This is a genomic window from Natronosalvus halobius (genome assembly GCF_024138145.1).
GTDB classification, from domain to species: domain Archaea; phylum Halobacteriota; class Halobacteria; order Halobacteriales; family Natrialbaceae; genus Natronosalvus; species Natronosalvus halobius.
In genome coordinates this window covers 111,091-336,430 of the sequence record NZ_CP099997.1, presented here as the reverse complement: position 1 = coordinate 336,430, position 225,340 = coordinate 111,091, and the positions used below count along the sequence as shown (strand labels likewise).

The following is a 225,340-nucleotide window of genomic DNA, read 5'->3' as shown; positions in this document are numbered from 1 at the left end:
ACCAGCCGTCGTGATACGTATCGTCGGTGACCTCGAGATGGACGTACCGGGCGAATCCGAGGTCAGACACGCAGTCGGCCGTCCTGGTCTCGGAACGCGTCGTCGTCATCGAGTGCTCACCGACTCCAACGTCCCCCTGGAGATCCGAGACGGAGAATTCGAGGTACTGCGTCCCGCGGTCGTCCGCGACGTACCGAAGATCCGGTTTCGACTGCATGACGGTTCCGTCGTCGGTGTGTCTCCAGGTCCCCCCAGCCTGCTTGGCCAGTCGCTGCCCGTCGGATTCGTACTCGAGCGTCCCGAGCGTGGTGTCGTCGAGCACCGTGCACGACTGTCCGAATCGATTGGCCACGGTCAGCGACGCCGATGCCGAGTCGGTCAGTTCGTAGGTCCCGTCTTCGCTGTCCGGAATCGTGACCGCCGCCGAATTCGAACTCGAGTGCAGCAACGTCGTCAGTTCGTGGTCGAACGTGGAGAACGTCTGTTCGGTTCGTTCGTCGCCGAGATCACCCTCGAGCGCGTCTAACGCGATCATCCCGGTTACCCCGACCAGTGCAGCACCGACGAACACCATCCCGAACAGCAGGACGATGCCGACCAGGGGGGCGGCCCCCCGGTCCACAGTACGACACCCCATAGATGCACCAAACATATCACTGTATTCAAGATATTTAAATTATAAAAAACTACCAGATACGATTGTTCGAAACCAATGTTCACAGCGCCGGAGCCGTGAAACCACCAGACGGTCCGGTGGCTCAGTCACCCCTTTCCGCAGGGATAGGACGGATTGAACCGAACGCCAGAACGGATAGGCGTCGTTGAAACAGTGGTGGTCCCCCGTCACGAGCGTCTACGAACGACTCACTAGCGCGTAGTCGCTCGCGGATCACTGATCACCGAGGCCTCGGGTCGAGTGAGAGATAATCTGACCGTCACCACCGTTCGATCATCAACGGGCCGTCACCACCGCTCTGTCACTACGCCCCCATCACTACCACCGCCTTCAGCATCGCTCTGGCACTAACGCCCCCGTCACTACCACCGCCTTCAGCATCGCCCCAACACTGTTGCCTCGCCACCGAAGATAAACACTTGTATACCGAAGGTGACCTAGCCCAAAACAGATGACGCGCACAGCGGAGAAAATAGGCGCCCTCGTCCGTGAGGACTCGTCGTTCGAGGAGGCCCTCGAGGCGATTCGCCGGAAGGCCGACGAGAACGGCGGCGAGGTCGAGTGGGCGGACGTCCGCAACGACCTGTCGAGTGGCCAGTGGGGTCGACTCATCGAGAAGGGGATCCTCGTCGACGGCCAGGACGGGTTCGAGATCGCCGATCGATCGGCGTTCGACGACGCCCTCGACGGCGACGGCGAGGACGGCGGCCTCTCCGAGGACCTGCCCGAGATCGACGCCGAGGCATCGAAGTGGTCGCAGTGGGACAAGATTGCGGGGGTGACCGCGTTGCTCTTCATGTTTGGCTACTGGATCACCTCCGTCAGGGACACCGTCGGTGAGGTGCTCGACATCGCCCTCGGGCCGCTGGCGACGAGTATGCCCTTTTACACCGTGATTCTCGCCATCGCGATCATGACGGGCCTGTACTCGACGCTCCTGCAGGCGAATCTGATGGATATGGAGCGAATGGGGAAGTACCAGGAGCGCATGAAGGCCATGCAGGACAAGCGCTCCGAGGTCCAGGACCGGAAGAAAGAAGCCGAGGAGCGGGACGCGAGCGAAGCCGAGATCGAGAAACTCGACAACGAACTCCAGCAGGTGCAAGAAGAGCAGATGGAGGCGATGGCCGACAACCTCGGGATGTTCAAAGAGCAGTTCCGCCCGATGGTCTGGATCATGCTCTTTACGATTCCGCTGTTCCTGTGGATGTACTACCGGATCCACGGCACCGGCCCCCAGACCATCGAGCAGACCGTGGTCATGCCGATGGTCGGCGAGGTCGAGTGGCAGGAGGGCATCATCGGTCCCATGCGCGCGTGGATCGTCTGGTACTTCCTGTGCTCAATGGGATTCGTCCAGCTGTTGCGCAAGGCGCTCAACATCGACATGTCTCCCGACACGAGTTGAGCGAGTCGGCTGTCACCTTTTCGCGTTTTCGCCTTTTCGCATCTTCGCATTTTGCTCCTCCATCGTTGCGTTTTCACATCTCGACGCCGTTCACACCCGGTTCGCGCTCGTCCACCCCTCCACTCGCCACTCGAACGATTCAAAACCCCTTTGAGGTGGCCCCGCGCACATCGAGTATGTTACTAACCGTCTCCGGACCGCCGGGCGGAGGAAAGACGACGAACGCGGCATTGCTGGCCGAGGAGTTCGGACTCGAACACGTCAGCGGCGGCGACATCTTCCGTCAACTGGCCGACGAACGCGGCTACACCCCCCTCGAGTTCAACAAACTCGCCGAGGAGAACGACCAGATCGACCGTGACCTCGACCGACGACTGCGTGAAATCGCCGTCGAGCGCGACGACGTCGTCCTCGAGTCCCGACTGGCCGGCTGGCTGGCGGCCGAGCAGGCCGACCTCAAGTTCTGGCTCGACGCTCCGCTGTCGGTCAGGGGAACGCGAATCGCCGACCGCGAGGACAAAACCCCAGAGCGGGCGACAGAGGAGACGCGCGCACGGGAAGCCAGCGAGGTCGGACGATATCGCGAGTACTACGGTATCGAGTTCGGCGACCTGAGCATCTACGACCTCTCTATGAACACGTCCCGCTGGAGCCCCGAGGCCGTCGCCGACACACTCGTGACGGCCGTCGAGGCGTACGATCCGGCCGCCGACGAGGGGAAAACGCCCGTCGACGTCGACTACGAGTTCTGATGATCCGTCGCGGTCCCCCCGAGGAACGGTCGCCGGCGGCGCTCCTTCAGTTCGGCGTCGTCAATCTCGACAAGCCGCCGGGACCGTCTTCCCACCAGGTCAGCGGTTGGCTGCGCGACACCGTCGCCGAGACCCTCGAAGCAACCGGATCGGAGCCGATCGATCGAGCTTCTCACGCGGGGACGCTCGATCCGAAGGTCACGGGCTGTCTGCCGATCATGCTCGGCCACGCGACTCGGCTGGCGCCGGTATTCCTCGAGGGCCACAAGGAGTACGTGGCCGTCCTCGAGTGTCACGCCCCGGTCCCCCACGACGCCGAGTCCGTCATCGAGGAGTTCGAGGGGCCGATCTACCAGAAGCCGCCACGAAAGAGCGCCGTCTCGCGACGGGTCCGCGTGCGCGAGATCTACCGCCTCGAGGTGCTCGAAACGAGCGATCGGCAGGTCCTCCTCCGAATCCGCTGTGAAAGCGGCACCTACGTCCGAAAACTCTGTCACGACCTCGGCCTCGCGCTGGGGACGGGCGGCCACATGGGTCACCTCCGCCGGACGGCGACGACGCCGTTCGACGACCGGACACTTCACTCGGCCCGGGACTTCCTGGACGCGCTCGCGTTCTGGCTCGAGGACGACGACCCCGACCCGCTCCTGGACGTGGTCGAACCGGCCGAACGTATTCTCGCGGACGTCCCTCGAGTCACCATCGCCCCCAGTGCGGCCGAGTCGGTCGCCACCGGGGCGCCGGTGTACGCGCCGGGAGTACTCGAGGTCGACGATGCCGCCGTGGACGCCACGAACCGAGGCGACGACGACCCGCTCGTGGCCTGTTGTACACCCGATGGTGCAGCAGTCTGTCTCGGTCGGCTCGTCGGCGATCACGAGGCCGACTCGGGGACCGTCGTGGCGCTCGAGCGCGTACTCGTGTAGTCCTCTAGCGACCCTCCTAAACCGTAACCCGGCCGTGAACGCCAGTCAGCCCTCGTGTGCGAGCGAGAGTACCGTGGCTTCGCCTGAAACGACCACGTCGTCCTCGACGCGAGCGGTCGTCTCGACGCGGTAGCGGTCGTCGCCCAGGTCCTCGAGCACCTCGGCCGTCGCGGTGACCGTCTGATCGGGGTGGACTGGCGCCTCGAACGAGAGGTCCTGGGAGAGGTAGACGACGTCTCCGGGGAGAGAAGCGAGGGCACTCGAGATGAGGCCCGCCACGAGCATGCCGTGGGCGACGGGGCCGTCGAAGAGGCCCTCTGCGGCGTACTCGGGATCGAGGTGGAGCGGGTTCTCGTCGCCGGTGAGGTCGGCGAAGCGCTCGATGTGGTCGGTCGTGATTCGCTGGCTGACCTCGCTCCGGTCGCCGGGGCTGGCAGTCGACATACGTCTTCTTTCGTCGCAACCCGCGTGTAGTCACGGGTTGATACTCGAACGTCGGAGTACTTGAGCGCGGGCGATAACTAGGCTAGCATGACTCGAGCGACCAACGGCGACGTGGAACTCGCCTACGAGGTCGGCGGACGCCCCGATGGGGAGCCCGTCGTCTTCGTCGAGGGACTCGGCTACGGCCGGTGGATGTGGCGCTGGCAGCGAGAGGCGCTGGCCGACGAGTATCGAACGATCCTGTGGGACAACCGCGGCACGGGCGACTCCGATGCACCGGAGGGACCGTACACGATCCAGGAGATGGCGGGCGACCTCGAAGCCGTGCTCGCTGACGCGGGTGTCGACCGCGCCCACCTGGTCGGGGCGAGCATGGGCGGGATGATCGTCCAGCGCTACGCCCTCGAGTACGACCGCGCGGCGACCCTCTCCTTGCTCTGTACGACTCCGGGCGGCCCGGAGGCGGTGCCGGTGCCCGAGGAGACCCAGGAAGCGATGTTCGCGGTTCCAGAGGATGCCGACGAACGCGAACGGATTCGTCATCGAATGGCCCCCGCAGTTTCGCCCACATTCTTCGAGGAGAATCCCGACCTGGCCGACGACATCGTCGACTGGCGACTCGAGAGCGACGCGAGCGACGCGGCCCGGCAGGCCCAGGCGGCGGGCGTGGCCGAGTTCGACGCGGCGGACGAGGTGTCGGCTCTCGATGTCCCAGTAGTGATCCTCCACGGGAGCGACGACCAGGTCGTCCCCGTAGAGAACGGCCATCTGCTCGAGAACCTGATCCCGCAGGCCCGATTCGAGGCCTGTGACGGCGGTCACCACCTCTTCTTCGTCGAGCGGTCCGACTGGGTGAACGACCGGGTGTTCGACTTCCTCGAGGCGAACCCCATCGAGGCAGATCTCGAGGCCGGGGGCGAATCCACGGCAGAAGCCACACTCGAGACCGGTGATCGCGAGTGAACTGGAGCGACGACGACTACGGCTGGGTCGGCGACTGGACCGCCAGGCGGGCGTCGCTCTCGCCCGATCGGACGGCCATCGTCGACGCCACCGACGACACGCGAGCCACGTACGCGGACCTCGAGGCGCGGGCGAACCGCACGGCTCGGTTGCTCCAGGACTACGACGTTTGCGAGGGGAACCGCGTCGCCCTGGTTTCGCGAAACCGCCTCGAGGTCTTCGACCTGTTCTTCGGGACCGGCAAAACCGGCGGCGTGCTCGCGCCGCTGTCGTACCGACTCGCACCGCCGGAGCTGGCCGAGCTGCTGGAACTCGTCGACCCGAACCTGCTCGTCATCGAGTCGCCGTTCGTCGAGCGCCTCGAGCACGCGATGGCCCGCTCGAGCGTGGACCCGGCGGTGCTCGAAATCGAGACCGACGAACCCGCTGGCGGGTGGGACGTCTATCGAGACCGGCTTCCGGCGGACGACGGCCCCGTCGAGACCCGCGAACGAGCCCTTTCAGATCCGCACCTGCTGCTTCACACTGGCGGGTCGACGGGGACGCCGAAGGAGACGACGATCACCCACGGCTCGCTGTACTGGAACTCCACGAACACGATTACCGCGTGGGGACTCCGTCCGGACGACGTGACGCCGATGGTGTTCCCCAACTTTCACACCGGCGGCTGGAACGTCATCACCCTGCCGCTGATCCACATGGGGGGCACGCTGGTCATCGACCGGGAGGTCGACCCCCGGCGCGTCCTGGAGCAGGTCGAAACCCACGAGGCAACGATTCTCGTGGCCGTCCCCGCGGTGTTGCGGTCCATGGCGACCCACGACGACTGGGAGCGGACCGACCTCTCGAGTCTCCGGTTCGTCAAGAGCGGCGGCGGCCCCTGCCGGGATTCGATCGTCAGGGCCTGGCGCGACCGCGGCGTCGACATGTCACAGGGATATGGCCTCACCGAGATCGGTCCGAACAACTTTGCGATGCCCGACGAGTATGACCCTGGAAAGGTCGCGAGCGTGGGCAAACCGGTTCTCCACGCCGACGCCCGGATCGTCGACGAGCGCGGCGAAGAACTCGAAGCCGGAGAGATCGGCGAGCTCGAGTTGCGCGGTCCGCACGGGTCGGCGGGCTACTGGCGCAACCCAGAAGCGACCAGCGAGACGTTCGGGGACGACGGCGAGCAGGAGCGATGGGTGTCGACCGGCGACCTTGCCCGTGTGGACGACGACGGCTTCTACCACATCGAGGGTCGCAAGAAGAACATGTTCGTCAGCGGCGGCGAGAACGTCTACCCGCCCGAGGTCGAGGACGTGATTGCCGATCACGACGCGGTGGCGGAAGCAATCGTCGTCGGCGTCCCCGACGAGCAGTGGGGAACGGTCGGAAAGGCCGTCGTCGAACTGACCGACGAAGCCCGGGCGAACGCGGCGACCTCCGAGGACGCTCTGGCGCTTTCGGACCTCGAGGTGTTCCTCTCGGGGAAACTCGCTCGATTCAAGATTCCCAAGTACCTCGCGTTCGTCGACGAGATGCCGATGAGCGGCCCGTCGAAGATCGATCGAGTCGCGCTCGAGGATCGGTTCGGGGGCGACGAGAGCGACGCAAGCGACGACGACCGAAGGGAAGCGGGCGAGAGCACCGGGGATCGAAGTGAGGATGAGGGAGGCGACGAGAATCGAAACGAGACCGACGACGGAGCGGAGGTCGAACCGTGAATCGCGCTTTGTTCACCCGCGCTCCGTCCCGAAATCGACGGGTAAGGTTATGCCGTTTAACTAACAATACGTGTCAATGATCGACCTCACCCTGGACATGGAGCAGTACGACTGCCCGTTCATCGACACGACCGACGATCACGACGTGTCGTTCACCGCCGTTCAGTGGGAGTTCGACGGCCAGCGACGCGAACTCGAGACGCGGATGATGGTCGAGGGTGAGGACCGGTCGACACTCGAATCCGGCCTGTCGACCCTGCAAGCCCACGACAACATGTACGAGTGCACGCTCTTCAAGAAACACGAGGGAACGGCGCTCCTGCGAACCGTCATCGACGAGACGAACGCGATGCGTGTCATTCGGGACAACGGCGGCTACATCACCGGCCCGTTCCACATCGAGGACGGCAGCGAGCGTTGGGAGGTCGGCTTCGACGAGAACCGGACGGCCGACGACGCCCTCGCCGACCTGGAGCGCAACAACGAGTTCGATGTCCTCGCCGAAGACGCCCTCGACCTTCCCGACCTCTTTGACGTGCTCGACAACGCCGAGGCGGCGAGCAACCTGATCGAGGGGTGTCGGTCTCTCTCGGACGTCGAACGCCAGACGCTCGCGGTCGCGGCGGAGAAGGGCTACTTTGACCAGCCCCGGGGAGCGACCCTGCAGATGCTCGCCAACGAGTTCGACGTTTCCGACACGGCCGTCTCGAAGAACGTCCGTCGCGCAGAGCGAAAGGTCCTCCGGCGGGTCGTCGATGCGCTCGAGGACCTCGAGTAACGGCACTCGCGGATCCGGCGATTAGACGGGAATTTCACATCGTTTTTGAGCACGGAACACTTTCGTTCGAGTATGCACCAGGCACGTATCGTCGGGGTTGGCATGACCAACTTCGGCGTCCACGACCGGCCGCTTCCGGAACTCTTCTCGAGCGCGGCGTTCGACGCGATGGACGACGCGGGCGTCGACGCCCCCGCCATCGAGTCGTTCTATCTCGGGAACGCCATGGGCGGGCAAACCGAGCGGGACACCCACCTCGCGCCAACGCTGGCGAGTCACATCGGCCTGGCGGGTATCCCCTGCCAGCGCTACGAGGACGCCTGTGCGACCTCCTCGAACGCGTTCAAACACGCCGTCCGCGCGGTCGAGGCCGGTCAACACGACATCGTCCTCGTCGGCGGGGTCGAACGCTGCACCCCGACGACGGGGCTCGACACACCCGAGATGACGTCCGTTTTCGCCTCGGCCTCCCATCGCCAGTACGAACAGCCGACCGGGCTCTCCTTCCCCGGCGTCTTCGGTCTGTTGACGACGCGGCACATGCACGAGTACGGCACGACCGAGGAAGACCTCGCAGCCGTCGCGGTCAAGAACCACCGCCACGGGACCTACAACCCGCGCGCACAATTCGGCTCGGAGACGACGGTCGAGGAGGTCCTCGAGAGTCCGATCGTCGCCTCGCCGTTCCACCTGTTCGACTGTTGTCCATTCTCCGACGGTGCGGCGGCCGTCGTCGTCGCCAACGAAGAGGCCGCGGCCGACCTCTCAAGTGAGTCCGTCGCCGTCTCCGGCGTGGGCCACGCCACCGACACGATTCCGCTCGCGGACAAGGCCGACTTCACGGCGACCCAGTCGGCTCGAGATGCCGCGGACCAGGCCTATGAGCAGGCCGGCGTCGGCCCCGACGACGTCGACGTGGTCGAACTCCACGACTGCTTTACCGGCGCGGAGGTGCTGGCCATCGAGGCGCTCGGCTTCTTCGAGGACGGCGAGGGCGGCCCGGCCGCCGCGAACGGGGAAACCGCCCTCGGCGGCCGCATCCCGGTCAACCCGAGCGGCGGCCTCAAAGCGAAGGGGCACCCCATCGGCGCCACCGGGGTCGCACAACTGGTCGAACTCACCGAACACCTCCGCGGAGAGGCCGGCGAGCGCCAGGTCGAGGGCGCCCGTCGCGGGCTCGCGCACAACCTGGGTGGCGACGCCGGAACCACCATCGTCTCCATCCTGGAGGTGGACGCATGAGCGACACACTCCCCGACCCTTTGACCCACGCCGAGTGGACCGCGGCGCTCCGCGACGGTCGACTCCTGGGCCAGCGCTGTGGCGCCTGTGGCAACGAGACGGCGGCGCCGAAGGCCGCCTGCAACGAGTGTGGCTCCCGTGAGATCGAGACAGTCGAGCTTCCGACGGAGGGAACGGTGTATACCGAGACGACCATCGCCGTCGCCCCGGCGGCTTTCGAGGGCGGCTACCGCGTCGCGGTGATCGATCTCGGCACGGAAGGGAACGCCCGCGTGACCGCCCGTCTCGAGAGCGACGCCGACATCGGCGACGCTGTTGCGTTCTCGGACGTGCTCGAGGTCGACGAGCCGGTGCCGGTTTTCGGCTGAACTGTCTCCGACGATACGGCCTCGAGTTCCGGGCGTGGCCGAGGGTGACGAAGTACTCGAAAACGTGACGCGCGGAGGGACCGATACTGACAGACGAGGCCCCGCTCGAGGCAGTAAGTCGTTCGTTTTTTGCTTCTATAGCTCCCTCGACGACGGCGACCCCGACTCACTGATCCGCGGAGCCAGATCGACTGATCAACGGTCGCCTTTACTGCATTTTCCATATTGTATAAATACTTATTCTATAATGAGACTGAACAATACATATTCTATAATGAGACTGAACGTTCGAAACGAGCGCCGGCGCCCCGAGGTTCGTATATCAACCGTCCCTGCTTAGGAGGGGGAATCCATCTAGAGACCTAGTATGTCACGAGGTACCAACCGGCGAGATGTGCTCCGACGAACGGGCGCGCTCGCCGCGCTCGGATCGGCCGGACTGGCAGGGTGTATCGCGGACGAGAACGGGAACGGCAACGGCGGCAACGGCGACGGGAACGGTGGCAATGGCGGCAACGGAAACGGGAACGGAAACGGAAACGGAAACGGCGACGGCAGCCAGGAGGTCTCCGACGAGACGATTCGCATCGGCGCCCTCCAGCCCGTCTCCGGCGACCTCGAGTACTACGGCCAGATCAGCCTCATGGGCTTTTACTCGGGGATTGCCTACAAATACGACATCGACCCCATCACCGAGATGACGACGGGAACCCACACCCTCGACCCCGAGGACGGTCCAACCTTCGAGTTCGTCGTCGAGGACACCGGGTTCGTCCCGGACACGGCCCAGGAGGCCGCCGAAAGCCTCGTCCTGGACGAGGAGGTCGACCTGTTGTTCGGCGCCTCGAGTTCCGACTCCGCGCGCCGAATCTCGGCGAACATCCTGGACGAGGCCGGGATTCCGTACATCGCGGGGCCGGCAGCCGACGCCGACATCACCGCCTCGAGCGAGCACTGCCACGACCTGCTCTTTCGGGCGAGTGAACACACGGGGATGGACGCCCGTGCGGGCGGTCGATACGTCGCCCAGCAGGGTGACGTCTCGACGGTCGCCATCTTCGCCGCGGAGGGTGCCTTCGGCGAAGGCGTCGCGAACAACTACACCGAAGTACTCGAGAACGAGGGCGTCGAAGTGCTCGAACCGCGGTTCGTCGAGCCGGGGTACAGCGAGTTCGAGGGGCTGTTCGACGAGGCCCTCGATCAGGGTGCCGACGGCGTCGTCGGCGGGTTCACCTTCATCACGCTGCCGGAGTTTCTCCCAACGGCGATGGCGTACGAAGAGATCCAGGCCTTCGGCGGATTCGCGGAACTCGTGACGACCCAGATTACGGGTCAAACCGTCGAGGCGACCCTCGGCGAGGACTTCACAGCCGAGGACATCCAGGAGTCCGGACTCGGCCCCTTCACGACCCGCTACCACTGGAACCAGTACGACAACGAGATCAACGACGCCTTCATCGAGATGCACACCGAGGCCTACGGCCTGATGCCCGACCTGTTCAGCGCGGGGACGTTCGTCGGCGGCTCGGCGCTCGTCCAGGCCATCGACGAGACCGGCTCGATCGACGGCGGCGACATCGCCGACGCGATGCGCGGCATGACAGTCACGGACACGCCGAAGGGCGAGGGTGCGTACACCTTCCAGGAGCACAACAACCAGGCGGCCTCGGCGATGACTGTCGCCTGGCCAGTCCCCACGACCGACGACGTCGCCGAGTACTGGGACGCCGCCGTGATGCCGGGCGAACCGGTCGAGACCCTCCCGGCCGATGAGGTCATGATGCCGGCCGACGAGGCTAGCTGTTCGCTGAACTGATCGTCATGGTACTCCGGACGACCAATTTGACGAAGGAGTTCGGCGGTATCACCGCCGTCGACGGCGTCGACTTCAGCCTCGAGGCTGACGAACTCTGCTCGGTGATCGGGCCGAACGGGGCCGGGAAGACGACGTTTTTCAACCTGTTGACGGGCGTTCTCGAGCCGACGCAGGGGACGGTCGAGTTCGCACCGAGTAGTGGTAACAACCGTAGCGGTACCGAACACATTGATGCGACCGTAACCACCAGTGACGAATCCGCGCAGTGGGTCGACATCACCCACGCCCCGCCCCACGAGACGGCACTACTCGGCCTCCACCGATCCTACCAGATCACGAACGTCTTTCCGACCGTTTCAGTCCTCGAAAACGTCCGCGTGGCCGTCCAGGCCCACCGCGGCAACGACTCCTGGCAATTCTGGCGCAATGTCGGCGCCTTCGACGAGCACTACGCCGAGGCCGAGGCCATCCTGGAGCGTGTCGGCCTCGCCGCGGAAGCCGACCGGACCGCCCAGAACCTGAGCCACGGCGAAAAGCGCAACCTCGAGATCGGGATCGCACTGGCCGGCGACCCGGACGTGCTGTTGCTGGACGAACCGACCGCAGGCGTCTCGAGCGAGGATGTCGACCAGGTGACGGCGATCATCGAAGACGTCGCCGCCGATCACGCGGTCATGCTGATCGAGCACAACATGGACGTCGTCATGGGGATCAGCGACCGCATCGCCGTCCTCAACCGCGGCGAGTTGATCGCCGACGGCGAACCCGAGACGGTTCGCGAGAGCGAGGCCGTTCAGCGGGCGTATCTGGGGGGATACGACGGCGACGGCAACGGCGACAGCGAGGGAGGCAGCACCAACGGAGCGTCCAGGACGGACGACGAGAACGAGTCGTCGACGGGGGTGGCATCGTGAGCCTGCTCGAACTCGAGGGCGTCCACACGTACTACGGCGAGAGCCACATTCTCCAGGGCGTCGATTTGCACGTCCAGGAGGGCGAAATCGTCGCCCTGATCGGACGCAATGGCGTCGGCAAGACGACGACCCTGCGGACGATCCTCCAGTTGACGCCGCCGCGGGAGGGAACGGTTCGCTACGCGGGCGAGGACGTCACCGGTCTCCCGACCCACGAGGTCGCCACCCGTGGCATCGGCTGGGTGCCTGAGGAGCGACGGATGTTCGGCTACCTCAGCGTCGAGGAGAACCTGCGGGTCGCGGTCGGCCCGGAGGACGACTTCGACGTGCTGCGAGACGAGATGTTCGACCTGTTCCCGGACCTCGAGCGTTTTCGAGAGAAGGAAGCTCGAAACCTGAGCGGCGGGCAACAGCAGATGCTGGCCATCGCCAGGGGCATCGTCGGCGGAAACGATCTCCTCCTGGTCGACGAGCCGAGTGAGGGGCTGGCCCCGCTGATCGTCGAGCAGGTCGTCGAGGCGTTGCGCGACGTCTCTACGGACACCACGATGGTGCTGGTCGAGCAGAACTTCCCGCTGGCGATGGACCTCGCCGACCGGTTCTACCTGCTCGATCACGGCACGGTCGTCGAGTCGGGGTCGACGGAGGGCGTTAGTGCCGACGACGAACAGATACGGAGGTATCTCTCGGCATGATCGGTTCGTTCGGCGCGGTCGGTTCGTTCGGCACGATCGGCTCGTTCGGTACCATCAGTTCGTTCTCGTCCCTCCCGCTCGGCACGAACGCGCTGCTCGTCTCGTTCCTGACGATGGTCGAGGTCGGGGTCAGCCCCGGTGTCGTCGGACTACTCGAATCCTCGTTCGGGATCGGGTGGATCGGCACGGTCGCCTCTGTGGCCGCTCTCGAGTGGCTCGGAACGGTCGCCGCTCTAGCCCAGATCGAGGGCCTCGACACGGTCGCCCGCATCCTCATCGAGGGCCTCGGTAAGGCGTCCATCTACTTCATCATCGCCATCGGCCTCACCCTCGTGTTCGGGCTGATGGGCGTGCTCAACTTCGCTCACGGCGCGTTCGCGATGGTCGGATCCTACGTTGGCGGCGTGTTGATGGTCCTGCTCGTCGCCTCCAGCGCGGGCGCAGCCACCCGAATCCTCTTCTTCGTCGTCGTCGTGGCCATGGTCTTCGCGCTGTTGACAGCCGTCGGCGCCGCTCTCGAGGTCGGCCTCGTCCGGCCCATTTACGACCGCACGCCCATGTACCAGATCCTGTTGACCTTCGGCGTGGGGCTCATCCTGGAGGAAGTCGCCAGAATCGTCGCCACCGCTCGTGGCATCCAGCCCGAGCCGAAGTGGTCCGGGGCACAGGCGACGATTCCGTCGGCGCTCGACGCGCCGTCTGAGATCCTGTTGACGCTGTTCGGTGCTCGTATCCGCGGATTCTACCTGTTCGCCATCGTCGCCGGTGCGATCCTGGCCGTCATCGTCTGGGCGTTCCTGACCAGGACGCTGTACGGCCTTTACATCCGAGCCGGCAGCGAGGACTCGGAGATGGTCGAGGCCCTCGGGATCGACGTCCGCCGGGCGTTCACCATCGTCTTCGGCCTCGGAACCGGTCTCGCGGCCGTCGGCGGCGTCTTCCTCATGTGGGACCCGACCGCCGGCCCGAGCGTGCTGCTCAACCTCGAGGTCCTGCTGTACGCGTTCGTGGTCGTCGTCATCGGCGGGCTCGGCTCGTTCAAGGGGACAGTCGTCGCCGCGTTGATCGTCGGGTTGGCGGACTCGCTGACAACGTGGCTGTTCACCTCCGGAACCGTGCCCTTCCCGGGAATCTCGGAGGTCACGCTCTTTACGTTGCTCGTGATCGCCCTCGTGATCCGCCCACAGGGACTGTACGGCGTCGAGGAGGTGGGCGGCCATTAGCTCCCCCACCTCTGACCTCGAGGCCGAGGACGAGCGCGATGAAACGCCCGTCCAGGAGACCCAGCCCCGAGGTGGCGGTCACGCTGGAAGTGACTGGCCCCGCCAGTACCTCCGCGATCACCTGGCGCACGTCGCCGTCATCGCGTTCTTCGCGGTGTACCCCATCGTCTACGGCCCGCTAACCGGATTTCCGGCGCTGGACGTCGGCGTCGGAATCGTCGATCCAGGCGCGTTATTCGACGCGTTCCTCCCGGCGACGACGTTCCTGATCGCGATGCTCTTCCTGGGGCTGTTCGCGATGAGCTTCGACTTCGTCAGCGGCTACACGGGCTACCTCTCGTTCGGTCACGCCGCGTTCTACGGCATCGGAGCGTACTTCATCGTCCTCGTGGCCAACGGGAAAGTGCCGGGGCTCCCCGACAGCACGCCGTTCATGGTGACGATGCTGCTGGGGGCGCTGCTCGCCGTCGTTTTCGCGCTAGCGATCGGCGCGGTCTCGTTCCGGCTGTCGGGGGTGTACTTCGCCATGCTCACCCTCGGGTTCGCCCAGGTGCTCTACCAGCTCGTGCGCAACTGGGACTACGTCGGCTCGAACCCCCAGCAGGGACCGAACCTCGCCGGACCGACTCCCGAAGTGGGCGTCCCCTACGTCGACTCCCTCTCGGTCGCACTCGGCCGGCTCGCCGGCGATAGCTTCGAGAACGTCCTCGGAACCGGCATCGACGTCTCGGCGACGATGACTTCCTACTACGCCATCGGGATCATCGTCGTCCTCTCGTACTTCGCGATGCAGCGGATCATCCACTCGCCGTTCGGTCGCGTGATGATCGCCATCCGGGAGAACGAGGAACGCGCCCGCGCCGTCGGCTACAACGTCTTCTGGTACAAGATGGCTGCCTTCGCCATGAGCGCCTTCTTCGCCGCCATCGCGGGTGCGCTGTTCGCGGCCTACCGGAGCAGCGCCGCCCCCGACACGACGTTCTACTTCCTCGTCACTGCCGACGCGCTCATCGTGACGATCATCGGCGGTATCGGGACGCTCGCCGGACCGCTCTTCGGCGCGTTCGCGTTCGAGTGGCTCGAGGACGTGCTCTCCTCCCAGCAGGGTGGGCTCGCCCCGTACCTCCGCGGGGGACTCCCCGAGAGCGTCCTGAACGCGGACGTCGCCGGCGTGACGTTCCTCGACGTGATCAATACGGTGATCGACGGACGCGCCCCGCTGTACCTGGGAATCGTCTTCGTGCTGTTCGTACTGTTCGTCCCCAACGGCTTGCTCGGGTCGATCCGCGACCGACTCGGCGGGACCGTCGCGAACCGATTACCGGCCCACATCGAACGCTATCGACGATGACTCCACGTTTCACCACGCCGCGACCACGGCCACGGTATCGCGACCACCCGATCGGCCACTGGTACCGAACTCGAGTCGACCGTTCCCCCACGCGAGGTGACCCGCGATGACGACTGTCGGCCTGACCGGCTACGGCTGCTATCTCCCCGATGAGGTCGTTACCGGCGAGGAGATCGCCGCCCAGAGCGGGATCCCCGAGTCGGTCGTCGTCGAGAAGATGGGCGTCCATGAGAAGCGCGTCTGTCCACCCGGCGACGACCACGTCACCGACATGTGCGTGGCCGCCGCCGAGGACGCCCTCGAGATGGCCGACTGCGATCCCGAGGACGTCGACCTCGTGCTCTACCACGGCAGCGAGTTCAAGGATCACGTCGTCTGGTCGGCCGCGGCCAACGTCGCCGAACGGCTGGGCGCGGAGAACGCCTTCGCCACCGAGAGCTACACCCTCTGTGCCGGCGCCCCGATCGCGATCCGACAGGTACGAGCCCAGCTCCAGGTCGACCACCTCGATACCGCCCTGCTCGTCGCCGGCAGCCGCGAGGAAGACCTGGTCGACTACGAGAACGAGCAATCCTCGTTCATGTTCAACTTCGGCTCCGGGGCCAGCGCGATGGTCCTCGAGGTCGATCCTGGCTCCCGTACACGGGCACTGGTTCACGAGAGCGCGGCACTCACGGACGGCTCCTTCTCGAAGGACGTTATAATGCCCGCTGGCGGCTCGATCGACCCCGCCAGCGAGGAGAGCGTCGCCGCGGGGCGACACACCCTCGACGTGCCCGACCCGGACGGTATGAAAGAACGGCTGGCACCCGTCTCGCTCCCGAACTACCTCGAGGTAGCGGACACCGCCCTCGAGCGTTCCGGATTCGCTCGCGACGACCTGGATTTCGTCGCCGTCACCCACATGAAGCGATCGTTCCACGACCTGCTGTTCGAGGAACTGGGGCTCGATCCGGCGACCGACGGCGTCTACCTCGACGCCTACGGCCACGTCCAGAGCGTCGACCAGGTCCTCGCCCTCGAGGACGGTCGAGGGGAGGGGCTGCTCGAGGAGGGTGACCTGGTCTGCTTCCTCGCCGCCGGAACGGGCTACACCTGGGCGGCGACGGCGTTGACCTGGCTCGAGTGACCGACACCCGGTTCGAGTGACCGACATTCGCCTAGGTTTTTGCCCACCTCTCCCCATCCTCGAGTCATGACAGACGCGCTCGTCCAGGCACTCGAGGCCGATACCGGCGTGACCGCCGTCGTCGGCGCCGGGGGCAAGAAATCGACGCTCTACGCGCTCGCCGACCGCCTCGAGCGCGCCGTGGTGACGGCGACGGTTCGCATTCCGATCTTCGACGAGCGGGTGGCCGACGTGGTGTGCACGCCTGACCCGGTGGCGACACTCGAGAGTCGCCTCGGGCGTGCCGACGACGGCAGGGTCGAGGACGACGACGGTGTCGGGGGCGCCGACGGTTTCGATGGTGCCAACGGTTTCGAGAGCGACCCGTCCGCCTGGCCCCTCGGACTGGTCCCCGAGCGAGACAGGAGCGACCGCTATCGAGGATACGAACCGGATCAGATCGACGCGATAGCGGGCGTCGACGGCGTCGACCACGTGCTCGTCAAGGCCGACGGCGCCCGCACGCGGCTGTTCAAGGCGCCAAACGAACGCGAACCCCAGATCCCGTCCGTCGCAGATACCGTTCTCGCCATCGCTAGCTGCCACGCCGTCGGGCGACCCCTCGACGCTGGGACCGTTCACCGGCCCGAGTGCGTGGCCGAACTCACCGGGCGGGCTGTCGGCGAGCCGATCACGCCGACGGACGTCGCGACCGTCCTCACCCATCCCGACGGCGGGCTGAAACGGGTTCCCGAGGGGACGTCCTTCGTTCCGGTCGTGAACATGGTCGACGACGACGGCGACCTCGAGACCGCTCGAGCCATCGGGGAGGCGATTATCGAGGACGACGAGGCGAGCGAGGGTCGGGTCTCTACGGTCGTTCTCACGAGCATGATCTGCGAGGAGCCGCTGGTGACCGTCCTCGAATGAGTTCTGGCTCCGGTTTCACGCAGGGTATCCAGCCCAGTTTCAACGCGGAGACTCGGAGAGGTGAGCGGTCACGTCGGTCGAGGACACCATCCCGACGTAGTCGCCGTCGACGACCGGGAGGTGCTTGATCCCGTACGTCGTCATCATCGCAGCGACTTCCTCCATGTAGAGATCCGGGGTGGCCGTCTCGACGTCGGTCGTCATCACGTCGGTCACTTGTAATTCCGAAACGTTCCGCCCCTGTGCGACCGCCTCGAGCACGTCCGTACTGCTAATGATCGCTCGCGGCGTGGTTCGGACGACCAGGGCACTGATGTCCCCGTCGCGCATCCGCTGGGCGGCGTCCATCACCGTCGCGTCCTTCGAAATCGTTTCCAACGGACTGGACATGACGTCTCCGACCGTCGTTCTGTCGTTCGACATACCCGTACGACGGGCACGAAACGTATGGTGTTTTCCCTCGAGGCCTCGGGCTTCCCGCTCGAAAGCGGTGCACTCGTTACGCCAGTCCGTCGTTTCCGAGTCGCCAGAGTGCCCGGTACAGCGACACCAGTCCGAGATCGTGTTCGCGAGCGAGTTCTCGACAGCACTCGAGGTAACGTCGGTAGTCCTCGACGTCGATCGGATCGGGCGGCGGGGCCTCGAGCGAGGCGTGTTCGGCCATCACGGTCCACAACTGCTGATCGACGACGAGATAACGTTCGGGATCGACGTAGTGCAGAAACGCCGAGGCGACGGGCACGTCGACGCCCTCGAGCGCGGTCAGCGCCTCGAGGGCCGCACTCGTGTCGTTCGCTCTCCTGTCGTCCGCACTCGTGTCGTTCGCTCTCGTGGCGTCCACTTTGGCGGCACTGACGGCCGTCTCGATCGCCGTCTCGACCTCGTCCCACTCGTTCTCTCGAAACGCCGATTCCGCCGGGTGTGGTTCGTTCGAGAGCGTTCGTCGAGAGTACCAGCGAACGACCCACTCGACGTCCTTCCAGAGGAACGAGCCGTCGGCGAACGCCGCAGGCAGCGTCTCGAGACGGTCGTTCTCGACGGTTGCGAACGGTTCGTACTCCTCGTAGGCGACGGCCGCCCGCTCGAGTTCCCCGGTTGCAGGTCCGTCCATCGAGTCGACCGACGGTCCGAACCGACAAAAACCGTTGCCGAACTGATGGAAGGGTTACGGCGATTCGTCCTACGGATCCATCCCGTCCGCTGACTGTCCGCTCGAGACTCCCAAAGACTGATACGTGTAATGGTAGCAATCGACAGTATGAGCTCCGAGAACGAGGGCGTCGAGACGATCTGTCCGTACTGCGGCGTGGGCTGTGGACTCACCTTACAGGAAGGTGAGGAACCCGGGGAGGTGTCCCTGAAGCCGTGGTTCGACGCGCCCGTAAACGAGGGCGCGCTGTGCATCAAGGGCGGCGCCTCACCGCAGGTGGTCAACCACGAGGATCGGTTGAAGACGCCGTTGATCCGTGAAGACGGCGAGTTCCGCGAAGCGACCTGGGACGAGGCCCTGGACCTGACCGTCTCGGAACTCGAGCGAATCCACGGGGAACACGACCCCGACGCAGTGGGCTTCTTCGGCTCCTCGAAGGTGATGAACGAGGAGAACTACCTGCTCCAGAAGCTCGCCCGGCGCTACGGCACGAACAACGTCGACAACTGTACCCGAATGTGCCACGCCTCGACTGTATACACGCTCCGCCAGAGCCTCGGCGCCGGCGCGATGACCAACAGCATGGCCGACCTCGAGACCCACGGCGACGTCTACTGGGTCCAGGGGGCGAACCCGGCCGAGCAACACGTCATCGCCCACAGCAACTACTTCCGTCGGGCCGTTCGCGAGGGAGCGACGCTCATCCAGGTCGACCCCCACGCGAACAAGACGAGCCGGGACGCGGACATTCACCTCCAGCTCGAGCCCGGAACCGACATCCCACTTCTGAACGTCGTCCTGGACACGATCCTCGAGGAGGGGTTGTACGACGAGGACTTCGTGGCAGAACGAACGCGGGGATTCGATCATCTAGAGGCGACCCTCGCGGACTTCAACGCGGCGGCGGCCGCCGAGACCTGCGGCGTCCCGCTCGAGGACATCCAGGAGGCCGCCCGAATCTACGCCGAGGCCGAAAACGGCGCCATCTTCACCGGCATGGGGATGAGCCAGCACGCCTGCGGCGTCGACAACGTGCAAAACGAGGTCAACCTCGCTTTGGTGACCGGCAACGTCGGGCGGCCCGGCACGGGCGTCAACCCGCTTCGCGGCCAGAACAACGTCCAGGGCACCTGCGACGTGGGCGCGATGCCGAACGTCCTCCCCGGCTACCAGAACGTCGACGACGACGAGGCCCGGGAGGCGGTCGAATCGGTCTGGGGCTTCGAGATTCCGCCCGAACCCGGTTTGACGAACGTCGAGGTCTCGAACGCTATCGGCGACTCGGTCCACGGGCTGTACGTCATGGGCGAGAACCCGGTGATGAGCGAACCCGACGCCCTCGAGGTCGAAAAACGCATAGCCGACCTCGAGTTCCTCGTCGTCCAGGACATCTTCATGACCGACACGGCGGAGTTCGCGGACGTCATTTTGCCCGCCACGTCCTGGGCCGAACGCGGCGGTACGGTCACCAACACCGACCGACGCGTCCAGCGAATGCGCAAGGTGACCGACGTCCCCGGAAACACGCGCCACGACCTGGACATCCTCTGTGACGTCGGCACCCGACTCTTCGGTTCGGGGTTCGACTTCGACGGCCCCGAGGCCGTCTTCGAGGAACTCCGGGAGGTGTGTCCGATCTATTACGGTATGACCTACGACCGCATCGGTCGCGAGGGCATCCAGTGGCCCTGTTACGAACCGGGCGACGAGGGCGACCAGTACCTCTACGCCGAATCGTTCGATACCGAGGACGGCCTCGGCGTCGTCCGCGGGGTTCGCCACCAGCCCCCGGACGAAGTTCCGGACGACGAGTTCCCGCTCGTGCTCACGACCGCGCGACTCGAGGAACACTACAATACGGGGACGATGAGCACCCGGTCGCCGACGCTTCGCCGGAAGACTCCCGAGAACTTCGTCGACGTTCACCCCGCCGACGCCGCGAACCGGGGTATCGAGGACGGAGAGTACGTCGTGCTCCGGTCCCGTCGCGGCGAGATCGTCCTGGAGGCGAACGTCACCGAGGACATCAAAGAGGGGGTCGTGTGGACCACCCCACACTTTTCGGACGCCCGGGCGAACACGCTGACGAACGACGTCCTGGACCCGCTGGCGAAGATTCCGGAGTACAAAGCAGCCGCGGCTGAGGTCGAACCGGTCGGTGAGAGCGGGAAGTCGACGAGCGAGTAAGCTGAGGGGATAGCTGACATTCCCATGTATTTAAAGGTAAAGCATAACAGTCAAAAGTGAGATTGTTGTTTTCCGATATGATGACTCGAGATCAGCTTCGGCGACGGAAATTCGTCGAGTTATTTGGTGGAGTTACGCTCGCCGCTACTCTCGCGGGATGCTCGTCCGACGAGGCAGGCGAAGACGAGACGGAAACGACCGACGATTCCGGGAACGACGATACCGGGGGTGGCGACGGTTCGGACGACGATACTGAAGACGCTTCGGACGATTCCTCGGATGATGGAGATGGTACTGAGGATGAGACGGAGGACGAGTCTGAAGAGACGAACGAGGACGATGACGACGATGACGACGATACCGACGAATCGTCTTCTGAACCCGAGGAAATGACGTTCTCGGGGTCGGGGGCAGAAGTCCACGACGACCTCGAGATCGAAGGCGGTCTTACCGTCGTCGAGGCCACTCACACGGGTGGAAGCAGCAACTTCCAGGTACACCTGGTCCCCTCGGAGGGGGATTTCGACGAGATGTTCGTAAACGAGATCGGGGAGTACGAAGGAGCGACAGCCGCTCTCATCGATTCCGATACGTACCAGTTAGACGTCGAAGCCGACGGTGACTGGGAGATCACCATCCGCCAACCGCGAGCGACTAGCGGCGATTCGCTTCCACAGTCAATAGACGGCACCGTGAACGAAGTGTTCGGACCGTTCGAGTTTGGCGGTAGTCACACGGCAGTAGGTGAACACAGGGGTGATGGGAACTTCATCGTTCAGGTGTATCCACCCGAAGGAGACTGGGGTGAACTGGTATTCAACGAAATTGATGAATACGAAGGAGAGACCACCTTCCGGCACGATGGCGTCGGATACGTGGCTGTCGAGGCTGGTGGAGATTGGTCGCTCTCCCTCGAGTAGGGGCACCACTCACCAAACGTTTGTGACAACTATTAGCAAAATTGCTCGAGGTTGAGTCTCCTTCGACAGTAGAGTCCGCGATCAGTCGTGATCCAGCGTCTCGAGTGGCTCTCGCGGCTCGAACTCCTCGGAGAGTTCCGACTCGATCTTCTCGGTGAGCAGGTCGATCGCCATCCGATTGACTCCCTCGGGGATGATGACGTCCGCGTGCTTCTTCGTCGGCGCGACGAACCGCTCGTGCATCGGCTTGACCGTCTCGAGGTACTGGTCGATGACGCCCTCCAGGTCCCGACCGCGGTCGATCACGTCCCGCTGGATCCGCCGGAGGATGCGGACGTCGGCATCGGTCATGACGTAGACGCAGAGGTCGAGCATCTCGAGGATCACGTCGTCGTACAGCGCGAAGATCCCCTCGACGACGATGACGTCCGTGGGCTCGACGGTGACCGTCTCGTCCATCCGGTTGTGGCGCTCGAAGTCGTACTGGGGCATCTCGATCGGTTGCCCCATCGAGAGCGTATCGAGGTGCTCGCGCAGGAGTTCCCACTCGAAGGCCGAGGGGTGGTCGTAGTTGACCTCAGTCCGTTCCTCGTATTCGAGATGCGAGAGGTCCTCGTAGTAGTTGTCGACGGGGATTCGAGTGACGGCTTCGCCGACCGCCTCGGCGACGTCGCGGGCGACGGACGTCTTCCCGGCGCCCGTTCCTCCGGCGATCCCGACGACGAAGGAGGGGATACTCATTACTCGAGGATCGAAACGCACGGTTAAGAAGACGGTGGTCTCGGGTGGCCCGAGAGCCACGCAGTACGAGGCTCGGGTAGCCGACCGGGACACCGAAATACCGCGGGCAGCTAGTCTCCACATGGACCTGCCACCGATCGGTCTCGGTACGATGGGCATCGAGGACCCCGACGTGATCGCGACCGCCCTCGATGTCGGCTACCGTCACCTCGACACCGCACAGATCTACGGCAACGAGGCCGTCGTCGGTGAGGGAATCGCCCGGAGCGACGTCCCACCAGACGAGCTCACCGTCGCCACCAAGGTCTGGGCCGACAGCCTCGCCCCCGACGACGTGATCGACAGCACCGACGCAAGCCGTGAGCGCCTCGGGGTGGAGACGATCGATCTGCTGTACGTCCACCGACCGATCGAGGCCTACAACCCCGAGGCGACGCTCCGCGCGTTCGACAGCCTCCGCGAGCGCGGCTGGATCGAGCACGTCGGCCTGAGCAACTTCACACCCGAGGAACTCGAGACCGCCCGATCGATCCTCGTGGCCCCAATCGCTGCCCACCAGGTCGAATTCCACCCGCTCTTTCGATCTCCAGGACTGCTCGAGCACGCCCGCCGCCACGAGTACCCCATCGTCGCGTACTCGCCGCTTTCCGGCGGTCGGGTACGCGAACTCGAGCCCGTCGTGGCGGTCGCCGAGAAGCACGATACGACGCCCGAGGCGGTGGCACTCGCGTGGGTTCTCGCTCACGACGGCGTCCACGCGATTCCGAAAGCCAGCAGTCGCGAGCACCTCGAGGCCAATCTCGACGCAGCCGGAATCGATCTCGAACCGAAAGACGTCGACGCGATCGACGCGATCGAGCGGCGTGAGGAGCTGTTTCCGGAGTGATTCTTTGGGTCGACGGCGGGTTCGTCGACGACCCTCGAAAACGGTGACACGACCCTCGGAAACGGTGACACGACCCTCGGGAACAGTGCCATTGTCCCAAGAACGACTCCACAAGTCCCGGGAGCGGCCCCACAGGTCCCGAAAACGGCGCCATGAGTCCCGGGAACCGCGAGGCCAGGCTACTCGAAGGACTCCACCGGCGGCTCCGCGTCGACGATCTCGAGCGGCAGTCGTTCGCCTGCCCGGTCGAACGCGGCGAACGACTCGGACGTCGGCTCCCACGGCGGAACGGCGACGAAGACGACCTCCGCGAGGTCGTCCCGTCGCGTGACCAGCAGTTCGCCGGTCGGATGGGAGACGAATCGGCCCTGGGTCTCCCTGGCCGGCGTCGACAGCGTGACGCCGAAGACGGCGTTGACCGCATTGCCTGGATCGGGCAAGAAGAAGTCGGTGAATACTGGCGTCTCCTCGGGGAGCACACCCGCATCGGCACCCTCGAGTGTTGACGACTCCGAGACGGAGAGGCCCGTCGTCAGTCGCGACGGCTCGGCGTCGGCTGCCAGCTCTAGCAAGACGTCGACCAGCCCGCGGGTGATGTAGACCACAGTTACGACTCGAGTTCCGCCCGGAAGCTACAAAGACCTGTTCCCGTCGTGGGTTGGCTCGCGGCCTTCGTTTGGGCCTCAGGGTCAAAACGGCAGGAACTGTCGAACCGCCCCGGCGTACACTCTGGGCGTCCGTCGCCGCGACGTATCGAGGGTCTCCGACAGAATCCGAGTCGCGTCGTCGTGGATCCCCTCGCCGTGGCCGACCAGAATCCGTTCGGGACGGTAGCCGCCGAGCGTCCCACGCGGAGGCGACAAACGGCGCATTGGATGGACGCCGAGCGGTTCGTCGCCCGCCCGGAAGTACGCCACCGTCCCGAGCGATTCGGAGACGATCAGCGTTCTGCGAACGGGGTCGTACAGCCCGACCTCCTGCCAGAAGCGCCCGTCCTTCACCACGAACGACTCGAGGCCCGTGTCCGCGAGTTCGTCGCCGAACCTGACGACCGGTGCGCCGACCTCCTCGCTCACGCCGTCGAACCACTCTGGCAGGTAGACCGCGGCGTCGTGGCGTTTGGCAATCGCTCCCGCGTCGCGCTTGTGTCGGTCGAGCATGACGACGACGCCGGCCACCTCGCCGAGCGACGCGAGCAGTTCGTCGACTCCGTCGGCGTCGACGGGGTCGAAAACCCAGACCTCGCCGTCGATTTCGAGGGCGTGGCTGGCCCGCTCCATCGCCTCCTCCGGATGGGCAATCCAGCCGACGCCGCCGTCGAATCGGTCGATCTCCTGGAGGGCCGTCTCACTCTCGTCGACACGAAAGCTCATGGCTATTGTTTCGAACGCAACGACCATAAACGTCATACAGAATCGCCAACATTTCGTCGCCGAACCGGTCCGACGTTCGTGACAGCGATGGGACTTTGAGGCCGTCCGGCGTACTCGGTCGTATGCTGACCAGGCTGGCCTGGCTGGGGCTGGAAGTCGAGTTCCTCGCACCCGCGCGCCGGTTCTACGAGGAAACCCTCGAGTTGTCGACCACGGATCGACCCCTCGCCCGGCACGCGGACGAGGCGCGAGGCGACGACGGACGAACGGTCGTCTTCGACGCCGGTGGGACAGATCTGATCCTCCGACGGCCGACGAGGCTCCCGCGCGGCGGGCTCCACACTCACTTCGCCTGCTCGATCCCGGCCGCCGAGTACGACGACTGGTGGGACGCACTCGAGGACGAACACGACCTCCAGGAGCACACCTTCGGTGACGCTCGCTCGCTCTATCTTTACGACCCCGACGGCAACTGCGTGGAACTGGGCCAGAGCGACGTTCCAGGACCGGGCATCGACGGCGTCTTCGAGGTCGTCCTCGAGGTCGCGTCGCTCGAGGACGCCGAGGACCGCTACGGGCGTCTGGGGTTCGAGACCGTCGACCGCGGCTCGGATCGGCGTCGAATTCGGATGAACGGCCCTGTCGCGCTCGAACTCTGGGAACCCCAACTGGGGCTGGCCGACGCCAGGGGCGGCGTCCACGTCGACCTGGGATTCCAGACGGACGACCTGGAAGCCGTCGAAGCCGCGCTCGAGGGGTGGGCTTGCTCGCTCGACCGATCCAACTCACGGCTCGTTGCGCGCGACCCCGACGGCCACCACCTGACTGTGTTCGAGGATTGAAAACCGAAACTCGCTCAGAGACGGCTCGTGTCCACGTCGATGCCCGACGGCGCGACGATCAAGAAGCCCCGAAAGTGGACTAACGTGCCGCCCGCTTCCTTGATGTCTCGAGCGAAGCCTGCCGCCAGTTCGTTGACGTCGCCGTTTACGTTCAGTACCAAAACGTTGCCCGCGTCGATGGCCTCGAGCCACTCTTCGGGGTCTTTCGAGCCGTCCAAGACGTCCAGCAGGATGCTCCCCTCGAGATCGAGTTCGTCGTCGATGTGTTCCTCGGCGGTTCGAAGGTCGAGGTCGAAATCGCTCATGTGCGGAGGTTGAACCCCGACGAGAAAAACGTTCCCCCGCCGATAGCTCTCTTGGTGGGCGTCCAGGTGGGGCGACGGGTCGGCGGCGGCGAGCGAAAGAGTCGCACCCCGTCCCCGAAGCGATACCCTTAAACAATGCACACGCATCGTTCCAGATGCGGGACCGTGGGGTAGTGGTATCCTCTGCGGATGGGGTCCGTAGGACCCGAGTTCGACTCTCGGCGGTCCCACTCATTCATTCGCGGTGCTCATTCATTCGTGAGACCGCCGAACATCGCAAATTCTTCGAGTTTGCTCAATCTCGGCGGTCCCATATTTTGCGACGCAACAATGGGAGTTCGAGATGCTGTAGGACGGTATCTCGGCGATTAAATCGAAAGTCACTGCTTTCCATCTACGACTATCTCGAGCAGTTCCCCTGCGTCTAAGTAACTCATCGGACCGCGTCCATCGGTACGGCGAGTGCGATTCGTCTCGTCGATCGAGCTGTGGGAGCGGCGTCAGCGGGGACGTCGCAATTCCTGTTCCCGAGGTCGTACCTGGTCGCCACGGGGATGAGTCTGCGTGAAAATCAGCACTCAATTCTCGAGCGGTACTTCTCGATCTGGATGCTCTACTCGCCTTACTTCATTAATGACCGCTCTGAAAGTGAGGAACGCACTCACAAATACCAGCGGGAAAAGTTGCGGTACCACTACTGCAAAAAGGGACAATTGTATTGCAAGACCGATCCAGAAAATATCTTTCTGTCGCGATTCACTGGAGGGCATAGTAACAAATCGGACGTGTTTGATTTATATCTTTTCTAATTTAGGGGGTTTTCAGCGGTCACAACAGATGGGAACTGATCGGTCAGAGGATATTTGGCGTGAGTAGCCGGAAGGGGTTCGAGCGCTCCGGCGTCGTCGCGCTGGCGGTCGTCCGTGAACCTGTTCGAAACACCCAGAAGATATCGATTTGTGTCGAGAGCGTCCATTCGGTCGGCAACGCGAAGGTGCCGGAGGCATCGAGAAACCGACGCTCGTCGATACCGATCTGGCGGACGGCGACTGGCTGAACACGTTCTGATAGTCGCGTGAGCGCCACTCCTCCGAGATCGTGATGACGACACACGCCCACGGTCCAGCGGCGCCGAGCATGGTCGACGGATAAATCGACTTCGGGGGGCGGTCGTCTTTCTCGGCGACAGGGTAGCAAAGCGATTCACATTGCGCTCGGTTTCGATGCCACGCGACACGCCAGGACGGGAGACAATTCCCGAGCGAGCGTTGGCCGAAGACGACGATTGACCTCGAAAATCAGCGTTCGATTCCATTCCAGATTCATTTACCCGTGTACGTCGTCGAGTTCACTACATTCCCATCGTCTTACTGAAAACAAGTCGCGTACTCAGCGACGACAAAACGGGGACCGGTTTGTTCAGCTCGAGAGACCGAGCGCCGCGGCGACGTCGAGCAGGCCGCTTCCCTGCTCGTTGTCCGAGAGCCCGATGTCTTCGGCCGTGTCTTTCAATTGCTGGCGGGCTTCGGTGTTCGTGTAGCCGTTAGCCATCAACTGACCGCCTGCGCCAGCAACGTGCGGGCAGGCCATCGAGGTTCCGGAGAACGTGTCGTACCCGCCACCGGGGACCGTCGAGTTGACGTCCTCGCCAGGCGCAGCGATCTCGACCTCGGAACCGGTCGAGGAAAAACTCGCCAGCGAGTCGTCCTCGCTGGTCGCACTGACGGCGATGAACTCCGGATAGGCGGCCGGGTAGCCGACGCAGTCAGAACACGGGCCGGAATTGCCCGCGGCAGCGACGAGCAACACGCCGTTGTTGTACGCGTACTGACCGGCGTCTCTGAGGGCCTGGGAGCCGGAACTCGCGCCGAGGCTGAGGCTGGCGACGTCCCAGCCCTGGTCGGCGACGTACTCGACACCGGCCGCGATGTCGGAGAACGATCCGCTGCCGCGCTTGTCCAGGACCTTGACCGCGTGCAGCGTCGCCTCGGTGGAGACGCCGACGACGCCTTCGTTGTTGTCGAGGGCGTCGGCGGTGCCCGCGCAGTGGGTGCCGTGGTCGTTGTCGTCGTCCCAGTCCTGGCCACACGAGTTCGGGCCGCCCTTGCAACTTACGAACGCCCTGCCTTCGCCCAGGTTGGCCTGTAGGTCGGGGTGATCGGAGTCGATTCCGGTGTCGAGAATTGCGATGTCGGCCCCGGCGCCGGTCTCGCCGTTGTCGTGGGCGACGTCGGCGTCCACGCGGTCGATCCCCCACGGCGTGGATTGTGCGAGTGCGTGCATCTCGCCGTTTTCCTCGACGTATCGTACGTTGGGGTTGTTCTGTAGCCCGGAGACGGCGCGTTTGGGTACCCGAATCGTGACCGCGTCGAACGCGAACTCGCGAACCGTGTCCGAGGCTGCATCGAGTGCCGCGGCTCGACCGCTGCCGTTCGAGAAGCCGACGTTGACTTCGACGATGTCGTCTGGGTCGGCTGCTGCCAGCCCAGAGACCCCGGCGGTCGCGAGCGTGCCGCCCACTGCTTTCAACACTGTTCGTCTGTCAACTGGGTGCGTATCCCGTGACATCCGTTTTCACGTGACACTCACCCAAAGATGAACGTTTCGGTCCTAACATTCATATGTTAAGTGAATAGCAAATTAAGTAAGGCAATGACGGTCACCATCGTATATAAAAATACATTCGAACTAATTTAGAGTCAATAACGATATAATAACAATCCTTCAACACAACTGCCCGTGCTGGTTGTATCGACGTATTAACGCTATCTGCTCACCCACGATGCTCGAGGCAGCGGTCGGTATCGGCCACACACTGTATGCTCGAGGGTGGACAGCATCCGTCGCATATTCGGGTGGGGTAATATCGTCACACGCCAGACCGTCGACTGGTCGGGTGTGCCGTCACGACGTGAAAGGGGCGTTCGCGATGGTTGTGGCGAGGCAATTCACCTGATCGCTCGGAAGTGTTCGGATCCACACCGACAGGAGTGCGTTCCGATCGGGCGGATACGACCGCTCTGGAGCTTTTTCGCTGCGTATACCGACTCGCAGCGTTCGCACACGGCCATGACGCGATTGTGCTCGCGCAAGGCGATCACCCCGATCGTGCAGACGACGCCCGGGAATTTCAATATTCGCCCCGGTTTTCTGACACGATGGCGGCGGTCGATCTCGGCAGCGTGTCGACTGGCGAGAGGGAAGCCGGTTAGACCGGATCGGTAGTGGTATTCGAGTCCCCGCCTGCATCCTCGTCGACAGCAATCAGTTCGGTCGAACCGCAATTGCACCCCTCGGAGCCGATAGGTTGCACCTCGCCGTCGGGCCACCGTCTGGCAGCGTATCCGGATCCACAATTGCGACAGACGGCGATAACGCGTTCGACGTCGTCTTTCCTGTAGGCCATTTTTCAACGCTCAGAGGCGCGGAGACTATTTGAGGGTAGCTATCAGCGTCTGTCAGCGGGGGGCAAACCGTTCTCGAGGTGCCCTTCATCGGGAGCCTCGAGAGGGAATCGCCGGTCGAATCGCCCGACGTCCGCTCAGTCTCGAGTGAGCCGCGGATTCGTCACGGCACCGTTCGACGCCGAGTCGAAGTCCCTGCAGTACTTCGCCAGGACGCCCCCGTCGTAGGCGGGGTCTGGCTGGCTCCACCCCTGGCGTCGCGCCTCGAGTTCCGCGTCGTCGAGGCCGACCTCGAGCGTCCGGTCAGGGATGTCCACCGTGACGACGTCCCCGTCCTGGAGCAGGCCGATGGGCCCGCCGACGAAGGCTTCCGGAGCGACGTGACCAATCATCGGGCCTCTGGTCCCCCCGGAGAACCGGCCGTCGGTGATGAGCGCGACGTCGTCTTCGTGACCCGCGCCGACGACCGCCGCGGTGACGCCGAGCATCTCGCGCATCCCGGGGCCACCACGAGGGCCCTCGTTGCGAATGACGATCACGTCGCCGCTCTCGATGTGGCCCTCCTGGACGTAGGCCATGGCGTCCTCCTCGTGCTCGAAGATCCGGGCCGGCCCCTCGTGGTGGAAGGCGTCGTCCCCGGTCACCTTCAACACGGCGCCGTCGGGGGCGAGGTTGCCCTCGAGGATTTTGATCGCGCCCTCCTCTTCCTTCGGCTCTTCGACCGTGTAGAGGAAGTCCGCCTCGATGTCGGCGTCGTTCGCCGGCAGGTCGCCGGTCGCCTCGAGGTGAGCGAGTTCCTCGGCGATCGTCCGGCCGGTGACGGTCATCGCGTTCCCGTGGAGGAGGTCCGCCTCGAGTAGTCGGCGGAGGACGACCGGGACGCCCCCGAGTTCGTGGAGGTCGTTCATCACGCGCGTCCCGCCGGGCTGGAGGTCGGCGATCTTGGGCGTCCGCCGCGAGATGTCGTCGAAGTCACCGATCTCGAGGTCGACGTCGGCCTCGCGGGCGAGCGCGAGCAGGTGGAGGACGCCGTTGGTCGACCCTCCGATGGCGGTCTGGAGGGCGATGGCGTTCTCGAAGGACTCGCGCGTGAGGACGTCCGAAGGGCGCCGATCTTCCTCGATGCACTCGAGGGCGAGTTCGCCCGCGCGTCTGGCGACCTCGTAGCGCTCTTCGTCCTCGGCGGGCGGCGAGGCGCTACCTAGCGGAGCCAGCCCGAGCGCCTCCGAAATCGAGGCCATCGTGTTCGCCGTGAACATCCCGCCGCAGGAACCGGCGCCGGGGCAGGCGTGACGCTCGAGGTCGTCGAGTTCTTCCTCGTCCATCTCCCCGGTTCCGTACGCGCCGACGCCCTCGAACACCTGGACGATGGTCACGTCCCGGCCCTCGTGCTGGCCGGGCATGATCGAGCCCCCATAGCAAAAGACGGAAGGAAGATCGGTGCGGATCGCGGCCATCATCATCCCGGGGAGGTTCTTATCGCAACCGGCGACCGTAACGAGGCCGTCCATCCGCTCGCCGAAGCTGACGAGTTCGACGCTGTCGGCGATGAGTTCCCGCGAGATGAGGGAGGCCTTCATCCCCTCCGTTCCCATCGAGATGGCGTCGGAGATGGTGATCGTGCCGAACTCGATGGGCATGCCGCCGGCCTCGTCGACGCCCTCGAGCGCCGAGTCGGCCACGTCGTCGAGGTGGACGTTACATGGCGTGATGTCCGCGGCGGGATTCGCCACCCCGATCATCGGCGAGCCGAAATCGTCGTCGTCGAATCCCATCGCCCGAAACATCGCCCGATGAGGCGCCCGATCAGCCCCCTCGGTCACGTCGCGGCTGGTCAGCCGCTCGTCTTTCCCGTGGTCGAACGCGTCGTCGCTGCTCATAGTCGCCACTTGGTTCGAGTGTGCATAAGTCACCCCACTCGGTCAAGTGGTGCCGGATTTCGAGGACGAATCGCGCGTACTCGGCGCCGACCCGCTGTGGCATACGCTCGATCCAGCGGCGTCTGGCGGGAGCATGACGACCGTCAGACACCTATCATTCCACTATCACCGGGATATTTATCGTCGGTTGTGGCCACCACAAATATGCAAGAGGACCACGATATCGGCTACCGGATCATCGAAGCCATTGCCACGCGAGAGGGCGTCGACCCGCTCGACGTCGACCCACCGCTCCACGACGCAGTCGACGTCGGTGCACTCCAGGACGTCTTTCGATCGACGAACGATTCCGTCTCCGTCTCGTTCGAGTACGGCCGGTACACGGTGCACCTCGACGGGCCCGAGTCGGTCCGACTCACCCCGCGGCCCGACTGTGACTCCTCTACCACTTGCGGCAGCCAGTCACCCCACGGCGAGGCGTAGCCGAGTACGGACGACGGACGACCCGATCGCCGAGGTCGAGGTCGAGGTCGAGGTAACCGCTTCTGAGCCCCACTGAGGGACCGCGCATCGAACGCTACTCCTGGAGCAGGCGACTCCCGCCCGGCGGCAGGAAGTGCGCGATCTGGTCAGGGCTCGCGATCTTTCTGACGAACGATTCGTCCGCGAAGCGTTCGCGGAGTTCGCGGTAGATGCGCTTTGCGGCGTCGGCCTGGGCGAACCGTCCAGGTTCGACCTCGATCGTCGTCACCGTCTGGCCCCCGATCGCCGACGGGGGCCCGCCGACGACTCGCGTATACGGCTCACACTGGATGCCAACCGCGACGCCAACGGGCGTGTCGTCCAGGTAGGTTCGGTCGCCGCGAATCGCGAATCCACCCTTCTCGAGGTACTCGCCGCTCTCGGGCGTCTTCGACACCTGATCGGAGTCGACGACGTAGACGTCGCCCGCGTATCGCCCGTCCTTCCAGACCGACGAGTACGAGACTGCGAACTGGGCCGCCTCCTGGACGCTCGAGTCGGGAATCTCGATGTCGCTCGACGACGCCTCGCTGGGATCGGTAGCCTTCAGAACCGTAACCGGGCCGCCGTGAGCCTGCGTGTGTAACACGCGGTCGCCGCGCTCGAGGTACTTCTTGACGAGTTCCTCGTTCTGGTCGGCGTTTCGCCCACCGATCACGAGGTAGTCGTCGCTGGTCCGGAACCACCGGAACCGCTCGTACCACTGCTCGTTCTGGCGAATCGGGACGGAGGATTCGGCGAGCCAGTCGCGTTCGTCGTCGCCCGCCTCGTCTATTTCTTCGTCACCGTCGTCGGCTTCCCACTCGTCGCGCCGACGCTCGATCTCCGCGAGTTCCTCGCGGGTGTCTTCGATCGCCGCCAGAGCGCCCTCCTTCTTCTCGGCGATTCGCTTTGCCTCCGTGTAGAGGCGGTCGGCGTTCTTCTCGACGCCGTCCTCGACCAGGAGCGTGATGGGGTCGCCCTCGAGGCGAATCGTCACCGTCCCCTCCTTCCCGTTGACGTCGACGAACGGCTGGGCGGCGTCCATCCCCTGTTCTTTGGCCTCGTCGAGTCGTCCGGCAATCTCGCCCCAGGGGACGCCGTCGTCGCGGGCCGAACGAACGGTCGACAGGAGGTCGTCGACCGTGCCGTAGTGGGCGTACAGCAGTTCGGCCTTCTCGCGCTCGGCCTCAGCTTGCTCGTCGAAGCCCTGGATTGCGCCCTCTTGCTGGTCGATGATCCGCTGGTGCTTGGCGATCTGTTCCTCGAAGTCCGGACGCTGATCGCGCGGATCCGGCTCGTCGGCGTCGAGGTCCAGCCGGAAGAAGTACTCCTCGAGGGCGCCGTTGAACGTCTCGTGGGATTCGCTGGCGAGGCCTTCGTGCTCCTCGAGCGGGAACGGGGTGACGTCGACGACGTGGGCGTTCGTCTCGTCTTCACGTTCCGCGTCCCCGTCGCCGCTGTTCCCGTCGCCGCCGCTGTGGCCGTTCTCGTCGTTACCATCGTTCCCGCCGCCCTCCAGTAACACCTGCGGCTCGAGATTGGCGTTTCGCAGGTCGAGTGCCAATCGCTCGGTTTCGCGGTAAATCCGTTCGTACTCGTCCTCGCCCGCGTTCTCGATGTCGAGGGTCTTCTCGACGCCCGCGCGGGTACACAGTTCCTCGGCGTAGAGGCCGCCGAAGTTGAGCTGGGTCGCGAGCGTCCGGACGACGTCCGTGTCGGAGTCGTCCATCTGGTGACCGAACGCCTCCCGCGAGACGGTGAGCGGATTGACGCGCGACTCCGGAAACTCGTACCGCGAGCCTGGAACGACCGTCCTGGACTTCAGTCGCACAGTTTCGAGGGAGTCGATCACCTCGTACTCGCGGTCCGTGACGGCGACGTTGCCCTGGCCGAACAGTTCGACGATGATCCGCGTCATCCCGTCCTCTCGATCGAAGACGAACTCGAGGATGCGGTCGAACTCGTACTGTTCGACGCCGACGAAGTCCGCCCCCGAAAGCCGGTTGCGAAGCATCATCGCGAACTGCGGCGGGCGACCTGGCGCGTCCGGCACCCGTTCGGGCGAGACGGTGTGGACGCGTTTGCGGTCGCCTACCTCGAGCATGAGTTCGACTCGGCCGCGGTCGAAGTCACGCATCTTGAGGCGAACGAGGTCGTCGCCGTAGAGGTAGGCCTTGTCGACTTTGGCCCCCTCGTAGGATCCGAGTTCACCGACGAGCGCCGCGAGGTCGACGCTGGTGAGTTCCTGCTTTGGCTCGGTGCTCATACACCACAGTGTCGCCCACGGTGGGAAAGACGTGTCGCTCTACGAGTGTGAAGAGTTCGAGCGCGCACAGGATCCGTCCACGGCTCCCGTTTCGGGCCGCTCGCAACATCGCCTGATCTTCGAGGTTCGAAAGAAAAATCCGAGACGAGGGTAATCGCGTCAGTTGCCGCCGCCGTTTCCGCCGCCGTTTCCGCCGCCGTTTCCGCCGCCGTTTCCGCCGCCGTTGCCAGCGCCGTTGCCGTTCTCCTCCTCCTCTTCCTCCTCCTCCTCGTCTGCTGCAGCGCCTCCAGCAGAGGCGCCAATATCGACCTCGAACAGGTTCAGCTCCGCATTGCGAATCGACACGGTGTCAGACGTCATCGTTCCCGTATCACCTTCGCTCACGTCCGCCTCGTCTTCGTCGACGAAGATGTGCCCTAATGGGCCGCCCGAACCGATATCAACCTGGATCACGTACACCTCCCAATCGTCGTCGAACTCGTCGCCGAGTGCCTCAACGAGGGTGTCTCGAGTTCCCGAGTCCATCTCCGCAAGGACCGTGAAATCGGCATCCGGGAAGTAATCGCGGCCGTGGATGACGACCTCACCATCCTGGAGTCCTTCGCCGTTCTCGTCGTCTTCCTGAGCCGCCACGTTCGTGCTGGCACCGGCACCGACAGCCAGGGCGGTTGTTGCTAACGCGCTCTTCTTCATGAATGACCGTCTTCCGTCGTCTGGGTCTCGTTCTTCTCTCATGTCTCTCAGCCCAGGTTGGGCGGTCGATTGCTTGGCCAAGGTTTCGTATAAGTAAGTTCGTTCGTTTCACTTCTTTTCGCAAACAGTCGGTGAATAATACCTCGTGCGGACACAATATTGGCTGTAGTGACCCTGGCCTCGCCTATCGAATTCGGTCTGTAACTGTTGATTTCTTCACCTGGCCGACGACTGCCGCTGTAACGGACGCATTTCCGCCTGAAACGCACCGACAGAGGTGGGTAATGATTTCTCGTTCGAAACCGAGGGAGTCGCTCAAGAATTCGTGGTCGATGTGGTCTCTCAGAGCGCGACGACCAGTGTGCTCAAGCCGTCGTTACATCGCAGTGTGAACGGCTACTGCCGCCGTTCAGCTGTACTTGACCCGATCCGAACTAGCAATAGCGTCAGGCTCTGGACGGACAAATGAACCAAATTTCTCCTCGAAACGGCTCAATTACGTGAAGGTGAACACCTCACCCAGTAGGGCGACCACTGGGCCGAACGTGATTTCAGCCCGGTTTTCCGTTGCGAGCAGCGCTAGACGATCACAATGACGCGAGCGCTGATCGCCACGACCGACGAAGGCATTCGTCATGCAATGGGACAGTCGATGAGGACCGAATGTGGGTCCGAATGGATAGCACCGTTGACCGTTCCGATGTCGTTCCTCGAGGCATCGACGACGCATCCAGGAGCGCTCAGGTGATCGACAACCTCAATATTCGATCGACGGTTATGCGAGGAGGACAGTCGTGTGGATGGTTTTTCCGGAAGTAACTGTCCGACGGGTATGATAGATGCGTGCGTCATGGCCGATCGAATCAAACCCACCAGAGTGATCGCACAGTGTCCCAACTGCGGGAACGTGTACGCCTCCTACGTCTGGCCCGACGGCTCGGTCAAGCCGATCGGCCAGCAAAAGGGTTGCTCATGCGGCTCGACGGATTTTATTGTGCTTGACGAGAATCGAACGGCCGTCGAGCCTCCGCCTGGCACCGAAAGCGAACGCAACGACGCGCTCGGCGGTCCCGTTTACCCGATCTGACGGTCCAATCGTCGGTCTCCGTCGTGAACGTCGTCGATGAACGAACCCGCCACAGGTTCGCTGGGTCCCGTTCGCCCGTCTGGCCTCGAGCGGTGGATCAGCGTCGCTCGAGGGGGAACGGTACCAGATCGTTGACGGCTCGTCTCACAGCCGGCCAGCAGATCGCCTACGTTTCTTCCTCCCGAAGTTCCTTGCTCGCCTCGCGAACCTCACGCATCACGCTCGAGATGCGCTCTTCGGCCTCGAGTTCGTCCTCGACAGAGAGGTCGACGCCCTCGACCTCCAGGAGGAACTTCGCGACCTCGGTGGCCTCGTACATGACGTCGTCGAGTTCCTCCGCGGTGAAGAAGTCACACATCGCGCCGTAGAGGAAGGTCGCCCCCGACTTTCGAACCTTCTCCTCGAAGGATGACCGGGCCTGGTTGACCGCCTGCGGCGTGTAGGTATCGGTCATGAACGGCACGAGTTCGGGCAGATTCTCGCCGATTTTGGTCATCTCGACGCCCGTCTCGGTCCGGAAGTCAGAACAGAGTCGGGCGATGGCCCACTCGCGGGCGGTGACGTACGTCCGGTCGCGCAGGAATTCGTTGACCCGGTCGTACTGGGCACCGTCCATCTTCTGGAAGCGGGCGTACTTCTGAACGTCGGCCGGGATTTCGTCGTCCTCGTCGACGGCGTCGGGGTCGGGGACGCCGGGCATCGGCGGTTCGGACGTCGCCGTCTCGTCGCGATCCTCGCTCGAGTACTCTGTCCCCTGTTCAGATTCCTCGTCTCGACTTTCGGGTTCGTCGTCGCGTGCCTCGGCTTCGACGTCACGAGCCTCAAATTCGTCGTCTTGCTCCTCGGATTCACCTGCGGTAGTTCGCTCCGACCTGTCCTCGGCGCCTCGACGGTCGCGTTCGCGTTCGCGTTCGTTCTCGGTGGCCGAGTCCGTTCCCTCCTCTGACCCAGGGGTCGTCCTCGAGGAGGTACCGGGGTCGGAGGCGTCGTTCCTGCCGTCCGACTCGGCGTCGCTATCGCCGTCGCGAACCGTCTCCCGGTCGCGGTCGTCGGCCCGCGATCCGGTGTCCTGGTCGCCGGTGTCGTCCATGCGACGTCATTCCCAGACGCTCGAAATAAGGGTTGTCCTCGCGCCCTACAGGTCGAGGCGCTTCACTTCCTCCCAGGTCGTCTGGTCGACGACGACCAGCTCGTCTTCGCCGAAGACGTACAGCGAGTCGTCGATGTACGTCGCCCGGAAGGCCGGACCGTCGGTATCGACGGTCATCACGCGCTCGAGGCCGTCCTCGTAGGCGTAGACGTGCCCGCCCTCGCTGCCCGGGAGGAAGAACACCCCGTGACGCTCGTCGAGCAGGAAGGCGTTGTGGCTCTCGCTGACGGCCGACCAGCGATCCTCGAGGATCTCGTCGTCCTGGATCACCGGGTTCTCGGGATCGCTCGCGTCGAAGATCACGGCCTTGACCTTCCCGTCTTCCTGCCCGATGCCGAGGATGCGCTCCTCGCCCAGCGGGTGGAGGTAGTCGGAGTAGCCCGGAAGCTTGAGTTCGCCCTCGAGCACCGGGTTCTCGTGGTCGGAGACGTCGATGACGTGGAACGGATCGATCTGGCGGAACGTGACGACGTAGGCCTTGTCGCCCTCGTAGCGCACGGAGTAGACGCGCTCGTCGACGCCCATGCCGGTGACGGAGCCGGTCACCTCGAGGTCGGAGTCGAGCACGTAGAGGTCGTTCTCCCACTCGGCACCCGGCGCGTTGATCGTCGTCGCGATGCGCAGGTGGCCGTCGTGTTCGTCCATCGACCACTGGTTGAGCGGCGTGCCGGGGACGGCACCGCCGGCGTCGACCGAGAGACTATCGTCGAAACCGACCGTGACGATCCCCGTCCGATCGAACGCTCGTTTGTTCTCCTCGACGTACTCCTCCCAGGCGTCGCGGAGTTCGCGCTCTTTCGTTCGTCGCTCGTCGTCGTCGAGTCCGACCCGCCAGTCGGCGAGGATGGCCTCGACCTCGGTCATGGTCGCGCGTTCGGAGAGGTCGTACCCCCGCAGGCGCTCGAGTCGCTCGAGCGTCCGGTCGTCGAGGTACGCTTCACCGGTCGTCAGGAGGAACTCGAGCCGAACGTCGGCGTGGGACGGCGAGTCCACGTACGTCAGGTAGACGCCGTTCTCGGAGACGTAGGTCGCGGTCGTGTACGACGACCCGAGGAAACTCACCGAATCCGTGACCTCGCCGCTCGAGGGATCCAGGCGCAACGTCGTGTACACCGTGTTGGCACCGTTCTGATCGCTCGGGTAGTGGACGTCCGTGCAGTCGACCGCGGGGCCGTCGTCGCCGAGCGGTTCGACCGGACAGGGCTCGGCCGGCGAGACGCGATCGGCCACGACGAGGTAGACGTCACCGTCGTAGAGGCGAGCCGTCTCGAGGTGACCCTCTAGGCCCGTCGACCAGGCCTCGTCGGGGTCTTCGGGGCTCGAGACGTCGTAGCCACGCAGGCGGTTGCGGTCGAACTGTACCAGCACGTCGTCGTCGGTCAGGAGCATCTCGCCCGAGCGCGGAATCTCGCTCAGCGCCGTCGGGTCGTTCGGCGTCGAGGCGTCGATGACGTGGGTCGCGCTCCCACCACGGAAGCGTCGGTCGCCGTAGTAGACGGTCTGCCCGTCGGTCTTCAGGATGTCGGGTTCGTCCAGCATTGCCTCCTGGACGTTCGTCTCGGCGTAGCGGCGCTCGTCGGCACTGGTGCTCGAGGAGTCGCCGCTCCTGGCCGCGTCGTCACTGGCATCGTTGCCGTTTCCGTTCCCGGCGTCCCCATCTGCGGCGTCATCCTCAGCCTCGTCGGTCGCGACGGCCGGCCGCCCCATTCCGAAGCCGAAGGACCTGGAGCCCTCGTTCGACGCCCGCAGGTAGTCGGCGAACGCCGCCTCGGAGTCGAACTGCTCGATGGTCGGCTGAGCGGTGTCGTTCGATAGCTGTCGATTCTCCGGTCCGTTGGTGTCGGCTGCCGCCGGCCTCGTCCCACCGAGTTCGCCGGCGAAGGCGAATCCCACGCTCGAGCCCACGAGCAGGGCGACGAGGGCGACTGCCAGCACCTGTCGATCGAATCCCATCGACAAGTGATTCGTCCCCATACCTCAATATACTAAGGTAAGGTAAAATCGCTCTTTCACCGTGAGTAATGTCGAGCACCTGTCTCGAGCCGAATCGTCAATCACGTCTCGAGCGTAAACTTCGCGTGCGTCTCCACGAGTTCTACGGCCATTTAAGTTCGTGAGGGACGTGCGAGTCGGTATGACACAGACGCCAGTGATCGTCCAGGCTGTCCGGACCCCCCAAGGGAAAGACGGCGGCGTGTTCGCCGACGTTCGCAGCGAGGATCTCTCCATTCCGCTGATCGACGAAATGCTCGCCGAAACCGGCCTCTCGGGCGAGGACGTCGACGACCTGATGTGGGGCTGTGCCCAGCAGCGCGACGAACAGGACAACAACATCGCCCGCGTCATCGCGCTCCTCTCGGAGCTCGGCGAGTCCGTGCCGGCGACGACGATCAACCGCTGGTGTGCCTCCTCGATGCAGGCGATCATCTCCGCCTCCGACGCCATCCGCGCCGGCCAGCGCGAGTGCATCATCGCCGGCGGCGTCGAGAACATGTCGAAGGTGTCGATGGGCGACAGCTACGCGACGCTCCACCCCCAGCTCGCGACCGAGTACAACGTCGGCGAACTCCAGATGGGGATGACCGCCGAAAAGGTCGCCGAGCGCTACGACGTCGACCGCGAGACCCAGGACGAGTACGCCCTCCAGAGCCACCAGCGCGCCCACGCCGCGACAGAGGAGGGTCGCTTCGAGGATCAGATCGTCCCCATCGAAACCGAGGACGGCACCGTGACGAAAGACGAGGGTATTCGCCCCGACACCGACCTCGAGACCCTGGCAGGACTCCCGACGGTCTTCAAAGGCGACGGAACCGTGACGCCCGGCAACGCCTCCCAGATCTCCGACGGGGCGGCGGGCGTGATGGTCACGAGCGAGGCCTTCGCGGAGGAACACGACCTCGAGATCATGGCGTCAGTGGGCTCGAACAACGTCGCCGGCGTCGACCCCACCGTGATGGGAATCGGTCCGGTCCCGGCCACCCGTGGGTTGCTCGAGCGCACTGGCCGGGACATCGAGGACTACGACCTGGTCGAACTCAACGAGGCGTTCGCGAGCCAGTGTGTCTACAGCCGAGACGAACTCGGCATCGACAACGAGCAGTTCAACGTCAACGGCGGTGCCATCGCGCTCGGTCACCCGCTCGGGGCCTCCGGCGCCCGCCTGCCCGTCACGCTGGTCCACGAGTTGCTCGAGCGAGGCGGCGGCCGCGGGCTAGCGACGCTGTGTGTTGGATTTGGTCAAGGAGCGGCGATCGAACTCGAGGTCGAGTAGAGCCTGAACTGGGTTTTTTGGTCCAGCTTTTGCGAGCGAGGCGCGAGCCGAGCGAGTTAAAAGGTGGTTGCGTCAGGGAGCGGCGATCGAACTCGAGGCCGAGTAAGGAGTCTCTCCGGTCGGAAGGAATAGCTCTGGAGCCAACCTCTCTTTTCGAGAGTGCAGGTGTAGAACACCCTGCTCAATCGTGATCTGACGGCATCTGGAGTGTGAGGATGCGAGTGAACTATGGGGTTAATCCCCGTGGCGACCGTTATAAGATTGAATTGGGCATACAATGAGTCAGACCACCTACAACATGTCAACCGAGACGGCGCTACACCTCGTCGCCAACCAACGACGACGATTGGTTCTCACGCAATTAATCGAAAGCGAGCAGAACGCCGTGGCGGTGGATCTGCTCGCCGAGCACCTGTCGCCGGAGAACCCTCCCCCAGACTCAGTTGAAACGAAGAGTTCCGAACGACTTCTTCTCGATCTGTATCACAACCATCTCCCGAAACTGGAAGAGGCCGGCCTCGTCGAGTACGACGATCGAACGGAAACGGTTCGCTATCATCCGAACGACCGCGTCGAAAAACTGCACCAGTTCGTCACCACTGAACTCGAGTAGCCTTCTCACAGCGTGACTCGTGGCCGGGTCGAGCGTGCCACCGGGAGGTAGGCTTTTTGCGCTCTCCATGGACGGATCAACTATGGTAGCATTCGACGAAGAGCAGGCTGAAGCCGAGGCACTCGACCGGTTACAGGATCTTGGGTTGTCCCAGTACGAAGCCCAGACGCTCATCAACCTCTTGCAGCTCGGGACGGGCACCGCACAGGACATCACTCGTATCAACGGCGTTCCCCGAACGCGGGTGTACGAAGCGGCGGATCGGCTCCACGAACTGGGGTTCGTCGACATTCAGCACACGACGCCGCGAAAATTCACCGTAATCTCGAAGGAGACCATCGTTCGTATGCTCAACACCAAACGCGAAACCACGATTACCGAACTCAGAGAGTGTCTGGAGGAGATCGGCCCCGCACAGCCACAGCGCGAGCAGTTCGGCGTCTGGACGGTTACCAGTCGAGAGGCGGTAGCCGCCCGCATCGACGAGTTCATCGCCGAGGCAGACGACCAGATCGTCTACATGACCGTCGACGAGTTACTCACCGACCCCCATCTCGACGCGCTGCAGGCTGCTGCCGACCGAGGGGTCGAGATCTATCTGGCGGGCATCTCGGAGGCGGTCGAGGATCGCGTTCGGGAGGAGGTGCCGTCGATCGACATATTCGAAACCCTCTGGGAGTGGCAGGATACGCCCGCCGGGAGCCTGTTGATCACCGACGAAGAGACGGCGCTCGTCAGCGCGCTCGTGAACGGGACCGGCGGCGCCGACGATATCGAGGAAACGGCGATCTGGGGCGCTGGCGACCGCAACAGCCTCGTCGTCGTCCTGCGAGCCATCTTCACGTGGCGACTCGACGACACTCGATCGGCGTGACCCTGTCCAATCGTTCACTCACATCATCACACCAGCTTAATGCTGTTTGGCCGCGTTGGACGAGCAATGGTCAGTAGTGATCGAGATGAAGATGCGCAGTCGTCAGAATCGGCTGCCGTTCGCCTCCGGAAAACGTACGACTGGTCGGCCACGGCGCCGAGTTTCGCCGTGATCGACGCCCTCGCAACCATCGAGAGCGTCGACCCAGCCGAGCTGCTGACCGTGTCCGAGACGACGCTTTACGATCACGCCGACCCGGAAGCGCTCGATATTCTCGTCCGAGAGCGGAAGTCGGAATCGATCGCCGTCACGATTTCGATCGACCCCTACCAGATCCGGTTCGACGGTGACGAACTGACCGTCTCAGAACCGAGCGATCCATCGTCACCGTAACGCTGCACGTCGGGCGGTCAGAAATCGCTCCTGGACCAAGACCGCGCTCCTGGACCACGAACGAGAATCACCACCGACCACTTCACCTGTCTGTCTACGCGTTTCCTGGATCGTTCGAAGGTGGCAATCCTGCCGACACCAGTCGCCGCAACAGCACCACGATTCCGTTTTCGAGACCGCGCGCGAACACCGCCTGCTCTTTCGTCTTCCCGTCGTCGGCGTCTGGATAGTACGAGCCGATCAGCAACGTCTCGCGATCGACGAGCAATATCCGACTGATCGCAACCTCGTGGGCGACCGCCGGTCCGGTGAGCCAGTCTAGATCGGTTTCGAACGTGCGTACGTTGGGGAGTCCCGTCCCGAGTTGCTCGATGATCGACTCTGTTTGCCCACCGAGAAGAATCGAGAGCTCTCGTTCTCGGGCCGCCTCGAGGCGCTCGAACAGCGTTTCCGACAGCAGTTCCTCGTCGACGACGAGCAGCGCGATTTCCGATTTCGCACCGTCGATGAGGTCGAGCGTCCGTGACTCGATCGCCTCGTTTCCCATCAGCGACCACACCTCCTGGAGCTGGGTGTCGGTCTCCTCGAGTTTCCGGCGTTCGATAGACTGGAGATACGTTTCGAGCGTTTCGATACGGGTGTCGTACTCCCGGCGGAGCGTCCGCGTCGCCTCGGCGATCCCCACCGCTCGAAACCGCTGTGGGCTCGCGTGCTGTACTTCGACCAGTCCCTGTGACTCGAGTACACCGATTGCGTCGTACACCCGCGTCCGAGGCACCTCGGAGATCTCGTGGATCTCTTTCGCCGTGCCGGTGGACAGTTGTGTGAGCGCCAGAAAACAGCGCGCTTCGTACTCCTTGAGTCCGAGTTCCTGCAACAGACTAATCGCCTCCGAGATGCGTTCTTCCTGTGTCATGGCCCAACCACGAGTCCGGTATTCCGAACGTGTGCGGTTGGCGGCGGTGACGGAAAAGGATTCGTGTCGTAGACTGCGTTCGAAACTGGATTCATTTCGGCGGGTCGTGCGGGGGCAACTCTGTTCACTCAGATAATCACACAAACTACTTGAAGTCCCAATCGCTATGGGGAACTGGCGTGTCCCGTTATGGCCCAACCACTATGGGGCACGCCGATGTCGCTTTCTACCGACCCTTGCGCTGAGTAGCGCGTCGTTCACTCGTGGCGCTTCCGTGACGGTTGAAAACGACAGCCAGTGATTGATTCAACGAGGCCGGGCTTTTCGTCCACCTGGTACGAACGAGGTCAAAATTACGAACGAAAATACAAGTGACTCGCGTACGGGCGTCTCCAATCGCACGGTGACGAATGTACCCTCCCAATAGACCGACCGGTCCTCTCGAGACGCGTGTTGACACGTGTAATGGGCGGTGTACTCGCTCTCGAGTAAGGATGTATGTAGTTAAGTGTGGGGACGTCGGTTGCACGGATAGGAATGGTCTACTACGCGGGCGTCGACCTCGGCGCGACCAACGTTCGAGCGGTCGTCGGCGACGGCGAGGGTCGAACCGTCGGCTCGAGCAAGAACGGGACGCCTCGGGGCCCGACCGGGATCGACGTGACCGAGAAGGTTCTCGCGACGCTGCGGGAAGCCTGCGCGGACGCCGGGGTCGAACCGGCGCGGATCGAGGCCGTCGGCATCGGCTCGATCGGCCCGTTCGACCTCGCCGAGGGAGCGGTGATCGACCCCGCGAACTTCCCGGACACGGTCGATCGGATCCCGTTGACGGGCCCGATTTCGGTGCTCGTCGACTCCGAGGAGGTCTACCTCCACAACGACACCAACGCGGGCGTCATCGGCGAACGATTCCACTCCGACCGAAACCCCGACGACATGGTGTACGTCACCATCTCCTCGGGAATCGGCGCGGGGGTGTGCTGTGACGGGCGGATCATCTCCGGCTGGGACGGCAACGCGGGCGAGGTCGGCCACTGTGTCGTCGACCCGCGCGGGCGATTGACCTGTGGCTGTGGCAAGGAAGGCCACTGGGAGGGCTACTGTTCTGGGAACAACATCCCCGAGTACGCCCGCCTGCTGGCCGAGGACGATCCGTCGATCGACACCAGCCTCCCCCTCGAGAATCCCGACTTCACGGCCAAGGACGTCTTCGACCTGGCCGGCCAGGACGAGTTGGCCGACCACACCATCGAGCAAGTCGCCCACTGGAACGTCATCGGCCTCACGAACGTCGTTCACTCCTACGCACCGCTGGTCGTCTCCCTCGGCGGCGCCGTCGTCTTGCACAACGAGGACCTGGTCGTCGACCCCATTCGCGAACGAGTCCCCGAGATGGTGATGTCGAACGTTCCCGAGATCACCGTCACCGAACACGGTGACGACGTCGTCCTGGAGGGGGCGTTAGCGAGTGCGATGACCGAGGGGACCGGCGACCGACGTCGACTGCGCGGATAGCGGGCTGGCGGCGTCGAACAACGTTTTTATACTCGAGGTTCGTGGTGAGATTATGCAACGACGCGCCCTCCTCCGAACGGTCGCTGGCTCCTGTGGCGTCGGCGTCGGCCTGAGTCTCGGCGTCTCGAGCGGATCCACCGTCGCCGCCTCGGCGGCACAGGAATCCTACGAACCCCTGGGATCGGTCCCCGTCCACGGGGCGTGTGAGGTCGTCGTCGGCGACGACCAGGAGACGGCCTACCTCGCGACGGTCGACGGCTTCGCCACCGTCGACGTGAGCGATCCGACCGATCCGCAGGTGCTGGCCGACAGGCGAGGCCTCCTCGAGGACGTCGAGAACGAGGACCGCTCGTTTACCGAAATCCTCGACGTCGAGGTCAGTGGCGACCGCCTGATCGTTCCCGGGCCGGCAAATTACCTTGGATCCGGCGTATTCTACGGCTTTCTCCAGTACGACGTGAGCGATCCCGCGAATCCGACGATGATTGGCGATCCCGTCGAGACGGGATATCACCTCCACAACTGCTTTCACGACGGTGATCGTCTCTACCTCCCTCGCAACGAAGTTGGCGAAAATCGACGGCCGAACGCGGTCGAAATCTACGACCTGAGCGGTGACGACCCCGAACGGCTCGGTGAGTGGTCGTTACTCGACCACGAGCCGCGGTGGGACGACGTCGTCAACCCCTTCCTCTGGTACCTTCACGACGTAACCGTCCGCGACGGAATCGCCGTTCTTCCCTTCTGGAACGCCGGTACCTACCTCGTCGACGTGAGCGATCCGAGCGACCCGACGTACGTCTCGCACGTGTCGGATACGTCCCTCGAGGACCAGCTCGAGATCACCGACGCCGAGATGATGGACTACTACACCGGGCTGCCCGGAAACGACCACTACGGCGCGCTCGACGAAACCGGGTCGATTCTCGCAGTGGGTCGGGAGGCCTGGGTGACGGACGCACCCGAGGCCGACCGACACGGTGGCATCGACCTCTACAACGTCAGCGACATCGAGAATCCCGTCCACGCGGCGACGATCGACGCGCCGGAGACGCCGAACGGCGCCTACGAGGCCGGCCAGTGGACCACCTCACACAACTTCGAGCTTCGCGACGGACTCCTCTACTCCTCGTGGTACCGGGGCGGCGTGAAGCTCCACGACATCTCGGTGCTCGAGGACCCCGAGGAAATCGCCGCCTGGCGAGACCCGTCTGTTGCCGCCTTCTGGACGGCGCGGGTGCTCGAACCGACGGAGACGTTCGTCGCCAGCAGTACGTCGATCCTTACCAACGCCGACACCGAGGGCGCACTGTACGTCTTCGCGAGTGAACCCGGCGAACAGACCGATCCGCCGTCCTTCGAGGACGACACGGGGGATCCCGGTGAAGATGCCGACGGAAACGAAAGCGACACGGGCATCGACGAAAACGAAAGCGACGCCGGTGACGACGAGAACGACAACGACGCCGGTGACGACGAGACGGCCGACGCAGACGCCGGGGACGAGGAGTCCGATTCGATCCCCGGGTTCACCGCCGCGGGCGCGGCCGGCGTCGTCGGCGGGACGCTCGCACTCGAGGCCTGGCGTCGTCACCGATAAACCAAACCCTTTCAGCGGTCGGCTTCCTAAAACGCCCAATGACCGACGCCGACGACGAGCCACTGAAAGCGCGCGTCGAGCAGTGGCTCACCCGCGAGATGCCGATCATCAAGATGCACGGCGGGACGAGCGCCGTCCGCGAAGCCGATCCGGAGACCGGCGAAGTGATCATCGAACTCGGCGGTGGCTGTACCGGCTGTGAGGTCGCCAACATCACGACCAGCAACATCGAGGCCGAGTTGTTGACCTGGCCCGAAATCTCCGACATCACCGTCCGGGTTCCCGACCCACGCGAGAGTCTCGGCGGACCCGACCAGGCCGAGTCGATCATGGGCATCGACCGAACCGAAGGTGGACGCGGCGACTGGGGATCCTCGAATCCGGGGAAGGACCACTTCTAAGTCCTGAGCCCTGAGCTCCGACCCCTGAACCGCTGACCGTGGCACCTGCTGACACCGCCGGTCAGTTTTGGCGACGCCTATACGCTTTTTTATGCCCGTTACGCAGATGGAGCCATGACGACGCGTGGACGACCGTCGGGAGGGATCGTCGATGAGTGACGAGTACGCTTCCGGGTCGTCGACAACAGGGACCGCGGCCGACTCTGAGGTCGAGGCTGACGACGCCACCGCGGCCGACAGGGAAGGCAACTCCCCGGAAACCGACGGCGGCCAGCAGGCCTACACCGTCCGCCTCGAACTGGTCGACGAACCAGGCGAACTCCTCCGGGCGCTCGCGCCGATCAGCGAACACGGCGGCAACCTCCTGAGCATCCACCACGAGCGCGGAAACATCACGCCGCGGGGCCACATCCCCGTCGAGGTCGACCTCGAGTGCGTCCCAGCCCGGTTCGACGACGTCGTCGACGGGTTGCGCGAGGCCGGTATCAACGTCATCCAGGCCGGGCCCGAGCGCTACGGCGAGGAACTGACCGTGGTACTCGTCGGCCACCTCGTCGAGACCGACCTCTCGGATTCACTCTCGCGAATCGAAGGCGAAGCCCACGCCGGCGTCCTCGACCTCTCGCTGAACGCTCCCGACGGGACCGACGCAATCTCGAGTGCACGACTTCGCCTCGCCGTGGACACGGGGCGACGCGAGACCGTCCTGGATGCCCTCCGTTCGCTCGCCGACGAGAAGGGACTCAGCCTGATCGAGCCGCTGTCGGGAGGTGAGATCTGATGCGCCTCGCGATTCTCGGCGCCGGTGCCGTCGGCGGTTCGGTCGCGGAGCTCGCCGGCGAGTACGGCCACGAGGTCGTCGCCCTGGCGAACTCGAGTCAGGCCGCCGTCGCCGACGACGAGGAACTCGACGTCGAGTCGGCGCTCGAACGAGCGGCGAGTGACGAATCCCTCGGCTCGAGTGATCCAGACCGGGTCTTCGAAACCGACTACGACGTCCTGGTCGAGGCGACCCCGACGACCCTCGGCGACGCCGAACCCGGCTTCTCCCACGTCGAACGCGCGCTGTCCGACGACAAACACGTCGTCCTCGCGAACAAGGGCCCGGTCGCCGAGCGCTACGAAGACGTTCGCGCGCTCGAGCGAGAGAGCGCGGGGTCCGTCCGGTTCGAGGCCGCCGTCGGCGGCGCAATTCCGGTGCTCTCGACCATCGAAGACTGCACGCCCCAGGCAGTCACCGCCGTTCGCGGCGTCCTCAACGGGACGGCGAACTTCATCCTGACGCGGATGGCCGCCGAGGGCCTCGAGTACGAGCACGTTCTCGCGGAGGCTCAGGACCTCGGCGTCGCGGAGGCCGACCCGGCGTTCGACGTCGACGGCACCGACGCCGCGCTCAAGTGCGTCATCCTGGCGAACGTCCTCGCCGACGGCGGTTTCTCCCTCCAGGACGCCGACGTGACCGGCATCCAGGACGTCCCACCGAGCGCGCTCGAACTCGCGACCGAGGACGGCCGGACGATTCGCCTGGTCGGGGAGGCGACCCGCGAGGGGGTGCGCGTCGGCCCGCGACTCGTCCCCGAAAACGGCGCGATGGCCGTCTCCGGCACGCGAAACATCGTCCAGATTCAGACGCGCCACGCGGGCGACCTCTACTCGAGCGGCCGCGGCGCGGGCGGCCCGGAGACGGCGACGGCGGTGCTCTCGGACGTGGGGAGGCTCTGAGAGAAGGCGGGGTGACTCCGAGGGGGCGAGAACACCTCAGAGTACGTGTGCCGCCGCCCCGTGGTTTGTCACACTGCCGCTCGGGTCGAGTGAGCGACCGTTCGATCAGCAACGAACACCGTCAGGGCGTGTGCACCACTCACAAACCGCAAGCAAGCGACGGGGTAGCACGAATACGCTTTCGAAATGGTTTTAACCGCATCGGCCAAAAGAGACCGATATAAGCGCCTTTGCGCGTGAGCTACAACAATGAGCGACAAACCGCACCAGAACCTGGCCATTATCGGCCACGTCGACCACGGAAAGAGTACGCTGGTCGGACGCCTCCTGTTCGAGACGGGAAGCGTACCCGAGCACGTCATCGAGCAGCACCGACAGGAAGCCGAAGAGAAGGGCAAAGGCGGCTTCGAGTTCGCCTACGTCATGGACAACCTCGCCGAGGAGCGAGAGCGTGGTGTCACCATCGACATCGCCCACCAGGAGTTCGACACGGACAAGTACTACTTCACCATCGTCGACTGTCCTGGTCACCGTGACTTCGTCAAGAACATGATCACGGGCGCCTCCCAGGCGGACAACGCCGTCCTCGTCGTCGCCGCCGACGACGGTGTCGCGCCCCAGACCCAGGAGCACGTCTTCCTGGCCCGCACGCTCGGTATCAACGAGCTCATCATCGGCATCAACAAGATGGACGTCGTCGACTACTCCGAAGACTCCTACAAGGAAGTCGTCGACGAGGTCAACAAGCTCCTCAACCAGGTCCAGTTCCAGGTTTCGGACGACTCGTTCATCCCGATTTCGGCCTTCGAGGGCGACAACATCGCCGAGGCCTCCGACAACACCCCCTGGTACGACGGCCGTACCCTCCTCGAGTCCCTCAACGACCTGCCCGAGACCGAGGAGCCGTCGGACGCACCGCTGCGTCTCCCCATCCAGGACGTCTACACCATCTCCGGTATCGGGACCGTCCCCGTCGGACGCCTCGAGACCGGGACGATGAACGTCGGCGACAACGTCTCCTTCCAGCCCAGCGACGTGAGCGGCGAAGTGAAGACGATCGAGATGCACCACGAGGAAGTCCCCTCGGCCGGCCCCGGTGACAACGTGGGATTCAACGTCCGCGGCATCGGCAAGGACGACATCCGCCGCGGTGACGTCTGCGGCCCCGCCGACGACCCGCCGAGCGTCGCCGAGACCTTCCAGGCCCAGATCATCGTCATGCAGCACCCCAGCGTGATCACCGCGGGTTACACCCCGGTCTTCCACGCTCACACCAGCCAGGTTGCCTGTACGATCGAGTCCATCGACAAGAAGATGGACCCCTCGAGCGGCGAGGTCTCCGAGGAGAACCCCGACTTCATCCAGTCGGGCGACGCCGCGGTCGTCACGATCCGACCGCAAAAGCCTCTCAGCATCGAGCCGGCAAGCGAGATCCCCGAACTCGGGAGCTTCGCCATCCGCGACATGGGTCAGACCATCGCCGCCGGCAAGGTCCTGAGCGTCAGCGAGAAATAAATGCAGCAAGCACGCGTTCGACTCGCGGGCACCAACCCGAACGACCTGGACAACATCTGTGCGGACGTCCGCGAGATTGCGAACAACACCGGCGTCAACCTCAGCGGGCCGATCCCGCTGCCAACGAAGACGCTCGAGGTGCCAACGCGAAAGTCGCCTGACGGCGAAGGCACCGCGACGTGGGAGCACTGGGAGATGCGCGTCCACAAGCGCCTGATCGATCTGGACGCCGACGAACGCGCACTCCGACAGCTCATGCGCATTCAGGTTCCAAACGACGTCTCGATCGAGATCGTCCTCGAGGACTGAGGCGAGTCTCGAGTCTCGAGTCTCGAATATCAAGTCTGGAGTCTCGAGATTCGTTTCTATTCGTTTTTCGACGCTCGAGCGACTGCATTGGGAGCACGCGACTCGAGTTCGATACGAACCCGAGCCGTCCACGAATCCGACGACGCACATTCGCGGTACATACTTTTGTGTCCGATCGACGAACACCCGATATGGCGTCTGACTCCGCGAGCCCGATCCTCGAGACGCTCGGCTTGTTCGTGATCGTGTTCGTCCTGCAGGGGATCGCAGCGATGTTCAGCCTCGGCGTGATGGCCGCCTTCTTCGTCCTCGCGCCGCCACTCGAGTCCAACCCATGGACGATTGTCACGAGCGTCTACGCCCACGGTGGCGTGGGTCATCTCGTCTCGAACAGCATCGGGCTGATCGTCTTCGGCTGGCCGATCGCTCGTGCGACGACCCGGCTTCGCTTTCACACGTTCTTCGTGGTGACCGGTGCGATCGCCGGCGTCTCGCAGATCCTCGTGACGGGAGCGGTCGCCTCGTTCGTCGGTGGCTCGACGGCAGGCGTCCTCGGGGCCAGCGGCGCCGTCTTCGCGCTGATGGGGTACCTGATCGCCGGCAACCGCGTCTCCGACAGCGTGGCAGCCCGCGTCGAGGTTCCGCTCTGGGCGACGCTGCTGGCGTTCGTCGTCCTCTCGGCTGTCATCACGGTCGCAACCGGCGCGCCGGGCGTCGCGCTCGTCGCCCACTTCACCGGCTTTCTGGTGGGGCTCGTGGCTGGTCGTCTGGGCGTTCTCGAGGTCTCGCGCGCCGTTCGAAGCGGACGGGCGACGGCGTGACAGTGTGACGTGTGGCAGCGTGCGGCGCGGCGGCGTGAAGACGTAACAGACCCGGTACTCGAACTCGAGCGCGCCACTCGATGACGAACCTACCCCGAAACACAAGCTACAAGTACGAACCACGGATAGAACTCCTCGAGGGCTCGTAGATCAGTGGCAGATCGCTTCCTTCGCAAGGAAGAGGCCCCGGGTTCAAATCCCGGCGAGTCCATCACACTGTTGTCACGTTTCGAATTGTCCAGATAGTCGCATCGATAGCGGCTGACTCGAAATTTTGCACTAAGCCGATATCCGAAATTTTCGCAGTTCTGAGGCGAGTGATTGCGACCGCGGGTTTCGCCTCCGCACCTGCTGTCGATTTTCCCGAAGGAAAATCGGGGTGGTCGACGTGGCGGTGAGTGACTGGGGGCTCGAGAGCAGTTCGACCTGTGACTACTGTGGCGCCCACGTTAGCGACCAGTTCCGGCGCGTCTACGGTGACTCGTCGGACCGCGCCCACCGCTGCGGCGAGTGCGATTCGTTCCGACGCCTGAGCCGGGGAACCGGCGCCGGCGTCGACGTCGCGATTCCCGACCCCGAGATCGCGCCTGGTCATCACGGAGGTGAGACTGCGTGAGCACCCGGAAGGGCCTCAAGCGCTTCGGCGTCGTCTCGCCGACGGTCGTCCGCGAACCCGCTCGAGATGCACAGAAGATTCCAATTTGCGCCGAGTGCGGCCACCCGGTCGCGAATTCGAAAGGGTCGCAGTCCATCGATAGACCAACGCTCGTCGACGACGACCTGGCGGGCGTCGACCGACTGATCACATTCGGGTGGTCGTGCGAGCGCCACGCTTACGACGTCGTGATGCCAGCCCACGCCCACGGCCCATCGGCACCGGGCATGATCGACGGCTGGGTCGGCCTCGAGGTCGAGTTCGTCGACGGTCACGTTCGCCACGTTCCGACGCCGGAGCGGGAGGTGACCGATGTCGAGTGAGCAAGCCCGCCTGGTCGACTTCGGCTCGGATCTCTCGCCGTTAACGGAGGCCGAACGCGAGGCCTACGTCGCCTGTCGCGAAAACGGGGTCGGCGTTCGCGAGTTCGCTCGACGAACCGACCGGCGTCCGGGTACGATCGGGAACCTGCTCGCTCGAGCAGAGGATCGCCTCGAGGAGGGATTGGCGTGAGCGAAACCGATCACTGCTCGAGCAGCATTGGCCGTAGCCCCTGGTCAAAATGCGGTTACTTAGTAACGAGTTCCAGCTCGGACGATCCACACGAACATCCGGACTGCCTCCCGATCGGTCGAATCGTCTCATCGGGGCAGATTTCCGCACGGTATACGAGTCCACACTGGGCACATTGTGCAACCACCCTCTCGGTATCAACTGGTTCAGTCACTACGGCTTATCGGAGGAATTGGTCTACAAATAAGGCTCTGACAAACTCATCAAAATGGGCCCTCCTTACGGAATTTGATCGGTCGGAGGGCAAGCGATGAAACCCGATCGCGACGCGCTTCGGTGCGTCGTCCCTGACTGTGGGCGGGAAGCGGCCGCCGCTACGCCGGATGGGCCGATGTGTTCCGAGCACGCAGCTGAACTTGCGGAGGGTCTTCGATGAGTCGCCTCGTCGAGAACAGCGAGTGCGAGCGCTGTGAAGAATCCGTCACCGGCCTCCGTCGCCTTTGTCCCGAATGTACTCGAGAGGTCCGCCGCGCTCGAGGTGGACCGCTGTGAGCGTCGATAATCCGGTCGAACCGGAGGATTTCAGCAACGTCACCGGCACCAGCCGGGAGACGTTTCCCGAGCCTCGAGCACACGGTGCCGGAGTAATGAACCATTTCGCCGACTTCGATCCGCGAAATCGACGAAAGCCAGCTGGCGAACGCGGAACGCTCTACGCTCGTGCATTGAGCTACTGGCGCGAGCACGTCGAGAACCCGGAGAACGAACCCTATGTCGCCGTCGACGACTTCGATGCCGACTGGTTGCCCGAGGGAGACTATGCGCTCGTACTCACGTCGTCTCGATGGAAGGCCGGGAAAGGACTCGGTGACGACTACCGATCGTTCTACGACCAGCATTTGAAGCTCCGGCGCTGGGGACCTGAAGACGACAACGGCGAACGACCGCTCCAGAAACCACCGCTCGCGTTGCACGTCGAGATCAACCCGCAGTACCAGGACATGGTCTACAAGTCGGGTGATCCGCTCGAGTGTCCCCACGGCGAGGGAACGCGAGTCGTCGGGTGGACGACGTGGGCCGAAGGTCCCGAGGAGATTGAGCACCGGATGTACGACGCGCTACGGGCCGTCTACGGCGACGACTGTATTGACCTCGAGCAACGAGTTTTCGAGTCGCGACGGATCTCGAAAGCCGAAGCACACATTCGGTTCAACCTCGAGAAGAAGGGCGCCGTGATCGAGACGATCGACCAGTCGAAACACTTGATCGACTGGGGTGGTGAGTCCGAGATCGATGCTCGCCAGCGCCGACTGAAAGAGGGTTGGCTCGAGGCGATCGTCGAAAGCGACCGCTGGAATCTACTCGGATTCGATCCGCAGCGCTACAGTACCGAGCTGAAGGTCTACCAGATCGGCGACTGGCACAAGCGCCCGCGAAGTGATGCGTTCGCCCACCCGAAGCTCGAGGCGTCCTTTTCCGGTGTCGACCGCGGGGAACTCCCGCACGTCCTGGACTGGGACGACGTCCTCCACCACCTCCGGACCGTCGTCGCGACGCACGCGCAATGGGCCGGCGTTCGCCGGTCAGACCTGGTGTCCGACGACTTCTTCGATGGGCCGATGGCCGCACCGTTCACCTTCGAGCGACCCACAGGGCGCCGTCAGATGCTCCGTCGGCGGTACGAGGACCTGGCGACGGAGATCTACCGGGAAGCACTCAAGGAGTCCACTACGTCAGTTTACGACATCCTCCGGGTGATTGCCGAGGAGACGGGTGCCAGTTACGACTGCCTCCAGGAGCGAACCGGGCTCGCGAGATCGACGGTCCGGTACCACGTCGCCCGACTCGCCGAGGCCGGTGTCGTGAAGCGACTCGGTAATCCCGTCCTGGTGGTATTCGTGAGCCAGGCCGTCCTCGAGCGCGCTCGCGAGATCGTTCGCGAGATCCGTCCGGACGACATGGCCGAGGACATGAACGAACGGCGTGACGAGCGCCGTGAGCGCCGCGAGGAACTACAGGAGGAAATGGACGACCAATCGAACGAACGCGACGACGAAGCCAGCGAGAGCGCCACCAGCGACGACCAGATCGGCTTCGAGTACTTGGCGAAGCTGAGCGCGTCGTTCGCGGAGATCGCCCAGGAGTACGACCGCGACCGCCTCGACGATCGTGACATCCGGGTCCGGGCCGACGAGCTGCCGCCGCCATTACGGTAACTCTCGGTCCGAGTTCGCCCGGTCGCTAGCTACAGCATTCGGTTTTGCGCGTTGTTTTCGAGCGTTTCAGCGCTGGTTCTCACGTTCTCGCTTTTCGAAGAGTCTCGCTGGCCGCATTTTCACTTTCGCCTACCTGTAATCGAGCGTGAGTGCCGAAAATTGGCGACATTTCGCCTCTCGATCCCACGTGGAAACCGGCGAGTAGCGCGTCCCTGGTAGGCGAGATCGGGCGATACAGGCGTCGGCCCGCCCACCGTGGTTGTCAGGTCCCCCTACGGTAAGTGCCCCTAAGGGGGCAGGGTAATCTTGCGGCGCGCAGAACGCGCGCCGCGCTCGAGGTTTGGTCGACGGGCTGGAAACGCATGGCTCATACCCCAGTACCCCCCGTTGACGATGGTGTGACCTCGCTAACCAGGGTTGTCGAGTGTGTTTAGGGTGGGCCGATCCGGCCACTAAGATTACCTTCTCTGCGGACAATTCTCAATCAGCGCGGGGGGAGTCTGTCGTTGCCACGTCGGACTTACAGCTGACCAGCCAACCACATCATTGTTAGTTCCCCGCGCTACTCCTATCGGAACTATTCGTCATGGTGTTGGATAGTCTCTTCAATTAGTTCTGCATACCAAGCAGTGTTCAAATCCAGCCAGTGGTTTTCATTATTTACGTCAATTTGTCTGAGGGTTGCCGAATGAACACCTAACAATTTGTATGCTGGCCCCCATAGATCAATTCCATTATAATTTATGAGTGTAACAGGTCCTGCTAGGACTGGACTACCACTAGTTCCAGGATGCATCCGAGCATCAGTTAGGAAGATTGGGTTCCCGTTATAGGGCATCCCATATTGGGTAGAGATAATTGCGTTTCGGGTCACCGGAAAGTCACTATTTTGATCAATATATTGGCCAGGATATCCAATTACTTGAGATCGATCGCCAGCGAGGACACGTTCTTTCTGGGACAAGATTGATTCATTATTAAAGGCAAGACTCCCCGTTTCAGACGGTCTTTCGTTGGAAATTCCGATGCGAGGATTTATTGAGTCAAGTTTGAAGTCAAGAGGTATCACGACAACATCGATAGCCGACCCATGAGGATGAGAGTACCAATTACTCCCATCTCCTTTAGATAGGTCAATATCATGGAATTGGCGTTCTCCAAGGTTCTTCAATTCCCGAGTAAAGATTCGCATCGAATCAGGACTATCTTTTTCGCCCCAATTGAGTACATGTCTGTTAGTTACTAAGTAGGTTTGTTCGCCTGAATTATAAAAGAAACCAGTTGCATGCCCCTCTTCGTGAGGAAACCGAATTCGCGTTACAGTTGTATAAAGAGGATGAGTACTATTTTGCAACCAGTCTGGACTATTCGCTGACATAGGCTGAACCAATATGGTTAGTGACACATAGTTTTTAGGCTCCCAACCGTATCCAAACACATCTATTGCTCTTAAAACATATCTGAAATCGCTATTTTGGCCTGCTGAGTATTGCGATGATCTCCACCGCCATGCCACCGAAGTAACGGAAGACTCGAGGCCTTGCACACCCTGTCTTTGACGATCGTCAGTCCTGATCGCCCGTGTGGCCGGTACACCACGAAACAGTACCACCCGTTCGCTCGACGGAGTCGATCGTGATACGCCCTGTAGACCTTGAAGTTCCCTGGCTGCCCATCGCTGTGCTCGAGCATCGTGCTCTTGATCTCGACGGGCGATCCGTTCTGGAACTTCGCATCGTGCCAGCTCGAGCGCTCGAGGTCGAACCGTCGCTTCCGGGCCATGCGCTTCTCGCAGATCGTCCCGAAGTGGTTCGCTCGCTTCGAGCGGTTCACGCCGACCACGCGCTACGCGCGCCGATATATATCAACTCCTCCGGTCGTCTCGACGACCGCCCATCGGTCGCTTCGCTCCCCGCTGGAGCGAGCGATGGGCTTGGGCCTCGAGTAAAGGGGACTGCGTATCCGTATCCAGCCATCCATCGGACCGCGGTCATGCGATAACCTCGTTCACTTTGGAAATCGCGTCGACGTGCTCGCCGTCGTCTCGGTACTCGCGCCAGCGCGAACCCACCCAACCGTGGCTGTAGGGAACGAATTTGGCGGTTTCACGGTTCGTCATTCCCTCTTCCTTACAGCGGATTACCGTCCACAGCGCGGTGAGTCGAGCGGCCTCGTCGGCGTTCATCTCGTCGGTTTCGTCGCCGAAGCGCGACCAGCTCCAGTCGCTCGCCTCTTTGGTGTTGTAGCGGAAGTCCGTCGGTGGGATGCCTTCGATCTCGCCCTGGACGTCAGCGAGTTTCGCGTTGCTTATCGAATCGGCGATGATCGCTTTCTTCTGACTGACCTTCTTGACGATCGTGCCGACGCGCCACAGCATCGGGTGGATCGATCGTTCGCCGTGAGCGATGTAGATCAGCGCACCGCCATACTTGCGGATCTTGTAGACCAACGGCGCCATCTTCATCCGGGTTTCGTAGCCCTGTTTGCCCTGGCCGCTTGCCGAACTCGAGAACTCGTCACCGATGAACAGTTTGGAACGCTGGCTGTGCTCGAGCGGGTCGCCGTCCTGCTCGACCCACTCCATGAGGGTGCCGTAGTCAGGAATCCAGCCGTCCTGGACGTCGCCGTCGTCGTCGACCCAACGGTTCTTCTCCTCGAGGGACTGGATGTTGGTTCCGAGCAGCGAATCGGATCGGTTGAGGTCGCGCCAGCGCTGCGCGAGCAGACACGCGAAGTCGGTCTTTCCGGCGCCCATTTCGCCCAGGACAACGACGACCGGCGCCGGACCGTCGATCAGGTTGTCGACTTTGCCGATGGCTTTCATTCCTGAGACGTCCGCTCGCTGTGAGGTGTCGCCGACCATGTGCTTGATCGTCGGTATATCGCCGTTCTCGAGCGCCTGGCGGAAGGTTTCAGTCCCTTCGACCATGCGGATGTCGCGGTGCTTTCGGAGGTCTTTGCACTGGCCGGGCATCTTGTCGGGCCTATCGGCCTCGAGAGGATCGTAGTGAACCGACCGGATCGACAGCGCTCTCGAGACGTGCTCGTCGCGCACGATACCGCCGTGGTCGTGAATTTCGCGGTTTTCCCGGTCGCTGTAGCCTTCCTGGTGCTCGCGCGCCTGTGCGGTCGTGTAGAGCGCCTGCTGGTCGGCGCCGTTGTTCTCACTCATGATCTCGTCCTCTGTCGGTGGCGGCCTCCGCGGGTTCGAACGTGATCCCCTGCGGGTTCTCCGCCGGATCGTAGTCGATCGCGTAGTCGTCGACGTCGCGGATCTCGTCGCTGTCCCACTTGTCGGCCTCCTTACGAGCAGACTCGAAGCGCTCTTTCACGCTGGTCTGCTGGCCCATTAGCCCACGCTCGTCGGCCTCCGCCTGGAAGTTGATCGAGTCACGTTCGATCTCGACGCCCATCTTGCTGATACGGCCGCGGAGTTTGTTGAGCGCGATCGAATCCTCGATAAGGTCGCCGTGGATGTCCTCCAGCATCGCCTTCAGCGTCACGAGCTTCGAGTCGGCCATATTCGACTGGTAACAGCCGGTGACGATGAGGTCCTCTGTGTCCTCGAGCCACTCGAACTCGCGAACCTCGAAAGCCTCGTTGTCGTTGCATTGGTACGGCGACGGTCCTTCGACGGTCTTGTTCGCCCACACCTCGGGTTCGACGTAGTACTTCTCGCGGACGTCCTCGACGCCGTTGATGTGGTGCACGGGAATCATGTGGCGGTTTCGGAGCTTCCGCGCACCCGTGACGAATACCGCAAGTAGCGGCGGCCCCAGGAGTAACAGCGCGGCAAACCAGCCGAAGACGATCGGCGGGATACCGGGGACACTCGGTCGAATCCAAATGAGCGCGGCGCCGAGCGAGACCATGATCCCGAGAACGATTAGCTGGCTCTCGGCCAGCAAGTAGGTCACTCGGTCGGACCAGCTCGAGAACGTTCCGCTGGTTTCAGTCATGCCTGCACCACCCCGCTTTCCTCGGAGCGGACGACGTACGCCGCGCCAATACCTGCGAGCGCCGTCGTCATGATGACGCCCGAAAACAGGCCGCTCTCACCTCCGAAGTGACGGAACGGGTTCTGTTCCACCATTCCCGTCGAGACGATCGCGCCGCTCCCCTGCGCGAGTGATTGCCTGGTGGCAATGGCGACCGCGGCGCCCTGGCGGTCAGCTACGGCGAACGTCACCGTGTTCGTTCCCTCCTCGAGGCGCACCTCGTCGTAGTTGAACGACGTCGTTCCCTCCTCGAAGGTGCCGGCTTCGGTCATAGAGATACGTCGCCGTTCGTCGGCCTCGATCGTCAGGGTGAACCGACCGCTCGAATAGGACCAATCGACGATTCGCGTTTCGGCGTCGATCGCCCGCTCGTAGTCTTCACCGGCCTCGATGCCGTCCTCGGTGGCAGTCTCGTTCGTGGCGTTTTCTTGCGCGAGCGCGCCCATATTGCCCATGCCCATCGCGAGCGATACCACTACCACAATCGTGAAAATGAAAATCCGTTTCATGATTATCTCGTCCAGGGGAGGAGGTCGGTCACGATCCCGACGACCGCCAGGACCACCGCCGCGATGAGCCCGAACCCGAGCAGGGTTCCGCTGCCGCCGTCGAAGCTTCCGAACAGCCCGCCGAACAGCGGCTCGTCGTCTTCGGTGCTCGAGCTCGTCTCCTCGTTCTCGCTCTCGAGTTGAGCGATCAACTCCTCGAGTTCAGCCATCGCCTCAGCGAACTCAGCAGACGTTACCGCGTCGTAGTCCTGGTCAGTGTAATCCGGTTCAGTCGTTTGTACGTCAGCATCGCCGTCGTTTCCGACCGTGGCATCGACTTCGTAGTGCTCGATAATCGCCAGCACGTCACGCGTGTAGCGAATATCATCGACACTATCGAACTCGTCCATCTCCTCGACGATTGTGTCGATCGAGTCCGGCGTCCCTTCAAGCGCCTCAATGTCCGAAATCGTGCCATCGTCGACGTGTGTGATATCGGCGCCTTCGGCGTCCCACATCTCGACAACCTCGAGCACGCCGTCCCAAAGGTCGACCTGTCCTTGCCCTTGCTCGATCACCTCGCCGTCCTCGTCACGGGTCGACTCGTCGAACATGATCGCTCGAGCGGCCACACCGTCGAGTGATTCATTGGGGAGGCGGAGCCAGTACGGAGACAGGCCGCCCACAGTGGCGAGCTCGTCGCCATCGAACGACACACGTACAGTTCCGCTCGCCCCTAATACGAGGTGGTCAGCCGACTGCGCAACGTTCAGCGAAACGATCGAATCCGAGGCCGTGTACGTCCACATCTCCGTACCAGTATCTGCCTCGAGAGCAGTCAGCGTTGTTCCGTTCGCCAGATACAACACCCCGTCGTGTCCGATGGCATGATTCGGCGAATGCGAACCGGTCCATAGGACCTCCCAGGTGTCGGTATCGTAGGCTTTGTACGTCCCGTCCCAACCCGAGGCGACGACCGAACCAGTTTCCGCAGCAGCATGGAGATTATCGTAGAAATCCCCCGACTCAGCGACGTACTCGGTCCCGGTGTAGAGGTCGTAGATACACAGCCCGTCCGTCGATGACGTTCCGAGATGGGCCAAGTAATTCTCCGTAACCGAGAGTTGCCGACCTTGGTCTGCCAGCGTACTCGACCACAGGACATCCCCAGTTTCTACGTCGAACGTTTTTGCCGGTGCCGGGTCGCTGCCCGAAGGGCTATCGACGACAACGAACACGTCCTGGTTCTTGCTCAGGCCAGCCCAACGGTTGTAACCGTTGTGAGTGTACGAGCCCGTCCAGGCGACTGACCCATCTGTCGTGTTCATCGCCTCAACGTCACCGCCAGATTCACCGATTGCGATATTGTGCTCGGGAGAGCCGAACACCCGGCCAGAAGGAGAATGGTAGCGTACAGGGTCGCCCATCTGGTCGATAACTGCCAGGCCCCCGTCGCTCCTCGAGAAGCGTTCAGACCCCACAGCGTACCGATTCCCGCTTTTGAAATCGACATCCTCCGTACCGAACAACATACCATTGTACGTTTCGCCGTCGACGTACTCGTCAGGGTAAGCGTGACGATCGTCGAGGTTCGGGTCGGGGTCGATCCAGGTGTCCGTTGCGCCGGTCCAGTTTACCCTCATGCCACGCACGAGTCGGAGATCAGGCCGCTCGAACCCGAATTGTTGCATCCACGATATTTGGAAGCGTTCATCAGTAGGATCGTCAGTTCCCGATAGGAACCGAGCCATCCCTTCAGGCGATCGAACCTGCTCGGGCGTGATATTCCCTGCGTCGAGTTCAGCATAAATATCCTCGACGAACGACTGGTCATACCAAGCCACTACGTCGTCCGAGAGCGTTCGAACCTCCTCGAGAATCTCGAAGAACTCCCGCCCATCGAACGCGAGCAGCGAGTCCGTCGAATTGAGGTCGCCACCGTCGTCGCTCACGTTTTGCGTAGTGAGTCGGAGGTCCGTCAGCACCTCCGTACCGTCCTCGAGCACGAACGTTGTCGCGCCCGTGTGACCGTCGCCACGAACGGAGAGTTGGTGATCCGAGTCCCAGGCGTCGAGTTCGTCCGGGCCGAGTGCCTTCGAGCCGATCAGCGTCTCATCGGATGCGTCGAGGAAGTCGAAAACAGGCGTGATGAAACGCCCGTCGTCGCCATCGAGGTTATCGACATTGTCGAGAGCGTTTTCATCGACGACCGTTCCCTCGTGCAGCACAGGTTTCGTCTGCTCTCGAGCATCCGAGATGCGAACGATGACGTTCGAGCCGTCCGACACGCGCTCGCCGATCGTCTGAATGTTGTACGCCGGGTCCGTGTTCTGACCAGCGCCAGCGATATAGGACAGTTGCAGCAGCGCCTTGTTAGAGACGTGCAGATGGTTGAACTCAGGAACGCAGTAGTACTGGCGAATGCGCGAGAGCGCAGTGTCGTAACCTTTGCTCGAGCCGTTTCCGAGTTCCCATTCAGACGCCATCCCGTGACGCGCCTCGAGCGAGGCGATAGGGCGAGTGTCGTTCAGGTAGTTACCGAAGTTTACCGAGTGGTTGTTCATCCAGGCCGCCTCGTTGGTTACGAGTTGGTGCAGCTGCACGCGGTCGGACGTTGGGTCTTCGTTCATCGCGTTGCGATACCAGGTGCCTCCGACGAGGCCGACGAAGACAGGCATCGCGAAGACCGCCATCGTCCAGTGGGTCTTGTCGATGACACCGCCGATAGCCTCCTTGAGGCCATCGACGAGGCCATTGTCAGCAGCGACCGTTCCGCTCGAGGCCGTCCCCGCGATCGCAGCCGCGCCGATCGCCTGGAGCGTCCGGCGCCGGGTGAGCGTGATCCCGTGATGGTACGTCGGAGGATCTCCTGGCGATGGGCTTTGGGCTGACGACATTAGTCACCTCCTCGAGCGCGTGCCGCCACGCCAGCGAAAGCCAGCGCGAGGACAGCAACCCCGACGCCGAAGCCGGGTTGGGCGTCACCGTAGGCGATCACACCGCCGATCAGCCCGCCCTCGATTTCGACGGTCTCGACCTTTTCGGCGTCACCTTCGACCACCAGGCGCGTCGTCTCGTTGTACTCGAGGTTCGCGTGATCCTCGAAGTAGACATCCTGGACGATGCGCTCGGTCTCTTTGCCTTCGATGGTGACCGTGTGCAGCACCGTGGCGTTCGTTCCCGAGTCGTTGAACTCGGTTTCGTTGTAGAACGTCGCCTCAACGCTTGCGACGTCCGTCGACGAATCGTTGAAGTCATCGGAGAACTCGACGGCGATCGTCACCGGATCGGAGTTGTTGTCGACCTCGACGGTTTCGTTCAGGAGCTCGCTCGTGTCCGCGGCGCCGAGGCCGACCAGGAGGCCAGCGCCGAGCGCGAGCACGACGACCACTACCGAGAGGAATCGGCCAGCCGTGGGAGTGGGCCGCACTCAGACCACCCCCGCAGCCATCACCCCGGTAAGCGCGATCGAGAGCGCCGAGGCCGTGATGATGTAGCCGGTGATCGTCGAATCGTACCACTCCGCTTTCGTACCGTTGAATTTCGTGAGTTGCATGAATTGAGCCTCGAGGTTACTTGTAGGCGATCAGGTAGAACGCGGCGGCGTTCAGCAGGACGATGAACCAGCCGAGATACCACATTGAGTCGACGGCGTACGAAACGGCGGGTACGAGCGCCGACAGAATGTTGAGGATGAACGCCAACAGGAGCGTCACCGTCTCGATGTCGGTGTAGTCCTCGAGCGTCGTCTGGCCGTTCGTGATCCAGGCGGTCACGAGCGTCAGCATCGAGATGATGAACGCATAGGTGATCTCGGTGCCGTGGGCGGCGTAGAGCGCCGCGTCCATCCCGATGTTGAACGGCGCGTTCAACGCGATCGAGACCACGCCGACCATCGAGACCGACGCGAGTACAAACAGCGGCGCGAGCACACTGTCAATCAGGTCGATTCCGTCCTCCCGGCGAACCGCGCCGGGAACCATGTTCTGCGGTAGGCTAAGTGCCATACCTCCGTAGCGGCGCCCCAACGGGTCGAAAAGCTCCGTATTTCATAGGCGACGCCTCGGGTATTCATCGGCAAAACAGACTGTCAGCAACCTTTATACCAAGGCGGGTTGCCCGCCGGGTATGGCATTGAACAAATTACGCCAGCTCGACCAGAACTCCGCGGGTATCACGCTCCCGAAAGACGACCTCCGCCTCGAGGGCCTACTCGACGACGACGGGAAACTCGAGGGCGAACACCACGCCCACATTCGCCACGTCGACGAAGGGGAATGGACGATCGAACTCGTCGAAGGAATCGGCCAATAAGAAAATTACGGCTCTGCTGAAACCCTTTGAACGTGATAGAAATAGCGTGCTGAATACAGAGCGCGAATGTTGCACGGACTGAGGAGGGATCAACGCGGAAGGTCAAACGCTCAATACAGATGGTTTATGCATCACTATCACTTTCGAACCACACCCACCTCACAAAGTAAACGGAAACGACCGAAATATGTGGAAAAGTTCCGATTATCATTGCTATTAATAGCAAAGGCGGGTAGAAGAATAACCCGGGTGGTAGACCATCATCATATTTATTGAGTATATCGAAGGCGATGGCTGGGATAGCGAAAATTGTTGCCGGAAATAAAAACAGTACACTGAACGTTTCTAGCGCCCATACTGGAGTAGCTGTGAAATAAGCCAGAAACGTGATCAAAGCAGCACTGCCACCAGATAGTGCCGGTAGATACCACCACTTGTCAGTCTTAGCAGCAAAGGTCTCGAGAGAGTGGAGGTCCGTTCCTGATGAGTCAATCTGGGAAACCATATTTTGAGGTGACGGCCATCTAATTTAAATTAATTGATTTATCCATGGGATTGGTGCTATGTCCGCAGCCGTATGTAGCGGTTGGTTTCGACCTGAACGCCCGAAATAAATAGCGGCATCGTGCTGTACCCATCCTCTGTATTCAGCACAACTCTCGGAACGTATCATCAATTAAGGGTTTCAACAGAGCCGAAATTCCGAACTACAGCCATTTCACTTTCCCGCGTTCTCGCTGTTGCGCTTCCGGTGAGTACGTCCCGCGATAGTGCTCGAGGAACGTCTCGAGGTCGTTCCATCCACCCCAGTCGATCACAAGGAGCGGATCGACGTCGGCAGCCGCGAGCGCGGTCGCCCACGTCCGTCGGAGGTCGTGCATCCCGAGATATAACCAGCCGTCGTCGCCGGTCACCTGGTGGAGCTCGCGAGCGGTACCACTGAGCCAGCGCCGAAGCGAGCGTGTCGTCGAAATCTCGAGCAACGGTTTGTCGCTCGAGGCGTCGCGAACGTCGGCCACGGTTCGAATAGTCGTCGCCAGGTCGCGGGGAACGGGCGTTTCGCGGAACTTGTCGCCTTTCCCGTGCCAGACACGGAGGACTGTTCCGGCGTCAGTGTCGACGACGTCCTCGGGCGAGACGTCCAGAATTTCGTGCGAGCGGAGCCCACAACGCGCGCCCAAAGAATAGGCGAGTCGCTGCTGGGTGTTGATGGCGGCCTCGAGGAGCTGTGCAACTTCGGCCTGGCTGAGCCAGACTTTCATGTCGTCGCGGTTGCGATGTTGCTGAAGATTCATGTCCGGGTTGCGAGTAAGCCGGACGGCAACCCGGTAGATAGTGAGTGTTTTGGTGCGATGGGCGCCCCGATCGGGACGATTCACGTCCGAGATCTACTCCTTATCGGACGGCCATTCGAGTTGCATTGCAGCATCTGTTGGTTCGAGACCATGTGTGGAAGCGAACTTCTCGGCCAGTAGCCACGCTTTTTCTGCCAATATCGGATCAGCGTCCCGAAATTCTACTTCAAAACGGGTTAGCGCCACGATTAACAAACAGTCTTCTTGTGGTGTCGTTTGCATCTACTTTCCCTGGATGTGTTATCCCATAAAAAGGGTCGTCCGAAGATTAGTTGTTATCCGACGATGGTTTGACCACTTATAATTGAAATAATAGAAATAGACGGGTGTGGTTTTAGAAGTTAAACTCCTGGGTGGAGACTACCGTTTCAGAATCGCCGTCAACTGCAATAATTTTGATTTCTCCGTTTCCACTGGCAGGAATATCGGCATCGGAGTCATCTAGGGTTATGCTCTGACCAGTGGAACTGATGCCAAGATCGTTCTGGTCACCATTGTCAACTACGTATTTGAAGTTGCCTGCCTGACCAGAGTCCTGAATTGTGACTTTGATTTCTCCCGCAGCATTATCCGTTTCAGTTGCAACCACTGCATTGACCGGGCCCTCCCCGGTTGAAGCTCCCAAATCCAGTACAAACGCCGCAATCACAGCCGCGAGAATCACCGTAATGGCGACCATGAGTATAACTCCGATGACAGGAGAGACAGCCCTCTCCGATTCGTTTCCGATCAGCTTGCTTCTGTATTTCTTCAGGTCCATGATTATCGTTGTTCTATTATGCGCACCAGATGTGAACGGTCAGAAACTTTATTGACTGACCCGGCGTCGAATCAGTCGGCGGATGGGGTTGGGGGTACTTACCTTCCCACACCGTCAGTTCTTCGCGTCGCACCTGTGCTGATAGTCTCACTTAACGGCTGTATAATAAACGCTGTGGCTAGGTATGAATAAACGAGATTCAAGGTATCTGAGAGGCTTTCAGATGTGATAATCAGCGACTCGTGGAAGGCCTACAACACCCTCTTGAAACGTTCACGTCTGGCGTTTTTCCCTGTGCTGTCGAAACCCGAATCCTATTACACAACACAATCCATCACTCGAGCAATGACCGACCGCGTGTTCGTGACCGAGGAGGATCTGGCGCAAACCTTCGACGGCGGTGCCTACGAGGACGCCGCTGAGATCGTCAGGCAATACCGGAAAGCGACGCGCTATGCGTCAAAACACGACGTCAAATCGGGGGCGACCGCCTCTGCGCTGGATCTCCCGCGCTCACGCTTGCGGACGTGGATCGACGATGGCGGTGCACCTGATGCGGTGAATTGTATCGAGGCCGCACGTCGCCACGGTTGGCTCGACCTCGAGTACGGTGACTCAAAATTCGACGCGCTGAACGCACTTGTCGCGAACATCTTCTCGGGCGGGTCGATCGCCCGCGAGAACTACACCCCTGCGTTCGCCCTGAACCGACGCGGCGACGAGAGCCACGTTATCGACGCGCTCGAGCTCGCCGGCGTCGACTACGATCTCCTCGAGCGCACGGGTCGCGCGGACGAAGCCCGGCCGACGACCGACGGCCGTGTTCTAGGTCGCGTGCTCGCCAGCCTCGGCGCGCCCGTAGGGTCGAAAACCGAGGGCGAACTCGAGTTGCCCACGTACCTCGAGGGCGCACCTGACGACGTCCGTCGGCTGTTCGTCGTCTGCTATCTCGAAAATCGAGCCCATGCCCATGGCTCCATTCTCAAATTCAGGGAGGAACGCTCGAGTACATATCTCAAGGAGCTGGCAGCGCTTATCGAGGACGTCACCGGGGGACCGGTCACCGTTTCAGAAAAGAACGTCAACCTCTCTAAAGCAGCCGCTGAAAACTTGGGAAGCGTAATTTAGCGATTACTCGAGGTCGTCGGCCTCGAGGTCGCCCGCGACCCACGCCCGTCCGCGGTCCGAAATCTCGTAGTACCCTCCGTCGTCGGCGCGATCGAGCAGTCCGTGGTCCTCCAGCTCGTTGAGTCGCTGGCGAACCGTCGAGTAGCCGATCTGGTGCCCGTGGCGGTTGAGGTTCTTGTACAACGGCTTCGCCGGAAGCTCGAGATCGTGTTCTGCGAGGAACTCGAGGATCAGGCCGTCTTTCAGACTCATCCACTCGGGGCGGGGTCGCATTCAGTCCGTCCAACCCACTCAGACGGTTTAACTGCAGTCGGTTCGTTGATAGACGATTGTATTTGTGCCACATTAGTAGCGGAAATACGCTAAACTATAAGTCAATGGGGTGTCTCGGAGGCGAGCAACGGACGCCAGACGGACCCACCGCTGCCCGGTCGGGTCCTCGCAAAACGCGGACCCGGTGTTTGGGGCACCGATCCGCCTGGCCTCCGTATCCAGACTACGGAAGCATGGTAAAACGCACTTCGCGGGGAGATAAAGCCCCCGACAGACGAGAGTCGTATCGATCACGGCGACAGTCATTTTTCCCGGCATTCGAATTATCGGAAAGTTATTGGAAACGGGTTTTTCCGTATCGATTCGGATCTCAAAATCGCTTGAATCCCCGGATATGGGTCAGTAGAAGTCGTTTCGAGATTCCACCGAACCGGCCAAAACCCGGTTTCGGAAATATTGGAAACCACCCCCCGATGCTTAAGACGTGTTGCCACTCAGAACATAATCGACCAGCGGACATCGACCGCACGCGCGTTTTGGTGGAACAAGCAGCGCGCGCGGTCCGTCCGCGGTCCCTGAAACCAGAGACCATGCACACCGACGAAGGCATCCAAAGTAAACGTACCGCCAGGTACGTCGACGACGAAGCGCTGTACTGTGACGGCTGTGGAACCACCGCCGGGACCATTCGACTCGTCGACGTCGAAGATCCGGACGGACGGATCACCGTCTGCGAGAGTTGCGAGGACCTGCTCGAGGCGACGATCGTCCAGGAGGTGAGCATCGATGAGTGACGAGGACTCACTCGAGATCACCGTCGAGCTCACCCGCGGCACCAGCACCGACGACCGTGATAAAATTCGAGCAAAGGTTTCAGCTGGGAACGTCGACGAACTCGAGCACAAAGTCGAGCAGGTTCGGGAACGTCTCGAGCAATGGGCTGAGGACCTCCGCGAGGTACAACCCAGCGGAGAGACGGTTCGGGATCACGCCGCTCTCGACGAGGACCAGACGACCCTCGAGGAGGGTTCGGCGTGATCTACGAGCAACGCCACTGGACTCAAGTCCAGCAAGTCGCTCGGAAAGCACTTTGTGAACTCGCCATCGGGAACGCGGAGACGGCCACCGAGGCCGTCGACGCCGTGGGCGGTGGGCTTGGGCCAGCGCGGCGCGCCGACTCCGCCTGGTTGGTCGAGATCGTCGACGAACGACTCGACGACCAAGAGCGATCGGAACTCCTCGAGGCTGTCCGATCGGAGGCTGGTTCGAAGTGAGCGACCTCGAGCCGCTCGGACCGGAGGAGGGCGTGCAGCGTTTCCTCCGGCACCACGAACCAGGCGTTCGGAAAACGACGTATCAGAACGCGAAACACCGCCTGTCGGTGTTTCTCGAGTGGTGTGACGAACGCGAGATCGGGAACCTGAACGAACTCAGTGGGCGCGATCTCGCGGATTTCGTCGACTGGCGACGTACGGACGTCGCGGCGATCACGCTCCAGAAGCAGCTAAGCAGCGTCCGCCAGGCGCTCCGGTGGTGGGCCGACATCGAGGCCGTCGAGGAGGGATTGGCGGAGAAGCTACACGCACCGGAACTCCCCGACGGAGCTGAGTCGAAAGACGTGTTTCTCGACCCGCACCGGGCAAAAGCGGCGCTCGAGTACTTCGACCGGCATCACTACGCCAGTCGTGACCACGCGTTACTCGCAATACTGTGGCGAACCGGAATGCGTCGGAGCGCCGTTCGGTCGATCGACGTCGACGACCTCGAGGCCGACGACCACGCGGTTCGTGTCGAGCACCGACCGGAAACCGGGACGACGCTGAAAAACGGTGACGACGGAAACCGCTGGGTGTATCTCGGGCCGAAATGGTTCCAGATCCTCGACGACTACGCGAAGAATCCCGATCGCGAGGTCGTCATCGACGATCACGACCGCCAGCCGCTGTTTACGACCAGACTCGGTACCCGCCCGCACGGTGGAACCATCTACAAGTGGGTCCTTCGAGCGCTGCACCCCTGTACCTACGCCGAGTGTCCCCACGATCGGACGCCCGAAGAGTGCGAGGCTCGAGCCCGTGACGCGGTTCCGGCCAGGTGTCCGTCGGCGCGATCCCCACACGCCGTCCGCCGCGGGGCGATCACCTACCACCTGAACGAGGAGGCTGCACCTGAGGTCGTGAGCGAGCGCATGGACGTCTCGCTCGACGTTCTCTACCAGCACTACGACGCGAGGACCGAGCGAGAGAAGATGGCGGTTCGCCGCCAGGAGCTACCGAACTAATCCAAATCATGATCCAGAAAATCACCGAAACCCCACGGCTCGAGCGGGATATTCGTTCCCGGCGAGTCCATCACACTGTTGTCACGTTTCGAAGTGTCCCGTTAGTCGTATCGTTAGAGGCTGACTCGGAATTCCGCACTAAATCAGCACACGGAATTTTCGCTGTTCTGAGGCGAGTGATGGCGGCCGCGGGTTTCGCACGTCTCGCTCGACGTTCTCTACCAGCACTACGACGCGATACAGAGCGAGAGAAGATGACGGTTCGCCGCCAGGAGCTACCGAACTAATCCAAATTACGATTCAGAAAATCACCAAAACCCTACGACTCGAACGGAATATTCGTTCCCAGCGAGTCCAACGGAACGAGTGCGTCTTCGAGCGAGTGGGAATGTCGAGGCGGGACTTGAAGCCCTGGAAGTCGAGGTGCGACCGAACCCAATCGCTCCACGGGCGCTACTGATCGACTCCGAACATTCGTCCGAGAACAGCACTTCGACGACTCAGTCACCTGGACGGTAGCAAAGGCCGCCCTTACTCTCTGGGACCCGATCGGTGCGGGACGGACGAGAGGTGATCGTCGTTTCACACTTCGGACACTCGATGTCGGTGGCGTCGTCGTGCACTCGGCGGATCCAGTCCGCTTCGAGGGGGCTTTCGTGACCGCACGTGAAACAAATGAGCATCGACTTTCGAGGCGTCGATTGCCTGGGGGGTTCAGCGGAGGGGGACATACTCCACTATAGCGGCCGGACACGGATAACGGTGGTTGCCGACGTGGTGATCCACAGCTACGAGCCGCTGGAGATGCCGGAACTACGGCGAAGGTGCCGACCAAAAACGATACTGCTCTCGCTCAATTGGGAGTGGTCCACTCGTGGCCACAGTGGGCGCATTCGATCGTCACCAACTCCCCGTCTCCGAGTAGTGTGCTTCGATTTATCTCGCCGCAGTCCGGACAGCGGGTGCTGTTCACTGTGTTCATATTTGTGGACTGTGCTTCAAAACGGATACTCCCAAGCGTTTGGGGTGTGAGTATCCCCGTGACACTCACCTCATCCGATGACAGACCATGAGAGCCGAATCGGGGCGGGAACTCCGGTTCGGGAAGCGATCGAACAGTGGGCGATTCGAGGTGGGCTTCTGGATGACCCGCGAGCCTGTGTAATTGCTTCGACGTCGTCACGATAGCGTCGGCGAACGGTACTCGAGTGGCCCGCTGATCAACAGAATCAATACGTCCCCGTCTGAGTCCAAACTATGCCGGGCGCTCCATCCGAATCGGAGTTCCACCGTATTCTCTTTGCGCGATTGCGAGAGTACGTCCACCGCGAACGAACGCCGTTCGGTTCCGTTCGCCTTGGGGAAAAGACCGAGGGGAGACAGGCAAACATCGTCGTCGAATCCGAAGTCAGCGGGAGCCTGGTTATCGCAGTCGAGCGCGATTGCGTCTATCCGCTCGACACCGACGTACTTACACAGGCTCGAGACGACGCCGATACGGCCGGCGTCGACCAGTTCGCGACGTGTAACTCTCGGGACTGCTTCCTGTTTCACTACACGGACCAGTGTGAGGTCTCGGAGATTCCGTACTACTATCTCGATTTGCGTGACGTCGACTTCGACGATCCGTCGGTAACCGATCGTCTCTCGACGATCTTTCACGCGGTTCAGTACCTCACGACCCACGGTGAACTTCCCCAACAGAGCGCACGCGACCGAATTGTCGGCCCACTTCGCTCGTTTCACGACTCGATCTGGCCGACGCTCCGGGCCCTCGCTCGAGAAACGTACGATACCGACCCCGATTTCGCCGAAACGTTCGACGAGTGGGTCCAGGAGAACGATTACGCGTCACTCCCGGAGTCCGAACGGTTCTCCCTCGCTGCCAAACAGTACGCATACCTGGTCGCCAGTCAAATCCTGTTCTACGAGGTCGTTCGAGAACGGACACCCGAACCGGAACGGGCGAAACGCGAGTATCCGCTCGAGTCACTCGTCGAAGGCGCCTCGACTGCCGATAATAAAAACGGAATAGCCCGGCAGTTCGAAGAGGTTCAGGCGGAAATCGACTTCGAACCCGTGTTCGACGACGGTACGTCGTTGTTCGCCGCGTACCCACACAATGGGAAAACGCGGTCGGCCATGCGTTCGCTGCTCGGGAGCATCGAGGCAAAGAACCTCTCCACCGTCGACGAGGACCTGTTAGGGGAACTGTACGAGGACCTGATCCCGGAACGCGAACGAAAGTCCCTCGGGCAGTTCTACACGCATCCAGATATCGCCGAAGCGATCTGTAACTGGGCGCTGCAACCGCAGGGAGATGGCGTCCCTCGAGTCCTCGATCCGGCGTCCGGAAGCGGTACGTTCCCGGTAGCAGCGTACCACCGAATGCAAGAACTAGCGCCCACCGCAACACACCAGGAGATCCTGGACAACATCACCGCAATCGACATCAACCGATTCCCGTTACATCTCACGGAACTCAATCTCGCATCACGAACCGTCCTGGAGGGAACCAGCGAGTTGCACACGGTCAACGATTCCTTCTTCGAAGTGTTTCCCGAGGACAGGCGCCTGTCCCGGGGAGACGATACGGGAGATGAGTCGAGGAAATACGACGCCGTAGTCGCGAACCCGCCGTACATCCGCCAGGAGAACCTGTATCCAGACAGGGACCATTTCCGTTCTCACCTGGAGAAGTACGGCGCGGAGAACTCGAATCGATACGCGAGCGGGCGGAACAAACTATCGACCAGGTCCGACGCGTACGTCTACTTCGTCTCCCACGCGCTGCAGTTCCTCCGAGACGGGGGGCGCCTCGGATTCATTATCCCCACGAAGTGGCTGACGACGAAATACGGCGAGTCGTTCCAGGAGTTCCTGTACGATCAGGCGAAGGTCCACGCAATCGTCGGATTTTCTGACAGAGCGTTCACTGCACTCGTCGACACGGTGGTGTTGTTCGCCGAACGATGTGCCGACGAAGCGGAGCGTCGGGAGACGGTTACCGACTTTATCAGGGTGAAAGAGCGGCTGTCACCGGACGACCTTTCGTCGATTGCGGGCACTCGACGGTCGGTCCCCGACGGGAAGGCGTTTGGAATCGAGACGAACGAAGCGTATCGAGTCGTCAGTCTCCCTCAGGACCGCCTGGAGAGACAGGGGGGACGAAAGATCGGCTACTACCTGTACGGCCCGAGCCCGTTTATTCCGCTCGTCCACAGTGAAAAGATGCAGCGGCTGGATAGGTATGCAGACGTGGCGTTCGGCAACAAGACGGGCAACAACGAATTTTTCTTGCTCGACGAGCAGGACGTCACACAGTGGGGTATTGACGAACGGTTCTTACAGCCAGCGATTCGATCGATTCGAGAGCTGGAATCGTATCGTGTGGCGGATACGGATCAGTACCTTCTCGATTTTGGAGCGTACGTCGATACTGTCGAGTCACGCCAGGACGGAGTGGGCTCGACGAGCGAGCTAGCAGAAGCGGTTAAGAACGAGTTGCGCAACGACGGGCACGAGCCGACGGTCAGATATCTCGAGTACGGAGAAGAAGGGGGCGTCCCCGATGGACACACCGTATCCCAGCACACGCCCTGGTTCAACCTGGGAGACCTGCTCGTCCCAGACGTCTTACATCCCGTGTTCTACAACGAACGGGTGTTCACGGTCGATAACGCCGGCGGGTACGCGCCGACGAATGCGATCCAGTGCGTCGATATAACCGAGTGCGACGAGGTTCTCCCCTACATTCTCCACTCGACGGTGTACAAGGTACTGCTCGAACTGTGGGGACGACACGAGGGAGGAGGGGTGCTTCAGTTACTCACGTACGAAGTTTCGTCGGTTCCGGTTCCGAGCCCGGAATTGATGTCCGAGTCGCAACTGGAGCGGATTGTGCAGGCCGGAGAAAAGTTAGTCCGAGGGGTCGACGGTGCCCAGGACGAACTCGATGGGGTGATCCTCGAGTTTCTGGAGCTTGGACTATCCGTCGAGGAAGTGCAGGCTGCTCACAGCGAGCTGGTGGAGCAACGAGTAGAAGGGGCGGCAACGGAGAACGTCCTGATCGAGGATATCGACGAGTTCGACGAGTACGATCTGCGCTCCTCGGTACCCGACTCCAGATCAGACGGTGAGACGGACGCGAGTGTGGACGATTTTTGAGCAGGGCGGGAAATTGTCTTTTGAGCGAAGCAGGAGAATCGTCTGTTTTCGATGCGTTCTCGTCACTAGCGTCACTGGAGTCCCCACGGGCGACGGGTTCGAGGCTAACGCTCAATTCCGTCAGTACGGTCGGTCGTTCGCGCTCGACGGATCGTCGGTCTGCCGTCTCATTTCGAGCTTTGGCATTCGGAACGTCACCGACGGACACATCGGAACCCGAGTCGAGGCCTCTATACAATATTCCCTGCTCTCGAGCAGGAGGGGGACGACTGCGGCTCGATTAGCGACGCGTGTCGTCGACGGTAAGCGTGAAATCCGGCGCAATCGACGTCGTCGATCGACGAGCGGATCGATACACACCATAGCTCGAGACGAGCACGACTGCGAGCAGGGTTATTCCCACGAGACCACCGATCTCGGTCGGGAAGAGTTGTCCCCCCCAGAGGCTCACCGACGCGGCTGCGATCGAAATCCCAACGATTGCGGCCGTCGACTGGCGGTCGAGGGGGGATGGGTCCGTCCGAAACTCGATTGTGACGCGTTCCGTCCGGTCCGTCGGCGAGACGATCTTTCGTTGACGATCGAACGAGATGAGGTCTCGCTCTTCGAGCAACGGGAGGTGCGATTGATAGAGCGAACTGTAGACCGATTTGACGGTTCGTCTGTCGAGTTGGTCGGGTTCGCATCCGGATTCCCAACTCGCGACGCGTTCGACGAGGTCGAAGAGGTCCACCGCACCGTCCCGCTCTGACAGATAATACAGGACGTATCGCCTCCGGATATTCCTCGTCATCTCCCGAATGTCTTCGGAGAGGTCCTCGAGCAGTTGGCTATTCCCGTTCATGCGTACGGCATTCGCTCGACCCATCGACTACCGCACTCTTAAAGGGGAATCCTCGTTATGGATTGACAATTAGAATTATATCGTCCGCGAACCGTCATATGTTGAAGTTTCCGTACGTGAATACTACGTCACCGTGCGTGTTAGTCGTCGATACGTGCGTTTTCACCGTCGGAATGTTCGTGCCACCAACATATCAAGAGTGGTTTCCGTGCGCGGACCGCAGGGCTGCCGGGCCGTACTGGAATCGAATTGGCCACGAGGAGCGAACGGAATACCTCATCGAAAGGCCACGTTACGTTCCAGTGCTCGAGGATCGCCGAACCCGGTGGAATCCGCACGGACACATCTCCCAGCGACGGTTCCGACAGCCCGCCCGTAACCCCGCTCTAACTCCACGCTCTCGCGCCTGGTCCGGTCCGTAATGAAACGTACCGACCGGTATTCAGCCCGTACATCTCGGTAATAGTCCTCTCTCGAGCAGAACTCGCGGTACGTGCTCGAGATTTGCCCGTTACCGACGGCGTAGCCTCTGCTGGTCTCCCAAATTTGCTCCAGAGAGGCCGTTGGACCACCCTACGAATGGTTGGGAAGTCATTATTAAAACACACCGTTACCGTCGTCAGAATCGGTATTATCATGCAAAAGCACACTCCCGTCCCGATCACACTACTCGCAGTTGTCATAGTCGTGATTGGCATGGCAGTTCCAGCAGGCGCATCGCTAGCAGCGACAGGTACCGTCACGGAAGAGACCCAGACACCACTCGAGGCGACGACGTTCGAACCCGATCAGTCACACGCGAACACCGGAAACGGCAGCGACTCGGCCACGGTCGTAACCGAAGACGGAACGATGTCGATCGAGGAGGCACTTGCCGCGTTCGACACCGACGAACTCGAGGCGGTCGTCATCGAATCGAGTACGACCGACGGGGAAGCTAACACGCGGGTACACGCCCTGGAAGACGAGGATGCCGAACTCGTGTGGGGGACGTTGCTGGAGTCGGCGGACGACACCGTTGAGGCGACACTCGCGGACTTCACGAACGACGTGACGGCGTCGACCGCGAACGGCGAAACGCTCGCCGTCGACGACGACGGTGAAGCGACGATCACGACTGATCACGGGACGGTCGTGACGGTGGAGCAAGTCACCCGAGATCGGACCGAACAGGACGGTGAGTCGACGTCGACTGGACCCGATAGCCGCGCAGAGGTCTATCAGGAGAACAGCCAGACGACGGACCAGAACGCGACGGTCACGGTCGACGCCGAGCGGGCAGCAGTCCTCGTCGTCCAACTGAACGTCCAGGAGAACGACCAGACTGGCTACGCGGCGGCGGCTGGCGAGAACGCGTCGGCGGTCGTCCACCAGGAGAACGACCAGCGCGCGACGCAGTTCGCCTCGGTGAACGTCACCGCCTCGGAGGCGGCGGTCGTCGTCGCCCAGATCAACGTCCAGGTCAGCGAGCAAGAAGCGATGGCTGCCGCGGCAGGTCCGGGTGCGACGGCCGACGTGATACAGGAGAGTTCCCAACTGAACGACCAGGACGTGGATATCGTCGTCGAGGCGAACGAGAGTGCGATCTACGTCATCCAGGAGAGTGTACAGATCAGTACGCAGGAGGAGTATACGAGCACGAGCGACGGTGACGAAAGTGATGGAGATGAAAGTGACGAGGACGGGAGTGACGAAGACGAAAGCGACGACAATCAAAACGAGGACGAAAGCGACGGAGACGACGAAAGCGGTGGCGACGAGGAAAACGAGGACGAGAGCGAGTGTGTGCCGGATTACAAGAAGCAAACGAAGGCCAGTCACACGTAGGTAACGAACACGAGCCGCACCGGCGAGTCAATAGCACTAAACGCGGACAGACTTCAAACGAATCGAAGTCCGTGCCGTTTCTCACCATTTCGTCGGAAAATTCGTCACGAATTCGTCAGTGATGAGCCCCGAACGCCTCCGTGACGGAGCGGCCGGACTGGGTGGCTAGACGGAGTGGATAGGCAATCGGTTCGAATAACCTGGCTCACTTCGAGTCAATTCTGGTTCGATTGGCTCAACTCGTTCGATTCGCTCAACACGCTCGATACGTTGGACGAAGCCGACGACACGACGAAGCTGACGGCTCGACGAAGCCGCGTTCCTACCCGTGTGTACTCGAGCACGGGTTGCACAGGTTCGAAAAAAGACACACCAGCCGAAGGCGATTACGCGGCGCTCTGGCTGGTCGTGATCGTGGTCGACTGGGACTGGGACTGCGTATTGTCGTCGCCGGACGCGTGCTGAGTTTGCGTCTGGTCGACCTCGGTCTCGTCGGTCTGGGTCACCGTGTCACCGCCGTCCGAGTCCTGTTCGGCGTTCTGTTCGATCGTGGCATCTTGTTCGGCGTTCTGCACGTTACCGTCGCCGTTCTCGACAGTCTGTTCCTGGTCCTGGGTCACGTCCGCGTCCTGTTCGATGGTCTGATCGTTACCATCGCCGGTGGCCTCCTGGTCGGCGTTCTGCTCGACCTCGACATCCTGTTCGGCAGTCTGTTCGTTGTCGTCGCCGTTCTCGACCGTCTGCTCCTGGTTCTGGTCGGTTTCGGCGTCCTGCTCGACGGTCTGGTCGTTCGAGGTTCCGGTCGCCTCTTGGTCGGCCTCCTGTTCGACCTCGCTCTCCTGGTCGGCCTCCTGGTCGTTGTCGTTACCGTTTTCGGCTTCCTGTTCCTGTTCGGCTTCCTGCTCGGCTTCTTGTTCGGCCTCCTGGTCGTTGGCGATACCGTTAGCGTCCTGTTCGACCTCCTGTTCGACCTCCTGTTCGGCTTCGGCCTCCTGTTCGTTGTGGTTACCGTCCTCGACTTCCTGTTCCTGTTCGATCTCCTGTTCGCTCTCCTGGTCGGCGTCCTGATTATTGGCGACGCCGCTGGAATCTTGCTCGATTTCCTGTTCAGATTCCTGTTCGGCCTCGGCTTCCTGGTCGTTGTGGTTACCGTCCTCGACTTCCTGTTCTTGCTCGATTTCCTGTTCGCTCTCCTGGTCGGCGTCCTGGTTGTTGCCCAGGCCGTCAGCCTCTTGCTCGACTTCTTGTTCAGATTCCTGATCGGCTTCGGCTTCTTGCTCGTTGTGGTTACCGTCCTCCACTTCCTGTTCCTGTTCGACTTCTTGTTCAGATTCCTGTTCGGCCTCCTGATCGTTCAGCGCACCGCTGGAATCTTGCTCGACTTCTTGCTCGGATTCCTGGTCGGCTTCGGCCTCCTGGTCGTTGTGGTTACCGTCTTCGACTTCCTGCTCTTGCTCTATTTCCTGTTCGCTCTCCTGGTCAGCCTCCTGATCGTTCAGCGCACCGCTGGAATCTTGCTCGACTTCTTGTTCAGATTCCTGATCGGCTTCGGCTTCCTGGTCGTTGTGGTTGCCGTCTTCGACTTCCTGCTCTTGCTCGATTTCCTGTTCGCTCTCCTGGTCGGCCTCCTGATTGTTTGCGACGCCGCTGGAATCTTGCTTGACTTCCTGTTCAGATTCCTGGTCGGCTTCGGCCTCCTGGTCGTTGTGGTTACCGTCCTCGACCTCCTGTTCCTGTTCGATCTCCTGTTCGCTCTCCTGGTCAGCCTCCTGGTTATTCAGATCTCCATCAGCGTTCTGATCGACTTCCTGTTCTGATTCCTGGTCGGCTTCGGCCTCCTGGTCGTTGTGGTTACCGTCCTCGACTTCCTGTTCTTGCTCGATTTCCTGTTCGCTCTCCTGGTCGGCGTCCTGGTTGTTGCCCAGGCCGTCAGCCTCTTGCTCGACTTCTTGCTCGGATTCCTGGTCGGCCTCGGCTTCCTGCTCGTTGTGGTTACCGTCCTCCACTTCCTGTTCCTGTTCGACTTCTTGTTCAGATTCCTGGTCGGCGTCCTGATCGTTCAGCGCACCGCTGGAATCTTGCTCGACTTCTTGTTCAGATTTCTGGTCGGCCTCGGCTTCCTGTTCGTTGTGGTTACCGTCCTCGACTTCTTGCTCCTGTTCGATCTCCTGTTCGCTCTCCTGGTCGGCGTCCTGGTCGTTGGCGACGCCGCTCGTCTGCTGGTCGGCCTCCTGATCGGCCTCCTGATCGGCTTCGGCTTCCTGCTCGTTGTGGTTACCGTCCTCGACCTCCTGTTCCTGCTCGACCTCCTGCTGGGCTTCCTGCTCAGCGTCCTGGTTGTTATAGTAGCCGCTCGCTTCCTGCTCAGCGTCCTGATCGATGTCCTGTTCGCTCTCGGCTTTCTGATCGTTGTCGTCACCCTCGGCCGTCTGGGTCTGGCTACTGTGCTGTTCACCGTCCTGATCGGACGATTGCTCGTTGTCGTCGCCGAAGAGTACGAGCTGGACCGACTGCTGGTCGATGTCGTTGCCGTTTTGCTCGGCGCTCTGGTCGTTGTCGTCACCCTCCGCGCTCTGGCTTTGGTGTAGCGACTGACTCGCACTCTGGCTGGCGTCCTGATCGTTGTTGTCACCGAAGAGCACGAGCTGGACCGACTGCTGGTCGATGTCGTTGTCGTTTTGCTCGGCTTCCTGGTCGTTGTCGTCACCCTCGGCAGTCTGGTCCTGGCTGAAGATTTGCTCGGCAGCCTGGGTGGTATTTTGCTCGTTGTCGTTGCCGAAGATTACCAACTGAACCGACTGTTGGCCGATGTCGTTGCCGTTTTGCTCGGCTTCCTGGTTGTTGTCGTCACCCTCGGCCGTCTGGGATTGCTCGAGCACCTGCACGCCAGTCTGACTCGCGCCCTGGGCGTTGTCGTTTCCAGCGATCGAAAGCTGGATCTGGAACTGGCTGACGTTGTTGTCGTTCTGTTCGGCGCTCTGGTCGTTGTCGTCACCCTCGGCGGATTGCGATTGGACGAGCACCTGCGCTGCCTCCTGGGCGCTCAGCTGGTGGTTGTCGACACCCAGGATGACGTACTGGATCTGGTCCTGCTGGATGTTTCCGTGCTGTTCGGCGCTCTGGTCGTTGTCGTCACCCTCGACGGACTGATTCTGCGTGTAGAAAACGAGGATACCCTGGTCTTCCACCTGCTGGTTGTCGTTACCGAACAACGCCCACTGCTCCTGGCTCTGCTGGTAGTAGAGAACCTGGGTCGCCTCCTGGCAGTTGTTGTCGCCGGTCGCGAGTTGACTCTGTAGTAACTCGCCGTCTACAGTTGCGACCTGGTCCTGGTAATTCTCGTCGCCGTCGGCTTCTTGAAAGCTATCTTGTGCCCCGTTGACGATCGTTACTTCCGCTTGTTCACAATTCGTTGCATTCGATGCCGATGTCGCCCCTAGCGCCATCGCGCTCCCGGCAAAGAGCATGCCGGTCGCCACGAGTAGCGCGACGAAAGTTACGACGAAACGGTCCTTTCCTGACATTTTTTCATCCTGGCGGATAGCCCGCCAACTCACCCTCTCGGGAATACTCTACTTTGTTATCTAAACCGAACACGCTGATAATTTTGATTACGGATGTCGAGTGTACTAGTAACCTCGATTACGAACCCACAATCGTCGTTACTGTCGTCAGAGAACGGTGTAATTGCCGATATCGGCCTCGAGTCGAAAACCGGTGGCTCCTAAACGGTACGAACGCCGATCGGACGACGAGACGGTCGAACTGATCCATTACGAAATGCAGAAAACGGCGAGCATCGGACGGAGTCCGAGCATCCAGGACACCCCCGCGTTCAGTGTGTTTGACGTACTAAAACGGCTTCTCGGGTGGTCTCAGCGGAGCACGGAGCAGAGGCAGAGAGCACAGCACACAGAACACAGATGCGTCAGGAAGGATCGCCGAGTTCTTCAGATTCCCACTGGGACGCAAGCCGCTCGGCCAGTTCGGGCGGTCGGTGTTCGTTCAGCAAGTGATGTTCGAGGCTCTCGCCGGTGTCGATCGATTCTTTACACAGTTCACAGTAGATCGGTGCTTTGCTCGCCATAGCACCGATACGCGAGAAACGCGCAAAAGCATCTCGCACGCAACGAGGCGCTTGGAGGAGTAATCCGCCATTTCCCAGGAAAATCCAGATTCGTCGAACGTCAGCGATCGTCGGCGTAGAGGTGACAGGCGACGGGATGGGCTTCGTTCCCCAACTCCGGATTTTCGAGTTCGCAGATGCTCTCGTAAGCGTCGCGCAACCGCATCGCGGATTCGTCCCAGTTCTCGTGGGCGAGCGGTACCAGCGCTTCCTCGACTATCGCATCGTGTTCCGGCGGCAACGGTGTGTCGAAAACGTGGGCCTTCAGGTCCGCGACGAAGGCGTCCACCTCGGCAGGGTCGACGTCGATTCCCTCGTCGGTCATCTCGGCGTGGTCGCTGACGACTTCGAGACTGATATTCTCCCGTTCGACCAGTTCCCTGAGGGTCATGATCTCCCGGTAGGTGGCTTGCTCGATTGCGACGTCTTCGGGCGGGATCACCTCCGGGCACCGCGTCCGGAACCGACAGCCACTCGGCGGGTCCCGCGGCGAGGGAACGTCACCGGATAGCGTGTTGCGGTCGCGATCGCGCTCGTCGGTCGACGCCCTCGGGACGCTCTCGAGGAGCGCCCGCGTGTAGGGGTGCTTCGGCGTGCTGAAGATCTCCTCGACCGGCCCGATTTCGACGATTTCACCCAGGTACATAACGGCAACCCGGTCACAGATGTGGCGGATGACCGAGAGGTCGTGACTGATGAGCAGGTACGTGAGGCCGAACTCCTCCTGGAGGTCCTCGAGCAGATTGAGGACCTGTGCCTGGACGCTCACGTCGAGTGCGCTGGTCGGTTCGTCGAGGACGACGAACTCAGGTTCGAGGGCGAGTGCCCGCGCGATGCCGATCCGCTGGCGCTGGCCGCCCGAAAACTCGTGTGGATAGCGGTCGATCTGGTCGGCCGACAGGCCGACGCGCTCGAGCAACTCCTGGGCCCGGTCGCGGCGCTCCTCGGCAGTACCGACGTCGTGGACCGCGAGTGGCTGCTGGATCGTCCTTCCGATCGTCATTCGCGGATCGAGGCTCGAGAACGGATCCTGGAAGACGACCTGTGCGTTCCGCCGGAACTCGTTGCGACGGTCACCCTCGAGTTCGAAGACGTTCTCGCCCTCGAACTGGACGACGCCGTCGGTGGGTTCTTGCAGGTGTAACAGCGTCTCTCCCGTCGTCGACTTCCCGCAGCCGGATTCGCCGACGAGACCGAGCGTCTCGCCGCGGTGAACGTCGAAGTCCACGTCGTCGACCGCGCGGACGGCGACGGGCTCCTGACCGAAGAGACGGTCGATGTACGAATCTTGCTCGTAGAAGTACTTGCGGAGCCCCTCGACGCGCACCAGCGGCTGGTCGCTCCCGGTATCGGTACTCATTGCGACTCACCTCCGTCGGTCGTTGCCGTCGCCTCGCGCTCGAGGGCGTCGCTTTCGAGCGCCTGGTTCGGGTCGTACTCCATCTCCGCGAGGTAACACTTCGTCGCGTGGTCTGGACTTCCCTCGGCCGCGTACGCGGGCGGCTTCTTCAGGCACTCCTCCATCGCTTTCGGGCATCGATCAGCGAAGTAACACCGATCGGGCATCTCGTGATCGAGGAGGCTCGGGACGTTTCCGGGGATCGATCGCAACCGGTCGGCGGTTCGCTCGAGGTCGGGAACACTCCCGAGCAGACCCTCCGTGTACGGGTGGACCGACCGGTCGAAGACGTCCTCGAGAGTGCCGCGTTCGACTATCTCCCCGGCGTACATCACGCCGACGCGATCACACATTCGAGCGACGACCCCGAGGTTGTGCGTGATCAGCAGGATGGTCATTCCCGTCTCCTCCTGGAGGTCGTTCAGGAGGTCGAGGATCTGAGCCTGGATCGTCACGTCGAGCGCGGTCGTCGGTTCGTCGGCGATCAGAATGTCCGGTTCGCCGGCGAGCGCCTGGGCGATCATCGCCCGCTGGAGCATGCCGCCGGAGTACTCGTGGGGGTGTTCGTCGGCGCGCTGGGCCGGGTCCGGAATCCCCACGGTCTTGAGCAGTTCGATCGCTTTCGCCCTGCTCTCTTCGCTCACGTAGCGCTTCGAGGGGAGTACCATCGACATGATGTACGAACCCAGGGAGTACTCTGGCCCCCGTGTGCGGGCCTCGCCGGATCGCGGGTTCGGTGTCGCTCGTTGCTGGACCTCGACGGCCTCGGCGATTTGTTCGCCGACGGTTAGACTGGGGTTGAAACTACTCTCGGGGTCCTGAAAGATCATGCTGAATGACGTTCCCCTGAGCGAGCGACGGGCCTCGTCGGGGATCGCCAGCAGGTCGACCATCTCTCCCTCGACGGCTTCCGGATGGGACTCCCGCATCGCGTCGGCCAGCGTTGGATTTCGGTACTCGATCGATCCGCTCGTCACCTCTCCCGGCGATTCGACCAGGTCCATGATCGAAAGCGCTGTCACGCTCTTACCGCTTCCGCTCTCGCCGACGATACCGAAGATTTCGCCGCGTTCGATCGTCAGATCGAAATCGTCGACGGCGTTTACCTGTCCTTCACTGGTGAAAAACTGGGTCGATAGGTTGCTAATGCGAAGAATGTCGTCGCTCATGTTAGGCACCTCGTTCGCTTCCTTCGATGTTCGGGTCGAGCGCATCGCGGAACCAGTCGCCGAGTAAGTTGACCGCGATCACCGTGAGCATGATGCCGACTCCGGGGAACATCGCGATCCACGGACGCGTCCGGAGGAGGTCCTGTCCGCGCTCGATTTCGTACCCCCACGACAGCGTCGTGCCGGAGAATCCGAGGTACGCTAGCGACGCCTCGAGGAGAATCACCACGGCCACCTGAATCGTCGCGAGGACGATGATGGGCGTCAGACTGTTCGGGAGGATGTGCTTGGTGAGGATCGATCTACTCGACATCCCATAGCTCTTGCTCGCCTTGACGTACTCCTGGTTCCGCAGCGACAGGGCCTCCCCGCGGGCGACTCGCGCGAACCAGACCCAGATGACGAGGCCGGCCACGACCGTCACCGTACCAGGAATGGGAATCGATTCGGGCATGCCGTCCGCGAGCCCCGCCATGACGATTGGGTCGGGGACGTAGATCGGTGAGGAGCCAAAGACGCCGACCAGCGCCATCGCGAGGACGAGCGAGGGGAACGCCAACATTGTGTCGGCGACCCGCATCAACCCGTCGTCGACGCGGCCGCCGTAGTAGCCGGCGATGAGCCCGACTGGAACCCCAACTACGATGGCCAGTGCGGTTCCCAGCAGGGCGACCAGCAGCGAAACGCGGGCACCGTAGACGAATCTCGAGAAGACGTCCTGTCCGACGTTGTTGGTGCCCAGGATGTGCTCGCTCGTGGGTTCGACGGCCACGTCACCGATTTCGCCGTCCTGGGCGACCTGCGTCTCGTAGGAATGGCCCAGCGGCGGGTACGGCGAACCGCTCTCAGCGTAGTATCCCGTTCGGGTCGGATCGTGGGTGGCCAGCAACGGCGCGAACATCGCCATCAGAATTATCGCGACCAGGAGAACCAATCCGACTTTGGGCAGGAGACTCTCGACGAACGTCTGTTTGAGATTCGACGTAATTCGATTGGAGATCATTCGTTTTTCACCTGCGGGTTGAGCGACGTGTACAGCGCGTCAACGACGATGTTGATGACGATGAACGAGATGGCGATAAAGAGGATAATTCCCTGCATCAGCGGCCAGTCCCGAATTCGTAGCGCGTCGACCAGACGAAGCCCGAGGCCAGGCCAATTGAAGACGGTTTCGGTGATGACCGACCCGCCGATCAGTGACCCCATCTGAAGACCCAGAACCGTGATGATCGGAATCATCGTGTTGCGAAGGACGTGTTTGTATCGGATCAGCGGGTTCGGCAACCCTTTAGCCTTCGTCGCCGTCACGTACGGCTTCCCGAGTTCGTCGATCATGCCGCTCCGGGTGAGCCGGGTGATGAGCGCGGTAAAGTACGTTCCGAGGGTGATCGCCGGAAGGGTGATGTAGTGCAACCAGGTTCCCATCTCGCTGATCGACTGGTCGAAGACGATCGCCCGAACCGCGTCGGCGAAGCTCACGCCCCGTCTTCCGGTCGGGAACCCGTAGAAGTCGTAGCCGATGTAGGTGGGATACGGGATGTGGACGATTCCGATCGAGAACGTGTCGGTGGCCACGTCCGGGTACGGAATGCCGAACCAGACGCTCATCACGAGGATCAACATCAGCCCGAGCCAGAAGTTCGGCGTGCTGATCCCGAGGAGGGAAAACAGCGTCGCCCCGTAGTCGGAGGGTTCGTTCCGGCGCGTCGCGGAGACGACCCCGAGGGGAATCGCGATGACGATCGCCACGATGGTCGCGGCGACCGTGAGTTCGATCGTCGCCGGAATTCGCTCGATGACCATCGCCGAAACGTCCCTGCTCGATTGCCACGAATAGCCGAGGTCGCCCTGGAGCAATCCCCCGACGTAATCGAGGTACTGGACGTATATAGGGTCGTTGAGCCCCTCTTCCTCCCTAACCCGCTCGACGAGCGCCCGGCTCGCCCCTTCCCCGAGCATCAACGTCGCTGGGTCACCTGGCGAAACGGCCCGAAGCCCAAACAGGACCGTCACCACGCCCCAGATGACGAATACGCCCTGGAGTATCCGCCTGATCAGAAATTTCCTCAGTGCCATCGGAATGTGTCGAAGGTAACCACGAACAGTAATTATACTGTCGGTCCCCGCTCGATTCAGGCGGTTTCGGGGCACGTACACGAACTCGAGCGGTAGCTCCTGGACCGAACATTTCGATGCCTCGAAAAATCGACCGGGTCGTCGAATCGAGTGGGAGCGGTACTCGACTTACCCTTCCATCTCCCAGATGTAGATGGTCTCGTCCTCGCGGGGCTCCCACTGGATGTTGCTGTTCGCCCCGTAGATGCTCTCCTGCGTGTGCAGGAAGACGAACGGTGCCTTCTCACGCGCCAGCGCGTTGACGTCCTGGAGCGCCTGGGTTCGTTCCTCGGGGTCGTCGATCTGCTGGGTCTCGAGGATGGCGTCGCTGAGCTCTTCGTCGTCGAAAGTGCGCGACGGGTTGTCGGGGATCGTGAAGAATCCCTGCACGCCGTAGTCGGTGTCGCCCGTGATGGTCCCCCAGCCAATCATGTAGAAGGGGATGTCGAACTCGCCGGGTTCGACGCCGGCCTGGTTGGCGTCGGAGACGACCGGGAAGTCGACGATTTCAGCCTCACAGCTCACGTTGTCGAGCTGGTCGATCATGTCGGCGACGCGCTCGCCGATCGCGGCGTCGTTGAGGTAGCGGCCCTGCGGGGCGGTGAGCGTGATCTCGACATCGCCGTATCCACTGTCCTCGACGAGGCTCTCGGCGCGGCCGGGGTCGTGCTCGTAGGGTCCGAGTTCGTCGTTGAAGCCGTTGATTCCGGGCGCAACCGGCTGTCCTCGCGGTTCGCCGAAGCCACTCAGGATCTCGTCGACGATCGCTTCGTTGTCGACGGCGTAGTTCATCGCCTGGCGGAACTCCTGGCTGTCGAACGGTTCCACCGTGTTCTTCATCGGGCAGAAGATGTTCCGGAAGCTGGTGACGTTCCGGATGTCGATGCCGTCGGCGTCCTGCACCGTCGTCACGTCCTCGGGAAGGATGTTCATGGTCACGTCGCTCTCGCCGGTCTCGAGGGCGGCGACGCGGCTGCTCGACTCGCCTGAGGCGTTGAACGTGACCCGGCTAAACGGCGGCTGATCGCCCCAGTAGTCGTCGAACGCCTCGACGACGATTTCTTCACCAGAGGTGTACTCGACGACCTCGTACGGGCCGGTCCCGTTGAACGCTTCGGGTTCGGCGCCGGCGATCGCCTCGTTCTCGGCGTCGAAGTTGTCGATCGCCCACTGCTGGTTCATCGCTCGCGCGTAGTTTCCGAACTCGAACTCCGCGAGGCCGGCTGACGCACCGTAGTTGACCGCGACGGTGGTGTCGTCGACGGCTTCAGCGCCTTCGATGGAGCCGAGGCCGTACGTACCGATCGGGCTCTGGACTCCCATCTCGGGATCGACCGTTCGGTTGATCGTCCAGGCGACGTCCTCTGCGGTGAGGTCGTCACCGTTGTGGAAGACGACGTCGTCCCTGAGGTAAATCTCCGTCGTACCGTCGTCCTGTGCTTCCCAGTCCTCGGCGACGCGAGGGAAGATACCCTCGCCGGGTTGGAAGTCGAAGAGCGGCTCGTAAATGTGGTCGTAGACGTTGAAGTAGTCCCCGGTGATGTGATCGAGCGGATCCTGCGTGTCCGGGAACTGCGTCAGCGTCAGCGTGATTTCGTCGATGTCGCCACCGCCGTTACCGTTGCCGTTTCCGTTGCCATTCCCGTTTCCGTTGCCGTTCCCGTTTCCATTCCCGTTACCATCTCCCGGGTCGTCACCGATACAACCGGCGAGCGATGCGAGTCCGAGCGTGGTCGCACCAGCTGTGTATCGGAGAACGTTCCGGCGGTTCGTCGTGAGTTTGTCAGCACCCTGCATACGCATACATGTACAACCATCCTATTTATACATTGTTGGATTCGGTCGACCAGCGCTCGGTGAGAGACGGCCTAGTTGTTAAGTACTTGACTGTCCTACAGCGGCATATGGCCGCTCACGGCCGCCCCGCACTTCGGGATCTGTTCGACGAGTCGCCGACACCGCACATTGCTCATCCGCCATCGACCCATCACCGTGACTTCTACGTCGCCACCGACGGGTCCTTCCGGCGGGCGGGCGGCGGCCTCGGGGCCGTCATCGAAACGCGTGACGGCACGCGCGTCGGTCGGATCGCGACCACCGACGTGCCGCCGGACAACAACGTCGCGGAGTACCGGGCGCTCCACCTCGGTCTCGACATCCTCGCAGCCAGGGCGCCGGTCGACGCCCGCGTCGGCATCCTCGTCGATCACGACGAACTCGCGAGCAACGTCAACGCCGCGATCCTGGCCGCCAGACACCCCGACCGTAAACCGCCACGTCCGTACACCGTTCCGGCGGCGACGACTCACCACTGGCGCGGGATCACCGCCAGACTCAGCCGCTTCGGCGAGGTCCGGGCCGCCCGAATCGACAGCAGCCAGAACCCCGCACACCCCCTCGCGAACGCTCCCGAGGAGTACGCCCACGTCAACAGCGAACTCGATCGCTGCGTACTCCCAGACCCACCCGAGGTGACGTCGACACAGGTCCCGCCACCGTCTCGAGCCAATCGGAATCAGGGGGGACGGGCATCGGACTAGGCGTGAGACGAACCGCCAACGTTATTCACCCCGTCGCGAGAGTCGTTCTCGATGAGCCTTCGCGTCGCGGTCGCCGCCCCTTTCAAACAACACGGAACGAATCGGCTGCGCGAAAACGAGTTCGTCGTCGCGCTGTCGCTCGATCGCGACTGGTTCTCACCCGATCAGTCACAGCGCCTCATCGACGTCGCGACGCAGGAAGGCGTCCTGGAGCGCGACGGTCCCGAACTGGTAGCGACGTTCGATCCCTCGAGCGTAACCATCGACGACGACTTCGTCCCCGGCGACGACCTGCTCAGAGAGCGATCGACGTTCGAGCGCGTCCTGGACGCGCTGGTGGCGTCGGGCGTCGAAAAGCACGAGGCGGTTGGGGCGATCAACTCACTCCAACAGGAGTACGCGATCACGATCGAGGCCGCCGCGGTCGTCTACGCCAGCGGTGAGGGGATCGACGTCGACGAACTCGCCCCCGCCGCCCGGTCGGCGTTGATCGAAGACGGTTAGCCTACCCAGGGACAACGGCGCGTATGGTCGAGGATCGGATCACCGACGGACGGCGGATCGCCGAGTTGCTCGCCTCCGAAATCGACGGGAGGGAAGACGACGAACTCGCGTCACTCGCGGTGACGAACGCCGATCGCGACGTCGAACCGACAGTCGGCGGCGCTCGCGCGTTCGATATTTCGTTCGTAGACGAGGACGGCGACACGCTGGAGCGCCTCGCTCGCGTCTTCGTTCACCCGGATCGCGCCCATATCGAGTTCGGCCAGGGACGAGAAGCGGCCGTCGGCGCCGCCGGGGAGGCCGGTCTGCGGACGCGCCCCAAGGCGACGACGCCGGCGAAGTCGCTCGTCTTTCTCGAGCGCGCCGCGGCGGTCAAACGCGGCGTGGCCGTCATGCAGGCCGCGGCTCGGGACACCGGTGACCGGTGAACTCCGGGACGCAGGAGGGACTCGGTCCAAGAGAGGCCAGGTCGGTCCGGCTCAGGCACTACCTGGACGACGGAGACACCGCCTCGGACCTTGCTGCCTCGATCCGGTCGAGCGCGTACCGATCCGCGGCCTCGAGGACGGTCACGTCCTCGGCGTCGGCGCGCTCGATGAGCGTGCGGGTCCGGTCGCCGATGGCCACCGCGTCGGCGAGCGCCTGTTCTCGCGTGGCGCCGGTGTGTTCAGCCGCGACGGTAATCAGGCCGCCCGCGTTGAGCACGTAATCGGGCGCGTAGAGAATGTCCCGGTCGTGAAGCGCCTGCGCGTGAGCCCGCTCGTCCAGGATGTTGTTCGCCCCTCCGGCGACGATGTCGCACTCGAATTGGGGAATCGTCTCGTCGTTGACGACGCCGCCGATCGCACAGGGAGCGAAGACGTCACAGGGCTGTTCGTAGACGGCCGAAGGGGCGACGGTCTCGAAGCCGTACTCGCGAGCGAGTGCCGCAGTCGCCTCCTCGTCGATGTCGCTCACCGCGACCTCGGCACCGTGCTGGTCGAGGAGTTCGGCGAGACCGCTACCGACTTTTCCGACGCCCTGGACGACGACGGAGAGGCCGTCCACGTCCGGCGTTCCGTAGGTGGCCTCGACGCAGGCCCGCAGCCCCTCGAAGACGCCGCGGGACGTGATCGGCGAGGGGTCTCCGAGTCCCGCGCTGGTTCCGACGACGTGCTCGGATTCGCCCGCGATAATGTCCATGTCCGCGACGCCGGTGTTGACGTCGACGGAGGTGATGTAGTACCCGCCCAGTCGGTCGATCATTCGCCCGTAGGCGGCCATCAGGTCCTCGGTCTTCTCGGTCGGATCGGCGCGGATGACGGCCTTCCCGCCGCCCAGATCGAGGTCGGCGGCAGCCGCCTTGTAGGTCATAGCCCGAGAGAGGCGCATGACGTCTCGCAGAGCGGCGTCGTGGCTCTCGTAAGGGAGCAGGCGAGTGCCCCCGAGGGAGGGGCCGAGCGTCGTATCGTGGATGGCGACGATCGCCTCGAGGCCGGTTTCGTCGTCGACGAAGTGCGTTACCTGTTCGTGGCCGAACGCGGCCATCTTCCCGTGTACCATTGTGCAAGAATTGCACGAATGGAACCATTAAGGTGGCTATTTTCGATTATTCGCGTCCAGTTCCTCGTCGCGGAAAGACGATGCGAACTGTGCCTCGTGAGACCCATCTATGGCGATACATTTCGGTTGTCGTGCGAATTGAGAGTGCGAATGTGGCACTACATCTGGTTCGGTTTACAACAAAACATACTAATCGCGTATCAGATACCTCATAATCGGGTTCTACGTCCGGAAGAGTAGGTATGGTCTCTGTTTCGAGGGCCGATTATGAAGATAGTCTAGGAAGGATTGCACGATGAGGATCTTCCTCGAGAGCATGAGATGTGTCCCAATCGTCGAGTAAGAGGCCTCTCGAGGCGATTAGGGAGCATTCACGTATATTCTGGTGATTGCCGAGACTGATGGGTGAGCGAGGCCCGTTTCGTGATCGGCGCTCGCTGAGCAGATGCAGGACTCGAGTCGTTAAAAGTCCATATCCGGTTCGAGACGTGCTCTCGAGTGTGTTTGCCTTCTCGGAAAGTATCTCAGTCCAATCGGTGGTTCCAGTGCTGTCTAGCACCCTAAAACCGATAGCAGGAAACCGATTATGAACTTTTGAATCGTGTGCTGGATGACCACACGCTCGACTCGAGTGGGTATGTGAAATCCTGCAGAGAAGGCTCTAAACCAGCGAATCCGATTTCGTGAGACTGGCTTAGGGCTCTCTTCGTAGCGTTACACTTCCTGATTTCCGATAACCCGGAAAACGCAAGACAGAAACCGATTATGAACGTTTGAGAGCGTGATTTCTCCTCTTTTTGGGTCACTCTCTTTGTCCCGCTCACGCCTACCTCTGTCCTGAAAAGCCATCTCGAGCGATAACCGCCCACTCCAAGATTTCTTCCTAGGTTCGTTCATAGACCACTTCTACACACATCTTCCGGACAGCTGTCGTGGTTATGATCTCCAAGGTAGTCTGACCAGTACGATCATAGAAGCGCTCATACCTCTGTGAATTCCTCTATTCGTTAGGGAGCATATTCACTGAGACCCCTACCTTCCGCTTTCAGTTTAGCGGTTACTCTGGAATCAAGAGCTGCTACGTCCACCCTTTACTCCATGTCGGGGTGAGCATGCGGTTAGTAGCCCAGAACCGGTATGCGCGATATCACCGTGGAGGTAGTCTCAATGTATCGGTGACGGGCCAGGATCGCTCGCGACTCTAGCGATCACGTGCCGATGCGAGTGGCTACAACGACGCCAGAACCGCTGGCAATTCACTCGCGATGGTGGACTGGTCGACGTGGGCGACCGCCCGCGAGTCGGGTTCGGTGTCCGATCGGAGCACCTGGATCGCCCGCATTCCCGCTCGAGTCGCCCCCTCCACGTCCGCCTCGCGCTCGTCACCGACGTAGACGGCTCGGTCGGGTGCGACCGACAGCTCCTCCAGGATCGCCTCGAACGCCCGCGGGTCGGGCTTGCCGGCCTCGAGTTCGCCGGTGACGAGCGCCGCGTCGAACCGGCTCTCCCAGTCCAGCGTCTCGAGTTTGTCTCGCTGGGCGCGGACGGGACCGTTCGTCAGGAGTCCCACGCGGTAGGTCGACCGGAGGTCCTCGAGCATGGCCTCGACGCCCGCCAGCGGCGTGAGGGCGTCGGCGATGGACTCCCGGTAGGCCGTGGCGACGGCGCCGGGCTCGGCGCTTGTGTCGTGGTCGGCGAGCAGGTCCGCGAAGATTGGCTCGCGGCTCTCGCGCGTGAGGTTGTTCCGATGAGCCTCGAGGTACGCCTCCCTCGAGAGCGGCGGTGCACCGGTCGCGGCCGTCGCCTCGGTGAGCAACGTCTCCCGGTCCCGGTCGGGGACCGCCAGTGTGTAATCTAAATCGAAGACGACTGCCTCGAGCATGGGGGATGGAGGGGGCTCGAGGGGTTTGAAGTTGTCTGTTGTGACCAGACACGGGTCGCAGTGGGCATCGGCTGTGAGTTCACGCCGAACGAAAAATCGACGGCCGAAACGATCGATCAGTCGCCGCTCGAGACCGGCCCACTGCGCGCCTCGAGGCGCGGCACGAGCACCGCTTCGATGCGGTCGGCGTACTGCATGAACGTCGTCCCGAGGATGCTCATGACCAGCACGTAGCCGACGGCGAACGCGTAGATCTGGGTAGCGACGGGTTCGGTGAGCGCCCCGCCGGCGCCCGCCACGGCGATGCTCGCGATGATCAGGGAGAACTCGCCACGGGTCGTCATGCCGAGGCCGACCCGCAGGGATCGACGCTCGTCGAGGTTGTAAATCCGACCACCGAGGTAGCCGCTCAGCAGTTTTGTCGGCGTCGTGACGATCACTGCGACGGCGATTAGCCCGGCGACACCGGCGAACAACTGTGGGTTCGTCTCGAGGCCGATCCAGAAGAAGAAGATGGCGGCGAAGACGTCCCGGACAGGCTCGAGCAACTGTTCGAGATCGTGGACGTGGTCGGTCGCGGAGAACCCCATTCCGACGAAGAAGGCGGCGACGGCCTCGCTAACGCCCAGGGCGAGCGCGGCGCCTGCGATCAGGACGAGGATTCCCAGCGTGCGAAGGATGAGGAACTCGTTGGAGTCCGTCTCGAGGCTTCGCTGGAACCAGGCGGTGCCGAACTGGACGAGCACCAGGAGCGCGATAATGAACCCAAGCGCGATCCCGATCGAGCCGATGGCCTCTTCCACGTCGCCACCGCCCAGGACGAGCGCGGAGACGACCGCGAGGTAGATAGCGATGAAGAGGTCCTCGTAGACGAGCGTTCCGAGCATCGGGTTCGCCTCGTCGTTGGCGATCCAGCCGAGGTCGATCAGGGACTTGGTGATGATCGCACTCGAGGAGATGTAGACGATGCCCGCGACGAGCAGGGCCGCGAGGAGTGACTCGAAGAGCACGAACCCGAGGAGCAGTCCGGCACCGAAGTTGATGGCCAGATCCACGCTCCCGGCTTTCCCGATTCTGTGTTTGGCCGCCAGCAGTCGCTCGAGGTTGAATTCGAGGCCCAGGAAGAACAGCAAGAAGACGATCCCGAGTTCGGCACCCAGGTGGATGAATTCGGCCTGGCCGTCGAGCGCCAGCGCCTCTCCGTGCGGGAGGAGGTCTGTCCCCAGGTGGGCCGGAAGGTCGACCCTACCGAGTACGTACGGGCCCGAAAGCATCCCGGCAACGATGTAAAACGGGATCACCGACTGATCGATGCGCGAGGCGAGCAGGCCGGCGACGGCGGCGACGGCGAAAAGCGCACCGACGTCGACGAGGTGGGTTTCAGCTGCCACTCTCGGACACCTCCAGTGGTGGCTGCACGGGGATCACCCTCCGCCGTCGCCCCCGATCAGTGACTCGAAGTCCCGGCAGTCGTCGCGGTCGCCGACGACGACGAGCGTGTCGTCGGCCGCGAACGTCGTCTCCGGGCCGGGGGCAGCGAGAACCTCCTCGCCTCGCTGGATCGCGACGATCGAGACCCCGGTTCGCTCGCGAATCTGTGCCTCGGCGATTGTCTGGCCGACGAGTTCCGAGGCCGGGTCCAGGTTGTACCACTCGATGAACGTCTCACCGGTGAGCATGGTCTCCACACGCTCGGATTGTACCGGCTGGAAGTACGCGCCCTCGAGGATCGTTCCTACCTTGCGGGCGAGCCGGTCGGGCAATTCGAACACCTTCTCGCTGTCGGCCCCCTCCTTCTCTTTTCGGTAGATCTCCCGTTTACCCGTGTTGTGGGTGACGATGACGAGGCGCTCCCCGCCCTCGAGTTCCACCTCGTGCTTCTTGCCGACGCCGGGAAGGTCGCTCTCGTAGATGGTCATACCCTGAAGACGGGAAGGGAACGTAATAAACGCGGCGGGAATCGCCAGGCCAGCGGCGACGGAAGCCTGGGGACGGACTACGGACACCGATTCGACCGTCGTACTGGACGAGGCTACCGAGACGACCGGCGTGGGTTACTCGATCACGCTACTCCTCCGGCGAGACGCCGACGAACGGCGGGTGGCGCCGTGAGTTGATCGTGGTGGCCACCAGTTCGCCGTACTCGGCGGCCGTCAGGTTGCCAGTCACGTAGCGTTCGGCCCACGCGCTCTCGACCGTCGCCGAGCCGTATGATTCGGGCGCGTCGTCGAGAATCGTGATCGCGAGGGCGACGGCGTCGTAGCCGGCGTCGATCAGGGCCGCGTAGGCTCCAGCGATCGGACCGAGTTCGTGAATCGTTCCCGTTTCGTACCGCTCCCGGTTGACGTACTCGAGGGTCAGCACGTCCCGCTCGCGCTCGAGTGACTCGACCTCGAGCTCTTCGGCCTCGAGCGTCTCTGCGAACGCGTCCTCGTCGGTGATTTCGTCGTCTACCGACTCGATTCCCGCCGCGAACACGTCCGTCCGTTTCGTTATCGGCAGGTCGGGAACGAGTTCGGCGATCGGCCAGGACGTATTCGGTGGGAGTTCCTCGCCTACGTCCTGGGTACAGCCCGCGAGCGACGCGGAAACGCCGACGGCGAGGATGCCGAGGGCGGTGCGTCTCGAGATTCGATCCGGCGTGTTCGACTCTGACTCGCTCGACTTCGACTCAATCCGCCTCGACGCACTCGACTCCGACGCAATTCGCCCCGATTCACTCGACTTCGACACACTCGACGCCCCTCCGAACCGTCGGTCCATAGGGAACGAACGACGACCACGACAAACGACCCTCTGCCTGCAACTGACGGGTTCGGTCTTATCTGATCGTTGATGGATAGTACTGCTGTGGTACTCGAGTTGTACGACATCGGCTTCGTCGTCGTCGGTGTGACGCTGTTCGGCATCGCCGTGCTCCCCCGATACGTCGCCGACAGAGCGATTTCTCTGCCCATATTCTTCGTGGTCCTAGGATTTCTCACGTTCGGATTACCGTTCGGGCTCCCTGCCCCCGATCCGCTCGAGCAGGGCCACGTCGTCGAACGGCTAGCGGAGTTCGGGGTCATCATCGCGCTGATGGGCGTCGGACTGAAACTCGACCGGGCACCAGGACTGCGTGCCTGGTCGTCGACCTGGCGATTGCTGCTGATCGCAATGCCGTTATCGATCGCCGGTGCGGCGTTGGTCGGCTGGTGGCTGGTCGGCCTCGTCGTCCCGACGGCGATTCTCCTCGGGGCGTGTATCGCTCCGACCGATCCCGTGCTCGCCTCCGAAGTCCAGGTTGAGGACCCCGGAGACGGATCCGAAGAGGACGTGATCGGCGAGGGGGAGTACGATGACGAGGTCCGGTTCGCGCTTTCCTCCGAGGCCGGACTCAACGACGGCTTCGCCTTTCCATTCACCAATCTCGCCGTCGCCATGGCCCTCGTCGGCATCGCCCCGGGTAACTGGATGGGAGAGTGGCTGCTGGTCGATGTCGGCTACCGGGTCGTCGTCGGGACTCTCGCCGGCGTCATCCTCGGCTGGATCAGCGCCAGGCTCATCTTCGGCACCGAACCGAACACGCAGATCGCCAGGTCCGTCCAGGGGCTCGAGGCCGTCGCCGGGACGCTCCTCATCTACGGGATCACCGAACTCGTCGGCGGGTACGGCTTCATCGCGGTATTCGTCGCCGCGGTGACGATCCGCAGTTCCGAACGGTCTCACGAGTACAACGACGCGCTCCACGAAATCAGCGAACTCGCCGAACAGGTCTCTATGGGAGTCATCATGGTCTTCTTCGGCGGCGCGATCGCCGGTGGCCTGCTCGCGCCGCTGACGCTCGAGGCGGTGATCGCTGCCGTTGCCATCGTCTTCCTCGTGCGTCCGCTGGCCGGCCTCGTCGGCTTCCTCGGCTCGAGTACGGGGTGGGCCGATCGCGGCGCCATCGCGTTCTTCGGCATCCGCGGGATCGGTTCGTTCTACTACCTCGCTCACGGCCTCAACGAGGCCGCCTTCTCCGACGCCGATCTGCTCTGGGCGCTCGTTGGGGCCGTCGTCCTCATCTCGATCGTCCTCCACGGAATCACGGCGAACCCCATCATGCGAATGGTGACGGACTCGTCGTGAGCGGTAGCAAGCGCATCGGCCAACGGCGGCTCGAGCGAAAACCCGCAAAAGAAAACGATCAGGCCGTGACGCCGAGGAACCGATCGAGTACCTCCTCGTCAGCCTCGAGTTCCGCCGACGTTCCCTCCCAGACGATCTCGCCTTGGTTGATGACGTAGTTCCGGTCCGCAAGGGCAAGGCCGACGTGGACGTTCTGTTCGATCAGAAGGACCGTGATTCCCCGCTCGTTGAGGTCCTCGATGATGTCCATGACGTCCTGGACGATGTACGGGGCGAGCCCCTCGGTCGGCTCGTCGAGCAAGATGAGGTCGGCCCCCGCGACGAGCGCCCGGGCGATGGCGAGCATCTGCTGTTCGCCGCCCGAGAGCGACGACCCGGCGTTCCCCTCCCGCTCGGCGAGGTTCTCGAACGTCTCGAGCGCCTCGTCGACCGAGAGCGAGTCGACGTCGTCAGCCCCGCCGTAGGCAGCCAGTTCGAGGTTCTCGCGGACGGTCAACTCAGGGAATATCTGGCGCTCCTCGGGGACGAGCGAGAGTCCCCGCTTGGCGGTCGCGGTCGCGTCGAGATGCGAGATGTCCTCGCCGCGGTAGGCGATCGTTCCCGACGTGGGCGTAACGATCCCCATGATCGACCGAAGGGTGGTCGTCTTGCCGGCCCCGTTGCGCCCGATCAGCGAGACGATTTCTCCCTCCTCGATCGCGAGCGACAGGTCGTGCAGGACCCGCGTTTCGCCGTAGCCCGCGTCGACGTCCTCGAGTTCGAGGAGCGGGACGCGATCACTCATCGAGCGTCCCTCCGAGGTAGGCGTCCTGGACGGCCTGGTTGCTGGAGATCTGATCCGGCGTTCCCTCCGCGAGGAGTTCACCGCGATTCAACACGCTGATTCGGTCGGAAAGTTCCATGACGAGTTCGATGTCGTGTTCGATTAGCAGTAATGTCTGGTCGACTAGAACGTTCTGGATCAATTCGATCGTCTCTCGCGTCTCCTCGACGCTCATGCCGGCGGTCGGTTCGTCGAGCAAGACCAGTTCGGGATCGGTCGCCAGGACGACGCCGATTTCGAGGCGGCGGCGATCGCCGTACGCCAGCGCGTTGGCGGTGACGTCCGCGACCGACTCGAGGCCGACTCGCTCCAGGATGCGCTCGGTTTCGGCGGTGATCCCGTCGTAGCGGTCGGTCGGTCTAAACAGCGACTCGAGCAGCCCAATTTCCTCTCGGTTGACCGACTGGACTGCCAGTCTGACGTTTTCTCGAACAGATAATCCGCCAAATATATTCGATATCTGGAAGGACCGACCAATGCCGCGGCGAACGCGTTCGGCCGGCGAGAGCGACGTAATGGCAGTCGGCTCCTCGTCGTCGCGTCCGGCGAAGTAGATTTCCCCCTCCGTGACCGGGAGCGCCCCGGAGATGAGGTTGAACAGGGTCGTCTTGCCGGCCCCGTTCGGACCGATCAGGCTCCGGAACTCGCCGCGCTCGAGTTCGAGCTCGACGTGGTCTGTTGCCGTGAACTCGCCGAATCGCTTGACGAGACCCTCCGTGCGGAGGATGGGATCTGCGTTGGTCGGGAGCGGTTCGGTCGCCATCAGTCGTCACCTCCTGGTGCCGTATCGTCTGGGGTCGGTTTCGACCCGGGTCCACCCGAGAGGAACGGTCGGAGTTGTCCTGGAAGCGAGACCAGCCCTCGCGGGAGGAAGATGACGAACAGAATGAAGATGACACCGAGTACCAGTCGCCAGTAGCCGGTGAACTCGGTCAGTTCGTTCTCCAGGCCGAAAAAGACGAACGAGCCCAGAATTGGCCCATACAACGTCCCCATGCCCCCGAGGACGACCATAACGATAACCTCGCCCGATTTGATCCACTCGGCGGCCGAGGGGGTAACGAGTCCCGTGTTGAGCGCTGACAGGCTGCCGGCGAGTCCGGCAACCGCCCCGCTGATGACGAACGCGCGGCGCTTGTAGACGGTCGTGTCGTAGCCGAGGAACGTCGCCCGCTGTTCGTTCTCACGGATTGCCTTCATGACCGCGCCGAACGGTGAGTTGAGAATTCGTCGGGCGAAGAAGAACGAAGCGACGAGAGCGGTCAGGACGACGTAGTAGAACAGGGCTGAACCACCGAGGACGACCGGACCGAGGACGACCTCGATTTCGTTGAGTTCGATGCCGATGCCTCCGATACCGTAGTACGCGCCGAAGCCAAAGAGCCCGTCCGAACCGCCGGTAAACGGCCGCTCCTCGATGAGACCGAAGAGCGAAATCGTATCCAGCGAATAGATCGCGTTGTAGAACAATTCCGCGAACGCGAGCGTAATCATCGCGAAGTAGACGCCGGCGACCCGAATCGAGAGAAACCCGACGATCCACGCGGCCACCGCAGAGAGCGCGATAGCCAGCGCGATCGCGACGAACGCTGACTCGCTCACGTTGATCAGCGTGATCGCGGCCGTGTACGCGCCGAGCCCCCAGAAGAGGACATGGCCGAGCGAAACGAGGCCGGTGTACCCCATGACGAAATCGAGCGACAGCGCGAACAGTCCCCAGAGGAGCATCCGGACCACGAGCGTTACCACGAAGCCGGAGTAAAGCCAGCCGCTCCCGAACGGGACCAGCACCAGCAATACCACCATAACGAGCCCGAGTTTTAGCCGCGTGTCCTGGTCGAGATAGCTGCCGTCGGTTCCGGCCAGTAACGTCCCGCTTTCGTCCTCCGGAGCTTCGGTTCCGAACAGCCCCTGCGGGCGAACCAGCAAGATCCCGATCATCAGTAGGAAGATCACGGTCCCCTCGAGCGCGGGGACGTTGGGTCGAATAATCGTCTCCTGGAGAACCCCTACAAGGAGCCCGCCGACGACCGCACCCTTGAAACTCCCGAGACCGCCGAGGACGACGATGACGAACGCTGGGATGATGAACGACATTCCCATGCTGGGGCTCACCTGTTGGGTTCCGCCCACGATGATCCCTGCGATCGCCGCGAGGGCGGCGCCAGCGCCGAACACCAGCGAGTAGTATCGGTCGATATCGATGCCCAGATTCCGGACCATCTGGCGGTCCTGTGACCCGGCGCGAATAATGAGCCCGTACCGCGTGTGTTCGAGCGCCGCCCAGACGGCGAGGGCGACGAGAGACCCGAAGACGATGATGAACAGGTTGTACGAGCTAAAACTAAACCCGAACAGTTCGAAGGTACCACGGATGATCCCAGGGCGATTGAACGAGCGGTTTCCCGTCCCCCACACCAGATAGATCAGGTCGTTGATGACGAGCACCAGTCCGAACGTGAGCAAGATGTGATAGAGGGGATTTCGACCGTACAGCGGTCGAACGGTGAATCGCTCGATTGCCACGCCGACGACCCCGACGAGAAGCGGTGCAATCAGTAGGGCGGCGAAGAACGCGTAACCGCCACCGAGGGGTGCGATTAACGCGAGGGCGAAGTACGCGCCGAGCGTAAAGAGTTCGCCGTGGGCGAAGTTGATGACGTGCATGACCCCGAAGATCACGGAAAGCCCGGCCGCTAGCAAGACGTAAATGAGGCCGGCCGTGAGCCCGTCAAGCAGTCCCTGTACCGAGACGAAAGAAACGGCTCCGGTCGTGACCCCCTCCAGAAGGACGTGTAAAGATATCATTCAACTAGTGCTCTCCGATCAGAGTGAACAACCCGTCGATTCACAGTCGGGGGCGGCTTCCTCGCCGTCGAGTTCCCACCCCTCGAGGAGGTTCACGTCCGCGATGTCCCCTTCCTCAGGTTCGACGCACTCGGCCATCCAGACCGGGTTCGTCGCCTGGTGATCGCACTCCCGGAACTCGACGGGGCCGAAAATCGTCTCGTGTTCCAGGCCGGGCAGGGTGTCCCTGACGTCGGCAGGGTCCGTCGAGTCGGCTTCTCGAATACCGTTCGCGACCATCCGGATGGATTCGTAGCCGACTCGCGAGAAGTTGTCAGGGAGGTCGCCGTCGTAGGCGTCCTGGTAGTCGCTGACGAACGTCTGGTTGTCGCCGGTTTCGATCGTCGGAACGTACCGGGTTCCGCTATAGATGCCGTACGCACCCTCGCCCGCACCTGACATCACGGCCCGGAACGATCCGGTCGTCGTCACGATCGGTATTTCGTCGTGCAGTCCCCGGTCTTTCGCCTGTGTGAGGAACGTCGCCAGGTCCGCGCCGGTCATCCCAACGACGAGCGCGTCGGCCTCGTCGCTGGCGTCCGAGATTTGCGTGATGAACGAGGCGAAGTCCGTCGACCCGGGGTCCGAGCGGGTGATGCCGACTTCCTCGTACCCATCGCTGAGGTTCTCCATCCGCGTGCCGATCTCGTTGTGGACGGAGTCGCCGTAGGCGTAATCGGCGATATGGTAGAACAACTGGTCACCCATCTCCTCGGCCATCCACCGCGACATGACCTCCGCAATCTGGGCAGTGCTCGTCTCGAACCGGAACACCCACTCGTTGCAGTTCTCCCCGGTGATCGAGACGTCGGCAGCTCCCGGCGTGTACAGCACCTCGTTGTTCTGAGCGAAATCGTTTATCGCCAGCGCGACCGAACTCGAGATGCACCCGGTGAAGAACTCCGCGCCCTGCGATTGGACGGCGTTGTTTGCCTCCTGGATAGCGGACTCGGAATCGAGCTGGGTGTCGTAATCCTCGTACTCGAATTCGAACTCGTACTCGTCGCTCTCGTTTATCTGTTCGATGGCGAGTTCGGTTCCTCGGTGGCGTTCTTCGGCCAGCGCGCTAAACGGTCCCGTGAACGGCTCGAGGACGGCGAGCGGAACGGTTCCGCTTGCGCCGCCGTTGCCGTTACCATTGCCGTTGCCGTTCCCGTCGCCATTGCCGTCACCTGACGATTGAATACACCCGGCGAGTCCGGTTAGTCCGGCCGCCCCGCCGACGACTGCACCCCTGAGAAATTGCCGTCTGTTCCCCTGTCTCATGGTATCTCGAGTCACAAGTCCATCTATCGTGGATGCTGTATAAATATTCACCCGTAGATGGACGGGTTATATATACTCTGTAACTATTCGATTGACAGAAAATCGACCGAAGACGAACAGTTCACCCAAAACGAGGTAGGATATTACTCCTGGCGCTTGATGAGGAACTTCATGTCACCCTCGAAGACCACATCCTCTTCCTGGTTCGTCATGGTGGTATCGATCGTCACCAGGCCAGCGTCGTCCTTGCTCGAGAGTTCGCGCTTCTCGGTGACCTCCATGTCGAGTTCGATGGTGTCGTCCATGTAGACCGGGTTGGGGATGTTCATGTAGTTCATCCCGAGGAAGGCGTAGACCGTCCGCTCGACGATGCCACAGCGGTAGACGAACCCGGTTGCCAGCGAGAACGTCATCGGACCGTGAGCGACCCGCCCGTCGAAGTGACCCTCCTCGGCGAAGTGTTTGTTCGTGTGGAGTTCGGTCCAGTCGCCGGTGAACATCGAGTGGAGGACGAAGTCGGACTCGGTCACGGTTCGGCCGACGCTCTCGAAGGTCTGCCCCTCTTCGAAGTCTTCGAAGTAGTGTGGCTCGTAGCTGTATGCCATGATATGTCTGTTCAAATAGAGCGGATAAATAGATTTTCCTCCCGTCATATGTCCCGACCGACGCCACCTCGATCAGAGCAACCAAATCTCCTCGAGGCGCCTCGCACCCGAGAGATTATGACGATTCCGCCACAATCGATGTGCATGTACCGGATACTGGTCGGTCTGGACACGAACGTCGAACGAGCACAGACACAGGCCCGAATGATCGCCTCGCTCCCCGCAGCGAGTACGGACGTGACCGCAATCTTGACCCACGTCTTCCAGGACAACCCAGAAGGGGCGTCGATTCAGCAACTCGATTCCGTCCGACGGGCCATCGACGTCCTCGAGGACCACGACGTCGAGTACGAGTACTACGAGACGAGCGGGGAACCGGCGAGCGAACTCATCGAGGCGGCGGCCGAACTCGAGGCCGACATGATCTGTCTCTCCGGTCGCAAGCGGACGCCCACCGGGAAGGTGCTCTTCGGGAGTGTCACCCAGGCGGTCATCCTCAGCAGCGAGCGACCGGTGACGACCGTTTCGCCGTCATCCTCAGCAGAGAACGATCGCTGACGACCGTTTCACCGTCAGCCGCACAAGCAAGCGACCGATGACGACCCTTTCGGCGGAGTGAGCGCAGGGCCAGGGCTCGCCGTACGTTCCAGGGATCCACTCGAGGCGGTGTTTGCCTCTCGAGAGAATATAAACCACCCACGCATGTTCGGGACGAACGTGATGGTACTAGCACTCGTAGCTACTGGTGAGAACGATAATGTCGATCGATACCTGCGCCGCCTGGAACCCGTCATCGTGTGAGGGAACCGCCGGCTGTCCGCCCCGGTGCCCGCGCTTCATCGACAAGCACGGGCGGGCACTGCTCGTCGAACCCGCGAGCGACCGCCATCGCGAGGGCCTCCGATCCATGTACGCGGACTACCCCGACGCACATCGGTCGATGGGACTGCCGCCGATCCGTCTCGAGCGAATCGACGCCTGGCTCGACGCCTTGTTCGAGACGGGCACCAATCTCGTCGCTCGAGACGGGACGCGCATCGTCGGTCACGCGGCCTACGCGCCGACATCGAACGCGGAACCGGAGTTCGTGATCTTCGTCGACCCCGACTACCACGACGGGGGCGTCGGGAGCGAACTCTGCCGGCACACGATCGCCACGGCCGCCGAGAACGGCCACGAGGCACTCACGCTCGACGTAGACGCGACCAACGAGCGAGCCGTACACGTCTACCGGAAACTGGGATTCCGGATCACCGGTCGGAGCGGCGGCGACCTGGCCATGCGCCTCTCGTTCGACGAACCCATCGTCGACGCCGTTCGACTGCCGCCGGCCGAGCGGGAGATGCCCGCCTGAACGGCGCTCGAGGGTCGGTTGGCGACGCGTCGAAAACTGCGGCGGCATGTAGCCAAATATCGGTTACATAGATACGAGGAGAAAGCCCACGACTTCAGTCGTGGGAGTAGTCACTCGCCCGTCCACTCCGGCTCTCGATCCTCGAAGAACGCGTCGATTCCCTCGTTCTTGTCCGCGGTTCCGAACAACTGAGCGAACAGTTCGGCCTCGTACTCGATGCCCTGCTCGAGGTCGGTCCGCGAGGCTGCCTTGACGGCGGTCTTGGCCAGTTCGAGGGCGACGGGACTCTGCTCGGCCATCGATTCGGCGAGCCCGTAGACCTCCTCGTCCAGTTCCTCGGCGTCTCCACAGACGATATCGACGAGACCAATCTCGCGCGCCTCCGCGGCGTCGATCAGGTCCCCCGAGAGGATCAGGCGCATCGCCTGGCCCTCCCCGACCAGGCGGGGGAGACGCTGGGTGCCGCCGCCGCCGGGCATGATCCCGAGGTTGATCTCCGGCTGGCCAATCTTCGCCCGCTTGTGGGCGATGCGCACGTCACAGGCCTGCGCGAGTTCACAACCACCGCCCAGCGCGTGGCCGTTGAGCCGTCCGATCACCGGCTGGGGCAGATCGTCGATGACCTCGTAGACGCGGGGGCGCTTCGAGATCTCTCGCTGCTCGAGGGCGCTCCGGTCGCGGAACTCGCCGACGTCGGCGCCGGCAACGAAGGCTTTGGCCTCGTCGGCACCCGTGAGCACGACGACGCGGACGTCGCTCTCGGCGACGGCGGCCGCGATATCCTTCAACTCGCGCCGAACCTGCGCGTTAAGCGCGTTTCGGGCGTCCGGACGGTCGATCGTGACCGTCGCGACGCCGGGCACGCGGTCGCCAACGCTCGCGTGGACCAGATCGCAATCCTCGGCTGCGGCGTCGATGTCCTCGGCGCCGTCGACGGGGTCGTCGGGGAGCATCAGTTCGAGCCTCCGCGGTCGTCATCGTCTTCACCGTCGTCCCCATCTTCACCGTCGTCACCCTCGTACTCGCCGCTGACCCCCACGACCTCACCGTCCTCCCAGACGTAGAACCCCTCGCCGGTCTTCTTGCCCAACTTGCCGGCGCGCACCTTCCGCTTGAGCGCCTGCGGCGGCCTGAACCGCTCGCCGAGTTCCTCGCGCAGGTACTCGAGGATGTCCAGGCGAACGTCGAGGCCGACCACGTCGCCGAGTTCGATCGGGCCCATCGGGTGGTTGTAGCCGAGTTCCATCGCGGCGTCGACGTCCCGCGGGTCGGCGACCCCTTCCTGGACCATCCGGATCGCCTCGACGCCGAGGGCGACGCCGAGTCTCGAGGAGGCGAACCCGGGCGAGTCGGTCACTTCGACCGGCGTCTTGCCGATGTCCTCGACGAACTCGTGGGCGAATTCGACGGTGTCGTCGTCGGTCTGTTCGGCCACGACGATCTCGACCAGCCCCATGATGTGGACCGGATTGAAGAAGTGCAGGCCGATCACCCGTCCGTCGCGCTCGGCCGCGCTCGCGATTTTCGTGATCGACAGCGACGAGGTGTTCGTCGCGACGACGGTATCGTCGCCGACGAGCGCCTCCACGTCCTCGAGCGTCCCCGTCTTGAGGTCGATGTCCTCCGGAACGGCCTCGATCACGAGGTCCGTGCCCTCGACGGCTTCCGCGAGGTCCGTCGTTCCCGAGAGGCGCTCGAGCGCGGCGTCGGCCTCCTCGCGGGTGACCTTGTCGCGTTCGATGCCGCCCTCGAGGTTGGCCTCGATAGACTCGAGGCCGTTCTCGACGTATTCGGTTTCGATGTCTCGCACGGTCACGTCGTGGCCCGCCATGGCCGTCACCTGGGCGATGCCGTGGCCCATGGTTCCGGCGCCGAGTACTGCGACTCGCATACCTCGGGGTTTTCGGGGCTGTGTGAAAGCCGTTTCCGTTCGGGCGATACGTTCGGCGTGGCGAACGATCCGGCACACCGAGTCGTTCACCGCCCCGGATCGTTGGCCGCCGCCCAGTCCGCCAGGACCGGCGACCACTGCAGGGAGCCAAACGCTTAACCCCCGACCGTCCGACCACCTTCGTGATGACAGACGCCGACGCCGAGGCCGTTATCGTCGACGCCGTACGGACGCCACAGGGACGCAAGGACGGTGGACTCGCCGAGACCTACCCCGAGGACCTCGTCGTAACCGTCCTGGAGGCGCTGGTCGAACGCACGGGGGTCCCCGCCGAGGAGTGGGACGACTTCCGACTCGGCTGTGCCAACCAGGAGAACGAACAGGGGCGGAACCTGGCCCGCCAGTCGCTGCTCGCCGGCGGCTTTCCGGAAACCGTGCCGGGAGCGACGACGACCCGACTCTGTGGCTCCTCGCTGACGACGCTCGTCGACGCCGTGCGAGCCGTCGAAACGGGCGACGGTGACGTCTACCCCGTCGCTGGCGTCGAGCACATGAGTCGGGTCCCGTTCTCGAGCTGGCTCCACCCCGGCATCGAGGAGCGCTACGATGCCGACGACCTGCCGATGGGCGCAACCGCCGAACGAGTCGCCAGACGGTACGACATTTCGCGGGATGTCCAGGACGCGTTCGCGCTTCGGTCACACGAACGTGCCCTCGAGGCGTGGGACGAAGGGCGGTTCGACGACGAGGTCGTCCCAGTCGATACGTCCGAGGGAATAGTGGAGACAGACGAGGGCCCCCGCCCCGACACCGACCTCGAGACCCTCGCCGGCCTCCCCACGGTCTTCGCGGACGACGACGCGGCCACCGTGACGCCCGGCAACGCCTCGCCGCTGACCGACGGCGCCGCGGGACTGCTCGTCACGAGTCGCCAGTACGCCGAGGAGCGAGGGCTCGAGATCCTGGCAAGCGTCGGAGCCCGCGGCGTCGCCGGCGTCGATCCGACCGTGATGGGGACTGGACCGGTTCCCGCGACTACCCAGGCGCTCGAGGCCGCCGACCTCTCGGTTTCTGATCTGGACCTCGTGGAACTCAACGAGGCCTTTGCCTCCCAGAGTCTCTACTGCGCCGACGAACTCGGGTTCGATGAGGACAAACTGAACGTCAACGGCGGTGCCATCGCGCTCGGCCACCCGCTGGGCTGTTCCGGCGCGCGAATTACGACGACCCTGCTTCACGAACTCGCTCGCCGCGACGGCCGCTACGGCCTCGCGACGATGTGCGTCGGGTTTGGACAGGGGGTCGCCGTCGTCTTCGATCGGGAGTGAGCCGGCTCGAGCGCTTTGGTGTCGAAACGAAAATCGAGGATCAAGATTCGAGGATCAAGGTTCGAGGACTCAGGACTCGAGTATCCAGAACCTGGGCGCTCAGGACTCGAGCATCTGCATCTTGAACCCGTACCGGGTCACGCCCTCCTGGACGTAGATTCTCCGGATCGTCGCGTCGACGCGGTCGCCGACCGACACGGCCTCCGGGTCGGGTGTCAGCACCTGCGTGGGGGTCGAGACGGGGTCGTCGTCGGGTTCGGGTCCATCGAGGGCCACGACGGCGCTGACGAAGGCGCCCTCGCGAGCCTGCTGTTCGACGAACTCCGGTGGGGCGCCGCCCTGACCGATCACGGTCGCGGCTTCGACAGTACCAGTTCCTGGCAGTTCGACGTCGTCGTACTCGTCGAGCGTTCCGCATCCCCTACAGGCGCCCGAAGGCGGAAACGCGAGCCGACCGCACTCCCGGCACCGGCCCGCGACGAGGCGGTGGCGCTGGGCCATCGTCCGCTTCCAGCTGGGGACGCTGACGTAGGCACCGCCGCCGTCGGGTTCGCCGGGCGTCACGTCGCCGCGGATGCGGAGGTACTCGCCGTAGGAGAGCGTTTGGTCGCCCTCGAGCGCGGTTTCGACGGGGACGCTGTCGCTCTCGTCGCCCCCGTCCGCGTCGCTCCCGCCCGCCTCGATGCGCATCGCAATCGCCCCGCCGCCCGACCCGTACGCGACCAGGCCGAGCGAGCGGTGGCCAGCTTCGAGCGCCTTCGCGAGCCCGAGGAGGGTGCTCGCGGCGCCCGTGTCCCCGAGGTCGTGGACGGTCGTCCCCGCCTGGATCCGTTCGCCGTCGACGCCCAGTGCTCCCGCGGCCCGGTAGGGCAGTTTGCCGTTCGGCGACTGGAGGCAGACGGCGTCGACGTCCTCGAGCGAGGGCTCGAACCCCTCGACGGCCGACGCGACGGCGTCGGTGTAGGCGTCCCGGTCGTACTGCGTGATGTCGAGGCCGGTCGTTTCCGTCGACCCCGCCTCTCGATACCTGATTCCGGGGACGGCGTCGACGTACTCTCCGGCGTCCGTGACTCTCCCGGAGCCGTCGGGCGTCAATACGAGCGCCACGGCGCCCGCCCCACCCGCGTGCTCGTGTTCGTCCGAGGGGGCGCCGCGAGGGGCGTCGCTGGCGACGATCAGGACGGCGCCGTCGGTCGGTGTCTCGAGGCCAGTCCGGAGCGCGTCGGCGCCGACGCGGGTGCTTCCGGTGAACTGGCGCGTCTCGAGCGACGAGGCGAGTCCGAGGAAGCTGGCCAGTCGCGGCCCCAGTGCCTCCTCTTCGTAGGGTGGCGTCGTCGTGCCGAGCAGGAGGTGGGTGATGGTTCCGGGCTCGACGTCTGCGGCCTCAAGCGCCCGTTGGGCGGCCTCGTAGGCCATCGTCAGCGTATCTTCGTCGCCAGCGGGGACGGCCGTCTCGGAGATTCCGGCGCCCTGGAACTGCCCCCAGGCCTCCGTGACGGCCTCCGCGGTGAGTCGGTAGTCGGGGGCGTAGGCGCCGACGCCCGCGATGCCAAGCTTGGTCGCCTCGTTCGGGCCGGGCGCCTCGTCGCTCGCTCGAGGCGCCGTCATCGCGCCACCTCCTGCTCGAAGATATGGACCGCCGTCGCGCCGCCGCTCCCACCCACGTTGTGCGTGAGGCCGTAGCGCGGGTCCTCGAGCTGGCGGTCGCCCGCGTTCCCGGTCAGTTGATCGAAGACCTCGACGACCTGTCCGGTGCCGGTCGCGCCGATGGGGTGGCCTTTCGACTTGAGGCCACCGGAGGTGTTGACCGGGAGGTCGCCGTCCGGGTCGGTGACGCCCTCGCGGAGCAGTTGTGGAGCCTCGCCGGGTTCACAGAACCCCAGGTCCTCGTAAGCGATGAGTTCCGCGATGGCGAAGCAATCGTGGACCTCCGCGAAGTCGAGGTCCTCGGGACCGATTTCCGCGCGCTCGTAGGCCCGTCTGCCGGCTTCCTGGGAGGCCGAGATACTCGTGTAGTTGTCGCGTTCGGCGAGGCCGACCCGCTCGCTGGCCGCGCCGACGCCCGCGACGCGAACGCGCTCGTCGGTGTACTCGGCCACGACGTCCTCACTGGCGAGGAGCACGGCGGCAGCCCCGTCGGAGGTCGGACAGCAGTGGTAGAGGTTGAGGGGGTCGGCGACCGTTGGCGCCGCGACGGCGTCCTCGAGCGAGCACTCGAAGCCGAGGTGAGCCTTCGGGTTCTTGGCCCCGTTGGCGTGGTTCTTGACGGCAACTCGCGAGAGGTCCTCGGGGGTCGCGTCGTGGGCGTCCAGGTAGGCGCTGGCCATCTGGGCGTACACGCCAGAGAAGGTGGTCCCGGTGAGGCGTTCCCACTCGGTTTCACCGGAGACGCCGAGCCAGTACTTCGTGGTGTCGCCGGACATGTCGGTCATGACCTCGAAACCGCCCGCGAGGACGACGTCGGCCATGCCGCTCTTGATCGCCTGGACGCCCTGGCGGACGGCGAAGCCGCCGGCGCCGCAGGCGTTCTCGATCCGCGAGCAGGGCACGTTGTGCAATCCGACGTGTTCCGTGACGGCCGGCCCAGAGAGGCCGATCTGGCGGCCGCCGACGCCGAGAGTGGCGACGACCGCCTCGTCGATGTCGTCTGTGTCCAGGTCGTGGTCGACCCGGTCTCTCGCGGCCGCGTACGCCTCCGCGAACAGTTCCCGGTAGCCTCGCTCCGGGAACGAACCGAAGGCGGTCTGTCCAGCGCCGATGACGTAGACGTCCCGCATACCCGGTCATTGTCAGGTGGCGGATTTATAGCTTCGGACCCGGGCAGTCGTCGCCCGAGGCGAGTCGCCCTGCTGTGTATCATCGGCGAGGGTTGCATTCTCCGGCGCTGTGGGTGGTTTGTGCCTACCACATAATTTTTGGTGCCCCACTCCAGAGAGGGAGATGAGATGGCCTACCAGGCAATAGAGGCCGCTCCACGGAGTGAACTCCGGGAGTGCCAGAACGAACGCTTACAGGAAACGGTGCGAAACGCCTACGAAAACGTCGACCACTATCGAAACGCACTCGAGGACGCCGGGCTCACCCCCGACGACATCGAGACGGTTGACGACATCACGAAGCTCCCCTTCACGACGAAAGAGGACTTCCGCGACGAGTACCCCGACGGCCTGTTCGCCGTCGACAACGAGGACATCGTCCGGATCCACGCCTCCTCGGGAACGACGGGGAAGCCGAAGATCGTCTCCTACACGCAGAACGACGTGGACGTCTGGGGCGACGCCGTCGCCCGATGCCTCGATGCCGCTGGCCTCGACGCGGGCGATACGGTCCAGAACGCCTACGGCTACGGGCTCTTCACCGGCGGCCTCGGACTCCACTACGGCGTCGAGGAACTGGGCGCGACCGTGATCCCGATCGGCGGCGGCAACACCCAGCGCCAGGTCGAGATGCTCGAGGATCTCGGGAGCGACGCCATCGCCTGCACGCCCTCCTACGCGCTGTACCTCGCCGAGACCGCAGCGGACATGGGCGTCGACATCGAGGACCTCCCGTTGCGGGTGGTTATCTTCGGTGCCGAACCCTGCACGGACCCGATGCGCGAGGCCATCGAGGAGCGCCTCGGCGTCAAGGGAATCGACATCTACGGCCTCTCCGAGATCGTCGGCCCCGGCGTCTCCATCGAGTGCGTGGAGGCCCAGGAGGGGCTGCACATCCACGAGGACCGGTTCTACCCCGAAATCGTCGATCCGGACACCGGCGAGCCTCTGCCAGAGGGTGAGGAGGGCGAACTCGTGCTCACGACGCTCTCGAAGGAGGCCCTGCCGGTGCTCCGGTACCGAACTGGCGACCTCACGACGCTCTCCAGCGGGGAGTGTGAGTGCGGACGTACCACGATCCGCATGGACAACGTCACCGGTCGCTCCGACGACCTCGTGATCGTTCGTGGGGTCAACTTCTACCCGAGTGAGGTCGAGGACGTCGTCCTCGAGTTCGACGAGGTGGCGCCCCACTATCGGATCGACCTGGACAGAGAGAACAACCTGGACACCCTCGAGATCACCATCGAGTGCGAGCACGACTTCGAGGGCGACCGCGAGGAACTCCGCGATCGGGTGCTCACCCGCCTTCAGAACGTGCTCTCGTTCACCCCCGATACACTCACGATCGAGGAACCGGGCGGGATCGAGCGGACGGAAGTTGGGAAGGTCAAGCGGGTTTACGACCACCGCTAAGGCCAGTTCTCGGTGAACGAAGCGCGGTTTTGCAATTCGGCTCTCGAGGCGTTCTAGAGCGTCGATTCGTACGATGTGATATAGATTCTATAGTAATCGGTATAGAATCTATAGTCTTGATCAGGAAGTGACCGAGGGGTCGAGCGACCAGCCACGGCCCGTGGAGCTAGTCGAGAGGGAGTCGCGACGAACTGGAAACGCTGTTCTGAGTCAGAACTGTGTTCGTATGATCAACCGAGAATGTACACACGACCGCGGAAGGTGGCGATCCGGTCGTCGTCCTCGTCGGTGACCACGACCTCGTACTCCGCGGTACTGCCGGCGACGTGACTCTCCTCCGCAGTCGCAGTCAGGACATCGCCCACGTCCACCGCCTCGAGGTAGGAGATGTTCGTCTCGAGGGCCACAGCCGTCTCGCCGTGGGAATTCGACGCCGCGGCGAACGCCGCATCGGCCAGCGAGTAGACCGCCCCGCCGTGGGGCGTTCCGTGGAAGTTCGTCAGGTCCTCGGTGACCTCGAGTTCGGTCCGGGCGAGGCCGGGTTCGAAGTCGACGAGGTCGATGCCGAGGGTCGCACAGTAGGGATCGTTCTCGATGTGCTCGCGCAGGGCGTCGATGTCTGCCATACACACAGCCAGGGTGGCCGGGTGGCAAGAAACTACTGGTGGGGGCAACGATTCGCTGAGCGAAGGATGGGGGCCCTGGTCGAGGGATCGGCCCGCTGACGAAATCACTGCTCGAGCCCACGGCGGCCGCAGCGGCTCACCGCGAAATGACCGACGACCACGCCGAAAGTCCTCGAGTGTCTCGAGTCCCGCGCCGAAACGTCACACGAGGGCCAATCAGTGACGGCTCACGCGAAAATCTGTCGAAACAGCGCCTCTTCCGCCCGTCGCCGCCGCTCCAGGAACGCCGACTTGCTGATGCCCAGTTCCGCCGCCACCGCCTCCGAACTCGTCGCCCGCGGGATCTCGAAGTACCCCAGTTCCACGGCAACCCGGAGACACTCCTCCTGGGCGGGCGTCAGATCCCACTGCTGGCTCGGGGCCTCCTGGGCTTCCGACTCCATGGGGTAGACGCGCTCGAGGCGCACACCCACCGTATCGCCCGCCGTCTCCATCACGTTCTTGAGCACGTCCCGACCGACGACGGCCCCGAAGACCGTAGCGGCGCCGTTTCGGTACCGGAGCGTCTCGACGATCAGGCCGCCGTTGATCAGGTCGTGGACCACGCAGGGGTGCTTCGAGAGACACCGGAATCGGTACCGCCCGTCGACCTCGGTGACGTGGAGGTAGCGGATACGGTCGTCCGCGTCGAGCGTCTCGACGAAGTGGTCGTTTCGCGGCGAGCTAAACTGCAGCAGGTCGTAGCCGTCGGCCCGAAGTTGTGGCGCCTGAGCGTGGACCTCGAGGTCGACGGCACTGGTCGCCTCGGCGAGCGGACAATCGTCGTCCTGGACCCGGAATTCGACGGCGAGACACTCCTCGATCATGGGGAAAAGTACGCGCGATAGTATTTAAAACCCCGTCATGTGGCGGTCAACTGCTAAGGGTCGAAACGACGTGTAGTATAGTGAACGATGGACATCGACACCGTCAAAGAACGGGCCGGGCCGCGGGAGTTCAGCCCCGCGGACGACATGCCCCTCGAGTACCGGGAGGCCGCCACCCGGATGATCGAGTTCCACGCCAACAGCGAGATCATGGGGGCGTACCTCGAGCGGCCGTTCATTCGACAGGCACCGAGCATCGACCGCAAACTGGCCTTCTCGGCGAAGGTGCAGGACGAAATTGGCCACGGGCAGTTGCTCTACCGCGCGGCGGAATCGCTGGGCGTGAAGACGCGCGAGGAGATGCTCGACGACCTCGCTAACGGGAAGGGGAAATTCCTCAACTGCTTCCACTACCCGATGGACAGCTGGGTCGAGACGCCGATGATCGCCTTCTTCGTCGACGGCGCCGCGATGCGCCGCCAGGCGACGCTGCGACGCACTAGCTGGGAGCCCTACGCCCACGCCATGGACAAGGTGTGCTTCGAGGAGGGGTTCCACGTCAAACACGGCGAGAGCATCCTCGCGGAGCTGATGACCGGCTCGAAGAAAGAACAGGAGATGACCCAGGAGGCCTTCGAGACCTGGTGGCCCCGGATCATCCAGTTCTTCGGACCGACCAACGACAAGAGCACCCACCACGACTTCTCCGCCGCAGTGGGACTCAAAGCGCAGTCCAACGACGACCTGCGCTCGATGTTCCTCCGGGAGTACATCCCGAAGGCCGAGCGCTACGGCCTCGAGATTCCCGACGAGCCACGCATCCGCGAGACCGACAACGGCTACGAGGTCGTCGAGGACGACTTAGACTGGGACGAGTTCTTCCAGATCGCGAAGAACGACTTCGAGCCCGGTCTCGGCCAGATCGACGGCCGCAAGCAGGCCCAGGACGCCGTCCAGTGGGTCCGCGACAGTCTCGAGTGGGAGAACCGACCGGCCGGCAGCCCGAAACCACAGGCGGCTGACTGACCATGATCTGGGAAGTATTCCGACAGGAAGAGCAAGGTGGATACCACACCCACTGCGGCAACGTCCACGCGCCCGACCGCGAGATGGCCAGGCAGTTCGCGGCCATCCAGCACGGCCGGCGCAAGGCGACCAACAGCCTCTGGGTCGTCCCGAAGGAAGAGGTCGCGGAGATCGACGCTGACGAGACCTCCTTCGGCGGCACGACCGACAAGAGCTACCGCTGGGGACCGACCTACAAGTCCGACGTCGACCACGCCGCCGAGGTCATCGAATCGGACAAGGAACAGGAAGCGGCCGAACGACAGCGCTCGAAAGCGCAGGGTGACGACTGATGGCGAGTGCCGAATCCGTCACGGCCGACGACCTCTCGACTGACGAACGAGACGCGCTCGAGGCGCTGTTGCTCCGGCTGGCGGACGACGAATTCGTCCTCGCCGAGCGCTACACCGAGTGGCAGGTCCGCTCGCCGACCCTCGAGTCCGACCTCGCACTGTCGAACAACGCCCAGGACGAACTCGGTCACGCCCGCCTCTGGTACGACGTACTCGAGGACCTGGGCTACGAGGAACACGAACTCATCTACGAGCGCGAGGCCGACGCCTGGCGCCACAGTACCCTCGTCGAACGGCCGTTCCCCGAGGGCGACTGGGCAAACGCCATCGTCCGCCACTACCTCTACGACGTGGCCGAGAAGCGTCGCCTCGAAGCGCTCGAGGACTCGGCGTACTCGAAGCTCGCCGACCGCGTCGGCAAGATCCAGGCCGAGGAACGTTACCACCTGGAGCACGCCCAGAACTGGATGGAGCGGCTGGCTGACGACGAGGAAGACGACGGCGGCCGAGAACGCCTCCAACAGGCCGTCGACCGGCTGTTCCCGTACGCGCTGACCCTGTTCGCCCCCGTCGACGACGAGACCGAGACGGCGATCGAGGAAGCCGGCTTCCGGGACGCCACGCTCGAGGAGTTGGCCACCGACTGGGCGAACGAGGTCGTGCCGTTCCTCGAGGGACTGGGACTCGATGTGCCGATCGGTGAGGACGACGTCCTGGACCTCGATCCGGACGTCCCGCGCGGGCGTGACGGCGACCACACCGACACCTGGGCGGACCTCCGCGAGGAGTTCACCAGCACCTACCGCGAACTGGGTCGCTCGGGGGCGACAAGGATCATGGAGAAACCGGAGTAACGCCTCCGGGCACTCGTACCCCGTACCCGCTGCTACCAATCACAATGAACCGTAATACACCATCTGACGTCGACGCCGACACCGATGCCGCGCTCGAGGCCAACCCACCGACCGAGAGTGTCGACGAAACGAACGACGACCTCGAGCCGGGAGCGCAGTTCGACCCGGACCCGGACGCCGAGAGCGAGAGCGAGGCGACCCCGTGTTCGTACACCGACTACCGATCCGGCGAGGCCGTCGAGGACCTCCCAGCCACCGGCGAGGACGCGACGGGCGTCGAAGCCGCCGTCTGGGACGCCCTCTACGGGGTCGAGGATCCCGAGATGCCAGTCAGCATCGTCGACCTCGGCCTGATCTACGGGCTCGCGCTCGAGGACGGCCACGCCACCGTCGACATGACGCTGACGTACTCGGGCTGTCCCGCGCGGGACATGCTCCAGGACGAGATTCGAGAGACCGTCGCGGACGTCGACGGCGTCGAATCGGTCGACCTCCGCCTCGTCTGGAGTCCCGGCTGGACCATCGAGATGGTGACCGAACAGGGTCGATCCGACCTGCGGGAGTTCGGGTTGAGTGTCTAATATGCGCGAGACCGATCCATCCGTGATGACGAGCGGCGAGGCGTCGGGAGCGGAGTGTCCGTACTGCGAGTCGACGAACACCGTTCGCGAGCATCCGAAGGGGCCGTCGCTGTGTCGCTCGATGCACTACTGCAACGAGTGCCAGCAGCCGTTCGAGAAGTTCGAGTAGGAGACGTGGATTCGGGTGAGCGACGAGGACTCGAGTAGCCGAGTAGCAGGTCACGAGAAAGTCACAGCGTCAACTGACGCACGAACCACCCACGAGCGGCGACCTGCGGGCGCCAAGAACTATAGGCATCCCCTTCGTCCCCTCGAGACAGTATGTCAACAGCCGACGAACGAATCCCGCGCGAGGAACGCCGGAATCTGCAGACGAAGCGGCTCCGTGAGACCGTCGAACGTGCTCGAGAGAACGTCCCATTTTACGAGAAGCGACTCACAGCGGCGGGCGTCACGGCCGACGACATCGAGACGCTCCAGGACGTCACCAAACTCCCCTTTACGACGAAAGCCGACTTTCGGGACACCTACCCCGACGGCCTGTTCGCCGTCGACAACGAGGACATCGTCCGCATCCACGCCTCCTCGGGAACCACCGGAAAGCCGAAGATCGTCGCCTACACCGCGGGCGACCTCGAAATCTGGAACGAGGTGATGGAGCGAGCCATGCGGGCCGCCGGCCTCGACGCGGGCGATACGGTCCAGAACGCCTACGGCTACGGACTCTTCACCGGCGGCCTCGGCTTCCACGCCGGGGCGGAGTCGCTCGGAGCGACGGTGATTCCGACGAGCAGCGGTAACACCCAGCGCCAGGTTGAACTCGCCGCAGACCTCGAGAGCGACGCGCTCTGCTGTACGCCCTCCTACGCGCTGTACTTCGCCGAACGGGCCAGGGAGATGGGGATCGACCCCCGAGAACTCCCGCTGTCTGCCGTCCTCTACGGCGCTGAACCCTGTACCGAGCCAATGCGGGAGGCCATCGAGGAGCGTCTCGGCGTGACCGGCATCGAGAACTACGGCCTCTCGGAACTGATTGGCCCCGGCGTGGCCGTCGAGTGCGCACACGTCCAGGACGGCCTGCACATCCAGACCGACCACTTCTACCCCGAGGTGGTCGACCCCGACTCCGGCGAACCCCTGCCGCCTGGCGAGGAGGGCGAACTCGTGCTCACCTCGCTCACGAAGGAGGCCCTGCCCGTGCTTCGATACCGGACCGGCGACATGACCACCCTGATCGAAGCGCCCTGTGAGTGTGGCCGAACCACGATTCGGATGGACGGCGTCACCGGCCGCGCCGACGACCTGCTGATCGTCCGCGGCGTCAACCTCTATCCCAGCCAGCTCGAAGCCGTGATCCTGGAGTTCGATGCCGTCGCCCCCCAGTACCGGATCGACCTCTCTCGCGAGGATGCGCTCGACCGGCTCGAGGTGACGGTGGAACTCGAGCGTGGGTTCGACGGGGACGAAGAAGCGCTCCGAGAACGGTTGCTCGAGGCGATCTCGAGCACGCTCTCGTTGACGCCCGACACGCTCGCCCTCGTCGAGTACGGCTCGATCGAGCGGACCGAGGTCGGGAAGGTCAAGCGGGTGTACGACCACCGCTGACCGTCGTGTTGGCCGCCGCCTCGGCGACTGCGAGAGCTGGCGACCCATACGAAGTCGGAGACCGCCATCGAGTCGGCAGCCGTCGGGGGTGCGAGGTCAGCTACCTACTCGAAGTTGATGTTCACGTTCTTTGCCTGTGTGTACTCGCCGATAGCTTCGGCGCCCTGCTCGCGGCCCTCGCCGCTCTCCTTGACACCGCCGAACGGCGTCTGCGGGAAGGTAACTGGATACTCGTTGACGCTCACCATCCCGTACTCGAGGTCGCGGGCGAAGCGGTGGGCCCGCGAGAGGTCGTTCGTCCAGACGCCGGCGAGCAGGCCGTAGGGCGAGTCGTTGGCGACCTCGAGCGCCTCCTCCTCGCTCTCAACCTCGATGACCGAGAGCACCGGTCCGAAGATCTCCTCGCGGGCAACGGTCATGTCGTTGGTCACGTCAGTCAACACGGTCGGCTCGAGGAAGTAGCCCTCCCGGTCAGGAACCTCGCCGCCGGTCGCGACGGTCGCGCCCTCCTCGAGGCCGGTTTCGACGTAGTCGGCGACCTCGTCCCGGTGACTCTCGCTGACGAGCGGGCCCATCCGCGCGTCGTCGTCGATGCCGTTCCCGAGCGGCGTGTTCTCGGCGCCGGCGACGACGTTGTCGACGACCTCGTCGTGAATGTCCTCGTGGACGACCAGTCGGGATCCCGCCCAGCACATCTGCCCAGCGTTCATGAAGATGCCGTAGTGGACGCCCTTCGATGCGGCCTCGAGGTCCGCGTCGGGGAAGATGATATTGGGGCCCTTTCCGCCGAGTTCGAGGGTGACGCCGGTGACGCTGTCGGCGGCCTGGCCCATCACGCGCTTGCCGATTTCCGTGCTGCCAGTGAAGGCCACGTGGTCGACGCCCTCGTGTTCGGCCAGCGCTGCTCCGGCGACGCTTCCGCGGCCGGGGACGACGTTGAGCACGCCATCGGGAAGCCCCACTTCCTCGGCTGCCTTCGCGTAGTACAGCGCGGAGAGGGGCGTCTGGCTCGAGGGCTTGACCACGGCGGTGTTTCCACACGCAAGTGCCGGGGCGAGGCTGCGCCCCGCCAACTGGAACGGATAGTTCCACGGGACGATGTGGCCCGTCACGCCGACGGGTTCGCGGATGGTGTAATCGAGGCGGTCACCGGGGACGGGAATCTGGTCGCCCGCGAGCTTGTCCGCCCAGCCGGCGTAGTACCGGAACGTGTCGATGACCATCCCAACCTCGAGGGTCGCCTCGAACTGCGTCTTGCCGTTGTCGTGAGATTCCACGAGAGCGATTTCGTCCTTCCAGTCTTCGAGCTGGTCCGCAAACGCCTGCAAGTATGCCGCCCGTTCGGCGGGGTCGAGCGAAGCCCACTCGCTGCCGCGTTCGAGCGCGGCGTCGGCCGCCGACACGGCGGCGTCCACGTCTGATTCACTCGCCGCCGCGACTGTCGCGTAGGTCGTCTCGTTCGCGGGGTCGACCGTCTCGATCCGGTCGCCGCCTTCGCCGTCGGCCCATTCACCGTCGATGTAGAGGTCCATTGGACCCGTGTAGCTCATGCACCAAAACCGACGGACTGCGCCGTGTTATAGATTGGTATAACGGCACGCCTCAGGGCGTGCTCGGATGGGGGTCTCAGTTGCGTTGCACGGCTTCCAGCGCGGCGAAGACGACTCGAGTGTGAGTCCCGCCCGGAAGACGGTGGCCCGGCTGGGAATCCGGACTCGACGCCGTAGGGAGCGCGTCGGCAGTGTCGTCCCAAACGATTATCGTCCTCGGGAGACGTTGCGACGTATGGACGGGGACGACCTGCCGCCGATGCGCGTCGATCACACCGGAATCGCCGTCGAATCGATCACCGACGCCGAACCACTCCTGTTTGCGCTGGGCTGTGAGAAAATCCACGAGGAGCCGAGCAAGTACGGCTCGTTCACCTGGGCGACCTACGTACTCGGTGGCGCCTCTCGGCTCGAACTCATCGCTCCGCAACCGGGGTCGGACTCCTTTCTGACCGACTACCTGGAGGCGAACGGCCCCGGCCTCCACCACGTCACCCTCGAGGTGGCCGACCTCGAGGCCGCGATCGAAGCACTCGAGGCGGCGGCGGTGTCGGTCATCGATCACAACGAGTTCGAGACGTGGGGCGAGGCGTTCGTCTCTCCGGCGAATCCCACGGGCGTCCTCTTTCAGTTGATGGAGTACTACGAGGGGTACGCCGGTGAACGAGACGCAGGCTGTCGATTGTTCGTCGACGGAACACCTCTCGAGTGAGTCCGTTCTCGAGAGCCGACCACCCGTCCAGCAGTTCGCATCTGACCGACCGGACGTTCGCGCTAAGAGCGTGATGAATTGGTATAGATTACGAGCATAGCTATGTAATAGTGTGTCAGTTACTAACGTAATACGGCGCGTTCGTTGCAGATTGGGCATATACCTGAACTACATAATTAACTACTATTTGGTACTTCCCTATAGAGGACAAAATCGACGTCAGTGGCGCTTTCCGAGATAAATCGACTTTGACGGCGCGTACTCCTGAAAAACACCACGAACAGTCTTCGATGCCGGAAGTCCCGCACGGACGGTGGACATGATCACTGACACTCGGGTTCGACCTCAATTAGCCCTAAAACGGCTATATAGTGAATTCGGAGGTCAGAAAGGTATCGTGTCAATGTGGTCGGGATAACATATACGTTTATCGAGGAGATGTCGTATTAGTCATAGATCTTATGATACGTCGTCGATCACTCGATTACGACACGTCGTCGATACCCTCGAGCAGGTATCGCGCGCTCGCGAGATTCGTCGCCAGGGCGGTATCGCGGACGTCACAGATCCGCAAGAGTGCCGAGATGTCTGGCTCGTGTGGCTGGGCCGTGAGCGGATCGCGCAGGAAGACGATCCCGTCGAGACGATCCTGGGCGACCTCACTGCCGATCATCAGGTCCCCGCCAAGGGGTCCCGATTCCTTCCGTTCGATCTCGAGGTCGGTTGCCTGGAGGAGGCGTTTGCCAGTCGTGCCCGTTGCGATGAGGTCGTAGTCGGCGAGGACGTCCTCGTACTCGCGGACGAACGCGATGAGGTCGTCTTTCTTCTCGTCGTGAGCGATGAGTGCGAGTCGAACCATGTGACCGATTCGTCCTGGAGGGGCAAGATACCTCGGCCGCTCGGTTCCTGACGGCCTACGAGCGCCAGTAGGCCGGGAGCAATAGGACGAGCACGGGGATAATCTCGATGCGACCGATCCACATCATGAAAATCATGACGAAGCGCGTGAGCAGCGGAAAGCCGGCGTAGTTGTCGAACGGGCCAGCCAGGCCGAACGCGGGGCCGATGTTGAGGAAGATCGAGGCGGCCGCGCCGAGGGCCTCGAACTCGGAGACGCTGACCTCCCCGCGCGCCGCGTCGACGACGATGAAGATGGTCAACAGGAAGAAGATGATGATCGCGAGCATCACGTAGGCGAAGATGTCGTTGATCGTGTCCTCGTCGACGACGGTATCGCCGAGCCGGACGGGCCTGACCGCTCGCGGGTGGACGGAGAGAAAGAGGTTACGAGCCAATCCCTTCAGGATCACGAGCCATCGCAGGGACTTGATCGAACAGGTCGTACTGCCGGCCATGCCGCCGACGAACATCCCCAGAAAGAGGATGTGCTTCGCGCCAGGGTTCCAGAGGTCGAAGTTCGTCGACGCGTACCCCGTCGTCGTCACCATCGAGACGACGTTGAACAGGCCGTGTCTGAGCGTCGGCTCGAGGCCCACGGTGTCCCCGGCGAGGCCGACGAGTACCGAGACGATCGCCCCGAAGACGGCGATGACGCCGATGTAAAAGCGAAACTCCTCGGATTCGAGTGGCCGTTCATACGACCCGCGGGCGACCGCGTAGAGCAACACGAAGTTCGTCGCGCCGACGATCATGATCGGGATCATCGTCCACTGGACGATCGGCGTGAACGCCCCGATGCTATCCGGCTCGGGCGAGAAGCCGGCCGTCGAGACGCTCGTCAGGGCGTGCGAGATCGCGTTGAAGAGATCCATTTTCGGAGCCAGCCCGAGGAGGTGAAACGTGTAGAAGATCGTCGCCGCCGCCACCGTCAGCCCGACGTAGAGTCCCCAGATGAGCCGTGCCGTGCTCTCGATCTCGGGGGTCAACTTCGTGACCGTCTGGGTCTGGGTCTCGGTCTCCATCAGCTGAGCACCCCCGACCATCAGGTTCGAGAGCAGGCCGATGGCGACGATCAGGATGCCCAGGCCGCCAAGCCACTGGAGGATCTGCCGCCAGAGCAAGATCGACCGCGGCAAGTTGTCGAAGTCCCAGCCGCTCATCACCGTCGCGCCCGTCGTGGTCAGGCCGCTCATGCCCTCGAACATCGCGTTGACCGGCCCCTCGAGTCGGCCCGAAAAGGCGGAGGCAGGGTCGGCACCCAGGCCTAGCAGGAAGAACGGAATCGCGCCGATCAGCGCGACCCCGAACCACGTCAGCGCGACCATCAGGAACGCCTCGCGTTGACCGAGGTCGCGGTCGTCGGTCAGGCGCTCCAGCAGCGTGCCGATGGCGACGGTGAAAGCGATGGCGACGACGAACGGAATCGTCTCGTCGCCGTCGAGGGCCGCGAGCGCGAGCGGCGCGGCTAGTGGGACAGCGAGCCAGAAGAGAACGGTCCCCGTCACGCTGCAACTCGAGCGCCAGTCGACTCGGATCCTCATCGAACGACTCGACCTGTGTCAGCGATGGTGATAACGATACTGGGTTTCGTCGTCCGGTTCGGAGTGAATATCAGCGGGACTCGACCATGGCATCGAGAGGCGGCGTCGAGAACACCGCGACGAGGGCAATGTGTCGAGAGGACGGCGTCGAGAGCAAAGCGTCGAGAGGACGGCGTTGAGGGCAAAGTGTAGGGAGTATGACCTCGAGGGCAGGACGTCGAGGCAACGGGTTCACTCGATAGCCACGAGAAAATCGTCCAGGAGCGCGGAGCGTTCGTCCCACCAGGACTCCCCGTCGGGAGGTAAGTAGCGGACGACGACCGTCTCGCCCTCGTTCGGTTCGTCCACCGCGTCGACCCACCGGGTTCCCTGCCAGAGGCCTGTAACCTCGACGCGCCCGTGCCGTGCGTGCGTGTACGTCCGGCCGCACTCGAGGCCGCTATCGGCGGAGGAGTGGGAGGTATCCGTTCCGTTTCTCATACGCGTCGTTCTCCGTTCGAGGGCTTTTTCCTGACTGCTTGCGGTCGAAGGTTTCCGATCACCGGACCGAGAGCTTCCGATGGCGCCGTGCCGCCGAGGGAAGCGGCCGTTCCGCAGGGCCGAGAGGAGGCGTCGATAGGGTCAGGCGAGCCAGACTGGACACCTGTTCACCTGGCCAGCCAAACGCAGCCCCGTAGGCGTCGTTCCGTGTCCGTGGCTGCCAAACCGTGGACTGACCCGTTCAGCGCGCGATACTCGAGCGCGTCGCCGAGCGGACCTCGAGCGGATTGGCGAACGAATCTCGAGCGGACCTGCGACAATCGATCAGGAACCGGAATCCGTTCTCGGCTCGCCTTCTTTCGTTTCCGTGGACGCTTCGACTCCTGGACGGCCGAAGAGCCGTTCACGGAGCGACCGTTTGGCCGGACGCTCGGCGAGCAGGACCGAACAGTCGACTTCGTCGACGACGTCGAAGACGAGCGAGCCACCGACGAGTCGAGAGAGTAGCCCCTTCCTGGTCGCGCCGAGGACGACCATCGTGTGATCGTTTGCGGCGCGCTCGATGGCCCCTTCGACGTCGCCCTCCGTTTCCACGAGGAGAGTCGCGTTGCCGAGCCCGTGCTCGTCGGCCCAGGTGCCGAGGAACGCCGTTCCCTTCGCACGGTCGGTGTCCTCGTCGACGACGTGCAAAATCGATACGTCAGCGCCGTGGACGTCCCGAAGGGCCTTGGCTGCCTCGGCGCTGAGGTCCGAGTCGGGACCGCCAGCCGTCGGCACGAGCACGCGCGAGGGGTCGAATCCGCGGTCTTTGAACACCAGGAAGTCACAGGGGAGGTTCGTCGTGAGTTCATCGAGCGCGCCGCCCGTTCGCCCGCTGGTCCAGGGCCTGCTCGGGCTCCATCCCATCACGACGGTGTCGGCGTTCAGTCGTTCGGCGGAGTCGACGACCTCCTCGAGCGACCGGTGGGAGACGACGGTGTGCGTTTCGATGTCGACATCGTACTCGGCGGCGACCGCACGGGCGTTCTCGAAGAGCTGATCCGATTCGCCGTCGATTTGATCGATCTGATCGGCGACATAGTCGAGAGAGGTCTGATCGGGAACCTGCACGACGTGGACGGCGTGAACGACGCCACCCTTCTGGTTGGCCATCGTACAGCCGAGGGCGACCAGTTCGTCTTCGGTCCGGGGGTTCGAGACGGGGACCATCACGTTGTAGGGAGCGGTCGCGTCGGGCGAGGCGGCTTCGGCAGCCGAAACCGCGATGTCGGGCATTTCCTCGGGCCGGTCGCGAACGTACTCGCCGAGGACGCCCTGGATCGGCGTGCGGTAGCGTGCGTAGAGAACGTACCAGAGGACAGCCCCGACGATGAACACCACCGCCAGGATCTGGGAGGTGGTGTCCATGAAGTAGATGAGTCCCAGCGACAGGACGAACCCGAGAATCGGCACGATTGGATACAGCGGAACCGTGAAGTCAGGATCGTAGTCGGGATGCTCAGTTTCGCGGAAGACGATTAGCGCGGCGTTCATCAGGGCGTAGACGATCAGGTGGAGGACGCTCGCCGCTTCCGCGAGCACCTTGACGTCACCGCCCATGAAGATGACGAAGACGAGGATCAGCCCGCCGGTAACGATAATTGATCGGTAGGGTGTCGCGAATCGCGGATGGATTTCGTTGAGCCAGTCGTTGACGATCTTGTCCCGGCCCATCGCGAAGTTGATCCGGGCCGACGCCAGGATCGAGGCATTTGCCGAGGAGGCCGTCGCCAGCAGCGCACCGAGGGCCATGATCACCGCGGCCGCACCCGCGTAGTTTCCGGGGAACGCCACTTCGGTCGCCTGGGCTACCGGTGCTTCGAGGTCGAGGTCCGGCCACGGAACGACGCCGAGCATGATCGTTACCAGGATGCCGTACAGTACCGTGACGATGGCGACGCTACCGACGATGGCGATGGGAAGATTCCGTCCCGGGTTCTTCATCTCCTCGCCGACGGTGGCGATCTTGGCGTAACCCAGGAAGGAGACGAAGACGAGACCGGTCGCCGGCAGGAGTTCAGCGGTTCCGAACGGTGTGTAGCCGCCGCTTCCCGACACCGTCGCCCAGTCGAAGGCGAACCAGCCCGCGATTGCGAAAACGCCCAGAATCGCGAGCAAGATAGTGACGATGATCGTCTGGATGCCGCCGGTTTCCTTCGCGCCGATGTAGTTGACACCGACGAAGACCGCGCCGGCGACGATCGCCCCGACCTGGACGTTACTGAGAAACAGGATCGAGGGTAACTCGACGAGTTCGCCCAGGTAACGGCCGAATCCGATGGTGTAGAAGGCCGAAGCGAAGGCGAGGCCGAGCCAGTCGCCCAGTCCAGATATCGAGCCGAACAGGGGACCGAGCGCACGGTTGACGTAGTAGTAGGCACCACCGGCTTTCGGCATCGCCGTTCCGAGTTCGGAGACCGACAGGGCATTGACCATGGCGATGAGCCCACCGACGAGGAACGAGATCACGACGATCGGGCCAGTTCCCTGGGCGGCCTCACCGGGGAGGACGAAGATGCCTGCCCCTATCATCGTCCCGATGCCGATGGTCATCGCGGGAATCAGGCCAAGGTCCTTGGCGAGTTCCTCGTCACTCATCTGGATCACCTGGCAAGATCAGGACCGGTCGATCGGTTCGATTGATCAATTTTCGCGCGACGTCCCCTGTTAGTAGCTGACGCCACCGACTCTCGCTGCGCGGGACGAAAACGATCGTGTCGACGCGTTCGTCGTCGGCGACCTCGATAATCGTCGCTGCGACGTCAGTCCCGTATCCGACGGTGGGTTCGACGGTGAGGGTGGGGCCGTCGATGACCGCCTCGAAAATCTTGAAGAGGGTTTCGGCGAACTCCTCTCGCTGTTCGACGCCTGCGGCGTCGGGAGCACCGCCAGCTTTTTCGACGACGTAGATTGGGATCAAGATGGCGTCGTCGAACCGATCGGCGACGGCCTTGCCCGTTACGCGGGCGTCCTCTTCGTTCGCAATTGGCACCAAAACGCGCCGAAACGGCTCGTCGCTCATCCAAACCCACCTGCCATCGATTCGAGAGCGTTCTTCTCGAGAGGAGTACAGCAACTATCCGATGGTATCATATCCGACAGTGTTTATCGATACATGATAAAACCCACGCTTGTATTTTCGAATCACGAGCCACGAGGCGAGAGGTTGTCGAATCAGCAATAGGCCCGTTCGCCGCCGCTCACTAGGTGGTGGTTTCGGTATTGCTCTCGTCGACGTTGGGCGTCGTCGGTTCGGGTTCGACGCCCGTGCCGTCCTCCTCGATGTCGCGGCTCCCGCTGCCGAAGAGCCGATCGCGAAGGCTTCGCGTATGGCGTTTCTCTGCGAGCAGCACGGAGCAGCCGACCTCGTCCAGGACGTCGAGCACGAGCGACCCGCGAACGAGTCGCGAGAGGACGCCCTTTTCGGTGGCTCCGATCAGGAGCAAGGTCGCGTCCTCGGCCGCCTCCGCGATCCGCGACTGAACGTCGCCTGTCTCGACGAGAAGTCTCGCGTCCTCGAGGTCGTGGTCGGCCGCCCAGGACGCGAGGAACGCTTCGCCGTGCTCGCGCTCGCCGTGGTCGGTCACGTGCAGGAGCGTCACGTCGGCGTCGTACTGCGACTGGAGAGTCGTCGCGACCGCCGCAGCGAGGTCGGAGTCGGGACCGCCAGCCGTCGGGAGCAGGACTCGCGAGGGGTCGAAGCCGCGGTCGCGGAAGACGAGGAAGTCACACGGCAGCGAGTGGGCGAGTTCGTCGATGGTCGTTTCGGCCCGGCCCGGGGCACCGTGGGATTCGGGACCCCACCCCATCACCGTCACGTCGGCGCCGTAGCGATTCGCCGCCCCGAAGATTTCCTCGAACGGGTCGTGCGAGAGGACGATGTGCGTCTCGATATCGGCACCGTAGGTCTGGGCGTTGGCCTGGGCCTGCTCGAGCAACTGGTGGGCGGTCTCGTGTGCTTTCTGTTCGCGCGCGGCCTCGAGAGCGGTCTGTCTCGGGACGTCGACGATGTTGACGGCGACGACGGTACCGTCGTGCTGGTTGGCGATGGCCGATCCGAGTGAGATCAGGTCCTTCTCGTGTTCGGGATTGGCCAACGGGACCATGACGCGGTAGTCGCTCTGCTCGGGTGCGACGCTGGTCGCGGCGGAGACGGCGACGTCGGGAAGCCGTTCCGAGCGGTCGAGCACCCACGCGTCCAGGACGCCAGCCGCTTCGACGTGCCGTCGAGCGTAGAGCAGGTACCACAGGGCTGCGAAGATGACCAGCCCTAGCGAGAGGTAGACGACGGACGGTTCGATGTAGACGATGAGCGCGAACGAGGAGATCGTGCCGATGATCGGGACGATGGGATACAGCGGCACCTCGAAGTCCGGGTCGTAGCCCTCGGGTTCGGCCTCGCGCATAACGATTAACGCGATGTTCAACAGCCCGTAGACGATCAGGTGCAGGACCGATCCAGCCGTCGAGAGCAACTCGAGGTCGCCCACGATCAGGAAGACGACGATCAGCCCGCCCGTGACGGCGATGGACTTGTACGGCGTTCCGAACCGAGGGTGGATTTCGTTGAGTTTCGGCGTGACGATCTTTTCTCGACCCATCGCGAAGTTGATCCGCGAAGACGACAGGATCGAGGCGTTTGCCGAGGAAGCCGTCGCGAGCAGGCCGCCAAAGAGCAGGAGGCCAGCACCGAAGGCGGCGAGACTGTACCCGAGGAGGTTGTACTGGCCGAAGAGGAGGCGAGCAGCGTCGACGACGGCCGTGTTGTTCTGGGCGACGAGTTCGTTCGGGACGGCTGCGAGCAAGACTACGAGGAAGAACGCGTAGATGGTCGTGACGATGACGACCGAGCCGATCACGGCGCGCGGCAGGTTACGACCAGGGTCCTTGATCTCCTCGGCGACGGAGGTGATCTGGACGAATCCGAGGTAGGAGACGAAGATGATGCCGGTGACGGGAAGGATCTCACCGGCCATACCCGGCTGTGCGGATCCGGCGAGCGAGTCCAGGTCGGCATTGAGCAGACCGACGACCGAGAAGAGTGCCAGAATCGCCACGAGCAAGAGCACAATGACGATTTGAAGCGCCCCGGTCTCCTTCGCCCCGATGTAGTTGATGCCGATGAAGAGGAGGGCGCCGACGAGTCCGATTAGCTGGGCAGGGCCGAGCGTCACTGGCCCGAGCGCGAGAGCGCCGAGGCCGATCAGGTCGTTGACGTACTCGCCGAGGCCGTACATGTAGAAGGCGGAGGCGAACGCGAGGCCGATCCAGTTGGCCCATCCGGTAATTGAGCCGAACAGCGGCCCGAGTGCGCGGTTGACGTAGAAGTACGCCCCACCGGATTTCGGCATCGCTGTCCCCAGTTCCGAAGCAGAGAGTGCCGTAAACAGGGCGATCACCCCGCCGAGGACGAAGGTTGCTGCGGCGAAGGGTCCCGCCCGAAAGACGGCGGTTCCCGGCAGGACGAAAATGCCCGCCCCGATCATCGTCCCGATGCCGATCGTCAGTGCCGCGAGAGGCCCGAGGTCCTTCGCGAGTTCCTCGTCGCCACTCACGTCGGGTCACCTCGAGGGACCTCGTCGCGGGCGAGAGTGCGTCTCGAGCGCGGCGTTTCGTCGTGGTCTCGGGGCGTTCGTCCGTCGATGCCGCCGGCAGATGAGTGAGCGAGTACGAACATTGGTTGGAGAAAACGTCTGCTACCACCACGTATTCACACGGGTGATATCAGGGCTTCGCTCTCTCGGCGTCAGGGACGTTCCGATCGGAGGTTCGTGCATACTAACCAGTCAGTCAGCTCGTCGCGCTACGTCGTAACGTCTATTTCGGTACCAGCAAAACACCACGTCAATGCAACCGCTTCCACGGGGGTTGTCGTGCACGTAGTCGTCGTCGGTGCCGGCGAGGTCGGCCGGGCGATCGCCACGAACCTCGAGGAGACCCATGACGTGGTCGTCGTCGACCAGGACCCGGACATCGTCGAGGAACTCACCTATTCGCTCGACGTACTCGCCATCGAGGGCGACGGAACCGAGATCACGACGCTTCACGAGGCGAACGTAGAGGAGGCCGGCCTCGTCATCGCCTGTACGGACGACGACGAGGTGAACCTCGTCATCTGCGGCGCGGCCAAGACGCTGACCGACGCGTTCACCATCGCCCGCGTGCGACGACGGACGTTGCTCGAGACGTGGGAAGGGTCGGAGGGCGCCTTCGGCGTCGACTTCATGGTCTGTACCGACCTGCTCACGGCCCAGGCGATCTTCCGGATCTCCGGCCTCCCCGGCGCCCAGGACGTCGACATGTTCGCCGGCGGCCTCGTGCGGATGGCCGAGTTCGAAATCAGTCCCGAGAGCCCAATCGCAAACCAGAGCATCCAGGACGCCGACCGGTACGACTCGTTGACGTTCGCGGGAATCTTCAGGAACGGGGACATGATCGTCGCTCGTGGGGAGACGGTGATCGAACCGAACGACCGGGTCGTCGTCATCGGTAGCCCCGACTCCGTCTCGACCTTCGCCGACGACCTCGTCTGTCTCCCGCAAACCGAACACGAAGAAGTCGTCATCGTCGGCGCCAGCGAGATCGGCTACCAGGCCGCCCGCGAGTTCGAAGAACACGGCTACGAACCTCGCCTCATCGAGCAAGATCCCGACCGCGCTCGGAAAGTCGCCGAAGCCCTGCCGAACACGCTCGTCATGCAGAGCGACGCCACCGACACCGAGTTCCTGGAGCGCGAGCACGTCGACGAGGCCGACATTGTCATCTCCACCCTCGGAAGCGACGAGCGCAACCTGCTCGTCTCCCTGCTCGCTCGACGGCTGGGCGTCGACCGCACCGTCGCCGTCATCGAGAACCTCGAGTACGCCGAACTGTTCGAGACCGTGGGCGTCGACGTGGCGATCAACCCCCGCGAGGAGACCGCCGAGGAGATCGTCCGCTTCACGCGATCGAACCGCGCAGAGAAGGTGGCTATGCTCGAGCACGACCGCGCCGAGGTCATCGAAATCGAGGTCGGCGCCGACAGTGCCCTGTCCGACCGAACGATCATGGAGTCGGTCGCCGACCTCCCCGAGGGCGTCGTCATCGGCGCCATCTCCCGCGGTGGCAATCTCGTGACCCCCCGTGGGGACACGACGCTCAGACCCGGCGATCACATCGTGCTGTTCGTCGATGCGACGGTTCTTGATCAGGTGCTCGAGGCGATCTGATGAACGCCCACCTCCGCGTCGACTGGCGGGCCGGGCTGAGCCTCGTCGGGACGATCCTCGCGTTTCTCTCGCTCGCTTTCGTCCTGCCGATCGTGACGGCGCTCGCATACGGCGGCGAGGATCTCTGGGTCTTCGTCGTCTCGATGAGCGTCACCGTTGGGTTCGGGCTCGTACTCCGACAACTCGACCAGAATCCGGACCCCGGTGCCCGAGAGGCGTTCATGGTCGTCGCGCTGACGTGGCTCTTCGCCGCAATCTTCGGTGCACTTCCCTACCTCCTGGCCGGGAACGGAACGGTCGCTCACCCGACGAACGCCCTCTTCGAGAGCATGAGTGGCTTCACGACGACCGGCGCGACGGTAATGGGCGACATCTCCTTCGACACGCACTCGAGGGCGATGTTGCTGTGGCGACAGCTCACGCAGTGGGTCGGCGGAATGGGGATCATCGTCCTCGCCGTGGCGATTCTCTCGCAGATGGCCGTCGGTGGCGCCCAGTTGATGGAAGCCGAGAGTCCGGGGCCCGGCGTGTCGAAGCTGACGCCGCACATCGCGGAGACGGCGCGGGTGCTCTGGTTCGCGTACATCGGCTTCACCCTTCTCCTGATGGCGCTGTTGTACGGCCTCCACCTCGCCGGATTCGCCCCGGAGATGGACCTGTACAACTCGATCGCTCACGGCCTCTCGACGCTCCCCACCGGCGGGTTCTCTCCCGAAGCCAGGAGTATCGAGGCGTTCTCGCCGGCCGTCCAGTGGCTCATCGTGCCGTTCATGTTTATCGCCGGGGTCAACTTCGTCCTCTGGTGGCACCTCGTCTCGGGGGACACGCGAGCCCTGTTTCGGGACAACGAGTTCCGGCTCTACCTCGGCGCCGTCTCCACGCTCTCGGTCGTCGTCACGGTCGTCCTCTTCTTCGACGCCTCCTTACAGACCTCCCAGACGGGTCAGATCGGCGGCCACTTCGAACGCTCGGCGCGCTACGCCGTCTTCCAGATCGCCTCGCTTACCAACTCGACTGGCTTTGCGAACATGGACTTCGATCAGTGGGGCGGTACCGCGAAGGGCGTGTTGCTCTTTGCGATGTTCATCGGGGGGAGCACCGGGTCGACCGGCGGCGGAATCAAAGTACTCCGGTGGCTCGTCATCCTCAAATCCCTGCGGCGGGAACTGTTCACGACCGTCCACCCCGAAGCCGTTCGCCCGGTCCGCATGAACGGCAAGTCCCTCGACGAGGAGGCAATCCGGGGCATCTACGCGTTCACGCTGCTATACTTTTGCCTGTTCTTCCTGGGGATTCTCTTGCTGGCCGCCGACGCCGCTCGTGTCGGCCTCGACCTCGAGACGATCGAACTGGTCACGGCCTCGATCGCCACCCTGGGTAACATCGGGCCCGGGTTCGGCATCATCGGTCCGATGGGCGGCTACGGCGAGTTCCCGGTCACCTCGCGGCTTCTGATGATCCTCTACATGTGGATCGGCCGTCTCGAGATCTTCCCCGTGCTGGTGTTGCTGACGGCGGCGTACTGGCGGTCGTAACTCGCGAGGGAGTCGACGCGCTTTCCGACGTCGTACCCCGCGAGGCGGTCGATGCGCTTTTTTCGTCGCCCCTACGAGGTCGAGGCGATGACGACGCCACGCGCACATCACGTTGGGATTACCGTTTCTGACATCGAGTCAGTTCTCCCCTTCTACCGCGACATTCTCGAATTCGACGTGCTCGATCGCTTCTCCGTTTCGGGAGAAGCGTTCGCCGACGCCGTCGACGTCCCCGACGCTGCAGGCACGTTCGCCCACCTGGAGGCCGGAGACGTCCGCATCGAACTCGTCGAGTACGCACCGACCGGAACCGCTCGAAAAACCCCGGAACTGAATCATCCGGGGGCGACCCACGTCGGCTTCTCGGTGCCCGACATCGAGGCGTTCTTCGCATCCCTGCCCGCCGAGGTCGAGACGCTGAGCGAGCCCCGGACCACCGAGAGCGGCACATCGATTCTCTTTCTGCGCGATCCGGAGGAGAACCTGGTGGAAGTGCTCGAGCGGTAGACGGCTCGCTCACCGCCACCGGTTCCGTGGCGTTGGCGAGCGTTCGGTGGAGGAATCTGGTCGATAAAACCGGCTCGAGGCGGTCGCTCTCGAGCGCAAGGACTGACGAGCGCCGAAACGAGGGGAATCGAAGAGAGCCGATCCGCGAACGGGTTCTCGTTCGTGCCAGCGAGCGATTCTGTCGGCGAGCAGCCGACGACTGCCTTATGTTCACATGTGACATAGATATCTGTGCTATGGAGCACCCGAATGCACAGCGCCGACCGACCGTCCCTGTCGGGACGACGCCGGTCGCGAAGTACGTGTCCTGGACGGATCATCGTCGTACGATTCACGACGAGGCAGTAGCGACTCGAGAGCGGCATGCGTTACGTACGCGGTGACGGCTGTTTGCGGCGACGTCCTGTCCGCTGTCCGCGGCAACGTCTTGCCCGCGGCGACCACCGCCTCGAGCGTTCATTTTTGGCACGCTCGGGAATAGTGAGCTGATAATCATAGTGGAAAATCTATGCAACTGGAGACAGGCGCCGATTCCCTTCCTCGAGGCACAACGTGACCCGAAAGGCGCGGAGCGCCTCTCGTCATCACGAAAGTTGGGCCTTCACGAACGACAGGGAGTGAAGCAACCGTATCAGGTGTCAATACCGTTCCATCCTGACCGATCGTTCGAACCAGTGGCCACCACTCCGTCCGGGCATCCACAATAGCAACGTTTTCGTCACTGCCTCGAGCACACGAGGCCATGAACTTCTTCGATCGGTTGCACGACCGCATCGTGACGGCCGACAGCGTCGTGAGCGTCGGCCTCGACCCGGACCCCAGACGCATTCCCGATCACCTGCAAGAGCACGACCTCCCGCGGTGGGCGTTCAACCGCCGGATCATCGACGCCACGCACGAACACGCGGCCGTGTTCAAACCCAACGCCGCGTTCTACGAGGACCCCGACGGTTGGCGAGCCCTCGAGGAGACCATCGCCTACGCCCACGGGAAGGGTGTTCCCATCCTGCTCGACGCCAAGCGCGCGGACATCGGGAACACGACCAGGCAGTACGCCCAGCTATTGGAGAAGGTAGACGCCATCACCGTCAACCCCTACATGGGCCGGGACTCCCTCCAACCGTTCCTGGCGAACGAGGAGGCCGGCGTCTTCGTCCTCTGTCGCACATCGAACCCCGGCGGGGCCGACCTCCAGGACCTCGAACTCGAGACGGGTGAACCGCTGTACGAACGCGTTGCGGCCCTCGCGGACCTCTGGAACGAGAACGACAACGTGGGACTCGTCGTGGGTGCGACGAAGCCCGAGGAACTCGAAGACCTGCGCGAGCAGGTGCCCGACCTGCCGTTCCTGGTGCCCGGGGTCGGCGCCCAGGGCGGGGACACCGAGGCAGCCGTCGAGTTCGGCCTGGCGAACGGGGTCGGCCTCGTGAACTCCTCGCGCGGGATCATCTTCGCGGGGGAGGACGCTGGCGAGGGGTTCGCTAACGTCGCGGGTCAGGCGGCCAAGCGACTGAAAACGCGGTTGAATCAGTACCGGTAGGCTCGCGCCACGGCGATGGGCACGTAGAACTCCCCCTTTAACAACTCGAACGTGGGAAACGTTATCACGTTCACATCGAGAGATACCGCTAGTACAAATGACTCGTTGCCACGTGTGCCACGAACCGCTGAATCTTCCGAACGATTGCACCTACTGTGGCGAATACTACTGTAGCGAACACCGTCTTCCCGAGAACCACAACTGCCCGAACCTGGACCAGGTTCGTACCCTCGGACCGGAGTTTCGTGAGACGACGGTTCAACCTGCGAACGGAGACGGCGTTCTCACGCCGCTGCGGATCGGTGTTGGGATACTAGTTCTCGCGATACTCGTCGCAACGTTCGTGTTGTTCCTCTGAGTATCGTCCCGTTTCTGCTGCTATCTGAAGATGCGTCGAGCGTCGATTGGCGACGAGCATTGATCGACGTCGAGTCCGAACCGTCCGACTCAACACCCCTCCCGACGAACCTGCGAGCATGGACCTCACCACGCTCGTCGACCGCTTCGACGCGGAACTCAGAACCGCGGACTTCGCCGACCTGGACGCCAGCGCAAACGGCCTCCAGGTCGGCCCCGAGGAACAGACGGTCGAGCGCGTCGCCTTCGCCGTCGACGCCGCTCGAGAGACGATCGACGCTGCCGCAGACGCGGGCGCGGACGTACTCGTCACTCACCACGGTCTCTCCTGGGGCGGGTTCGAGCGCGTCACCGGACGGACCTACGACCGCCTCGAGTCCCTGATCGAGCACGATCTGGCGCTCTACGTCTCCCACCTCCCCCTGGACGGCCACCAGGAACTGGGGAACGCCGCCGGCGTGGCCGACGTGCTCGACCTCGAGGAGTGCCGACCGTTCGGCGCATACGGGCCGGAGTACATCGGCCAGCGAGGGCGCGCGGCCGAGTCGTACGCGCCAGAGGAGCTCCGAGGGACGCTCGAGTCGGCCCTCGAGACCGGCGGACAGCCGGTACAACTTCTCGAATTTGGTCCCGACGAAATCGAGAACGTCGCCATCGTCACCGGATCCGGCGTCGACTGGCTCGAGGAGGCTGTCGATGCCGGCGCCGACGCACTCGTCACCGGCGAAGGGAAACAGCAGGTCTACCACGAGGCGAAGGAAGCGGGAGTACACGTCGTCCTGGCTGGACACTACGCCACCGAGACGTTCGGCGTCCGGTCGTTGCAGGAACTGGTCGAGGAGTGGGGCCTCGAGACGACCTTCCTGGAGGCGCCGACTGGGCTGTGAGCAGGTGAGGCAGCGACGAGCGCGCCCGCGACGACCAATTAGCTCGCCAACCATTGCATCGAATTTCGGTTCGTTTCTGCCGTCGCTGTTCCGGCACTCGACATCGACTCGAGGGGGCGACGGCCCCACACGACAGGTTCTCGGGCCCGTTAATTCCCTCCTACTCCTTCGAACGGCGACCAGTCTCCGGTGAAGGGGGTCGCTACCCGGGAAGCGAGGCGAGGAGTTGGCTGACCGGATACGGGGCCTGTCACTCGGCTGATCGGTGATGGAGTTCGGTTTGGGACCTGTTACTCGAGCGGTTCTCACATCTCCGTTCGGTCAGCGAGGGTGGCAATCTCGCGTGCGAGACGGTTCGCTCCGAATGAACCTCGTGAAAATCGGTAGTTCATCGATTACAAACTGTCAATCTCGTGGAGGTGTACTCACTCTGGGGGCGATCCCCCGGGAGACTACGATGACAGACGAACGATCCATCACGAGACGGGACAGCCTCAAACGAATCGCCGCCTCCGGCGCGCTCCTCGGTGGCACCGGCTTCGCCACCGGAACCGTGAGCGCGGGCGAAGGGATGGCCGACAACATCAGGCTCGTGGCCAGTTGCTACGAGGAAGACCGATCGAAGTTCCGCGTCGACAACCACAACAAGAAGACGGTGAAAGTCACCTGGGACGTCTACGGAACCGACCAGTCCGGCTCGCTCAAAGTGTCCGGCAAGGACTCGGCGTACTTCTGGGTCGACGCCGACCACGGCGACGCGACAGTCAGGCTCTTCTACGACGGCGAGCAGATCGACGTCAAACACGCTAACGACCAGAAGGTGTGCGCGCCCGAAGATCCGAAGGAAGCGATCGACCTCGAGCCCGCGTGTTACATCGACGAGCGTGTCTACAACGGCGAGAACGACGTCTCGGTCGACCCCGACGGCACCTGCGACGACGCGACGTACTGCTTCACGCTCACGGTCGGGGACGACGCCGACGGGAACTCGCTGAACGAGATCGAGGCCGACTTCTGTGGAAGCGGCGTCGACATATCGAACGTTGGCGACGAGGACGTGTCGGTCGAGCTCAATGGTGACGACGTGACCGACGACCTGGACGAGGTCGACGATGACGACGACGGCCAGACGCTCACGCTCACCTTCGGCGGCAGCTACGACCTCGAGGAGGGCGACGAAATTCGGGTCTGCCTCGACGACGTCAAGAACCCGGCCGAAGCGGGCGTCTACACCGCGCGGTTCACGCTGAACGACGAGGAGTCGTCGGTGAGCGCGTTCACGATCGGCGACGTCGATGACGGCTCGAAAGGGAAGAAAAAGAAGAAGGGCGACCACTTCCCCGGAATGGCGAAGTTCTGCGTCCACAACGAGTTCTACGAGGACGTCGAGGTCGTCTGGCGCAGCACCTACATGCACCAGTCGGGCCTCCTGACGATCCCTGCACGCGGCAAGCGGTGCTTCTGGGCCGACCTCGACAAGAAGGGAAAAGCCCACGTCAAACTGCTCTACGACGACGAGCAGGTCGACGAGGCCGATGCCAACACCGACGAACTTTGCACGCCGAACCCGCACAAGATCCGGTTTCGGGCGGTCTGCCACGAGAACGGCCGTGCACGCTTCCGCGTGTTCAACTACAACCAGCAGACGGTGCCCGTGTCCTGGTCGGTCGACGACGATGACGATGACGACTGCGGGTACGACGGCTCCGGTTACGTCCCCGCGATGGACTCGTTGGATTTCTGGGTCGACATCGACGACGATGACGACGACGTGACCCTCTCGTACCTCGGCGAGGAACTCGACACCGACGTGGTCGCTGAGAAGGTCTGTGGCCCCGAAAACCCCAAAGAGGCCATCGACCTCGACGGGCTCTGCTATCGGCCCGGAAAGGGCAAGAAGCCAGGGAAGGCCAGGTTCGCTATCCACAACTGCTACGACTACAAGGTCCGGGTAACCTGGAAGAGCGCCTACACCAAGGAAGCCGACACGATCAAACTCGACGTCGGCGAGACCCACTACTTCTGGGTCGACCTCGACAAGAAGGGGAAGGCGATGGTCAACCTCTACTTCAACAACAAGAAGATCGACGAGGCCGACGCCGATACCGACACGCTGTGTGAGGAGTACGACGACTGACCTGACGCGAACGCCGACGGTTCCCACGCTTCGTTAATTTTTTGACGCAGACTCGACGTGCGAGCTGCGAGGCGCGAACCGCGAGCCGTGCGGCTCCCAGTTCAGACTGAACCGCTCGAGACCGACGACCAGAACCGTCGAGAACGCGGGTGAGATTCGACGCAACTGTCGTGCGGGAAATCGCGGCGTTGAAACGACTGGCTCCCCCAGGCTCGAGTATGACTGGCGACGAGGCCCCCGACCACGATCACGGTCACGACCATGGTCACGATCACGACGGTCGTGACGCGGAACACGAGGCCGACTACCACGAACCCGAACGAGAGACATTCGCCCACGACCCCGTCGGCCACGCCGAAGTCCGTTCCGGGATGTCCGTCGACGACCTCGCGAGCCAGTACGGGCGCGCGGGCGTCGGTGCGGCGAACCTCCACGAGGCAATCGACGTCACGAGCGCCATGTTCGACGACGACGTCACCGTCTTCTTCGGCCTCGCGGGCGCGATGGTTCCGACAGGGATGCGCAAAATCGTCTCTGACCTCGTTCGCGACGGGTACGTCGACGCCCTGGTGACGACCGGGGCAAACCTCACCCACGATTCGATCGAGGCCATCGGCGGCAAACACCATCACGGTGCCGTCCACACGGAGGGCAAGACCGAACGCGAACACGACGAAAGCCTTCGGGAGGAGGGTGTCGACCGAATCTACAACGTCTACCTCCCCCAGGAACACTTCGCGGAGTTCGAGAGCCACCTCCGCGAAGAGGTCTTTCCCGTTCTCGAGTCCGAGTGCGAAGACGAAGGGTCGGTCTCGATCGAACGGCTGACCCGCGAACTCGGTCGGGCGAACGCGGACGTGAACGAGCGAGACGGCGTCGAGGAGGATCCCGGTCTCGCGGCGGCGGCCTACGAGAACGACGTACCGATCTACTGTCCCGCGGTCCAGGATTCGGTGCTGGGACTCCAGGCCTGGATGTACTCCCAGACGACTGCCTTCTCACTCGACGCGCTGGGGGACATGACCGGCCTGACGGACCTCGCGTTCGAGGCGGACGAGGCCGGCGCGTTCGTCGTCGGTGGCGGGGTGCCGAAGAACTTCACCCTCCAGACGATGCTGGTCACCCCGCGAGCCTACGACTACGCCGTTCAACTGACGATGGACCCGCCCCAGACCGGCGGACTCTCCGGGGCGACCCTCGACGAAGCCAGGTCGTGGGGGAAACTCGAGCCAGAGGCTCAAAATGTGTCGGTGTACGCTGACGCGACCATTACGCTGCCGCTGGTCGTGGCGGCGGCGCGCGATCGCGTCGAATAAATCGCCTCGGTCTCGAGTGACAGGCAATTCCCGGACGAGGCAATTTTGGTGGTCAAGCCGTGGAGCGTGGGGGCCGAGTGGTCAGGTAGGGGTTTACGAACCACGACGGGCGGTCAGCGCCGATCTTCGGGGATGAAATCGGCCGTCTTCATCTCGCGGTAGGTCGAACAGTCCGGGCACGCGTGGACGTCGTCTCGGTTGTCGCCGAACACGCGGGCGAACTGCCGGGTCACCCGGTTGCCACAGTTCAGGCACTCGGGTGTAGTCGTGGTCGCCGCCTCTCGAGACGCCATCGGGGTCCACTGCGTTGGTTCAGTCGACATCAACAGCCTCTTTCGACGTTAGGGTATTTACTATAGGTCGCCTAACGAATGAAATCGGCTGCAAGGGTTTCAAAACGCCGTGCAAGTCTCGAATAGGACAGTGTCCCGAAATCCGGACAATCAACCGACGATGGACGTGTAATGGATCGTTATTCACACGTAATACGAAATTAGTCGCGGGATAGACAGCCACCAGTCGATCGAGTGGTGTCCGCCGTTTTCGGGGCGAACGGACGCGAAGGAACCCGATGCGGCCAGTTGCAACACTCGGGAAAACGGATGCGAACCGTTCACCCAATCGTGCTCGCTCGGGCGGTGGTTCGATCTCGACGCCGGACCGAAGCGCTCGACGGAACGTCCTCGCACCTCCTTCGCTGAACGACGTCCTCGAGAGTCGGTCACGTTCCCATCGGGTGATCGTTTGACATCCTCCCCGCCCTGAAGGGCGAGGATTCCCGAGCGTTGGGATATTATGGTTTGCAGTCTACCACTTGGTCACGCGGTAAGAATCCGCGTGTCAAGTCGTGAAGGTAGACTCCGGGCTGTGCCAACCAGCCGGTACTCCTATCCTCGTCCAAACTGGCCGAAGACTCGGAGTTACTTTGATTAATGTCGAGACGGATATTCTCCGCCCCATTCACGTCGGCGTTGAACGCATCATCGTGTTCGTCGCACACGTACAGGCCGCGTTCAACGCGCTGACTATCGACTTTCCTGCCGCATACGCAACACGTCTTGCTCGTGTCGCGTTCGGATACTTCTACGACCTCGATGCCCTCGACTTTCGCTTTGTAAGTGAGTATCTTCGTGAAGCGGTCGAACGCCCACCCGTGCAAGTCAAGGTTGCCGTGCCGACCCCAGCTTTTCGACTCACCGTTCTCGTCCTCTCGAATACCGTTGAGTTTACCGATGTTGATGCGCCCCACTCCTCTCTCAATACACCGTTCGACGATGTGTTTGGCGAGACTGTGGAAGAAGTGGGTGCGGCGCTCCGACCACTTCGCGTGCAGACGAGTAGCTTCTTTACCGCCCGAGTCGTCGCACTTGGCGATTTCTTTCGGGAAGTAGTACCCGTCTTGCTTCAAGCGGTTGCCGGGATAGAGGTCGGATTCCTCGGTGCTGTATGCGACGGCGGCGAAGTTGCAGATGCCGAGGTCGATGCCCGCCGTCTCGGTGCCGGGTGCGTCGGGTGTCTCCACTTCGTGTTTGCAGACAAGGTGGAGTTCCCACCGCTGTTTCGACTTGCTGTAGACGGCCCTGACTTGTTGCAGGTTTTCAACCGTGACCTCGGGACGAGTCTCGTACTCGACGAGGATGTAGTCCCAGTCTCGCGGGTGGTTTTGTGGTTCGCGCCCTTCGAGAGGCGGACGCGATTGTGTTTCGAGTCGTGACGGATGCCTTTCTGCTTCCACGTCACGGTGGAACGCGGGTGTTCTTCGTGGACGCGGTTGTCGTTGTCGTCGTAGTAGTTTTTCTTGCGGTAGCCGGGCGGATTCGCACGAGAGTCGTTCTTGCGTTTGCCATACCACGAGTTGAAGGCTTCAGCGAGTTCCTCCAGAACGCGCTGACTGGACTGGCTGTGCAGTCCCTTGTATTTGGTGTGACCTTTCAACTCGCGCTTCAAGTCCGAATCGTCGGGAATCTCGCCAGTTTCCTCCCACACTTGCCGGGAGTGATGGTTCGCAACGTTCCACGGTTTCGATGCACTCCATGCGTGCAGGTCGAGCATCCGCTCCACTGGTGAGTGGTTGCGGATTTTCGCCCGATATGTGCGGTGGACGTACATTCGTGAAACGTCTCCATAACCAGTTATGGTGCCTTTTATTGTGAATGTTTGGGCTGGTACGTGGAATATCCAGCCGTGCAGTCATCGGTGGGTAGTGTCATCCAGTGACGGCGCGTATCCCCACCGTGAACGGCGAGGTTTTGCACCTTCTCATCCCATAACCCGTATAGTTATCCGTGAATTCGTATAACCCGTAGGTACTGATGAAAGCCGTGATTCTCGCTGCTGGAGAGGGGACCCGGATTCGTCCGCTCTCGGGCGAGTTGCCGAAACCGATGCTCCCGGTTGCCGATCGCCCGCTACTCGGCCACACCGTCGATACCGCCATCGACGCCGGAGCCGACGAAATCGTTCTGGTAATCGGGTACGAGGCCGATGCGGTCCGCTCGCATTTCGGCACGGAGTACCGTTCGACGCCGATTCGCTACGCCGTCCAGGAGTCCCAGGAGGGAACTGCCCACGCTGTCAACGCGGCGCGCGATCACCTCGAGGGTCCCTTCGCCGTCCTCAACGGGGACAACCTCTACGATCAGGCGGCCATCGACGAATTATTCACTCGCTGTCCTGCCGTCTGTGCGATCGAAGTCGAGGAACCCCAGCACTACGGCGTGCTCAGCACCGACGACGAGAGCGTCACGGACATCGTCGAAAAGCCGGAGAACCCGCCCACCAACCTCGCCAACGCCGGGGCTTACGCCTTCCCCGCCGAGGCGAAAGCGTGGCTCGAGGTCCCCGAGAGCGAGCGCGGCGAGTACGAGATCACGGACGTGCTTGCGACCGTAATCGACGAGTTCGACGTCACGCCCGTGGTCGTCGACCGCTGGCTCGACGTCGGCCGCCCGTGGGAGTTGCTCGAGGCCAACGAGTGGAAACTCGGCGAACTCGATCCCCGGATCGACGGCGACGTGAGTGAGGACGCCGTGCTCGAGGGGCCGGTCGTGGTCGAGGAGGGCGCGAAGATCCGCGCCGGCGTCGTGATCGAGGGGCCGGCACTGATCCGCGAGGGGGCAACCGTGGGTCCGAACGCCTACATTCGCGGCTCGACGCTCGTCGGCGAGGGCGCGAAAGTCGGCCACGCAGTCGAGGTGAAAAACAGCGTCCTCTCGGCGGGAGCGACCGTGGGTCACCTCTCGTACGTGGGCGACAGCGTCCTCGGGGAGAACGTGAACTTCGGTGCCGGGACGAACGTCGCGAACCTGCGCCACGACGGCGAGGATGTCCGGTTCACCGTAAAAGGAGAGCGCGTCTCAACCGGTCGCCGAAAGTTCGGCGTCGTCGCGGGTGACGAGGTCAAAACGGGTATCAACACCAGCCTGACACCGGGGTTGAAGCTCTCCGCTGGTGCCACGAGCTATCCTGGAGAGACCGTCGACCGGGATCGATAACCAGCAGGCGGCAGTCGACCGGAATCGATAACCAGCAGGCGGCAGTCGACCAGGACCGATACCCACGGATAGCTCTCGACGTATATCGAGTCATAGGCTACCGAGGTGTACAGGTCCAGTACCCCGTCGTGGCGGTCGAGTCCGACGCACCGCGTGTCGACGCCCCTCGAGTCCGACGCGAACCGGCGGGCGCGTCTCTGTGTTTCTCTCTCGAGTGTCTCGTTATATGATACCACGAGCCACCGATACGTTATACCGCTGGAGTTCGTAGTGATGGTGTGAGCGAAGAACACCAACGACGCAATTTGCGGATGCCCAACGATGACGAAGTGTTCGCCGTGGTCACCGAACACCTCGGCGGCAACCACGTCCGACTCCAGTGTGAGGACGGCAAGACCCGTCTCGGCCGTATTCCCGGCCGTATGAAGTACCGGACCTGGATCAACGAGGACGACATCGTCGTCGCCGAACCCTGGGACTGGCAGGACGAGAAGGCGACGATCGAGTGGCGCTACACCGGCCAGGACGCCGACCAGCTGCGCCGCGAAGGGCACATCGACTGAGTGTTTTCGCTGACGGTACTCGCTGGCTCACCTCGAGAGCGGTGCGTCCCCTGTCGGTAGCCGCACGTCGCTCGATGAAAAACGTCGAAACCGGCCGTCCATAACGGACAGAAGCGATTGCTATCGTTTTTATAGTATCCCAGAGATTCGACGAGACCACCTCGGCGATCGACGAACCTGAAAGCGCTCTTTGAGCTAGACGAAGGCACTTATCCCGACGCCGAATGGATTCCAGTATGACACGATCGACGCGCCGAGCGGTTTTACTCGGGCTGGGGACGATTTCACTGGCCGGCTGTCTGAGCGATAGCGACGAAAAACCCGGGGACGGAACCGGCGTATACGATCCAGGAACCGGTGGGAACGAGACGACGGATGGCCAGAACGGCAGTGAATCCGGCGGCGAAAATACCGACTCTCTCGAGGACCTGGCTCCGGTTTGGACGTACGAGGTAGGCACGTGGCTCGACACTGCGGTCGACGGCGTCGTTTACGGGCGGGAAGACTTTATGCACGGAAGCGGTGGCTTCGTCGCCCTCGAGGCCGAAACTGGAGACCGTCTATGGGCCTATGGTGAGGCGAACGGGTACTCTTCGTTCACTCGTCCGCTCGTCGACGACGGTCTCTACGCTGGCTACGGTGACGACGCGATAGGAAGTGGTAGTGGCCGACTCCACGCGCTCGATCTCGACGGCACTGAACGCTGGACGCTCGATACCGGAAGCGTCTATCACCAGCCCCGCCTGTGGAACGGGACAATCTACGTCGGGAGCGACGACGGGAACGTGTGGGCCGTCGACGCCGAGAGCGGAGACACTGTCTGGTCGAAATCCGTCGATGGGGAGGACGATCACCCGGTCGATCCTCGCGTCGAGGCCGTCGCGGACGGTGTCGTCTACGTCACGAAGTACGGCGAGTTCCTGGCCTTCGAGGCCGACACTGGCGACGAACAGTGGCACCACGACCTCGGTGATGACCGAGTGCGGACGTTTCACCTCGCTGATGACGGCGACGGAACCACCGATCCGGAAGCGATCTACTACAGCACCTACGACGCCGTGGGACGACTCACAAACGGCGAATCCGACTGGACGACGACACTCGAGAGTGCTGTCGCAGTCCACGCGCTCGAGGACGATTCCCTGGTCGTGACGTTCGGCTACGCGATAGGCGTACTCGACCCCGCGGATGGAAACCTCCGGTGGTCGATCGAACGAGAAGAGAAGGGTTCCCTCGCCCTGACCGCAGACGGCATACTCCTCGCCACGGACGAAAACGAGGTTAGTCTCCGAAGCCTCGACGGGAGCGAGCGATGGACGACGCCGATCGAGAACGAGATCGAGCGGCTGTACCCTGCCCAGGATGCGCTGTACGTCGTGACCGAAACCGGACTCGTTCGACTGACTCGAGCGGGCGAAATTGAGGCTACTGCGTCGATTCCCGACGTCAGGAGCCTGGTCGTCGACGACCTCGTGATCGTCGGCGCGCGAGAGAAGACCTACGGACTCGAGCGGAGTCTCGAGTAATCGTGGCGTAATAGCAAACGCGAGGACGCGAGGAACGAACCGACTATTCGACCGTGACGCTCTTCGCCAGATTCCGAGGCTTGTCGATCGGTCGCCCCAACGCATTCGCCGCGTGGTAGGACACCAGCTGGAGCTGGACGTTCGCGAGCAGGCCCGCCAGGTCCGGATCGACGTCCGGAATCTCGAGGTGGGCGTCCGCGATGTTCAGCGCACGGTGGCCCTCGGGACACACCGCAATCACCGGCGCGCCCCGCGTCTGGGCTTCCTCGGCGTTGTTCAGTACTTTCTCGTCCTCCTCACCGGTGAAGATCGCGAACACCGGCGTCTCTGAGGTGACGAGCGCCAGCGGCCCGTGTTTGAGTTCGCCCGAGGCGAATCCCTCGGCGTGCTCGTAGGTGATCTCCTTGAACTTCAGCGCACCCTCGAGCGCGACCGGGAACCCAAGACCGCGACCGATGAAGAAGAACGACTGGCTGTCGAGGTACCGCTCGGCGAGGTCCCTCGAGTCGTCGTCCTGGAGGACCGATTCGATCGTCTCCGGGAGCGCCGAGACGTCCTCGAGCAGCGCCTCCAGGTTCGCTCGCTGTTCGCCGACGACGTCGCCGGTCACCCGCTGGGCGAGCAACAGGAGCATGACGGCTTGGGAGGAGAACGTCTTCGTCGCGGCGACGCCGATTTCGGGGCCGGCGCGGATGAGAAGCGTGTCGTCGGCCAGTCGCGCGGCCGTCGAGCCGACCACGTTCGTCACGGTCAGCAGTCGGGCGCCGTCGGCCGCCGCCTGGCGCATCGCCGAGAGGGTGTCCGCGGTCTCGCCACTCTGGGTGACGGCGATCACGAGCGTGTCCTCGTCTACGGGAGGAGCACTTACACCGTACTCGTTGGCGAGGTGGGCGCTCGTCTGGACGCCGGCACAGTTCATCGCGATCGATCCATAGAGGGCGGCGTGATAGGACGTCCCGCAGGCGACGAACTGGACGCGTTCGATTCCCTCGAACGTCCCCGGTGGGAACGACTCGAGGGCGACGTCGCCGGCCTCGTGGTCGATCCGGCCCTCGATGGCCTGGCTGAGCGAGGTGCCCTGCTCGTAAATCTCCTTGAGCATGAAGTGGTCGTACTCGCCCTTGCCGGCCTGCTCGGGGTCCCAGTTCACCGTCTCGGCCTCGCGTTCGATGTCGTTGCCCTCGAGGTCCGTGAACTCGATGCCGTCGGGGCGGACGACGACCACGTCGCCGTCTTCGAGGTAGACGACGCTATCGGTGTACTCGAGGAACGCGGGGACGTCGCTGGCGAGGAAGTAGCCCTCCTCGTCGAGGCCGACGACCAGCGGCGAGCCCTGCCGGGCGGCGTAGATGACGTGATCGTTGGCGACCATCGCGGCCACCGCGTAGCTTCCATCGAGGTCCTCGATGGCCTGCCGGAACGCCGCCTCGGCGTCGGCGCCCTCGTCGAAGTACGACTGGATGAGGTGCGGGATGACCTCGGTGTCGGTGTCGCTCGTGAACTCGTGGCCATTGGCTTCGAGGTCGGCTTTCAGTTCGGCGTAGTTCTCGATGATGCCGTTGTGAACGACGGCGACGTCCTGGGTCGAATCGGTGTGGGGATGGGCGTTCTCGTCGGTCGGCGGCCCGTGGGTGGACCAGCGGGTGTGGCCGATGCCGACCTCGCCGTGGAGATCGTCGCTGTCGATCGTCCGTTTCAGTTCGTCGACCTTCCCGGAGCGCTTCTGGACCTTGATTCCGGAGCCGTTCTGGACCGCGACTCCGGCCGAGTCGTAGCCGCGATACTCGAGGTTCTCGAGGCCGGTCAGCAGGGTATCGATCGCCTGGTCGGTTCCCACGCGTCCGATGATGCCACACATCAGTGGCTCACCTCGTTGGCCGCGGGAGTCTGCCGGGTTCGAGAGAGATACGCGGAGCGGTTTCGGGGGGAGCCGCCACGGGTCGCTCGGACCGTCAAACGATGCACTGTCATAGCGCTACAAAGCGGCGCTCGACCCATTACTATAGATCCACTAACGCGGTCGATAGTCACCACGTACTCTCTCCACCGACTGATACGTCGTGAACCGGCGTCCAACCGGCGAAAGTGCCGTCTTTCGACGTAGATGGAATTATTTCACGAGATGGGAGAGAATTCTGCCGGCGCAGACGGTCCTTTCCATCGGTATGTTCACCCATCGTGTCTGCGGCAACGGTTTTGGGCTGACTACACGGTCTATAACACAGTCAATAACCCAGTCTATAATCGGACTCGATCGACTCGGACCCGAGCCCTAGAGCGACGTCTCACACAGTTCGGTCACCGCCCGCCGGAGCCGCTGGGAGACGGCGGACTTCGAGATACCCAGCGTCTCGGCGAGTTCGTCCTGTGAGATGCCGCGCGGAACGTCGAAGTAGCCCTCTTCGTAGGCGACGCTCAGGAGTTCTTCCTGCTTTTCGGTCAGCCCGATTGCAGTCGTCTCGTTCGCTTTCGCCAGGCGCAAGTGGTTTACGTGAAACGAGATTTCTCGCCGCCGACAGGACTGGTTGAACGCTAGTAAGCTATCGCGGTCGGGAAAGCGCGTTCGAAGCACCCAGCCGGTCTGTCCGCTCGAGAGCTCCAGAACGCGGCCGCCGGCTTCGACGACCTGGCTCGTGAATCGAACGGCTCGATCGGTAACTGTGGCCCGATACACCCGTTTTCGTGGGTACCGTTCGACCAGCGTCGGATTCGAGACCGTGGTATCGCGCGCGAGGGCGGTTTCGAGTTCGTCGAAGGGAGCGGCCTCGGCGACGAAGAAGATCACCGTGGTGCCGTCCTCGAGCTCGCTCGAGTACTCGAGGTCGACGCGGCCGCTGGAGAGCCGTCGAAGCGTCGGTCGGAGAATCAGCTCGTCGTGGTCGAGTTCGAGTTCGGCGACGATGCCGCCGTCGGCCTGAGACCGAAGCGGAACCGAATCGGCGTCGAGTGGGTTGGTGCTCATCGACGGACCACCCCGCACGGAGCGAGAGTCGGGTAATCGCCGCTTATCGCAAACAGGTACATCAAACGTGCATTTCGCCCCGAGTCACTTGGTGGTAGACGCTAAACCGTGAAACGGGCGATTAACGAAGCGCTAAACTGATTCATCCATCGACTCAAGTGACAATCACGGCTTGATGAGTAATCAGGAATTTCCGGCCGCGACGTGCGGTCCAGCGACGAGACGACGGCCCAAAATGTCGGGTCAGTCCGGCGACTGTTCGAACTCGCCCGCTTCGAACAGGAGTTCGTACACCTTTCGTTCGGCTATGCGCAAGTGTCGCGTGAACGTCGGCTGGGACACGTCGAGTAGGTCGGCAACCTCGCCGCCGGTGTGCTCACGCGGGGACTCGAAGTAGCCCGAGTAGTAGGCGAACCTGAGCGTCTCGAGTTGGCGTTCGGTCAGCTGATCTCTGACGCGATCCTCGAACGAGCCCGACGGACGGTCTCCGGACGAGACGACCCGTTTCGAACGAAGCTCGACGTCCGGCTCCCAGCGTTCGAGTCGGTCGACGAACGAGCGGACGCTGGTTCCGGGTGCGAGATCAACGACGAACGTCGGTCGCCGCTCGCGTCCGTCTATCGTTCGGAGGGTTCCACCGTGCGCACCAACCAGTCCGGCGAGCGTCTCGCCGGCGAGTCGAACCTCGACGTGGAGACGAGCGTCTCGCTCGCTCGATACGTCGAGCGCCTCGAGCCCTTCGATCCCGTCGGCAATCGAGCGAACGGTCGACGCTTCGAGGTCGTCGTCAGAAATCGAGCACACGACGGATGTCCCGCTCGGCCCCTCCGAGAGTGCCAGAAGGTCGACCCGGCATCGACAGCGTGTGGCGAGGGCGACGAGGGGATCACCCGGGGAGAGCCGTTCCGGCCGATCCTCAGACGCAGATAGAGATTGGTCTGTCCCGTCGTCGGCCGATGGAAGCGTGAACGTGAGTTCGAGTCGGTCCTCGGCGGTCAGGAACCGTCGGTACTCGCCGACAGCGAAGGCGAGTGAGAGGTGCGTTCGAAGGGTCTCGAGTCGCTCGAGCAGGTTGGACGTCACGGTGGCTGCCGAGACGGAGAGTGTCAGCACGCCGTATCGCCGGTCGTCGAACGACAGCGGGAGAGAGACGACGTCGATCGCCCCGTCCTCGGGGCCGTCGAACCGACCGCGACGGTCGGTTCGTCCCACCGTCCCCGGCGTTTTCCGATCGGCAGCGGGGACGTGGCTCACCGAATCAGACTCGATCGCTGCCGAGAGCGAGTCGCCGTCTTCCGCGAAGCCATCGGATCCCGCGACCGGCGGAGTCGAGACTGCCGATCCGGCGCTCGCGCGCTCGGTGACAGTTTCGGCCGCTGGATCGACGTCACCGAACCAGGCGCCGTCGATCCACTCGAGCCCCGCCAGGTCGGTGCAGAGTACCGACTCGGTGGCCCGACGATCCGAGGCGTCGGCCAGCGTGGACTCGAGTCCCTGGACGACCGTCTCGAGCTCACCCAGTCGGTCGCGATCCGCTTCGAGGCGATCGACCGTCTCCTCCAGCGCCTCGAGCGCGCGCCGGCGGTCCATCGTCTCGAGTTCCGTTGCGGCCAATGCCGTCATCCAATCGGTCGCCTCGACGTCCGTCGAATCGAGCGTCCGCAGGCCGAGTCCCGTGGCGACGACGACCCCGTGGTCACCGACCGGGGCGACGAACACCTGATCGGTCGCCACCGCCCCCGTTGCGAGCAGCGGGTCGAACGCTCTCGACTCGAGATAGCCGAGCGACGGTCCCGACAGCCGCCGCGGGTCGAGCGCCGGGACGTCCGCACAGTCGAGGGTCGGAAAGTGTACCGTTGGATCCGCGTCGGTCGGCGCGACGGCCGCCGGATAGAGTCGCTCACCGTCGAGCAGGTAACAGCAGGCGGCCGATGACGGGGTGAGTCCGAGGATGCCGTCGGCGAGGTGCTGGCTCACCACCGACGGCGAACTCGCCGACCGAAGCGCGCGACTCGTCCAGGAGAGGGTGGAAACGATGGTGTCGTCCGCCGACGGCGGCCGGTCGCCGAGCACGCAGAGCGCCGCCCGGTCTCGAGACAGCGACACGACGGTCGCCGAGACGGTTCGGTCGCCGTCTTCCGTTCGGACCGTCGCTTCGAAGGTGTCCGCGCGCCGTACCGTCGAGTCGCTCGCTCGACGTCGAATTCTGTCGCGCGTTCGCTGGTCGACCAGCGAGTCGAGCGTTCCGGCGAGCGGCACGTCATCGCCCAGCAGTTCTCGCGCGACCGAATTTGCCTCGAGCGTTCGCTCCGTTTCCCGGTCGAAGACGACGACGCCGATTCGGAGCGCCGCCGTCACTGCCTCGAGTGCTCGAGTCGTCTCGACGGCCGGGCCTGCCTCGTCGTCCGGTGACGCCTCGTCGCGATCGGTCGACGCACCCACGGCGATGGCCAGCACGCCCGATTCCGTAGGTGCGCCGACCCACTCGAGCGTCGATCCCTCCTCCTCCGGTGCCCCCTCCCCGTCGGGAGAGAGCGGCGTCCGAAACCGAACCGCTGACCCGCTTTCGCGAGCCTCCCGGAGGTGCCCGAGAATTACCTCGCGACGGTCCGCCGGCAGTGCCTCCTGGATCGAGGTCCGGGCTGTGGGATCGTCACCGAAGAGGACGCTGGCTTCGTCGGACGTTGCGACGATTCGCCACGCCTCGTCGACGGCGAACGCCGGGCGCTCGAGTGCACCGACCCAGGCTTCGACGTCGGTCCAGTCGGGCTCCGGCGCGGGACCGACGGTCAGAACGAGGCCGTCGTCGGGTGCCGGGTCGCCGCCTCTCACCGTCACGACGTGCGTTCGCCGCGTGCCGTCGGCATGGCGAAGCTGGACGGTTCGCGGTCCATCCAGGGCGTCCCCCGTCTCGCCTCTTCCCTCGTCCCCCGTCTCGCCTCTCCCCTCGTCTGCCCACGAGTTTCGTGCCGCCTCGAGCGCGCGCCGGATCGACCGTCGGTCGTCGTCCTGAACGACGTCCTCGACGGGTCGGCCGACGAGTTCGCTCGGCGTGTAGCCCAGCACAGCTTCGACGGAGGGCAGGGCGGACTCCACGGTGCCCGTCGAGTCGACCGCCAGAGCCGTCGCAGGTCCGTTCTCGAGAACGGCCCGCTCGAGCGCCGTCCAGGTCCGGCCGGCGGCCGACGACGATGACGCCTTTAAGATTGTTTCCACGCGTGCGCGAGCCTCCGCTCGCGGGGCGTCCGGATCGAGCACGTCCGTCGCCCCGGCCTCGAGCGCCGCCTCGGCGTTGGCACCGCCCGCGACCGCCAGGAGCGGACAGTCGGCGCGCTCGCGAACGCGTTCCAGATCGGCTGGCGGGAAGTCGAACGGATACACCAGACAGCCCGCCTGCGCGACCTCGAGGAACTCGAGTGCCGTCTGGAGGTCGGTCACCCGACGGACGGCCCCCGTGCCGAGGGCGTCCTGGAGCGTTCTCGCCGTCCCGCCGAGGCTATCGGTCGGGTCGATCACGAGGACTGGCGGCGTACCGCGAGACTCCAGGCCGCTGCGCTCGCTCACTGGAGTCACCTCCGACGCGATGGCGTCTGCGAGTCGTCTGGCCGTCCGGTCTCGTCAGTCACTGTCGGACACGACCGGCCTGAGACGATTAAGTAGCCCCACCGTATCGATCGGTAGCGAGCGATTGTGCTCGCGGTGTCGATCCTGAAACCGCTCACAGCACCTCGAGAATCACGATCGCGAGGTAGAGCTGCCCGAGTCCGGCGACGATCATAATTGCGCCGGCGAGGCGTTCGATAGTCCCCGTGTGAGCAGCGATCCAGCCAGCCCCGGCGACGAGACCCATCCCGGTCGCGACGGTTAGCGAGATCATCAGCCCGGTGATGCTCCCCACGTACGCCAGGAGGACCAGCGCGCCGGCGCCTGCCGGCAGCGAGAGCGCGCTGGTAAGGACGCCGATGAACAGCGGCGCGACGCAGCCAGCGGCTGCGAGGGCGTAGCCGGCGCCGAAGACGCCAAATCCGGCGACGCTCGAGCGCCGTTTCGGGAGCGCGAATGATAGCGAGGGGGCCCGTCCGACGACGACCAGGAGCCCGAACACGATCAGCAACGCGCCGACGATCGGTTCGAAGAGCGTAACGTTCGAGAGTGTCTCGTGGCCGACGACGAACGTCGCCCCGAGCAGGACGAGAAACGTGGCGATGACGCCGGCGCCGGCGACGAGCCCGCGAGCGAGCGAGCCGCCGAGCGTTGGCTCTGCGTCCTCGGTTCGGCTCGCGTAGTAGCCGACGTAGCCGGGAAGCAACGGGTACGCACACGGGGAGAAGAACGTCGCGATCCCCGCCCCAACTGCGAACGCCAGCGTCGACACGAAGGCGAGATCGATCATCGGTCAGATCGCGTGCTCGATGCCAGCGACCAGTTCGTCGGCCGATTTGATGCCGCCCTCGGACCACTGGACGAAGCCGTACTCGTCGACGGCGACCGCGTACGGATAGCCCTGGAGCCCGTAGCGCTCGGCGAGTTCGACCGTGCGGTCGACGCCGACCGTCCAGTTGCCGTCGTGTTCGGCCCACCAGTCGGCGAGTTCGGCCTCGGTGATCGAGGCCCCGGTCGACGACCCGACGTTCTCGTTGGTCACCGAGACGAACAGCACCTCCTCGCCCAGACGCTCGTGGGCCTCGACGAGTGCGGGCATCTGCTTGATGCACGGGCCACACCACGTCCCGAAGAAGTCGATGAACGTCGGCTGTTCGAGCGACGGGAGGACGATTGTCCCGGCCTCGCTCCCCTGAGCGTCGACCGTCTCGACCTCGAGTTGTTCGGCCTCGTCGCCGAAGCGACGGCGGATGCGAGACTGCAGACTCGAGACGTCGCTCGAGGCGACGACGCCGCCGGTGGCGAGGACGCCGAGACTGCCGAGTCCTGCGAGGAGGTCGCGCCTGCGCATGTTACTGTCCAACGACCGTGCGTACGTCCTGGAGGACCTTCGAGGTGTCGACCGTGGTCCCGCGCGGATACGAGCGTTCGACGACGCCGTGTTCGTTGACGAGGAAGATCAGGGCGATATGGGTGAACGTGTACGCGCCGTGGTCGTGATCGTCGTGGCCGTTCCCCCCGCTCTGGTCGTCGCTGTCGTTTTCGTGATCTCCACCGTCGTTGCCGTCGGTTCCGTCTCCCTCCGTCCCGTCGTCGGTTCGCTCGATCTTCATTCCGAACTTCTCGTCGATCGTCGCCTGTGCCGTCTCGTTGTCTTCGGGGCGAAGAAAGTGCCAGTTGCCGACCTCGAGGTCGACGCCCTGCTGACCCGCGTACTCCTCGAGTACCTCCGGCGTGTCACGCTCGGGATCGAACGTGAGCGCCAGCAGGTCCAGATCGTCGACGTAGCCGTTCTCGACCGCGTCAGCCTGTGCGCGCCGCAGCCGCAGTAGCAGGGCCGGGCAGACCCCATCGGGACAGGACGTGAAGAAGAACGTCAGTAGATAGGATTTTTCGCCCTCGAGGTCACTCGAGGAGACGGTTTCTCCAGTTAGGGGGTCCGGGAAGGAAAACGACGGCATCTCCTGCCCGTAGATCGGGTGGACTGGATCGCCCCTGTCCTCGGTCGGCGTCTCGAGAGCGGTCTGGCCGTCGCCCCAGTTTCCGCGGCCGGGTTCGGGCTCGTCCTCGCCGAGCACGCTCTCGACCGAGCCGAGACACCCCGCAACCCCGGCGAGACCGGCCGTCGAGAGACCGCCGAGATACGTCCGTCTGTCCATACTCGAATCCTGGGACCGGCTGATCAAAGGCTCGTTGGTTCGGCGGTCTGAAAACCGACAGCGGTTTTGGCACCTCGGCCCTCGATTCGAGTATGACCGCCTCTCGACGAGACGCGCTCCGTTGCGCCGCCATCGTCGGTTCCCTCGGACTCGCCGGCTGCCTCGAGCGCCTCGGCTTCGAGGAGCAGTCGGCCTGGAACACCCCGCCGCTGCTCGAGGATCGTCCCGACGCCGTCTACGTGCCCCCCGCCGAGGAAGAGATGGCCACGTACGGTCAGGCGACAGCAGGCGACTATGCCGTCTCGCTCACCTACACGTTCCCCCACCGGTTCTGGCTCGTCTCCGGCGAGCGCCAGCGCGTCGACGTCCAGACCGAGGACACCCACCACCTGATGATGACCGTCTGGGACGACGCGACCGGCGTCGTCCTCCCCGCCGATCTGGGCCTCGAGATCGTCGACGCCGACGGCGACCTCGTCCACGGCGACGCCCCCTGGTCGATGCTCGCCCAGCGAATGGGATTTCACTACGGCGACAACGTCACGCTCCCCGAGGAGGGGTCGTACACAGCCCGCATCCAGGTCGGCCCGGTCACGACGCGACGTACCGGCGACCTCGAGGGTCGACTCGAGTCGGTCGAAACGGTCGAGATTCCGTTCGAGTACGCCCGCGCGGACGTGCGCGACCTCGAATTAATCTCGGTTCCCGAGGACGAACAGGGGACGCGCGGGGCGCTCGAGGTGATGAGCCACGAGAGCGGAGACGGGCACGAGGGCGAGCACGACGAACCTGGATCGGGCGACGACGAACACGGAAACGGCGCCGCACCCGCGTTCACCGGGCCCGCCGTCTCGGATCTCCCCGGAACCCGCCTCGGCACCGAACGGAGCGGCGACGCAGCCATCACCGCCATCGAGACCGACATCGAGCGACTGTCCGACGACGCGGACGCGGACGCAGACAGGTACCTCGCCGTCTTCCCGCGCACGCCGTACAACGACGTGTCGCTCCCCTTCACGTCGCTGTCGGCAATCCTCGAGGCCGACGGGGAGACGCTGCTCGAGGAACCGCTGGTCGAAACCCTCGATCACGAGTTCGGTCACCACTACGGGCTGGCGACCGACGACCTGGACACGACCGAGCGCGTGACCGTCTCCGTCGACACCGCGCCTCAGGTCGCTCGTCACGACGGATACGAGACCGCGTTCTTCGACTTCGAGCCCGTTTCGTTCGAGCGGTAAGGCACTCTTCCGAACGGTTTCAGCGAGTTCGATTTCGGCTAGGCGGCCGCTGACCGGGCTTAAGACTCGTATAACAAAAACGACCGATACGGTACGTGGCAGGTATGTCACAATCTGAACGCCCGCGAGTAACGGTTGGCTGTCCCGCGTGTAGCGAGTCCGTTCGAGCGGCCGTCCCCGGCGGACCGGGGATCAGAAAACCCGGACACGACCTCCAGGGGAACGACGAGGAACACCGTCTCAGCGGCACGGAGACGACGTGTCACAACTGCGGTCACACCGTCGAACTGTACTATTACTAGATCCAGCGGTTCACTTCCAGCCCTCGACACGGTTGTTCCAAGACGTTTCGACACTGTTCGAAGCTCGATTGGCCAGCGAAGTTCGCCACCAGGACTATAAAACCAGTTCTTCGACCGGGCCCTCCCCCACCCTTCATCGGGCCCATCCCTCGTGTACCGTCGAACCCACACGTTTTTGCGACCTGGACGCCCCTCATCGGACGTGCAAATCGAGAATAGCTTTCTCCCCGTTCACGGCGTGGGCGAGACCACCGAGCGCCGCCTCTGGGAACACGGCATCACCCACTGGGACGAGTTCGACGGCAGCGTCGTCGGCCCGACCGTCGCCGACCGCATCGAGACCTTCATCGACGACGGTCGACGCCACCTCGAGGCCGGCGACGTCTCGCCGTTCGCCGAGGCGCTCCCGGCGGCGAGTCGCTGGCGTTTCTTCGAAAACGTTCGCGACGACGTGTGTTACCTCGACATCGAGACGACGGGTCTCGACGCCAGCCGTCACGACGTCACGACGGTGAGCGTCCACCGACGAGGTGAAACCCGGACGTACGTCAACGGCCAGGACCTCACGCGGGACCGGCTCCAGACCGAGTTCAACGATGCTTCGGCGCTCGTGACGTTCAACGGGCAGCGCTTCGACGTCCCGTTCCTCGAGACGGCGTTCGACGTCGACGCCTCGGTACCCCACATCGACCTCATGTACCCCTGTCGAAAACTCGACCTGACGGGCGGGCTCAAACGGATCGAACGGGACCTGGGCATCGACCGCGATCAACCCGACATCAGCGGTCGCGACGCGGTTCGCCTCTGGCACCAGTACGAGCGCGGCGACCAGGACGCCCTCGAGACGCTCGTTCGGTACAACCGGGCCGACACCGCGAACCTCGAGCCGCTGATGGAGACGGTGGCCGAACGCCTCCACGAGTCGGTCTTCGAACCCGTCTGCGGGCGCGGGCTCGAGTAGCCGTTTGCGGACACAGGTTCGAATAGCCGTTCGCGGACGCAGGCTGAGTAGCCGTCCACGTTCGATGCGGACAACGCTGCCTCGCTAAGGATGCTGCTGTGAGGTAGGTAGCAGAGACGAACGTGAACGCGAACGCGTCAATCGAGAATAGTGACTGCGCCGTCGCTTTCGACGACCATCTCGTAGCCACAGAACGTGAACGTTACCTCGCCGGGACTCCGCGGAGTGCCATCCTCGCGCGGCGCGAACAGGGAGTCGAGCGCTTCTGGATTGAGAACGTCGTAGAGCGCGTCGTACTCGGGAGGTTCGATTTCAACTGGGTCGACACCCTCTTCTCTGGCCACGGCCTCGACGATACGGAAACTAAGAGGAACTCCTTCGTTCATGCTCGATCGGTCGGCTGACAGTAGCATTGGCGGATGCTTTACACGGTTGGATATAAAACCTGTGGCCTCAAGCCCCTCTTGCTGCACAATTCTATACCTCAATGATCGAGTTTGATCATCATTTATCTATTTGGCCTCTAACAAGATCATAAAATTAGTACTATCAGCGTATTCTGAACGAGTTCAGTGGCGAACTCGAGAGTGTAATCACGCATTGAACGTCTGGGTTGTATGAAACAGTCGGCCGATCGACTGAACGCCACCAATTGGTTGCAATTTTTACCGGTTTCTCGTCACTAGCCACGTGAGAGAGAAACACTCACAATACAGTTCGACAGCAGATGAAGACAGGCCGCTCCTGGACTGCGTGCGAACCACTCCAGGTTGGCGTGTACAGGGCCACGCTCAATCGGGTGGTCGCTCACATCGCTCGACGTCGTTAGACAATCGCGGGGAAGAGCCAGGGACGGGATTTGAACCCGTGAACTCTCGATTACAAGTCGAGTGCATGTACCACCCATGCTCCCCTGGCGCGGTCTGTGAGTTATCACTCGTCCTTTGAGTGTGTATCGTTTTCGGCCGACCGGTCCAGTTCGCGCTCCAGGCTGACCCTGAACGGCTCGTACCCCGCCTCGCGGTAGAAGCGCCTGGCCGCCTCGTTGTCGGCCATCGCCTCGAGAATCAGTCGATCGACGCCGCGGTCGGCGAGGGTGGCCTCGACGCGTTCGAGTAACGCCGACCCGATTCCCCGGCCACGGTAGTCGGAGTCGACGTAGAGGTTCGAGAGCAAGCCACGCGTACACGCCAGCTCGAGCGCGCCGTGTTCGACCGAGAAGGACGCGAATCCGACGAGTCGATGCCCGTCCCTGGCGACCAGCAATCCGTCGTCGACCTGGTAGGCGCCGAGGGTCGCCCGCATCGTCTCCCGGTTGGTCTCCGGGCGAACGACGGATCCGTGTCGACGCTGGTCGGTTGCGAGGCGGACCCAACACTCCGTGACGGCCTCGATGTCGTCGCTCGTCGCCGGTTCGATCACGAGGTCGATATCGTCACCGACCATTATTCACAGGGAAGCATCGCTCGAGGTGACTGGGCGAACGAGCCACGGGCCACACCGACCGGCCACACGGCGGCCACGTCACACCTGCCGACAGTCCACACAGACCAGCTGACCGTTGGCCTCCTGGAGCGAGTCGGTGAGCGTTCCACACGCCTCACAGACGCCCTGCGTGCTGAACTCCTCGCCGCCGTTGGTCACGTACTCGTCCGAGAGGGTCGTGGTGCCCTCGTTCGTGACGCCGACCTCCTCGGCGGCCGGTTGACTCGTCGCGCCCTGGAACGACCCCGCGACGGCGATGACGTCGCGCTGGGTCAGAACCCCGACGAGTTCGCCGTTTTCCTCCACCGCGAGGTTGCGAATGTTCTGACTCGCCATCGTGTCCGCGGCATCGGTCAGCGAGCGGTTGTTCTCGATCGTGAGCACCGGCGACGACATGACCTCGCCGACGGTTGTCTCGCCCGGGTCGTCCTCGTCCTCGACGACGCCCAGGACGTCCCACTCGGTCATGATCCCGACGGCCTCGGATCCACGAACGACGAGTACGCAACCGGCACGCTCTTCGCGCATCAACTGCACCGCACCGAGTACGGTGTCGGATTCGCTCACGCCGACGTATTCAGTTGTCAGGGTATCCCTGACCGACAGATCCGATTCCATAGCCGAATACACAGCCCAAACGACCTAAAAGGTACCTCCGACACGTATATACGGTCACACACTGAAGTTCCGATTTCTGTAGTACCCAAACGGTCCGGTGGCGATTCAGCTGTCGAACCCGAACGGTTCGCCCTCGATTCAGGATTCAGAACTCCACGCGCGTTCCGTTCGCCCGACAGTGCTCGAGGGCGTGTTTCGCCGCGTATCCCGCATCGTGAGCACTGGCTCCCGTACCGACGCCGACCTGCATGGTCACGTCGACCGCCGACTCGACGTGTTCGATGGCCTCGAGGTAGTCCGATCGCTCGAGGTCGGGGCAGACGACGATGACGTTGTCGCCGCCGACGAAAAACGAGAGGCTGCCGTGGGCGTGGCGCATGTGGCGCATGAGCGCGGCGTAGCCCTGTTCGATCTCGATGAAACTGTCGAATGCGTTGAGTTCGTCGGTGTACTGCCCCGTCGCGTCGATCACGTCGAAGTGGGCGATCTGGACGTCCCCGTCGGTTCGATGGGAGCCGTCGATGGTTCGGCCCTCGAGGATCTCGCGGCGATGTTCGTCCTGGGCACTGCCGGCGTCCTGGATCAGGCTCGTCGCGTCCGAGAGCGCCTGCACCGGGGTCGTTCCCGTCGCGACGCCGAGGCTCAGGGTGACCGGGTAGCGGTTGCCGACGGACTCCTGGATCAGCGCGTGGTCCTCGCGGTCGAGGCCGTTCGTGACGGCGATCATGTTGTCGAATCGCGTGAAGAAGACGTAGCCGTCGCGGGCGCCGATGAACTGCGAAAGATCGGCGTACAGTCGCGACTGGAGCGTCTGGAGGTCGGCCTCCCGTCGCGGTTCCGGCGTCACGGTCCACGGTCCGTAGTTGTCGATCTGAAAGAGCGTCACCTGCGTGTTCGTCACGGTACTCGTCCGTTTCGAACGATATCGTATAAGCGATACGTAATCCAGATTCGTGATGGGAGAGTCGGATGGACGTCGAGGATGGGGTCAGGGAGACGGTGAGCCGGGCGGACGACTGACGGGGTAACGCGACGGCGACTCAGCCGCGGCCTTCGAACAGGCGGTGCAGGACGAGATCGAGTCCGACTTTGAACGCGAAAAACAGGACGGGAATCGCGACGATCGAGAGCCAGTCGTACGAATCTCGGAATGCGGCGAAGACGAGAAATACGAGAAAGACGACGAACGCCTGCTCGAGTCGTTCCTCGAGGGAGGTGCCGGCGATCTCCATGTGCTTCGATGCGTGTCAACCGGAAAGAACCTATCAGAACCCTCAGCGTGGACTCGACGAGAGCCTTACGCGGACTTCGTCTCGGGGTTCGCCCCGACCGGGTGGTAGTCCCAGAAGTTCCCCTCGCGCATGGCCGCGCCGACCGCCTTGTGCATGTCCGTGATCGTCTCGAACTCCGGCTCGTCGACGTACTCGAAGATGTTCGCGAGCGCGACGACCGACTGGTGGTTGATCCGGATTGGTTCCTCGCCGTGGGCCTCGACGAACGCGTCGCGCTCGAGCGGGAAGTCCTCGTCCTCGTCGACTTTCTTGGCGATGATCGCCATGTCGAACTTGCGCATCCCTTCGCTGCCCTCCTCCCCGTCGGGGTCGTGTGGCCAGTCCATACCAGAGCGTGTGCCCGGGGGGCGCAAAAGGATTACTCTCCGCGAGCGACGCACAGCGGATGCGACGGCAGCTGCTCAGTCTGATTCTGCCGCTCGAACCGCGTCCTCGAGTACCTCCTCGCGGTGTTCGTCGAGCAACGGCGCGCGCCCGCGAGGTCGCGGCGGCGTCTCACTCATCTTGATCGGGCTACCGGAAATTTCGACCTCACGGTCGGCCCCGGGCTGAGCCACCGGAACGAGCATCTCGCGCGCGTAGACGTGCGGGTCGTCGAAGATGTCCGCCGTGTCCTGGACGGGCGCCACGGGTACCCGGCCCTCGAGCGCGTCACAGAGTTCTTCACACGTGCGCTCGCGCGTCCACTCGAGGATGGCCGCACGAAGGAGTTCTCGATTACTGAGCCGACTCGGCGCGTCCGGGTACTCGGCGGCGAGGTCAGGACGGTCCATCGTCTCACAGAGGGCGGTCCAGTGGTTCGAGCTGAACGCGGCGATCACGACGTGGCCATCGGCGGCCTCGAAGGCGTCGTACGGAAAGAGCGTCGGGTGGGAGTTGCCCTGACGCGTCGGCGCCTCGCCGGTGTAGGAGTGCTGGTAGATCGCCCGTTCGGTCATGCTGATCATCGCGTCGTACATCGCGGTGTCGACGTACTGGCCCTCGCCGGTTCGCTCGCGGTGGTGCAGCGCCGCGAGAATGCCGACGCAGTTCAGCGTCGCCGTGAACAGGTCGCCGATGCCGGGGCCGACTTTCGTCGGCGGGCCGTCCTCCTGGCCGGTGATCTCCATGACGCCGCCCAGCGCCTGCGCGACGAGGTCGAAGGAGGGCTGGCCCTGTCGGTGCGTCTCGCCCGTCCGTGGGTCCCCGAAGCCCCGAATCGAAGAGTAGATCAGAGCCGAGTTGTGCTCAGCGAGCGTCTCGTAACCCAGGTCGAACCGCTCCATCGTGCCCGCGCGGTAGTTCTCGACGACCACGTCGGCCTCCTCGACGAGCGAGAGGAACGCCTCGCGGTCACGCTCGGCCCCGAGATCGAGTTCGAGGCTGCGCTTCCCGCGGTTGACGCTCTGGAAGTAGCCGCCGTAGGCCTCGTCCTGAGCGCTTTCGACGAACGGCGGGTTCGGTCGGATCAGATCCCCACCCGGCCGTTCGATTTTGACGACGTCCGCGCCCATATCCGCGAGCAACATCGTACAGTACGGTCCGGCGAGCACCTGCGTCAGGTCCAACACGCGAAGCGAGGAGAGCGCTCCCATGCCCTCACCTCACGTAATGTGAGTAAAAACCTTTACTATAAATCATGATGGTGTCATAGATTCCCACAGGAGGGGCGTTAAGGTGTATTAGGAGTATTATCATGATCGACCATTAACTTTAAACAAGGATCCATCATGGTTGTGCACACAATGTCCCGCACGGTCGTTCTCGGGGTCATCGGGTCCGACGCCCACGTCGTCGGCATCACGATCCTCGAGCAGGCGTTCGCTGCAGCAGGCTTCGAAGTCGTCAACCTCGGCGTCCAGACCTCCCAGGCGGAATTCGCCGACGCCGCCAGCGAGCACGACGCCGAGGCCGTACTGGTCTCCTCGCTGTACGGCCACGCCGAGCAGGACTGCCAGGGGTTCCAGGAGACGCTCGAGGCCCACGATGTCGACGCAGTGACTTACATCGGCGGCAACCTCGCCGTCGGCCAGGACGACTTCGAGCAAACTCGCGAGACCTTCCAGGCGCTGGGATTCGATCGCGTCTTCGACGCCGAAACCCGGCCAGAGGAGGCAATCGCGACCCTGAAGCGCGACCTCCAGCTCACGGCCACGGAGCAAGAACGAGACCGGGCCACCGTCACCTCGTAGATGATACGCGACGAGCGCATTCCGGCCGAGGAGTTGCGACGCATCGACGCGGCCCTCCGCGAGAACTGGCCCACTGGTGAGGCCGTCGACTTCGACGAAGCCGTCGAGTTCCACGAGTCGCTGCCGTCCGTGAAGCGCTTCGCGGACGTGCTTGAGTCGGCCACCCGCCCGCTCTTGCAACCGAGGGCGGGTGTCCCGCGCCTCGAGGACCAGATCGCCCTGCTTGAGTACCTCCACTCGGAGGGCGAGGCGGACCTCCTGCCGACGACCATCGACTCCTACACGCGCGACAACGAGTACGGGAAGGCCCAGGAGGGACTCGAGGCCGCCCGCGAGTCTGGCGAGGACACCCTCAACGGCTTCCCGGCGGTCAACCACGGCGTCGACGGCTGTCGCGAGTTGATCGAGGCCGTCGACGCGCCGATCGAGGTCCGCCACGGGACCCCCGACGCCCGTCTGCTGGCCGCGATTACCTTCGCGGGCGGCTTCCAGAGCTTCGAGGGCGGGCCGATTTCCTACAACATTCCCTACACCAAACGGCACGACCTGGCGACGACCATCGAACACTGGCAGTTCGTCGACCGCCTGGCGGGGGCGTACACCGAACGCGGCGTCCGAATCAACCGCGAGCCGTTCGGCCCGCTCACGGGAACACTCGTCCCGCCGAGCATCGCCATCGCGGTGATGGTGCTCGAGGGGCTGCTCGCCGCCACGCAGGGCGTGCGTTCGCTCACGCTAGGCTACGGTCAGGTCGGGAACGTCGTCCAGGACGTGGCCGCGCTCCGCGCGCTTCGATCCCTCGGCGAGGAGTACCTCCCCAACGAGGTGTGCGTCACTACCGTCTTCCACGAGTGGATGGGCGGGTTCCCGCCCGACGAGGCGCGGGCGAACGGCGTCATCGGCCTCGGCGGCATGACCGCGGCCATCGCCCGCCCCGACAAGGTCATCACGAAATCGCCCCAGGAGTTCCAGGGCGTTCCAACGAAAGAGGCGAACGCGGCCGGCCTCCGAACCACGAGACAGATCATCGACATGGCACTCGAACAGGACATCGACATCGACGGCATCGACGAGGAACAGGATCTGATCGAACGCGAGACCCGCTGTCTCCTCGAGGCGGTCCTCGAGCACGGCGACGGTGACGTTGCCCGCGGCACCATTCGGGCGTTCGACTCGGGCGCGCTCGACGTTCCCTTCGCGCCGAGCGATAGCGCTCGCGGGGCGGTTCTCCCGGCCCGCGACGACGACGGCCGCGTCCGCATCCTCGAGTTCGCCGCCCTCGCGATGAGCGACGAGGTCAAGGAAATCCACGCCGCACGCCTCACCCAGCGGGCCGAAACCGAGGGGCGCGAGCAGTCGTTCCGCATGGTCGCCGACGACGTCGACGCGATCAGCGACGGCCGCCTCATCGGTCGGCCGAACGGGGGTGACACCCGTGCAGATTGAATCAGTCCGCGCAACTCCCGGGGTCTCCGGTTTCTACACCGACGACCAGTTGGCCATCAAGCGCGGCGCCCGCGAGGACGGGTTCGCCTACGCAGGTGAGCCGCTCACCGACGGCTTCGAGTCGGTCCGCCAGGCGGGCGAATCCCTGCTCGTCGACCTCGAGTTGAGCGACGGGACGGTCGTTCGCGGCGACTGCGCAGCCGTCCAGTACTCCGGGGCGGGCGGGCGCGACCCGCTCTTTCGCGCCGCCGAGTACGCCCCACTGATCGAGGGGGCGGTCGCCGACGCGCTCGTCGGCCGCGACCCGAACGACTTCGGTGAGAACGCGGCCGTGCTCGAGGGACTTCGCCAGGACGGCTCCCGACTGCACACCGCCGTCCGCTACGGTGTCTCCCAGGCCCTCCTCGCCGCAGCCGCGCGCACGCGTGGGACAACTATGACCGACGTGCTCGCAAACGTGCTCGGGACGGAACCGGCGACCGAGCCGGTCCCCGTCTTCGGCCAGTCCGGCGACGACCGTCGACGAAACGCCGAGAAGATGCTGCTCAAGGGCGTTCCCGTCCTCCCCCACGGGCTGTTCAACAGCCCCTCGAAGCTCGGCCCCGAGGGCGAGAACCTGATCGCCTACCTCGAGTGGCTTCGCGAGCGGAGCAGCGAACTGGGTCCCGAGGGCTACGAACCACGCTTCCACATCGACGTCTACGGCACGATCGGCGAGCTGTTCGGCGCGCCGTTCGACAGCGACGCGATTCTCGAGTACGTCGCCGACCTCGAGGCCGCCGCTGACCCGATTCCGCTCCAGATCGAGGGACCGATGGACGTCGGCACGCGCGAGGATCAGATTCACGCGATGGCCGAACTGCGCGACGGGCTCTTGTCGGCAGGCGTGGAGGTCGACATCGTGGCCGACGAGTGGTGCAACACGCTCGCGGACGTCCAGGCGTTCGTCGACGCCGGGGCGGCCGACCTCGTGCAGGTGAAGTCGCCGGACCTCGGCGGGGTTCACCGGAGCGGCGAGGCCGTCCGCTACTGCGAGGGAACCGACACCCGCGCGTACCTCGGGGGCACCTGCAACGAGACGGACGTCTCCGCTCGAGCCTGTGCACACGTCGCACTCGCGACCGACGCCGCTCAGGTGCTGGCAAAGCCCGGCATGGGGTTCGACGAGGGCTACATGATTGTCGAGAACGAGATGCGTCGGACGCTCGCCCGCCGTGGGCACGCGCCGACCGCCTCGAGCGAACCGGAGGAGGTGACTGCCGATGACTGACACCGACGCGGACGGTTCGCGAGACCATGAGAACGACTCGAGTGCAAGGGAGGACCTCGAGTGGACCGACCCCGACACGTTCGCCAGCGCGCTCGAGCGAGCGGACACCCGTGAGAAAGGGCATTCCTTCGAGGACTTCGCGGAGGGAGACGTGATCGAACACGAACCCGGACTCCGGCTGACTCGCTGGGGAAACGAACTGTGGACGAGCCAGACGCTGAACCACGACCCTGCGTACTGGCGCGCGGACGTCGCCCGCGACCGCGGCTTCGACGAACCGCCGATCCACCCGGACTACTTGCTGGCGGCCACCCTCGGGTGCACCGTCGAGGACCTGAGCGAGAAAGGCGGCTACTTCCTTGGCCGGACGAACGTCCGCTTTCCGGCCGACGTTGTCGCTCCGGGAACCGACCTGCGTGTCGAGAGCGAAGTCCTGACTACGAAGGGGTCGAACTCGAGACCAGACTACGGCATCGTCACCTGGGCGACCCGTGGATACGACGCCAGGACGGGCAACACGTGCTGCACCTACGAGCGAACGAACATGATTCCGCGGCGTGAACGACTCGAGACGGACGGGGGCGGCGTCGATACCGACGGCGACGGACGTTCGCCGGATGCCAACCACTCCGTGAGCGCGCTCCCCGAGACGTTCGTGACCCCTGAGGGCACCGCGTTCGAGGACTTCGAGGCCGCCCTCGAGACGGCCGAAGACCGGGACACCGTCGTTGCCTACCGGCACGAACGCGGGCGCACCATGGACGACGTGACCGTCGCGACCCTGCCGCTGTCGACCCTCAATACCGCAAAACAGCACCACAATGCCAACGCAATGGCCGACGCGCCGTCGGGAGGGATCGTCGCCTACGGCGACGTGACGCGCTCGACGGCGCTAGGCCACGCTCGGTCGGACGAGCGAACCCACCGCGAAGTTGGCTTCGAGGACGAGCGGTTCCACGCATTCGTCACCCCCGGCGACACCGTCTACTGCTTCACGCGCGTCCTGGAGACGAGCCGCGAGACGACGACCGCGAACGAGCGGGCGGGGACCGTCCGCTTCCAGCACGTCGCGTTCAACCAGAGCGACGAGCCGGTGTATTCCGGGATTCGAACCGCCGAGATACTGACTCGAGACGACTGAAGCGAGACCAACGATACAACGACCACACTCCCAATGATCAACCGAACCTGCCGCACCTTCCAGACCGCACCGGCCGCCGTCCCGAAAGACGACACGGCGAAGTACCTCAGATCCGGCCTCACCGCCGAGGGCTTCCAGGCTCCCGACTGGCTCGTCCCCGACCTCGAGGACGGCACTGCCCCGGACATGAAAGCCGAGGGGCTCGAGAACGTCTGTGAGTTACTCCCAGCACTCGAGTTCCCCGGGGAGATCTGGCCGCGCGTCCAGTGGAGCTACGACGACGAGACCGTTCGCGCCCGGGGTCGCGAGGAGATCGACACGCTCGTCCAGGACGTGGGCGACGAGATCGATGGCGTCGTGGTCCCCAAAGTCGGCCGCCGCGAGGACGTCGAGCGCGTCCTCGAGGCGGTGGCCGGTGTGGAAGCCGACCACGGCCACCCCGAGGGATCGATCGGCCTCTCGATCATCGTCGAGACGGCACGCGCCCGGTCGGACCTGCGCGAGATCGCCCGACTACGGGCCGACGCCGGTGGCGAGCGGCTCACTGCCCTCGTCTTCGGCCCCGTCGACTACACCGCCGAACTCGGCGGGCGCGACCTCGGCGACGGCCGTCCGCGCTGGGACGGCCTGCTCGAGGCGCTCTCCAACGAGGCGAGCGCCGAGGAGTTGCTCGCCATTGGCGGCCCGTTCGACGACCTCTTCGAAGAACGTGCGGGCGTGACCGTCTACAACGCCAACGGCTACGCCGACCAGGTCGAGCGCGAGGCGCGGATCGGCCTCGATGGCTCGTGGTCGCTGTACCCCAAACAGACGATCCAGGCCAACCGGATCCACACGCCCACGCCGGCGGAACTCGAGCGCGACGTGGACAAGATCGAGCGGTTCAACGCCGCGAAAGTCGAGGGAACGGGCGCGGTAACGATCGACGGCCAGATGGTCGACGAGGCGACGTTCAAGAACTTCCGGAACACCGTCGAGACGGTTCGGGCGATCCACCGTACCCGTCCCGAACAGACGGACGAGTTGTACGACGAGGGAGTGCTCGAGCGGGCGCTCGAACTCGAGTTATCGTATCGGTAGGCCCATCGGACGCGCCGAGCGGTCGGAAAACGGCGCCGAGCGGTCGGAAAACGGCGCCGGGCAGTCGGAAACGGCGCCGGGCGGTCGGGGACATCTCTGAGTAACCGAGGGACGGACTCGAGCGGCCGGGGGCGACTTCGAGCAGCCGGAAAGCGGCCTCGGGCGTTCGATGGCGAAATATAAATCGAGGCGCCGATTACGCCGTCTCCGCGGTATCTGTCTCTGTTCTCGCCCCCGGAAGCATCTCGACGCGAAACAGGTAGTCGTCGTAGGCACCGTCGAGATTCGCAGGACTCTCCTCGTCGGTGTGGGCGCGACACAGGAACGCCTTCGCCTCGACAGCACCCTGACCGGTCTCTTCCTGGTAGCGTTCGACGACGACGAACGTCGCCGATTCGGTACAGTCGCGACGGTGGCACTCTCGAGGCGAGTCGTGATCGTCACCCGCCTGGCCTTCTTCGTCGGTTTCATCCCACTCGTCGTCCGGCGGTTCGGCCTCGTCGCCACGGTCGCGCGCCTCCGAGACTTCCCGTTCTCGCTGTCGGTTCTCCTCGTTGCGAGCCTGCTTTTCTCGACTTCGTTTCGTGTCTGCCATACGGTGACATACAGTCCTGAACGGGATAACGCTGTGGACGGCACGTGAATGGACGCACCGGGAAGAGGTGATGAGCGCCGTCGCCAGCGGGCTCACAGGCCGTCGACGCAAACGTTGATTGACCTGGCAGTCGTGACTAGGCCATGATCGAGCGTCCGGACGAACGTCAACTGATCGTACGCGCACGGTCTCACCTGGAACAGTGGACGAACCGTGCCCGAACGGAGGCGTACAGCGAACTGTTCGAAGGTGACGACCCTATTCTCACGGCCGAGGACCTACAGCTTCTCGATGCGCTCGACTCGGCACTCGAGCGACAGGGTGGGGACGGTGTCTGGGGAACCGATCAGTACGGTATTCACACCGCCGGTGAGATGGGGGCTGACGTCCCGCTCGGGGTCGTCTGTGTCTATCACCCACAGATTACCGAAGACTCCGTCCTTCGAGATGGAGACGATATCGACGACGAGACTGAAGAGCGACTCAACACAGCACTCTGGCGATACAGCGAGCGTGTTTCGACGCTCATCGAAGACGAACTCGAGGAATTCGTCCATCGAACTCGGAGCAAAACGTAATCGAGTCGAGGTCGGTGGCTGTCCTGTCTTCGTTGCTACCTGGACCGACCATCGTTTAACGAAAACACCAACAGGACCAGCCAGTATCACGTTCGCCGACGCACTCGTTCACTCCGACTCGTCGTTCTTTCGCACTTCGGTGACGATCACGTCCCAATCTGGGTGCTCGGGACCGTTCCGACACTCCCACCCGCCTTCTACATCGACACCGTTACCGTGCGCCCGACGAAGGAGCGACTGCAATTCGGCATTGAGTTTCGCTCGAGTCGCGAGCGACGCCTCGTCGGAGGTCATACGGGGGACACTCCCTCGGTCACGCCGTCCGTTCCCGTCCGCTCTCGCAAAGTGAGCGCGACCGTGCCGTCGTTGGAGACGGTTATCGCGTACGTCGCTACCTGAAACGTGATCGAAACCTCCTCACCCGTCCTGTCTCGAACGCGGGCGAGATCATCGAGCGCACCGGTGTTAACGGATGCGTGAAGCGGTTTCAGTTCGACTGGATCGACATCCATCACCTCCGAGAGTACCGCCACGACGGCCATGCTCGCAGAGACTGTCTCCTGGTCGTACTCGGCCCTGTACGTTTCCGACTTCGGATAAAACGCCATCGACGCCAACTCGACACCGGCCTGTGTAGCAATCATACTACGTCTTCCTAGCGGCCTGAGTCGGGTGAAGAGCGCCACTGATTATACAGAAGGTACTAATACCGGTCTACCGATCATTCCGACCGGGTCTACGGATTAGCGAGCGTTCCGGCGATGAGTCGGCGATGGCCGCGCCTGAGTCGAGACGAAAGCGACTGCTGGGTGATACCGAGTTCGTCAGCAACGTCCTGGAGCGACGTCTCACGCGGTGAGTTGAAGTACCCATGCTCGTACGCCAGCACCAGCGCCTCTCGCTGGGTGTCGGTCAACTCGTAGCCGTCGCCCTGTACCGGGAGCAACGCGTGTACGGCGGTGATTTCGATGGGGATGTCGTGTTCCTGGCAACTGGTCCGGAACTCGCTGATTGTGTCGCGACTCTCGCCTCGAACCTCGAAGCGCCACCCGTCTCTCGTCCCGATCCCGGAGAGGACGGCGACGTTGGTCTTGGCGAGCGCGCTCAGGATACCGAAGTACGACTCCTCCCACTCCGCCCGCATGAGAAACTCGCTATCGACGCTGTCGATGAGATCGACACTGACCACGCCAGCATGAGCTTCGAATGCGGCCTCGATATCATCGGCTTCCGCACCCCGGACCCAGAAATAGGGGATAATCAGGATTTCGTGCGGGATGAGTCGCTCGAGTTCGATCGTGACTCCCGGCAAGTTTTCGAAAATAGTTCCCAGCGGAAACTCCTCTGCCGGACTCGTAAATTCTAACACGGTAGCCATACCTCCCAATTCGTCGGGGCGGCGAATAACCGGCACGGGTGGTGTATCAAGTTACAACGCAGCAGCCCGACAATGGCAGTTCGAGAACAACGCGACGACTCGAGTAATGGCAGTATGAGTACGACACGACGACCAAGGTAATGGCAGTATGAGCATACCACGATAATTCGACAGTAACATTTCGAGGCGGGGAAACGGTTTCCCCCGATTCCAATCTCGGCAGAGCATGGTGTACCATGCCACCTAGTTTTGTACTAGCATGGCCAACCATGGTGACGAGAGCGAGTCATGAGCGTAATCGCAGAATTCCGAATCCCGTCCGCCGAATTCGAACTCGGACGAATTCTGCACATCGAGGGGATCACGTCTATCCAACTCGAGAATCTCGTGCCAATCGGTGAGGCCACCGTTCCCCTCTTCTGGATCCACAACTCGACGCGAAGCTCGTTCGTCGACGCGGTCAAACGCCATCCGACCGTCAACGACGCATCGGAGGTCGACGTCTTCGAGGACCGAACGCTCTTCACGCTCGATTGGGACGCGAACCAGGACCACCTCTTTCGGGGAATCAAAGAAACCGAGGGGCAGCTTTTGAGTGCCACCGGGACACCCGATTCGTGGGCCTTCGAACTGCGATTTCCCGATCACACGGCCCTCAGCGAGTTCACGACCCGCTGTGAGGACGCACAGATCTCGCTGGAGGTGGCTCGCGTGTACAACCCGACGGAACCGGACGCCGGTCCGTGGCACGGCCTGACCGGTCCCCAGCGGGAAGCGATCACGCTGGCCGTGGAGATGGGGTACTACGACATCCCGAGAGGCTGTACGACCAAGGAACTCGCCAACGAATTCGAGATTTCCGACCAGGCTGTCACGGAACGACTTCGCCGAGCGATCGGGGCGCTCGTCACGTACACGCTCATCCCTTCCGAGGGAGACACGTGAGATCGGATTCCCTCGTGCATCATGGCGAATCCTCACACTTCTCACCCGGTAATGAGTGGATATGGATCGCCAGTCGAGCAAGTCGAGTGCGGAACGGTTGGGTATCGGGGGAGAGGCGACGAGACCCAGTCCACACGAGGGCAGAGAAGCAAATCCTCCCGACGACGTTCTCCTCGCGATTGCCAGCGAGCAACGTCGAGTTATTCTGCGAACGTTGAATCTCGCCGACGAAGAATCGATGGAGATGGACGCGCTAGCGAAACAGGTTGCCGAAGCACTCCGGAGTGAGGGCCGACCAGACAGTGAGCACGGACGACGCGTCCGAACGGCGCTCCATCACGTCCACCTCCCGAAACTGGAAGCGTGCGGGCTGGTCGTCCGCGACCCCGAAACGAATCGGATTCGGAACGCCACAAGTGACCTGGGTCAGGAACTGCTGACGGTACTCGAGTCGTACGAGACGCGAGCGTAACGTTGCCCGCGACGATCGAACCGTCGAACGGTTCGGTCCGTCTCACTCCAGCGGTCCAACCGGTTCTCGGTCTCGACGCTCCAGCGTGAATTACCCGTCCAGGACGAGGCTCGAGTCGTCGCGAGGCCGATACTCGAGTTCGTGCATCGTCTCGGTCAGCGACAGGAACCGGTCGGCGTTGTTCGAGACGCCGTGAGCGGTGATCGCGTGGGTCGAGAGCGAGGCCGAGGCCGTCGCCTGGAGGAGGCGTCGGCAGTCGGCAGAGCTGAGCCACATCGCGCGGGCGTAGCGCTCGCCAGAGCCGTCGCGTTCGTCGCAGATTTCGCGCAACTCGTCCTCGTCCAGGAGCCAGCCGATTCGCAGGTTCACGACTTCGACGCCGTGCCGCCTCGCGTAGTACTCGCCCATCGCCTCCCCGAAGACCTTCGTCACGCCGTAGTAGCTGTCGGGGCTGGGCGGGTCGTCGGGGCGGACGACACGCGGGTCGCCTCCGGTGGTCTCGACTCTCGTCGGGTTCACGACGTTGTCGCCGTTGACGGCGTGGTTCGAACTCGCGAAGATCACCCGCTCGAGGTCGTTCTCGAGGGCGGCCTCGAACGCGTTGTACACACCGTCGATGTTCGGCCCCTCCAGGTCGTCCCACTCGGCCGTGGGTGAGGGGTTCGCGGCGAGGTGGATCAGCACGTCCGCACCCTCGAGCGCGTTCGAGAAGGCGTCGAAATTTTCGATTTCGAGCGTCTCGCTGTCGATGTCCTCGTGTTCGCTGTGGCTGAAGAGTTGACAGTCGTACGCCGACAGGGCCTCGGTCGCCTCCCGGCCGACCCGTCCGGAGGCGCCGGTAATGGCTACTGTCCGATCGGACAAGGTCGATCCGTGGTGGTCCGCCATGGACGGCTGCACGACGCTGAGCCCAAAATAGGTCCGGTCGGCGCGTGCCGGTTTCGACGGGCGGGCTCGAGCGGTTGGACTCGACGGGACGAACTCGAGGACGAGCGATTCCGGCCTCAGCCCGACCAGACGAGGCCGTAGAGGAACACGAACATGAAGTAGACCAGAAACACCGAGACGGCCGCCTTCGCGTGGAAGGTGAACAGGTCGAACTCCTCGTCCTCGCGGGCCTCCTCGAACGTCTCGCGCTCAGCGTCGCTGCAGACGTCGTCGTGGGCCAGACCCACGTGATACGTGAGGAGCTCCTCGGTCTGGAGCGGGCGAGCGCAGTAGGGACAGGTCAGTGCCGGTCCCTCCTCGGGCACGTCGTACTCGGGTTCGGTGACGGGCTCCGCGTGCATCTACTCTCGCGTAGGGTGCGGTCGAAAAAGTGTCTGCCGGTTCCCCGAGGGTCGGACTGTTCGAACGAGAGCGGAGGGAAGGCGAGGCCGGAGGGAAGGCGAGAGCGAGGGCGGAGAGGACGGAGGAAGGACGGGGGCGAGGGCGAGGGCGGAGAGGACGGAGGAAGGACGGGGGCGAGGGCGAGGGCGAGGGCGGAGAGGACGGAGGAAGGACGGGGGCGAGGGCGGAAACGGAGACGAACGACAGCTCCGAATCTCCGAGTCCCACTCTAGGCGGGAACGAACGGCGCACTCGTCGTCGGCAACGAGACCAGGTACAGACTGATCATCGTGAAAACGATCATGACGACGATGAACGGGTACTGGCTTCGGATCGCCTGGAGCTTTCCGGGGAACAACTCGATCGAAACCGCGTGAGCGATCCACACGGCGAGTACGTGGCCGACCAGAATGCCGGCGATCTCGACGTAGCCGAACCAGGACGTGAGCGCCAGCTGGGTCGGGTTCGCGCTCGGATTCAGCGGCGCGCTCAGCGCCTCGAGCAGGGCCGGCCACAGCGAGATGGAGAAGCCGATGTAGTGAGCGAAGTGGTAGCCGGCGGCGATCGCCAGCAGCGGCGGCGCGTACCTGATCGCGAGGTACCGCCGGGAGAGGTACGTCTCCGCTCTCGAGCGAGTCAGTCCAGCCGCGACCCAGTAGACCCACCAACAGAGGGCGTAGCCCCCGACCAGCAACAGGAGGTAGACCAGTTGCGGTGGCAGGCCGATCCCGACCAGCGCTTCGATCACTGCGACGCCTGGTGGCGTCACGATGAAGCCGCTGAACGTGAGTTCCCAGACCAACACGAGCACGAACCCGACCACCGAGAGGTCCGTCACCACGTCGTCGTCGCTCAATCTCGCGCCCGGCCAGCGAAGCGAGAGGCCGTCGTCGGTACGCTGGATCGGGGCGACCGATCCGTAGAGGCGAAACCAGACCGACAGCGGATCGCCCCGCACGAACCACGTCGACGACCCGAAGGCGACCGCGCCGGCCACCGTCAGCACCGAGTAGACGAGGATGATCGCCGTCAACAGCCGCGGGCTCGAGATGACGGGGGCGACGACCTCGAGCCAGACGAACACCAGGAGGGTGCCGACGGCCGGCCAGGAACCGAGCGCGGGCGGATACGCGCGGTCGAGCGTCGGGAAGACGCTCGCGATCCGTCGCCAGGGGTTGAGGGTGGGCCACGGATCGCCGACCGTGTAGGCGACCGTCGTCAGGATGGCGCGAACGACGACGAACGAGAGGAGCACCGTGGCGCTGGTCAGGCCGATCCCCTGCGGACCGATGAGACCTACGACGACCATTCCGAGAAGGACTCCGACGCCGATCGTCCCGCCGATGATCGAGGCGGCGCGAGCGAGCGTCCGATTCGAGAGGCCCACGTGCTGATCGTGGGCGTGTGCGAGGAACTCCCGGTCGGTGACCAGCATCGTCAACAACGCCGAGACGCCGACGACGCCCGCGCCGGTCGCGAGGTAGAGCCACGTCGGCACGCTCACGTCGCCGCGGCTCTGGGTCAACCCGGAGGCGATGTTGCTCGCGGAGACGATGCCCGTTGCGACCGCGACGGCGAGCAGGGTCAGCCCCACGACGATACCCGTTCGGCGAGCGGCGACCGATCGCCCAGTCATTGGTCGACTCGAGGACCCCGATGGGCATGATGGTGTCGTTGTTGGGTCGGGTTCGGGCCCGGCAACCTGGACGCTGGTCGCCGATGTCACCGTCGCTGGCTCGACCAGCCCGTGCCGACCATGCAGAGGGATCTGCGCCGACCGTACAGTCCGGTCAGTTTCGAACGTGCAACACGGCCATTTCCAAACGTGCAACACGGCTAGTTGTGAACGCGGAGCGTGACCGGTTCCACACGCAAACAGTCACCTACGGAGACCGCATGAGGAAGGTATAAGTGTGCGTCTCTCCGAAGTCTCACCAATGTCGAGTGTACGAACCTACACCCTCATCTACGTCCTGTTGCTGTCGTTAGGGACGGCAAAGTTCGTGTTCTTCGAACTTCCCTGGTTTACCTACGAGTTCGCCGTGGGGGCGACGCTCTTCCTCGCCGTCATCAAGTCCCTGCTCATCATGGGCTGGTATCAGCACCTCGTAGACGAGCCGCGCTCGATTACCTACGTGATGCTCAGCGCCGTCTTCATGGTCTTCCTGCTGGCGGTCGCCGCCGGCTTCTCGATCCAGTAGCAGTCGACGGCCGCAGCGGTTCGCATAGTCTCTCCCGGTTTCTCGTCCTCGTCCGATTCGGCTGTTTCCTCTCTCAACCGCGTCCTTCCTCCCGCTCTCGTCCTCGTGAACCGTCACGTCACTCCACTCGAGTCGGCAACCAGGATGGCGTCACGTCGAGGCCACATCGGTCGACGTGCACAGTCGTCTCGGGCGAATCCACGACTCAATACTCAACGTACACACGCACACGTTCGCGTATCCGATGCCGGCCGGCGTTCGTCCTGCTGGCACTCGAGGCATCCGGAACGATGGACGACCGACTCAGTGCCACTCGAGGGAACACGGTGCGGTGGCAGAACGATGGAAGAGCGTTCGCTCACTCGAGCGGTCGATACGACTAATCGGAGAATGACGAAAAAGAAGTCAGACCTAGCCCATCAGGAGGAGGACGGCAACCGCGATCAGCCCCAGGACGCCCAGGGTGAGCGTCGCGAAAGCGACGCCCATGGCCGTGTTTCCGAACCGATCTCGAGCGGCGAAGTACGCACCGAAGAAGACGTAGCCGATCAGGGCAGCGCCGCCAACGGCGAAGACGATCGGTTCGACCAGCCCAGAGTCGACGTACTCCCCTTCGCTGACGACCAGGACGGCACCGCCCAGGAGGGCGACGGCTGTGGCAACGAAGCCGAGCGCCCAGACCGCAGGTGTCTTCGCGAGAGCGACGACGCGACTGTCTTCGGTGGCCGTTCGCGGCGACCACTCGGCGTACCCGCTGCGTGTTCCTGCGTGCCCACTCGGCGTCGCCCGCTGCCCCATTCGGGTGAGTACCGCCGCGGCGCCGAGAACGATTAATCCCATCAGGAGTGTGCTTACCAGGTATATCTCTGACATCGAACCAGCTCTTAGCAGAGGCTTGTCCCTTCGCCCATATATATCCTGCAGTTGTGCCTCGGCCGGTAGTCGATCGAGGGGCGAAAAAACGCATCAGGTGCTTCGAGCCCGGCAGATGCGTCGCTCGAGAGCGACGAGAGCAGCAGGAAAAGTGAAACCGGCGCGGCTACTCGCCGCCGAACATCTGGCGCATCATCGGATGCATCTCCATCAACTGCTCCTCGGCGATCTCCTCGTACAGTTTGTACGTGATCGAAACCGCGAGCAGCAGGCCGGTTCCGGAGACGGCACCGATGGTGCCGAGCATGTTCGCCCAGACGGCGAGCAACCCGACGAGCGCGCCGCCGATGACAGTCACCTGCGGAATGTACCGCTCCATGACCTTCTCGACGACGCCCGCGTTCTGGCGGAAGCCGGGGATCTGCATCCCCGAGTTCTGGATCTGTCGAGCCGTCGCTTTCGGCCCCATGTCCGTCGTCTCGACCCAGAAGATGGCGAAGATAGCACCGCCGATGACCATGAACGTCAGGTCGATGCCGATCCGCACCATAATCTGCCAGGGGTCGATCCCCGCGGGGGTCTGTCCAGTCCACCACATCCAGTCGCCCGGCGAGTAGATCGGCGCGAAGTAGTAGAAGAACCCGCCGACCGGCTGTCCGTTAGAGTAGGCGCCGAGCCACCCTGGCATCGTCCACTGACTGTGGATGATCTGCCCCAGGAACTGGATGTTCGCCTGGACGGCGCGGACGAGGATCATCGGCAGGACGCTCGCGTAGATGAGCTTCACGGGGAAGCGACCGCGAGCACCCTTCACCCGGGCGTGGCTCAGCGGGATCTCGACGCGGACGGATTCCGCGTAGACGACGATCCCGAAGATCAACAGCGTGGTCGCGAGCGCCAGCAACTGGCCACCGTTGTCGGCGATGAACAGCGTGTTGAAGCCCTCGCTACTGAGCCAGGAGTTGACCGCGATCTCGTCGGTGAACAGGATCTGGTACCAGCTGTAGAAGAATCCCTCGTCGGATAGCGAGAGGAATCCCGAGACGAGTCGCTGGCTGACCCCGGCGATGATGAACAGGCCGACGCCGCTGCCGACGCCCCACTTGCTGACGACCTCGTCCATGTAGAGGATGAGGATCCCGCCGATGAAGATCTGTACGAACATCAGCGTCTGAACCTCGGCCCCCGTGAGGGTGAGGCCGCCGAGTTGGAGGGCGTTGACTGACGGAAGGAAGCTGCCGGCGAACACCATCGGCAGGGCCGTCAGCGCCGTCATCACGACGACGAGCAGCTTCTGCAGGCCCTGGTAGAGGACCTGATCGCGCGGGTCGTCGGTGTCGAGCCCGAGCAGATTCGCCCCACCGAGCAACTGCAATACGATGCTGGCGGTGACGATCGGACCGATACCGACCTGCAGGAGCGAACCATGTTCCCCGGCCAGGATCGCTCGGAACTGGCCGAACAGGTCCTCACCCCCCTGAGCGACGCCCAGGACCGCGATGTTCGTCAGGAAGAAGTACAGCATGAGGATCCCCGCCGTCCACGCCAGCTTTCGCTTGAAGGGGACGTGCCCCTCGGGGCGGCGGACGGTGGGCATCCGCGTCAAGACCGGTTCAGCGGCTTCCTTCCATCCCATGGTTAGTTCTCAGTAGCCTCGTCGTCGCCTTCGTCTTCGCTGTCGTCGTCCGCGGCTTCCTGGCCACGTTCGGAGACGACCGCTTCGCCACCGGCATCCTCGAGCTTTTCGCGGGCCGTTTCGGTGAAGGCGTCCGCGGTGATCTCGAGCGTGTTTCGGACCTGGCCGCTGCCGAGGACCTTGACGACGTCGGCCTCGTAGCCGTCCTCGACGACGTCGCGAGCGTCGATTACGTAGCCGTCGCCGGCCTCTTCGGCGTCACCGTCGGCGACGTAGAGGATCGCGTCCTCGTCGAGTTTCTGGACGTCGATCTCGGCGACGGTGGGCTGGGCGCCCTGGGGTCGCTTGAAGCCGTGTTTCTCTCTCGATTCGTAGTTGTGGAACTCGTGTTTGTCACGCCCGGCTTTTCCGCGGCCACCTCGGTGGCCGGCCCCGCGGCGGTTCTTGTGCGTACCGCCGCCGTGGGTTCGCGAGCCGCGCTGACGTCGTTTCTTGCTCGTCATGGTTATCGCATCGCCGTTAGCAGGGCGTTAATCTCCTCGGTTGTATGCTTTCCGAGTTGCCCGCCGTTTCCGGTTGGGTGCTTGACGCCCTCGTGACCACCGCGTGGCGGGTGCAGTCGCAGCGTCGGCGACAGCCCCTGCTCGCGAAGCGTCGTCTCCTCTGCGAGGAGCGCCTCGGCGAGAGTGGCGAAGTCGTCGTACTCGGTGTGCTCGGCGATCCAGTCTGCGTCGACGTCGGACTGGCGACCCTCAAGCGGCTCCGCTCGCTTCGCGAGCAGGGTCTCGAGGACCTCGGCGTCGGGTTCACCGTAGGCCACGAAGTCGTGCACCTTGGTGATCATCCCGCGGTAGGTGTCCGTGTCGGGGACGATGGTGAGGTGGTTGACCTTGTGCAGGTTCAGCATCGACAGCGTGTCGTCGACGCCCTGCTGTCGGTTGACCTCACCGCGAATCTGAACGATAGCTTTTGCCGTCATCGCTCAGCCACCTCTCGTGGGATGCGCGACTGCGAGGCGTTCTCGAGTGCGTTGTAGGTCGCTTTCGCCAGGTTCACCGTCGTTCGGGTGTTGCCGTGACTCTTCGTCCAGGCGTTCTCGATACCGGCGAGTTCGAGCACCGCACGCACGGTGTCACTCGCGGCCAGGCCCAGCCCCTCGGGGGCCGGGATGAGTTCGACCTCGACGGAGCCGGCCTTGCCGGTCGTCCGGCGGGTCAGCGAGTGGGGCCGGTCCGAACGATCCTCCCACGACCCGGAGCCGCGGGGCACCTGAATGATGTTTAGCTTCGCGATACCGATCGCCTTCTGGATGGCGGCGCCGACCTGGTCCTCGCGACCCTCGGCGTAGCCGACGAAGCCGTCACGGTTGCCGACGGCGACGACACACCGAAACTTCACCCGGCGGCCGGAGTCGGTCATCCGCTGGACCATGTTGATGTCCAGGACCTCGTCGTCCAGTCCGGGGAGGAGTTGGTCGACGAGTTCGGGCTCTTTGAGGGGAAGTCCAGAGTTGAGGGCGTCCTCCATCGTATCGATTTCGCCCTCCTGGACGAGCTTCCCGAGTCGGGTTACGGGCTGCCACCCGTCGTCGTAGTCGTTTGCACTCATTCTAAGATCGCCTCTCGTACGTCGTCGAAGTGTTCGGGAAGATCCGTCGCGTCGAAGTCGCCGCTGTACAGCGGCTCGTCGAGCTGTTCGGCGTACTCGGCGATGTGCTCGCCGCGAGTACGCGACCAGTCGGCGAGGACGCTGTCGTTGTGGGGAATCTCGAGCCCCGCGTCGATCGCGCCCTCCTGGATCGCGAACACTTTGTTTCCGGGCGTCGCCTTGTTGAGGCCGATATCGAGGACGGCCTCGTCGACGCCGGCGTCTACCGCTCGCTTCCCGGCCAGCAGGCCGGTCAGGTACGCAGCCGAGAGGTTACTCGTCGGCGCGTCCCAGCCGTACTCCTCGAGGTCGCTCGAGTGAGCACTGGCGAGCGTGTCGTCACCGTCAGGGCCGGGGGTGATCAGCTGCGCCGTGGCGTGCTTGTTGCTCAGGCGAGCAACGAGGCGGGGTTTCCCCGATTTCAGCAGGCGCAACCTCTGATGGTAGTCCGTCCGGACCTCACGGCGACGCCGCATCGGTACCTTGTATCGTGGTCCTGTCGCCATTATTGGTCACCGTATTCGTTGTCGATGTAGTTCAACAGGTACCGGACGCTGCGGAACTCCCCGCCGGCTGCCTTGCGGTAGAGCTGGCGGTACTGCGTAGGCGTAATCTCGCCCTGGTCGCGGAGTTCGCGGAGCTTCCGGCGCTGTGCGCGAATCTTGTTCGTCCACTCCTCTTTCTGGTTCTGGCGGGCGCCCTTCTTACCGCGGCGCTTGCCAGGCCCCTTCTTGTGGCCGTAGGAGCGCTTCTCGTTGCGTTTGCGGGCGCGACCGCGGGAGTTCCCACGGGCGTCTTTCGCCCGGATCGTTCCGTCGTCGATCAGTTCGCGGATCTCCTCGCGCGTGATCGCCGACGCGATGTCGCCCTGAGCCTCGGGGTCGAACCAGACGCGGTTCTGCCCGACGTCGAGGACGTCCGCTGCGAGTCGCTTCTGTGAACTCAGGTCAGTCATTCGTCCACCTCGACTTCGACGTAGGTCGGGTTCAGAACGCGGATTTCCGCGTCCTCGGCCTGCTCCTCGATTCGCTCGCGCTTGCGAGCGCCGACGGAGCTGGCGATGCGAACGGCCTGGGTGTCGCCGTCGACACCCTCGAGGTCGTCCGTGTTCTCGACGTAGACTTCCTCGAAGCCGCTCGGGTGTTTGCCGCGAATAGCTTCAGGCGTGCGGTAGCCGGCCTGGACCTTCGGGCCCTTGCCTTTGATACCGCGACGCTGCTTGGAGAGGCCACCACGCGGGCGCCGCCAGGATTCCGGCGTGCGCTTTTTCTTGTGGTAGTCCTGTCGGTTGAACTGCGGTTTGCCCTCGGCGTGGCGCCGGCCGAGCAGGCGCGCTTCCTCGTCGTCGAGGTCGGGCGTCTTCTCGGTCAGGCCACGGGGCTGCAGTTCGGTCTCGACGTCTTCGATCTCTTCTTCTTCCTCAGCGGCCTCGTCTTCGATCTCGGCCTCGGTCTCTTCTGTGACCTCGAGGTCGCCGACGTCGGCTTTGATACGCGCAGCGAGCGCGTTACCGATGCCTTCGGCCTCGGCCAGGTCGTCCTGGTCGGCCTCTTTGACGTCCTCGATGGACTCGAACCCGGCCTCGCGGAGTGCCTTGGCCTTGCTCTCACCGACGCCGCTGATGTCTTCGAGTTCCTGTGGTTGGTCGTCGTCAGCCATCTATCAGGCACCTCCTTTCTGTGGCTTCTGGGTGATGTAGACCCCGTCCTGGAAGACGCGGGTGTCCTTGCCTTTCACCTTGGTCAGCTGTTCGATGTCGGCGGCGGTCTGGCCGACGTGCTCCTTGTTCGGGCCGGAGAGCGTCAGCGCTTCGCCGTCGACGTTCACCTCGGTGTCGCCGTGGATAGTCGTTCGTCGCGGTGCCTTTTCGCCGAGGAAGTTCTCGATGACGACCTCGTCGCCTTCGACGCGGACCTGCATCGGGAAGTGAGAGTAGAAGACTTCCATCTCGTACTCCCATCCCTCGGTCACACCGTGGAAGGCGTTTCGGACGTGGCTCTCGAAGGTGCCGACGGTCGCGTTCGTTTTCGCGTTCTCCGTCGCGCTCTCGATGACCACGCGGTCGTCGTCGACGTCGACGGTGACGTCCGGGTACCAGAGGCGGCGGGTAACGCTGCCTTCCGGGCCCTCGATCGTCACGTCGAGGTGATCGACCTCGGCGGTTACGTCGTCTGGGATGTCCAGTTCGGTTCGCATTGTTAGTAGACGTACGCGATCACCTGGCCGCCGACGCCCTGCTCTCGAGCCTCGTAGTGGCTCATGATTCCTTCACTCGTCGTCACGACGAGCGCGCCGAAGTCTCGAGCCGGGAGGAATCGCTTCTCCCACTTCTCGAATTCGTCGGCCTTGACGGAATATCGGGGCTTGACGGGGCCGCACTTGTTGATCGCTCCTTTCAGTTCGACCTCGAACGTACCGGCTTTGCCGTCGTCGACGAACTCGAAGCCGTCGATGTACCCGCGGTCGTAGAAGACCTCGAGGACGCTGCCGATGACGTTGGAGGCGGGTTCTACCTCGTGGCTCAGGTGTCCGACGCTCTCGGCATTGTCGATGCCCGACAGCGCGTTGCTGAGTGGATCGTTCCCGGTCATTTGTACTTCTTGAATCCCATGTCGCGGGCGATCTCGCGGAAACACTGCCGGCACAGGTTGATGTCGTACTTGCCGACCAGCCCCTGCTTGCGACCACAGCGCTGGCAGGCCGCTTCCTGCCCCGTGCGCTTGGCGGCGTGCTCGCCCGTCTGTTCGTTCTCGGTCTCAGTTTCGCTTTCACTCATCGTCTGGCACCTCCACGTCCACGTCGTAACTCGACTCGAGGTACGCGATGGCGTCCTCGGGGGTCAGTCGGTGTCGTGACGGGATCGCCTGGGTCGCCTTGGCTCGCTTCGTGACGCGGTATCCCGGCCGGACCAGGTTGACCGTCACGTCCAGGCCGTAGATCCCGACGTTCGGGTCGTACTCCTGGCTCGGGAACTCGGTGTGCTCGGCGACGCCGAAGCTGAAGTTCCCGGTTTGATCGAACTGCGACGCCGAAAGGTCCGCGAGCGCCAGCGCCGTCTCCAGGAAGTCCTCGGCGTCGTCACCACGGAGAGTGACCTTCGCGCCGATCGGGTCGCCCTGGCGGATGCCGAACTCGGGTTCGGTCGCCTTCGCCTGGGTGCGGACGCTCTGCTGGCCGGTAACCTCCTCGATGATGTCCTCGGCGCGTCCGAGGTCGCGGCCGCCGCGGCCGACGCCCATGTGGACGACGACTTTCTCGACACGGGGCTCGCGCATCTCGTGGAAGTCGGCCTCGCCGGCTTCACTTTCACTCATTCGTCGTCACCTCCGCTCGCCGTCTCCGACGAGTCGTCGTCGCCGACGAAGTTCTCGTCGATGACGAACACGTATTCCTCGACGGTTTCGAACTCGCCGTCGTCGGTTTCGACCGTGACGATGTTCGAGCCGCTGCCGAGAGTCACGTCGATGTCGACGAGTTCGCCGATCTTCCCGCCGTGATTGCCGCTGACGGCGGTGACCAGCGCACCCTCCTCGTAGGGGAAGTGCGCGACGACCGACTTGTCCTCGTTGTCGACGACGACCGAGTCGTTCGTGCTGTACTCGTCCGCGACGACGACGTTCGTGCCGTCGTGGAGCGAGAGTTGCGTCTCGCCGCCTTTGACCTGCTGTTTGCCGACGACCTTGCCGAGACGGCTGTCTGCGGCATCGGCGTCGATTTCGGTCAGCGAGAGGCGGCCGCCTTCGTCGGGGAAGACGCGGTAGTACTCCTCGCGTTCGGGGAAGCCGACGATGTCGAACATCCCGATGGGACGTTTCTCGTCGTTGATCGGCTCGCCGTTGACCAAGATTGCGTCCTGGGAGAGGGCGTAGCGGGCTTCCTTCTTCGAGTCGACGTAGCCGAGGACGTCCCGAAGGACGATGACCAGCGGGACGCCGGCTTCGCCGTGGGGGCCAGCGCGCGCTTTGACGGTAAAGACGTCGGTCTTGCGCTCGACCGGCCACGATTTCGGTACCGAGAGTCGTTTCTGATGGTTGCTCATTCGCTATCACCTTCCAGGCGCGCCTCGCGACGCTCGTCCGAGAGGTCGAGGTCCACGATTCGGACGTTCGACGCGTCGAGCGGTCGGGCGACTTCCTCGCCGTCTGCCGTCTCGACCGTCACGTCCTCGACGTGGATCACGGCCTCGTCGAGGTCGACGCGCAGAACCTCGCCTTCGTCGCCGGCGAAGTCACCGCGCATGATCTCGACGCGGTCGCCCGCGTTGACGCGGGTGCGACGCACGTCGTACTCCTCGCGGAGGTCCGCCGAGAGCGTGGCGTGAACCTGCTTGTGCTTCTGGTGAAGCGGCGCCTGCTCAGTCTGGGTTCGTTGTTTGCGTGGTTGTTTGCTCATAGTCTATCCTATACGATCATCGTCGCCGTGCTGGCGATTGCGCCGAAGCGCTCCGCGACCTCGCGGGCGATGGGGCCCTTGATCTCGGTGCCTCGCGGTTCTTCGTTCTCGTCGACGATGACGGCGGCGTTGTCCTCGAACTTCAGGCGCGTCCCGTCCGGCCGGCGGATCGATTTCCGCTGGCGGACGACGACGGCCTCGAGAACCTGGCGTCGCATCTCGGGGGTACCCTTCGTCACGGAGACCGTGACTTTGTCACCGAGACCCGCCTTCGGCTGGCGGTTCTTGGTGCCGTGGTAGCCCGCGACGCTGATGATTTTCAGCTCGCGTGCGCCGGAGTTGTCGGCGCAGGTCACGAGCGACCCCTTCTTCAGGCCCTGCGTGACGTCGGCTTTCATTGCCTCCATCAGGCATCACCCTCGTTGGCTTCGTCCTCGTCGCCGGAACCGCCGGCCAAGTCTTCGGCCGACAGCTGAGGGTCGTGTTCCTCTTCCAGTGTCAACTCGGCGACGTCGACGGCGGTCGCTTCCTGGGTTATTTCGACGACCACGTGCGATTTCGTCTTCGACAGTGGTCGGGTCTCTGCGATCTTGACCGTATCGCCGACCGAGAGCGGCTCGAGCACGCCCGGCACGTGTGCCGGAATGCGCGAGCGACGTTTCATTTGACGGTCGTACTTCGGAACCGTCACGTCGTACTCTCGCTCGACGACTACGGTCTTGTCCATGTCCGTCGAGACGACGGTGCCGACGAGGATCTGACCTCGGACCGGCAAGTCGCCGTAGAACGGACACTTCTCGTAGTCGTACTCCTCCGGGTTTTCGGGTTCCGGAGGGGTGGTTACGTCTAATCCTATTGCCATGGTGAGTCACCTTTCGTTTCGGTGCGTCGGGCGGGTCGTGAGAGCAATCGCGATCCATCGACCGTAACGTAGGCTACGCCCTCGCCAGCACAGTCTGTGAGCGAGTCGTCGCCCCCAGGTTGTGTGTCGGCCAGTTTGGACGCAGTCCCCGGGGACTTCTCGTCTCCGGCGGCTTCATCTGTGATCGCGAATTCGAATACCGAGCCCGATTTCGGCACGGTGAGCACCCGGGGCGTCCCGTTCTCGCGAATCTCTATGGAGATAGTCTTCGTCGTCTCGAGGACGACTCGTCCCTCGATTCCCACGCGGCCGGCGTCGTCGCTATCGACGACCCGGACCGGCAGGCCGTTGAGTTCGTGTCGCGGGAGCGTTTCGGGTGTCAGTGCCATTGCTTATTCCTCGTCGGTGTCGTCCAGGTCGCCTTCTTCCTTCTGGATCGTCTTGACCCGCGCGACGGTCCGCTTGAGTTCGCCGATTTCGCCCGGATTCTCCGGGGCGCCACCGGCGGCGAGAACCGCGTTGGCGTTCAGCAGTTCCGTTTCGAGGTCCTCGAGTTCGGCCTGCCGTTCGGCGGGCGTCATGTCGCGGATCTCCTCGGTGTGGAGGATCGCCATCAGGCGTCACCTCCTTCGTCTGCTTCGGCTTCTTCGGCTTCGGGTTTGTCGTCTTCGGCTTCAGCTTCGGCTTCTTCGGCTTCGTCCTCAGCTTCCATCTCCGCGACGAGATCCTCCGCTTCGGCCTCGATCTCCTCGTCGAGTTCGTCGAGTTCCTCCTCGGCGTCCTCGGCGTCGACCGCCGCCTCGGATTCGCCGGCATCGGTCTCTTCCTCGTCAGCGACTTCTTCCTCGATGACCTCTTCGACGACGTCTTCGTCGATTTCGGTCTCCGAAACGTCTGCTCCGACGTCCTCGGGTTCGGCCGCGAGGTCCTCGTCCTCGGGCTCACCCTCGAGCAACTCCTCGACACCCTCGGCCTCGTTGGCCTCGACGGCATCGGGGACGACTTCTTCGGGATCGAGGTCGTCGTGAATGCGGAAGTCGTCGGGAAGTTCGGCTCCCGGCGGGATGATCTTGACCGTCACGCCGATCGTGCCGAGCTTCATGACCGCGACTCCCTGGCCGGTGTCGACGATCTCCTCGGCGGGTTCGCCGTTGTGCTTGATGTAGCCACGGTTGAACTTCTCGACGCGCGATCGCGCGCCCGTGACCTTTCCAGCGAGGACGATCTCGGCGCCGAGGGCGCCAGCATCCATGATTCGGTCGATCGTCGTGTGACCAGCCTTCCGGAAATACCAGCCACGCTCTAAGGCGTTAGCCAGTCGGTCCGCGACGATCCGTGCATTGAGGTCGGGTTCGTCAACCTCCTGGACGTCGATCTGAGGGTCCTCGAGGTTGAACTTCTCCTCGAGAGCCGTCGTGACCTTCCGGATGTTCTCGCCGCCTTTGCCGATGACCATCCCCGGCTTCTCGGCCTTGAGGACGATCTGTGTGCCCATCGGCGTCTTGGCGACGTCCATGCCACCGTAGCCCGCGCGGCCGAGTTCCTCTTCGAAGAACTCGTCGATCTGGGACCGCTGCAGGCCGTTTTCGATGAATTCGTGTTCGTCTGCCATTAGTCGTCACCTTCTACGTCCGTGTCCGCGACGACGATTTCGACGTCGACCTGCGGGGTGTTCCAGGCGGAGGCCCTGCCCATCGCACGCGGTTTGCGCCCGACAGACTCGCCGACCTTGTGGGCGGCACAGTGGGCGATCTCCATCGACCCACCGTCGAAGCCCTGGTGGTCGGCGTTGGCCGCCACGTTCTCGAGCAGTTCGAGGAACGCCTTGCTGGCCTTCTCGGGGTAGCGACCGGCGTCCCAGCCGTCGATGTCCGAGCGGTGGCCGACGCCGGAGTTGTGCGACCGGAACGGAACCGAGCGCTCGCCCTCGACGACCGCCTCGAGGTATTCGACGGCGTCGTCGACCGTTCGACCCTTGATCTCGCGGGCGATCTCCTTGCTGTGCTTGTGGCTCATGTGACGCTCCCGAAGCATCGCTTTCGCGGTGGTGTCCGGGTCGGCGTCGACTGAGTAGTTGATTCCCATGCGATGATCACTTCAGTGGGACGAACTTCGACGATCGGGTCGCGCCGATACCGGCCTGTCCGTGCGTGACGGACGATCGGGTGAGCTGGAACTCACCGAGGTAGTGGCCGATCATTTCGGGCTCGATCCGAACGCGCTCGAAGCTCTGTCCGGTGTAGACGGCGAAGGTCAGCCCGACGAACTCCGGCAGCACCGGCATGTTGCGCAGGTGCGTCCGGATCGGCGAGTTGGCCGTCTCCTGTTCGTCTTTCTCGCGGGCCTTCTCGAGCAGTTTCTCCTGCTCGACCGAGAGCCCACGTACGATACTCCGTCGCTGTCGTGCCGGAAGCACGTCAGCGACCTCCTCGAGCTCCATCTCCTGGAGCTCCTCGAGCGTGTGACCGCGGTAGGTGAACTCCTCACCCTCGCGGCCGGTACGGTATTCCGAACTCATTTGTTTCCACCTCGACCGGTTCGCCGGGAGGCGATGTCACCGACTTTCCGTCCCGGCGGTGCGTTCTTCGAGACGGATTTTGGGCGACCGGGGTGCTGGCGGCCGCCGCCACCGAAGGGGTGGTCGACGGCGTTCATGGCGACCCCGCGGACGCGCGGCCACTTGATCCCACGGGCGCGCATCTTGTGGTACTTATTCCCTGCCTTGACGAACGGCTTCTCCGTGCGGCCGCCACCGGCGACAACGCCGATGGTGGCACGGCACTGGGGATCGAGCCGCTTGACTTCGCCACTTGGCAGCTGGACGACCGCAGCCTTGCGGTCGTGGGTGATGAGGTCCGCGTTGACGCCGGAGGCGCGGGCGAACTTGCCGCCGTCGCCCGGCTTGGCCTCGACGTTACAGACCGGGACCCCCTCGGGGATCTCCGCGAGCGGGAGCGTGTTCCCGGGCTTGATCTCGGCGCTGACGCCGACCTGGATCTCCTCGCCAACGGCGACGCCCTCGGGAACGAGGATCAGGCGCTGTTCGCCGTCGTCGAACTCGACAGCCGCGATCGGCGCCGAGCGGGCCGGGTCGTGTTCGATGCTGACGACCTCGCCCGAGACCACGTCGGTGTCCTCGAGTTTCTTGTGCTCGAGATTCGCCTTGTATCGGTGCGACGGTGCGCGGAACGTCGGCGACCCGCGCCCTCGTCGCTGACCGAAGATTCGTCGTCCCATGCTCAGAACACCCCAATTCGGGAGGCGACTTCCTGGGCGTCGTCGTCCTCGCCCAGCGTCACCGTTGCCTTCTTCGTACCGTTCATGGTGATCTGTGTATTCACGTTCGCGACCTCGACGTCGAAGCGCTCCTGGATGGCGTCACGGATCTCGGGTTTCGAGGCGTCGACGTGCACGAGGAACTGGAGCTTGTTCTCGAAGTCCATGTCGTTCATGGCCTTCTCGGTCACGAGGGGGTGTTCGATGATTCCGCTCATCGGTCGGCCACCTCCTCGAGTGCGCTCTCGGTCCAGACGGTCAGTCGACCGGCCTGGGTGCCCGGTGCGAGGTCCTCGGCGTTGACCTCGGCGGCGGTCGCCACGTCCGCGCCCGCGAGGTTGCGGGCGCCACGCGAGGGACCGGCCTCGCTCGAGGTCACGAAGAGGATCGACTTGGGCTGCTGGTGTTTGCGACCGCGGAGCTTCCCCTGCCCCGAGCGGACGCCGCGTCCGTCGTCGGCGCGCTCGATGTCCGCGTCGACGCCGGCGGCCTCGAGGAAGGAGACGACCTCCTTCGTCTTCACGAGGTCCTCGAAGTCGTCGCTGACGACGAGCGGAAGCTCGGCGTCGTCGTCGAAGGCGTGACCGCGCTCGGCGACGATGTCGGCGTCGGCCGTCGCGGCGATCGCGCTTCGGGTCGCCAGCTTGCGTTCTTTCTTGTTGATCGATTCGCCCTGGTCCTTCTCGGCCTTCGGCGGGTGAGCCCGTCGTCCCTTGACGGCCTGCGGGACGCGTCGAGCGCGTCCGTTCTGCCGGGGTACGTGGGCCATCCCGCGACCGCTACCGAACGATTCGGCGGGCGTTCGCATCCCGGCGAACTCGTCGGCGCCGTAGGCCTGTTTTCGGTTTGCCTGTGCGACGCGGACCGCGCGGGCGATCAGGTCCGGGCGGTACTCCGTCTCGAAGACCGCCGGGAGCTCGACCTCCCCCGCGTCTGCGCCGTCCAGGTCTCGTACTGTTGCGTTCATGGTTTGCTAGTTCACCCCTGGTTGGATGCGGTGGAGACGTAGCGCACCTCGGGATCGAGACGCGGCTGGTCTCCGGGTCGGATCGCCGGGCGGAAGCGCACGAGGCGCTTGTTCGGCCCGGGGAGCGAGCCCTTGATCAACGCGTGCGGGCCGTCGACCTCGCCGTAATTGACGAAACCGCCGTCGACCGTCGCGTCGTCGCCGTCGCCGATGTCGACGAGGCGTTTGTTGAGCTCAGTCCGCTGGTGGTACCCGGTCTGGCCCTGCTGGGGGACCGTCGACCGGACCCTGGAGGGGTTCCAGGGACCGAGGTTCCCGATGCGGCGGCGCCATCCCTGCCGGGCGTGCTTGCCCTTGCGCTTCTGGACGCCCCATCGCTTGACGGGACCCTGGGTACCTTTCCCTTTGGTGACGCCGCTGGCGTCGACGTACTCGCCGGCGCGGAACACGTCGTTCATGACGTGCTCGCCGCCGTCGGCGATCGTCTCGAGCGCGAAGTCGACGCGCTCCTCGACGGAGCCGCCGCCGACGCGCGTCTCCATGACGTCGGGTTTCTTCTTGGGAACCGAGGGGATCGAACCGGGGACGGTGTGGGTGATGACGCGAACGTCGTCGACCCGACCGGCCTCGAGTTCCTCGCGGAACTCGTCTTCGGCGGCCTCGGCGTCGTACTCGTCGCCGGGGACGTCCAGGACGCGCTCGAGTTCGTCGACGAACTCGGTGGTCCAGACCTCGGTAATCGGTTGCTGTCCATACGGTGTGTTCTCGTACGCACGCAGGGCGACGGCGCGCATCGGCGGCGTCTCCACGATGGTCACGGGAACGGTCTGTTCCATTCCCTCGGTCGGCGAGTTAGCGGTGTCGTCGACCATAACCACGTGGGTCATGCCGGCCTTGTAGCCCGCGAAGCCCTGGAGCGTTGGCTGTCCGTCGTCGTCCGGCCACGAGGAAAAGCGTGGGACCTCGCTGGTCGCCCGCTTTCGTGGGCCGAACCCGAGTGAGCCTTTGCGTGGTGCGTTTGGTTGTGGCATTCTATCACGCTCTCAGTGAGAGGGGGGCGAGGGTGGCGAACAGAGCCTCCTCCGTTCGCACGACCGTGCTCCCCTGGTTCGGAACCGTATTGAGCCAGAGGTCGAACCCCGTTTCCGTGCGCAGATCGCTGGGTTCGACGTTTGCGTCGCCCTCGGTATCGCCGTAGGCGGCCTCGATGGCCACCTGGTCGATACCCAGGATGGGCGGCAGCCCTCTCTCGGGTGCGCCGAAGGCGACGGTCATCCCGTCCCGTTCAACGCGTCCGGCCAGCGTCTCGAGGCGCCCCACGGTGAGCGGTTCACCGTATCGGGAGGCCGCGATGCGAACGCCGGCGTCCTCACGGCCGAGTGCTGCCGGAAGGTCCGTCCGCTCGACGGCGAACCCCGGTGGGGATTCGTCGACGAGTTTCGCCCGGACCGGTCGTCGCGAAGAGATCCTGACGGTCACGCGCTCTCCCTCGCCGACCTCCATTCCGGGAGGTGTGTTGAGGGAGATCGGGTGTTGCAGTCCGCAATTGACCCGGACGCGCCCTTCAGGTCCGACCTCGGTCACGATTCCTTGTCTTGTCGACCCCGAACCGTTCGATTCGGAGCCGGTCTGTGACGGGGCACGGAGCGGCGGTAAGACGCCCACGGCCTCCAGTTCGTCCCGCTTGCCCCAGGCCTCCTTTCGGAGGTACGGGGGCGTCGCGGCGTACCGCAAGACGGTTTCGACGAACCCGTCGCCAAATCGCCCGTCGTCGCCCCCTGGATCGGGGTAGACGATCAGGCGATCGGCCCGGAAGATGGTCGCCGCACGGGCGACGTATCCGAGTTTGCGAGTGGCCTCGCGTTTGTCCTCGGCTTCCCGGCTGAGTGACGACGGCACGAGCACGCTGACGGTCATACCGCGACTTCGGCGCCTCGTCACTAGACTGTAGCGATGTGTTACGGACAGTGTCTTAAAAGGGTAGCGGATTCGATTCCCGGCTGTGAGGGGTTCGCAGGGCCAAATTCGTGACACTCGGGCACACAAAATGGCCCCGAGAACGCGGCAATCGCTACCGGGTTCGGCGCGCTTAGCGAGAGGGAAAGGTCGGTCCTTATCCGTGAAACGGTTGGGTTTTTTTCATTATATCCTCCATTAAGAAGGTCCCCGGTCCCAGACGGTGACCCAATGCAACCGTCATCTCGACGCAAACTGTTGGCTGCACTGGGCGCAGGCTCGGCATCGCTCGCTGGTTGTCTGGACATGATTCCCGGCGGCGACCCGAGGGACGGGAACGGGAACGGAAACGGAAACGGGACGTCGGGCAACGGGAACGGAAACGGCGACAGTGACCGAACCGGAAACGGCGAGGACGAGGGCAGTATCGCGTGGCCCGCGACCGACACTGGCGAACCCATCGACACCTTCGAGAACCTCGAGCACTGGCGGACGACGGAAGGGACGATCGACGCCGCACCCGACGAGGCCAGAACCGGGTCACAGGCGGCGGTCCTCGAGAGCGACACGAATCAGGTCGTCGCCACGACGGCCTTCCCGGATCGGCTCGACCTCGGCGGTTACGACGTCTCGCTGGCGGTCAAGGTGGAATCGGCCACCCGGGTCGCCCTTGAAGTCGAAACCGGCAATCGCGACAACCGACTGAAGAGCATCCGCGTGATCCCTGGGGGGTACGAAGGCTGGCTCCGTATCGACTTCGGATACGGCCAGAAGTACGGCGAACTCGATCTCCCGAACGTCACCAGGCTAAACATCATCGGGTACGGCCCCGAGGACGGGCCTACGAAACTCGTGGTCGACGACCTCCGGAAGACGCAGGGTGTCGACAACGGCAAGGCAATCCTCGCGTTCTACGGCGGCCACAGTTCCCAGTACGAGCGCGCCGCGCCGATGCTCGAGGAGCGCGGCTTGTCCGCAGCGGTCGCCGTCGATCCCGAACGGATCGGCGGGCGCAACCAGATGACCCTCGAGCAACTCGAGGAACTGCAGGACCAGGGCTGGGACGTCTGTGCGTACCCCGAGAGCCAGGGCGCGCTTCCGGAGATGCCCATCGAGCGCCAGGAGCGCGTCCTCGAACACACACGGGCCGCGCTCGAACAGCACGGCTTCGAAAACGGCGCCCGACACTTCGTCGTCCCGGACGATCGGATGACCCAGGAGACCCACGAGGCACTCCGCGAGCACTACGAGTCGGGGCTGCTGTTCGGCGGCGGACCGACCAGCGGCAATCCGACCTCCATTCACACCCTCCCTCAGATCTGGGGGCCGGCCCTTCACGAGGGCGTCCGCCGTCACATCAACAACGTCGACCAGTGGAACCAGCTCTCCATCCTTCGCATTCCGCGCATCGTCGAGGGCGAGTCGACGTCGAGCAGTATGTCAGTTGACGACCTCGAGCACCTGCTCGACCACATCGAACAGCGCGGTGTCGACGTCGTGACGCTGTCGGACGTGGTCGACGGCAACCTTGGTGGCGGTGGCGATGGCGATGGCGGCGACGGCGAAGAAGACGAACCCGCCGAACGGCCGGAGGGAACGATTTTCGAGAGCGGCCGCTCACTCTCCTTCGATGGCGACGGCTCCACGACGTCGGACTCGTTCGACCTCTCGGAGGGAATCCTCGTTGGAGACGTCTCGGTGGACGGCGATTTCGTCGCCAGGCTCCAGCCGAGCGACGGAAGCCTGGCCGACGACCTGCTGGTACAGACCGCCGGTGGTGCGGACGGCGAGTCGATGATGGTCGTCGGCGAGGGCTCCTACGAACTCGACATCGAGGCCGACGGTGAGTGGTCAATCGACCTAGACCAGCCCGAGGTTCACGCCGACGACCTGACGGACATCCCGACTTCGGCCTCCGGAACGGGACCGTCGTTCGTTGGCCCGCTGTGGACCGAAGACGACCTCAGCCTCGAGGTCACTCACAGCGGGGACGGGACGTTCATCGTGGACGGCTGGGGAGCCGACGGTAGCTGGGAACAGCTGGTCAACCGGAGCGGGGAGTTCCAAGGTTCCCGGTCGTACGCCGCCGCCAACGTCTGCTGGATCGATGTCGAGGCCGACGACGACTGGTCGCTCGAGATCGAGTGAACCGACGTCGTCGCCGCGGGCCTCGAGGGTGTTTATCGAATCGGTAAATCGCCGTCCGAGCCCGTGGTGTGAGTCGTGTAGTCGTAGCCCACACCCCTCCCAATTCGCAACCCTTATACACCCTTGCCGGTGTAGGTGAGAGTGCAACAGGGCGCTGGTAGTGTAGTGGTATCACGTGACCTTGCCATGGTCACAACCTGGGTTCAAATCCCAGCCAGCGCATTTTAACTGAATCAAACCGACGAGCGAAGCGAGTTGCGTTTCGCGTCGACACGAGCACGGGATTGGTGTGAGGCCATCGAACCAGGCATTGGAGCCCACAGAACTCTCGAGCCGGCGTTTTCCTGGCAGATTCCCACACATATTGGAAGTATTCCACATAGATTTTTCATTTATATCCGATATATACACCCAATCCAAAATATATCGGCAACATTAGTTTATACTTGGTCGTGATACTCATGGGATCGAATGGCACGCGAAACCGGAGCAGCTCGATATCACGGAGTGGATGACACATCTGAACTGGGACAACGGCGGTGGTGGGAACCGGCTCGTAGAACGAAGCCGATACCCGATCGTGACGGGTTCGCTCGAGCGCAGCCGACGCCGTCGATGAGAGGAGGAGATTGGTAGTGGACTGTCCGTCAAGATGTCGGTTCTTTCAACGACGAGTGTGACAATGGCGGTTTCCAAATATGAGCCATCTGGCGATTCGTGTCTGCTCGAAAACGATCGACGGCGGACGATTTACGAGACCGTCGAGGCCGAGCCCGGTCTCTGTCTCTCCACCGTGAGCGAGGAAAGCGGCGTCGCACTCTCGACCGTTCGCTATCACGTCCGCGTTCTCGAAGACGAGAACGTGATTCAATCGGTCACAGCCTGCGGGAAACGACGGTATTTTCCGTTCAGTCAGGACGACGTCGAGTTGCGAAGCGTCCTCTTCGAACCGGCAAAGCGACGGGTGCTCGAGGCACTAGCGACGCTGGGTCCGACGCACAATGCTCGCCTCGCTACCGCACTCGAGTGCGACTCGAGTACGGTTTCACACCACCTCTCGATGCTCGAAGACGCCGGCTTCGTCGTTCGCGAGCGTGACGGCCGGACAGTCGTCAACGAACTCGCTCCCACCGTCGAGTCCGCAATATTCGAGGACTGGTCGAATCACGAATCGGACGAGTCCGAGTCGCGACTCGAGGCTGAAGTCGCGTAACCGTCTGCGAAGCGTAGCTGTTTTGACGACTGATTCATCGCTATCCGAACTCCGAGAGGACCCCTGGATGAGTTTGTCAATACCATTTTTATCATGATTATTGTTGACCGCGATAGGTCCGCTGGACCACGCTGCACCACGCTGCACACGAACTATGATGGAACACGAACACGATGCAACTGACACGCACGAAGCCGAGGCGACCTTCGATACCGTACCGATCAACCGACGCGACTTCGTACGACTCTCTGCTGCACTAGGTGGCGTCCTGGCCTTACCTGGCAACGCTATCGCTGACCTCGAAGACTCGGCGATGACCGACGAGTACGAGTACGTCGTCAATCACACACCCGACGAATACGCCGTCGCGACGCTGATCCAGTTCGAGGAGGAGTCGGGGATCGACGACCTGCTCGGACTCGACCTCGAGGTCGAGATCGACGACGACTGGATTCTCGAGGAGCCACCCGCAGCCTACGCGCAACTCACGACGGCGGAGGTCGAGGAGGTACTCGAGATTCCAACCGCCGAGGAGTTGAGTTACACGCCCGGGTCGAACCCCTTCTGGCGACTGGGTTACTATCCCCTCGGCGTCTTCCCGGCACCGCACCGCGCAGTCGACTTCATCGACTACGAGCAGATGATCAGCGGGATGGAGTACCTCGAGTCCGAGCACGCAGAGCGGCTCAACTTCTACGCCCTCGCGGACGCGGAGAACCCGCACGATGTCGAGTTCGGGACGAGTCCCGGCCACCACAACCGACTGACCGACCGGTACGATCCGAAAGACCTCCACGTCGCCGAGATCACGAACGACATCGACGAAATCCGCGGGACTGAGGAGTTCGAGAACCGGCAGAAGGTAATGTTCGAGGCCTCGATGCACGGCCTCGAGCGCGCCGGTCCCGAGGCGTGTTATCGCTTCATCGAACGGGTACTCACGGGACGTGAACAGGAGTTCGAGCGACTGTTGGATGAGTGCGTGCTAATCATCCTCTCGTGTAATCCCGACGGCTGGGTGGCTCGCAGCCCGCAGTACGATAGCGGCTGGCAGACCGGGGGGCCTGGTGCGACGCATCCACGGCTTCCCGCAGCACCACTCCACGAGCGAGGGAACGCCGAGGTGTACGACACGAACCGGCAGTACCCCACCGTCGGGTGGATCGATCCATCCCACCACCCCGGCGAGCCGAACGAGCACCGCTGGGCGAAGGACAATCCACACGACATCATCGATAAGGTGCCCGACGCGATGGGCGTCGTCGAGCACTTCCGTGGGTACGAAAACCTCACCCACGGCGCCGACCTCCACGCGATGTTCTGGAACTCGGATTTCATCCTGGGACTCATCAACCAGATCGAGTACACCCAGAACGAGTTCCACGACCTCTACGAGATGAACCGGACCCTGGAGACGAACCTCGAGGAGGCGATGGACGACTGGGAGACGCTCGCCGAGGTCCAGGAGGAGGCCACCGGCAAGTTCAACCCCGAAGTCCTCATGCCCACGCTGCCCGAGACGGCCTACGATTACTCGACCATCTGGGACACGATCGGCTACACGATCACCGGCGGGCTCATCGGCTTCATGGGCGCCAGCGAGGACCTGGGCGGCCTCGACGTGACGACGATGGCGTTCGAGATGGCCTACAGCCACATGATCGGGGGGAACGTGTACAATCCCGAGTTGGCCGACAAGTGGGTGACGGGCTACATTGCGGCGATGAAGACGATGACCGACTACGCGCTCCGCGACGTCGACTCCGAGGTCGTCACCCGCGACGGCGAACCCACGGAGATCGCCTACGTGACGACCGACGAACTCACGCGCTCGTCGGACGACCTCTCGTTCCTGCAGGATGACGATACCGATAGCGGCGGAAGCGAACTCGCCAGCACCGAGCACGAGCTCATCGTCGACGCCGAATCCACCGAGACGCTGACGTTCGACGTCGCCGACGACCTGCACACGCTGTCGGTACACGCCCACGCGCCGTATGGCCTCGTCGACGTCGTGCTTCGCGATCCGAACGGGAACAAGGTCCGCTCGTACCGGCCCTCGACGTTCAACGGCGATCGACATCACCACATCCCGCCGATGGTCGTGAAAGAGCCGGCGGGCGGCGAGTGGACGCTCGACGTCGAGAGCCTGATGACCGAGGAGGCGACGGAACTCCACGCTCACGTCGGGACGTTGCAGTCGGAGGCCGACAACCCGGATCCTCGAGACGCGCTCGGCTTCGAGCAGGAGGCGTACGAGGTGACGCCGCTGGCGTTCTTCGACGACTTCGAGGCGGAGAACGAACTGCTCACCACGGTCGCGCTCACACCCGAAGAGGTGGCCGAAGCGGGGGTCGACGCCGACCACCTCGTCGTCGTCCACGACGACCGCGGCGACGACCCCGAGGGCTACGCAGCAGCGATCGACGACTTCGTCGAGTCGGGCGGCAACCTCGTGGTGACCGACACTGGTCTCCACCTGCTCGCAGACCTGGAGACCGCACCCGGCATCGGCGAGGGCGACGTTATCGACGAGACGTTCGGCGTCAGTCACCTCGAGGAGAAAGACGAGGAACACCCGCTGCTCACCGACACCCGCCCGATCCAGCGGATGACGTGGAAGGTGGCACCACTCGGCTACCCGTACGCGAACGACGCGCCGATGACGCTGCTCGACGCGGACGCCTTCGAGACGTCCGGCGGAACCGTCGCCGGGACGACCGACGACCTGGTGAGCTGCGGTTCGATCTTCACCGACAACGAGGAGTGGCGTGGTATCCACGCGATAGGCGGACTCTTTCCCCCGGCTAGTCAGCAGGAATTGCATCCCTTCGGGTTGAAGAACTACGTCCTCGCGTACTTCGGGTTCACCGTCCTGGTCAACGCGCTCGGCATGGAGCAGCGGCGGTTCGTGAACGGCGAGGTCGTCCGGACAGTCGGCGACCGCAAGCAGGGTCCGCCGTTTGCGGCCGACGGCGAGCGCGAGGATTCGGGCTCGTTGTTCACCGGTGGGCAAACGAATCGCATCGAACTGAACGTCGAGGCCACCGAACCGGTTCTGGTCCGCGACACGGTGCCGGAAGACTGGACAGCCCACGAGGAGTACGGTGACGTCGAGGCGACGACGCCGGCGTTGAACGGTGGTACGCACGTCTACTTCGGCCTCCAGGACGCCCAATCGGTCTCCGAGAACCTCACGCACTTCGCGGAGGCTCCCGACGACCTGCTCGACACCGGTGAGTACACGTTTGGACCGATCGCCGTCTCGCGTGACACCGGTGACGACGGGACGCTCACCGACCGCGAGTGGATTCTGCTCGGTGGCACCGATCGCGACGTGACCGTCGTCGCGGAAGAGGGCTGATCGTGACGGGGACGGGCCACTCACGCGTGCTTCGACGCGCCGCCGGTTCCTGAAACTCGTCGGCGCGTCGGGCGTCGCTGCGGCCACCCGAGACCTCTCGGCTACCGCTGTAGACGGCGGGCTCGTCGGTGCGTTCGATACACGTACTCCTCTCCGAAGGATCGGTCAGTTCGAGAGACCCAACTCGCACGACCGCTTCCGGTACGTTCAGCGATAGTATTATCTCCGGATACAGCGAGTACGTCCCTATGACTTCGAGAGACGAAGAGAACGGGTCCGGACGAACTCCCGGGATGGGGATGTCGGTCGGACTCGTACTCGGCGTCGCTATTGGCGTCGCGATGGACGAGTTGGCTATCGGTATCGCTCTCGGAATCGTCCTCGGTGCGGGCATCGACGCTGGCTGGCCGGAAAATCAGCAGTCGTAGATCTTCCATCGGCTCGAGTGGGAGCGTGGAGACTCCCTTCTGAGCCGTATTGGTGCGAGTCGGTTCGTTGCCGGTTACGTCTCGTCGTCGGTTTCGTTGCCGTTGGTTTCGTTGCTGTCGGTTCCGTCGTCGGTTTCGTTATCGCTAGCTTCGTCACCCTCGCCCTCGTCGTCCTCGTCGATTGGCTCGTCCTGGGTGTCCTCGGTCGCCTCCTCGTCCGCCTCCTGTTCGTCAGCCCCGTCATCGGGTACCGAGATGTCGTCTCCCTCGTCCGGTGACACGATCTTCATGACGACTCCCGTGTCGCCCGACGGAACACCCTCCCGGTTCGCGAGGACGTACACGTTACCGTCGCCGTCCTGGCCGAACTGCCGAACGAAGTAGGGGAAGGAACCGTCGTCGGTCCCCGAGACCTGGAGTTCTTCCATCTCCCAGAGTTCGTCGCGGGGGACGGCTTCGACGTCTCCTTCTTCGCCATCACCATCGTCGCTCGAGTTGGTATCCGTCGTCTCGTCGTCATCCGAACTTCCGTCGTCATCCGAACTTCCGTCGTCCTCCGAACTTCCGTCGTCCTCCGAACCTCCGTTTTCGTCCGAATCCCCGTCGGTGGGCTCGGACGCCGCGAGGAGTCGACCCGCCGGCGCCTGGCGCGCCGGATCAGCCGTCCAGTCGCCGAAGACGTACTTGCCGTTCAATTCCTCGAGCTGGTCAGCCTCGTACACGTGGCCGCCGATGATCGTGATTCCGACCGTCTCCCCCTCGTAGACGTGGGGGTACTCGACGATCGGATCCTGTAGTTCCTGGCCGTTGTACGGCGGTTCGTCGGGAGCGGCGTCCGGACAGTCTGCGGGCGGATCGCTCGGGCTATCCGTACTGAAGCAGTGAGTCCCCTCCTTGACGTTCCAGCCGTAGTTGCCGCCGGCCTCGACGAGGTTCGCCTCCTCGTAGAGGTCCTGCCCGGCGTCGGAGACGAACAGTCGCCCGTCGCTGTCGAACGAGATACCGAACGGGTTCCGGAATCCCCACGCGTAGTACTCGTCGATGGCATCGTCCACGTCGACCAAGGGGTTGTCGTCCGGGATGGCGTAGGGCCTGTCGTCGCCCTCCGCGTCGACATCGATCCGATGGATGCCGCCGAGGAGGGTATCGGTGACGTTCTGTCCGTTTCCACCCGCGTTCTCGTCGTACCAGTCCTCGACGTGGCCCTCCATGTCGTCGTTCGCGCCACCGCCGTCACCCATCGGGACGTACAGGTAGCCGTCGGGTCCGAAGGCCATCGGCCCCGCGTCGTGGTTGTACTGTGGTTTCTGGAACTCAAGGAGGACGGTCTCCGAGTCCGGGTCGCCTTCACTCCGGTCGCTCGACGCGTGGAACTCCGAGATTACTTCGACGTGACTCCACCCATCGGGCGTCTCGTCGTTCGGCGGCGCGCTGTAGTGAACGAAGAAGCGACAGTTATCGTCGAAGTTCGGGTGGACTTCCACGCCGAGGAGACCCCGTTCGTCGTAGTCCTGGTTCGGATCGGCGTACGATCCTTCGAACGTGCCGAGTTCGACCAGCCGATCGCTCACGTCGAGGAACGGTTCCTCCCGCCGTCCGTCGCCGTCGACGAGCCAGAGTTCGCCCGTCTGGTCGGCGACGAGGTACTGGTCTTGGTCCTGGTCCTGGTCCTGGTCCTGGTCCTGGTCCTGGTCCTGACCCCCCTCGATCACAGCAAAGTCGGTCGGAGCCGTCATCCCCTCCGCGATCGACTGGAGTCCGATTTCGGCCCCCGGATCGAAGAACGCTGGCGCCTCGCCGTCTCCCGACTCGTCGCCGGTTTCGTCGTCGGTGTCACCGCCGACCGAGACCTCCCCGCGCATCGTCCCCGCGTGCGGTTCACAATAGTACTCCGCCATCTCGCTCGTCGCCTCGAACTCGAGCGTCTGGGTCTCCCCTTCCCCGGCCAGGAGTTCGGTGCGCTCGAGTTCCTCGCCGTCGCTGTCGACGATGACGACGTTGTGTGCCTGGCCGTCGAGGTTCTCCCACGTGAGTTCGTACGTCGCCCCTTCCTCGAGTTCCAGCGTCGGGTTGGATTCACCTTCGATTTCGTCCGGAGCGATTCCTTGCCACCCACTCGTCTCGCCCCCGAGTTCGATCGTTCCGGTCTCCTGGGCGAGGATCGTATTACCGACCGCGGCGAGACCGCCCGCAGCGGCGGTCGCCTGGAGCAGTCGTCGCCGCGTGGTCGGCCACCAGCGGGAGTTCCCGGTCGCTGCGGATTCGTACGGACGAGTCGATCGCTCGTCGTCGCCTGGTTGTTCGCTCATAACGCTCGACACGGCGATGGACGAATGGATAAACGCCACCAATCGTTACCGTAATTTTCTCGCTCAATCGGCTGTTGTTACTGGGCTGTAGGAGGGGGACCAGTGGACGCGTCCGTAACGCTGAGTTACCGGACGCCGTCGGCGTCAAGCCCGTCCCTTCGCGACCGGTCGCCGGATCACCCCTCCCGAGGGTCGTACTGGATCACTTCTCGCCTTCGGAACGCGCGTAACTCGGCGTTTCCTTCGAACGCAGCGATTGGACTGGTGACGCCGACGGGTCGGCGTCGTAATCGGACGGTCGAGTTTCACTCTCGACGACTGCGGCGGAGTTCCCCTCTCCAGGAGACCGGCTGGCAAGATAGTCGACGGCCCTCCGTACGCCCTGCGGGACGTTGGAGAAGGGAACATAAACGTGGCTCGCGCACGTTCACGTGACACGAGTGAACGTAGATGTCCAGTGACCTGTCCATCCAGACGACGCACGTCGGAAGCCTTCCCCGGTCGGACGCACTCCGCGAATTGTTGCGACGCGACGACGATTCACGTTCAGAGGCGTTCGAAGCCGCCGTCAGCGAGGCGGTCCGCGACGTGGTTCGCAAACAGGCCGAAGCGGGAATCGACGTCGCGAACGACGGCGAACAGAGTCGCCTCGCGTACTCGGTCGACGTGACGAACCGCCTCTCCGGGTACTCGGACCGATTCGCCGAGCGCGACCTGCCGGCCGACCTGGAGGAGTATCCCGAGTTCGCCGAGCACGCGCTGGGTGACATCGACAACATCGGCGGACCGATCGCGACGGGCCCCATCGAGTACGTCGGGGAGGAGGCCCTCGAGCGGGACCTGGCTCGCTTCGACGAGGCACTCGAGGAGACGGGCGTTTCCTTCAGCGATCGATTCCACACCGCGCCGTCGCCGGGAGCCGTCCTCAGGTTCACCGACTCGACGTATCACGACTCGAACGAGGCGTACATCTTCGACCTCGCGGAGTCGCTCCGGACCGAGTACGAGATCATCGTCGACAGCGGCGCCCAGTTACAGATCGACGCGCCGGAACTGCTCGCCGGGTTCACGATCACCTACAAGGACGCCTCGACCGACGAGTTCTGCGACCAGGTCGAAACCTACGTGGAGGCGATCAACGTCGCACTCGGCGACGTCCCGTCCGACCGCGTTCGACTCCACGCCTGCTGGGGGAACTACCCGGGTCCTCACCACCACGACGTGGCGCTTGGCGACGTCATCGACAAATTCTACGAGGCCGACGTTTCGGGTCTGGTCGTTGAAGGCGCGAACCCTCGACACAACCACGAGTACCGAACGATTGCGGAGCACCCGCTCCCCGACGACTGGACGCTCGTTCCCGGCGTGATCGACGTGAAGACGAACATCGTCGAGCACCCCGAGGTCGTCGCGGACCGACTCGAACGGTTCGCCGAGAGTGTCGGCGACCCGTCGCGAATAGTCGCCGGTTGCGATTGCGGTTTCGAGACGGTGATGACCGCGAACCTCGTCTATCCGGCGCTCGTGTGGAAGAAACTCGAGTCACTGGTCCAGGGTGCGGAACTCGCCTCGAACCGGCTCGCGTGACCAGTCTGGCCCATTGGAGACGTTTCCGGACGATTTCCGCCTCCCGAACGAACCGGAAGCGCCGGATGAACCAGACGAACGTACTCCCTCGAGCAACCGCCGTGACATCGACGTAACCAGGTGAAACTGGTGTTCGCGAAAGTATATCGGATTCACCCCCGAATATCTAACAGAACATCGTGACAGCCACCAGCCGGATCGACGACCGACGAACACCGCCCGCCGCCGACGAGGATTCCGAATCGCATGACTGACCACCTCCCGGGTTCGACGCGCATCGGTCGCACCGCGCTGACCGTCGCGAACCTCGAGAAATCGATCGAGTTCTATCGAGATGTCGTTGGGCTCGTCGTCCGAGCGAAAAGTGAGGCGGCGGCAACGCTTGGCACCGAGACGGAGCCGTTGCTCGAGCTTCGCCGAGACGCTGATGCCCAGCCACGAAATCGGAACCAGGCGGGGTTGTTCCACAACGCCTTCGAGGTCACCTCGAGGGCCGCACTCGGGGCCACACTCGAGCGGATTCGCGACCGATGGACGCTGAACGGCGCCTCCGACCACTACGTCAGCGAGGCACTGTACCTCGACGATCCCGAGGGTAACGGCGTCGAGATATACTGCGACCGACCGCAATCGGCGTGGCCGCGCCGCGACGACGGAACGGTTCGGATTGGCACGATTCCGCTGGATCTCGAGGCCGTCGCCGCCGAGTCGGACCGAGCGGCGACCGTTCCCGACGGGACGACGGTCGGCCACGTCCACCTCGAAACGACCTCGCTCGAGGCCGCTCGCGAGTTCTACGTCGAGACGCTGGGGTTTCAGGTTCAGACCGAAATCCACGGAGCACTGTTCGTCTCAGCGGGCGGCTACCACCACCACCTGGGCGTAAACGCGTGGGCTGGCCGATCACAGCCACGACCGGCGGACGGCCGCGGGCTGGCGTGGGTCGAACTGCTCGTTCCGAGCACGACGGCCCTCGAGACGATCCGTGATCGGCTGGACGTCACCGGCGTCTCCGTAACGGAGCGTGAGAGCGGATTCGAGACCACCGATCCCGACGGGGTCACGGTTCGCATCAGGATCGCCTGACCCGTCACGATCGTCCGTCGTCGCTTGCGGTTCTTCCACACGAAATCGACGCGCATCGGCGCTCATCCCACATGTTTAGGGACCACCTTTAGGCCGGACTGGACGAAAGGACGTGTGTGCAGACGTTCAGACCAACGGAGCCCGTCGATATTCTCCTCATCGAGGACAACCCAGGTGACATTCGGCTCACCGAGGAGGCATTCAAATCGGCTCTGAACGAGGTACGCTTTCAGATTGCGACTGACGGCGAGGAAGCCGTTCGATTCTTACACGAGTGCGAACAGGACGACGACCAGCCCTGTCCCGATCTGATCCTGCTCGATCTGAACCTTCCCCGACTCGACGGATTTTCGATTCTCGAGATGCTGAAAGACGACTTTGACCACCCGTCCCCGCCGGTACTGGTCCTCTCGAGTTCGACGGCCAGAGAAGACATCGTCAAATCATACGAACGGGCCGCCAACGCCTACCTGACCAAACCCGATTCGCCGGACGAGTTCGATTCGATGGTGCGAGCGGTCGAGGATTTCTGGATCGAGTCGGTACAGCATCCGCCGATCGAGTTCTGAGGCGGAGAGCCGTCGCCGGACCGTCGCGCCCGACTCGCTGTCGTCACTATCCAATCGTCGATACCTGCCGTCGCTTCGCCTCACAAGAGAGTTCTTGGGAGTAACAGTTTCTGCGCCGTCGCACACAGGGCCGAATCGAGTACTATTCGCAGAGCGTCGAACTCACGACTCGAGTTCGACGACGTCGTCGAAGAGATGCGAGAGCGTCGTGATCGTCTCCCTGTCCTGGACGGACGAGTCGACGTGGACGTACGCGACGGCGTCGGCCCGGCGAATCTCCTCGAGGGTTACGTGCAGGAATCGGAAGGTCATCTCGAGACCCTTGCGCTCGAGGAGCGGTGTGAGTGATTCGAACCAGAGGATGGGGTGCTGGTTTGAGTTCGAGTTCGAGTTCGGGTTCGAGCTCGAGTTCGAGTTCGACTTTGAGTTCGACTTTGAGTTCGACTTTGAGTTCGAATATCCGCCTTCACCTCCGGCTTTGACTTCGTCTCCGTCTTCGGCTTCCCCCTCGCTTTCGTCCCACCGCGAGAGCGCGTCGCCAATCGCGATGCCGATGCCGGTGACGTCCTCGGTACCGACGGTGAGGATGTGCGCCTGGGGGAGTTCCATGGAACTGGAGCTAGCGGCTACCGAGCGGGTGACCTCGCCGATGGAGACGATGCTGAACTGGCTCGGAAAGTCGCCGATACGTGACCGCCAGGCGTTCAGGATCGCCTCGGCCGTGTGGTCGCGCGAGACGACGACCGTCGGCCGTTCGTCGTCGGTCTCGCCGGTTGGATCAGGAGAACGGATGCCCTCGACGGTGGTGACGATTTCGGACGCGTCCATGGAGGGGCTGACGACCAGTACGCTCGAGCCCGGGTCGTACTGATCGAGCGCTGTCGGAGGAGAACGTCCCATGAGAACCCCTTGTCGGTCTTCGTAATAAAGCGCCCGGCCGTGACAGCCAGGTTGGAAGTAAATATTACCGCGCGGGTCCCCGAGAAATCGACCGTCTCGTCGGTGGCGGTCGCCTGCACGCCCCAGAGGAACTACGCACGTCTCTGGAGGGGAAACTACGCACGCCCCCGAAGAAAGTAACCACAGACGGTTACCTCTTGTCCGAATGTACCCGCGAGTTTAAGCGGTTTCGTGCGTAAGTCAGTTGCATGCTCACCGACGACTTCGGGCGCGAGGTTTCCGGGGTACGTATCTCGCTCACCGATCGGTGTAACTTCGACTGCATCTACTGTCACAACGAAGGACTGGGGGACACGCGGGGGCCAATGGACCCGCGAGAAAACGAGATGGGGACCGACGACGTCGTCCGCTTTCTCGAGGTCGCCGCCGAGTTCGACGTTCAGGCGGTCAAGTTCACCGGCGGCGAGCCAATGTTGCGAGACGACCTCGAAGAGATTATCGAGCGGACGCCCGACTCGATGGCCGTCTCGCTGACGACCAACGGCACATTCCTGCCCGACCGCGCGGACGCGCTCGTCGAGGCTGGACTCGAGCGGGTGAACGTCTCCCAGGACGCCCTCGATCCGGAGGCGTTCGCCGCGGTGACCAAGAGCGGGGCTTACGATCGGGTGATCGAGGGGGTCGAAGCGGCGCTCGAGGCTGGACTCGATCCGGTCAAACTCAACATGGTCGTGTTCGAGCACACCGCGGGGTACGTCCCGCAGATGGTCGAGCACGTGGCCGATAACGACGGCCTCCAGCTCCAGTTGATCGAGTACATGCCCGAATTGACCGGCAAGCCCGAATGGCACGTCGAGATCGAGCGCGTCCACGACTGGCTGGCCGACCAGGCCGAGACAATCGAACACCGCGAGATGCACGACCGGAAGCGCTACTGGATCGGCCAGGACGAGGGAGAGGGCCGCGGGATGGTCGAGATCGTTGACCCCGTCGAGAACCCGACGTTCTGTGCGAACTGCCACCGCGTCCGCGTCACCCACGAGGGCTACCTCAAGGGCTGCCTCAACCGCAACGACGACCTGCGTCCGATGGGTGAAATGACCAAACCCGAGATTCGCGAGGCGTTCCGCGAGGTCGTCGCCAATCGCGTGCCCTACTACGGCGAGTACATGGTCCGGAACGAGAGCGGGGAGTGGGAGCTCAACGACGAATACATCGACGTCGGGGCCTGATTCGCGACTCGCGGAAGAACGTAACTTGGTGCCTTAGCGCAGCCACGAGGACCAACGCTACTTGAGCGCAGCCACGAGGAAGACGACCGCGAGCAATAGCAACACGACGCCTCCGGCGGGTTGTCCGCCGCCGCCGAAGACGTACACGCCGTACCCGAGCGTCGCCGCGACCAGCCCGACCGAGAGACTCGAAACGACGTGGACGGCCTCGAGGCGGCGAGTGTCGGTTTCGCGGCCGAGTTGCTCGCCGAGTTCGACGGCGCTCCGGCCGAGGTCCAGGGCGACGAGGGCGGCGATGGCACCGACGACTGTCACTTCGGGGGGCATCCCTTGCAACCCACTGAGGACGACGGCGACGAACAACAAGCCGGCGCCGGCGTCGGTCGCGTCGGTGATCCCCCACACCAGGCCCGCGGCGAGCGAGACGGTTCCGATAACGGCGAGGACCGCGCCAGCTGGCGACCCAACGGCGGTTGCTCCGACGACGATCACTGCGGCGAGAGCCGCCCCGAGACTCGCGATCCGAGTCGGTCGCCTGGTCAACTCCTTCATCGGCGACCACCCGCGTTCGCTCGAGCGACCGCCTCGTCAATCGTCTCTGATGGCTCCCAGTCGATCACGGGGACGCCGGCGCGCTGGAGGTCGAACCGCCTGATTCGGCGAGCGACCCGGGCAAGTTGCTGGCTGGTCGTCCGTTCGGCCGTCGGATCCGGACTGATGACGGTGAGGGCGTGCCCCCTGGCGTCCAGGCGGCGGACGATCCGGGCCGCGGCGGCGTCGCACAGGGGACTGAGGAAGACGATCTGGGTCTCGGCGGCGAGGCGTCGACGGATCATCCGCAGCTGTGGTCGCCACTGGGTTTCCTCGCGGGGCGGCTCCGTCGAGAACTGACCGTGGGACGCGAGCGCCTCGTTGAGCCGGATTCGATGGTGCTGTCCCGACGAAGGAGCGATCCAGCACGTCTCGCGCAAGTTGAGCCGCTGGTTGGCTTCCCGGTTGACGGGGCCGAGCGCGGCCAGCCCGACCGTATCGCCGTCGTCGAGCAACGACGCGACGATCCGACCGGCCGCTTCGACGGACTGATCGATGGCGTGGGCAGCGTCGGGCTGGTGTGCGAGGTAGGAGGCTTTCCGCGCGTCGATCAACACGAGGACCCGAGCGGCCCGTTCCTCGTGGAACTCGAGGGTCGCGAGTTCGCCTGACCGGGCGTGACGATTCCAGTCGATCCGGTTAAGCGGGTCATTGCGCCGGTACTCACGAACCGAGTGAAACTGCATCCCATCTCCCGAGTCGGCGGTCGTCAGTTGACCGGAAAACGCCGCGGCGGCGGGTCTGAGCGGGACCGCGGTCGTGAGCGCCTGGAGCGTCGGTTCGGCGACGATGGCCGTCTCCGTCTCGGCCGTGAGATACGATTCGCGTTCGCTCGAGCGTGAGAGGTCGCGAGTGAGCGCGAGCGCCGGGTCGAACGTGTGTTTGCCGCGACGAGCCGTGACGGTGTATTCGAGGCTCACCGAGTCGTGGGGACGAAGCGACGTCCCGAGCCGTGCCGAACCCGACTCGAGTGCGAGCCCCGCGGGAATCCCGTCGACGAACCGGAGGTCCGGGACGAATCCGCCCGAGTCGTTGGTGATCGTCACCGTCACCGTCACCTCCTCGCCCGGATCGGGGTAGTCGTCGCTGAGCGTGCGCTCGAGGGTGAGGTCGGGGTCCGGGGCGTCCCGAAGGTGGGCGAAGCCGGCGTAGCCGACCCCGACGACGCCGGCGAGAACGGCACCCGGCGACTGGGCGACGGCCCCGACGCCGACGGCGAAGAGCGCGAGGCCGCCGACGCCCGTCCAGTACCCAGTCTCGCGAACTGACCGTTCGACCCGGCCGACGAACGAGTCCTGGGTCGTCCGTGGGGTGACGTCCTCCAGTTCTTCCGGGTCGTACTGCGGGATCGAGTCGGGCAGTACCTGATCGCCGAGGCCGCCGTAACCGATCGCCGCGATCGAGGCCGCCGTTCGCCGGACGTTCTGTCGAAAGGTCGTCTCCCGATCGAGCCCCGCCACGAGCCGATTCCGGAGGGACGCCTTCGGAGGGTCGAGATCCGGCGAGAGAAACGCAGCGACGCGTTCGTCGGCCGTCCAGGTACCCGACTCGATGCGGTCGCGTGCATCCTCCGTCGAGAGCCCATCGAACCGCGTGAGGACCGCCATCGCGGCCTCCCGGAGCCCGTCGACGATGCGTCTCGAACCGGAGACGAACCCGTAGGAGTCGGTTCGAAACTGTGCGATGGCGCTCGAGAGCGTTTTCCCGGGAACGGGAACGGTCGTCCGGTGTTCGGGGTCGGTCGTCGTCGTCAGGTCGCGTTCGGTGCGGCGACGGCTGAATCCACTCAGCGCGACCAGGATCGCCAGTACGCCTATCAGACCGATTACGCTCTGGCCGACGTCGAACCTGGTCGCGCCGACAAGAACGAGCACGCCGGCGAGGAAGACGAACACGCCGACGACGAGCAGGAGCCGACGGGTCATCGGCCGTCACCTTGCTCGTCTCGGCCGGTGTCCGGGCCCGTTTCGCCGTACGTCGACTCGATCGCTCGCAGGATCGAGACCGCCCGTTCCTCGCGTTCGTCGGTCGTGTCCTCGTGACCGTAGCGAACGGCCTCGAACAGGTCCGTGAGTTCCTCGACGTGGTCGCGCTCGAGGCCCGCGTCCACCGCGACGGCAGCGAACTCGCGGGGCGTCATCGACTCGGGACGGTCGACCTCGAGGAGGTCGGTCATCTCACGCCAGGCGCGGTAGATCTCGTTGTCGACGCCCGTCGAGGACTCGTCGGCGATCCGGTCCGCAGCACGACCGGCGGCAGCCGCGACTGCCGCCCGTTCCGTGTTCGTGCCGTCCTGGCCTTCCTCGACGGACGCGGTACCCCCCGTGGACGATCCACGTTTGCTCAAGACCAGTCCGCCGACGAATATGGTCGCGACGAGGGCCAGCACACCGAGGAGGGGGCCGAAATTGAGCGGAACGTCCGTCTCGCGTGAGCCGGTTCCTGAGGTTCCTCCGCCACCAGAACTGTTGTTCGACGTGTTATACGTCTGGTTCTGTGTGACGAACTCCGGCTGCTCGCCGTACTTGAGGAGGAGATAGACGATTGTGGACAGAATCAACGTGATCAGAATCGTGGCGGCACCAATTTTCACGAGATCTCGACGATTAGAAATTAGGTACCACACGACCACGAGGGCGAGCATGATTAGTAACGCGTACACGAGATACTGCAGGAACTCGGGGGGCGTCCCTGGCTCGTCACCCCTGTTGTCACTGTATGGCTCCCCCTCGCTTGCCCCCTGGCCTGACCCTTCGCCGTCGCCGTCGCCGAACCCGGTTCCGTCACTCCCGGGATCGATGGGCGTGGTAATGGTCGCGGCAACGAGACCGATCGCGACGATCACGAGGAGGGCAACCGCCAGCCGCAAGAGCGTTTCTGTGGAAGGCACCGATTGTCAGTTCGTTGTTCCTAGTTCCTAATAAGTCGTAGCATTTCGATGTGGTAGCACGCGACTCGAGAGCGACGAATCACGGCCTTTCGTTGCCCTTAAGTACTGGCCACGGGAAGTGACGGGTGCAATACGAATGTAGGGGGTCGGCCCCGAGTCCGCGAGGGCGACAATGACCACGGTGTCGTGGTAGCCAAGCGGCCCAAGGCGCATGGTTGCTAACCATGTGGCGTCAAGCCTCCGGGGTTCAAATCCCCGCCACGACGTCGATCACCCACTCGCACCCGGCCACGAGTCACGGGACCCACAACCGCAACCCGCAGCATGGAACCCCGTGACCCGTCGCCGGCGAGAGCCGATCAACGAACCACAGACGACCTACAACACATGAGTGAGGAAGAACCGCAAGAACAGGAGGAAGACGAGCTTCAGTACTTCGTCCGGATCGGGCAGACCGACCTCGACGGGACGAAGTCCGTCGAACGCTCGCTCGCCGAGATGAACGGGATCGGCCGACGTGCCGCCCGGATCATCGCGGAGGAAGCCGGCGTCGACCGTACGGCGACGTTCGGTGCCCTCGATCAAGAGACGATCGACGAAGTCGTCACGCACGTAGAGAACTACGCCGAGGACGTCCCAGAGTGGCTCACCAACCGCCAGAAGGACTTCTACACCGGCGAATCGACCCACGAGATCGGAAACGATCTCCAGTTGACCCGTCAACACGACATCAACCGCATGAAGATGATCGACTCCTACCGGGGAGTCCGTCACAAGCGCGGCCAGAAGGTCCGCGGCCAGCGGACGAAGTCCACCGGTCGTACGGAAGGGACCATCGGCGTCAACGTCGAAGAGATCCGCGAAGAACAGGCCGAGGAAGCCGCAGCGGAAGCGGAGGATGACGAATAATGCCGCTGGGATCCAACACCAAACAGTACGAGACGCCGAATCACCCCTACCAGGGCGAGCGCATCTCGAACGAGCACGCACTGCTCGACCGCTACGGCCTGAAGAACAAAGAAGAACTCTGGCGAGCCCAGTCCGAACTTCGCTCGTACCGACGCGAGGCCCGTGACCTGCTCGCCCAACCACAGGACGAAGCGACCGTCATCAACCGGACCGAGGAGTTCCTTGGACGCCTCAAGCGCGTCGGCATCCTCAACGAAGGCGACGAACTCGGCTCCGTCCTGAGTCTCGAAATCGAGGACGTCCTCGAGCGCCGTCTCCAGACGGTCGCCTACCGCAAGGGACTGGCCCAGACGCCACAGCAGGCGCGCCAGTTCATCACCCACGGGCACATCGTCCTGGACGGCCAGCGCCAGCGGATTCCGTCGTACGTTGTCGACGTCGACGAGGAGGACCTGGTCGAGTTCGACGAGAACAGTCCGATTGCGGACGAACTCCACCCGGCACGAGCGGAGGGTCAATAACATGGCAGACGACGATAAATGGGGCATTGCCCACGTACACGCATCGTTCAACAACACCGTCATGACCGTGACCGACCTCACGGGTGCGGAGACGATCGCGAAGTCCTCCGGCGGGACGGCGGTCAAACAGAACCGCGACGAGGCATCGCCGTACGCGGCCATGCAGATGGCCGAGTCCATCGCCGACGAGATCAAGGCGGCCGGCATCACCGGCCTCCACGTTCGCGTTCGCGGTCCTGGTGGCAACTTACAGAAGTCCCCCGGACCGGGCGCCCAGGCGACGATTCGCGCGCTCGCCCGTGCAGGGCTCGAGATCGGCCGCATCGAAGACGTCACGCCGATCCCCCACGACGGATCGCGCGCACCCAAAGGCAAGGGCGGCTACTAGATCATGACTGAAACGTACGACGTCGAGTTCGTCGAACGCGACGACCGGAGCGCGCGCTTTCTCGTCCGTGGCCTGACGCCCGCATTCGCCAACGGCATCCGCCGAGCGATGGTCGCGGACGTGCCCACGATGGCGATCGACGAGGTCCGTTTCATCGAGAACTCGTCGGTGATGTTCGACGAGCAACTCGCGCTTCGACTGGGACTCGTCCCGTTGACGACGCCCCCGGAAGGCGAGTTCGTCGAGGACGACACCGTCACCCTCTCGATCGACGTCGAAGGACCGGCGACCGCCTACTCGGGCGACCTGGTCACGAGCGACGACCTCGTTCGACCCGCCGACGAGAACGTCCCGATCATCGATCTCAAGGACGGACAGCGCCTCGAGGCCGAGGCCGACGCCGTGATCGATCGCGGCAAGGACCACGCCAAACACCAGGGCGGCGTGGCTGTCGGTTACCGGCACTTACAGCGCGTAACTGTCGAGGACGACCTCTCCGAGTTCGAAGACGAGGAGACCCAGATCGTCCGTGGCGTGATCGAAGACGACGGCGAACTCGTTCCCACGAGCGAGTTCGGCCACGACCTCTCCGAGCGCTATCCTGGCAAGCAGATTCGCGTCGAGGACGTGCCCGGCGCGTTCGTCTTCCACGTCGAGACCGACGGCTCGTTCGACGTCGAGGAACTCGTCACGCGCGCGGTCGATTCCATCGACCGCCGCGCTGCCGAACTCGAGGAAGCCGTTCAGCTGTAGCGAAGTACTGAAACAGAGACCAAAACACAATGATCCGACGTCCCACCCCCATCCGGAGCCACACACAGACCGGTTCGCTGCCGGCCGCCGCCGACGCCGTGAGCGACGAGTTCGGCGGCGCTTCGGGTTCTCAAATCGAAAGGGGTTTTACGGGGCGACGGGTACGGAGGAGTGCGAGCAGGGATAGCCAAGTCAGGCCAACGGCGCAGCGTTCAGGGCGCTGTCTCGTAGGAGTCCGCAGGTTCAAATCCTGCTCCCTGCATCACTTCTCCGATCGGACGTCGACTGCTCGAGGGATGGCTTCGGCCAGGCTTCGAGCGTTCGTCGGCGTCTCGCCGACTACGATTGCGACTGCGACTGCGACCACGATTGCGGCTGCAACTGCAACTGCAACCGCGACGCAAACTGAATCTGGAGGAAATCAATGAGTACAAAGACCAATCCGCGACTCACCGATCTCATCGCCGAGTTGAAGTCGACGTCCCGACAGCGGGACGCGGCCGTCTGGCGAGACATCGCGGACCGTCTCGAGAAGCCCCGCCGCAACCACGCGGAAGTCAACCTGGGGCGGATCGAGCGGTACGCACGCGAGGAAGAGACCGTCGTCGTCCCCGGCAAAGTGCTGGGGTCCGGCGCACTACAAAAGAACGTCACCGTCGCCGCCGTCGACTTCTCGTCGTCGGCCGAGACGAAGATCGAACAGGTCGGCCAGTCGGTCTCGCTCGAGCAGTTGCTCGAGGAGAACCCCGACGGGTCGAACGTCCGGGTGATCGCCTGATGAGCGTCGCCGAATACGACGCTGACGTCGTCGTCGACGCCCGCGACTGCATCCTCGGCCGCGTGGCCAGCGAAGTCGCCCAGCGCGCCCTGGACGGCGAACGCGTCGCCATCGTCAACGCCGAAGACACCGTGATCACCGGCGGCAAGAACGACGTCTTCGAAACCTATCGGACGCGCCGGGAGGTCGGCTCCGACAACGGGCCGTACTACCCACGCCGTCCGGACGCCATTCTGAAGCGCGCCGTTCGCGGCATGCTTCCCGCGAAGAAGACTCGCGGTCGCGAGGCGCTCTCGAACGTCCGCGTCTACGTCGGCAACCCCTACGAGGGCGACGACGACTACGAGGCCGAGGTCCTGGAGGGCACGTCGCTGGACCGACTCTCGAACATCCGCTTCGTCCACCTGCACGAAGTCTCCGAACAGTTAGGTGCTAACGTCACATGGTAACGAACACGAGTGGAAAGAAGAAGACGGCCGTCGCCCGCGCCACGGTGCGCGAGGGCGAGGGTCGCGTCCGAATCAACTCCCAGCCGGTCGAACTGGTCGAACCCGAGATGTCTCGACTGAAGATGCTCGAGCCGTTCCGCATCGCGGGCGACGACCTCCGCGACGGCATCGACGTCGAGGTTCACGTCGAGGGTGGCGGCGTCAGCGGACAGGCCAACGCCGTCCGTACCGCCATCGCTCGCGGCATCGTCCAGCACACCAACGACGCCGAACTCCGCGACGCGTACATGGAGTTCGACCGCTCGCTGCTGGTTAACGACGTTCGACAGTCCGAACCCAAGAAGTGGGGCGGCCCCGGCGCACGGGCTCGCTACCAGAAGTCCTACCGCTAAGGTGATCAAGATATGATGGTACCGGTCCGGTGTTTCACGTGCGGTAACGTCGTCGGCGAACACTGGGAAGCGTTCGACGAGCGGGCAAACGAGGGCGATGAGGACCCACAGGAGGTCCTCGACGACCTTGGCGTCGATCGCTTCTGTTGCCGACGCATGCTCGTCAGTCACACCGACCTCGTCGACGTCGTCTCACCCTACCAATGATGCAACAACGCCACAACCGATACGAGAAAGCACGCATCCTAGGCGCTCGAGCGCTGCAGGTGTCCTACGGGGCGCCGGTGCTCATCGACACCGATCAGTCCGAACCGATCCTGATCGCGGCCGAGGAGTATGACGCCGGCGTCCTGCCGTTCACCGTCCATCGAGGAGGAAAATGACGCGCATCACCGACGTTCGGCTCCGGGAAGTGCTTGACTCGCGGGGGAACCCGACTGTCGAGGCCGACGTCCTCACCGAGAGTGGCGGATTCGGCCGGGCCGCGGCCCCTTCGGGAGCCAGCACGGGCGAGTACGAAGCGATCGAGCGGCCGGCCGGCGAGGCCATCGCCGCCGCCCGCGAAACCGCCGTCCCGCGCCTCGTCGGTGAAGCCTTCGCCGGCAATCAGCGCGAGGTCGACGGCATCCTTCGGGCGGCCGACGGCACCGACGACTTCTCGGAAATCGGCGCCAACAGCGCGGTCGCCATCTCGATGGCCGCCGCCAAAGCGGGCGCCGACGTACTCGGTGCGCCGCTGTTTCAGCATCTGGGCGGTACCTTCCGCGGCGACAACTTCCCGGTACCGCTCGGGAACGTCGTCGGCGGTGGCGAACACGCCGCCGACGCGACCGACATCCAGGAGTTCCTCTCGGCACCGGTCGGCGCCCCGAGCGTCGCCGAGGCCGTCTTCGCGAACGCGGCGGTCCACGCCGAAGTCTCGGAACTGCTCCACGAGCGCGACGCCCCCGCCGGCAAGGGCGACGAGGGCGCGTGGGCCCCGTCGATCGACGACGCCGAGGCCTTCGACATCGTCGACGAGGCGGTCTCGACCATCCAGGACGAGGTCGGCTTCGAGATCCGGTTCGGCCTGGACGTGGCCGCTGCCGAACTGTACGACGCCGACGCCGGCGTCTACGAGTACAGTGACACGACTCGAGACACCGACGAACAGATCGCCTACGTCGCCGACCTGGTCGATGAGCACGATCTGGTCTACGTCGAGGACCCGCTCGACGAGAACGACTACGAGGGCTTCGCGAAACTCACCGAGGAGGTGGGTGACCGGACGCTCGTCTGTGGCGACGACCTGTTCGTCACCAACACCGAGCGACTGGCCGAGGGGATCGAACAGGGTGCGGCAAACAGCATCCTGATCAAGCCTAACCAGATCGGGACGCTCACCGACGCCTTCGATGCGATCGAACTCGCCCGCGCGAACGGCTACGAGTCGATCGTCTCCCACCGGTCGGGCGAGACCGAGGATACGACCATCGCACACCTCGCCGTGGCGACGGACGTCCCGTTCATCAAGACGGGCGCCGTCGGCGGCGAGCGAACCGCCAAACTCAACGAACTCATCCGAATTGCAGACGATGCGACATGACTGAGGACAACGCACAACAGGACGGACTCGACGCCGCCGAGGCGGAGATCGACGAGGAGCCAGCCGAAGGGGCCGGCCCCGCCGCCGAATCCGCCGACGAGGACGTCGAGCCAGTAGACGAACAGGACGCCGAGGCCGGCGATGCGGCGGCCGCGGACGAACAGGAAGAAGAGGAATCAGCTGGACCCACGCTCGACGACGACGTCATGAGCGACGAGGAGGCCGACCTCCTCATCCCCGTCGAGGATTACCTCGGCGCCGGGGTCCACATCGGGACCCAGCAAAAGACCCAGGACATGGAGCGGTTCATCCACCGTGTCCGGACCGACGGGCTCTACGTGCTGGACGTCTCGAAGACCGACGGCCGCATCCGCACGGCCGCGGACTTCCTCGCGAACTACGCGCCCGAACAGATTCTGGTGACCTCGAGTCGCCAGTACGGTCGCTTCCCCGCCGAGAAGTTCGCCGAGGCCGTGGGTGCGCGCGCCCGCACCGGGCGGTTCATCCCAGGGACGCTGACCAACCCCAAGTACGACGGCTACATCGAGCCGGACGTCGTGGTCGTCACCGACCCTATCGGCGACGCCCAGGCCGTCAAGGAGGCCATCACGGTGGGCATTCCGGTCATCGCGATGTGTGACTCGAACAACCAGACGAGCAACGTCGACCTCGTCGTCCCGACGAACAACAAGGGGCGCAAGGCGCTGTCGGTTGTGTACTGGCTGCTGGCCAACGAGACCCTCGACCGCCGCGGCGCAGAGCCCAGCTACGCGCTCGAGGACTTCGAGAGCCTGGTGTAAGGTCGCGTTTCGCTCGTGTTTTTCGCGAATGTTCGAGCCGGTGAGCGTCAGCGCTATCGGTGTCGTGTTAGAGTGGCTAGCGAGGGCGTACTGGGACCCGAGGTGCGCGCCGAGGTCCTCGGTGAGCGGGACCCCTATTCACCGGCGACGGTCTCGAGTCGCTGCGCCGTCGGCACGGTCCAGCCCCGCGAGAGAGCGAGTACCCGGGTCCCGACGGTGACGGACGCACAGGCCGCGGCTGCGAGAGTCGCGTCGGCGGCGAGCGCCGTGAAGAGCCAGTAGGCGCTCCCGCCGAGGACGGCGCAACTGGCGTAGAAGTCCTCGAAGAGGATGAACGGCGAGCGATCCAGGAGGAGATCGGCGAACGCGCCGCCGCCCACGGCGTTGATCGTGGCGATGGCAACGACGCCAAACGCCGGCAAGCCGATTTCGGTGGCGACGATTGCTCCCGCCGTGGCGAACGCCGCGAGGCCGACCGCGTCAGCGTACAGCGTGATCGGTCGATCGTCGGGCGCCTCGAGCCACGCGTAGAGGACGACCGCCAGACAGACGCCGAAGAGCCCGAGGGCGATCTCCTCCACGGTCTGTAGTGCGAGCGGGACGCGGCCAACGAGTACGTCGCGCGTCGCGCCACCGGCGAACGCCGTCACGAGACCGACGACGGTGACGCCGAACAGGTCGAACTCCGCACGAATCGCCTTGGCGGATCCGACCAGGGCGAACGCGACCAGTCCGATCGCGTTCATCACGAGGAAGGGGTCCACGACGAGCGTCTGGAATCGACTCACTACGAGTGGCCACGGGCGAGACGGTATTGACTGTGTCGGACGATCGTTTGCGCCTCGAAGTGGTCTCCAGGACGACGTCGCACCTCGAGCCCGAAGCCCATACTACAAATTTTATAGTAACCGGCGTAGCCGGGTCGCCAGGACCTCCGTCGTAGCGCGTCGTGAGGCAAGAATCGAACTTTCGTCACGTGGTTCGAGGCGGCGGTCGATAGCCCGTTCGACCGCACGGATGGCGTCCGGGTCGACGTGCTGGTGGACCGGCAGGAGGACGACCGTCTCGGAGAGGTGACGGGCGGTTTCGAAGGCAGGATTCTCGAGAACCGACCGCGAGAGCCGCGGCCAGGTGTGTACGCCGCCGACGCCGTGAGACTCGAGCAGGCGACGGAGCCGTTCGGGTCGATCGGTTTGGACCGGAAAGACCTGGGGGCAGACCCCCGGCGGGAGCGTCTCGAAGAGGGGATCGACGTCGGGACGGTTCGCGAACAACGCGGTCCAGGCGCGGTAGTTCTCCCGTCGGCGCGAACGAATTTCGTCGGGGTCCGATCCCGCGATTACTGCAGCTGATAGCCGCGACAGGCGCGTCTTCGACGCCTCGTACCGTCGATTTGGATCGGGAATCCCCTCGGCGCCGCGATTGGTCGCCAGGAATCTGGTGGCGGCGTCCTCGAGCGACGAACGTCGAGCGAAGGCGCCGGTCGCGAGCGATTTGCAGACGAACGCGAGGTCCGACCGGCGAACGCGACTGTTGACACCGGCGAGAGTGGACGGTTCGAACTGCGCCGAAACGTCCGGGTTCGAGAGGTAGAGCACCGCTCCGTTCGGGATCGCCAGCAGTTTCCACAGGCTGGTCACGCCGACGTCGCCTCGCGTTCCGAGCAATCGGCCACGTTCGAGGGTGAGGGGGCCGTGTGCGTTGTCCTCGACGTGGTAGCAGTCGTACTCGTCGACCAGCGCTTCGATCACGTCGAACCCGGGTTGGGGGAACCCGAAGTAGTTCACGGAGATGACGGCGAGCGTCCGGTCGACGATGCGGGACTCGAGGTCTCCCCGGTTTGGCGCGAGCGACTCGGTGATTGCGTAGCGACGGGGCTCGATGTCGAGTTCACGAATCGGCTCGACGACGGCGTCGGGGAGGTACGCGGGGAGGAGGACGTTCGTGGCCCCGCCCTCGTCCATCGCCAGGAGCGTCGCGAGGCCGTCGCGGAGCGCCGCCTTGCTCGAGCCGTAGTATGCCATTTCGTCGGCACGTCCCTCGAGGTAGGAGGCGACGGTCGGGCGGTTCGTGCGAGACGCCGGAGGGGTGTCGTCCGCGAGCGTATCCGGGGCTCGGAATCGAGTCGACGCCACGAACGCCTGCTCGAGAAGAGGGCGTCCACCGTTGCGTATCGACGCGAGCACTGACGGCTTTCCCCCGATCATCGCTTCGCCCACGTCCGTCTGCAGTCGGTCGATTTCCGTCCTGCCACCATCGGCGAAGCCACCCGCCCTGCCATCATCGGTGAAACCACGGACGGCCAGCGGCTTAGTGATGCGGACGATACGAATCGGTTCGGTCGTTCAACGTCGGCTTACGGCTGCACGGAACCCCGCTGTATCGTCCGCCGACTGGGAGAAATCTCGACGTACATGGTCAATATAATCGCATAACAATGGCGTCGACAGCCAACACTCGAGTATGGATGACGACGGACCACAACTGCTCGTCGTAGGGCTCGACGCCGCCTGTTTTCCGGTGCTCGATCCGCTGTTCGAGGCGGGAACGACGCCGACGCTTCGTCGCCTGTTCGAAATCGGTGCCTGCGGCCCGCTCGAGTCACAGCTACCGCCGTGGACAGCGAGCGCCTGGCCCAGCCTCTACACGGGACAGAACCCCGGGAAGCACGGCGTCTACGACTTCCTCCGGTTCGACGGCTACGACTGGGACGTCGTCAACGCCTCGCACGTCCGCGCCCGGCCAGTCTGGGAGCTGCTGAGCGACCACGGCCTCTCGAGCGTCGTCGTCAACGTTCCCGTGACCCACCCGACGCGGGAGTTCGACGGCGCGCTGATTCCGGGAATGACCGCACCCGAGGACCCGCCGTGTCACCCGAAGGGGATCCTCGCGGAAATCGAAGCCGAGTGCGGTGAGTACCGGGTTTACCCTCAGAGCGGCCCCGAACCCGAGACGTCGATCCAAGGTTACGAGCGAACCATCGAAGGGCGCGGGCGGGCTTTCCGGTACCTCCTCGAGCGATTCGAACCCGCGTTCGCCTTCCTCCAGTTTCAGCAGACGGACTCCGTGTTTCACGAGCGCCCGGGCGAGAAGCGAGCCGTCGAGGCGGTCTACCGGGCCGTCGACGACCAGCTCGCCCGAATCATCCTCGAGTTCGAACCGGACAACGTCCTCGTCGTCAGCGACCACGGCATGGGGCGCGTCGAGGGCTGGGAGTTCCGCATCAACGAGTACCTCCGCGATCGGGGAGACGTGGTCGCCAGGAGCGGCGGCGAGGGGATGCCCACCTGGACGCGGGCCTGGCAGAACGACCTGCTCGAGGGCGAGTCGGCGGGCGACCACGACCGGAGCGCGTTCGAGCGAGCGACGAACCTGGCAGCCCGGGCCGGAATCACCACCCAGCGCGTCGCCACCGCGCTCGACCGCGTCGGGCTGAAGGAGACCGTGGGAAAGCGGATTCCGAACGACGTGATTCGGTCGGCGAGCGAGCAGGTCGACTTCCCGAACTCGCGGGCGTACCTCCGCTCGAAGAGCGAACTCGGCGTCAGGATCAACCTCGAGGGACGAGAGCCCAACGGCCAGGTGTCGCCCGAGGAGTACGACGTCTACCGGCAGGCCCTTATCGAGGACCTCCGCGCCGTCGAGACGCCCAACGGCGAGCCGATGTTCGAGGCCGTCGAGCCGCGAGAGGCGGTTTTCGACGGTCCCGAACTCGAGCGAGCGCCCGACATCGTGACGGTCCCGGCGGGCTTCGACAACGCGGTCGTCGAAGGGCTCGAGGGTGAACACTTCGCCGAGCCCTGGGAGTCGTGGAACCACAAGCGAACGGGCGTGATCGCTGCGGCCGGAACGGGCTTCGATGAGGGGGTGACCCTGTCGGGTGCGACGATCTTCGACGTCGCACCGACGATATGCTCGTTCTTCGACGTGGACATCGACGCGGCGATGGACGGCGAGGCTCTTTCGGTGGTCGAGGCGAGTGAGCGCGCCGAGTACCCGAGCTACGAACCCGACGTGATTACGGCCACCGACGACGCGGCCGTCGAGGACCGACTGACGGACCTGGGGTACCTCTGACCATGAGCGTCGAAATCGATCGACTGGACATCCGCGAGGACGCCGACGAGTGGAACCGGCACGTCGAGCGTGCGGACCGGACGCACCCGTTCTTCCGGGCCGAATCGCTCGCGCTGCAGGCGGAGGACACGAACACGACGGTCCACCCGCTGGTCGGGTTCAAGGGACAGGAGGTCGTCGGCCTCTTTCCCGTGTTCGAGTTCAGGAAGGGGCCGGTCACGGGCGCGTTCTCGCCGGCGCCGTACTCCTGGGCGTGCTACCTCGGGCCGGTCATGTGCAACCTCGAGAAGCTGAAACGGCGCAAGGTAGACCGGCGGACGAAGACGTTCCTGGAGGAGAGCCTCGCGTGGATCGAGGCGACCCTCTCGCCGATGTACGCCAAGTTCGAGTCGGTTCGCGTCGGCGACGTCCGCCCCTTCGTCTGGAGCGGCTATGAGGTCGAGCCGCAGTACACCTACGTCGTCGACCTCGGGGACAATCTCGACCAATTGCTCGACACCTTCAGCAGCGACGCCAGATCCAACGTGCGAAGCGCCGACGACTTCGAGGGCGTGTACGTGATCGAGGAAGGTTCGATCGACGACATCGACCGGATCGTCGAGCAGGTCCGGTCGCGCTACGCGAGCCAGGGGCAGTCGTTTCACCTCTCCGCGGCGTTCGTCCGGTCGCTCTACGAGGAACTCCCCCAGGGATCGGTCCGGCCCTACGTCTGTCGCGTGAACGGTGACTTCCAGGGCGGCATCCTGGTGCTCGAGTCAGAGTCGACGCGGTATCGCTGGCAGGGTGGCGTGAAGCCGGATGCGGACGTCGACTTGCCGATCAACGATCTACTCGACTGGCACGTCATGCGCGACGGCCTCGAGGCCGGCCTCGAGCGCTACGACTTGGTCGGGGCAGGCGTGCCGAGCATCAACCGCTACAAGGCGAAGTTCAATCCCCGTCTCGAGACCTACTATACGGTCACGTCTGGGGCGTTCGGACTCGATGTGCTGATCAACAGGTATCGGAAGCGAAAGTGAGACGGGAGCGGTCGGCGTGCGAGTCACGTATCGACGGCTCGCCAGGCAAGCGATCGAAGAATGGGTGGCCCGATTGTGGTGGTGCGATGGTGTGACAGGGTTACGGGGCGGGCCACCCCCGAACCGGAGCGAACGACCGAATCGGCCGTTACAACTCGCCGTCGACCGTGTAGATCGACCGGCGCGCGTCGCGAAGCGACGGGCGGCTGTCGATACAGTCGACGTTCTCGAGTTTCGTGAGCGCGTAGCGGACGGTCCGCGCGCACAGCCGAGACTCCGTCGCAATCTCTTCCTGGGTCATCGCGCCCTCGTACTCGAGTACCTTGTAAACCAGTTTGGCACTCGGCGGAAGGTCGCTGACCAGTGTACTCTGCGTCGATTCGTCGCTAGTCTGTTCGGTATCTGTGACGCTCATTGGTCGAGGCGGGTCGGTACGTCGACCGACCACGGATCCCACTATCAACGGCCCCCATCGTTCACGGAACTATGGGGTCACTATACGTCGATACACTGTGATTGACACGCTTCGAACCTGAAACCGATAAAACGGGTCGTAGCGGCGATTTTCCGTCAGTACAACGATCTCATATAGGGTGTATAATCGTTTCTGCCGTAGCAAACGAGGGGTCGGTCGGGCGTGACCGACGGACTCGAGTCCAGAACGCCGACGCGGAGATGATGCACCCGTACGTAAGGTATTTGGACGCCGGCCGCGGTGATTCGTGCATGGCCAGAACCTCCTATCAGGAACAGCTTCTGGAACTTCGATCGGACATCTGTTACATGGGCGAGGTCGTCATGGAACGCCTCCGGATGGGCCTCGACGCACTCGAGCAGAAAGACGAGGACCTCGCCAACGAGGTCATCACGGGCGACGGCGAGATCAACCGGATGTACCTCGACCTCGAGCAACAGTGTATCGACCTCCTGGCGCTCCAGCAGCCGGTCGCCAGCGACCTGCGGTTTATCGCCTCGTCGTTCAAGGTCATCACCGACCTGGAACGGATCGGCGACCTGGCAGTCAACCTCGGGGAGTATACTATCGACGCGGAACAGGACCTCTTTCCCGACGTCGACGTACAGGCGATGGGCGATCTTACCCTCGAGATGATCGACGACGCGATGCAGGCCTACGACGAGGAGGACGTCGGCGCCTGTCGGGAACTCGCGGTGCGAGACGACGATCTCGACCACTTCGCCGAACGGGCGAGCGAGATCGTCGTCCGTGATCTCATCGAGCGGGAACTCGACGCGCCCGAAGAGGTCGAGACCCTCCTCCAGGACGTCTCTCGTCTCCTGTTGACGATTCGAGACCTGGAACGGGTAGGTGACCACGCGGTCAACATCGCCGCCCGGACGCTGTACATGGTCGAGAACGACGACGAACTCATCTACTGAGTCGCCGGCTCTGTTGGTTTCATTCGCAGTTGATAGGAATCACGTGCTGAATTCAGAGGGATGTATGCAGCAATGTGGTATTGCAAGTAGTGTAGCTCTCGGTAAATTCGTCATCAGGTGTCCACCGATAATCAGGTGAGACAAGAGCGACTCGTCTACCTTTATCGCCGCCTATGAGAGGAATTCCTTGATAATCCGGCCTTCGGCTCGATGGAGGACACCACTGGCCGCCGATTGATTAACCCCCAATGTGTCTGCAAGTTCGACGAGCGAACAGCCGCGAGGACTGTCGTAATACCCCCGTTCAACCGCTTCAGTGATGACCTCTCGCTGACGCTCGGTCAGAAGTCCGTTCGAGTCGTATGATTGGGTCAACGACAGTATCTCGTACGGAATGTGAGCCGCCGCTAGCTCGGTAGTTAACGCCGACAACTGCTCGTGTGAGGTAGTTTGTTCACCGAATGCCCATCCGTCTCGGATGATGAGAGGAAATCGCGGGAGGATCCCCATCGAACGCCTCACCTCGTACGTTGACGGCATTGGAAACACCAACTGGATCAGTACCATTCTGTCGTCGGAATGGAGCACTTCGTACGAGCGCACCTCCGGTGCGTCGTCAAACCGGTGAACGATGGCGTCCCCATCCGATGTCGTTACTTCGATCAGTTCGAGCACGCCATCGTCTACGGGCTGGCTCGTCAGGATTTTAAACTCGGAATCCGAGAAGTCGGTCGAGACACCAGCCAGCCAGTTGTCGTCGTCTACCCCGATCTCGACTTTCAGGCGTACACGAACCATATCACTAGAGTTGGCTGGCGAGTGGCTTAACAAACTTCCTAGTGACTTAAAAAGGTGAATATATTCACGGGAAACTCCGTCGTCTCAACACGCGTAGCAGACCCGTGCCTTCCGTCAGAGACGAGGGCAGAACGTTATGAAGAAACCCCGTCCGAATCGCGTGAGAATAGTAGACTATGAGTACAATTGAAACGGCCATCACCCTCGTGCAAGGGTTGCTCGGACTCATCATGCTGGCTGCGGGCGTCGCGAAGCTAATCGGCATTGACCTCGTGGTAGAGGATTTCGACCGATACCGCTATCCAGAGTGGTTCCGATTCGTTACTGGCGGCATCGAGACGTTTGGGGGTCTCGGCTTGCTCGTCGGCCTCGTGTTCGCGCCGATTCTCGCTGTTCTCGGCGGACTGTTAATCGTCGCCACGATGGCCGGAGCCATCCTGACACATCTCTTTCGGGTTGACGATCCGCTCTGGAGATTTGTTGGGCCAGCGACCTATCTCACCGTCGGACTCCTCGTGACGAGATTTCACCTGCTGTCGTTCTAGCCGTCGAAGTACGAGCAGCAGTACTTGCCCCAGTTGCGATAAGGACGGGACTCGTAGGCGCGATTCGAGCGGATGGTCGCCCTCGATAACTACGCGGGTGTAGATCTAGGTGGGTTCGTTATGCTTCGGATGAGACAGCTATACCAGATGAGGAGGTGGCCAGAGCACCCTTCCGGCATCGTTATGTTGTTAGTTAACGTACCACATAGAACGCTTCCTCATTCGACTCAAATTCACATCGACGAATCACTGAGACGAGAGGGATGTGCCACGACCGGCGATCGACGCCTTTCGTGGACGGAGGGAAGAGAACATGAGCGACACAGACTATACGGGCATTACGAAGAATCAAAAGGAGACGTGGGCAACTGGCGATTTCAACGAGATTGCCCGCCAAAACGTGGTCATGGCAGAAGCACTCTGCAAGGCGGTTGATCCCCACCCCCGCCAGCGTGTGCTGGACGTGGCCTGTGGGAGTGGGACAGCGGCACTGGTCGCAGAGCGACGGTACTGTGAGGTCACCGGCCTCGATTACGTCCCCGAATTGATCGAACGTGCGAGAACCCGGGCAGAGGCTAACGGGCAGTCCATCGACTTTCGCGTTGGCGATGCACAGGACCTGCCATTCCCCGACAACAGCTTCGATGTAGTACTCTCGGTGTACGGGGTGCAGTTCGCACCCGACCAGAAGCAGGCGGCAAGCGAGTTACTGCGAGTGTGTAAGCCGGGGGGCAAAATCAGTCTGGCAGGTCCGATCTCCGAGGGGTGGAGTGGCGATTGGTTTGCTACTCACGCCGAATACGTCCCCCCACCACCGGACGTCCCCTCGCCTCTTCTGTGGGGCACAGACGAGGGGCTCGACGAGTTACTCGGTGCGGGCACGCGTTCGATCGAAAGTGAACGGCGAACTGCACTCCAGTATTATCGGACGATCGACCATGCGGTGGACGTGTTCAGTTCTTACTTCGGCCCGACGATCCGGGCTCTTGAGATGCTTGATCCGGACGCACAAGAACGGCTTCGGGACGACCTTGGGGAGATATTCAGACGCTACAATCGCGCCACGGATGGAACCGCCATCGTGGAGAACCAGTACTGCCAAACCATTGCAACCAACGAGTAACTAGCCCCAGGTGAACAGGGTATCCCACACCCCAACCCTCAATCACGATTTGAATTTTGATCAATGCATCCTCTGTATTAAGCAATCAGCATTCTGCGTTGAGTGGCCGCTGGTTCGTGGAACATTCGCGCTTTGTATTCAGCACAGTCGTTGAAACCTATCACCGCTCGAGGGGTTCAACGAAGCTGAGTCGCCCACGTTGCAGCGCGACTAGGGTCGGCGACCGATCATACTACCGCCGTCACCGACCGATCCTGGTTGTTACCGCCGCGAGGTCGAGTCCTTCCGTCCACCCCGTTGCCACCAGCGCGTGGAAAACCGATAGGGTCGCGAACGAAGAGACGACGAGACCCGTGATGGCGAGTGCGGGGAGCGGGAGAACGCCGCCTGCCGACAGCCCGATCAGCGCGACGCCGAGGCTGGACAGGGCGAGGTACGGTCGCCACCACGCTCGAGTGTCCTCGTCCTCGTCCTCGTCCCCGGGTTCGGATTCGAGTTCGGATGGGGCGAGGTACTCATCGAAGTGTTCGACGAGCGCCAGCGGGGTGACGGCCCCGCGGTCCTTGTGATAACGAACGATTCCGTACTCGTCGAGTTTGGGCAGATGCGTCTGGTAGAGCGAGATGTAGACGCGCTGGCGCTGGCGGGAGGTCAGCATCTCTGGCGTCGTCTCCTGTTCGCGCGCGGCGACCCACTCGGCGAGTTCCCGTGCGTCGACGGGCCCGTCGCACCGGCGGAGGTACCGGAGCGTATCGCGACGACGCCGCGTCTGTAAGATGTGATACCGGTCGTCGGGAGGAAGCGACGGCGGGGAGTCACCCGAACGACGCCCGTCGGTCGCTGACACCTCCCCGACCGCTACCGCCGGATTCGACGGGGCAGACTGCCCGGGACTCATTTATACGTTACCCGATACGTAAACCGCATTATATAAATTGATGGTTTCACATATCACTTTTGATAGGATGGTCAGCGCACATCGGTTCGAACCGGCCAACCGAACGACTGCTCGCCCCCGAGCCGTCAGCCACGAACATATATCCGTGATCCGGCCACATCAACGAGTATGCGCGTCACGTTTCTCGGCACCGGCAGCGCCATCCCGACCGGTGAACGCTTCCAGACCGGGTTGCTCGTCCAGGACGCAGAACGAACCGTCCTCGTCGACTGTGGCGCCGGCGTCCTCCAGCGTCTTCAGCAGTCGGGCGTCGGCTTCGAGGCGGTCTCGAGCGTCCTCCTGACCCATCACCATCTGGATCACGTCTCCGACCTGCTTCCACTGATGAAAGCGCGGTGGCTCGCCGGCGAGGAGCACCTCGAGGTCGTCGGCCCGCAGGGGACGAAAGCGCTCGTCGATGGGTTGCTCGAGGTGCACGAGTACATGCAGGACAGACTCGAGTTGCGGGTCAGGGAGGTCGTTCCGGGCTCGTTCACGGTGGCGGACTTCGACGTCGAGGCCTACGAGACGCGTCACTCGCTGCCGTGTCTGGCCTACCGCTTCGGCGATTACGTCACCTTCAGCGGCGACACGGAGGCGTTCGCGGGATTGGCGAACTTCGCCGACAGCTCGGCGATTCTAATTCACGACTGTTCGTTCCCCGACGACGTCGATGTGTCGAACCACCCCACGCCAAGCGAACTGGGGCAGGTCCTCGAGGGGCACGAGATCGGTCGCGTCTATCTGAGTCACCTCTACCCCCACACGGACGGCCGCCACACGGAGATGCGAGAATCGATCGCTCGCCACTACGACGGAGATGTGCGATTCGCCGAGGACCTCCAGACGATTTCGATCGAATAGCCGACCTACGCCCGGTCGAACCGGCATCGGCTCGAGACGCGCCGTCATCAAGCTATATACTCGCGGCCTGTCAACGACTCATCGAATGCAGGGAGACGGGTCGCACGATCGGCAGGTGGTCGCGTGAGGCGACGCTCCCGACTGGTCGAGGCGATCACGACCCACGCGCGTCTCGTGCTGGTCGGCTGTCTCCTCGCGACGCTGCTCTTCGGCGCGGGGATTCCCGCCCTGGAGACGGACACTACCCTCGAACAGTTCCGGACCGACACCCCCGAGAGCGAGGCGCTCGCGTACGCCGATCGCCACTTCGAGGAACGAGGCGAGAACACGACGACCGCTCACGTCGTCGTCACCGACGAGAACGCCCTCGAGCGCGAGTCACTGCTCGAAGGCCTCCGGTTCCAGCAGTCGCTCCGCCAGGACGAGGTGATCGGACCGACGCTGGTCGAGAACGACTCGACGATCGGCGTCGAGAACGTCGTCGCTACGGCGATCATCCGACTGGAACAGGCGGACGAACTCGAGGATCGCGTGGACGAACTCGAGACACGAGCGAGCGACCTCGGGGACCGAATCGACGACCTCGAAGCCGCCCTCGAGACGGTCGGCTCGCTCCAGGCCGACTACGAGGCCCTGAACGACTCCTACGCGGCCGGGGAGGTGAGCGACGAGGAGTACGACCGGCGGGCGGCCGCCATCGAGGCCGACCTGGACGCCACCGTTTCGAACGCGACGGCCGACCTCGAACGAGAGCGAGTCACGCAGTTCGAACGGGCGGCCGCGACCGTTCGCGCGATCGAGAGCGAGATGGCCGACCTCGAACGCCGGCGAGCCGCGGGTTCCGTCACGGACCGGGAGTACGAGGCTCGAATGGAGACCCTCGAGGACGACCGTGAACAGACTATCGTCGACGGCTCGCGCTGGCTGTTCGGCGACGAACTCCAGTCCCTCCAGCGAGAAGCGAGGGAACTCGAGGCCGAGCGCGACGCGATCGAACGTCTCGACCGACCGCCGCTTCAGGAGCAGATTTCGGCCCTCGAGCGCGCCGACGGCGACCGGTTCGACCGGGCGTTCACCCTGGTGCTGGCCGAGGACGGTCCGGGAAGTGCGGCAGCGCTTCGTCTCCTCCCGTCGTCGTACGAACCGGGGGCGCTGGAATCTGACGAGCGACTGCTGCTCGTGACCCAGTCGCTCGACCGCGGGGCAGGACCGCCCGGAGAAATCGGTCCCGACGTCGTCGAGAGCCAGCTCGCCCTCGAGGAGCGCGTCCTCGAGCGCGACGAGGAGAATCTGGTCTTCGGGATGGGTCTGGTGGCCGACGAGGTAGACCGCGCGGTGGCCGACAGTCTGGTGATCGTCGGCCCGCTCGCGCTGCTCTTCGTAATCGTATCGCTCGCAATCGCCTACCGCGACGTTCTCGACATCGCCCTGGGCGTCGCGGGCACAGTGACGGTGCTCGTCTGGACGCTCGGGATGGCCGGGTGGACGGGCGTCGCGTTCACACAGGTGTTCGTGGCCGTGCCCGTCCTGCTGATTGGGCTCTCGATCGACTACGCAATCCACGTGGTGATGCGCCACCGCGAGGAACGCGAGGACGAGGGCGAGAGCGAGGACGAGGACGAGGACGTCCGAACGACCGACGACGTTCGTACGTCGATGGCCAGCGCGCTCGCGGGGCTCGCAACGGCGTTCGTACTGGTCACCGCGACGACGGCCATCGGCTTCCTCGCCAACGTCGTCAGTCCGATCGCTCCCATCAGGGAGTTCGGGGTCGTGAGCGCTTTCGGCATCGTCTCCGCGCTCGTCGTCTTCGGGGCCGCGGTCCCGGCCGCGAAGGTCGAGTTCGACGCCGTCCTCGAGGCGCGAGGCTTCGACCGTCGTCGGCGAGCGATCGGCGGGAGCGTCCACGTCGCCCGTACGCTCGCCGTCGGTGCGGTCGCCGCCCGGAGAGCGCCACTCGTGGTCCTCGTCTGTGCCCTGCTGGTGACCGCCGGCGGCGTCTACGGGGCGACTCACGTCGACACCACGTTCGACGAAACCTCGTTCCTGGCGGGTGACCCCCCATCGTGGACGGCACACCTCGGCCCGCTCGCCCCCGGCGAGTACCGGATGCAGTCGACGCTCGACGTGCTCGAGGAGCGCTACCAGCGCGAGGGCGGACAGGTGCAGATCCTGTTGCGTGGGGACGTCACGGCGGGCGGCACCCTCCAGCGGGTCCAGGACGCGACGGCGCGCGCGGCGGCGAGCGACGACGTCTACGTGCTCCCGCACGGCGAACCCGACGTCCGGTCGCCGCTGTCGGCGATGCGGGCGACGGCCGACGAAAGCGAGTCCTTCGACGCGACGTTCTCGCTGGCCGACCGAACCGAAAACGGCGTGCCCGACCAGAACCACCTGGGACTCTACGACGGCCTCTTCGAGTACAACCCCGACTCGGCGAGCGACGTCGTCTACCGCAGCGAGTCCGGCGAGTACGAGGCGATCCGGCTGCTCGTCGGGGTGCAGACCAGCGCCGAGAACGACGAGACGGCCGCAGAGATGCGGGCGGTCGCCGCAGCGCTCGAGGGCGACGGCGACGCCGGCGACGCCATCGCGACCGGCGGCCCGCTCACCACCTACGCGCTCGAGCGAACCCTCTTCGAGAGCGTCGTCGGCGCACTCGCGGTCGCGCTCGGGGCAATCGTCACGCTGCTCGCCGTCGGCTACCGAGTCACGGGCCGCGGGGCGACGCTGGGACTCGTGGCCGCGATTCCCGTTCTCGTCGCGCTCGGCGCCACGCTGGGGACGATGGCCCTCCTCGACCTCCCGTTCAACGTCCTGACCGGGATGGTGGCGAGCCTGACGATCGGCCTCGGCATCGACTACAGCGTCCACGTCACGACCCGGTACACGCGCGAACTCGGGGCGCTCGAGGCCGGCGAAACCGCGTGGGATGCCCTCGAGCGGACGCTGTCGACGACCGGTGGCGCGCTGGCAGGGAGCGTCGTGACGACCGGCTGTGCCTTCGGCGTCCTCGTCGTCGCCCTCGTCCCGTTGCTCCGGCAGTTCGGCCTGGTGACGGCGCTGACGATCGGGTACGCCTTCCTCGCGAGCATCCTCGTCCTGCCGACGCTACTCGCGTCCTGGACGCGATATCTGGCCCCGGAACCCTATCGCGTTCCGTCGCTCGCGGTCGCCCCCTCGAGGGGGTCGCTGTGGTCGCGCCCGACTCGAGACGATGATCAGGAGTGACCCGCGATCGCCGTGTGAGTTAGCCGTTTACCAGTGGCCTGTCAGCCACTGGTTCTGTTAGTATAATCATAACAACGAGTATTTATGCACTGATTTAGTAGGATCGTAACAACAGAATGGTACCCCCAGCAGTTCGAGACGAAAGTGGAGGCCCGAGATGAGTCTCGCCGATCGCATCGCCGGAACGATTACGAGCCACAGCAAGGCGGTGCTCGTGGTCATGCTCGTGCTCACGCTCGTGGT

At 63.5% G+C, this 225,340-nt stretch carries 229 protein-coding genes, 6 tRNA genes and 1 pseudogene (2 of these 236 running past the window's edge); 115 read left to right on the top strand and 121 right to left on the bottom strand.

Annotated elements, in window-relative coordinates; genetic code table 11:
• Positions 1–622, bottom strand: partial view of a vWA domain-containing protein gene (locus NGM15_RS01715; RefSeq protein ID WP_253434467.1) — the 5' portion only. Its footprint begins 1,949 nt before the window's first position; only the first 622 of its 2,571 coding nucleotides appear in the window; the start codon lies at positions 620–622; its stop codon lies beyond the left edge, outside the window.
• 505 nt (positions 623–1,127) lie between these two features.
• Here NGM15_RS01715 and NGM15_RS01710 point away from each other — a divergent pair.
• The 3 genes from NGM15_RS01710 (at position 1,128) to NGM15_RS01700 (ending at position 3,762) form a co-directional block, all read left to right on the top strand.
• Complete coding sequence (locus tag NGM15_RS01710) at positions 1,128–2,084, top strand: DUF106 domain-containing protein (RefSeq protein ID WP_253434465.1); 957 nt, start codon at positions 1,128–1,130, stop codon at positions 2,082–2,084.
• 176 nt (positions 2,085–2,260) lie between these two features.
• Positions 2,261–2,836 (top strand): (d)CMP kinase, encoded by a 576-nt coding sequence (gene cmk / locus NGM15_RS01705; protein WP_253434463.1) that lies wholly within the window; start codon positions 2,261–2,263, stop codon positions 2,834–2,836.
• On the top strand, positions 2,836–3,762 hold the full coding sequence (locus NGM15_RS01700; protein ID WP_253434460.1) for an RNA-guided pseudouridylation complex pseudouridine synthase subunit Cbf5: 927 nt from the start codon (positions 2,836–2,838) through the stop codon (positions 3,760–3,762). The genes cmk and NGM15_RS01700 overlap by 1 nt, the downstream gene beginning before the upstream one ends.
• A 45-nt stretch (positions 3,763–3,807) precedes the next feature.
• Here NGM15_RS01700 and NGM15_RS01695 read toward each other — a convergent pair whose 3' ends face one another.
• Entirely contained in the window at positions 3,808–4,206 is a 399-nt protein-coding gene (locus NGM15_RS01695; RefSeq protein ID WP_253434457.1) for a MaoC family dehydratase, read from the bottom strand.
• An 87-nt stretch (positions 4,207–4,293) separates the two neighbouring features.
• Between NGM15_RS01695 and NGM15_RS01690 the strand changes: the two genes are divergently transcribed.
• The 12 genes from NGM15_RS01690 (at position 4,294) to yqeC (ending at position 17,303) form a co-directional block, all read left to right on the top strand.
• Positions 4,294–5,169, top strand: coding sequence for an alpha/beta fold hydrolase (locus tag NGM15_RS01690; RefSeq protein WP_253434454.1), 876 nt, complete (start codon positions 4,294–4,296; stop codon positions 5,167–5,169).
• Complete coding sequence (locus tag NGM15_RS01685; protein WP_253434452.1) at positions 5,166–6,878, top strand: AMP-binding protein; 1,713 nt, start codon at positions 5,166–5,168, stop codon at positions 6,876–6,878. The genes NGM15_RS01690 and NGM15_RS01685 overlap by 4 nt, the downstream gene beginning before the upstream one ends.
• A gap of 76 nt (positions 6,879–6,954) precedes the next feature.
• Positions 6,955–7,656, top strand: a complete 702-nt coding sequence (locus NGM15_RS01680) for a helix-turn-helix domain-containing protein (RefSeq protein WP_253434450.1) — start codon at positions 6,955–6,957, stop codon at positions 7,654–7,656.
• 72 nt (positions 7,657–7,728) lie between these two features.
• Positions 7,729–8,898, top strand: a complete 1,170-nt coding sequence (locus NGM15_RS01675) for a thiolase domain-containing protein (RefSeq protein WP_253434447.1) — start codon at positions 7,729–7,731, stop codon at positions 8,896–8,898.
• The gene (locus tag NGM15_RS01670; RefSeq protein ID WP_253434444.1) at positions 8,895–9,266 is read left to right on the top strand and encodes a Zn-ribbon domain-containing OB-fold protein; all 372 of its coding nucleotides are present in this window, start codon (positions 8,895–8,897) and stop codon (positions 9,264–9,266) included. Before NGM15_RS01675 ends, NGM15_RS01670 begins: the two co-directional genes overlap by 4 nt.
• Positions 9,267–9,633: 367 nt before the next feature.
• A complete protein-coding gene (locus NGM15_RS01665; protein WP_253434441.1) occupies positions 9,634–11,082 on the top strand; it encodes an ABC transporter substrate-binding protein in 1,449 nt (482 codons plus the stop codon).
• A gap of 5 nt (positions 11,083–11,087) precedes the next feature.
• Positions 11,088–11,996, top strand: coding sequence for an ABC transporter ATP-binding protein (locus tag NGM15_RS01660; protein ID WP_253434438.1), 909 nt, complete (start codon positions 11,088–11,090; stop codon positions 11,994–11,996).
• Entirely contained in the window at positions 11,993–12,691 is a 699-nt protein-coding gene (locus tag NGM15_RS01655; RefSeq protein WP_253434435.1) for an ABC transporter ATP-binding protein, read from the top strand. Before NGM15_RS01660 ends, NGM15_RS01655 begins: the two co-directional genes overlap by 4 nt.
• Entirely contained in the window at positions 12,688–13,914 is a 1,227-nt protein-coding gene (locus tag NGM15_RS01650) for a branched-chain amino acid ABC transporter permease (protein WP_253434433.1), read from the top strand. The genes NGM15_RS01655 and NGM15_RS01650 overlap by 4 nt, the downstream gene beginning before the upstream one ends.
• A 121-nt stretch (positions 13,915–14,035) precedes the next feature.
• Entirely contained in the window at positions 14,036–15,265 is a 1,230-nt protein-coding gene (locus NGM15_RS01645; RefSeq protein ID WP_425494489.1) for a branched-chain amino acid ABC transporter permease, read from the top strand.
• A 106-nt stretch (positions 15,266–15,371) separates the two neighbouring features.
• Entirely contained in the window at positions 15,372–16,394 is a 1,023-nt protein-coding gene (locus NGM15_RS01640) for a 3-oxoacyl-ACP synthase (RefSeq protein ID WP_253434427.1), read from the top strand.
• Between the two features lie 66 nt (positions 16,395–16,460).
• Positions 16,461–17,303, top strand: a complete 843-nt coding sequence (gene yqeC, locus NGM15_RS01635; protein WP_253434424.1) for a selenium cofactor biosynthesis protein YqeC — start codon at positions 16,461–16,463, stop codon at positions 17,301–17,303.
• A gap of 39 nt (positions 17,304–17,342) precedes the next feature.
• Here yqeC and NGM15_RS01630 read toward each other — a convergent pair whose 3' ends face one another.
• Positions 17,343–17,726 carry a CBS domain-containing protein gene (locus tag NGM15_RS01630; protein WP_425494461.1) on the bottom strand — a complete coding sequence of 128 codons (384 nt, stop codon included), beginning with the start codon at positions 17,724–17,726 and terminating at the stop codon, positions 17,343–17,345.
• 76 nt (positions 17,727–17,802) lie between these two features.
• The gene (locus tag NGM15_RS01625) at positions 17,803–18,414 is read right to left on the bottom strand and encodes a hypothetical protein (protein WP_253434421.1); all 612 of its coding nucleotides are present in this window, start codon (positions 18,412–18,414) and stop codon (positions 17,803–17,805) included.
• Between the two features lie 147 nt (positions 18,415–18,561).
• On the opposite strand from NGM15_RS01625, the gene fdhF reads away from it, so the two are divergent.
• Together fdhF and NGM15_RS01615 are read left to right on the top strand one after the other, a co-directional pair.
• The gene (gene fdhF / locus NGM15_RS01620; protein WP_253434419.1) at positions 18,562–20,640 is read left to right on the top strand and encodes a formate dehydrogenase subunit alpha; all 2,079 of its coding nucleotides are present in this window, start codon (positions 18,562–18,564) and stop codon (positions 20,638–20,640) included.
• Between the two features lie 80 nt (positions 20,641–20,720).
• Positions 20,721–21,560 carry a hypothetical protein gene (locus NGM15_RS01615; RefSeq protein WP_253434416.1) on the top strand — a complete coding sequence of 280 codons (840 nt, stop codon included), beginning with the start codon at positions 20,721–20,723 and terminating at the stop codon, positions 21,558–21,560.
• An 81-nt stretch (positions 21,561–21,641) separates the two neighbouring features.
• On the opposite strand, the gene udk is transcribed toward NGM15_RS01615, so the two are convergent.
• Positions 21,642–22,301, bottom strand: coding sequence for a uridine kinase (gene udk / locus NGM15_RS01610; protein WP_253434413.1), 660 nt, complete (start codon positions 22,299–22,301; stop codon positions 21,642–21,644).
• A gap of 121 nt (positions 22,302–22,422) precedes the next feature.
• Here udk and NGM15_RS01605 point away from each other — a divergent pair, with 121 nt between their 5' ends.
• Entirely contained in the window at positions 22,423–23,187 is a 765-nt protein-coding gene (locus NGM15_RS01605) for an aldo/keto reductase (RefSeq protein ID WP_253434410.1), read from the top strand.
• Positions 23,188–23,366: 179 nt separating this feature from the next.
• Here the strand turns inward: NGM15_RS01605 and NGM15_RS01600 are convergent, their stop codons facing one another.
• Positions 23,367–23,792, bottom strand: a complete 426-nt coding sequence (locus NGM15_RS01600; protein WP_253434407.1) for a JAB/MPN domain protein-containing protein — start codon at positions 23,790–23,792, stop codon at positions 23,367–23,369.
• Between the two features lie 84 nt (positions 23,793–23,876).
• Complete coding sequence (locus NGM15_RS01595) at positions 23,877–24,560, bottom strand: hypothetical protein (RefSeq protein WP_253434404.1); 684 nt, start codon at positions 24,558–24,560, stop codon at positions 23,877–23,879.
• A gap of 122 nt (positions 24,561–24,682) precedes the next feature.
• Between NGM15_RS01595 and NGM15_RS01590 the strand changes: the two genes are divergently transcribed.
• Positions 24,683–25,402 carry a VOC family protein gene (locus tag NGM15_RS01590; protein ID WP_253434401.1) on the top strand — a complete coding sequence of 240 codons (720 nt, stop codon included), beginning with the start codon at positions 24,683–24,685 and terminating at the stop codon, positions 25,400–25,402.
• A gap of 14 nt (positions 25,403–25,416) precedes the next feature.
• Here NGM15_RS01590 and NGM15_RS01585 read toward each other — a convergent pair whose 3' ends face one another.
• The gene (locus NGM15_RS01585; protein ID WP_253434398.1) at positions 25,417–25,707 is read right to left on the bottom strand and encodes a DUF5779 family protein; all 291 of its coding nucleotides are present in this window, start codon (positions 25,705–25,707) and stop codon (positions 25,417–25,419) included.
• Between the two features lie 159 nt (positions 25,708–25,866).
• Between NGM15_RS01585 and NGM15_RS01580 the strand changes: the two genes are divergently transcribed.
• Positions 25,867–25,937: transfer RNA gene (locus NGM15_RS01580), tRNA-Pro, on the top strand.
• Between the two features lie 622 nt (positions 25,938–26,559).
• Here NGM15_RS01580 and NGM15_RS01575 read toward each other — a convergent pair.
• From NGM15_RS01575 to ilvD, 3 genes are all read right to left on the bottom strand, one after another.
• Positions 26,560–26,793, bottom strand: a complete 234-nt coding sequence (locus tag NGM15_RS01575) for a hypothetical protein (RefSeq protein WP_253434396.1) — start codon at positions 26,791–26,793, stop codon at positions 26,560–26,562.
• A 333-nt stretch (positions 26,794–27,126) separates the two neighbouring features.
• The gene (locus tag NGM15_RS01570) at positions 27,127–28,275 is read right to left on the bottom strand and encodes a S8 family peptidase (RefSeq protein WP_253434393.1); all 1,149 of its coding nucleotides are present in this window, start codon (positions 28,273–28,275) and stop codon (positions 27,127–27,129) included.
• 973 nt (positions 28,276–29,248) lie between these two features.
• On the bottom strand, positions 29,249–30,991 hold the full coding sequence (gene ilvD / locus NGM15_RS01560; protein WP_253434387.1) for a dihydroxy-acid dehydratase: 1,743 nt from the start codon (positions 30,989–30,991) through the stop codon (positions 29,249–29,251).
• Between the two features lie 204 nt (positions 30,992–31,195).
• Between ilvD and NGM15_RS01555 the strand changes: the two genes are divergently transcribed.
• A complete protein-coding gene (locus tag NGM15_RS01555) occupies positions 31,196–31,474 on the top strand; it encodes a HalOD1 output domain-containing protein (RefSeq protein WP_253434384.1) in 279 nt (92 codons plus the stop codon).
• A gap of 94 nt (positions 31,475–31,568) precedes the next feature.
• On the opposite strand, the gene rqcH is transcribed toward NGM15_RS01555, so the two are convergent.
• Positions 31,569–33,761, bottom strand: coding sequence for a ribosome rescue protein RqcH (gene rqcH, locus NGM15_RS01550; RefSeq protein WP_253434380.1), 2,193 nt, complete (start codon positions 33,759–33,761; stop codon positions 31,569–31,571).
• 159 nt (positions 33,762–33,920) lie between these two features.
• On the bottom strand, positions 33,921–34,496 hold the full coding sequence (locus NGM15_RS01545; RefSeq protein ID WP_253434377.1) for a twin-arginine translocation signal domain-containing protein: 576 nt from the start codon (positions 34,494–34,496) through the stop codon (positions 33,921–33,923).
• A gap of 790 nt (positions 34,497–35,286) precedes the next feature.
• On the opposite strand from NGM15_RS01545, the gene NGM15_RS01540 reads away from it, so the two are divergent.
• Positions 35,287–35,541, top strand: a complete 255-nt coding sequence (locus NGM15_RS01540; RefSeq protein WP_253434375.1) for a hypothetical protein — start codon at positions 35,287–35,289, stop codon at positions 35,539–35,541.
• A gap of 166 nt (positions 35,542–35,707) precedes the next feature.
• Here the strand turns inward: NGM15_RS01540 and NGM15_RS01535 are convergent, their stop codons facing one another.
• Positions 35,708–36,631: a DUF5806 family protein gene (locus NGM15_RS01535; RefSeq protein WP_253434371.1), complete on the bottom strand. Its 924-nt coding sequence runs from the start codon at positions 36,629–36,631 to the stop codon at positions 35,708–35,710.
• Positions 36,632–36,676: 45 nt separating this feature from the next.
• Positions 36,677–38,665 (bottom strand): beta-propeller domain-containing protein, encoded by a 1,989-nt coding sequence (locus tag NGM15_RS01530; RefSeq protein WP_253434368.1) that lies wholly within the window; start codon positions 38,663–38,665, stop codon positions 36,677–36,679.
• Between the two features lie 160 nt (positions 38,666–38,825).
• Between NGM15_RS01530 and NGM15_RS01525 the strand changes: the two genes are divergently transcribed.
• The 4 genes from NGM15_RS01525 to NGM15_RS01510 all read left to right on the top strand — a co-directional run bounded on the left by NGM15_RS01525 (position 38,826) and on the right by NGM15_RS01510 (position 41,842).
• Positions 38,826–39,962, top strand: coding sequence for a thiolase family protein (locus NGM15_RS01525; RefSeq protein ID WP_253434364.1), 1,137 nt, complete (start codon positions 38,826–38,828; stop codon positions 39,960–39,962).
• A 277-nt stretch (positions 39,963–40,239) separates the two neighbouring features.
• Positions 40,240–40,575, top strand: a complete 336-nt coding sequence (locus tag NGM15_RS18865) for a DUF7344 domain-containing protein (protein ID WP_425494460.1) — start codon at positions 40,240–40,242, stop codon at positions 40,573–40,575.
• 82 nt (positions 40,576–40,657) lie between these two features.
• Positions 40,658–41,449 carry a TrmB family transcriptional regulator gene (locus NGM15_RS01515; RefSeq protein WP_253434358.1) on the top strand — a complete coding sequence of 264 codons (792 nt, stop codon included), beginning with the start codon at positions 40,658–40,660 and terminating at the stop codon, positions 41,447–41,449.
• Positions 41,450–41,515: 66 nt separating this feature from the next.
• On the top strand, positions 41,516–41,842 hold the full coding sequence (locus tag NGM15_RS01510; RefSeq protein ID WP_253434355.1) for a HalOD1 output domain-containing protein: 327 nt from the start codon (positions 41,516–41,518) through the stop codon (positions 41,840–41,842).
• A gap of 94 nt (positions 41,843–41,936) precedes the next feature.
• Here the strand turns inward: NGM15_RS01510 and NGM15_RS01505 are convergent, their stop codons facing one another.
• The gene (locus NGM15_RS01505; RefSeq protein ID WP_253434352.1) at positions 41,937–42,758 is read right to left on the bottom strand and encodes a TrmB family transcriptional regulator; all 822 of its coding nucleotides are present in this window, start codon (positions 42,756–42,758) and stop codon (positions 41,937–41,939) included.
• Between the two features lie 537 nt (positions 42,759–43,295).
• Between NGM15_RS01505 and NGM15_RS01500 the strand changes: the two genes are divergently transcribed.
• From NGM15_RS01500 to NGM15_RS01440, 13 genes are all read left to right on the top strand, one after another.
• Complete coding sequence (locus NGM15_RS01500; protein WP_253434350.1) at positions 43,296–44,273, top strand: ROK family protein; 978 nt, start codon at positions 43,296–43,298, stop codon at positions 44,271–44,273.
• A 52-nt stretch (positions 44,274–44,325) separates the two neighbouring features.
• Entirely contained in the window at positions 44,326–45,873 is a 1,548-nt protein-coding gene (locus NGM15_RS01495) for an LVIVD repeat-containing protein (RefSeq protein WP_253434347.1), read from the top strand.
• A 38-nt stretch (positions 45,874–45,911) separates the two neighbouring features.
• Positions 45,912–46,274, top strand: a complete 363-nt coding sequence (locus tag NGM15_RS01490) for a NifU family protein (RefSeq protein ID WP_253434344.1) — start codon at positions 45,912–45,914, stop codon at positions 46,272–46,274.
• 151 nt (positions 46,275–46,425) lie between these two features.
• Positions 46,426–47,055 (top strand): amino acid-binding protein, encoded by a 630-nt coding sequence (locus NGM15_RS01485; protein WP_253434341.1) that lies wholly within the window; start codon positions 46,426–46,428, stop codon positions 47,053–47,055.
• Positions 47,055–47,996, top strand: coding sequence for a homoserine dehydrogenase (locus NGM15_RS01480; RefSeq protein ID WP_253434338.1), 942 nt, complete (start codon positions 47,055–47,057; stop codon positions 47,994–47,996). The genes NGM15_RS01485 and NGM15_RS01480 overlap by 1 nt, the downstream gene beginning before the upstream one ends.
• 249 nt (positions 47,997–48,245) lie before the next feature.
• Positions 48,246–49,511, top strand: coding sequence for a translation elongation factor EF-1 subunit alpha (gene tuf, locus NGM15_RS01475; RefSeq protein ID WP_253434335.1), 1,266 nt, complete (start codon positions 48,246–48,248; stop codon positions 49,509–49,511).
• Complete coding sequence (rpsJ, locus tag NGM15_RS01470; RefSeq protein ID WP_253434333.1) at positions 49,512–49,820, top strand: 30S ribosomal protein S10; 309 nt, start codon at positions 49,512–49,514, stop codon at positions 49,818–49,820.
• Between the two features lie 191 nt (positions 49,821–50,011).
• Complete coding sequence (locus NGM15_RS01465) at positions 50,012–50,641, top strand: rhomboid family intramembrane serine protease (protein ID WP_253434330.1); 630 nt, start codon at positions 50,012–50,014, stop codon at positions 50,639–50,641.
• Positions 50,642–50,780: 139 nt separating this feature from the next.
• Positions 50,781–50,852: transfer RNA gene (locus NGM15_RS01460), tRNA-Ala, on the top strand.
• Between the two features lie 183 nt (positions 50,853–51,035).
• A complete protein-coding gene (locus NGM15_RS01455) occupies positions 51,036–51,257 on the top strand; it encodes a DUF7563 family protein (RefSeq protein WP_253434328.1) in 222 nt (73 codons plus the stop codon).
• A complete protein-coding gene (locus NGM15_RS01450; RefSeq protein ID WP_253434325.1) occupies positions 51,254–51,619 on the top strand; it encodes a hypothetical protein in 366 nt (121 codons plus the stop codon). Before NGM15_RS01455 ends, NGM15_RS01450 begins: the two co-directional genes overlap by 4 nt.
• Positions 51,609–51,809, top strand: a complete 201-nt coding sequence (locus NGM15_RS01445; protein ID WP_253434322.1) for a sigma-70 region 4 domain-containing protein — start codon at positions 51,609–51,611, stop codon at positions 51,807–51,809. Before NGM15_RS01450 ends, NGM15_RS01445 begins: the two co-directional genes overlap by 11 nt.
• A gap of 548 nt (positions 51,810–52,357) precedes the next feature.
• Positions 52,358–54,025: a winged helix-turn-helix domain-containing protein gene (locus tag NGM15_RS01440; RefSeq protein ID WP_253434320.1), complete on the top strand. Its 1,668-nt coding sequence runs from the start codon at positions 52,358–52,360 to the stop codon at positions 54,023–54,025.
• Between the two features lie 577 nt (positions 54,026–54,602).
• On the opposite strand, the gene NGM15_RS01435 is transcribed toward NGM15_RS01440, so the two are convergent.
• The 9 genes from NGM15_RS01435 to NGM15_RS01400 form a co-directional block, all read right to left on the bottom strand.
• Positions 54,603–55,403, bottom strand: coding sequence for a S1 family peptidase (locus NGM15_RS01435; protein WP_253434317.1), 801 nt, complete (start codon positions 55,401–55,403; stop codon positions 54,603–54,605).
• A 71-nt stretch (positions 55,404–55,474) separates the two neighbouring features.
• On the bottom strand, positions 55,475–55,858 hold the full coding sequence (locus tag NGM15_RS01430) for a PD-(D/E)XK family putative nuclease (RefSeq protein ID WP_253434315.1): 384 nt from the start codon (positions 55,856–55,858) through the stop codon (positions 55,475–55,477).
• 157 nt (positions 55,859–56,015) lie between these two features.
• Positions 56,016–57,197, bottom strand: coding sequence for a hypothetical protein (locus NGM15_RS01425; RefSeq protein ID WP_253434312.1), 1,182 nt, complete (start codon positions 57,195–57,197; stop codon positions 56,016–56,018).
• Complete coding sequence (locus NGM15_RS01420; protein ID WP_253434310.1) at positions 57,190–57,984, bottom strand: hypothetical protein; 795 nt, start codon at positions 57,982–57,984, stop codon at positions 57,190–57,192. Before NGM15_RS01420 ends, NGM15_RS01425 begins: the two co-directional genes overlap by 8 nt.
• Positions 57,981–58,532, bottom strand: coding sequence for a DUF8063 family protein (locus NGM15_RS01415; protein ID WP_253434307.1), 552 nt, complete (start codon positions 58,530–58,532; stop codon positions 57,981–57,983). The genes NGM15_RS01420 and NGM15_RS01415 overlap by 4 nt, the downstream gene beginning before the upstream one ends.
• Before the next feature lie 2 nt (positions 58,533–58,534).
• Positions 58,535–61,408 carry an Env/VP5 family phage fusion protein gene (locus NGM15_RS01410; protein WP_253434304.1) on the bottom strand — a complete coding sequence of 958 codons (2,874 nt, stop codon included), beginning with the start codon at positions 61,406–61,408 and terminating at the stop codon, positions 58,535–58,537.
• On the bottom strand, positions 61,408–61,941 hold the full coding sequence (locus tag NGM15_RS01405) for a hypothetical protein (protein ID WP_253434301.1): 534 nt from the start codon (positions 61,939–61,941) through the stop codon (positions 61,408–61,410). Before NGM15_RS01405 ends, NGM15_RS01410 begins: the two co-directional genes overlap by 1 nt.
• On the bottom strand, positions 61,942–62,067 hold the full coding sequence (locus NGM15_RS18665) for a hypothetical protein (RefSeq protein ID WP_256498891.1): 126 nt from the start codon (positions 62,065–62,067) through the stop codon (positions 61,942–61,944).
• Positions 62,068–62,083: 16 nt separating this feature from the next.
• Positions 62,084–62,518, bottom strand: a complete 435-nt coding sequence (locus NGM15_RS01400) for a DUF8023 family protein (RefSeq protein ID WP_253434298.1) — start codon at positions 62,516–62,518, stop codon at positions 62,084–62,086.
• 121 nt (positions 62,519–62,639) lie between these two features.
• Between NGM15_RS01400 and NGM15_RS01395 the strand changes: the two genes are divergently transcribed.
• Positions 62,640–62,825, top strand: a complete 186-nt coding sequence (locus NGM15_RS01395; RefSeq protein ID WP_253434295.1) for a DUF8053 family protein — start codon at positions 62,640–62,642, stop codon at positions 62,823–62,825.
• A gap of 124 nt (positions 62,826–62,949) precedes the next feature.
• On the opposite strand, the gene NGM15_RS01390 is transcribed toward NGM15_RS01395, so the two are convergent.
• From NGM15_RS01390 to NGM15_RS01375, 4 genes are all read right to left on the bottom strand, one after another.
• A complete protein-coding gene (locus NGM15_RS01390; protein ID WP_253434292.1) occupies positions 62,950–63,330 on the bottom strand; it encodes a hypothetical protein in 381 nt (126 codons plus the stop codon).
• A gap of 202 nt (positions 63,331–63,532) precedes the next feature.
• Positions 63,533–64,120 (bottom strand): tyrosine-type recombinase/integrase, encoded by a 588-nt coding sequence (locus NGM15_RS01385; RefSeq protein WP_253434289.1) that lies wholly within the window; start codon positions 64,118–64,120, stop codon positions 63,533–63,535.
• Positions 64,121–64,213: 93 nt separating this feature from the next.
• Positions 64,214–64,402, bottom strand: a complete 189-nt coding sequence (locus NGM15_RS01380) for a hypothetical protein (RefSeq protein ID WP_253434286.1) — start codon at positions 64,400–64,402, stop codon at positions 64,214–64,216.
• Positions 64,403–64,514: 112 nt separating this feature from the next.
• Positions 64,515–64,940 carry a type IV pilin domain-containing protein gene (locus NGM15_RS01375; protein WP_253434284.1) on the bottom strand — a complete coding sequence of 142 codons (426 nt, stop codon included), beginning with the start codon at positions 64,938–64,940 and terminating at the stop codon, positions 64,515–64,517.
• Between the two features lie 345 nt (positions 64,941–65,285).
• On the opposite strand from NGM15_RS01375, the gene NGM15_RS01370 reads away from it, so the two are divergent.
• Positions 65,286–66,068: a hypothetical protein gene (locus tag NGM15_RS01370; RefSeq protein WP_253434281.1), complete on the top strand. Its 783-nt coding sequence runs from the start codon at positions 65,286–65,288 to the stop codon at positions 66,066–66,068.
• A gap of 3 nt (positions 66,069–66,071) precedes the next feature.
• Here NGM15_RS01370 and NGM15_RS01365 read toward each other — a convergent pair whose 3' ends face one another.
• Positions 66,072–66,320 (bottom strand): winged-helix domain-containing protein, encoded by a 249-nt coding sequence (locus NGM15_RS01365; protein WP_253438201.1) that lies wholly within the window; start codon positions 66,318–66,320, stop codon positions 66,072–66,074.
• A gap of 611 nt (positions 66,321–66,931) precedes the next feature.
• Between NGM15_RS01365 and NGM15_RS01360 the strand changes: the two genes are divergently transcribed.
• From NGM15_RS01360 to NGM15_RS01345, 4 genes are read left to right on the top strand one after another with little or no spacing between them, the layout of a single operon-like run.
• On the top strand, positions 66,932–67,135 hold the full coding sequence (locus NGM15_RS01360; RefSeq protein ID WP_253434278.1) for a hypothetical protein: 204 nt from the start codon (positions 66,932–66,934) through the stop codon (positions 67,133–67,135).
• Complete coding sequence (locus tag NGM15_RS01355) at positions 67,128–67,379, top strand: DUF7389 domain-containing protein (protein WP_253434276.1); 252 nt, start codon at positions 67,128–67,130, stop codon at positions 67,377–67,379. Before NGM15_RS01360 ends, NGM15_RS01355 begins: the two co-directional genes overlap by 8 nt.
• Complete coding sequence (locus NGM15_RS01350) at positions 67,376–67,615, top strand: hypothetical protein (protein ID WP_253434274.1); 240 nt, start codon at positions 67,376–67,378, stop codon at positions 67,613–67,615. Before NGM15_RS01355 ends, NGM15_RS01350 begins: the two co-directional genes overlap by 4 nt.
• The gene (locus NGM15_RS01345; RefSeq protein WP_253434271.1) at positions 67,612–68,622 is read left to right on the top strand and encodes a tyrosine-type recombinase/integrase; all 1,011 of its coding nucleotides are present in this window, start codon (positions 67,612–67,614) and stop codon (positions 68,620–68,622) included. The genes NGM15_RS01350 and NGM15_RS01345 overlap by 4 nt, the downstream gene beginning before the upstream one ends.
• Positions 68,623–69,122: 500 nt before the next feature.
• Here the strand turns inward: NGM15_RS01345 and NGM15_RS18985 are convergent, their stop codons facing one another.
• Positions 69,123–69,305 carry a DUF8106 domain-containing protein gene (locus tag NGM15_RS18985; protein WP_484549590.1) on the bottom strand — a complete coding sequence of 61 codons (183 nt, stop codon included), beginning with the start codon at positions 69,303–69,305 and terminating at the stop codon, positions 69,123–69,125.
• A gap of 574 nt (positions 69,306–69,879) precedes the next feature.
• Here NGM15_RS18985 and NGM15_RS01340 point away from each other — a divergent pair.
• Positions 69,880–72,789, top strand: a complete 2,910-nt coding sequence (locus NGM15_RS01340) for an Eco57I restriction-modification methylase domain-containing protein (protein ID WP_253434269.1) — start codon at positions 69,880–69,882, stop codon at positions 72,787–72,789.
• 280 nt (positions 72,790–73,069) lie between these two features.
• Here the strand turns inward: NGM15_RS01340 and NGM15_RS01335 are convergent, their stop codons facing one another.
• Positions 73,070–73,633 (bottom strand): DUF7344 domain-containing protein, encoded by a 564-nt coding sequence (locus NGM15_RS01335; protein ID WP_253434266.1) that lies wholly within the window; start codon positions 73,631–73,633, stop codon positions 73,070–73,072.
• A gap of 696 nt (positions 73,634–74,329) precedes the next feature.
• Here NGM15_RS01335 and NGM15_RS01330 point away from each other — a divergent pair.
• On the top strand, positions 74,330–75,460 hold the full coding sequence (locus NGM15_RS01330) for a hypothetical protein (RefSeq protein ID WP_253434263.1): 1,131 nt from the start codon (positions 74,330–74,332) through the stop codon (positions 75,458–75,460).
• A gap of 386 nt (positions 75,461–75,846) precedes the next feature.
• Here NGM15_RS01330 and NGM15_RS01325 read toward each other — a convergent pair whose 3' ends face one another.
• The 7 genes from NGM15_RS01325 to NGM15_RS01295 all read right to left on the bottom strand — a co-directional run bounded on the left by NGM15_RS01325 (position 75,847) and on the right by NGM15_RS01295 (position 86,066).
• On the bottom strand, positions 75,847–78,984 hold the full coding sequence (locus NGM15_RS01325) for a midas domain-containing protein (protein WP_253434260.1): 3,138 nt from the start codon (positions 78,982–78,984) through the stop codon (positions 75,847–75,849).
• Positions 78,985–79,388: 404 nt separating this feature from the next.
• Entirely contained in the window at positions 79,389–79,547 is a 159-nt protein-coding gene (locus NGM15_RS01320; protein ID WP_253434257.1) for a hypothetical protein, read from the bottom strand.
• A 100-nt stretch (positions 79,548–79,647) separates the two neighbouring features.
• Complete coding sequence (locus NGM15_RS01315) at positions 79,648–80,946, bottom strand: ABC transporter ATP-binding protein (protein WP_253434254.1); 1,299 nt, start codon at positions 80,944–80,946, stop codon at positions 79,648–79,650.
• Positions 80,943–82,154 carry an ABC transporter ATP-binding protein gene (locus NGM15_RS01310; RefSeq protein WP_253434251.1) on the bottom strand — a complete coding sequence of 404 codons (1,212 nt, stop codon included), beginning with the start codon at positions 82,152–82,154 and terminating at the stop codon, positions 80,943–80,945. The genes NGM15_RS01315 and NGM15_RS01310 overlap by 4 nt, the downstream gene beginning before the upstream one ends.
• Before the next feature lies 1 nt (position 82,155).
• On the bottom strand, positions 82,156–83,157 hold the full coding sequence (locus tag NGM15_RS01305) for an ABC transporter permease (RefSeq protein ID WP_253434248.1): 1,002 nt from the start codon (positions 83,155–83,157) through the stop codon (positions 82,156–82,158).
• Positions 83,154–84,230, bottom strand: a complete 1,077-nt coding sequence (locus tag NGM15_RS01300; RefSeq protein WP_253434245.1) for an ABC transporter permease — start codon at positions 84,228–84,230, stop codon at positions 83,154–83,156. The genes NGM15_RS01305 and NGM15_RS01300 overlap by 4 nt, the downstream gene beginning before the upstream one ends.
• A 168-nt stretch (positions 84,231–84,398) precedes the next feature.
• The gene (locus tag NGM15_RS01295) at positions 84,399–86,066 is read right to left on the bottom strand and encodes an ABC transporter substrate-binding protein (protein ID WP_253434242.1); all 1,668 of its coding nucleotides are present in this window, start codon (positions 86,064–86,066) and stop codon (positions 84,399–84,401) included.
• A 107-nt stretch (positions 86,067–86,173) separates the two neighbouring features.
• Between NGM15_RS01295 and NGM15_RS01290 the strand changes: the two genes are divergently transcribed.
• The 3 genes from NGM15_RS01290 to NGM15_RS01280 are packed head-to-tail and all read left to right on the top strand — an operon-like array spanning position 86,174 to position 87,741.
• The gene (locus NGM15_RS01290) at positions 86,174–86,809 is read left to right on the top strand and encodes a ribonuclease H family protein (protein WP_253434239.1); all 636 of its coding nucleotides are present in this window, start codon (positions 86,174–86,176) and stop codon (positions 86,807–86,809) included.
• A gap of 51 nt (positions 86,810–86,860) precedes the next feature.
• The gene (locus NGM15_RS01285; protein ID WP_253434235.1) at positions 86,861–87,313 is read left to right on the top strand and encodes a DUF2240 family protein; all 453 of its coding nucleotides are present in this window, start codon (positions 86,861–86,863) and stop codon (positions 87,311–87,313) included.
• A gap of 23 nt (positions 87,314–87,336) precedes the next feature.
• Positions 87,337–87,741: a DUF7993 family protein gene (locus tag NGM15_RS01280; protein WP_253434232.1), complete on the top strand. Its 405-nt coding sequence runs from the start codon at positions 87,337–87,339 to the stop codon at positions 87,739–87,741.
• 58 nt (positions 87,742–87,799) lie between these two features.
• Here the strand turns inward: NGM15_RS01280 and NGM15_RS01275 are convergent, their stop codons facing one another.
• The 5 genes from NGM15_RS01275 to NGM15_RS01255 all read right to left on the bottom strand — a co-directional run bounded on the left by NGM15_RS01275 (position 87,800) and on the right by NGM15_RS01255 (position 93,470).
• Complete coding sequence (locus NGM15_RS01275) at positions 87,800–88,855, bottom strand: Leu/Phe/Val dehydrogenase (protein ID WP_253434230.1); 1,056 nt, start codon at positions 88,853–88,855, stop codon at positions 87,800–87,802.
• Between the two features lie 1,228 nt (positions 88,856–90,083).
• A complete protein-coding gene (locus NGM15_RS01270; RefSeq protein ID WP_253434227.1) occupies positions 90,084–90,737 on the bottom strand; it encodes an HAD family hydrolase in 654 nt (217 codons plus the stop codon).
• A 116-nt stretch (positions 90,738–90,853) separates the two neighbouring features.
• A complete protein-coding gene (locus NGM15_RS01265; protein ID WP_253434224.1) occupies positions 90,854–92,128 on the bottom strand; it encodes a cation:proton antiporter in 1,275 nt (424 codons plus the stop codon).
• Positions 92,129–92,161: 33 nt separating this feature from the next.
• Positions 92,162–92,656, bottom strand: coding sequence for a cation:proton antiporter regulatory subunit (locus NGM15_RS01260; RefSeq protein ID WP_253434222.1), 495 nt, complete (start codon positions 92,654–92,656; stop codon positions 92,162–92,164).
• Positions 92,657–92,804: 148 nt separating this feature from the next.
• On the bottom strand, positions 92,805–93,470 hold the full coding sequence (locus tag NGM15_RS01255; RefSeq protein WP_253434220.1) for a DUF8159 domain-containing protein: 666 nt from the start codon (positions 93,468–93,470) through the stop codon (positions 92,805–92,807).
• A 117-nt stretch (positions 93,471–93,587) separates the two neighbouring features.
• On the opposite strand from NGM15_RS01255, the gene NGM15_RS01250 reads away from it, so the two are divergent.
• Complete coding sequence (locus NGM15_RS01250) at positions 93,588–94,847, top strand: cation:proton antiporter (protein WP_253434217.1); 1,260 nt, start codon at positions 93,588–93,590, stop codon at positions 94,845–94,847.
• Between the two features lie 58 nt (positions 94,848–94,905).
• Here the strand turns inward: NGM15_RS01250 and NGM15_RS01245 are convergent, their stop codons facing one another.
• From NGM15_RS01245 to NGM15_RS01225, 5 genes are all read right to left on the bottom strand, one after another.
• Positions 94,906–95,631, bottom strand: a complete 726-nt coding sequence (locus NGM15_RS01245) for an ABC transporter ATP-binding protein (RefSeq protein WP_253434215.1) — start codon at positions 95,629–95,631, stop codon at positions 94,906–94,908.
• Positions 95,624–96,433 (bottom strand): ABC transporter ATP-binding protein, encoded by an 810-nt coding sequence (locus NGM15_RS01240; RefSeq protein ID WP_253434212.1) that lies wholly within the window; start codon positions 96,431–96,433, stop codon positions 95,624–95,626. Before NGM15_RS01240 ends, NGM15_RS01245 begins: the two co-directional genes overlap by 8 nt.
• The gene (locus tag NGM15_RS01235; protein WP_253434209.1) at positions 96,433–98,478 is read right to left on the bottom strand and encodes an ABC transporter permease; all 2,046 of its coding nucleotides are present in this window, start codon (positions 98,476–98,478) and stop codon (positions 96,433–96,435) included. Before NGM15_RS01235 ends, NGM15_RS01240 begins: the two co-directional genes overlap by 1 nt.
• 18 nt (positions 98,479–98,496) lie before the next feature.
• Positions 98,497–99,798 carry a substrate-binding domain-containing protein gene (locus NGM15_RS01230; protein ID WP_425494459.1) on the bottom strand — a complete coding sequence of 434 codons (1,302 nt, stop codon included), beginning with the start codon at positions 99,796–99,798 and terminating at the stop codon, positions 98,497–98,499.
• 128 nt (positions 99,799–99,926) lie between these two features.
• Complete coding sequence (locus tag NGM15_RS01225) at positions 99,927–100,388, bottom strand: MaoC/PaaZ C-terminal domain-containing protein (protein WP_253434203.1); 462 nt, start codon at positions 100,386–100,388, stop codon at positions 99,927–99,929.
• A gap of 144 nt (positions 100,389–100,532) precedes the next feature.
• Here NGM15_RS01225 and NGM15_RS01220 point away from each other — a divergent pair, with 144 nt between their 5' ends.
• Complete coding sequence (locus NGM15_RS01220) at positions 100,533–100,946, top strand: universal stress protein (RefSeq protein WP_253434201.1); 414 nt, start codon at positions 100,533–100,535, stop codon at positions 100,944–100,946.
• 199 nt (positions 100,947–101,145) lie between these two features.
• Positions 101,146–101,742, top strand: coding sequence for a GNAT family N-acetyltransferase (locus tag NGM15_RS01215; RefSeq protein WP_253434199.1), 597 nt, complete (start codon positions 101,146–101,148; stop codon positions 101,740–101,742).
• 110 nt (positions 101,743–101,852) lie between these two features.
• On the opposite strand, the gene NGM15_RS01210 is transcribed toward NGM15_RS01215, so the two are convergent.
• Both NGM15_RS01210 and NGM15_RS01205 read right to left on the bottom strand, forming a co-directional pair.
• Complete coding sequence (locus NGM15_RS01210) at positions 101,853–102,695, bottom strand: enoyl-CoA hydratase/isomerase family protein (RefSeq protein WP_253434197.1); 843 nt, start codon at positions 102,693–102,695, stop codon at positions 101,853–101,855.
• Positions 102,695–103,633, bottom strand: coding sequence for a 3-hydroxyacyl-CoA dehydrogenase family protein (locus tag NGM15_RS01205; protein ID WP_253434195.1), 939 nt, complete (start codon positions 103,631–103,633; stop codon positions 102,695–102,697). Before NGM15_RS01205 ends, NGM15_RS01210 begins: the two co-directional genes overlap by 1 nt.
• A gap of 185 nt (positions 103,634–103,818) precedes the next feature.
• Between NGM15_RS01205 and NGM15_RS01200 the strand changes: the two genes are divergently transcribed.
• Positions 103,819–104,961, top strand: coding sequence for a thiolase family protein (locus tag NGM15_RS01200; protein ID WP_253434193.1), 1,143 nt, complete (start codon positions 103,819–103,821; stop codon positions 104,959–104,961).
• Between the two features lie 99 nt (positions 104,962–105,060).
• On the opposite strand, the gene NGM15_RS01195 is transcribed toward NGM15_RS01200, so the two are convergent.
• Both NGM15_RS01195 and NGM15_RS01190 read right to left on the bottom strand, forming a co-directional pair.
• Positions 105,061–106,569, bottom strand: coding sequence for a zinc ribbon domain-containing protein (locus NGM15_RS01195; RefSeq protein WP_253434191.1), 1,509 nt, complete (start codon positions 106,567–106,569; stop codon positions 105,061–105,063).
• Positions 106,566–107,738, bottom strand: a complete 1,173-nt coding sequence (locus tag NGM15_RS01190) for a thiolase domain-containing protein (RefSeq protein ID WP_253434188.1) — start codon at positions 107,736–107,738, stop codon at positions 106,566–106,568. Before NGM15_RS01190 ends, NGM15_RS01195 begins: the two co-directional genes overlap by 4 nt.
• A 168-nt stretch (positions 107,739–107,906) precedes the next feature.
• Between NGM15_RS01190 and paaK (NGM15_RS01185) the strand changes: the two genes are divergently transcribed.
• Complete coding sequence (gene paaK, locus NGM15_RS01185) at positions 107,907–109,193, top strand: phenylacetate--CoA ligase PaaK (protein WP_253434185.1); 1,287 nt, start codon at positions 107,907–107,909, stop codon at positions 109,191–109,193.
• 230 nt (positions 109,194–109,423) lie between these two features.
• Here the strand turns inward: paaK (NGM15_RS01185) and paaI are convergent, their stop codons facing one another.
• Positions 109,424–109,819, bottom strand: a complete 396-nt coding sequence (paaI, locus tag NGM15_RS01180) for a hydroxyphenylacetyl-CoA thioesterase PaaI (protein WP_253434182.1) — start codon at positions 109,817–109,819, stop codon at positions 109,424–109,426.
• A 227-nt stretch (positions 109,820–110,046) separates the two neighbouring features.
• Entirely contained in the window at positions 110,047–110,685 is a 639-nt protein-coding gene (locus NGM15_RS01175) for a helix-turn-helix domain-containing protein (RefSeq protein ID WP_253434180.1), read from the bottom strand.
• Between the two features lie 87 nt (positions 110,686–110,772).
• On the opposite strand from NGM15_RS01175, the gene paaA reads away from it, so the two are divergent.
• From paaA to paaK (NGM15_RS01145), 6 genes are all read left to right on the top strand, one after another.
• Positions 110,773–111,711: a 1,2-phenylacetyl-CoA epoxidase subunit PaaA gene (gene paaA, locus NGM15_RS01170; RefSeq protein ID WP_253434177.1), complete on the top strand. Its 939-nt coding sequence runs from the start codon at positions 110,773–110,775 to the stop codon at positions 111,709–111,711.
• A 2-nt stretch (positions 111,712–111,713) separates the two neighbouring features.
• Positions 111,714–112,043 carry a 1,2-phenylacetyl-CoA epoxidase subunit PaaB gene (gene paaB / locus NGM15_RS01165; RefSeq protein ID WP_253434174.1) on the top strand — a complete coding sequence of 110 codons (330 nt, stop codon included), beginning with the start codon at positions 111,714–111,716 and terminating at the stop codon, positions 112,041–112,043.
• On the top strand, positions 112,043–112,897 hold the full coding sequence (gene paaC / locus NGM15_RS01160; RefSeq protein WP_253434171.1) for a 1,2-phenylacetyl-CoA epoxidase subunit PaaC: 855 nt from the start codon (positions 112,043–112,045) through the stop codon (positions 112,895–112,897). The genes paaB and paaC overlap by 1 nt, the downstream gene beginning before the upstream one ends.
• Before the next feature lie 44 nt (positions 112,898–112,941).
• Positions 112,942–113,478 carry a 1,2-phenylacetyl-CoA epoxidase subunit PaaD gene (gene paaD, locus NGM15_RS01155; protein WP_311136454.1) on the top strand — a complete coding sequence of 179 codons (537 nt, stop codon included), beginning with the start codon at positions 112,942–112,944 and terminating at the stop codon, positions 113,476–113,478.
• A 1-nt stretch (position 113,479) separates the two neighbouring features.
• Positions 113,480–113,647: a 1,2-phenylacetyl-CoA epoxidase subunit PaaE gene (paaE, locus tag NGM15_RS01150; protein ID WP_253434168.1), complete on the top strand. Its 168-nt coding sequence runs from the start codon at positions 113,480–113,482 to the stop codon at positions 113,645–113,647.
• Between the two features lie 152 nt (positions 113,648–113,799).
• Positions 113,800–115,083 (top strand): phenylacetate--CoA ligase PaaK, encoded by a 1,284-nt coding sequence (gene paaK / locus NGM15_RS01145; RefSeq protein ID WP_253434166.1) that lies wholly within the window; start codon positions 113,800–113,802, stop codon positions 115,081–115,083.
• A gap of 104 nt (positions 115,084–115,187) precedes the next feature.
• Here paaK (NGM15_RS01145) and NGM15_RS01140 read toward each other — a convergent pair whose 3' ends face one another.
• The gene (locus tag NGM15_RS01140; RefSeq protein WP_253434163.1) at positions 115,188–116,633 is read right to left on the bottom strand and encodes an aldehyde dehydrogenase family protein; all 1,446 of its coding nucleotides are present in this window, start codon (positions 116,631–116,633) and stop codon (positions 115,188–115,190) included.
• Between the two features lie 235 nt (positions 116,634–116,868).
• Here NGM15_RS01140 and NGM15_RS01135 point away from each other — a divergent pair, with 235 nt between their 5' ends.
• A complete protein-coding gene (locus NGM15_RS01135; protein ID WP_253434161.1) occupies positions 116,869–117,345 on the top strand; it encodes a VOC family protein in 477 nt (158 codons plus the stop codon).
• 484 nt (positions 117,346–117,829) lie between these two features.
• Here the strand turns inward: NGM15_RS01135 and NGM15_RS01130 are convergent, their stop codons facing one another.
• The 6 genes from NGM15_RS01130 to NGM15_RS01105 all read right to left on the bottom strand — a co-directional run bounded on the left by NGM15_RS01130 (position 117,830) and on the right by NGM15_RS01105 (position 125,860).
• A complete protein-coding gene (locus tag NGM15_RS01130) occupies positions 117,830–118,204 on the bottom strand; it encodes a methylglyoxal synthase (protein ID WP_253434158.1) in 375 nt (124 codons plus the stop codon).
• Positions 118,205–118,259: 55 nt separating this feature from the next.
• A complete protein-coding gene (locus NGM15_RS01125; RefSeq protein ID WP_253434155.1) occupies positions 118,260–119,786 on the bottom strand; it encodes a TrkH family potassium uptake protein in 1,527 nt (508 codons plus the stop codon).
• A gap of 231 nt (positions 119,787–120,017) precedes the next feature.
• The gene (locus NGM15_RS01120) at positions 120,018–120,266 is read right to left on the bottom strand and encodes a hypothetical protein (protein ID WP_253434153.1); all 249 of its coding nucleotides are present in this window, start codon (positions 120,264–120,266) and stop codon (positions 120,018–120,020) included.
• A 324-nt stretch (positions 120,267–120,590) separates the two neighbouring features.
• Positions 120,591–122,903: an amino acid permease gene (locus NGM15_RS01115; RefSeq protein ID WP_253434150.1), complete on the bottom strand. Its 2,313-nt coding sequence runs from the start codon at positions 122,901–122,903 to the stop codon at positions 120,591–120,593.
• Positions 122,896–123,327 (bottom strand): universal stress protein, encoded by a 432-nt coding sequence (locus NGM15_RS01110; RefSeq protein ID WP_253434147.1) that lies wholly within the window; start codon positions 123,325–123,327, stop codon positions 122,896–122,898. Before NGM15_RS01110 ends, NGM15_RS01115 begins: the two co-directional genes overlap by 8 nt.
• A 181-nt stretch (positions 123,328–123,508) precedes the next feature.
• Positions 123,509–125,860 carry an amino acid permease gene (locus NGM15_RS01105; RefSeq protein WP_253434144.1) on the bottom strand — a complete coding sequence of 784 codons (2,352 nt, stop codon included), beginning with the start codon at positions 125,858–125,860 and terminating at the stop codon, positions 123,509–123,511.
• A gap of 318 nt (positions 125,861–126,178) precedes the next feature.
• On the opposite strand from NGM15_RS01105, the gene trkA reads away from it, so the two are divergent.
• From trkA to NGM15_RS01070, 8 genes are all read left to right on the top strand, one after another.
• Complete coding sequence (trkA, locus tag NGM15_RS01100) at positions 126,179–127,513, top strand: Trk system potassium transporter TrkA (RefSeq protein WP_253434142.1); 1,335 nt, start codon at positions 126,179–126,181, stop codon at positions 127,511–127,513.
• Positions 127,513–129,048, top strand: a complete 1,536-nt coding sequence (locus NGM15_RS01095; protein WP_253434139.1) for a TrkH family potassium uptake protein — start codon at positions 127,513–127,515, stop codon at positions 129,046–129,048. The genes trkA and NGM15_RS01095 overlap by 1 nt, the downstream gene beginning before the upstream one ends.
• An 87-nt stretch (positions 129,049–129,135) precedes the next feature.
• Positions 129,136–129,555: a VOC family protein gene (locus NGM15_RS01090; protein ID WP_253434136.1), complete on the top strand. Its 420-nt coding sequence runs from the start codon at positions 129,136–129,138 to the stop codon at positions 129,553–129,555.
• Positions 129,556–130,297: 742 nt separating this feature from the next.
• The gene (pyrF, locus tag NGM15_RS01085; protein ID WP_253434134.1) at positions 130,298–131,095 is read left to right on the top strand and encodes an orotidine-5'-phosphate decarboxylase; all 798 of its coding nucleotides are present in this window, start codon (positions 130,298–130,300) and stop codon (positions 131,093–131,095) included.
• Positions 131,096–131,192: 97 nt separating this feature from the next.
• Complete coding sequence (locus NGM15_RS18860) at positions 131,193–131,453, top strand: AN1-type zinc finger domain-containing protein (protein ID WP_425494458.1); 261 nt, start codon at positions 131,193–131,195, stop codon at positions 131,451–131,453.
• Between the two features lie 118 nt (positions 131,454–131,571).
• Positions 131,572–132,339, top strand: coding sequence for a Nif3-like dinuclear metal center hexameric protein (locus tag NGM15_RS01080; protein WP_253434131.1), 768 nt, complete (start codon positions 131,572–131,574; stop codon positions 132,337–132,339).
• A 457-nt stretch (positions 132,340–132,796) separates the two neighbouring features.
• The gene (locus tag NGM15_RS01075; RefSeq protein WP_253434128.1) at positions 132,797–134,476 is read left to right on the top strand and encodes a hypothetical protein; all 1,680 of its coding nucleotides are present in this window, start codon (positions 132,797–132,799) and stop codon (positions 134,474–134,476) included.
• 218 nt (positions 134,477–134,694) lie between these two features.
• Positions 134,695–135,792 (top strand): deoxyhypusine synthase, encoded by a 1,098-nt coding sequence (locus NGM15_RS01070; RefSeq protein ID WP_253434125.1) that lies wholly within the window; start codon positions 134,695–134,697, stop codon positions 135,790–135,792.
• A gap of 113 nt (positions 135,793–135,905) precedes the next feature.
• Here NGM15_RS01070 and NGM15_RS01065 read toward each other — a convergent pair whose 3' ends face one another.
• Both NGM15_RS01065 and NGM15_RS01060 read right to left on the bottom strand, forming a co-directional pair.
• Positions 135,906–136,115 carry a DUF7563 family protein gene (locus tag NGM15_RS01065; RefSeq protein ID WP_253434122.1) on the bottom strand — a complete coding sequence of 70 codons (210 nt, stop codon included), beginning with the start codon at positions 136,113–136,115 and terminating at the stop codon, positions 135,906–135,908.
• A 470-nt stretch (positions 136,116–136,585) separates the two neighbouring features.
• Positions 136,586–137,901, bottom strand: a pseudogene (locus tag NGM15_RS01060) (RNA-guided endonuclease InsQ/TnpB family protein).
• Positions 137,902–138,104: 203 nt separating this feature from the next.
• Between NGM15_RS01060 and glmU the strand changes: the two are divergent.
• The 3 genes from glmU (at position 138,105) to NGM15_RS01045 (ending at position 141,375) form a co-directional block, all read left to right on the top strand.
• Positions 138,105–139,286, top strand: a complete 1,182-nt coding sequence (gene glmU / locus NGM15_RS01055; protein ID WP_253434119.1) for a bifunctional sugar-1-phosphate nucleotidylyltransferase/acetyltransferase — start codon at positions 138,105–138,107, stop codon at positions 139,284–139,286.
• Between the two features lie 278 nt (positions 139,287–139,564).
• Positions 139,565–139,849, top strand: a complete 285-nt coding sequence (locus NGM15_RS01050; protein WP_256498884.1) for a translation initiation factor eIF-1A — start codon at positions 139,565–139,567, stop codon at positions 139,847–139,849.
• Between the two features lie 236 nt (positions 139,850–140,085).
• Positions 140,086–141,375, top strand: a complete 1,290-nt coding sequence (locus NGM15_RS01045; RefSeq protein ID WP_253434116.1) for a PQQ-like beta-propeller repeat protein — start codon at positions 140,086–140,088, stop codon at positions 141,373–141,375.
• Positions 141,376–141,418: 43 nt separating this feature from the next.
• Here the strand turns inward: NGM15_RS01045 and glmS (NGM15_RS01040) are convergent, their stop codons facing one another.
• From glmS (NGM15_RS01040) to NGM15_RS01015, 6 genes are all read right to left on the bottom strand, one after another.
• Positions 141,419–143,233: a glutamine--fructose-6-phosphate transaminase (isomerizing) gene (gene glmS, locus NGM15_RS01040; protein WP_253434113.1), complete on the bottom strand. Its 1,815-nt coding sequence runs from the start codon at positions 143,231–143,233 to the stop codon at positions 141,419–141,421.
• A gap of 414 nt (positions 143,234–143,647) precedes the next feature.
• Positions 143,648–144,337, bottom strand: coding sequence for a helix-turn-helix domain-containing protein (locus NGM15_RS01035; protein WP_253434110.1), 690 nt, complete (start codon positions 144,335–144,337; stop codon positions 143,648–143,650).
• Between the two features lie 243 nt (positions 144,338–144,580).
• Complete coding sequence (locus NGM15_RS01030; protein WP_253434107.1) at positions 144,581–147,901, bottom strand: bacterio-opsin activator domain-containing protein; 3,321 nt, start codon at positions 147,899–147,901, stop codon at positions 144,581–144,583.
• Between the two features lie 154 nt (positions 147,902–148,055).
• Positions 148,056–148,730: a cytochrome c biogenesis CcdA family protein gene (locus NGM15_RS01025; protein WP_253434104.1), complete on the bottom strand. Its 675-nt coding sequence runs from the start codon at positions 148,728–148,730 to the stop codon at positions 148,056–148,058.
• A gap of 3 nt (positions 148,731–148,733) precedes the next feature.
• Positions 148,734–149,291: a TlpA family protein disulfide reductase gene (locus NGM15_RS01020; protein WP_253434101.1), complete on the bottom strand. Its 558-nt coding sequence runs from the start codon at positions 149,289–149,291 to the stop codon at positions 148,734–148,736.
• 1 nt (position 149,292) lies between these two features.
• Positions 149,293–150,099: an SCO family protein gene (locus NGM15_RS01015; protein ID WP_253434098.1), complete on the bottom strand. Its 807-nt coding sequence runs from the start codon at positions 150,097–150,099 to the stop codon at positions 149,293–149,295.
• 92 nt (positions 150,100–150,191) lie between these two features.
• On the opposite strand from NGM15_RS01015, the gene NGM15_RS01010 reads away from it, so the two are divergent.
• From NGM15_RS01010 to NGM15_RS01000, 3 genes are all read left to right on the top strand, one after another.
• Positions 150,192–151,340 (top strand): DUF7350 domain-containing protein, encoded by a 1,149-nt coding sequence (locus tag NGM15_RS01010; protein WP_253434096.1) that lies wholly within the window; start codon positions 150,192–150,194, stop codon positions 151,338–151,340.
• 104 nt (positions 151,341–151,444) lie between these two features.
• A complete protein-coding gene (locus NGM15_RS01005) occupies positions 151,445–151,642 on the top strand; it encodes a hypothetical protein (protein WP_253434094.1) in 198 nt (65 codons plus the stop codon).
• Positions 151,643–151,844: 202 nt separating this feature from the next.
• Positions 151,845–152,603, top strand: coding sequence for a ribonuclease H-like domain-containing protein (locus tag NGM15_RS01000; RefSeq protein WP_253434092.1), 759 nt, complete (start codon positions 151,845–151,847; stop codon positions 152,601–152,603).
• A gap of 137 nt (positions 152,604–152,740) precedes the next feature.
• On the opposite strand, the gene ddfA is transcribed toward NGM15_RS01000, so the two are convergent.
• The 8 genes from ddfA to mct all read right to left on the bottom strand — a co-directional run bounded on the left by ddfA (position 152,741) and on the right by mct (position 157,572).
• On the bottom strand, positions 152,741–153,016 hold the full coding sequence (gene ddfA / locus NGM15_RS00995) for a DdfA family disk-determining factor (protein ID WP_253438195.1): 276 nt from the start codon (positions 153,014–153,016) through the stop codon (positions 152,741–152,743).
• A 431-nt stretch (positions 153,017–153,447) separates the two neighbouring features.
• Positions 153,448–153,521 (bottom strand) — tRNA-Thr (locus NGM15_RS00990).
• 15 nt (positions 153,522–153,536) lie between these two features.
• The gene (locus NGM15_RS00985) at positions 153,537–154,049 is read right to left on the bottom strand and encodes a GNAT family N-acetyltransferase (protein WP_253434089.1); all 513 of its coding nucleotides are present in this window, start codon (positions 154,047–154,049) and stop codon (positions 153,537–153,539) included.
• A 78-nt stretch (positions 154,050–154,127) separates the two neighbouring features.
• Entirely contained in the window at positions 154,128–154,706 is a 579-nt protein-coding gene (locus NGM15_RS00980; protein WP_253434086.1) for a CBS domain-containing protein, read from the bottom strand.
• Positions 154,707–154,851: 145 nt separating this feature from the next.
• Positions 154,852–155,607, bottom strand: coding sequence for a GTP cyclohydrolase III (locus tag NGM15_RS00975; RefSeq protein WP_253434083.1), 756 nt, complete (start codon positions 155,605–155,607; stop codon positions 154,852–154,854).
• 139 nt (positions 155,608–155,746) lie between these two features.
• Positions 155,747–155,938, bottom strand: a complete 192-nt coding sequence (locus NGM15_RS00970; RefSeq protein ID WP_253434081.1) for a hypothetical protein — start codon at positions 155,936–155,938, stop codon at positions 155,747–155,749.
• A gap of 65 nt (positions 155,939–156,003) precedes the next feature.
• Entirely contained in the window at positions 156,004–156,324 is a 321-nt protein-coding gene (locus NGM15_RS00965) for a DUF5785 family protein (RefSeq protein WP_253434078.1), read from the bottom strand.
• A gap of 75 nt (positions 156,325–156,399) precedes the next feature.
• Complete coding sequence (gene mct / locus NGM15_RS00960) at positions 156,400–157,572, bottom strand: succinyl-CoA:mesaconate CoA-transferase (protein WP_253434076.1); 1,173 nt, start codon at positions 157,570–157,572, stop codon at positions 156,400–156,402.
• Positions 157,573–157,707: 135 nt separating this feature from the next.
• On the opposite strand from mct, the gene glmS (NGM15_RS00955) reads away from it, so the two are divergent.
• From glmS (NGM15_RS00955) to citE, 5 genes are read left to right on the top strand one after another with little or no spacing between them, the layout of a single operon-like run.
• Complete coding sequence (gene glmS, locus NGM15_RS00955) at positions 157,708–158,169, top strand: methylaspartate mutase subunit S (protein ID WP_253434073.1); 462 nt, start codon at positions 157,708–157,710, stop codon at positions 158,167–158,169.
• Entirely contained in the window at positions 158,170–159,615 is a 1,446-nt protein-coding gene (locus NGM15_RS00950; protein ID WP_253434071.1) for a methylaspartate mutase subunit E, read from the top strand.
• Complete coding sequence (locus tag NGM15_RS00945; RefSeq protein WP_425494457.1) at positions 159,596–160,885, top strand: methylaspartate ammonia-lyase; 1,290 nt, start codon at positions 159,596–159,598, stop codon at positions 160,883–160,885. The genes NGM15_RS00950 and NGM15_RS00945 overlap by 20 nt, the downstream gene beginning before the upstream one ends.
• Positions 160,878–162,026: a 2-methylfumaryl-CoA hydratase gene (gene mch, locus NGM15_RS00940; RefSeq protein ID WP_253434065.1), complete on the top strand. Its 1,149-nt coding sequence runs from the start codon at positions 160,878–160,880 to the stop codon at positions 162,024–162,026. The genes NGM15_RS00945 and mch overlap by 8 nt, the downstream gene beginning before the upstream one ends.
• Before the next feature lie 33 nt (positions 162,027–162,059).
• Entirely contained in the window at positions 162,060–163,106 is a 1,047-nt protein-coding gene (gene citE / locus NGM15_RS00935; RefSeq protein ID WP_253434062.1) for an L-malyl-CoA/beta-methylmalyl-CoA lyase, read from the top strand.
• 196 nt (positions 163,107–163,302) lie between these two features.
• Here citE and NGM15_RS00930 read toward each other — a convergent pair whose 3' ends face one another.
• Entirely contained in the window at positions 163,303–163,701 is a 399-nt protein-coding gene (locus NGM15_RS00930) for a hypothetical protein (RefSeq protein WP_253434059.1), read from the bottom strand.
• 143 nt (positions 163,702–163,844) lie between these two features.
• Between NGM15_RS00930 and NGM15_RS00925 the strand changes: the two genes are divergently transcribed.
• Positions 163,845–164,279: a DUF7539 family protein gene (locus tag NGM15_RS00925; RefSeq protein ID WP_253434057.1), complete on the top strand. Its 435-nt coding sequence runs from the start codon at positions 163,845–163,847 to the stop codon at positions 164,277–164,279.
• A 108-nt stretch (positions 164,280–164,387) separates the two neighbouring features.
• Here NGM15_RS00925 and NGM15_RS00920 read toward each other — a convergent pair whose 3' ends face one another.
• The 3 genes from NGM15_RS00920 to NGM15_RS00910 form a co-directional block, all read right to left on the bottom strand.
• On the bottom strand, positions 164,388–164,573 hold the full coding sequence (locus tag NGM15_RS00920) for a hypothetical protein (RefSeq protein ID WP_253434055.1): 186 nt from the start codon (positions 164,571–164,573) through the stop codon (positions 164,388–164,390).
• Positions 164,570–164,923 carry a HalOD1 output domain-containing protein gene (locus tag NGM15_RS00915; protein WP_253434053.1) on the bottom strand — a complete coding sequence of 118 codons (354 nt, stop codon included), beginning with the start codon at positions 164,921–164,923 and terminating at the stop codon, positions 164,570–164,572. Before NGM15_RS00915 ends, NGM15_RS00920 begins: the two co-directional genes overlap by 4 nt.
• A gap of 92 nt (positions 164,924–165,015) precedes the next feature.
• Complete coding sequence (locus tag NGM15_RS00910; protein ID WP_253434051.1) at positions 165,016–165,657, bottom strand: helix-turn-helix domain-containing protein; 642 nt, start codon at positions 165,655–165,657, stop codon at positions 165,016–165,018.
• Positions 165,658–165,945: 288 nt separating this feature from the next.
• Here NGM15_RS00910 and NGM15_RS00905 point away from each other — a divergent pair, with 288 nt between their 5' ends.
• Both NGM15_RS00905 and NGM15_RS18855 read left to right on the top strand, forming a co-directional pair.
• On the top strand, positions 165,946–166,602 hold the full coding sequence (locus NGM15_RS00905; RefSeq protein WP_253434049.1) for a helix-turn-helix domain-containing protein: 657 nt from the start codon (positions 165,946–165,948) through the stop codon (positions 166,600–166,602).
• Positions 166,603–166,663: 61 nt separating this feature from the next.
• Positions 166,664–167,074, top strand: coding sequence for a DUF7344 domain-containing protein (locus tag NGM15_RS18855; RefSeq protein WP_425494456.1), 411 nt, complete (start codon positions 166,664–166,666; stop codon positions 167,072–167,074).
• Between the two features lie 90 nt (positions 167,075–167,164).
• Here NGM15_RS18855 and NGM15_RS00895 read toward each other — a convergent pair whose 3' ends face one another.
• The 3 genes from NGM15_RS00895 to NGM15_RS00885 all read right to left on the bottom strand — a co-directional run bounded on the left by NGM15_RS00895 (position 167,165) and on the right by NGM15_RS00885 (position 170,039).
• On the bottom strand, positions 167,165–167,962 hold the full coding sequence (locus NGM15_RS00895) for an NAD-dependent epimerase/dehydratase family protein (protein WP_253434045.1): 798 nt from the start codon (positions 167,960–167,962) through the stop codon (positions 167,165–167,167).
• A 116-nt stretch (positions 167,963–168,078) separates the two neighbouring features.
• Complete coding sequence (locus tag NGM15_RS00890; protein ID WP_253434043.1) at positions 168,079–168,363, bottom strand: DUF7410 domain-containing protein; 285 nt, start codon at positions 168,361–168,363, stop codon at positions 168,079–168,081.
• 269 nt (positions 168,364–168,632) lie between these two features.
• Positions 168,633–170,039, bottom strand: a complete 1,407-nt coding sequence (locus NGM15_RS00885; RefSeq protein ID WP_253434041.1) for a hypothetical protein — start codon at positions 170,037–170,039, stop codon at positions 168,633–168,635.
• Positions 170,040–170,340: 301 nt separating this feature from the next.
• Between NGM15_RS00885 and NGM15_RS00880 the strand changes: the two genes are divergently transcribed.
• Entirely contained in the window at positions 170,341–170,604 is a 264-nt protein-coding gene (locus NGM15_RS00880; RefSeq protein WP_253434038.1) for a cytochrome C oxidase subunit IV family protein, read from the top strand.
• A gap of 411 nt (positions 170,605–171,015) precedes the next feature.
• Here NGM15_RS00880 and NGM15_RS00875 read toward each other — a convergent pair whose 3' ends face one another.
• The 26 genes from NGM15_RS00875 to NGM15_RS00750 all read right to left on the bottom strand — a co-directional run bounded on the left by NGM15_RS00875 (position 171,016) and on the right by NGM15_RS00750 (position 186,174).
• Positions 171,016–171,477 carry a hypothetical protein gene (locus tag NGM15_RS00875; RefSeq protein ID WP_253434036.1) on the bottom strand — a complete coding sequence of 154 codons (462 nt, stop codon included), beginning with the start codon at positions 171,475–171,477 and terminating at the stop codon, positions 171,016–171,018.
• 166 nt (positions 171,478–171,643) lie between these two features.
• A complete protein-coding gene (secY, locus tag NGM15_RS00870; RefSeq protein WP_253434033.1) occupies positions 171,644–173,113 on the bottom strand; it encodes a preprotein translocase subunit SecY in 1,470 nt (489 codons plus the stop codon).
• A gap of 2 nt (positions 173,114–173,115) precedes the next feature.
• On the bottom strand, positions 173,116–173,616 hold the full coding sequence (locus NGM15_RS00865; RefSeq protein ID WP_253434030.1) for an uL15m family ribosomal protein: 501 nt from the start codon (positions 173,614–173,616) through the stop codon (positions 173,116–173,118).
• 2 nt (positions 173,617–173,618) lie between these two features.
• Positions 173,619–174,092, bottom strand: coding sequence for a 50S ribosomal protein L30 (locus NGM15_RS00860; protein ID WP_253434027.1), 474 nt, complete (start codon positions 174,090–174,092; stop codon positions 173,619–173,621).
• Entirely contained in the window at positions 174,089–174,721 is a 633-nt protein-coding gene (locus NGM15_RS00855) for a 30S ribosomal protein S5 (protein WP_253434025.1), read from the bottom strand. Before NGM15_RS00855 ends, NGM15_RS00860 begins: the two co-directional genes overlap by 4 nt.
• Positions 174,718–175,266, bottom strand: coding sequence for a 50S ribosomal protein L18 (locus tag NGM15_RS00850; protein WP_253434022.1), 549 nt, complete (start codon positions 175,264–175,266; stop codon positions 174,718–174,720). The genes NGM15_RS00855 and NGM15_RS00850 overlap by 4 nt, the downstream gene beginning before the upstream one ends.
• Positions 175,266–175,715, bottom strand: coding sequence for a 50S ribosomal protein L19e (locus tag NGM15_RS00845; RefSeq protein ID WP_253434020.1), 450 nt, complete (start codon positions 175,713–175,715; stop codon positions 175,266–175,268). The genes NGM15_RS00850 and NGM15_RS00845 overlap by 1 nt, the downstream gene beginning before the upstream one ends.
• Complete coding sequence (locus NGM15_RS00840; protein ID WP_253434017.1) at positions 175,712–176,419, bottom strand: 50S ribosomal protein L32e; 708 nt, start codon at positions 176,417–176,419, stop codon at positions 175,712–175,714. Before NGM15_RS00840 ends, NGM15_RS00845 begins: the two co-directional genes overlap by 4 nt.
• Before the next feature lie 3 nt (positions 176,420–176,422).
• The gene (locus NGM15_RS00835; protein ID WP_253434015.1) at positions 176,423–176,956 is read right to left on the bottom strand and encodes a 50S ribosomal protein L6; all 534 of its coding nucleotides are present in this window, start codon (positions 176,954–176,956) and stop codon (positions 176,423–176,425) included.
• Positions 176,957–176,958: 2 nt separating this feature from the next.
• Positions 176,959–177,351 carry a 30S ribosomal protein S8 gene (locus tag NGM15_RS00830; protein ID WP_253434012.1) on the bottom strand — a complete coding sequence of 131 codons (393 nt, stop codon included), beginning with the start codon at positions 177,349–177,351 and terminating at the stop codon, positions 176,959–176,961.
• Positions 177,348–177,536, bottom strand: coding sequence for a 30S ribosomal protein S14 (locus NGM15_RS00825; protein ID WP_253434008.1), 189 nt, complete (start codon positions 177,534–177,536; stop codon positions 177,348–177,350). Before NGM15_RS00825 ends, NGM15_RS00830 begins: the two co-directional genes overlap by 4 nt.
• Positions 177,529–178,074 carry a 50S ribosomal protein L5 gene (locus tag NGM15_RS00820; protein WP_253434005.1) on the bottom strand — a complete coding sequence of 182 codons (546 nt, stop codon included), beginning with the start codon at positions 178,072–178,074 and terminating at the stop codon, positions 177,529–177,531. The genes NGM15_RS00825 and NGM15_RS00820 overlap by 8 nt, the downstream gene beginning before the upstream one ends.
• Positions 178,071–178,799: a 30S ribosomal protein S4e gene (locus NGM15_RS00815; protein ID WP_253434002.1), complete on the bottom strand. Its 729-nt coding sequence runs from the start codon at positions 178,797–178,799 to the stop codon at positions 178,071–178,073. The genes NGM15_RS00820 and NGM15_RS00815 overlap by 4 nt, the downstream gene beginning before the upstream one ends.
• Positions 178,796–179,152, bottom strand: coding sequence for a 50S ribosomal protein L24 (rplX, locus tag NGM15_RS00810; RefSeq protein WP_253434000.1), 357 nt, complete (start codon positions 179,150–179,152; stop codon positions 178,796–178,798). Before rplX ends, NGM15_RS00815 begins: the two co-directional genes overlap by 4 nt.
• A gap of 8 nt (positions 179,153–179,160) precedes the next feature.
• On the bottom strand, positions 179,161–179,559 hold the full coding sequence (locus tag NGM15_RS00805; protein WP_253433997.1) for a 50S ribosomal protein L14: 399 nt from the start codon (positions 179,557–179,559) through the stop codon (positions 179,161–179,163).
• Positions 179,559–180,014, bottom strand: a complete 456-nt coding sequence (locus tag NGM15_RS00800; RefSeq protein WP_253433994.1) for a 30S ribosomal protein S17 — start codon at positions 180,012–180,014, stop codon at positions 179,559–179,561. Before NGM15_RS00800 ends, NGM15_RS00805 begins: the two co-directional genes overlap by 1 nt.
• Positions 180,005–180,403 carry a ribonuclease P protein component 1 gene (locus tag NGM15_RS00795; RefSeq protein WP_253433992.1) on the bottom strand — a complete coding sequence of 133 codons (399 nt, stop codon included), beginning with the start codon at positions 180,401–180,403 and terminating at the stop codon, positions 180,005–180,007. Before NGM15_RS00795 ends, NGM15_RS00800 begins: the two co-directional genes overlap by 10 nt.
• Positions 180,404–180,406: 3 nt before the next feature.
• Positions 180,407–180,628: a 50S ribosomal protein L29 gene (gene rpmC, locus NGM15_RS00790; RefSeq protein ID WP_253433990.1), complete on the bottom strand. Its 222-nt coding sequence runs from the start codon at positions 180,626–180,628 to the stop codon at positions 180,407–180,409.
• Positions 180,628–181,626 carry a 30S ribosomal protein S3 gene (locus NGM15_RS00785; RefSeq protein ID WP_253433988.1) on the bottom strand — a complete coding sequence of 333 codons (999 nt, stop codon included), beginning with the start codon at positions 181,624–181,626 and terminating at the stop codon, positions 180,628–180,630. Before NGM15_RS00785 ends, rpmC begins: the two co-directional genes overlap by 1 nt.
• Positions 181,626–182,099, bottom strand: coding sequence for a 50S ribosomal protein L22 (locus NGM15_RS00780; RefSeq protein WP_253433986.1), 474 nt, complete (start codon positions 182,097–182,099; stop codon positions 181,626–181,628). The genes NGM15_RS00785 and NGM15_RS00780 overlap by 1 nt, the downstream gene beginning before the upstream one ends.
• Positions 182,100–182,106: 7 nt before the next feature.
• A complete protein-coding gene (locus tag NGM15_RS00775; protein ID WP_253433984.1) occupies positions 182,107–182,532 on the bottom strand; it encodes a 30S ribosomal protein S19 in 426 nt (141 codons plus the stop codon).
• Positions 182,529–183,251 (bottom strand): 50S ribosomal protein L2, encoded by a 723-nt coding sequence (locus NGM15_RS00770; protein ID WP_253433983.1) that lies wholly within the window; start codon positions 183,249–183,251, stop codon positions 182,529–182,531. The genes NGM15_RS00775 and NGM15_RS00770 overlap by 4 nt, the downstream gene beginning before the upstream one ends.
• 2 nt (positions 183,252–183,253) lie before the next feature.
• Positions 183,254–183,508 (bottom strand): 50S ribosomal protein L23, encoded by a 255-nt coding sequence (locus tag NGM15_RS00765; protein WP_253433981.1) that lies wholly within the window; start codon positions 183,506–183,508, stop codon positions 183,254–183,256.
• Entirely contained in the window at positions 183,505–184,257 is a 753-nt protein-coding gene (gene rpl4p, locus NGM15_RS00760) for a 50S ribosomal protein L4 (protein WP_253433978.1), read from the bottom strand. Before rpl4p ends, NGM15_RS00765 begins: the two co-directional genes overlap by 4 nt.
• 11 nt (positions 184,258–184,268) lie before the next feature.
• Positions 184,269–185,288, bottom strand: coding sequence for a 50S ribosomal protein L3 (locus tag NGM15_RS00755; RefSeq protein ID WP_253433975.1), 1,020 nt, complete (start codon positions 185,286–185,288; stop codon positions 184,269–184,271).
• Positions 185,289–185,292: 4 nt separating this feature from the next.
• A complete protein-coding gene (locus NGM15_RS00750; protein WP_253433972.1) occupies positions 185,293–186,174 on the bottom strand; it encodes an RNA methyltransferase in 882 nt (293 codons plus the stop codon).
• 270 nt (positions 186,175–186,444) lie between these two features.
• On the opposite strand from NGM15_RS00750, the gene NGM15_RS00745 reads away from it, so the two are divergent.
• The 5 genes from NGM15_RS00745 to NGM15_RS00725 all read left to right on the top strand — a co-directional run bounded on the left by NGM15_RS00745 (position 186,445) and on the right by NGM15_RS00725 (position 193,366).
• On the top strand, positions 186,445–188,361 hold the full coding sequence (locus tag NGM15_RS00745; protein ID WP_253433970.1) for a polysaccharide deacetylase family protein: 1,917 nt from the start codon (positions 186,445–186,447) through the stop codon (positions 188,359–188,361).
• A 151-nt stretch (positions 188,362–188,512) separates the two neighbouring features.
• Positions 188,513–188,583, top strand: a tRNA-Gly gene (locus NGM15_RS00740).
• A gap of 460 nt (positions 188,584–189,043) precedes the next feature.
• Positions 189,044–189,574 carry a winged helix-turn-helix transcriptional regulator gene (locus NGM15_RS00735; protein WP_253433968.1) on the top strand — a complete coding sequence of 177 codons (531 nt, stop codon included), beginning with the start codon at positions 189,044–189,046 and terminating at the stop codon, positions 189,572–189,574.
• Between the two features lie 157 nt (positions 189,575–189,731).
• Positions 189,732–192,938, top strand: coding sequence for a M14 family metallopeptidase (locus tag NGM15_RS00730; RefSeq protein ID WP_253433965.1), 3,207 nt, complete (start codon positions 189,732–189,734; stop codon positions 192,936–192,938).
• Between the two features lie 248 nt (positions 192,939–193,186).
• Positions 193,187–193,366, top strand: a complete 180-nt coding sequence (locus tag NGM15_RS00725; RefSeq protein WP_253433963.1) for a glycine zipper domain-containing protein — start codon at positions 193,187–193,189, stop codon at positions 193,364–193,366.
• Between the two features lie 74 nt (positions 193,367–193,440).
• On the opposite strand, the gene NGM15_RS00720 is transcribed toward NGM15_RS00725, so the two are convergent.
• Positions 193,441–195,675, bottom strand: coding sequence for a PQQ-dependent sugar dehydrogenase (locus tag NGM15_RS00720; protein WP_253433960.1), 2,235 nt, complete (start codon positions 195,673–195,675; stop codon positions 193,441–193,443).
• Positions 195,676–196,125: 450 nt separating this feature from the next.
• Here NGM15_RS00720 and NGM15_RS00715 point away from each other — a divergent pair, with 450 nt between their 5' ends.
• The 3 genes from NGM15_RS00715 to NGM15_RS00705 all read left to right on the top strand — a co-directional run bounded on the left by NGM15_RS00715 (position 196,126) and on the right by NGM15_RS00705 (position 198,917).
• Complete coding sequence (locus tag NGM15_RS00715; protein WP_253433957.1) at positions 196,126–197,262, top strand: cobalamin-independent methionine synthase II family protein; 1,137 nt, start codon at positions 196,126–196,128, stop codon at positions 197,260–197,262.
• A gap of 246 nt (positions 197,263–197,508) precedes the next feature.
• A complete protein-coding gene (locus NGM15_RS00710; RefSeq protein WP_253433954.1) occupies positions 197,509–198,348 on the top strand; it encodes a VOC family protein in 840 nt (279 codons plus the stop codon).
• Positions 198,349–198,464: 116 nt separating this feature from the next.
• Complete coding sequence (locus tag NGM15_RS00705) at positions 198,465–198,917, top strand: response regulator (protein WP_253433952.1); 453 nt, start codon at positions 198,465–198,467, stop codon at positions 198,915–198,917.
• Positions 198,918–199,079: 162 nt separating this feature from the next.
• Here NGM15_RS00705 and NGM15_RS00700 read toward each other — a convergent pair whose 3' ends face one another.
• Positions 199,080–199,817 (bottom strand): DUF7504 family protein, encoded by a 738-nt coding sequence (locus tag NGM15_RS00700; RefSeq protein ID WP_253433950.1) that lies wholly within the window; start codon positions 199,815–199,817, stop codon positions 199,080–199,082.
• Positions 199,818–200,065: 248 nt separating this feature from the next.
• Here NGM15_RS00700 and moaA point away from each other — a divergent pair, with 248 nt between their 5' ends.
• Positions 200,066–201,049, top strand: a complete 984-nt coding sequence (gene moaA, locus NGM15_RS00695; protein WP_253433947.1) for a GTP 3',8-cyclase MoaA — start codon at positions 200,066–200,068, stop codon at positions 201,047–201,049.
• 57 nt (positions 201,050–201,106) lie between these two features.
• On the opposite strand, the gene NGM15_RS00690 is transcribed toward moaA, so the two are convergent.
• Genes NGM15_RS00690 through NGM15_RS00680 form a run of 3 tightly spaced genes read right to left on the bottom strand, consistent with a single transcriptional unit; the run spans position 201,107 to position 204,530 of the window.
• Positions 201,107–201,601 (bottom strand): DUF7519 family protein, encoded by a 495-nt coding sequence (locus NGM15_RS00690; protein ID WP_253433944.1) that lies wholly within the window; start codon positions 201,599–201,601, stop codon positions 201,107–201,109.
• Positions 201,598–203,565, bottom strand: coding sequence for a DUF58 domain-containing protein (locus NGM15_RS00685; protein ID WP_253433941.1), 1,968 nt, complete (start codon positions 203,563–203,565; stop codon positions 201,598–201,600). The genes NGM15_RS00690 and NGM15_RS00685 overlap by 4 nt, the downstream gene beginning before the upstream one ends.
• Positions 203,562–204,530, bottom strand: coding sequence for a DUF4129 domain-containing protein (locus NGM15_RS00680; protein WP_253433939.1), 969 nt, complete (start codon positions 204,528–204,530; stop codon positions 203,562–203,564). Before NGM15_RS00680 ends, NGM15_RS00685 begins: the two co-directional genes overlap by 4 nt.
• A 183-nt stretch (positions 204,531–204,713) precedes the next feature.
• On the opposite strand from NGM15_RS00680, the gene NGM15_RS00675 reads away from it, so the two are divergent.
• The 13 genes from NGM15_RS00675 (at position 204,714) to rpsB (ending at position 211,105) form a co-directional block, all read left to right on the top strand.
• Positions 204,714–204,796 (top strand) — tRNA-Ser (locus tag NGM15_RS00675).
• A 121-nt stretch (positions 204,797–204,917) separates the two neighbouring features.
• Positions 204,918–205,439, top strand: coding sequence for a 30S ribosomal protein S13 (locus NGM15_RS00670; protein WP_253433936.1), 522 nt, complete (start codon positions 204,918–204,920; stop codon positions 205,437–205,439).
• A complete protein-coding gene (locus NGM15_RS00665; protein ID WP_253433933.1) occupies positions 205,439–205,960 on the top strand; it encodes a 30S ribosomal protein S4 in 522 nt (173 codons plus the stop codon). The genes NGM15_RS00670 and NGM15_RS00665 overlap by 1 nt, the downstream gene beginning before the upstream one ends.
• A 1-nt stretch (position 205,961) precedes the next feature.
• Positions 205,962–206,348: a 30S ribosomal protein S11 gene (locus tag NGM15_RS00660; protein ID WP_253433931.1), complete on the top strand. Its 387-nt coding sequence runs from the start codon at positions 205,962–205,964 to the stop codon at positions 206,346–206,348.
• 3 nt (positions 206,349–206,351) lie between these two features.
• The gene (locus NGM15_RS00655) at positions 206,352–207,101 is read left to right on the top strand and encodes a DNA-directed RNA polymerase subunit D (protein ID WP_253433928.1); all 750 of its coding nucleotides are present in this window, start codon (positions 206,352–206,354) and stop codon (positions 207,099–207,101) included.
• A gap of 177 nt (positions 207,102–207,278) precedes the next feature.
• Positions 207,279–207,363 (top strand) — tRNA-Leu (locus NGM15_RS00650).
• Positions 207,364–207,525: 162 nt separating this feature from the next.
• Positions 207,526–207,879, top strand: coding sequence for a 50S ribosomal protein L18e (locus NGM15_RS00645; RefSeq protein WP_253433925.1), 354 nt, complete (start codon positions 207,526–207,528; stop codon positions 207,877–207,879).
• Positions 207,879–208,328: a 50S ribosomal protein L13 gene (locus NGM15_RS00640; protein ID WP_253433922.1), complete on the top strand. Its 450-nt coding sequence runs from the start codon at positions 207,879–207,881 to the stop codon at positions 208,326–208,328. Before NGM15_RS00645 ends, NGM15_RS00640 begins: the two co-directional genes overlap by 1 nt.
• Positions 208,322–208,720 (top strand): 30S ribosomal protein S9, encoded by a 399-nt coding sequence (locus tag NGM15_RS00635; RefSeq protein ID WP_253433919.1) that lies wholly within the window; start codon positions 208,322–208,324, stop codon positions 208,718–208,720. Before NGM15_RS00640 ends, NGM15_RS00635 begins: the two co-directional genes overlap by 7 nt.
• A 12-nt stretch (positions 208,721–208,732) precedes the next feature.
• A complete protein-coding gene (locus tag NGM15_RS00630) occupies positions 208,733–208,927 on the top strand; it encodes a DNA-directed RNA polymerase subunit N (protein WP_253433916.1) in 195 nt (64 codons plus the stop codon).
• On the top strand, positions 208,924–209,103 hold the full coding sequence (locus NGM15_RS00625; protein WP_253433913.1) for a DNA-directed RNA polymerase subunit K: 180 nt from the start codon (positions 208,924–208,926) through the stop codon (positions 209,101–209,103). The genes NGM15_RS00630 and NGM15_RS00625 overlap by 4 nt, the downstream gene beginning before the upstream one ends.
• Positions 209,100–210,305: a phosphopyruvate hydratase gene (eno, locus tag NGM15_RS00620; RefSeq protein ID WP_253433910.1), complete on the top strand. Its 1,206-nt coding sequence runs from the start codon at positions 209,100–209,102 to the stop codon at positions 210,303–210,305. Before NGM15_RS00625 ends, eno begins: the two co-directional genes overlap by 4 nt.
• Positions 210,302–211,105, top strand: coding sequence for a 30S ribosomal protein S2 (rpsB, locus tag NGM15_RS00615; RefSeq protein WP_253433908.1), 804 nt, complete (start codon positions 210,302–210,304; stop codon positions 211,103–211,105). The genes eno and rpsB overlap by 4 nt, the downstream gene beginning before the upstream one ends.
• Positions 211,106–211,239: 134 nt before the next feature.
• Here rpsB and NGM15_RS00610 read toward each other — a convergent pair whose 3' ends face one another.
• Positions 211,240–211,851, bottom strand: coding sequence for a trimeric intracellular cation channel family protein (locus NGM15_RS00610; protein WP_253438193.1), 612 nt, complete (start codon positions 211,849–211,851; stop codon positions 211,240–211,242).
• Between the two features lie 153 nt (positions 211,852–212,004).
• Positions 212,005–213,312 (bottom strand): DegT/DnrJ/EryC1/StrS family aminotransferase, encoded by a 1,308-nt coding sequence (locus NGM15_RS00605; protein ID WP_253433905.1) that lies wholly within the window; start codon positions 213,310–213,312, stop codon positions 212,005–212,007.
• Between the two features lie 256 nt (positions 213,313–213,568).
• Between NGM15_RS00605 and NGM15_RS00600 the strand changes: the two genes are divergently transcribed.
• Together NGM15_RS00600 and NGM15_RS00595 are read left to right on the top strand one after the other, a co-directional pair.
• Positions 213,569–215,182 carry an alkaline phosphatase family protein gene (locus tag NGM15_RS00600; RefSeq protein WP_253433903.1) on the top strand — a complete coding sequence of 538 codons (1,614 nt, stop codon included), beginning with the start codon at positions 213,569–213,571 and terminating at the stop codon, positions 215,180–215,182.
• Positions 215,183–215,184: 2 nt separating this feature from the next.
• Positions 215,185–216,201 (top strand): lipid II:glycine glycyltransferase FemX, encoded by a 1,017-nt coding sequence (locus NGM15_RS00595; RefSeq protein WP_253433900.1) that lies wholly within the window; start codon positions 215,185–215,187, stop codon positions 216,199–216,201.
• Between the two features lie 148 nt (positions 216,202–216,349).
• Here NGM15_RS00595 and NGM15_RS00590 read toward each other — a convergent pair whose 3' ends face one another.
• Positions 216,350–216,616 carry a MarR family transcriptional regulator gene (locus tag NGM15_RS00590; protein WP_253433897.1) on the bottom strand — a complete coding sequence of 89 codons (267 nt, stop codon included), beginning with the start codon at positions 216,614–216,616 and terminating at the stop codon, positions 216,350–216,352.
• A gap of 311 nt (positions 216,617–216,927) precedes the next feature.
• On the opposite strand from NGM15_RS00590, the gene phoU reads away from it, so the two are divergent.
• The gene (gene phoU, locus NGM15_RS00585) at positions 216,928–217,599 is read left to right on the top strand and encodes a phosphate signaling complex protein PhoU (protein ID WP_253433895.1); all 672 of its coding nucleotides are present in this window, start codon (positions 216,928–216,930) and stop codon (positions 217,597–217,599) included.
• A 171-nt stretch (positions 217,600–217,770) separates the two neighbouring features.
• Here phoU and NGM15_RS00580 read toward each other — a convergent pair whose 3' ends face one another.
• The gene (locus NGM15_RS00580) at positions 217,771–218,397 is read right to left on the bottom strand and encodes a helix-turn-helix domain-containing protein (RefSeq protein ID WP_253433893.1); all 627 of its coding nucleotides are present in this window, start codon (positions 218,395–218,397) and stop codon (positions 217,771–217,773) included.
• Between the two features lie 176 nt (positions 218,398–218,573).
• Here NGM15_RS00580 and NGM15_RS00575 point away from each other — a divergent pair, with 176 nt between their 5' ends.
• Entirely contained in the window at positions 218,574–218,942 is a 369-nt protein-coding gene (locus NGM15_RS00575) for a DoxX family protein (protein ID WP_253433891.1), read from the top strand.
• A gap of 313 nt (positions 218,943–219,255) precedes the next feature.
• Positions 219,256–220,065 carry a class I SAM-dependent methyltransferase gene (locus NGM15_RS00570; protein WP_253433889.1) on the top strand — a complete coding sequence of 270 codons (810 nt, stop codon included), beginning with the start codon at positions 219,256–219,258 and terminating at the stop codon, positions 220,063–220,065.
• A gap of 241 nt (positions 220,066–220,306) precedes the next feature.
• Here NGM15_RS00570 and NGM15_RS00565 read toward each other — a convergent pair whose 3' ends face one another.
• Positions 220,307–220,963, bottom strand: a complete 657-nt coding sequence (locus NGM15_RS00565) for a DUF7344 domain-containing protein (protein WP_253433888.1) — start codon at positions 220,961–220,963, stop codon at positions 220,307–220,309.
• A gap of 168 nt (positions 220,964–221,131) precedes the next feature.
• Here NGM15_RS00565 and NGM15_RS00560 point away from each other — a divergent pair, with 168 nt between their 5' ends.
• The 3 genes from NGM15_RS00560 to NGM15_RS00550 all read left to right on the top strand — a co-directional run.
• The gene (locus NGM15_RS00560; protein ID WP_253433886.1) at positions 221,132–221,866 is read left to right on the top strand and encodes an MBL fold metallo-hydrolase; all 735 of its coding nucleotides are present in this window, start codon (positions 221,132–221,134) and stop codon (positions 221,864–221,866) included.
• 123 nt (positions 221,867–221,989) lie between these two features.
• Entirely contained in the window at positions 221,990–225,097 is a 3,108-nt protein-coding gene (locus NGM15_RS00555; protein WP_253433884.1) for an MMPL family transporter, read from the top strand.
• Between the two features lie 157 nt (positions 225,098–225,254).
• A protein-coding gene (locus tag NGM15_RS00550; protein ID WP_253433882.1) for an MMPL family transporter crosses the window boundary here: on the top strand, positions 225,255–225,340 show its start. 3,040 nt of this gene lie beyond the right edge of the window; 86 of the gene's 3,126 nt are visible here — the first part of the coding sequence; it begins with the start codon at positions 225,255–225,257; its stop codon lies beyond the right edge, outside the window.

Bases quoted from the DNA above. Each gene is read 5' to 3' on its own strand.
- NGM15_RS01665 (WP_253434441.1), top strand. From the start codon at position 9,634: ATGTCACGAGGTACCAACCGGCGAGATGTGCTCCGACGAACGGGCGCG.
- NGM15_RS00710 (WP_253433954.1), top strand. From the start codon at position 197,509: ATGACTGACCACCTCCCGGGTTCGACGCGCATCGGTCGCACCGCGCTG.
- NGM15_RS01365 (WP_253438201.1), bottom strand. From the start codon at position 66,320: ATGAGTCTGAAAGACGGCCTGATCCTCGAGTTCCTCGCAGAACACGAT.
- NGM15_RS00580 (WP_253433893.1), bottom strand. From the start codon at position 218,397: ATGGTTCGTGTACGCCTGAAAGTCGAGATCGGGGTAGACGACGACAAC.
- rpsB (WP_253433908.1), top strand. From the start codon at position 210,302: ATGACTGAGGACAACGCACAACAGGACGGACTCGACGCCGCCGAGGCG.
- rpsJ (WP_253434333.1), top strand. From the start codon at position 49,512: ATGCAGCAAGCACGCGTTCGACTCGCGGGCACCAACCCGAACGACCTG.
- fdhF (WP_253434419.1), top strand. From the start codon at position 18,562: ATGAGCTCCGAGAACGAGGGCGTCGAGACGATCTGTCCGTACTGCGGC.
- NGM15_RS00765 (WP_253433981.1), bottom strand. From the start codon at position 183,508: ATGAGCGGAATCATCGAACACCCCCTCGTGACCGAGAAGGCCATGAAC.
- NGM15_RS01630 (WP_425494461.1), bottom strand. From the start codon at position 17,726: ATGTCGAACGACAGAACGACGGTCGGAGACGTCATGTCCAGTCCGTTG.
- pyrF (WP_253434134.1), top strand. From the start codon at position 130,298: ATGAACTTCTTCGATCGGTTGCACGACCGCATCGTGACGGCCGACAGC.
- citE (WP_253434062.1), top strand. From the start codon at position 162,060: ATGATCAACCGAACCTGCCGCACCTTCCAGACCGCACCGGCCGCCGTC.
- ddfA (WP_253438195.1), bottom strand. From the start codon at position 153,016: ATGCTACTGTCAGCCGACCGATCGAGCATGAACGAAGGAGTTCCTCTT.
- NGM15_RS01215 (WP_253434199.1), top strand. From the start codon at position 101,146: ATGTCGATCGATACCTGCGCCGCCTGGAACCCGTCATCGTGTGAGGGA.
- NGM15_RS01280 (WP_253434232.1), top strand. From the start codon at position 87,337: ATGGTCGAGGATCGGATCACCGACGGACGGCGGATCGCCGAGTTGCTC.
- NGM15_RS00880 (WP_253434038.1), top strand. From the start codon at position 170,341: ATGTCGAGTGTACGAACCTACACCCTCATCTACGTCCTGTTGCTGTCG.
- NGM15_RS01445 (WP_253434322.1), top strand. From the start codon at position 51,609: ATGTCGAGTGAGCAAGCCCGCCTGGTCGACTTCGGCTCGGATCTCTCG.
- NGM15_RS01200 (WP_253434193.1), top strand. From the start codon at position 103,819: ATGACAGACGCCGACGCCGAGGCCGTTATCGTCGACGCCGTACGGACG.
- paaC (WP_253434171.1), top strand. From the start codon at position 112,043: ATGGCGAGTGCCGAATCCGTCACGGCCGACGACCTCTCGACTGACGAA.
- NGM15_RS01530 (WP_253434368.1), bottom strand. From the start codon at position 38,665: ATGGGGACGAATCACTTGTCGATGGGATTCGATCGACAGGTGCTGGCA.
- rplX (WP_253434000.1), bottom strand. From the start codon at position 179,152: ATGAGCAAACAACCACGCAAACAACGAACCCAGACTGAGCAGGCGCCG.
- NGM15_RS01375 (WP_253434284.1), bottom strand. From the start codon at position 64,940: ATGGACCTGAAGAAATACAGAAGCAAGCTGATCGGAAACGAATCGGAG.
- NGM15_RS00600 (WP_253433903.1), top strand. From the start codon at position 213,569: ATGGATGACGACGGACCACAACTGCTCGTCGTAGGGCTCGACGCCGCC.
- NGM15_RS01260 (WP_253434222.1), bottom strand. From the start codon at position 92,656: ATGACCATCTACGAGAGCGACCTTCCCGGCGTCGGCAAGAAGCACGAG.
- NGM15_RS00865 (WP_253434030.1), bottom strand. From the start codon at position 173,616: ATGACGAGCAAGAAACGACGTCAGCGCGGCTCGCGAACCCACGGCGGC.
- NGM15_RS01670 (WP_253434444.1), top strand. From the start codon at position 8,895: ATGAGCGACACACTCCCCGACCCTTTGACCCACGCCGAGTGGACCGCG.
- NGM15_RS00965 (WP_253434078.1), bottom strand. From the start codon at position 156,324: ATGGACTGGCCACACGACCCCGACGGGGAGGAGGGCAGCGAAGGGATG.
- NGM15_RS01035 (WP_253434110.1), bottom strand. From the start codon at position 144,337: ATGAGCACCAACCCACTCGACGCCGATTCGGTTCCGCTTCGGTCTCAG.
- rpl4p (WP_253433978.1), bottom strand. From the start codon at position 184,257: ATGAACGCAACAGTACGAGACCTGGACGGCGCAGACGCGGGGGAGGTC.
- NGM15_RS00775 (WP_253433984.1), bottom strand. From the start codon at position 182,532: ATGAGTTCGGAATACCGTACCGGCCGCGAGGGTGAGGAGTTCACCTAC.
- moaA (WP_253433947.1), top strand. From the start codon at position 200,066: ATGCTCACCGACGACTTCGGGCGCGAGGTTTCCGGGGTACGTATCTCG.
- NGM15_RS01495 (WP_253434347.1), top strand. From the start codon at position 44,326: ATGCAACGACGCGCCCTCCTCCGAACGGTCGCTGGCTCCTGTGGCGTC.
- NGM15_RS01070 (WP_253434125.1), top strand. From the start codon at position 134,695: ATGACTGGCGACGAGGCCCCCGACCACGATCACGGTCACGACCATGGT.
- tuf (WP_253434335.1), top strand. From the start codon at position 48,246: ATGAGCGACAAACCGCACCAGAACCTGGCCATTATCGGCCACGTCGAC.
- NGM15_RS00835 (WP_253434015.1), bottom strand. From the start codon at position 176,956: ATGCGAACCGAACTGGACATCCCAGACGACGTAACCGCCGAGGTCGAT.
- NGM15_RS00785 (WP_253433988.1), bottom strand. From the start codon at position 181,626: ATGGCAGACGAACACGAATTCATCGAAAACGGCCTGCAGCGGTCCCAG.
- NGM15_RS01425 (WP_253434312.1), bottom strand. From the start codon at position 57,197: ATGAGTGAGAACAACGGCGCCGACCAGCAGGCGCTCTACACGACCGCA.
- NGM15_RS00640 (WP_253433922.1), top strand. From the start codon at position 207,879: ATGAGCGTCGCCGAATACGACGCTGACGTCGTCGTCGACGCCCGCGAC.
- NGM15_RS01340 (WP_253434269.1), top strand. From the start codon at position 69,880: ATGCCGGGCGCTCCATCCGAATCGGAGTTCCACCGTATTCTCTTTGCG.
- NGM15_RS01220 (WP_253434201.1), top strand. From the start codon at position 100,533: ATGTACCGGATACTGGTCGGTCTGGACACGAACGTCGAACGAGCACAG.
- NGM15_RS00915 (WP_253434053.1), bottom strand. From the start codon at position 164,923: ATGATTGCTACACAGGCCGGTGTCGAGTTGGCGTCGATGGCGTTTTAT.
- NGM15_RS01305 (WP_253434248.1), bottom strand. From the start codon at position 83,157: ATGATCTCCAATCGAATTACGTCGAATCTCAAACAGACGTTCGTCGAG.
- NGM15_RS00715 (WP_253433957.1), top strand. From the start codon at position 196,126: ATGTCCAGTGACCTGTCCATCCAGACGACGCACGTCGGAAGCCTTCCC.
- NGM15_RS01195 (WP_253434191.1), bottom strand. From the start codon at position 106,569: ATGACGGCGCCTCGAGCGAGCGACGAGGCGCCCGGCCCGAACGAGGCG.
- NGM15_RS01540 (WP_253434375.1), top strand. From the start codon at position 35,287: ATGATAGATGCGTGCGTCATGGCCGATCGAATCAAACCCACCAGAGTG.
- rpmC (WP_253433990.1), bottom strand. From the start codon at position 180,628: ATGGCGATCCTCCACACCGAGGAGATCCGCGACATGACGCCCGCCGAA.
- glmS (WP_253434073.1), top strand. From the start codon at position 157,708: ATGGTTGTGCACACAATGTCCCGCACGGTCGTTCTCGGGGTCATCGGG.
- NGM15_RS01385 (WP_253434289.1), bottom strand. From the start codon at position 64,120: ATGAATCTTCAGCAACATCGCAACCGCGACGACATGAAAGTCTGGCTC.
- paaK (WP_253434166.1), top strand. From the start codon at position 113,800: ATGTCAACAGCCGACGAACGAATCCCGCGCGAGGAACGCCGGAATCTG.
- NGM15_RS00560 (WP_253433886.1), top strand. From the start codon at position 221,132: ATGCGCGTCACGTTTCTCGGCACCGGCAGCGCCATCCCGACCGGTGAA.
- NGM15_RS01135 (WP_253434161.1), top strand. From the start codon at position 116,869: ATGGACGGGGACGACCTGCCGCCGATGCGCGTCGATCACACCGGAATC.
- NGM15_RS01545 (WP_253434377.1), bottom strand. From the start codon at position 34,496: ATGAGAGAAGAACGAGACCCAGACGACGGAAGACGGTCATTCATGAAG.
- NGM15_RS18855 (WP_425494456.1), top strand. From the start codon at position 166,664: ATGGATCGCCAGTCGAGCAAGTCGAGTGCGGAACGGTTGGGTATCGGG.
- NGM15_RS01585 (WP_253434398.1), bottom strand. From the start codon at position 25,707: ATGAGCGATTTCGACCTCGACCTTCGAACCGCCGAGGAACACATCGAC.
- NGM15_RS01500 (WP_253434350.1), top strand. From the start codon at position 43,296: ATGGTCTACTACGCGGGCGTCGACCTCGGCGCGACCAACGTTCGAGCG.
- NGM15_RS01420 (WP_253434310.1), bottom strand. From the start codon at position 57,984: ATGACTGAAACCAGCGGAACGTTCTCGAGCTGGTCCGACCGAGTGACC.
- NGM15_RS01675 (WP_253434447.1), top strand. From the start codon at position 7,729: ATGCACCAGGCACGTATCGTCGGGGTTGGCATGACCAACTTCGGCGTC.
- NGM15_RS01270 (WP_253434227.1), bottom strand. From the start codon at position 90,737: ATGCTCGAGGCAGTCGTCTTCGATTTAGATTACACACTGGCGGTCCCC.
- NGM15_RS18665 (WP_256498891.1), bottom strand. From the start codon at position 62,067: ATGCAACTCACGAAATTCAACGGTACGAAAGCGGAGTGGTACGATTCG.
- NGM15_RS00720 (WP_253433960.1), bottom strand. From the start codon at position 195,675: ATGAGCGAACAACCAGGCGACGACGAGCGATCGACTCGTCCGTACGAA.
- NGM15_RS00815 (WP_253434002.1), bottom strand. From the start codon at position 178,799: ATGAGCAACCATCAGAAACGACTCTCGGTACCGAAATCGTGGCCGGTC.
- NGM15_RS00595 (WP_253433900.1), top strand. From the start codon at position 215,185: ATGAGCGTCGAAATCGATCGACTGGACATCCGCGAGGACGCCGACGAG.
- NGM15_RS01115 (WP_253434150.1), bottom strand. From the start codon at position 122,903: ATGAGTGACGAGGAACTCGCCAAGGACCTTGGCCTGATTCCCGCGATG.
- NGM15_RS01010 (WP_253434096.1), top strand. From the start codon at position 150,192: ATGACCGCCTCTCGACGAGACGCGCTCCGTTGCGCCGCCATCGTCGGT.
- NGM15_RS01590 (WP_253434401.1), top strand. From the start codon at position 24,683: ATGCTGACCAGGCTGGCCTGGCTGGGGCTGGAAGTCGAGTTCCTCGCA.
- NGM15_RS00980 (WP_253434086.1), bottom strand. From the start codon at position 154,706: ATGGAATCGGATCTGTCGGTCAGGGATACCCTGACAACTGAATACGTC.
- NGM15_RS01190 (WP_253434188.1), bottom strand. From the start codon at position 107,738: ATGCGGGACGTCTACGTCATCGGCGCTGGACAGACCGCCTTCGGTTCG.
- NGM15_RS01120 (WP_253434153.1), bottom strand. From the start codon at position 120,266: ATGAGAAACGGAACGGATACCTCCCACTCCTCCGCCGATAGCGGCCTC.
- NGM15_RS01110 (WP_253434147.1), bottom strand. From the start codon at position 123,327: ATGAGCGACGAGCCGTTTCGGCGCGTTTTGGTGCCAATTGCGAACGAA.
- NGM15_RS00665 (WP_253433933.1), top strand. From the start codon at position 205,439: ATGCCGCTGGGATCCAACACCAAACAGTACGAGACGCCGAATCACCCC.
- NGM15_RS01315 (WP_253434254.1), bottom strand. From the start codon at position 80,946: ATGAGTACCGATACCGGGAGCGACCAGCCGCTGGTGCGCGTCGAGGGG.
- NGM15_RS01065 (WP_253434122.1), bottom strand. From the start codon at position 136,115: ATGTCGACTGAACCAACGCAGTGGACCCCGATGGCGTCTCGAGAGGCG.
- yqeC (WP_253434424.1), top strand. From the start codon at position 16,461: ATGACAGACGCGCTCGTCCAGGCACTCGAGGCCGATACCGGCGTGACC.
- NGM15_RS01435 (WP_253434317.1), bottom strand. From the start codon at position 55,403: ATGTCAGCGAATAGTCCAGACTGGTTGCAAAATAGTACTCATCCTCTT.
- NGM15_RS01310 (WP_253434251.1), bottom strand. From the start codon at position 82,154: ATGAGCGACGACATTCTTCGCATTAGCAACCTATCGACCCAGTTTTTC.
- NGM15_RS01595 (WP_253434404.1), bottom strand. From the start codon at position 24,560: ATGAGCTTTCGTGTCGACGAGAGTGAGACGGCCCTCCAGGAGATCGAC.
- NGM15_RS00845 (WP_253434020.1), bottom strand. From the start codon at position 175,715: ATGACTGACCTGAGTTCACAGAAGCGACTCGCAGCGGACGTCCTCGAC.
- NGM15_RS00820 (WP_253434005.1), bottom strand. From the start codon at position 178,074: ATGAGTGAAAGTGAAGCCGGCGAGGCCGACTTCCACGAGATGCGCGAG.
- NGM15_RS01275 (WP_253434230.1), bottom strand. From the start codon at position 88,855: ATGGTACACGGGAAGATGGCCGCGTTCGGCCACGAACAGGTAACGCAC.
- NGM15_RS01095 (WP_253434139.1), top strand. From the start codon at position 127,513: ATGAACGCCCACCTCCGCGTCGACTGGCGGGCCGGGCTGAGCCTCGTC.
- NGM15_RS01515 (WP_253434358.1), top strand. From the start codon at position 40,658: ATGGTAGCATTCGACGAAGAGCAGGCTGAAGCCGAGGCACTCGACCGG.
- NGM15_RS00950 (WP_253434071.1), top strand. From the start codon at position 158,170: ATGATACGCGACGAGCGCATTCCGGCCGAGGAGTTGCGACGCATCGAC.
- NGM15_RS00825 (WP_253434008.1), bottom strand. From the start codon at position 177,536: ATGAGTGAAAGCGAAACTGAGACCGAGAACGAACAGACGGGCGAGCAC.
- NGM15_RS01465 (WP_253434330.1), top strand. From the start codon at position 50,012: ATGGCGTCTGACTCCGCGAGCCCGATCCTCGAGACGCTCGGCTTGTTC.
- NGM15_RS18985 (WP_484549590.1), bottom strand. From the start codon at position 69,305: ATGCTCATTTGTTTCACGTGCGGTCACGAAAGCCCCCTCGAAGCGGAC.
- NGM15_RS00970 (WP_253434081.1), bottom strand. From the start codon at position 155,938: ATGGAGATCGCCGGCACCTCCCTCGAGGAACGACTCGAGCAGGCGTTC.
- NGM15_RS01320 (WP_253434257.1), bottom strand. From the start codon at position 79,547: ATGGCGAGCAAAGCACCGATCTACTGTGAACTGTGTAAAGAATCGATC.
- NGM15_RS01400 (WP_253434298.1), bottom strand. From the start codon at position 62,518: ATGGCACTTAGCCTACCGCAGAACATGGTTCCCGGCGCGGTTCGCCGG.
- NGM15_RS01415 (WP_253434307.1), bottom strand. From the start codon at position 58,532: ATGAAACGGATTTTCATTTTCACGATTGTGGTAGTGGTATCGCTCGCG.
- NGM15_RS01555 (WP_253434384.1), top strand. From the start codon at position 31,196: ATGCAAGAGGACCACGATATCGGCTACCGGATCATCGAAGCCATTGCC.
- NGM15_RS01605 (WP_253434410.1), top strand. From the start codon at position 22,423: ATGGACCTGCCACCGATCGGTCTCGGTACGATGGGCATCGAGGACCCC.
- NGM15_RS01650 (WP_253434433.1), top strand. From the start codon at position 12,688: ATGATCGGTTCGTTCGGCGCGGTCGGTTCGTTCGGCACGATCGGCTCG.
- NGM15_RS01570 (WP_253434393.1), bottom strand. From the start codon at position 28,275: ATGTCACGGGATACGCACCCAGTTGACAGACGAACAGTGTTGAAAGCA.
- NGM15_RS00830 (WP_253434012.1), bottom strand. From the start codon at position 177,351: ATGACCGGGAACGATCCACTCAGCAACGCGCTGTCGGGCATCGACAAT.
- NGM15_RS01210 (WP_253434197.1), bottom strand. From the start codon at position 102,695: ATGCTCCCCGACGACCCCGTCGACGGCGCCGAGGACATCGACGCCGCA.
- NGM15_RS01090 (WP_253434136.1), top strand. From the start codon at position 129,136: ATGACGACGCCACGCGCACATCACGTTGGGATTACCGTTTCTGACATC.
- NGM15_RS01295 (WP_253434242.1), bottom strand. From the start codon at position 86,066: ATGCAGGGTGCTGACAAACTCACGACGAACCGCCGGAACGTTCTCCGA.
- NGM15_RS01125 (WP_253434155.1), bottom strand. From the start codon at position 119,786: ATGAGGATCCGAGTCGACTGGCGCTCGAGTTGCAGCGTGACGGGGACC.
- NGM15_RS01205 (WP_253434195.1), bottom strand. From the start codon at position 103,633: ATGCGAGTCGCAGTACTCGGCGCCGGAACCATGGGCCACGGCATCGCC.
- NGM15_RS00795 (WP_253433992.1), bottom strand. From the start codon at position 180,403: ATGGCACTGACACCCGAAACGCTCCCGCGACACGAACTCAACGGCCTG.
- NGM15_RS01290 (WP_253434239.1), top strand. From the start codon at position 86,174: ATGGCCGCTCACGGCCGCCCCGCACTTCGGGATCTGTTCGACGAGTCG.
- NGM15_RS00565 (WP_253433888.1), bottom strand. From the start codon at position 220,963: ATGAGTCCCGGGCAGTCTGCCCCGTCGAATCCGGCGGTAGCGGTCGGG.
- NGM15_RS01510 (WP_253434355.1), top strand. From the start codon at position 41,516: ATGGTCAGTAGTGATCGAGATGAAGATGCGCAGTCGTCAGAATCGGCT.
- NGM15_RS00800 (WP_253433994.1), bottom strand. From the start codon at position 180,014: ATGGCAATAGGATTAGACGTAACCACCCCTCCGGAACCCGAAAACCCG.
- NGM15_RS00575 (WP_253433891.1), top strand. From the start codon at position 218,574: ATGAGTACAATTGAAACGGCCATCACCCTCGTGCAAGGGTTGCTCGGA.
- NGM15_RS00605 (WP_253433905.1), bottom strand. From the start codon at position 213,312: ATGATCGGGGGAAAGCCGTCAGTGCTCGCGTCGATACGCAACGGTGGA.
- NGM15_RS01355 (WP_253434276.1), top strand. From the start codon at position 67,128: ATGAGTGACGAGGACTCACTCGAGATCACCGTCGAGCTCACCCGCGGC.
- NGM15_RS00685 (WP_253433941.1), bottom strand. From the start codon at position 203,565: ATGACCCGTCGGCTCCTGCTCGTCGTCGGCGTGTTCGTCTTCCTCGCC.
- NGM15_RS00660 (WP_253433931.1), top strand. From the start codon at position 205,962: ATGGCAGACGACGATAAATGGGGCATTGCCCACGTACACGCATCGTTC.
- NGM15_RS01660 (WP_253434438.1), top strand. From the start codon at position 11,088: ATGGTACTCCGGACGACCAATTTGACGAAGGAGTTCGGCGGTATCACC.
- ilvD (WP_253434387.1), bottom strand. From the start codon at position 30,991: ATGAGCAGCGACGACGCGTTCGACCACGGGAAAGACGAGCGGCTGACC.
- NGM15_RS00985 (WP_253434089.1), bottom strand. From the start codon at position 154,049: ATGGTCGGTGACGATATCGACCTCGTGATCGAACCGGCGACGAGCGAC.
- rqcH (WP_253434380.1), bottom strand. From the start codon at position 33,761: ATGAGCACCGAGCCAAAGCAGGAACTCACCAGCGTCGACCTCGCGGCG.
- NGM15_RS00850 (WP_253434022.1), bottom strand. From the start codon at position 175,266: ATGGCGACAGGACCACGATACAAGGTACCGATGCGGCGTCGCCGTGAG.
- NGM15_RS01360 (WP_253434278.1), top strand. From the start codon at position 66,932: ATGCACACCGACGAAGGCATCCAAAGTAAACGTACCGCCAGGTACGTC.
- NGM15_RS01390 (WP_253434292.1), bottom strand. From the start codon at position 63,330: ATGGTTTCCCAGATTGACTCATCAGGAACGGACCTCCACTCTCTCGAG.
- NGM15_RS01410 (WP_253434304.1), bottom strand. From the start codon at position 61,408: ATGTCGTCAGCCCAAAGCCCATCGCCAGGAGATCCTCCGACGTACCAT.
- NGM15_RS01225 (WP_253434203.1), bottom strand. From the start codon at position 100,388: ATGGCATACAGCTACGAGCCACACTACTTCGAAGACTTCGAAGAGGGG.
- eno (WP_253433910.1), top strand. From the start codon at position 209,100: ATGACGCGCATCACCGACGTTCGGCTCCGGGAAGTGCTTGACTCGCGG.
- NGM15_RS00635 (WP_253433919.1), top strand. From the start codon at position 208,322: ATGGTAACGAACACGAGTGGAAAGAAGAAGACGGCCGTCGCCCGCGCC.
- NGM15_RS18865 (WP_425494460.1), top strand. From the start codon at position 40,240: ATGAGTCAGACCACCTACAACATGTCAACCGAGACGGCGCTACACCTC.
- NGM15_RS00725 (WP_253433963.1), top strand. From the start codon at position 193,187: ATGACTTCGAGAGACGAAGAGAACGGGTCCGGACGAACTCCCGGGATG.
- NGM15_RS01130 (WP_253434158.1), bottom strand. From the start codon at position 118,204: ATGGTTCGACTCGCACTCATCGCTCACGACGAGAAGAAAGACGACCTC.
- NGM15_RS01045 (WP_253434116.1), top strand. From the start codon at position 140,086: ATGACACGATCGACGCGCCGAGCGGTTTTACTCGGGCTGGGGACGATT.
- NGM15_RS01695 (WP_253434457.1), bottom strand. From the start codon at position 4,206: ATGTCGACTGCCAGCCCCGGCGACCGGAGCGAGGTCAGCCAGCGAATC.
- NGM15_RS00860 (WP_253434027.1), bottom strand. From the start codon at position 174,092: ATGACGGCAAAAGCTATCGTTCAGATTCGCGGTGAGGTCAACCGACAG.
- NGM15_RS00925 (WP_253434057.1), top strand. From the start codon at position 163,845: ATGATCGAGCGTCCGGACGAACGTCAACTGATCGTACGCGCACGGTCT.
- NGM15_RS01015 (WP_253434098.1), bottom strand. From the start codon at position 150,099: ATGGACAGACGGACGTATCTCGGCGGTCTCTCGACGGCCGGTCTCGCC.
- NGM15_RS01325 (WP_253434260.1), bottom strand. From the start codon at position 78,984: ATGTCAGGAAAGGACCGTTTCGTCGTAACTTTCGTCGCGCTACTCGTG.
- NGM15_RS01370 (WP_253434281.1), top strand. From the start codon at position 65,286: ATGACCGACCGCGTGTTCGTGACCGAGGAGGATCTGGCGCAAACCTTC.
- NGM15_RS01235 (WP_253434209.1), bottom strand. From the start codon at position 98,478: ATGATATCTTTACACGTCCTTCTGGAGGGGGTCACGACCGGAGCCGTT.
- NGM15_RS01710 (WP_253434465.1), top strand. From the start codon at position 1,128: ATGACGCGCACAGCGGAGAAAATAGGCGCCCTCGTCCGTGAGGACTCG.
- NGM15_RS00730 (WP_253433965.1), top strand. From the start codon at position 189,732: ATGGAACACGAACACGATGCAACTGACACGCACGAAGCCGAGGCGACC.
- NGM15_RS00630 (WP_253433916.1), top strand. From the start codon at position 208,733: ATGATGGTACCGGTCCGGTGTTTCACGTGCGGTAACGTCGTCGGCGAA.
- NGM15_RS00570 (WP_253433889.1), top strand. From the start codon at position 219,256: ATGAGCGACACAGACTATACGGGCATTACGAAGAATCAAAAGGAGACG.
- udk (WP_253434413.1), bottom strand. From the start codon at position 22,301: ATGAGTATCCCCTCCTTCGTCGTCGGGATCGCCGGAGGAACGGGCGCC.
- NGM15_RS01690 (WP_253434454.1), top strand. From the start codon at position 4,294: ATGACTCGAGCGACCAACGGCGACGTGGAACTCGCCTACGAGGTCGGC.
- NGM15_RS01075 (WP_253434128.1), top strand. From the start codon at position 132,797: ATGACAGACGAACGATCCATCACGAGACGGGACAGCCTCAAACGAATC.
- NGM15_RS00735 (WP_253433968.1), top strand. From the start codon at position 189,044: ATGGCGGTTTCCAAATATGAGCCATCTGGCGATTCGTGTCTGCTCGAA.
- NGM15_RS00770 (WP_253433983.1), bottom strand. From the start codon at position 183,251: ATGGGACGACGAATCTTCGGTCAGCGACGAGGGCGCGGGTCGCCGACG.
- NGM15_RS01175 (WP_253434180.1), bottom strand. From the start codon at position 110,685: ATGATCGAGGAGTGTCTCGCCGTCGAATTCCGGGTCCAGGACGACGAT.
- NGM15_RS00750 (WP_253433972.1), bottom strand. From the start codon at position 186,174: ATGACCGTCAGCGTGCTCGTGCCGTCGTCACTCAGCCGGGAAGCCGAG.
- NGM15_RS00590 (WP_253433897.1), bottom strand. From the start codon at position 216,616: ATGAGCGTCACAGATACCGAACAGACTAGCGACGAATCGACGCAGAGT.
- NGM15_RS00655 (WP_253433928.1), top strand. From the start codon at position 206,352: ATGACTGAAACGTACGACGTCGAGTTCGTCGAACGCGACGACCGGAGC.
- NGM15_RS01285 (WP_253434235.1), top strand. From the start codon at position 86,861: ATGAGCCTTCGCGTCGCGGTCGCCGCCCCTTTCAAACAACACGGAACG.
- NGM15_RS00670 (WP_253433936.1), top strand. From the start codon at position 204,918: ATGAGTGAGGAAGAACCGCAAGAACAGGAGGAAGACGAGCTTCAGTAC.
- NGM15_RS01240 (WP_253434212.1), bottom strand. From the start codon at position 96,433: ATGGCGACCGAACCGCTCCCGACCAACGCAGATCCCATCCTCCGCACG.
- NGM15_RS00610 (WP_253438193.1), bottom strand. From the start codon at position 211,851: ATGAACGCGATCGGACTGGTCGCGTTCGCCCTGGTCGGATCCGCCAAG.
- NGM15_RS01615 (WP_253434416.1), top strand. From the start codon at position 20,721: ATGACTCGAGATCAGCTTCGGCGACGGAAATTCGTCGAGTTATTTGGT.
- NGM15_RS01380 (WP_253434286.1), bottom strand. From the start codon at position 64,402: ATGCAAACGACACCACAAGAAGACTGTTTGTTAATCGTGGCGCTAACC.
- NGM15_RS00755 (WP_253433975.1), bottom strand. From the start codon at position 185,288: ATGCCACAACCAAACGCACCACGCAAAGGCTCACTCGGGTTCGGCCCA.
- NGM15_RS01020 (WP_253434101.1), bottom strand. From the start codon at position 149,291: ATGCGCAGGCGCGACCTCCTCGCAGGACTCGGCAGTCTCGGCGTCCTC.
- NGM15_RS00930 (WP_253434059.1), bottom strand. From the start codon at position 163,701: ATGGCAGACACGAAACGAAGTCGAGAAAAGCAGGCTCGCAACGAGGAG.
- NGM15_RS00780 (WP_253433986.1), bottom strand. From the start codon at position 182,099: ATGGGAATCAACTACTCAGTCGACGCCGACCCGGACACCACCGCGAAA.
- NGM15_RS01480 (WP_253434338.1), top strand. From the start codon at position 47,055: ATGCGCCTCGCGATTCTCGGCGCCGGTGCCGTCGGCGGTTCGGTCGCG.
- NGM15_RS00645 (WP_253433925.1), top strand. From the start codon at position 207,526: ATGAGTACAAAGACCAATCCGCGACTCACCGATCTCATCGCCGAGTTG.
- NGM15_RS00905 (WP_253434049.1), top strand. From the start codon at position 165,946: ATGAGCGTAATCGCAGAATTCCGAATCCCGTCCGCCGAATTCGAACTC.
- glmU (WP_253434119.1), top strand. From the start codon at position 138,105: ATGAAAGCCGTGATTCTCGCTGCTGGAGAGGGGACCCGGATTCGTCCG.
- NGM15_RS01245 (WP_253434215.1), bottom strand. From the start codon at position 95,631: ATGAGTGATCGCGTCCCGCTCCTCGAACTCGAGGACGTCGACGCGGGC.
- NGM15_RS18860 (WP_425494458.1), top strand. From the start codon at position 131,193: ATGACTCGTTGCCACGTGTGCCACGAACCGCTGAATCTTCCGAACGAT.
- secY (WP_253434033.1), bottom strand. From the start codon at position 173,113: ATGGGATGGAAGGAAGCCGCTGAACCGGTCTTGACGCGGATGCCCACC.
- NGM15_RS01625 (WP_253434421.1), bottom strand. From the start codon at position 18,414: ATGGACGGACCTGCAACCGGGGAACTCGAGCGGGCGGCCGTCGCCTAC.
- NGM15_RS01505 (WP_253434352.1), bottom strand. From the start codon at position 42,758: ATGACACAGGAAGAACGCATCTCGGAGGCGATTAGTCTGTTGCAGGAA.
- NGM15_RS01005 (WP_253434094.1), top strand. From the start codon at position 151,445: ATGTCACAATCTGAACGCCCGCGAGTAACGGTTGGCTGTCCCGCGTGT.
- NGM15_RS01640 (WP_253434427.1), top strand. From the start codon at position 15,372: ATGACGACTGTCGGCCTGACCGGCTACGGCTGCTATCTCCCCGATGAG.
- mct (WP_253434076.1), bottom strand. From the start codon at position 157,572: ATGGGAGCGCTCTCCTCGCTTCGCGTGTTGGACCTGACGCAGGTGCTC.
- NGM15_RS01700 (WP_253434460.1), top strand. From the start codon at position 2,836: ATGATCCGTCGCGGTCCCCCCGAGGAACGGTCGCCGGCGGCGCTCCTT.
- NGM15_RS01080 (WP_253434131.1), top strand. From the start codon at position 131,572: ATGGACCTCACCACGCTCGTCGACCGCTTCGACGCGGAACTCAGAACC.
- paaI (WP_253434182.1), bottom strand. From the start codon at position 109,819: ATGGCAGACATCGACGCCCTGCGCGAGCACATCGAGAACGATCCCTAC.
- NGM15_RS00855 (WP_253434025.1), bottom strand. From the start codon at position 174,721: ATGAGTGCAAACGACTACGACGACGGGTGGCAGCCCGTAACCCGACTC.
- NGM15_RS01335 (WP_253434266.1), bottom strand. From the start codon at position 73,633: ATGAACGGGAATAGCCAACTGCTCGAGGACCTCTCCGAAGACATTCGG.
- NGM15_RS01485 (WP_253434341.1), top strand. From the start codon at position 46,426: ATGAGTGACGAGTACGCTTCCGGGTCGTCGACAACAGGGACCGCGGCC.
- NGM15_RS01330 (WP_253434263.1), top strand. From the start codon at position 74,330: ATGGCAGTTCCAGCAGGCGCATCGCTAGCAGCGACAGGTACCGTCACG.
- NGM15_RS00625 (WP_253433913.1), top strand. From the start codon at position 208,924: ATGATGCAACAACGCCACAACCGATACGAGAAAGCACGCATCCTAGGC.
- phoU (WP_253433895.1), top strand. From the start codon at position 216,928: ATGGCCAGAACCTCCTATCAGGAACAGCTTCTGGAACTTCGATCGGAC.
- NGM15_RS01025 (WP_253434104.1), bottom strand. From the start codon at position 148,730: ATGATCGATCTCGCCTTCGTGTCGACGCTGGCGTTCGCAGTTGGGGCG.
- NGM15_RS01535 (WP_253434371.1), bottom strand. From the start codon at position 36,631: ATGGACGACACCGGCGACCAGGACACCGGATCGCGGGCCGACGACCGC.
- paaE (WP_253434168.1), top strand. From the start codon at position 113,480: ATGCGCGAGACCGATCCATCCGTGATGACGAGCGGCGAGGCGTCGGGA.
- paaK (WP_253434185.1), top strand. From the start codon at position 107,907: ATGGCCTACCAGGCAATAGAGGCCGCTCCACGGAGTGAACTCCGGGAG.
- NGM15_RS00875 (WP_253434036.1), bottom strand. From the start codon at position 171,477: ATGTCAGAGATATACCTGGTAAGCACACTCCTGATGGGATTAATCGTT.
- mch (WP_253434065.1), top strand. From the start codon at position 160,878: ATGACTGACACCGACGCGGACGGTTCGCGAGACCATGAGAACGACTCG.
- NGM15_RS01525 (WP_253434364.1), top strand. From the start codon at position 38,826: ATGACACAGACGCCAGTGATCGTCCAGGCTGTCCGGACCCCCCAAGGG.
- glmS (WP_253434113.1), bottom strand. From the start codon at position 143,233: ATGTGTGGCATCATCGGACGCGTGGGAACCGACCAGGCGATCGATACC.
- NGM15_RS00885 (WP_253434041.1), bottom strand. From the start codon at position 170,039: ATGACTGGGCGATCGGTCGCCGCTCGCCGAACGGGTATCGTCGTGGGG.
- NGM15_RS00700 (WP_253433950.1), bottom strand. From the start codon at position 199,817: ATGGGACGTTCTCCTCCGACAGCGCTCGATCAGTACGACCCGGGCTCG.
- NGM15_RS00895 (WP_253434045.1), bottom strand. From the start codon at position 167,962: ATGGCGGACCACCACGGATCGACCTTGTCCGATCGGACAGTAGCCATT.
- NGM15_RS00805 (WP_253433997.1), bottom strand. From the start codon at position 179,559: ATGGAGGCAATGAAAGCCGACGTCACGCAGGGCCTGAAGAAGGGGTCG.
- cmk (WP_253434463.1), top strand. From the start codon at position 2,261: ATGTTACTAACCGTCTCCGGACCGCCGGGCGGAGGAAAGACGACGAAC.
- NGM15_RS01395 (WP_253434295.1), top strand. From the start codon at position 62,640: ATGGCATTGAACAAATTACGCCAGCTCGACCAGAACTCCGCGGGTATC.
- NGM15_RS00690 (WP_253433944.1), bottom strand. From the start codon at position 201,601: ATGAAGGAGTTGACCAGGCGACCGACTCGGATCGCGAGTCTCGGGGCG.
- NGM15_RS00910 (WP_253434051.1), bottom strand. From the start codon at position 165,657: ATGGCTACCGTGTTAGAATTTACGAGTCCGGCAGAGGAGTTTCCGCTG.
- NGM15_RS00745 (WP_253433970.1), top strand. From the start codon at position 186,445: ATGCAACCGTCATCTCGACGCAAACTGTTGGCTGCACTGGGCGCAGGC.
- NGM15_RS00840 (WP_253434017.1), bottom strand. From the start codon at position 176,419: ATGGCTGACGACGACCAACCACAGGAACTCGAAGACATCAGCGGCGTC.
- paaB (WP_253434174.1), top strand. From the start codon at position 111,714: ATGATCTGGGAAGTATTCCGACAGGAAGAGCAAGGTGGATACCACACC.
- paaD (WP_311136454.1), top strand. From the start codon at position 112,942: ATGAACCGTAATACACCATCTGACGTCGACGCCGACACCGATGCCGCG.
- NGM15_RS01300 (WP_253434245.1), bottom strand. From the start codon at position 84,230: ATGGCACTGAGGAAATTTCTGATCAGGCGGATACTCCAGGGCGTATTC.
- NGM15_RS01490 (WP_253434344.1), top strand. From the start codon at position 45,912: ATGACCGACGCCGACGACGAGCCACTGAAAGCGCGCGTCGAGCAGTGG.
- paaA (WP_253434177.1), top strand. From the start codon at position 110,773: ATGGACATCGACACCGTCAAAGAACGGGCCGGGCCGCGGGAGTTCAGC.
- NGM15_RS01140 (WP_253434163.1), bottom strand. From the start codon at position 116,633: ATGAGCTACACGGGTCCAATGGACCTCTACATCGACGGTGAATGGGCC.
- NGM15_RS00890 (WP_253434043.1), bottom strand. From the start codon at position 168,363: ATGCACGCGGAGCCCGTCACCGAACCCGAGTACGACGTGCCCGAGGAG.
- NGM15_RS01680 (WP_253434450.1), top strand. From the start codon at position 6,955: ATGATCGACCTCACCCTGGACATGGAGCAGTACGACTGCCCGTTCATC.
- NGM15_RS00920 (WP_253434055.1), bottom strand. From the start codon at position 164,573: ATGACCTCCGACGAGGCGTCGCTCGCGACTCGAGCGAAACTCAATGCC.